Genomic DNA, 230,686 nt, shown 5'->3' with positions numbered 1-230,686 from the left:
AATTCCCCATCGCCGTACGAAAGTATCCGCATCCTGCGTGATGCGCTGCCCGCCGATTGCCTGATCGGTGCCGGCACAGTGCTCAGCCCCGAGCAGGTCGAGCAGGTCAAAGCGGCTGGCGGACAGGTGATCGTCATGCCGCACAGCGATGCCAAGGTTCTGCGCGCGGCGAAAGCGGCGGGCCTGTACCTGTCGCCGGGCGTGGCTACGCCGACCGAAGCCTTCGCCGCACTGGCCGAGGGCGCGGACATTCTCAAGCTGTTTCCGGCCGAGCAAATGAACCCGGCGGTGGTCAAAGCCTGGCTCGCGGTATTGCCAGCCGGCACGGTGCTGGCGCCGGTCGGCGGGATCACGCCGGACAACATGCAGGCCTTTATCGATGCCGGTGTGAAAGGTTTCGGTCTCGGTTCCGGCCTGTTCAAACCGGGCATGACGCCCGAGCAGGTGGCGGTCAATGCCAAGGCCTACGTGGCTGCCTGGAAAGCCCTGCGTTAAGACTTTTTGGCGCTGTGTGCGCTGCATCTAATAAAAGCTGCATTTACCAAAGAGAGCAGAGATGAAAATCACCAAACTCACGACCTTCATCGTTCCGCCGCGCTGGTGCTTCCTCAAGGTCGAAACCGACGAGGGCGTGACCGGTTGGGGCGAGCCTGTTGTCGAAGGGCGCGCGCATACCGTAGCTGCTGCGGTGGAAGAATTGTCCGACTACCTGATCGGCAAAGACCCACGCAATATCGAAGACATCTGGACCGTGCTCTATCGCGGTGGCTTCTACCGTGGCGGCGCGATTCACATGAGCGCGCTGGCCGGTATCGACCAGGCACTGTGGGACATCAAGGGCAAGGCCCTCGGCGTGTCGGTCAGCGATCTGCTCGGTGGCCAGGTGCGCGACAAGATTCGTGTCTATTCGTGGATCGGCGGCGACCGTCCGGCCGACACCGCGCGTGCGGCGAAAGAAGCGGTGAGCCGTGGTTTCACTGCGGTGAAAATGAACGGCACCGAAGAACTGCAGTTCCTCGACACTTTCGAGAAAGTCGACCTCGCCCTGGCCAACGTTGCCGCCGTGCGTGATGCGGTGGGGCCGAACGTCGGTATCGGCGTCGACTTCCACGGCCGCGTGCACAAGCCGATGGCCAAGGTGCTGATGAAGGAGCTCGACCCGTACAAACTGATGTTCATCGAAGAACCGGTGCTCAGCGAAAACTACGAAGCATTGAAAGAACTGGCGCCGCTGACCAGCACGCCGATTGCCCTCGGCGAGCGGCTGTTCTCGCGCTGGGACTTTAAACGGGTGTTGAGCGAAGGCTACGTCGACATTATCCAGCCGGATGCCTCCCACGCTGGCGGCATCACCGAAACCCGCAAGATCGCCAACATGGCCGAAGCCTACGACGTCGCGCTGGCGCTGCATTGCCCGCTGGGACCAATCGCCCTGGCTGCCTGTTTGCAATTGGACGCGGCTTGTTACAACGCGTTTATCCAAGAGCAGAGCCTGGGCATCCATTACAACGAGAGCAACGACTTGCTCGACTATGTGAAGGATCCGCGCGTGTTCGACTACGACCAAGGCTTCGTGAAGATTCCGAACGGCCCGGGGCTGGGCATCGAGATCAACGAGGAATACGTGATCGAGCGTGCCGCCGTCGGCCACCGCTGGCGCAACCCGATCTGGCGTCATGCCGATGGCAGCTTTGCCGAGTGGTGAGTCTCTGACTCGCTAGCATCAGATCGTTCCCACGCTCTGCGTGGGAATGCCTCAATGGACGCTCTGCGTCCGCTGCTGGGACGCGGAGCGTCCCGGGCTGCATTCCCACGCCGAGCGTGGGAACGATCAGTTCTCCGAGGGAGAGGAGATCTGCGTCATGACCTCAACAAACATAAAAAGAGGCATCTCTCATGCAAACGCACACCCTCTCCGGGCAGGCGTCTTTAGTCACGCCTAGCCGCAAGCGATTTTTCATCATGGTGTTGCTGTTCATCACCGTGGTCATCAATTACCTCGACCGCAGCAACCTGTCGATTGCCGCGCCGGCGCTGACCAGTGAGCTGGGCATCGATCCGGTACACGTCGGTCTGATCTTCTCCGCGTTCGGCTGGACTTACGCCGCGATGCAGATTCCCGGCGGCTGGCTGGTCGATCGGGTGCCGCCGCGCATCCTTTACAGCGTCGCGCTGCTGCTGTGGTCGGTGGCGACGGTGATGCTCGGTTTCGTCAGCAGCTTCATCGCGCTGTTCGTGCTGCGCATGGCCGTCGGTGCGCTGGAAGCGCCGGCCTATCCGATCAACAGCCGCGTGGTCACCACCTGGTTCCCCGAGCGCGAGCGCGCCACGGCGATCGGTTTCTACACCTCCGGGCAGTTTGTCGGCCTGGCCTTCCTGACCCCGGTGCTGGCGTGGCTGCAACATGCATTCGGCTGGCACATGGTGTTCGTCGCCACCGGTGCGGTGGGCATTCTCTGGGCAGTGATCTGGTACGCGGTGTATCGCGAGCCGCGCGATTTCAAAGGCACCAATCAGGCGGAAATCGACCTGATCCGCGAAGGCGGCGGGCTGGTCGATATCCAGGCCGAGGCGGCCAAGGTCAAAGCCAAATTCAGCTGGACCGATCTGGGCATCGTCCTCAGCAAGCGCAAGTTGTGGGGCATCTACCTTGGCCAGTTCTGCCTGAACTCGACGCTGTGGTTCTTCCTCACCTGGTTCCCGACTTACCTGGTGAAGTACCGTGGCATGGACTTCATTAAATCCGGCGTCCTGGCATCGCTGCCATTTCTTGCCGCGTTCGTCGGCGTGTTGTGCTCGGGATTCTTTTCCGACTTCCTGATCCGGCGCGGCTACACCGTGGGCTTCGCGCGCAAGCTGCCGATCATTGGCGGGCTGCTGATTTCGACTTCGATCATCGGCGCCAACTTTGTCGAGTCGACGCCGCTGGTGATTGCCTTCCTCGCGCTGGCATTTTTCGGCAACGGTCTGGCGTCGATCACCTGGTCGCTGGTGTCGACACTGGCACCGGCGCGGTTGCTCGGTCTGACCGGTGGCGTGTTCAACTTCATCGGCAATCTTTCGGCGATCGCTACGCCGATCGTGATCGGCTTCCTCGCCAGCGGCGATTCGTTCGCTCCGGCGATCACCTACATCGCCGTGCTCGCACTGGTCGGTGCGTTGTCCTACGTGCTGCTGGTGGGCAAGGTCGAGCGTATCGAGTTGTAGTGCTCAGTCTCGGGCGACCATAATGCCGCCCGTTCCTTCGCTCAACGGTAAAAGGCTGGATATGCAGGAAGACGCCCCGGAAAAAACCAAGGACGCCGCGCCCACCGGCACCCAGACGCTGCTGCGCGGCCTCGGTGTGGTGCAGGCAGTGGCCAGTGGCGCGCGCGATCTCAAGGAGATCGCCCGGCTGATCGGCACCACGCGCAGCACCACCCATCGCCTGGCCAGTTGCCTGGTCGACGAGCGTTATCTGCGCGTGGTGCCGCAGATCGGTTATCTGCTCGGGCCGAAACTGATCGAACTGGGCTTTCAGGCCCGCGAAGAGTTGCCGCTGGTGACGTTGGCCGGGCCGTATCTGGATGAGTTGTCGGCGCTGACCGGCGATACCGTGCACCTCGGAATCCGCGAAGGCGACGAAGTGCTGTATCTATTGAAGAACCCCGGACGCAACGGCCCGGAAATGCGCTCGCGGGTTGGCCATCGCATGCCGCTGGTACGCACCGGGATCGGCAAGGCCTTGATGCTCGATGATTCGCCGCAGGATTGGCGGCGGCTGTACGACATCAGCCTGCCGGCAGGTGGGAAAAGTCAGTTCTGGCCGCAGCATCCCCAGCAGTCTTGGGAACAGCTTGAGCAGCGCATGGGCGAATACGTCGCCGGTGGCTACGCGTTCGATCTGGAAGACAACGAACCGTCGATCCGCTGCGTGGCGGCGCCGATTCGTGATGCGAGCAAGGGCATCGTCGCGGCAATCAGTATCGCCAGCACCGTGCCGTACATGCCGCTGGAAAAAATGGCCGAGTTGATCCCCCTGCTCAAAGGGGTCACAACCCGGCTGTCGGCGGAGCTGGGCTTGAAGGTGTAAGCCGTGAAGGTTTAAGCCTTCAGCGTCGCCATGTCGATGACGAAGCGGTACTTCACGTCACCGGCAATCATCCGCGCGTAGGCTTCGTTGATCTGGCGGATGTCGAGCATTTCGATGTCGCAGGTGATGTTGTGCTCGGCGCAGAAATCCAGCACTTCCTGGGTCTCGGCGATACCGCCGATCAAGGAACCGGCCGGCACGCGGCGGCTCATCACCAGTTTGCCGGCGTGGACGGGCGGGTTCACCGGCTCGATCAGGCCGACCAGAATGTGCACGCCGTCGAAACGCAGGGTGTCGAGGTACGGGTTCAAATCGTGCTGCACCGGAATGGTATCGAGCAGGAAGTCGAAGTAGCCGGCCGCGGCCTTCATCTGCTCGGCATCGGTGGAGACGATGACGTGATCGGCGCCCTGACGGCGACCTTCTTCAGCCTTGCTCGCCGAGCGGGTGAACAGCGTGACTTCCGCGCCCATCGCCTTGGCGAACTTGATGCCCATGTGCCCGAGGCCGCCCATGCCGAGAATCCCGACCTTGTCACCGGCCTTGACGCCGTAGTGCTTGAGCGGCGAGTAAGTGGTGATGCCGGCGCAGAGAATCGGTGCGGCGCTGGCCAGAGCCAGTTTCTCGGGGATGCGCACAACGAAGTGTTCGCTGACCACGATGCTGTCGGAATAACCGCCCATGGTGTTGCTGCCATCGACCCGGTCCGGGGTGGCGTAAGTCATGGTCGGGCCTTCGAGGCAATATTGCTCGAGGTTCGCCTGGCAGGCTTCGCAGCTGCGGCAGGAATCGACCATGCAGCCGACGCCAACCAGATCGCCTACCTTGTGACGGGTGACATTCGCACCGACAGCGGTGACTTTTCCGACGATCTCATGGCCGGGCATCAGCGGATAAACGGCGATGCCCCATTCGTTGCGTGCCTGATGGATGTCGGAATGGCAGACGCCGCAGTAGAGAATTTCGATCGCTACGTCGTCGGCGCGCGGGCTACGGCGTTCGAATTTCATCGGGGCGAGGGGCGTGGTGGCCGATTGGGCGGCATAGCCGATGGCGGTGTACATGGTTGACCTCGCAAAAACAGTGACAAGTGAGACGGTGAATTCTGGGCGCCAGAGGCGGAGGCGGCCATGACGATTTCTCCGGGTCTCATGCCTAATCCTCCGGCATGCGGGTTTCGGCGATCGCATTGGCCAGCGGATCTGCGATGATGTTTTCATCCCCTTTTCCGTGAATTTTACGAAGACCTATTCGATGCAGTTGACCCGTCATCTTGATGCCAATGCCCGGCTGGTTTCGTTGATCGAACCGCTGGCGCTGCGCGATGGCTACAGCCAGACCGGCCTGCCCGGCGTGCAGATCTTGCGCGCCAGTTGCGACGTCGCCCGTGGCCCGCATATCTACGAGCCGAGCCTGATGATCATCGCCCAGGGCAGCAAACTGGCGTTCCTCGGCCCACGAACCATGGAGTACGGCGCCGGGCATTATCTGATCCAGGCGCTGCCGGTGCCGTTCGAATGCGAAACCTTTGCCTTGCCCGATGCGCCATTGCTCGGTGTGTCGGTGGCGATCGATCGCGTCCTGCTCGGCGAACTGGTGCTGGCCATGGGGCTGGCGCCGGGTCGGCATATTCCGGCGCAGACGCCGGAGTCGATGACCTCGGTGGTGCTCGACGATGGCATGCGCGGTTGTGTCGAGCGGCTGCTCAGTTGTCTGCACGATCCGCTGGAATGCCAGATTCTCGGCCCGGCACGGGTTCGCGAGTTATTGTTCGTCGCGCTGCGCGGGCCGCAGGCGGATGTATTGCGTGCATTGGTCGAACAGCAAGGGCAATTCGCTCGGGTGGCGGCGTCTATCAGCCATCTGCATGCGCATTACACCGAGCCGCTGAATGTCGAGACATTGGCCGGTTGCGCGAACATGAGCGTGTCGACGTTTCATGAGCATTTCAAACGCAGCACATTGTTGTCGCCGGTGCAGTATCTGAAGCGTTTACGTTTGTTGAAGGCGCAGACGCTGCTGGTGGCGGAGGGGCTGGGCGTGGCGCAGGGGGCGCATCGGGTGGGGTATCAAAGCCCGTCGCAGTTCAGTCGCGAGTACAAGCGTTACTTCGAACGCAGCCCGGGGGATGAGCGCGCTGCCTGATCCGCCGATAATCCCCTGTGGGAGCGAGCAGGCTCGCTCCCACAGTTGTTTTGTGGTGGCAGAAGAATTTTGGGCAACAAAAAGGCCCCCATTTCGGGAGCCTTGTTGTTCAGTGTTTCGACTTACATGTTCGGGTAAGTCGGGCCGCCGGCACCTTCCGGCGCCACCCAGGTGATGTTCTGCGCAGGATCCTTGATGTCACAGGTCTTGCAGTGCACGCAGTTCTGGGCGTTGATCTGGAAACGCTTCTCGCCGTCTTCCTTGGTGATCACTTCGTATACGCCGGCCGGGCAGTAACGCTGCGCCGGTTCGTCGTACAGCGGCAGGTTTTTGCTGATCGGGATGCTCGGATCCGTCAGCTTCAAGTGGCACGGCTGCTCTTCTTCGTGGTTGGTACCGGAGATGAACACCGAGCTGAGTTTGTCGAAACTCAGTTTGCCGTCAGGTTTCGGGTAATCGATCTTCTTGCAGTCGGCCGCGAGCTTGAGGCAGGCGTAATCCGGCTTGGTGTCGCGCAGGGTGAACGGCAGTTTGCCGCCGAAGATGTTCTGGTCCAGCCAGTTGAAACCACCGCCGATGATCGCGCCGTACTTGTGAATCGCCGGGCCGAAGTTACGGCTGGCGAACAGTTCTTCGTGCAGCCAGCTGTTCTTGAATGCGTCGACGTAAGTGGTCAGTTCGACGGTGCAATCCTGCTCGGCGAACAGCGCATCGGCCACCGATTCCGCCGCGAGCATGCCGGACTTCATCGCGGTGTGGCTGCCTTTGATCTTGGCGAAGTTCAGGGTGCCGAGGTCGCAACCGATCAGCGCGCCGCCCTTGAAGACCATTTTCGGCAGCGAGTTCAGGCCGCCCTTGGCGATGGCGCGGGCGCCGTAGCTGACGCGCTTGCCGCCTTCCAGATATTGCTTGAGCACCGGGTGATGCTTGAGGCGCTGGAATTCGTCAAACGGCGACAGGTAAGTGTTGCTGTAGGACAGGTCGACGATCAGACCGACCACCACCTGATTGTTTTCCAGGTGGTAGAGGAACGAGCCGCCGGTGTTCTCGGTGCCCATGATGTCCAGCGGCCAGCCGGCGGTGTGCACCACCAGGCCTGGCTGATGCTTGGCCGGGTCGATTTCCCAGATTTCTTTCAGGCCGATGCCGTAGTGCTGAACGTCGGCATCGCTGTCGAGGTTGTAGCGTTTGATCAGTTGCTTGCCGATGTGGCCACGGCAACCTTCGGCGAACAGCGTGTATTTGCCACGCAGTTCCATGCCCGGGGTGTACAGGCCTTCTTTCGGGTTGCCTTCACGGTCGACGCCCAGATCACCGGTGATGATCCCGCGCACCACACCGTTTTCATCGATCAGCGCTTCCTGAGCGGCGAAGCCCGGGTAGATTTCCACACCGAGGTTTTCCGCCTGCTGAGCCAGCCAGCGGCACAGGTTGCCTAGGGAGATGATGTAGTTGCCTTCGTTGTGCATGGTCTTGGGCACAAAGAAGTCAGGAATCTTCTGCGCGCTGTCAGCGTTTTTCAGCACGAAAATGTCATCGCGTGTGACGGGCGTGTTCAGCGGCGCGCCGAGTTCTTTCCAGTCCGGGAACAGTTCGTTCAGGGCGCGGGGTTCGAACACCGCTCCGGAGAGGATGTGTGCGCCGACTTCGGAGCCTTTTTCGACCACGCAGACGCTGATTTCCTTACCGGCGTCAGCGGCCTTCTGCTTCAAGCGGCAGGCGGCGGACAGACCAGCGGGGCCGGCACCGACGATGACGACGTCGAATTCCATGTATTCGCGTTCCACAGGCTATCTCCTACTCAAGGCTCAACAGTTTTTTTCTAATATGGAGGTTTGATCTCGCATCCGTATTGCCTTTACGTTAACGTCAAAGGGAATATTGGCGAATCCACCTTTCTCTCTAGGCGGCGCATTATATCTACACCACTCCGAGCGTCCAATACAAACGTTTGTTTGAATCGCCTCCAGCCCTGATAAATCAAAGAAGCGCGGCTTATGACAGGGCATTTTGGCGTATTGACCAGAATGGGCGTTCCGGTCAAGATACGGGCGGTTTTGCGCTCGCCGTAGGCAGACTGGCGGTTTCAAGAGCACCTCTAAAGACAGGGCACAGGCAGTAGACGGTGATGCGCAGCGCAAGTCCGGCGCGCAGTTTACACAGCGTGAGAATGAATGACCCGACAGTCACCCCTGACGAACGGTCACCTCCCTTCGCGAAGTGAATCACCTCACATTCAAGCCGGCGTTTTTAGAGGTGCCCTTGTCGCCCGATGAGCATCATCCGCCAGGTTCGCCTAGGCGACTTTCTTTTCACCGGAGAGTAACGAGGAATCCATGAAGGTTCTTGTAGCTGTCAAACGCGTTGTGGATTACAACGTCAAGGTCCGCGTCAAGGCGGACAATTCCGGCGTCGACCTCGCCAACGTCAAGATGTCGATGAACCCATTCTGCGAAATCGCCGTGGAAGAAGCCGTACGCCTGAAAGAGAAGGGCGTTGCGACTGAAATCGTCGTCGTCTCCATCGGCCCGACCACCGCTCAGGAGCAGCTGCGTACCGCACTGGCTCTGGGTGCCGATCGCGCCATCCTCGTCGAATCCGCTGAAGACCTGACCTCGCTGGCCGTGGCCAAGCTGCTCAAGGCCGTCGTCGACAAGGAACAGCCGCAGCTGGTGATCCTCGGCAAACAGGCGATCGACAGCGACAACAACCAGACCGGCCAGATGCTCGCGGCACTGAGCGGCTACGGTCAGGGCACCTTCGCGTCGAAAGTCGAAGTCTCCGGCGACAGCGTTGCCGTGACTCGCGAAATCGACGGCGGCGCACAGACCGTTTCGCTGAAACTGCCGGCCATCGTCACCACCGACCTGCGTTTGAACGAGCCGCGCTATGCGTCCCTGCCAAACATCATGAAAGCCAAGAAGAAGCCTCTCGAAGTGCTGACTCCGGACGCTTTGGGCGTTTCCACCGCCTCCACCAACAAGACCCTGAAAGTCGAAGCGCCGGCTGCACGCAGCGCGGGCATCAAGGTCAAGTCGGTGGCTGAACTGGTTGAAAAACTCAAGAACGAAGCGAAGGTAATCTAAATGACTATCTTGGTTATTGCTGAACACGACAACAAAGTGCTGGCCCCGGCCACGCTGAACACCGTGGCTGCGGCTGCCAAAATCGGCGGCGACATCCACGTTCTGGTAGCAGGTCAGGGCGCAGGCCCGGTGGCCGAAGCCGCTGCGAAGATCGCTGGCGTGAGCAAAGTCCTGAATGCTGACAACGCTGCCTACGCGCATCAGCTGCCGGAAAACGTTGCTCCTCTGGTTGCAGAGTTGGGCAAGAATTACAGCCACATTCTGGCTGCCGCCACGTCCAACGGCAAAAACATCCTGCCGCGCGTTGCTGCTGCGCTGGACGTTGACCAGATCTCCGAGATTATTTCGGTAGAAAGCGCTGACACTTTCAAGCGCCCGATCTACGCCGGTAACGCCATCGCTACCGTGCAATCGACTGCTGCGATCAAAGTGATCACCGTGCGTGCCACCGGTTTCGATCCGGTTGCTGCTGAAGGTGGTTCGGCTGCCGTTGAAGCCGTGGGTGCTGCTCACGACGCCGGTACGTCGAGCTTCGTCAGCGAAGAGCTGGCCAAGTCCGACCGTCCTGAGCTGACCGCTGCCAAGATCGTCGTTTCCGGCGGTCGCGGCATGCAGAACGGTGACAACTTCAAACACCTGTACGCGCTGGCCGACAAGCTCGGCGCTGCTGTGGGCGCCTCGCGCGCTGCGGTCGACGCAGGTTTCGTACCGAACGACATGCAGGTCGGTCAGACCGGCAAGATCGTTGCGCCACAGCTGTACATCGCCGTCGGTATCTCTGGCGCGATCCAGCATCTGGCCGGCATGAAAGACTCCAAAGTGATCGTTGCGATCAACAAGGACGAAGAAGCGCCGATCTTCCAGGTGGCCGATTACGGTCTCGTGGCGGATCTGTTCGAAGCAGTACCTGAGCTGGAGAAGCTGGTCTAATCCGGCGGCTTCACTTATAAAGAGCCCGGCCTGTTGGTCGGGCTTTTTTTTGTCTCGAATTTCAAGCGGGAGCGTTTTGCCATGGATCTGCGCTGCGGATGGTTGTTGGGATGGTTGCTGTTGCCAGGTTTGGCCTTGGCCGCTGGCAAGTGCGAGCGCCTGGTCGTCACCGGCAGCCCGGACGCGCCGCCCTACTTGTGGCAGGACCCGCAAAACCCCAAGCGCCTGATCGGCGCCAGTGCTGACTTGTTGCAGCAAGTGGCCAAAGATCTGGGCATCAAAGTCGACCTGCTCTACGCCGGCAAACGCTCACAGGCCCTCGATGAAGTGCGCAGCGGGCGCATGGACATGCTGGCCGACGCGCCGCTGACCGTGACTGAGCTGGAAAACCTTGACTTCATTCATCCGCCACTGCTGGAAAACGATTACCTGGTGTGGACGCGCAAAGGCTCGACGCTGACCTATGCCGAGGCCAGCGACCTGAAAGGCCATGCCGGCGCGGTGTCGGAAAAGTCGCGGATGACCCAGGCATTCGGCACTTTCGCCGAGCAGAATCTGACCCTGACCCGCACAGCCAACCTTACCGAGGCACTACAGAAGTTGCTGTTGGGCGAGGTGGAATATGTCCTCGCCGGACGTTACTCAGGCTTGGCCGCCGCTCAGACATTGGGCATGACCAGCGATCTGTTGGCGTTCGAACAACCCATCGACCGGCCGGGTCTGTTCCTAGCGGTTTCGCATAACTCGGCCTGCAACGATCCGTGGTTGCGCGGACAGCTCGCCAAAAAGATGACAGAATTGCCCGCGTCCGGACTGACGGAAGCCGCGCTGCAACCCAACATCGAGCGCTGGAAGGCGCAACAGCAACAGCCGCCACTACCTGTCAGTGCCCCAAAACAGTAGGGATTCTTAGTGAGTATTCGACCTCTTTTCGCGGCAGTGGCCGTTCTGGCCCTGGCCGGGTGCGCATCCGATCCGGCACCCAGTGAACAAATGCGTTTGACCGAACAAGCCATCGTGCAGGCCAAGGCAGTCGGCGCTACCGCTGATGAAGTGCCGGAAATGCAGCTGGCCGAAACAAAATACAACCGCGCCAAAGGCAGCATGGCCGACGAGTCCTATCGCAACGCGCGCATGCGTGCCGAGCAGGCTGAACTGGATGCACGTCTGGCCGAGGCCAAGGTGCTGACGAAAAAAAGTGAAGAACAGCTGAATGTGCTCAATACCCGCATTGTCCGCCTGCGCAAGCAGCTGCAACTGGGGGAAGCACAATGAGCCTCAAGTCCAATGCTCTCGGCATTCTGCTCCTCGCCGGTTGCGCTAGCCTCTACGGCTGCGCCGGCCAGCACAGCGAGGCGGCGCTGCAACAGGCCGGCGCTGATTTCCAGAAGGTCAAGGAAGATTCCAACGTGCTGCGCATCGCGCCGAAGGACGTGATCCGTGCTGGCGAATCCCTGGCCCGCGCCGATCGGCTGTCGACCTATTGGGGCAGCGGTGCCGACGTGGTGCATTACGCCTACCTGAGTCAGCGCTACAGCGAAATCGCTCGCGAGCATACCAATCAGGCGCTTAACGAGGAGCGCGCCGCCAAGCTCGAGCTTGAGCGCCAGCGTCTGCAACTGGCCCTGCGCGAATCGAAACTGCTCAGCGTGCAGCAACAAGGCAAGTGGCTGGAGGAACAAATCGTCGCGCTGGCCACCACGCAGACCGATCGCGGCCTGGTGATGACCCTCGGCGACGTGTTGTTCGACACCGGCCAGGCGGAACTGAAAAACTCGGCCAACCGCGTCGTGCTGAAGATCGTCCAGTTCCTGCAACTGAACCCCAAGCGCGTGGTGCGCATTGAGGGTTACACCGACAGCACCGGTGGCCGACAGGAAAACCTCAAACTGTCCCGCGATCGTGCGCAATCGGTGGCTGACGTGCTGGTCGATCTGGGTATCGACGAAAAACGCATTCAGGTCGAAGGTTACGGCGACCAGTTTCCGGTCGACGCCAACGCCTCCGAGCGTGGACGGGCGCAGAACCGCCGCGTAGAAATCGTGTTTTCTGACGAAAAAGGCCAGCTCGGCGCCGCCCGCTAAGGGCTGCGTCTCTGGAAAGCCCGGGCTGTCATGCAGTGCCGGGCTTTTTTGTGTCTGTCGATTGCCGCGCAAAACCGTACAGATGGGGCAGACACCGCACTGTACGGTCGAGTAATCTGGCAACTGTCCCAGTACACTTCTAAACTGTTCCGGTATTGTTTCAGACAAGAATAAAACGCCCGTGAAATCGAGTGCTGCGTCATGACCAATCTCTTGCTCTACCAACGTATTGCTCAGCAACTGGCCGAAGACATCCGCCGTGGTGTCTATCAACCGGGGGAGCGCGTGCCTTCGGTGCGCAAGATGAGTTCGCAGCTCAACGTCAGCCATGCGACGGTGTTGCAGGCTTACGCCAACCTTGAGGATCAGGGCCTGATCCGCGCCCGGCCACAGTCGGGTTACTACGTACACCAGACCCCGGCGCTGACCGCGCCGACGCCGGACATTGCCCGGGTCGAACGGCCGGGGCTGGTGACGCGCAGCAGCATCATTCAGCAGGTATTGGTCGAATCCCGCCGCGAAGGCGTGTTTCCGCTGGGCGCTGCGGTGCCGAGTGTCGATTATCTGCCGGTGCGCGCGCTGCATCAGCAATTGGCCAAGGTCACCCGCTTCCACAGCCCTCGGGCGTTCAGCTACATGTTCAGCCCCGGCTTCGAACCGCTGCGCCGGCAAGTGGCGATCCGCATGCGTGACGCTGGCGTGGTGGTCGATCCATCGGAAGTGGTGATCACCCACGGCTGTGTCGACGCCTTGCAGATGTCGTTGCGCGTGCTGACCCGGCCGGGCGATCTGATCGCTGCCGAATCGCCGACCTATTACGGCCTGCTGCAACTGGCCGATCTGCTCGGCCTGAAAGTCATCGAAATCCCCAGCGATCCCGCCACCGGCATGAGCCTGGAAGCCTTGCAACTGGCCGCCAACCAATGGTCGATCAAGGCGTTGGTGCTGACTACGCGCCTGAGCAATCCCCTTGGCGGCACCATGCCGGAAGAGCGGCAGAAACAGTTGTTGCGTCTGGCCTCGGATTTCGACATTCAGATTGTCGAAGACGATATCTACGGCGAACTGATGTTTGAACAGGGCCGCACCAAAGCGCTGAAAGCCTACGACCGCCTGGATCGGGTGATCTACTGCTCGAGCTTCTCCAAAACCTTGTCACCGGGTGTGCGCATCGGCTGGATGATCGCCGGCAAATACCAACAGGAAATCCAGCGCCTGCAAACCTTCAGCACCCATTCGGCGTGCAGCGTCACACAGATGGCGATTGCCGCCTATCTGGAAAACGGCGGTTATGACCGGCATTTACGCTACATCCGCCAGGAATACCGGAAAAACCTCAGTGCGTTTCAGCTGGCGGTGCAGCAGCATTTCCCCGAGGGCACGCAAATGTCCCGGCCTACGGGCGGTTTCATCCTCTGGGTGAGCTTGCCGGGGCGGGTCAACACTCAGGAATTGCATGTCCGCGCACTGCAACAAGGCATCAGCATCGCGCCGGGGCTGATCTTCAGTAATACCGAGCAGTTCAACCACTGTATCCGCCTCAACTGCGGCATTCCGTGGAACCGCGAAGCGGAGCGGGCGCTGATGACGCTGGGTCTGTTGGCCACCCAGCTGTGTCAGGAAATGGCTGGCGGATTCTGAACGAGGAGGGTGGTGGTGCTTGTCATGTGACGCACAACAGGCGAGCATGTGGCCCTCTGCCGTTAGTTCGTTGGGTCCATGAAAGCGATTGTTCCTGCCGCGTGGGTATTGCTGGGTTTGCTGATGGTCGGTCAGGCACCGGGTGCTATGGCGGCCGCAGCCCAGGAAAAACCGGCAGCGACCAGTACCACGAACAAAGCCACCAAAACTGCGGCTCCGGCAAAAAAAGCCCAGGCGAAAAAAAAAGCCACGGTGAAGAAGCGCCGCCCGGTGGCCTCGAAATCGAAATCCGCCCGTGAAGTGGCAAAGACCAAATTGCCGCCGGCAAAACTCGATCTCAGCCTGCCTAAGGATATGGTTGAAGATCTGAAGCCACAGGGCACCGTGGAGCTGCCCAAACGCGAGGCGATCCTGCCGCAGATGTTTGGCGAGAAAGATAACGGCTTCCAGCTCAACGGCCGCTTGCTCAGCAACGAAATGGAGTTGCAATTGCGCAACGAAGCGCGACGCGATGTGGAAGGCGCGGCGCTGGATTTTGAATTCAAGCAATAGATCCGACCGTCTTCGATGCGTATAGCAGACGCTTCGTCGGAGACTGCCCGGTCACTTTTACTTATCGTTGAAAAGCCGCTTGTAGCAATTTGAAACAGTCGTTTTAGCGGTTACTCTGTTTCCCGTCTCTTTACACATCGCCCGTCGCGAGGATCTGTTCGTCATGAAATGCCGTGAAGGCTGTGGCGCTTGCTGCATTGCCCCCTCCATCAGTTCGCCGATTCCCGGCATGCCCGATGGCAAGCCCGCCGGCGAACGTTGCGTGCAACTGTCGGTCGATAACCTGTGCAGCATTTTCGGCCGTCCGGAACGCCCAGCTGTGTGCTCGGGCTTCGCTGCGGATGTCGAGGTATGCGGCAGCAGTTCGGAAGACGCGATCAGATTGATCGGCTGGTGGGAGCAGATGACGGCGGCGTGATGTGTTCACCAACGGAACTTCAACAATAAGGAATAACACTATGGGTTCGCTGCACCGTATCGCTGTGTTGTGTGGTCTGACTGCCGTACTTGCCACTTCGGTCGCCCACGCGGAAGACTGGAAAGTGGCGAAGAACGAAGACGGCATCAAGGTTTCCCTGAGCGAAATACCCGGTTCGGACTACAAGTCCTACCAAGGCGTCGCGCTGATGAAAACCACCGTTGCCAAACTGCGCGCCTTGCAGGAAGACGTCTCTGGCGCCTGCGCGTGGATTCACGAGTGCAAGAGCCAGAAACTGCTCAAGCACGAAGGCGATCTGAGCTGGACCTATTCGCAATTCAACACGCCATGGCCGGTGACCCCGCGTGATTCGGTGCTGAAGATCACCACCGTTGAGGGCGCCGATGGCAGCCTGACCCGTAATCTTGAAGGCGTACCGACCTATCTGCCGGAAGAAAAAGGCTTCGTGCGGGTCCAGCAAGTCAAAGGCTTCTGGAAGTTCGTGCCTAAAGGCGATCAGGTTGAAGTGACTTATCAGGTGCACACCGAGCCGGGCGGTAGCGTGCCGGCCATGGTCGCCAACAAGTTCGTGGTCGATGCGCCATTCAATACCCTCAAAGCGCTGAAAGAACGCGCCGAAAAATAAGTAATTCGCTGTAAGCAAAACGCCCCGACCGGTTCGGGGCGTTTTGTTTTGTCTCTAAATTGTATTTCCAGATATGCGTTGCACGAAATTTTCACAAAGTCTCCAAGACAATTCGCCCGCACTTGTTGCCTGCCATCGTGCTGCCTGCCCTTCGAATGAAAGTCTCGAAGAGCAGGGCAGTAATCAATGGCAATGGTGTGAACGATCGTGCAACATTTGCGCACCGCGCACGCCCCGGGGTCTGGACTGACCAATAGAGGGCCTGGCGCCGCTGTATTTTTGCAACTTCAACTTCCAATGGGTCCTAAAACGACATGGCAAACCCGGACGCCCTGAATCAGCAGCGATCTTCTGCTCGCCTGCTGCAACCGACCGTCAAATCGCATCTGGCCTACACGCTGCTGTGCGCACTGGTCATGATGGTCATGTTTTCCGCGCTGCGCCTTGCGCTGCTGGTCTACAACCGCGAGATGATCCTCGACACCCCGGCCGCGACCTTCCTTGAAGCGTTCGTCAACGGTCTGCGTTTCGACCTGCGCCTGGTGGTCTACCTGTGCATTCCGCTGGTGCTGGCGCTGTTCAGTGCCCGGGCCATGGCCGCGCGCGGTTTCTTCCGTCTGTGGCTGACCGTCGCATCGAGCATCGCGCTGTTCCTCGGCCTGATGGAGATGGACTTCTACCGCGAGTTTCACCAGCGCCTCAACGGTCTGGTGTTCCAGTACGTGAAGGAAGACCCGAAAACCGTAATGAGCATGCTCTGGTACGGTTTCCCGGTGGTGCGCTACGTGCTGGCATGGGTAATCGGCACGGTCATTCTGACCCTGGCGTTCAAAGGCGCCGACCGTGCCACCCGCCCGCGCGGACCGTTCAGCGGCGGCAGCGTCAGCTCCCGTCAGGTTGCGCCGTGGTACACCCGTCTGGCGGTGTTCGTGGTCTGCCTGCTGATCTGCGTGGTCGCCGCTCGCGGCACCCTGCGTCAAGGCCCGCCGATGCGCTGGGGTGACGTCTACACCACCGATTCCAACTTCGCCAACCAGCTCGGCCTCAATGGCACGCTGTCGCTGGTCGCCGCAGCCAAGGCGCGCATGGGCGAAGACCGCGACAACATCTGGAAAGCCACGCTGCCCCAGGAACAGGCGCAGCAAGTGGTGCGCGACATGCTGCTGATGCCGGACGACAAACTGGTCGATGCCGACATCGCCGCTGTTCGCCGCGACTACGTGCCGCCGGCCGACAAGACCCTGCCGATCAAGAACGTCGTGGTGATCCTGATGGAAAGCATGGCCGGTCACTCGGTCGGTGCTTTGGGCGCGCCGGGCAATATCACCCCGTACCTGGACAAGCTGTCGAAGGAAGGTCTGCTGTTCGACCGTTTCTTCTCCAACGGCACCCACACCCACCAGGGCATGTTCGCGACCATGGCCTGCTTCCCCAACCTGCCAGGTTTCGAATACCTGATGCAGACCCCGGAAGGCAGTCACAAACTGTCCGGCTTGCCGCAGCTGCTCAGCGCCCGCGACTATGACGACGTCTACGTCTACAACGGCGACTTCGCCTGGGACAACCAGTCGGGCTTCTTCAGCAACCAGGGCATGACCAACTTCGTTGGCCGCAATGACTTCGTCAACCCGGTGTTCTCCGACCCGACCTGGGGCGTGTCCGACCAGGACATGTTCGATCGTGGCCTGCAGGAACTGAAGGCGCGGGAAAACGGCAAGCCGTTCTACGCACTGCTGCAAACCCTGTCCAACCACACACCGTACGCCTTGCCGACGCCATTGCCGGTCGAGCGCGTCACTGACCGTGGCAGCCTCAACGAACACCTGACCGCCATGCGCTATTCCGATTGGGCGCTCGGCCAGTTCTTCGAGAAGGCGCGCAAAGAGAAGTACTTCAACGAAACCCTGTTTGTCATCGTCGGCGACCACGGCTTCGGCAACGAGCGCCAGATCACCGAAATGGACCTGGGTCGCTTCAACGTGCCGATGCTGATGATTGCCCCGGGCATCCAGCAAAAGTTCGGTACCCGCGACCACACCGTGGGCACGCAGATCGACATCGTGCCGACCATCATGGGCCGCCTCGGTGGCGAAGTGCGTCACCAGTGCTGGGGCCGCGACCTGCTCAACCTCCCGCAGGGCGACACCGGTTTCGGTGTGATCAAGCCATCGGGCAGCGAGCAGACCACCGCCATCGTCACCGCCGATGAGATTCTGGTGCTGCCGCGTGACAAGGACATGGGCCCGAAAATCTGGAAATATCAGCTCGGCGCCAACCCGCACGCCGAAGTTGTGCCGGATGCGCCGCGCACTGCCGAACTCAAACTCAAACTTGAAGCGTTCCTGCAAACCGCGACCAAGAGCTTGCTCGATAACACCGCCGGTGTCATTCACGGCAAGCCGGACTGATTAATCCTTAAAGTCCACGCAATAAAAAAGAGGCCCTTGAAAAAGGGCCTCTTTTTTTACAGCTTCAAATCGTCATATCTTGCCGAGTAACAACAGCACCAGCAGCACGACCAACACCACGCCGATAATGCCCGACGGGCCATAACCCCAACTTCTGGAGTGCGGGAAGACCGGCAGACCACCGATCAGCAACAGGATCAGGATGATGATTAGAATTGTGCCCATGGGTGATTTCCTTGTTCAGAGTCTGGAAGAGTCTTGATGCTCAGTGGGCAGCTGGAGAGCAACTAAATTCCAGCCGGCTTACATGTTCCGACTTGCGCCGGTGAAAAATAATTCAATGTTTTTTTAATGTATTTGGATTGCTCGGTTATTTCCTTTAAAGCAGAAAAGCAAAAGATCGCAGCCTTCGGCAGCTCCTACTGCGGACCATCCCCAAAACGATGACAACTGCAATCTTTTGATCCTCCATTCAGCAACTGGATGGAGCGTGGGCGAACGAAGTTCCTTCGCTACACTCGGCGCATCTTTCCCGGAACAACAAGGCTGTCCGCTATGCAAAATCGCATGATGATCACTGGTGCAGGCTCAGGCCTGGGTCGCGAAATCGCGCTGCGCTGGGCCCGTGAAGGCTGGCGGCTGGCCTTGTCCGATGTCAGTGAGCCCGGCCTGCAGGAAACCCTGAAACTGGTGCGCGAGGCGGGCGGTGACGGTTTCATCCAGCGCTGTGACGTGCGCGATTACAGCCAGCTCACCGCATTTGCCCAGGCCTGTGAGGAGAAGCTCGGCGGCATCGACATCATCGTCAACAATGCCGGGGTCGCCTCGGGCGGATTCTTCAGCGAGTTGTCGCTGGAAGACTGGGACTGGCAGATCGCGATCAACCTGATGGGTGTGGTCAAAGGCTGCAAGGCGTTCTTGCCGCTGCTGGAACAGAGCAAGGGCAAGATCATCAACATCGCCTCCATGGCCGCGTTGATGCAAGGCCCGGCAATGAGCAACTACAACGTGGCCAAGGCCGGCGTGGTGGCGTTGTCGGAAAGTCTGCTGATCGAACTGGCGCAGCAGCAAGTGGCGGTGCATGTGGTTTGCCCCTCATTCTTCCAGACCAACTTGCTCGATTCTTTCCGTGGCCCGACCCCGGCCATGAAAGCCCAGGTCGGCAAGTTGCTGGAAAGTTCGCCGATCAGTGCCGCCGACATCGCTGGCTACATCTATCAGCAAGTCGCCGCCGGCGAATTCTTGATTCTGCCTCACGAACAAGGGCGCATGGCCTGGGCGATCAAGCAAAAGAATCCGCAACTGCTCTACAACGAAATGACTTCCATGGCCGAGAAAATGCGCGCCAAGGCCAAACAAAACAACGCTTGATCTTGTTCGATTCCTGCCGCGTCGTTAGGGTGGCCGCCACGGTCACCCTGTCGAGACGCCTCCATGCTCAATTACTTGTGGTTCTTCCTTGCGGCGCTGTTTGAAATCGCCGGCTGTTTTGCCTTCTACATGTGGCTGCGCCAGGGCAAGAGTGCGTTATGGGTGATTCCCGCGTTGCTCAGCCTGACCCTGTTCGCGCTGTTGCTGACCCGTGTTGAAGCGGCCTACGCCGGGCGCGCCTATGCCGCGTATGGCGGAATCTACATCGTTGCGTCAATTGGCTGGCTGGCGGTGGTCGAGCGCGTGCGTCCGCTGGGCTCGGACTGGATCGGCATGGCGCTGTGCGTGGTCGGTGCCAGCATCATTCTGTTCGGGCCGCGCTTTTCCGCCGCCTGAGGCTTTTGTGCGAAGCGTCTGACAGCTGCGGGCGTGGGCAGCTGTAGGGCAAGACTGATTTGCTCGTCGTGGATTGTGAAGACGCTGTAAGCCGCGCATCTTCAGGGTTTGCCAGTCCTGAAGGATGAATCCCATGCTTGTACTCAGCCGTGTGGTCGGTGAGTTGATTTCAATCGGAGACGACATCACCCTGCGTGTTCTGTCGGTCAACGGCTCCAGCGTGCGCTTCGGCGTCGAGGCGCCGAAAAAGGTCCATGTACACCGCGCCGAGGTCTATGACCGGATCAAGCGCAAGGAGGCCGCGGCGAAGGCTGGCTGACGGTTTCAGTCGAACAGATGCTTGGGTACGTCGTGCTTGAGCATCAGCTGGCACTGTTCGCTTTCCGGGTCGAACACGATCAAAGCCTGGCCTTTGGTCAGTGCCTGACGCACGCGCAGGACGCGGGTTTCCAGCGGGGTGTCATCGCCGTTGTCGGTACCGTCGCGGGTGACGAAATCCTCGATCAGGCGGGTGAGGGTGTCGACTTCAAGCGCGTCGTGGGGAATGAGCATGGGCACCTCGGTCAAATCAATGTCGGGATGCTACGGGGATTGGGTTTTGCCTGCCAGTTTTTGTATTGGCCGTGCCGGCCCATTCGCGAGCAGGCTCGCTCCCACCTTTGAAATGCGATCCCTGTGGGAGCGAGCCTGCTCGCGAAAGCGGTTATCTGTTCACCGAAGGCTCAACTGTCAGAACGCTGCCCCACCAGACTGTCCACCGGCGGCACGCGGGTTTCGCTTTCCATCTGCGTGTCATGCTCAATCTGATGGCTGAAGCGATCCAGTGAAGCATTGGCCGGCGCCGCGTCGCTGGCAAAGACCGGCGGGCTCAGAATGTACGCGCCGAGCAAACGGCTGAGCGCCGCCAGACTGTCGATGTGCGTACGCTCGTAGCCGTGGGTGGCATCGCAGCCGAAAGCGAGCAGGGCAGTGCGGATGTCGTGGCCGGCGGTGACCGCCGAGTGCGCATCGCTGAAGTAATAACGGAACATGTCACGGCGCACCGGCAATTCGTTTTCATCGGCCAGACGCAACAGATGCCGCGACAGGTGATAGTCATACGGCCCGCCCGAATCCTGCATCGCCACGCTCACGGCGTGTTCGCTGGAATGCTGGCCGGGGGCGACCGGTGCAATGTCGATGCCGACAAACTCGCTGACGTCCCACGGCAATGCCGCCGCTGCACCGCTGCCGGTTTCCTCGGTGATGGTGAACAGTGGATGGCAATCGATGTTCAGTTCCTGGCCGCTGTCGACAATCGCCTTCAGAGCAGCGAGCAATGCGGCAACACCGGCCTTGTCGTCTAGGTGGCGGGCGCTGATATGGCCGCTCTCGGTGAACTCCGGCAGCGGGTCGAACGCCACCACGTCGCCGACGTGAATGCCCAGCGATTCGCAATCAGCCTTGGTCGCGCAGTAAGCGTCCAGACGCAGTTCAACGTGATCCCAACTGATCGGCATTTCATCGACCTGGGTGTTGAACGCATGCCCGGACGCCATCAGCGGCAGAACGCTGCCGCGGATCACCCCGGTGTCGGTAAACAGGCTGACCCGGCTGCCCTCGGCAAAGCGGCTCGACCAGCAACCGACCGGGGCGAGGGTCAGGCGACCGTTGTCTTTCACCGCACGCACAGCGGCGCCGATGGTGTCCAGGTGCGCAGACACCGCGCGGTCAGGGCTGCTCTTTTTGCCCTTCAACGTCGCGCGAATCGTGCCGCGCCGGGTCATTTCGAACGGAATGCCCAGCTCTTCGAGACGCTCGGCGACATAGCGCACGATGGTGTCGGTGAACCCGGTAGGGCTGGGAATGGCGAGCATTTCCAGCAGGACTTTTTGCAGGTAAGCCAGATCCGGTTCAGGGATTTGTGGGGTCATGGAAACTCCTGATGGGTTGAGCACATCGATGGTTTCGATGAGGAAAATTGGTGGTGACGTTCAGGGCCTCTTCGCGAGCAGGCTCGCTCCCACATTTGGAATGCATTCCCCTGTGGGAGCGAGCCTGCTCGCGAAGGCGTCAGCCGGAACAACGATGGGTCACGAAACAGCCGGCTGACTATGCGGAAACAACAGATCGACAAAGCGCTCCGCCGTCGGCTGCGGTTCATGGTTGGCGAGGCCGGCGCGTTCGTTGGCTTCGATGAACACGTACTCGGGCTGATCCGCTGCCGGCACCATCAGATCGAGCCCGACCATTGGAATATCCAGCGCCCGCGCCGCGCGCACTGCCGCGTCGACCAGCGTTGGATGAAGAATGTCGGTCACGTCTTCCAGCGTCCCGCCGGTGTGCAGGTTGGCCGTGCGCCGCACGAACAGATGCTCGCCGGCCGGCAGGATGCTGCTGTAGTCGTAACCGGCCGCGTGCAGCGTGCGTTGGGTTTCGTGGTCCAGCGGAATCTTGCTTTCGCCACTGGTGGCGGCTTGCCGGCGGCGGCTTTGCGCTTCGATCAGCGCACCGATCGAATGCTGACCATCGCCAATCACTTCCGCCGGACGGCGAATCGCCGCCGCCACCACTTCAAAGCCGATCACCACGATGCGCAGATCAAGGCCTTCGTGGAAACTTTCCAGCAGCACGCGGCTGTCGAACTGCTTCGCCGTTTCGATGGCCTTCTGCACTTCTTCGATGGTGCGCAGATCCACCGCGACGCCGTGGCCCTGTTCGCCATCGAGAGGTTTGACCACCACCCGTTGGTGTTCATCGAGGAAGGCCAGATTATCGTCGGCATTGCCCGCCAGTTGCTGCGCCGGCAGTTTCAGGCCTGCGGCCTTGAGCACCTTGTGGGTCAGGCTTTTGTCCTGGCACAGGGTCATGCTGATCGCACTGGTCAGATCGCTCAGCGACTCGCGGCAACGCACGCGACGGCCGCCATGGCTGAGGGTGAACAGCCCGGCGTCGGCGTCATCCACTTGCACGTCGATGCCGCGTCGATGCGCCTCTTCGACGATGATCCGCGCGTAAGGATTGAAATTCGCCTCCGGGCCCGGGCCGAGAAACAGCGGCTGGTTGATGCCGTTCTTGCGCTTGATGGCGAAGGTCGGCAGGTTGCGGAAACCCAGTTTGGCGTAAAGGTTTTTCGCCTGACGATTGTCGTGCAGCACCGACAGATCCAGATAAGCCAGGCCGCGACTCATGAAGTGCTCGACCAAATGTCGCACCAGCACTTCGCCGACGCCGGGGCGCGAGCAATGCGGGTCGACCGCCAGGCACCACAGGCTGCTGCCGTGTTCCGGGTCGTTGAAGGCTTTTTCATGATTGAGACCCATCACACTGCCGATCACCGCGCCGCTGTCCTCGTCTTCCGCCAGCCAGTACACCGGGCCGCCCTGATGATGGGGGGTGAGCAGCTCCGGATCGATCGGCAACATGCCGCGCGCCTGGTACAAACGGTTGATGCCCTGCCAGTCGGTTTCGCTCTGCGCACGACGAATGCGGAAGCCGCGAAACACCCGCGTGGCCTGCCGGTAATCGCTGAACCACAGACGCAGGGTGTCGGATGGATCGAGAAACAGCTGCGTCGGCTCGAGGCCGAGAATCTGCTGCGGTGCGGCAACATACAGGGCGATGTCGCGCTCGCCGGGCTGTTCGTTCAGCAGCTCCTGCGCCAGTGACGCCGGGTCGGGAAAGGTGTGACCGATCAGCAGCCGGCCCCAGCCGCAATGCACGGCAATCGGGGCGCTGGCAGGCTCGCTGCCGTCTTCGGCCAGGCGCGCCTGCAAACGTTCATACGAGGGGGCCTGACCACGCAACAGGCGTTGGTTGATGGACGTGGCATGGGGTTTCATCAATCAGATTCCTTGTTCACTGAGCCACAGGTTCAGGGCCGCCAGTTGCCACAGTTTCGAGCCGCGCAATGGGGTCAGTTGGCCTTGCGGATCAGTCAGAAGCTTGTCGAGCATGCTCGGGTTGAACAGGCCGCGATCCTGGCTCGGATCCAGCAGCAGCTCGCGCACCCAATTGAGCGTGTCGCCCTGCAAGTGCTTGAGACCCGGCACCGGGAAGTAGCCTTTCTTGCGGTCGATCACTTCGCTTGGAATGACCCGACGCGCAGCTTCTTTCAGCACTTGTTTGCCGCCGTCGGGCAGCTTGAATTTGCCCGGAACGCGAGCCGACAGTTCGACCAGTCGATAGTCGAGAAACGGCGTGCGCGCTTCCAGGCCCCAGGCCATGGTCATGTTGTCGACGCGTTTGACCGGGTCATCGACCAGCATCACCGTGCTGTCCAGACGCAGCGCCTTGTCCACGGCAGCCTCGGCGCCGGGCTGGGCAAAGTGCTGTTTGACGAAGTCGCCCGCCGCATCGTGGTCGACCAGCCATTTCGGCTGCACAGTGGCCGCGTAGTCGTCGTAGCTGCGATCGAAGAACGCATCGCGGTAGGCCGCGTATGGATCTGCCGCGCCGTCGACTTGCGGATACCAGTGGTAACCGGCAAACAGTTCGTCCGCGCCTTGGCCGCTCTGCACCACTTTGCAGTGCTTGGCCACTTCGCGGGACAACAGATAGAACGCGATGCAGTCATGGCTGACCATCGGTTCGCTCATCGCCCGGAAGGCGGCGGGCAGTTGCTCGATGATTTCTTTCTCGTCGATGCGCAACTGATGGTGGCGAGTGCCGTAATGCTTGGCGATCAGGTCGGAATACTGGAACTCGTCGCCGCGCTCGCCGCCGGCATCCTGAAACCCGATGGAAAAGGTCGACAGATTCTCTACGCCGACTTCGCGCAACAGGCCGACGAGCATGCTCGAATCGACACCGCCCGAAAGCAACACACCGACATCCACTGCCGCACGCTGACGAATCGCCACCGCTTCGCGGGTGCTGTCGAGGACGCGATCGACCCAGTCTTCCAGATTGAGGTTTTTCTCGTCTTCATTCGGGCCGTAGGGCAGGGTCCACCAGGTTTTCTGCTCGGTGCGGCCATCGGCCTCAACGCGCATCCAGGTGGCCGGCGGCAGCTTTTCGATACCGGCCAGCAAGGTGCGCGGCGCAGGCACCACCGCATGGAAATTCAGATAGTGATTGAGCGCCACCGGATCGAGGATCGGGTTGATGTCGCCGCCCTTGAGCAGCGCCGGCAGTGCCGAGGCAAAGCGCAGGCGTTGGCCAGTGCGCGACAGGTACAGCGGCTTCACGCCGAGACGGTCACGGGCGATGAACAGGCGCTTGGCATCGCGCTCCCAAATGGCGAAGGCGAACATGCCGTTGAGTTTCGGCAGCAGTGCCTCGCCCCAGGCGTGATAACCCTTGAGCAGCACTTCGGTATCGCCACCCGAATAGAAGGCATAACCCAGTGCTTCAAGCTCTGCGCGCAGTTCCGGGAAGTTGTAGATCGCACCGTTGAACGCCAGGGACAGGCCCAGTTGGCTGTCGATCATTGGCTGCGCCGAGCCGTCCGACAGGTCCATGATTTTCAGGCGTCGATGACCCAGGGCAATCGGCCCTTGGGCATGGAAGCCCCACGCGTCAGGGCCGCGGGGGGCCAGGTGATGGGTGATTCTCTCGATCGCTGCAAGGTCTGCAGGTTGTTGATCAAAACGTAACTCGCCAGCTAATCCGCACATAAAGTCCTTACCGGTTTTTCCGTTGGGGAAGGTCAAGCCGTACCACGCGAAAAGTGCGGGTACTCAGAAACTGACCTGTCTCGGTATGTGGAGTTTTAGATCGATAAGTTATAAGGCGGCAAAGCTGGCTCCTGCCGTAACGCTATCGGCGGTGATCGAGTGTCGGGATTTGCCCTTGTGCCGTTACGCTTTTTTTGCATAAGCCCACACGTGCACGGACGTTCCGGGTGGGGTGGTGCAGGGCTGTTTTTCCCATACAAAAAAACGTTTGATCTGCGCGGATACTGTCCAGCATTTTGAACTGTTATCGGTTGTCCGGCAGCGCTAGGGTCGAGAGTTCAAACTCGCAATAAAGGACTATTGCCATGCCCAGCCAAGACAAGACCAATCCGCAGACTCAGGACTCGGTCCTGAGCACCCTGTACGACGCTACCGGTGATCTCGATACCGCTGAAAGCCTGGAAAAAAGCTTGCCGGCGCATCTGCTCACGGCTTCTGCGGCCACGCTGAACAAGCTGGACGAAATCAATCGTGAACTGCACACCCTGCACGTCAAAGTCGACAAGGATCTGACCCGGCTCAAACCATTGCACAGCTTCTGTATCAGCGAACTCAACGCGGCGCTGAGCGAGAAATGGCCAGCGGTCTATGACGTGAGCGAGGATCTGCTCAGTCTGCCCGGCGTCGATTGCGGCTGCGATGTGACGGCGACGGAGCAGGCCGATATCGGCTTGGTCAATCACGCGACGCAAAGCCTGTTGCAAGCAGCCATGCAAAATTTCAGCGAAGACGAGGAGCTGGCTGACGGTTTCCCCGCCGGCAGCCTGGTGCGCGTCAAAAGTGTGCCCGCTGGTGTGAAGGATTTGACGCCGGCAGCGTTCGCAGCGTTTTGCCGCGAGCTGGATCTGGGCAAGAAATACCAGGAGCATCTGCAGCAAGTGTTCGGTCTGCGTGAAGACTGCGGCAAAGTCGTGGCCACCAGTGCCATGACCCGCGATATCGCCGCATTGAAGCAATCGCTGCTGGAGCTGGATGCTCATCTTGCGCAGCTCAGGGGCGATATCACCGCAGCAGGTTTGCGCATGCTGCAGGATCTGATGCTGGGCGAAGGCGTCGCTTCGGCGCAGCACCTGCGCTACGGCAAAGACCCGATGATCATGCAGGGCATCAGAATCCTCGACAGCTGCGTTTGGGGCGTCGTGGTATTTTCCAAACGCTGCGTGGAACAACACCCTGAGGACGGATGCATGGTGTATATGCCCGGCGAGCCCGAGCGCGCCGTGTATGAATACCCGAGTTTCAATGCGTTCAAGCGCTACCTCGCGCAACAACTCAAGAGCACGGAATATCAAGGGTATTTCGCCGGTACTCTGGATGAAGATGACAAGGCGGACTTCTTCAAGGCGTTGGCTGTAAAACCCGATCTGGGCGTCGTCGAGCATTGGTCGATCGATGTGCCGCTTTTCGATTTCATGGTGCAAAGCCATGTCGGAAAATTGCAGATCGACGCGCGCAAACTGGCGGTGCCAACCGCTGATATCGATGAAGAGATCCGACAGAAGCGTCTGTTGGATTTCATTCAACGCGGGGTCACCGTGGCGTCGTTGGCAGGGCTGTTCGTGCCGGTACTGGGGCAATTGATGATGGGCGTCGCGGTCGGGCAATTGCTCGGTGAGGTGTATGACGGCGTCGAGGACTGGCGCCGCGGTGATCATCAGCAAGCGCTGTCACATTTGCTCAGTGTGGTAGAGAACATCGCATTGATGGGCGTTTTTGCTGGCGGTCAGAAGGCGCTGGGAACACTGGGCAAAAAACTGCTGCGCGCGCATCCGGAGTTCTTCGCGCAGTTCACCGCGATTCTTGATCGGGCAGGCAAGCCGCGCCTGTGGAAGCCTGATTTGAGCCCGTACGAGCATGCTCTGCCGGCCGGATTCACCATCGATGCCGGCTCGAAGGAGTTCTATCAGATTGGCAACAAGACCATCGGCCGCCTCGAGCACCGCCTGTTGGCTGGCAACTTTGATATCGACACCCAGCACTGGCGCCTGGAACACCCCGCACGCGCACACGCCTATGCTCCGGAACTGATCCGCCACGTCGAGGGCGGCTGGCGGTTTCCCGCTGAAGAGCCTGAAGAATGGGGCAGCAGCGCCTACACGCTCAAGCGCATCGATCCGCAGTTGAGCGAATTTGCTGACAGCGATCTGGATATCCTTCGCCGGCTGAGCAACACCTCGCAGCAGACCTTGCTGGAAACCTTCAACGACAATCTGAGCCTGCCGGTACGCCTGCGCGATACCGTCGAGCGCGTGCGCATCGGGCGCCAGCTGCGTGAGTTGACCACGGAACTGGAAAACGGCGAGATCCACTCCGAGCAGCCTCTTGAAGAACAGATGCATGCCTTGACGCAACTGCCGGGCTGGCCGACTGACCGATACATTGAGGTCATCGGTCATGAAGGAGACGTCGACACGACTTATCCTGCAAACAGTACGCTTGACGAAAACCTGGGAGTGCCGGTGACCCAAGGCCAGTTGGCACTCGGCCGCTTGCTGCAAACCGTCATCGATGGCCTTTACGAGCATGAAGTCGAGGCCTTGCTCGGCGGCAAAGTCGCAAAAAGCACGCAAGCACCTGCGCTGGCGAGAAAACTCGGTGCTGCGCTCGAGTCCGATTACCGCGCGGCGTTAGAGCGGATGTACAAGCGCTATGACCACAGTGATGCGCAGGACCTGGGCAAATTGCGTCAGGTCTTCGCCGACATTTCGGCGCGCCATGGTCAAAGGCTGATCGACCGCGCCTCTACTGTCGAGCGCCTGCACCTGCGCTCGAGCGGGAGCGCGCCCTTGCGCCTGGGACAGCGGGCGCGGGCCGGTATTGCCGAGGTGCGGCTTGACCGGGCGCTGAGTGGGTTGCACTGCTCGTGGCTGGCCAATGCCGACACCGACCGGCTGGCCATGAAATTACTGCCGCGCCTGAGCAGCTGGAACGCGCAGCTGCGTCTGCAAGTACGCGACAAGGCCTTGGCCGGACCGATACTCGAAGACATCGGCGATGCGTCGGCGACCTCGGAAAATACCGGCTATCTGGTGAAGTCCACGCAGGGCTATGAGGCGTTTGGCGGCGACAAAAAATCCTTGGGCAAGGTGGTATCCGGCCCCGACGCTTTGTACATGGCCATCCTCAAGGCATTGCCGCCACGTCAGCGAACCGCACTCGGTCTTGCCGATGCCGGACAGGTCAGTACGCAACAGTTACGCAAAAAGCTGCTCAACGTTGCCCTCGACGAACGCGAGTTCACTGCGCGGGCATTGCGCGGAGGCAGTACGGAATCACTTCCCGTCGAGCCGGCCTGTGTGCAAGGCGATCAGGTCCCCGTGGCTGGCCATTCACGCAAACTGCTGCGCAAAGCCCGCAGGCTTTATCCGCGTCTGAACGAGCCGCAGCTCAATCAATTGCTCAACGAACTGGGCGGTGATCCGTTGAGCCGTGCAACCCGGATCAAAGCCCTGCGTCAGAATCTGCAAACCCTGCGGGACGCGCTGTTTGTCTGGAGTGAAGATAGCGCCGCGCTGCAAGCCATGGGTGGCGATCTGGCCGAAGCGCGGCACAGTCGGAAAATGGCCGCCGAGCTGATCGAGGAAGCGTTTCGACGCTTTCATTGGGCCACCAACGACGAGGGAAAGAACCTCTGTACCCTTGACCTTGACGGCATGCGCATCGGTAAGGTGCCGACGTTACCGCCGTCGGTGAGCTTCGACCATGTAGGGCAATTGTCGATGCGGAACATGGCGCTGGGTGATGATGTTGCGTACTTTCTCAAGTCCTTCAAACAGCTCGACTCGCTGGAACTGGGCAGCAACACGATCACCCGGCTGCCTGAAGTGTTGTCGCACATGCCGCGTCTGCAACGGCTGAGTCTGGCAGGCAATCAGCTCAAGCTGACCGAACAGACCCTGGCGAAGCTGAACAACCTGAGCACGTTGCGTTACCTGAATCTGGACAAGAATCCGTTGGGCGCCACCCCGGATTTCAGTCAAATGACGCAACTGCGCCGCTTGTCGCTGAACGATACCGGCATCACCGAACTGCCAGAAGGCCTTGATCATTCTGCGCACATTGAACTGATGGATCTGAGCGCCAACAAAATCACAGAACTGCCTGAGTGGTTGTTCGAGAAATCACGCCGTTTCACAGGCGCACTCAAGTTGGGACTCAATCCCTTTTCCGAAACGGCCCAAACGCATCTGGAAAACTATCGCGATAATTTCGGCATCGGTATGGGCTACATCGCCGATGACATCGCACGGATGAACGAGCAAACGGCGCGCTCGCTCTGGTTGACCAAGGTCAGTGGCGAAGAGTGGGCAGAGCAGTCGCGCATTTGGGCGGCATTGCGTAGCGATCAGACGGCCGATGGCTTGTTCACGTTGCTGGCGCAACTGGGCGATACCGCGGACGGCAAACAGGGTGGCGCTGACATGCAGCGACGCGTCTGGGCGGTACTGAAGGCGGCGGAAGCTGACGAGCCACTGAGTCGTCAACTGCTCGACATTGCGGCCGATCCGCTGCACTGCACCGATAACGCGGCGCTGGTTTTCAGTCGCCTTGAAGTCGCAGTGGAAGTCGAGCGGGTGAGCAGCGCCGCAAGCGGGAGCAGGGGCACTGCCAAGGCGCTGTTGGAACTGGGCCGCAGTCTGTTCCGGCTGGACAGGCTGGAAGAAATCGCCCTGGAGCACTCACTCCGGGCTCCAAAGGTCGATGCGCTGGAAATGAACCTCGCTTACCGCATCGGTCTCACCGATGCGCTGGGGCTGCGCGGTCAACCGGAAAATATGCTGTTCAGTGCCCAGAGTGGCGTGACGGCCGCGGATCTTGAGGTGGCAAAAAATCGCATCTTCACCGCCGAACTCTCCCCGCAATGGCTGGAATACATGCAGGGGAGCACGTTCTGGCGAGACTATTTGAGGCGCACATTTGTCCGCAAGTTTGCGCTGATCGATGACGTGTACGATCCGCAAATGAGCGCACTGTTCGACAAGAAGGACACGCTGCCCTCTGGCGATTATTTAAGTCAGAACCAGGCACTCAAGCTTGAAAAGGACCAGGCTGAAGACGTGCTGTTCAAGAGTCTGACGGAAGACGCGATACGGCTGATGGATCTGGGCATCTGCGAAATGCCCGACCCGTGAAATTCACTTGCCGCGAATCAACTGCCGTAAGGCGAAACGGTTGGGATGGCAGGCTTCGGCTACGCTGCGCGGCAACGGCAGTGGCTCGTTGTCCAGCCATGCGGCAAGCAGTTCGCCGGACAGCGGCGCGGTGATCAGCCCGCGAGAACCGTGGCCGCTGTTGACGTACAGACCATCGAGCCATGGGCAGGCGATGTTCGGCACTTGCCGGGCGTCTTTGCTCAATGCAGCGTAGGTTTGATTGAACGTTTGCAGATCAGCGAGCGGACCGACAATCGGCAGGTAATCGGGGCTGGTGCAGCGATAGGCTGCGCGGCCCTCAAGGTTCTCAATTGGCTGCTCGCTGATGTTCAGACGGCTCAGCAGATCGCTGGAAATCTCTTCGAGCATCGCCAGATTGCCTTCATGCTCGGCAGTCGTCGGCGTCAGGTCGTCGCTGTTGAAGGCGAAACTGGCACCCAGCGTGTGTTCGCCCAGACGCGCCGGGGCGACGTAGCCTTCGGCGCACACCACGGTGGCCAGCGCACGACTGTCAGCAGTCTCAGCCAAACGCGTGATCTGCCCACGAATACGCTTGAGCGGCAATTCGGCGCTTTGGGCAAAACGTTTGATTTCGGCAGCTCCGGCCAGAACCACGACGGGTGCACTGGCGAGCAAGCGTTCGCCGTCAAAGGCTTGCCACTGGTCAGCAACTTTGCGCAGTTCCCAAGCTTCATGATGGCCGAGCATTTCAATGTTGGTGTGTGTCGCCTGGGCCTGACACAGCGCCGGCGGGTGAACCCAGCCGCCTTCGGGGTAGAACAAGCCGCCATGCGCCACGCCGACACCGGCGCGAGCCTGCGCTTCGGGTTGTTCCAGCCACTGCAAGAGATCTTCAGGAAACGCCGCCGCCAGCTGCGCATGACGCTCGGCTTCCTTGTCATTGAACGCCAATTGCAGCACGCCGCAGTCATCCCAGTCGCTGCCGCGTTGCAAGCTTTCCAGCAGGCGCCGGGTGTAACCGAAGCCACTGACGATCAACTGCGACAACGCCGTGCCATGGGCGGACAACTTGAGATAGAGCACGCCTTGCGGGTTGCCGGACGCTTCCTGCGCCACCGCCGCGTGACGCTCCAGCAGACTCACCTGCCAGCCGCGCGCCGCCAGACTCGACGCCGTCGCGCAGCCGGCCAGACCGGCGCCGATCACCAGCGCCCGGCGCTCACCGCGCAACGGAGCAGGGCGGGCGAACCAGGGTTTCGCCGGTATGGGCGCCGCCACCTCGGCGGGCCAACCGAGAAATTCGCCACGCAGGATTTCCCACTTGTGGCCGATGCCCGGTGTGCGCTTCATCTTGAACCCGGCAGCGTTGAGCAGACGCCTTACCCAACCGGTGCTGGTGAAGGTGCTGATGGTCGAGCCCGGCGCAGCCAGGCGCGCCAGTTCGACGAACAGCTCAGCGGTCCACATGTCCGGGTTTTTCGCCGGGGCAAAACCATCGAGAAACCACGCGTCGATCTGTGCATCGAGTTGCGGCAGTTGCTCCAGCGCATCGCCGATCAGCAAGGTCAGCGTCACTCGACCTTCGGCCAAGGTAATGCGCTGAAAGCCTTGATGAATCGCCACGTAATGCCTCAGCAACTGATCGGCCAACGGCCTGAGTTCCGGCCACAGTGCCAAGGCCCGACGCAGATCGGCAGGCGCCAGCGGGTACTTCTCGACGCTGACAAAATGCAAACGCGCGCCGGCCACCGCGTGCTGTTCGAACAACTGCCAGGCGCAAAGAAAATTCAGCCCGGTGCCGAAGCCGGTTTCGCCAATGACCAGCCGACCATCCGCCGGCAGCGCAGCGAAACGCTCGGCCAGACGGTTCTGTTCAAGAAACACGTAACGGGTTTCCTCCAGCCCCGACTGATCGGAAAAATACACGTCATCAAACACCCGCGAACGTGGGCGTCCCTGGTCGTCCCAGTCGAGTTGGGCGTGGGGCATATCGGCTTTCATGGCAGGCTCGGCAAACACAAGGCGGCCATTCTAGCCGATCACGCCGGTACTACCGATCCAGCACAAGACTCGCGGTGAAAAGAACCCTGTGGCGAGGGGATTCATCCCCGCTGGACTGCGAAGCAGTCCCAAAACCACAAGACTCGCAGTGAAAAGAACCCAGTGGCGAGGGGATTCATCCCCGCTGGACTGCGAAGCGGTCCCAAAACCACAAGACTCGCAGTGAAAAGAACCCAGTGGCGAGGGGATTCATCCCCGCTGGACTGCGCAGCAGTCCCAAAACCATCCACCCCGTTTTCCCGATCCAAACCACACTTCCCGGATCTACGACTACTGCACAGCCAGTCAACGATAAATCCCCTCACCACAAAGTTCTCATCCCGTCCTGAGTTCGTGGGAATTTCTGCCCTGCGCCCGTGCCCAATCCGCTAGTCTTGCTGAACCCTGGAAGGAGCCGTCCCATGTTTGAATCCGCTGAAATCGGTCACGCCATCGACAAAGACACTTATGAGGCGGCGGTCCCTGCGCTGCGTGAAGCCTTGCTGGAAGCGCAGTTCGAATTGCAGCAGCAGAAACGCTTTCCGGTGATCATCCTGATCAACGGCATCGAAGGGGCGGGCAAGGGCGAGACGGTCAAGCTGCTCAATGAATGGATGGACCCGCGCCTGATCGAAGTGCGCACCTTCGACCAGCAAACCGATGAAGAACTGGCGCGGCCACCGGCCTGGCGCTACTGGCGGATGCTGCCGGCCAAAGGGCGAATGGGGGTTTTCTTCGGCAACTGGTACAGCCAGATGCTCCAGGGGCGGGTGCATGGGTTGTTCAAGGATCCGCGTCTGGACCAGGCCATCGCCGGCGCCGAGCGTCTGGAGAAAATGCTCTGCGATGAAGGCGCGCTGATCTTCAAGTTCTGGTTTCACCTGTCCAAGAAGCAGATGAAAGCGCGGCTAAAATCGCTGGCCGACGACCCGCTGCACAGCTGGCGCATCAGTCCGCTGGACTGGCAGCAGTCGCAGACCTACGACAAGTTCGTCAAATACGGCGAGCGCGTGCTGCGCCGTACCAGTCGCGATTACGCGCCGTGGCATGTCATCGAAGGCGTCGATGCCAATTACCGCAGCCTGGCGGTGGGCAAGATTCTCCTCGAAGGCCTGCAAAGTGCGCTCAAGCGTGCCGACGTCAATCCCCACGAAGTCAGTGCCGCGCCGCTGGGCACGCCGGTCGATCAGTTGAACCTGCTCGACAGCCTCGACCTGACCCAGCGTCTGGACAAGAAAGACTATGAAGAACAACTGATCACCGAACAGGCGCGTCTGTCCGGACTGATGCGCGACAAACGCATGCGTCGCCATGCGCTGGTGGCGGTGTTCGAGGGTAACGACGCGGCGGGCAAGGGCGGGGCGATTCGCCGCGTGGCAGCGGCGCTCGATCCGCGTCAGTACAGCATCGTGCCGATCGCCGCGCCCACCGAAGAAGAGCGCGCGCAACCCTACCTGTGGCGGTTCTGGCGACACCTTCCGGCGCGGGGCAAATTCACCGTGTTCGACCGCTCCTGGTACGGGCGGGTGCTGGTCGAGCGGATCGAAGGCTTCTGCACCCCGGCCGACTGGCTGCGCGCCTACGGCGAAATCAACGACTTCGAAGAGCAGCTTGCCGATGCCGGCGTCATCGTGGTCAAGTTCTGGCTGGCCATCGACAAGGACACGCAGATGGAGCGATTTCAGGAGCGCGAAGAGATTTCCTTCAAGCGCTTCAAGATTACCGAGGACGACTGGCGCAACCGGGAAAAGTGGGACGACTATCGCCGGGCGGTCGGCGACATGGTCGATCGCACCAGCACCGAGATCGCGCCGTGGACGCTGGTCGAGGCCAACGATAAACGCTGGGCACGGGTGAAAGTTTTGCGCACCATCAACCGCGCGCTGGAAGACGCGTTCGAGAAATCCGACAAGAAGGCCAAAAAGCACAAGGACTGAAGCGATGGCCGCGCATACGCCGGGTGAATGATCCTCGCGGTCGGCAAGAAGGTGGACTTATGCTCAGGTCCACTCTCAACCGACAACAACAATGAGGTATGCCATGCGTGAAGTGGTGATCGTCGACAGCGTGCGGACCGGCCTGGCCAAATCCTTTCGCGGCAAGTTCAACCAGACCCGCCCCGATGACATGGCGGCCCACTGCGTCAATGCGCTGCTGACCCGCAACGATATCGACCCGGCCAGCGTCGAGGACTGCATCGTCGGCGCTGGCTCCAACGAGGGCGCGCAGGGCTACAACATCGGCCGCAACGTCGCGGTACTGTCGCGCCTGGGCACCGGCACCGCCGGCATGACCCTCAACCGTTTCTGTTCCTCGGGCTTGCAGGCCATTGCGATTGCCGCCAACCAGATCGCCTCCGGTTGCAGCGACATCATCGTTGCCGGCGGCGTCGAGTCGATCAGCCTGACCCTGAAAAGCGTCAACACCGATCACCTGATCAACCCATTGCTCAAGCAACAGACCCCCGGCATCTACTACACCATGGGCCAGACCGCTGAAGTGGTGGCGCGCCGTTACGGCGTCAGTCGCGAAGCCCAGGATCGTTATGCGCTGCAAAGTCAGCTGCGCACGGCCCAGGCCCAGGCTGCGGGTTTGTTCGACGATGAAATCGTGCCGATGGCGGTGAAATATCGCGTCGAGGACAAGAACAGCGGCGAAGTGCAGATTGTCGACGGCGTCGTCGAGCGCGACGACTGCAACCGCCCGGACACCACCTACGAAAGCCTTGCCGGACTGAAGCCGGTGTTCGCCGACGATGGTTCGGTGACGGCGGGCAATTCATCGCAGCTGTCCGACGGTGCCTCGATGACGCTGGTGATGAGCCTGGATAAAGCCTTGGAGCTGGGGCTCAAGCCGAAAGCTTTTTTCCGTGGCTTCACTGTGGCCGGTTGCGAGCCGGACGAAATGGGCATCGGCCCGGTGTTCTCGGTGCCGAAACTGCTCAAGGCCAAGGGCCTGCAAGTGGCGGATATCGATCTGTGGGAGTTGAACGAGGCGTTCGCTTCGCAGTGCCTGTACAGCCGCGACCGGCTGGAGATCGACAACGACAAATACAACGTCAACGGCGGCTCGATTTCCATCGGCCACCCGTTCGGCATGACCGGCTCGCGTCAGGTCGGGCATTTGATCCGGGAATTGCAGCGACGCAATTTGCGTTACGGCATCGTCACCATGTGCGTGGGCGGCGGGATGGGGGCGAGTGGGTTGTTTGAGGCGGTGCGCTAAAGGATTGGTTGCCTGTTCAGGCCCCTTCGCGAGCAGGCTCGCTCCCACAGGTGACGGTATTCCCCTGTGTGAGCGAGCCTGCTCGCGAAAGCAGCGCCACGGTTCAGCGGCTGGAATCCTGCCGCTGCATCCGCGCTATATAAGCCTGAATCTCCCGCTCGATCACCTGACTGTCATACGGCCCTTCAAGGGTATTTTCCCGGGTGCTGAAATACAGCTCGCCATTGACCCGACACACGCGGTCGCTGCGAAAACGGGTGGCGGGGGCGCTGTCCTCGGCGCGCATGGCGTACATGTAGGTCTCCCTGCTATGCGTTGAAAAGTCTGCAATCAGCTTATGCCTGAAGCACTTGGCGCGCCTGCCTGGCCGATCAACGGCGGCGCGCCGGTTTACTGCTGCGACCTGCACAGTTTCATTCGCGGCCTGCCGGTAACTGTCCCTGTGTTGTGCGCAGCCGGACGCCTAGAATGAGTGTTCTTGTCAGCAGGCTTTTGGGGTTCGCATGCACATTTCATCAGGGCGCTGGGTGTACGGACTGTTCCTGGCGCTGCTGACCGCGTTTCTGTGGGGCATCCTGCCGATCAAGCTCAAACAGGTATTGCAGGTGATGGACCCGGTCACGGTGACCTGGTTTCGCCTGATGGTGTCCGGTGGCTGCCTGTTCATCTATCTGGCTTCGGTCAAGCGCCTGCCAAGTCGCAAGGTGCTCGGGCCCAAGGGTGGTTGGCTGGTGCTGATGGCGGTACTGGGGCTGGTCGGCAATTACGTGCTGTACCTGATGGGCCTCAACCTGCTCAGCCCCGGCACTGCGCAATTGGTGGTGCAAATGGGCCCGATCATGTTGCTGATCGCCAGCCTGTTCGTATTCAAGGAGCGCTTCAGCATCGGCCAGGGCATCGGCTTGCTGGTGTTACTGATCGGCTTTGGTCTGTTCTTCAATCAGCGTCTGGCCGAGCTGCTGACCTCGCTGTCCGACTACACCGCCGGCGTGCTCTTGGTGCTGCTGGCGTCGACGGTCTGGACCTTCTATGCGCTGGGCCAGAAGCAATTGCTCACGGTGTGGAATTCGCTACAAGTGATGATGGTGATCTATCTGTTCTGCGGGCTGTTGCTGACGCCGTGGGTGCATCCGCTGGAAGCGCTCAACCTGAGCCCGTTGCAGGGCTGGCTGTTGCTGGCGTGCTGCATGAACACCTTGATCGCCTACGGCGCCTTCGCCGAAGCACTGGCGCACTGGGAGGCATCGCGGGTCAGCGCGACGCTGGCGATCACGCCGCTGGTGACGTTTGTGGCGGTGGCGATTGCGGCGCGGATCTGGCCGGACTACGTGCATGCCGAGCAGATCAATGCGCTGGGCTATGGCGGGGCGGTGCTGGTGGTGCTGGGTTCGGCGCTGGTGGCGTTGGGGCCGTCGATGATTGCAGGATTGAAGGCGCGTCGGATGAAGATGGCAGCCAGTTGAACCGCGCCGGCCGCATTCGCGAGCAAGCTCGCTCCCACATTTTTGCGCATTCCCAGCATGAGAATGCAGTCGACTGTGGGAGCGAGCTTGCTCGCGAAGGCTGACTTCCAGGCACTGAAGATTTCAGCCCTTGGCCCCGGCCTCGATCATGTTCTCCGGGCGCACCCAGGCATCGAACTCTTCATCAGTCAGATAACCCAGCTGCAACGCAGCCTCACGCAAAGTCAGCCCTTCGCTGTAAGCCTTCTTGGCGATCTCCGCCGACTTGTCATAACCGATGTGCGGGTTCAGCGCGGTCACCAGCATAAGCCCCCGTTCCAGATGCTTGGCCATGACCTCGCCATCCGGTTCGAGCCCGGCGATGCAGTGCTGCTGGAAGTTGCTGCATCCATCACCAAGCAAACGGATCGATTGCAGCAGGTTGTGGATGATCACCGGTTTGAACACGTTCAACTGCAAGTGTCCTTGGCTGGCGGCGATACCGATCGCCACGTCGTTGCCGAGCACCTGACAGGCGAGCATCGACAGCGCTTCGCACTGGGTCGGGTTGACCTTGCCGGGCATGATCGAGCTGCCCGGTTCGTTGGCCGGCAGCTTCACTTCAGCGAAACCTGCGCGAGGACCTGAGCCCAGCAGACGCAGGTCGTTGGCGATTTTCATCAGCGCCACGGCGAGGGTTTTCAGCGCACCTGACAGCGTTACCAGCGGCTCATGACCGGCCAGCGCGGCGAACTTGTTCGGCGCGGTGACGAACGGCAGACCGGACAGTGCTGCGAGTTCGGCGGCGATCGCCTCACCGAAACCGTGCGGTGAATTCAAACCGGTACCAACGGCGGTGCCGCCCTGAGCCAGTTCGCAAACCGCCGGCAGCGCGGCACGAATCGCGCGCTCGGCGTAATCCAGTTGCGCGATGAAGCCGGACAGTTCCTGACCGAAGGTGATCGGCGTCGCGTCCATCATGTGCGTGCGCCCGGTCTTCACCAGTTTCATGTGCCGCGCCGCCAGCTCAGCGAGGCCGCCGGACAGCTCGGCAATCGCCGGCAGCAGTTGTTCCTGCACCGCTTTGGCGGTGGCAATGCTCATGGCGGTGGGGAAGCAGTCGTTGGAACTTTGCGAGCGATTGACGTGATCGTTCGGGTGCACCGGCGACTTGCCGCCGCGCGGGTTGCCGGCCAGTTCGTTGGCGCGACCGGCGATCACTTCGTTGACGTTCATGTTGCTCTGGGTGCCGCTGCCGGTCTGCCAGACCACCAGCGGGAACTGCTCGTCATGCTCGCCGGCGAGCACTTCATCGGCGGCCTGTTCGATCAGGCGGGCGATGTCGGCAGGCAGGTCGCCGTTGCGGTCGTTGACCCGTGCGGCGGCTTTCTTGATCAGCGCCAGGGCGTGCAGCACCGGTAGCGGCATGCGTTCCTGACCAATGGCAAAGTTGATCAGCGAGCGTTGCGTCTGAGCACCCCAGTAAGCGTCGTCCGGGACCTCGATCTGGCCCAGGCTGTCGGTTTCGATACGGCTCATCGTGCACACTCCTGTTGGTCTGTTGGCGCAATTTAGGCCGGCGTCGGCCCGGGTGGTTCCATCGGCTCGATTGTTGACCGCAAAACCCCGCCAATCAAGCGCGGCAAGGGCCGGGGGTTGAGCCATAGCGATTGTTAGGCGCAGAATGGTCGCCCTTGGGGTTCGACCTCGCTTTGCTTAAAGGAAACTCGATGACTCGTCTTCGCGCCATCTGTACCGCGGTTGCACTGGTTTGCGCCAGCGGCCAGGTGCTTGCCGATACCGCCAGCCACAACGCCAGTGCCGAAGCTTTCCTGACGCTGGCTCACGCTGACAAGCTGGGTACCCCGGTGTACATGCAAGTGCAGCAAATGTTCGCCCAGCGCTTTGAACAGACCAAAGCCCCTGAGTCGAAGAAAGCCGTGCTCGAAACCTACCAAGCCAAGGCCAACGCCGCGCTGGACCAGGCCATCGGCTGGAACAAGCTCAAGCCCGACATGGTCAAGCTCTACACCAGCAACTTCAGCGAATCCGAGCTGAAAGATCTGGTTGCCTTCTACCAGTCGCCACTGGGCAAGAAAGTCCTGGAAAAAATGCCGCAGCTGACCCAGCAGTCGGCGCAGATGACCCAGGGCAAACTGGAAAGCGCGGTGCCAGTGGTCAACAAGCTGCTCGACGACATGACCAAAGAGCTGACCCCGGCCGCGGCGCCAGCCAAGAAGAAGTAAGCGGAGTTCGTGATGACCATGCAACAACGCATCGAATCGACGCTGGCCCTGTTACAGCCTGAGCACCTGCAAGTGCTCGACGAAAGCCACATGCACAGTCGCGGGTCACAAACCCACTACAAAGCGGTGGTGGTCAGCGCGCAGTTCGAAGGCCTGAACCGGGTCAAGCGCCACCAGAAAGTCTACGGCACGCTCGGCGAGCTGATGGGCGAGTTCCATGCGTTGGCGCTGCACACCTACACCCCGCAGGAATGGGCAGAGATCGACGGCGCCCCGGCGTCGCCCACCTGTGCAGGCGGTAGCAAGCACTGATTTTGGATGTGGCGGGATTTTGTGGTGAGGGGATTTATCCCCGTTGGGTTGCGAAGCAGCCCCGAAAGCCACAGAACCCAATCTCCCTGAAAGACCGCATTCTCAGGGTTTGGGGCCGCTTCGCAGCCTATCGGGGATAAATCCCCTCGCCACAGGTTTTGTGTTGTCACAAAGACTGAGTAAATCCAAAACACATCATGTTTTTGCTAGAATCCGCAACGCGCCGCTTAGCCGGCGCGTTTTTTTTTGAATCCGGTTCACCCTTTGCGAGGGTAGCCACCTGGAGAAATACCCATGACACAACCGATTGTCGTGGCGGCACTGTACAAGTTCGTCACCCTCGAAGATTACGTTGACCTGCGCGAGCCACTGCTGCAAGCGATGGTCGACAACGGCATCAAAGGCACGCTGCTGATCGCCGAAGAAGGCATCAACGGCACGGTTTCCGGCAGCCGCGAAGGCATCGACGGCCTGCTCGCCTGGCTCAAGAACGATCCACGCATGGTCGACATCGACCACAAGGAATCGTACTGCGACGAGCAGCCGTTCTATCGCACCAAGGTCAAGCTGAAGAAAGAGATCGTCACCCTCGGCGTTGAAGGCGTTGACCCGAACAAGAAGGTCGGCACCTACGTCGAACCGCAGGACTGGAACGCGCTGATCAGCGACCCGCAAGTGCTGCTGATCGACACGCGCAACGATTACGAAGTGTCGATCGGCACCTTCGAAGGCGCCATCGATCCGAAAACCACCAGTTTTCGCGAGTTTCCCGACTACATCAAAGAACACTTCGACCCGGCCGTGCACAAGAAGGTCGCGATGTTCTGCACCGGCGGCATCCGCTGCGAGAAAGCCTCGAGCTACATGCTCGGCGAAGGTTTCGAAGAGGTTTACCACCTCAAGGGCGGCATCCTGAAGTACCTCGAAGAGGTGCCGCAGGAAGAAACCAAGTGGCGCGGCGACTGCTTCGTCTTCGACAACCGCGTCACCGTGCGTCACGACCTGACGGAAGGCGACTACGATCAATGTCATGCCTGCCGCACGCCGGTCAGCGTTGAAGATCGCGCCTCCGAGCACTACGTCGCCGGCATCAGTTGCCCGCACTGCTGGGACAAGCTCAGCGAGAAAACCCGGCGCAGCGCCATCGATCGGCAAAAGCAGATCGAACTGGCCAAGGCGCGCAACCAGCCGCATCCGATCGGCTACAACTATAAGCAAGCATCCACCGAGGCTTAACCATGTCTGCGCGCCTGCTCTATGTGATGGATCCGATGTGTTCATGGTGCTGGGGGTTTGCTCCGGTGGCCAAGGCACTGGTCGAGCAGGCGCAGGCAGCCGGGGTCGAGCTGCATCTGGTGGTCGGTGGTTTGCGCACCGGCAGCGGTTCGGCGCTGGAGCCGACCACGCGGCGCTACATCCTTGAGCACTGGCAAGCGGTCACCGAGGCCACCGGCCAGTCGTTCAAGTTCGACGGCGCGCTGCCCGACGGTTTTGTCTACGACACCGAGCCGGCCTGTCGCGCCATTGTCACCGCGCGCAGCCTGGCGCCGGATTGCGCGTGGACATTGGTCGGGCTGATCCAGCAAGCGTTTTACGCCGAAGGTCGCGATGTCACTCAGGCCAGCGTGCTGGTCGAATTGGCAGAGCAGGCCGGTGTGCCGCGTATCGAATTCGCCGCGTTGTTCGATCACGCCGATCAGCACAAGGCGACCCAGGCCGACTTCACCTGGGTGCAGGACTTGGGCATCGCCGGTTTTCCGACCCTGCTGGCCGAGCGCAACGGGCAACTGGCGCTGCTGACCAACGGCTATCAACCGCTCAGCGAGCTGTCGCCGTTGCTCGGCCGCTGGCTGGAGCGCGCGGCCTGTGTCTGAGCTGGCCGATGACACGCCAGCCGTAGAGCGTGTCGACCGGCTGAGCTGGGCTGAAGTCCGGCGTCTGGCACTGCATCACAAAAAATCCCTGTGGATCGCCAACGGCGTGGCCGTGCTGGCGACGCTGTGCAGCGTGCCGATCCCGTTGCTGCTGCCGTTGCTGGTCGACGAAGTGCTGCTCGGCCACGGCGATGCCGCGCTGAAAGTCATGAACCATTTTCTGCCGAGCATGTGGCAGCAGGCGGCGGGTTATATCGGCCTGATGCTGGTGGTGACCCTGACCTTGCGTTGCAGCGCCCTGTGTTTTGGCGTGTTGCAGTCGCGGCTGTTCGCGCGCCTGGCCAAGGACATCGTCTACCGCATTCGCGTACGCCTGATCGAGCGGCTCAAGCGCATTTCCCTCGGCGAATACGAAAGCCTCGGCAGCGGCACGGTGACCACGCACCTGGTCACCGATCTGGATACCCTCGACAAATTCGTCGGCGAAACCCTCAGCCGCTTCCTTGTCGCGATGCTGACCCTGGTCGGCACCGCCAGCATCCTGATGTGGATGCACTGGAAGCTGGCGCTGCTGATCCTGCTGTTCAACCCGTTGGTGATCTACGCCACGGTGCAGTTGGGCAAGCGCGTCAAGCATCTGAAGAAGCTGGAGAACGACAGCACCTCGCGCTTCACCCAGGCACTGAGCGAAACTCTCGATGCGATTCAGGAAGTGCGCGCCGGCAATCGTCAGGGCTATTTCCTCGGGCGCCTCGGTGTGCGCGCGCAGGAGGTGCGCAACTACGCAGTCAACTCGCAGTGGAAAACCGACGCCTCGAACCGCGCCAGTGGTCTGCTGTTCCAGTTCGGCATCGACATCTTCCGCGCGGCGGCGATGCTCACCGTGCTGTTTTCCGACCTGTCGATCGGGCAGATGCTCGCGGTGTTCAGTTACCTGTGGTTCATGATCGGCCCGGTCGAACAGCTGCTCAATCTGCAATACGCCTATTACGCAGCGGGCGGTGCGCTGACGCGGATCAATGAATTGCTGGCGCGCGCCGACGAGCCGCAGTATCCCGGCGGCGTCGATCCGTTCAAGGGGCGCGACACCGTCGGCATCGAGGTGCAAGGCCTGAGCTTCGGTTATGGCGACGAGTTGGTGCTGGACCAGATGAACCTGTCGATCCTGCCCGGTGAAAAAGTCGCGATTGTCGGCGCCAGCGGCGGCGGCAAAAGCACCTTGGTGCAATTGCTGTTGGGCCTGTACACGCCAGCGGCCGGGACCATTCGCTTCGGCGGATCGACCCAGCAGGAGATCGGTCTGGAGACGGTGCGCGAGAACGTCGCGGTGGTGCTGCAGCATCCGGCGCTGTTCAACGACAGCGTGCGCGCCAACCTGACCATGGGCCGCATGCGCAGCGACGAAGCCTGTTGGCAGGCGCTGGAAATCGCGCAAATGGCCGCGACCATCCGTGCGCTGCCCGCTGGCCTTGACAGCATCGTCGGGCGTTCCGGCGTGCGTTTGTCCGGCGGTCAGCGCCAGCGTCTGGCGATTGCGCGGATGATTCTCGCCGAGCCGAAAGTGGTGATTCTCGACGAAGCCACCTCGGCCCTCGACGCCGCCACCGAGTACAACCTGCACCAGGCGATGGCGAAGTTTCTCCATGGCCGTACCACGCTGATCATTGCCCATCGCCTGTCGGCGGTGAAACAGGCGGACCGCGTGCTGGTGTTCGACGGCGGGCAGATCGCCGAGGACGGCGACCACCGTCAGTTGATCGCCGACGGCGGTCTGTACGCCAAGCTCTATGGCAACTTGCAACAGCACTGATCGAAACCCTCGCCGACCTGTCAGAGGTTCTGCGCGCGGTGTAACGCCGCGCCTTGCCTTGAACGAGAACCCCACCTAGTCTCGTCATAGCGAATTCGCCCGGAAGGCGAGCGGGCAGTGCTCATGCAAGGACTCTCATGAAGCAAAAGCAGACTCTGGGAACACCACGGTTGTTGGGTATCGTCTGGCCCTTTATTGCTGTCGTGGTGTTCCAGGCATTACTGGGGGGCGTGAGCCTTTACGTGCTTTCGGCCGTGCGTGGCTACGTGGCTGGCGAAAGCCTGTGGTCCAAGGGCCAGAAAGACGCCATCTATTACCTCAACCTCTACGCCGACAGCCGTGACGAGGCGATCTATAACAAGTACCTGACGGCGATCGCCGTGCCCCAGGGCGGCCACCAATTGCGCCTGGCACTGGATCGTCAGCCGCCGGATCTGCAAGCGGCGCGCGAAGGCATTCTCAAAGGTGGCAATCACCCCGAAGATGTCTCCAGCCTGATCTGGCTATACCTCAATTTCCGCCACTACAGTTATCTGGAAACCGCGATCGATCGCTGGACGATTGGCGATGCGTATCTCGACCGACTGCACGAAGTCGCGCAGGAGATGCACCAAGGCATTGCGCAGAACCAGGCCAGCCCGGGCGATGTGCGGCGCTGGAAAGCACAGATCTTCGCGATCAACGATGCGGTCACTCCAGCCGCCAGAGCCTTCAGCGATGCCTTGGGCGAAGGCTCGCGGGTGATCATGCGCCTGCTGCTGTTCACCAACCTGGCTACCGCGCTGGGTCTGATCGCGCTGGCGCTGTGGCGCACGCACAAACTGCTCAGGCAGCGCCATGAGTTTGCCCAGGCGCTGCAACTGGAAAAGGATCGCGCGCATATCACGCTGCAGTCGATTGGTGATGGCGTGATCACCACAGACGTCAACGGCGCGATCGATTACATGAACCCCGCCGCCGAGGCCATGACGCACTGGAAGGCCGAGCAGGCGGCAGGGCTGCCGTTGTCGGCGCTGTTCAACCTGCTTGACGATAACGCCCAGACCGAAGGGCTGACGTTGATCGAGCACATTCTCAGCGGCCAGCTCAGCGGCGGTAGCGAACATTCCAAGCTGATCCAACGTCTGGACGGCAGCACCCTGTCGGTGACCCTGGTCGGCGCGCCGATCCGCAATGCCGGGAATGTCAGCGGCACGGTGCTGGTGCTGCACGACATGACCCAGGAGCGGCAATACATCGCCAATCTGTCCTGGCAGGCGACTCACGATGCGCTGACCGGGCTGGCCAACCGCCGCGAATTCGAATATCGCCTCGAACAGGCCTTGCACAAACTGACGCGCCAGCCCGGGCGGCACGCGCTGATGTTCCTCGATCTCGACCAGTTCAAACTGGTCAACGACACCTGCGGGCACGCGGCGGGCGATGAACTGCTGCGGCACATCTGCACGCTGCTGCAATCAGACTTGCGCGAGGGCGATACCCTGGCGCGACTGGGCGGCGATGAATTCGGGATTTTGCTCGAGAACTGCCCGCCGGACATCGCCGAGAAGATTGCCGAAAGCCTGCGCCAGACCGTGCAGAACCTGCATTTTGTCTGGAAAGGGCGGCCGTTCCTGACCACCGTCAGTATCGGCCTGGTGCATGTCGCGCAGAATCCCACCACCCTTGAAGCCTCCCTGCGTGCGGCGGACATGGCCTGCTACATGGCCAAGGAAAAGGGCCGCAACCGCGTGCAGGTCTACCATGCCGATGATTCCGAACTGTCCATGCGCTTCGGTGAGATGGCCTGGGTACAGCGCCTGCACATGGCGCTGGAAGAAAACCGCTTTTGCCTTTACGCCCAACAGATCGCGCCGCTCAAGCCGCAACCCGGCCAAGCCGGACACATCGAAATCCTCCTGCGTTTGCATGATGAATCCGGGCGGATGATTTTGCCTGACAGCTTTATTCCGGCAGCGGAGCGATATGGTTTGATGACCCAGTTAGATCGCTGGGTAGTTGAAAATGTTTTCAAGGTTATTGCCCAGTGTATTGAACAGGAACATGAACTTCCTTTGGCAATGTGTGCGATTAATCTGTCAGGCATTACTATAGGAGATGACGCGTTTTTGCACTTCCTGCGGGAACAGTTTGTTAACTACGCTATACCGCCTGAAATGATTTGTTTTGAAATTACTGAAACCAGTGCAATCGCAAATCTTGGCAGTGCAATTCGTTTTATCAATGAACTCAAAGGTTTAGGCTGTCACTTTTCCCTGGATGATTTTTGTGCCGGAATGTCTTCATTCGCTTACTTGAAACATTTGCCTGTAGACTTCCTGAAGATCGACGGGAGTTTCGTCAAGGATATGCTGGACGACCCGATTAATCGGGCAATGGTCGAAGTGATCAATCACATCGGCCATGTTATGGGTAAGCAGACAATTGCCGAGTTTGTTGAAACTAACCAGATCGAACAGGCATTGCTTGAAATAGGTGTGGATTACGCTCAGGGGTATGTCATCGAGCGCCCGCAGTTATTTACCTGTGACAGTTTGCAAAGTCGCCCTGCCAGACCGCAGCCGTTGCTGTTCAAAGCGCCTGGCACGTTCCGTTGAAGTCTCTCGCCGATCCTTGCCATCACAACTCAAAAGGAGCCGAACAGTGATCGACACATTCAACCGAACCGGACCCCTCATGGAAGCTGCAAGTTATCCTGCCTGGGCGCAACAGCTCATCAAGGATTGCAGCGAGAGCAAGCGCCGGGTTGTCGAACATGAACTTTATCAGCGCATGCGCGACAACAGACTCAGCGCGAAAACCATGCGCCAGTACCTGATCGGTGGCTGGCCGGTGGTCGAGCAGTTTGCCTTGTACATGGCGCAGAACCTCACCAAGACCCGCTTTGCCCGCCACCCTGGTGAGGACATGGCGCGGCGCTGGCTGATGCGTAACATCCGCGTCGAACTCAACCATGCCGACTACTGGATGCACTGGAGCCGCGCCCATGGCGTCAGCCTCGAAGATCTCCAGGCCCAGCAAGTGCCGCCGGAGCTGCACGCGCTGAGTCACTGGTGCTGGCACACCAGCTCGGCGGATTCGCTGATCGTGGCGATTGCCGCGACCAACTATGCGATCGAAGGGGCGACCGGGGAGTGGTCAGCGGTGGTCTGCTCGACCGGGGTCTACGCCGCGGCGTTTCCGGAAGAAGATCGCAAGCGCGCGATGAAGTGGTTGAAGATGCATGCCCAGTACGACGATGCCCATCCGTGGGAAGCGCTGGAAATCATCTGCACCCTGGCCGGCATGAACCCGAGCAAGGCCTTGCAGGCGGAATTGCGGCAGGCGATCTGCAAGAGTTATGACTACATGTACCTGTTTCTGGAGCGGTGCATGCAGCTGGAGACTTCGGAACGCTTGCAGGTCAACCGCGAGCGCCGGACCGTAACCGAAAGCTGATCGAACTGTGGGAGCGAGCCTGCTCGCGAAAGCGGTGGGTCATGCAACGAATCGTTGTCTGACCCTCCCTCTTCGCGAGCAGGCTCGCTCCCACAATGATTTTTAGCCGGCCATCGCCAGCCGGTTCCGCCCCTCGCGCTTTGCGACATAGAGCGCACTGTCGGCGCGGCGCAGCAAGCTGTCTGCCGACTCCCCCGGCAGTAACGTCGAGCATCCCAGACTCACGGTGATCTCGATCAACTGGCCATCGGCAAAGTATTCCTCCGACTGCGTCGCCTGACGCAAACGCTCGCCGACCATCGCTGCCGCTTCGCGACCGGTGTTGGACAGCAGGATCAGAAACTCTTCGCCGCCATAACGGAACACCATGTCGACGTTGCGCAGTTGCGCCTTGATCGACGCGGCAATGGCTCTGAGCACCTCATCACCGGCGCCATGCCCGTGGTCATCGTTGACCCGTTTGAAGTGGTCGATGTCGAGCATCAGCACCGACAGCGGTTGCGCATGGCGGCGCGACATGTCGATCTCGCGCTGCAAGGTCTGCTCCATCGCCACCCGGTTGCCGGCACCGGTCAACGGGTCGCGCAAGGCACTTTGCGTTGCGGCGCGATAGAGCAGGGCGTTGCGCATCGGGTACAGCAGGCACGACAGCAGCGACTCGAGGTCGCCCTGTTCCTTGTCGTTGAAACGCTGATTGCGGCGGAAGACCAGCTCGCCCATGTGCTCGCCTTCGTGGCTCAGGGTGTAGCTGACCGAGTGGTGGCCGCGCGCGCCGAACTCCAGGCGCAAGTCGCTGGCCTGATGCACATAGCTCAGGGCGTCCAGCGGCACCAGGCGTTGGATTTCGCGAAAGAACAGGCCAAGGATGCGCTGTGGCTCCAGGCTGGTTTGCAGTTGCAGGCTCATTTGCTGACGCAGTTGCGCCAGGCTGGTCGGGCGCTCGATCAGCGCCGGTAGTTGACCGAAGCCCAGGCGCTGCAATTTGGCACTGTCAAAGTCAATTGCATGGGTCTGGGAAGGAGATTTCATATGGCGTGAGCCCCTAAGCAGTAAGTCTGTCTTACAGGCTGGGTGAGAGCGGCTATGGGCTGCGCGTCGTACTGATCCATCAGTCCCGTAGGACGTTTGGCGTAAGTTTAGTCTGCCGCAAGACGATCAGTCAGCTATCGAAATCGGCGTCTGCCCCATGGCCATCACACGGCATGTTTTGAGGGAATTTAGAGCGAAACCCGTGCCATTCGGTTCGATTTAATTTAAAGCTTTTCGAATCAAAGACTTGCTGATGGATGCCGGGCGGCCGCGCTGGGTTATTGGCGGCTTTGTGACGGTTATGAGCGGCAATGGTTTGCCGCGACAGCTTTCTGCCGCGGCAACAAATGCGACGTATGGCGTTATTGGGCGTTGAAAGCCTGGCCATTGACGCCCGCGCTGTCCGGGCCCATCAGGTACAGATACACCGGCATGATCTCTTCCGGTGTCGGGTTGTTCAGCGGATTTTCCCCCGGATAGGCCTGCGCACGCATGCTGGTGCGCGTACCGCCCGGGTTGATGCTGTTGGAGCGCACCGGCGCAACGCCTTCCACTTCATCGGCCAGGGTTTGCATCAGGCCTTCGGTGGCAAATTTCGACACACCGTAAGCGCCCCAGTACGCGCGACCCTTGCGCCCGACGCTGCTCGAGGTGAACACCACCGAGGCGTCCTGTGAGAGCTTGAGCAGCGGCAGCAGGGTGCTGGTCAGCATGAACATCGCGTTGACGTTGACCTGCATGACGCGCATGAAGTTTTCGCCGGAGAGTTGCTCGATCGGCGTGCGCGGGCCGATGATCGAAGCGTTGTGCAGCAGGCCGTCGAGATGGCCGAACTCGGTTTCGATCATTGCGGCCAGCTCATCATATTGATGGGGCAGGGCGGTCTCGAGGTTGAACGGGATCACCGCCGGTTGCGGGTGGCCGGCTGCTTCGATTTCGTCGTAGACCTCGGTCAGATTGGCTTCGGTCTTGCCCAGCAGCAACACGGTGGCACCGTGGGCTGCATAGGTTTTCGCCGCAGCCGCGCCGATGCCACGGCCGGCACCGGTGACCAGAATGACCCGATCCTTGAGCAATTCGGGGCGAGCGGTGTAATCAAACATAAAAACCTCACAATCCATTTGATGAAGACCTGCTTCGCCCCCGTGGCGAGGGGATTTATCCCCGTTCGGCGGCGAAGCCGTTGCAAAACCTGTGTGTCACATTGCCTGGATCAAAGCGGGGGCCGCTTCGCAGCCCAGCGGGGATAAATCCCCTCGCCACACAGGGAGCTTGCAACAGTCAGGTCGGCAGCTGCACAGCCCAGCGGGGATAAATCCCCTCGCCACACAGGGAGCTTGCAGCAGTCAGGTCGGCAGACGCACAGCCCAGCGGGGATAAATCCCCTCGCCACACAGGGAGCTTGCAACAGTCAGGTCAGCAGCTGCACAGCGCGCTGTCGAGCACCTTGCGCAACTCCAGCGGGTGATCCACTACCACGTCTGCACCCCAATGCCGTGGGTTGTCGTCCGGGTGGATGTAGCCGTAGGTCACCGCAGCGGTTTTGGTGCCGGCATCGCGGCCCGATTCGATATCGCGCAGATCATCGCCGATAAACAGCACGGTCGACGGATCCAGATCAAGCATCTTGCAGGCGAGGATCAGCGGCTCCGGATCCGGCTTGCTGTTCTTCACATGATCCGGGCAGATCAGCAGCGCCGAACGCTCGGCCAGCCCCAGACGCTGCATGATCGGCTCGGCGAAGCGCAGCGGTTTGTTGGTGACCACGCCCCAGATCAGGTTGGCCTTTTCGATATCGACGAGCAGTTCGCCCATGCCGTCGAACAATTTGCTGTGAACTGCGCAACCGACCAGGTAGCGCTCGAGAAACTCCTGGCGCAGTTCCTCGAAACCCGGCGATTCAGGATCCATCGAAAATGTCACCGCGACCATGGCCTTGGCCCCGCCGGAAATCTCGTCGCGGATGTGCTTGTCGTTGATCGGCGGCAGACCGCGATCGGCGCGCATCGCCTGGCAGATGGCGATGAAGTCCGGCGCGGTGTCGAGCAGGGTGCCGTCCATGTCGAAAAGTACCGCTCTGATGGCCATCGGCTTATTCCTCGCGCAGGGTCTGGATCATGTAGTTGACGTCAACGTCGTTGGCCAGCTTGTAGTGCTTGGTCAGCGGGTTGTAGGTCAGGCCGATGATGTCCTTGACGGTCAGGCCGGCCATGCGGCTCCACGCACCGAGCTCGGACGGGCGGATGAATTTCTTGAAGTCGTGGGTGCCGCGCGGCAACAGCTTCATGATGTATTCGGCGCCGATGATCGCGAACAGGTACGCCTTCGGGTTGCGGTTGATGGTCGAGAAGAACACCTGGCCGCCCGGCTTGACCATGCGGAAGCAGGCGCGGATCACCGAGGATGGATCCGGCACGTGCTCGAGCATCTCCAGGCAGGTGACCACGTCGAACTGCTCGGGCATTTCGTCGGCGAGGGCTTCGGCGGTGATCTGGCGGTATTCGACGCTGACCCCGGATTCCAGCTGATGCAGTTGTGCGACCGCCAGCGGCGCTTCGCCCATGTCGATGCCCATCACGGTGGCGCCGCGCTGAGCCATGGCTTCGCTGAGGATGCCGCCGCCGCAACCGACGTCGAGGACTTTCTTGCCGGCCAGATTGACTCGCTCGTCGATCCAGTTGACCCGCAGTGGGTTGATGTCGTGCAGCGGCTTGAACTCGCTTTCGCGGTCCCACCAGCGATGGGCCAGGGCCTCGAATTTGGCGATTTCGGCGTGGTCGACGTTGCTCATGTTCAATTCCTCGAAAAACCTGAAAAGGGCTGTAGCCGCGGATATTGCGCCGCGGTGTTTACGATTCGGTGTGGCCGCTGATGCGCTGGCCCCATTGGCGGGCGGTCGCGCCCAGCTGTTGTTCGTCCATGCGGGTCAGGCGCCGGTCGTCGAGCAGTTGCTTGCCGGCGACCCACAGGTGTTTCACGCAATCACGCCCGGTGGCATAAATCAGCTGCGACACCGGGTCATACACCGGCTGCTGCGCCAGACCGGACAGGTCGAAAGCGACGATGTCTGCGGCTTTGCCGATCTCCAGCGAGCCGACCTGCGTCTCGATCCCCAGCGCACGGGCGCCATTGAGGGTGGCCATGCGCAAGGCGCGATGGGCGTCCAGCGCAGTGGCAGAGCCGGCGACGGCTTTGGCCAGCAGGGCGGCGGTGCGGGTTTCGCCGAGCAGGTCCAGATCATTGTTGCTCGCCGCGCCATCGGTGCCGACGGCGACGTTCACCCCAGCCTGCCACAAACGTTCGACCGGGCAGAAGCCGCTGGCCAGTTTGAGGTTGGATTCCGGACAGTGGATCACGCTGCTGTTGCTTTCTACCAGCAGCGCGAGGTCGTCATCGCTGATCTGGGTCATGTGCACGGCCTGGAAGCGCGGGCCGAGCAGGCCAAGGCGGCCCAGGCGCGCCAGTGGCCGTTCGCCGGTTTGCTCGACGGCCTGCTGCACTTCGAATGCGGTTTCATGCACATGCATGTGGATCGAGGCGTCCAGCTCCTCGGCGATCACCCTGATTTTCTCCAGGTTCTCATCACCGACGGTGTAGGGTGCATGCGGGCCGAAAGTAATCTTGATGCGTTCGTGATGCTTGAGATCGCCGAACAATTCGACGCCCTGACGAATGGCTTCGTCGGCACTGCTGGCGCCGGGGATCGGGAAATCGAGGATCGGAATGGCGATTTGCGCACGGATGCCGCTGTTGTGTACGCGCTCGCTGGCGACTTTCGGGAAGAAATACATGTCCGAGAAGCAGGTGATGCCGCCCTTGATCTGCTCGGCGATGGCCAGATCGGTGCCGTCGCGGACGAAGTCCTCATCGACCCATTTGCCCTCGGCCGGCCAGATGTGGTTTTCCAGCCAGGTCATCAGCGGCAGATCGTCGGCCAGGCCACGGAACAGCGTCATCGCCGCGTGGCCGTGGGCATTGATCAGTCCCGGCGCCAACAGAACATCCGGCAGTTCACGGATTTCTGTCGCGTTACACTTCAACGCTTCGGCGCGCGGGCCGATAAACACGATGCAACCGTCACGGATGCCCAGGCCATGCTCCTTGAGCACCACGCCTGCGGGTTCGACGGGGACCAGCCAGGTCGGCAGCAATAACAGGTCGAGCGCAATGGCAGGTTTCGGCATCGAGGGTCGGTTCCAGTGCTTTTGTAAAGGATGGCGAAGTATACCCGAGCGTCTTCGCGGGGGGATCGCTATAATCGGCGGCTTTTGTTCATGAGTGCGGGGTGTGGGATGCGCGATCGACTGTTGGCTGCGGAGAAAGTGAAGGCCATCGATTGGCGTGATGGCGCGCTGCACCTGCTGGATCAGCGTATTTTGCCGTTCGAGGAAACGTGGATCGCCTACACCAGCGCCGCCGGCGTGGCCGAGGCGATTCGCTCGATGGTCGTGCGCGGCGCACCGGCTATTGGCATCAGTGCGGCTTATGGCATCGTCCTCGCGGCGCGGGCGCGGATTGCCGAGGGCGGCGACTGGTACGCGGCGCTGGAAGAGGATTTCGCGCTGTTGGCCGATTCGCGGCCGACCGCGGTCAATCTGTTCTGGGCGCTGGGGCGCATGCACGATCGCCTGGATCGGCTGAAAAGCAACGCCGATCCGCTGGCGGCGCTGGAAGCCGAGGCCATCGCCATTCATGAAAGCGATCGCGAGGCCAACCTGACCATGGCGCAGCTTGGCGTCGACCTGATTCGCAAGCATCAGGGCAACGCTCAAGCCATCCTGACCCACTGCAACACCGGCGCGCTGGCCACCGGTGGGTTCGGTACTGCGCTGGGGGTGATCCGCGCTGCTTATATAGAAGGCATGGTCGAGCGCGTTTACGCCGATGAAACCCGGCCGTGGCTGCAAGGCTCGCGCCTGACCGCGTGGGAGCTGGCCAACGAAGGCATCCCGGTGACCCTGAACGCCGACTCCGCCGCCGCGCACATCATGAAAACCAAAGGCGTGACCTGGGTGATCGTCGGCGCTGACCGCATCACCGCCAATGGCGACGTGGCGAACAAGATCGGCACCTATCAATTGGCGGTGAACGCCATGCACCACGGCGTGCGTTTCATGGTCGTGGCGCCGAGTTCGACCATCGACATGAATCTGGCCAGCGGCGATGACATTCCGATTGAAGAGCGTGATGGCGCCGAACTGCTGGAAGTCGGCGGTAAACGCGTCGGTGCCGATGTTGAAGCGTTCAACCCGGTGTTTGATGTCACCCCGGCGGATCTGATCGATGCGATCGTCACCGAGAAAGGCATCGTCGAACGCCCGGACACCGCGAAAATGGCCCAGCTGATGTGTCGCAAACGCCTGCATTGACAGGCTTTGGTGTTGTGTTGAGCCATTCGCGAGCAGGCTCGCTCCCACAGGTTTTGTGAACGCCACTGGCCTGTGTGGGAGCGAGCCTGCTCGCGAAGAGGTCGGTAATGTCAATAAACATCGCTAATTCAGCCCCCGATTTCACATTCAACCAAGCTCTGAGCCTCTCTCGTCCCTCTCAAGCCTGTCATCGGTCAACTAACTATGCTCCATGCGCATCTGGGGGATAGGTGCGTGGCGGCCTTTGTGATAACATCCGGCGTTTTCCGAGGCGGCTCCACGGAGCTGTCTTTACTGCGCAAATCCGCGATCCAATGTTGATTTGTCGTAAGTCGGCGCATGGCACTCGGCCGGCCCCGACGAGCTTCGTTGCTCCCACATGGATATGACGAAGTTTCACCAGAAAAAGGAATCAGGCTTCTCATGGGCGAACTGGCCAAAGAAATCCTCCCGGTCAATATCGAAGACGAGCTGAAACAGTCCTACCTCGACTACGCAATGAGCGTGATCGTCGGCCGTGCACTGCCGGATGCGCGCGATGGCCTCAAGCCCGTGCACCGTCGCGTACTGTTCGCGATGAGCGAGCTGGGCAACGACTACAACAAGCCGTACAAGAAATCTGCCCGTGTCGTCGGCGACGTGATCGGTAAGTATCACCCGCACGGTGACACTGCCGTGTACGACACCATCGTTCGCATGGCCCAGCCTTTCTCCCTGCGCTACCTGCTGGTCGACGGCCAGGGCAACTTCGGTTCGGTCGACGGCGACAACGCTGCGGCCATGCGATACACCGAAGTGCGCATGACCAAGCTGGCGCACGAGCTGCTGGCTGACCTGCACAAGGAAACCGTGGACTGGGTGCCGAACTACGACGGCACCGAACTGATCCCGGCGGTCATGCCGACCCGCGTACCGAACCTGCTGGTCAACGGTTCCAGCGGTATCGCCGTAGGCATGGCGACCAACATTCCGCCGCACAACCTCGGTGAAGTCATCGACGGTTGCCTGGCCCTCATCGACAACCCCGAGCTGACCGTCGATGAGCTGATGCAATACATTCCCGGTCCGGACTTCCCGACGGCTGCGATCATCAACGGTCGCGCCGGCATCATCGAAGCCTACCGCACCGGTCGCGGGCGCATTTACATGCGTGCCCGCTCGATCATCGAAGACATCGACAAGGTCGGTGGCCGTCAGCAGATCGTCATCACCGAACTGCCTTACCAGCTGAACAAGGCGCGTCTGATCGAGAAGATCGCCGAGCTGGTCAAAGAGAAGAAGCTCGAAGGCATCACCGAGCTGCGCGACGAGTCCGACAAGGACGGTATGCGCGTCGTGATCGAACTGCGTCGCGGCGAAGTGCCTGAGGTGATCCTCAACAACCTCTACGCCCAGACCCAGCTGCAATCGGTGTTCGGTATCAACATCGTCGCGCTGATCGACGGCCGCCCGCGCATCCTCAACCTCAAGGATCTGCTGGAAGCCTTCGTCCGTCACCGTCGCGAAGTGGTCACCCGTCGTACCGTGTTCGAACTGCGCAAGGCGCGCGAGCGTGGGCACATTCTCGAAGGCCAGGCCGTTGCGCTGTCGAACATCGACCCGGTGATCGCCCTGATCAAGGCTTCGCCAACGCCGTCGGAAGCCAAGGAAGCGCTGATCAGCACGCCTTGGGAATCCTCGGCTGTGGTGGCGATGGTTGAACGTGCCGGTGCCGATTCGTGCCGTCCGGAAAACCTCGATCCGCAATATGGCCTGCGCGAAGGCAAGTACTTCCTCTCGCCAGAACAGGCCCAAGCGATTCTCGAACTGCGCCTGCACCGTCTGACCGGTCTGGAGCACGAGAAGCTGCTGGCCGAGTATCAGGAGATCCTCAACCAGATCGGCGAGCTGATCCGCATCCTCAACAGCGCCGTGCGCCTGATGGAAGTGATCCGCGAAGAGCTGGAAGTGATCCGCGCCGAATACGGCGATGTGCGCCGCACCGAAATTCTCGATGCCCGTCTCGACCTGACTCTGGGCGACATGATCCCGGAAGAAGAGCGCGTCGTGACCATTTCCCACGGTGGCTACGCCAAGACCCAGCCGCTGGCTGCGTACCAGGCTCAGCGTCGTGGCGGCAAAGGCAAATCGGCTACTGGCGTCAAGGACGAGGACTACATCGCTCACCTGCTCGTCGCCAACAGCCACACTACGCTGCTGCTGTTCTCCAGCAAGGGCAAGGTGTACTGGCTCAAGACCTACGAGATTCCGGAGGCATCCCGCGCGGCCCGTGGTCGTCCGCTGGTCAATCTGCTGCCGCTGGATGACGGTGAATACATCACCACCATGCTGCCGGTCGAGGAATACACCGAAGGTCACTACATCTTCATGGCCACCGCCAACGGCACCGTGAAGAAGACCCCGCTGGAATCCTTCAGCCGTCAGCGCAGCGTCGGTCTGATCGCGCTGGAGCTGGACGAAGGCGACGTGCTGATCTCTGCGGCCATCACCGATGGTGAGCGCGAAGTGATGCTGTTCTCCGACGGCGGCAAGGTCACCCGCTTCAAAGAGTCCGACGTGCGTGCCATGGGCCGTACCGCTCGCGGCGTGCGCGGCATGCGTCTGCCGGAAGGGCAGAAGCTGATTTCAATGCTGATCCCGGAAGAAGGCAGCCAGATCCTCACCGCTTCCGAGCGTGGTTATGGCAAGCGCACCGCGATCACCGAGTTCCCTGAGTACAAGCGTGGCGGCCAAGGCGTGATCGCCATGGTCAGCAACGAGCGTAACGGCCGTCTGGTCGGCGCAGTGCAGGTGCTCGACGGCGAAGAAATCATGCTGATCTCCGATCAGGGCACCCTGGTGCGTACCCGTGTCGACGAAGTGTCGAGCCTGGGTCGTAACACTCAGGGCGTGACGCTGATCAAGCTGGCCAAGGATGAAACCCTGGTCGGGCTGGAGCGGGTTCAGGAGCCTTCGGAAATCGAAGGCGAAGAGCTCGAAGGTGAAGAGGGCGAGGAAATCGCAGGCACCGTCGGTATCGACGAAGCAGGTGAAGACCAGCAACTCGACGCCGCAGCAGACGAAGAACCGCAGGAATAAGCGGACAAACGAGGGGGCGGATGAGAATTCGCCCCCTTGTTATTTGTCCGGTATGAATTTTCGACATCATGGAGCCCCCTGTGGGAGCGAGCCTGCTCGCGAAAGCAGGCGCTGCGGTACCTCTGAAGCACCGCGGTGATGCATTCGCGAGCAGGCTCGCTCCCACAGGGCCATGTTGATCGGTAGTGTGATTTATTGCGTGATACCACCAAATCAGAGCGAGATTGGATGTGAGCAAGCGAGCCTATAACTTCTGCGCCGGTCCGGCGGCGCTGCCTGAAGCTGTCCTGCAGCGCGCCCAGGGTGAACTCCTTGATTGGCACGGCAAGGGTCTGTCGGTCATGGAAATGAGCCATCGCAGCGATGAGTTCGTGTCCATCGCCACCCAGGCCGAGCAGGATCTGCGTGACCTGCTGAATATCCCGTCGAACTACAAAGTGCTGTTTCTGCAGGGCGGCGCCAGCCAGCAGTTCGCGCAGATCCCGCTGAACCTGTTGCCTGAAGGCGGCTCGGCCGACTACATCGACACCGGTATCTGGTCGCAGAAAGCCATCGAAGAAGCCTCGCGCTACGGCCACGTCAACGTTGCTGCCACTGCCAAGCCTTACGACTATTTCGCCATCCCAGGTCAGAACGAGTGGAACCTGTCGAAAGACGCTGCGTACGTTCACTACGCGCCGAACGAAACCATTGGCGGCCTGGAATTCCAGTGGATCCCGCAAACCGGTGACGTGCCGCTGGTGGCCGACATGTCTTCGGACATCCTCTCGCGCCCGGTCGATATTTCGCGTTTCGGCATGATCTACGCCGGCGCGCAGAAGAACATCGGCCCGAGCGGCATCGTCGTCAACATCATCCGCGAAGACCTGCTCGGCAAGGCCCGCTCGCTGTGCCCGACCATGCTCAACTACAAGGTCGCGGCTGATAACGGCTCGATGTACAACACCCCGCCGACGCTGGCCTGGTACTTGTCCGGTCTGGTGTTCCAATGGCTGAAAGAGCAGGGCGGCGTCGAAGCGATTGCCAAGCTCAACGACGTCAAGCAGCGCACCCTGTATGACTTCATCGATGCCAGCGGCCTCTACAGCAACCCGATCAACAAGTCGGATCGCTCGTGGATGAACGTGCCGTTCCGTCTGGCTGATGATCGTCTGGACAAGCCGTTCCTTGCCGGTGCCGACGAGCGCGGCCTGCTCAACCTCAAGGGCCACCGCTCGGTGGGCGGCATGCGCGCCTCCATCTACAACGCCGTCGACATCACTGCGGTCAACGCGCTGGTGGCGTACATGGCGGAATTCGAGAAGGAACACGGCTGATGTCCGAGCAAGAACTCAAGGCACTGCGCGTTCGCATCGACGCTCTGGACACCAAAGTCCTCGAGCTGATCAGTGAGCGTGCGCGTTGCGCCCAGGAAGTCGCCCGCGTGAAGATGGCCTCGCTGGCCGAAGGCGAAGTGCCGGTGTTCTATCGTCCCGAGCGCGAAGCTCAGGTGCTCAAGCGCGTGATGGAGCGCAATCAGGGGCCGCTGGGCAACGAAGAAATGGCGCGGCTGTTTCGCGAAATCATGTCGTCGTGCCTGGCGCTGGAGCAGCCGCTGAAAGTGGCCTATCTCGGCCCTGAAGGCACCTTCACCCAAGCGGCGGCGATGAAGCACTTCGGCCACGCGGTGATCAGCAAGCCGATGGCGGCGATCGACGAAGTGTTCCGTGAAGTCGCCGCCGGTGCGGTGAATTTCGGCGTGGTGCCGGTGGAAAACTCCACCGAAGGTGCGGTCAATCACACGCTGGACAGCTTCCTCGAACACGACATGGTGATCTGTGGCGAAGTCGAGTTGCGCATCCACCATCATTTGCTGGTCGGCGAAAACACCAAGACCGACAGCATCAGCCGCATCTATTCCCACGCGCAGTCGCTGGCCCAGTGCCGCAAGTGGCTGGACGCGCATTACCCGAATGTCGAACGCGTCGCGGTATCGAGCAACGCCGAAGCGGCCAAACGGGTCAAGGGTGAGTGGAATTCGGCGGCGATCGCTGGCGACATGGCGGCGGGGCTGTACGGTCTAACGCGCCTGGCCGAGAAGATCGAAGATCGTCCGGACAACTCGACCCGCTTCCTGATGATCGGTAACCAGGAAGTGCCGCCTACCGGCGACGACAAGACCTCGATCATCGTGTCGATGAGCAACAAGCCCGGCGCGCTCCATGAGCTGCTGGTGCCGTTCCATGACAATGGCATCGACCTGACCCGCATCGAAACCCGTCCGTCGCGCAGCGGCAAATGGACCTACGTGTTCTTCATCGACTTCGTCGGCCACCACCGTGATCCGTTGATCAAAGGTGTGCTGGAAAAGATCAGTCAGGAAGCAGTAGCACTCAAAGTGCTGGGTTCCTACCCGAAAGCAGTTCTCTAAGGGGCGGTAGCAAATGAGTGGCAACTTCCTCGCTCTGGCACAGCCGGGCGTGCAACAACTTTCGCCGTACGTTCCGGGCAAGCCTGTGGACGAACTGGCGCGCGAGCTGGATCTGGATCCGGCAAAAATCGTCAAACTGGCGAGCAACGAAAACCCATTGGGTGCCAGCCCGAAGGCATTGGCGGCGATCCGCGAAGAGCTGGCCGAGCTGACTCGCTACCCGGACGGCAATGGTTTCGCCCTGAAATCGCTGCTGGCCGAGCAGTGCCGCGTCGAGCTGAATCAGGTCACGCTGGGTAATGGCTCAAACGACATTCTTGAGCTGGTTGCGCGTGCCTATCTGGCGCCGGGCCTGAACGCAGTGTTCAGTGAGCACGCTTTCGCTGTGTATCCGATTGCTACCCAAGCTGTCGGTGCGCAGGCCAAAGTCGTTCCAGCCAAAGACTGGGGCCATGACCTGCCGGCCATGCTCGCAGCCATCGATGCCAACACTCGCGTGGTGTTTATCGCCAACCCGAACAACCCGACCGGCACCTGGTTCGGCGCCGAAGCGCTGGACGAATTCCTGCAGGACGTTCCCGAGCATGTGCTGGTAGTCCTCGACGAGGCTTACATCGAGTACGCCGAAGGCAGCGATTTGCCGGACGGTCTCGACTTCCTCGCCGCATACCCGAACCTGCTGGTGTCGCGCACCTTCTCCAAGGCCTATGGCCTGGCTGCGCTGCGCGTCGGTTATGGCTTGTCGACCCCAGTGGTGGCGGACGTGCTGAACCGCGTTCGTCAGCCGTTCAATGTCAACAGCCTCGCCTTGGCGGCGGCCTGTGCGGCGCTGAAGGACGAGGACTATCTGGCGCAGAGCCGTCAGCTCAACGAATCCGGCATGCAGCAGTTGCAGACTTGTTTCCGTGAGTTGGGGCTGGGCTGGATCGAGTCCAAAGGCAACTTCATCTGCGTCGATCTCGGCCAAGTCGCGGCGCCGATTTTTCAGGGCTTGCTGCGCGAAGGCGTGATCGTGCGTCCGGTGGCCAATTACGGCATGCCGAACCACCTGCGGGTGACCATCGGTCTGCCGGCAGAAAACAGCCGTTTCCTCGAGGCGCTGCGCAAGGTTCTGGCTCGTGGTTGATGTCACTGCGCTGCAACCTGCTGCACCTATGATCGGTCGCCTTGTGGTGGTCGGTCTGGGGTTGATCGGTGGTTCGTTTGCCAAGGGTTTGCGTGAAAGCGGCTTGTGCCGTGAAGTGGTCGGCGTCGATCTGGATCCGCAATCGCGCAGGCTCGCGGTCGAATTGGGTGTGGTCGATCGCTGCGAAGACGACTTGGCGGCGGCGTGCGTCGGTGCCGATGTGATTCAGCTGGCGGTGCCGATTCTGGCCATGGAAAAGCTGCTCGCGCGTCTGGCTGTTATGGATCTGGGGCTGGCGATTCTTACGGATGTCGGCAGTGCCAAAGGCAACGTGGTGCGCGCGGCGACCGAAGCGTTCGGCGGCATGCCGGCGCGTTTCGTGCCGGGGCACCCGATTGCCGGTTCCGAGCAGAGCGGGGTGGAGGCCTCGAACGCCGAGCTGTTCCGCCGGCACAAGGTGATCCTGACGCCGCTCGAGCAGACCGATCCTGCCGCACTGGCGGTGGTCGATCGCCTGTGGCGTGAATTGGGTGCCGATGTCGAGCACATGCAGGTCGAGCGGCACGATGAAGTGCTGGCCGCGACCAGCCATCTGCCGCACCTGCTGGCCTTCGGTCTGGTCGATTCGTTGGCCAAGCGCAATGAAAATCTGGAGATCTTCCGTTACGCTGCCGGTGGTTTTCGCGATTTCACAAGAATCGCCGGAAGCGACCCGGTGATGTGGCACGACATCTTCCTCGCCAACCGCGAGGCTGTCCTGCGCACACTCGATACATTTCGCAGCGACCTCGACGCCTTGCGCGACGCGGTCGATGCAGGGGATGGGCACCAATTGTTGGGCGTTTTCACGCGCGCCCGGGTTGCCCGCGAGCATTTCAGTAAAATCCTGGCCCGCAGGGCCTATGTGGACGCTATGAATTCCAACGATCTGATCTTCCTGGCTCAACCTGGTGGCCGCCTGTCCGGTCGGATTCGCGTACCGGGTGACAAATCGATTTCCCACCGTTCGATCATGCTCGGCTCGCTGGCCGAAGGCGTCACCGAAGTCGAAGGCTTTCTCGAGGGCGAAGACGCCCTGGCGACTTTGCAGGCGTTTCGCGACATGGGCGTGGTCATCGAAGGCCCGCACCACGGCCGCGTGACCATCCACGGTGTCGGCCTGCATGGCCTGAAACCTGCGCCGGGCCCGATCTATCTGGGCAACTCCGGCACCTCGATGCGTCTGCTCTCCGGCCTGCTGGCGGCGCAGAACTTCGACAGCACCCTGACCGGCGACGCTTCGCTGTCCAAGCGTCCGATGAATCGCGTGGCCAATCCGCTGCGGGAAATGGGCGCGGTCATCGAGACCGCTGCTGAAGGGCGTCCGCCGATGACCATTCGCGGTGGCCACAAGCTCAAGGGTTTGACCTACACCATGCCGATGGCCAGTGCTCAGGTGAAATCCTGCCTGCTGCTTGCCGGTCTCTATGCTGAAGGCAAGACCACCGTCACTGAGCCGGCACCGACCCGCGATCACACCGAGCGCATGCTGCGTGGTTTCGGCTACCCGGTCAGCGTCGACGGTGCGACGGCGTCGGTCGAGTCCGGCGGCAAGCTCACCGCGACTCACATCGAAGTGCCGGGCGATATCTCGTCGTCGGCGTTCTTCCTCGTCGCGGCCTCGATCGCCGAGGGTTCCGAGCTGGTGCTTGAGCACGTCGGCATCAACCCGACCCGTACTGGCGTGATCAATATCCTGCGACTGATGGGCGCCGATATCACTCTGGAAAACCAACGTGAAGTGGGCGGCGAGCCAGTGGCTGACTTGCGCGTGCGCGCAGCTAAACTCAAAGGTATCGAGATTCCGGAAGAGCTGGTGCCGCTGGCGATCGACGAATTCCCGGTCCTGTTCGTTGCGGCTGCGTGCGCCGAAGGGCGTACCGTGCTGACCGGCGCCGAAGAGCTGCGGGTCAAGGAGTCCGACCGGATTCAGGTCATGGCGGACGGTTTGCTGGCGCTGGGCGTCAAGTGCGAACCGACCCCGGACGGCATCATCATCGACGGCGGCCAGATCGGCGGCGGTGAAGTGCACGGTCACGGCGACCACCGTATCGCCATGGCCTTCAGCGTTGCCTCGTTGCGCGCCACTGCACCGATCCGCATCCACGATTGCGCCAACGTCGCGACCTCGTTCCCCAACTTCCTCGCGCTGTGCGGGCAAGTCGGCATTCGTGTGGCACAAGAGGCTCAGTCGTGAAAAACATTGCACCGGTCATCACCATCGATGGGCCAAGCGGCTCCGGCAAAGGCACCGTCGCCGGGATTCTGGCCAAGCGTCTGGGCTGGAACCTGCTGGATTCCGGTGCGCTTTATCGCTTGCTCGCGTTTGCTGCGCATAACCATGGCGTCGACCTGACCAATGAAGAGTTGCTGAAAACGCTGGCCGCTCATCTGGATGTGCAGTTCATCGCCGCGACCGAAGGTCAACTGCAGCGGATCATTCTCGAAGGCGACGAAGTCAGCGATGTCATTCGCACCGAAAGCGTCGGCTCCGGCGCCTCGCAAGTGGCTGCGCTGCCCGCCGTACGCGAGGCGCTGCTGCAACGTCAGCGTGCATTTCAGGAAGCGCCGGGCCTGGTGGCCGACGGTCGCGACATGGGCACGGTGGTTTTTCCGGATGCACCACTGAAGATTTTCCTCACCGCCAGTGCCGAGGAGCGGGCGCGCCGTCGATATTTGCAGTTGAAGGGCAAAGTCGAGGGTGTTAGTCTGTCGAGTCTGCTAGATGAGATCCGTGCACGCGATGAGCGTGACACCCAGCGCGCAGTAGCCCCGCTCAAGCCGGCGGCCGACGCGATTCAGCTGGATTCAACGGAGCTTTCCATCGATCAGGTGCTTGAACGCATCATGAGCGAGATCGCCATTCGCGATATCGCCGGGTGACCAAGAAGGTCGCAGGGGACCAGTCATAGTCCTGCGGTGCTTCTTTTAAATGAAACTAACCCACACCGTCTGGGGTGTGGAGATGGGCGTTTACTTCGCCCTCATCTACAGGAATTAAAATGAGCGAAAGCTTTGCGGAACTCTTTGAAGAAAGCCTGAAAACCCTGAACCTTCAGGCAGGCTCCATCATCACCGGTGTTATCGTTGATATCGATTACCAGGCTCGCTGGGTAACCGTTCACGCTGGTCTGAAGTCTGAAGCACTCATCCCGCTTGAGCAGTTCTACAACGATGCTGGCGAACTGAACATCAACGTTGGTGATGAAGTTCACGTTGCTCTGGATTCGGTTGAAGACGGCTTTGGCGAAACCAAGCTGTCCCGTGAAAAAGCCAAGCGCGCTGAATGCTGGATCGTTCTGGAAGCAGCCTTCGCAGCCGAGGAAGTGGTCAAGGGCGTTATCAACGGTAAGGTTAAAGGCGGCTTCACTGTCGACGTTAACGGCATCCGTGCGTTCCTGCCAGGTTCCCTGGTTGACGTCCGTCCAGTGCGCGACACCACGCACCTGGAAGGCAAAGAGCTGGAATTCAAGGTCATCAAGCTGGACCAGAAGCGCAACAACGTTGTCGTTTCCCGTCGCAGCGTCCTCGAAGCCGAGAACTCCGCCGAGCGTGAAGCTCTGCTGGAATCCCTGCAGGAAGGCCAGCAAGTCAAAGGTATCGTCAAAAACCTCACCGATTACGGCGCATTCGTCGATCTGGGTGGCGTGGACGGCCTGCTGCACATCACCGACATGGCCTGGAAGCGCATCAAGCATCCTTCCGAGATCGTCAACGTTGGTGACGAAATCGACGTCAAGGTTCTGAAATACGATCGCGAACGCAACCGTGTTTCCCTGGGCCTGAAGCAACTGGGCGAAGATCCATGGGTTGCTATCAAAGCCCGTTACCCAGAAGGCACTCGCGTAACCGCTCGTGTTACCAACCTGACCGACTACGGCTGCTTCGCTGAGCTGGAAGAAGGCGTTGAAGGTCTGGTACACGTTTCGGAAATGGACTGGACCAACAAGAACATCCACCCTTCGAAAGTCGTACAAGTCGGCGACGAAGTGGAAGTCATGGTTCTGGACATCGACGAAGAGCGTCGTCGTATCTCCCTGGGCATCAAGCAGTGCAAGTCGAACCCATGGGAAGACTTCTCTGGCCAGTTCAACAAGGGCGACAAGATCTCCGGCACCATCAAGTCGATCACCGATTTCGGTATCTTCATTGGTCTGGACGGCGGCATCGACGGTCTGGTTCACCTGTCCGACATCTCCTGGAACGAAGTGGGCGAAGAAGCCGTACGTCGTTTCAAGAAGGGCGACGAGCTGGACACCGTCATCCTGTCGGTTGACCCAGAGCGCGAGCGCATCTCCCTGGGCATCAAGCAACTGGAAAGCGATCCGTTCTCCGAGTACGTCTCGGTTAACGACAAGGGCGCTATCGTGACCGGTACCGTGAAAGAAGTTGACGCCAAAGGCGCCATCATCGTTCTGGCCGACGACATAGAAGCTACCCTGAAAGCCTCCGAAATCAGCCGTGACCGCGTTGAAGACGCGCGCAACGTTCTGAAAGAAGGCCAGGAAGTTGAAGCCAAGATCATCAGCGTTGACCGCAAGAGCCGCGTAATCCAGCTCTCGATCAAGTCGAAAGACGACGCTGAAGAGAAAGAAGCCATCCAGAGCCTGAAAGCAGCTCCGGAAGGCGAAGCAGCTGACACCACTATGGCGGCACTGCTGCGTCAAGCAATGGCCAAACAGAACTGAGTTCTGCTTGATCATTAAAAAGGGCGACTTCGGTCGCCCTTTTTTGTGCCTGCGATTTGGTCTTTGTACGTCCGTGCATGAAACCAATGCCGACGCCTGCGGGTCTGTTTCTTTAATCGGATCAATCGCCTATTCGCGACTAAGCTTGATCTTGAGCATTAGTCGTCAGGCTTGCCTGGCATAAGGAAGTGGATGAACAAGTTACTTGTTGTTGCAGTGGTCTTGGCGCTGGCAGGTTGCACCACCAGTGCGAAAACCCATGCGGTGCGCGGCGTCAGTGGTATCGAGGTCGATTGCTCCGGGTTGGGGTCCGGTTGGGAAAAGTGCCAGAAGCGTGCAGCGAAGGAGTGCAAAGGCAAGGGCTATAAGGTCATCACCCGTTCTGACGATGCCAAAGATGAAGACGAATACCCGTTTGGCTTTAATCCGGCGGGCTTCGTGACCCGGACCATGCTGGTGATGTGTCGTTAGGGCAGCGGCGATCCGACTCGCCACTGGAGTGCCCTGAAAATGGGCGTTTTGACCCCGGGAAAGATATGTCAATCCCTGGGCTGTTCAAAATCATCCGGGCATGCTAAAACCTTTCAAGCGCTGATCTAGCTGCTTGAAAAAGAAGGGAAAAATATGACGAAGTCGGAGTTGATCGAACGAATTGTCACCCATCAAGGGCTACTCTCATCCAAGGATGTGGAGCTGGCCATCAAGACCATGCTTGAACAAATGTCTCAGTGCCTCGCCACCGGTGATCGTATCGAGATCCGTGGTTTCGGCAGCTTCTCCCTGCACTACCGGGCGCCACGCGTCGGCCGCAACCCAAAGACCGGCCAGTCTGTCAGTCTGGACGGTAAATTCGTTCCGCATTTCAAACCGGGCAAGGAATTGCGCGACCGCGTGAACGAGGAAGAGGAGGAGGGCGCTTGATCTTCGCTATTCAAATTCAAGGGGGCGTGGATGCGTAACCTCAAACGCATATTGCTTGGCGTTTTTCTTCTGCTGATGGTTCTGGTTGTTCTGGCGTTTGTGCTGGAAAACCAGCAATCGGTTTCGCTTTTGTTTCTGGGTTTTTCCGGCCCGCAGTTGCCGGTGTCGGTTGTTGCGGTGTTGGCGTTGCTGATCGGCATGCTCATCGGTCCAATTTTGGGCTGGTTTCTTGGACGTTCGTCCAGAGCTGCACGCAAGCGACTGGTCTGAAAACGACAGGCGCACGGCATCTGTCGAAATTGCGCCTCAGCCTGTCTTTATCCATTAGTAAAAGCATCATTAAGCTGTAAAATGCGCCCCTTGTTCGATCGTGCCTTAATGCATGTCGATTCAGACTGACTCTGACGGATGCCAACTGATAGTGGCCTCTGCATTCATGGATTAGACCGCGCTCGCTGGCAGCGCTGTCCGCAGCTCAAGGGTATCGTTTCGCGTGAAAATTCTAGTTACCGGCGGTGCCGGCTTCATTGGCTCGGCAGTCATCCGTCACATCATCTCCAACACTTCCGATGCAGTCGTTAACGTCGACAAGCTGACGTACGCCGGCAATCTGGAGTCCCTGGCAGAAGTCAGCCAGAATTCGCGTTACGCCTTCGAGCGCGTCGATATCTGCGATCGTGATCAGATCGACCGCGTCCTGCGTGAGCACCAACCGGATGCAATCATGCACCTGGCCGCTGAATCTCACGTCGACCGCTCGATCTCCGGCCCGTCCGAATTCATCCAGACCAATATCATTGGCACCTACACGCTACTCGAAGCAGCCCGCCACTACTGGGCTGCGCTGGATGACACGCGCAAAGCCAACTTCCGCTTCCACCACATTTCGACTGACGAAGTTTACGGAGACCTCGAAGGTCCGGAAGACCTTTTCTCCGAAACCACCCCTTACCAGCCAAGCTCGCCATATTCCGCCAGCAAAGCCAGTTCTGATCACCTTGTTCGCGCCTGGGCGCGCACCTATGGCCTGCCCACACTGGTGACCAACTGCTCGAACAACTACGGCCCATGCCATTTTCCAGAGAAGTTGATCCCACTGATCATTCTCAACGCTCTCGAAGGCAAACCGCTGCCGGTGTACGGCAAAGGCAACCAGGTTCGTGACTGGCTGTATGTCGAAGATCACGCGCGCGCGCTGTACAAAGTCGTTACCGAAGGTGTCATCGGCGAGACTTACAACATCGGCGGTCATAACGAAAAACAAAACATCGAAGTGGTGCATACCCTGTGTGCGTTGCTCGATGAGTTGCGTCCTGATTCTGCCCATCGTCCGCATGCCAGCCTGATCACTTATGTTCAGGATCGTCCTGGTCATGACGTGCGTTACGCAATTGATGCGAGCAAGATTCAGCGTGAGCTGGGTTGGACCCCCGCGGAAACCTTCGATACAGGCATTCGTAAGACTGTCGAGTGGTATCTGACTAACACTGAGTGGGTAGAGCACGTGAAGAGCGGCAGCTACCAGCAGTGGATTGATCAGAACTACGCCGATCGCTCGAGCAAAGCATGAAAATCCTGCTTTTAGGAAAGAACGGTCAGGTGGGCTGGGAATTGCAGCGCTCACTGGCGCCGCTTGGAGAGCTGGTCGCTCTTGATCGTCATGGTGAAGACGGTCTCAGCGGTGATCTGTCGAATCTCGAGTACTTGCGCGCAACTATTCGTCAGGTAAGTCCCGATGTCATTGTCAACGCTGCTGCTTATACGGCGGTTGACAAAGCCGAGTCGGAAACCGAGTTGGCGGATTGCGTTAACGGCCTTGCGAGTGGCGTTATGGCGGAAGAAGCCGCGGCGAACGGCGCATGGCTGGTTCACTACTCCACGGATTACGTCTTTAGTGGTAAGGGCGTGACGCCATGGCAGGAGACAGATGCTGTTGCGCCGGTGAACCATTACGGAGCCAGCAAGCTCGCCGGCGAACAGGCAATTGTCGCATCGGGTTGCAAGCATCTGATTTTCCGCACCAGTTGGGTTTACGGTGCACGCGGCAATAATTTCGCAAAGACCATGCTGCGGCTGGCGAAGGACCGCGAAGCACTGAGCGTTATTGCAGATCAGATCGGTGCTCCTACTGGCGCAGACCTTATTGCTGACGTTACGGCGTTAGCTATTCAGCAAGTTATCAAGCGTCCAGAGCTTGCAGGACTTTATCATTTGGCCGCTTCAGGCGAAGTGTCCTGGCATGGCTATGCCAGTCACGTAATCGAATTCGCCAAAGTTCACGGCGAGGCGTTAGTGGTGACGGCTGTCAATCCGATCGAAACAACTGACTATCCTACACCTGCGCGCCGCCCTCTGAATTCACGCTTGAATACTCAGAAACTGCGCGACAATTTTTCTCTACACTTGCCGGATTGGCAAAGTGGCGTAACCCGAATGCTTAGGGAAGTTCTGAACAAATGACCACGACAAATCGTAAAGGCATCATCCTCGCTGGTGGCTCGGGTACTCGCTTACACCCGCTCACGCTTGGTGTTTCCAAGCAAATGCTGCCGATCTATGACAAGCCAATGATTTTTTATCCACTGTCAGTTTTGATGTTGGCGGGGATGCGTGAGATTATGGTCATCTCTACACCGGAAGATCTTCCATGCTTTCGCAAACTTCTGGGGGATGGTAGCACTTACGGGATAAAACTGAGTTACGCCGTACAGCCTAGCCCTGACGGTTTGGCGCAGGCTTTCATTATTGGTGAAGAGTTCATCGGGAATGACCCTTGCTGTCTTATTCTCGGTGACAATATTTTCTACGGCCACCACTTCTCCGAAAATCTGCGCTCTGCAGGTTCGCAGAAGTCGGGTGCAACTGTTTTCGGCTATCACGTCTCCGATCCGGAAAGGTTTGGTGTCGTTGAGTTCGATGCAACCGGGCGTGCGCTGAGCATTGAAGAAAAACCATCGAAGCCTAAATCAAACTACGCTGTGACCGGTCTTTACTTCTACGACAATCAAGTGATCGACATCGCTAAAAGCATCAAGCCTTCCGAGCGCGGCGAGCTGGAAATTACTGATATCAATCGCGCCTATCTTGAACAAAAAACACTCAACGTAGAAATGCTCGGCCGCGGATTCGCTTGGCTGGATACAGGGACACACGATTCATTGCTTGAGGCCAGTCATTTCGTTCATACGATTGAACAGCGCCAAGGATTGAAAGTCGCTTGCCTTGAGGAAATTGCTTATCACAATGGCTGGATCACCGCCGAGCAAGTGGCTGCTCAAGCAGATTCGCTGAAGAAAACAGGGTATGGTCAGTATTTGAAGAAAATTCTGGACTCTGATTCCCACTGACTGCAGTGCTCGAGATAGTTGAGCGATCATGTTTTAACGGTGTAAGCAGAGACGGCATGCCAGCAGAATATCCGAGGGTTGCAGTTTTACTAGCTGCGTACAATGGCATGCTTTGGATCGAAGAACAAATCACTTCGATCCTGTCTCAGGCTGGAGTGGACGTAACCGTATTCATCAGTATCGATCCTTCCAGTGACGGCACAGAATCCTGGTGTGAAAACTATGCTGCCAAGCATTCGCAGGTAGTTTTACTACCAATGGTCGGTAGTTTCGGCGGCGCTTCAGGTAATTTTTTCCGCCTGATACGGGATGTCCCGCTTGACACCTATGATTTCGTGGCATTTGCAGATCAGGACGACATCTGGTTTCAAAATAAGCTCATCCGCGCTGTCTCCGCTATCCAAATCCGTCAGGTTGACGCTTATTCCAGCAACGTAACAGCATTTTGGCCTGATGGCCAACAGCACCTGTTAAATAAAGCTCAGCCTCAAGTTAGCTGGGACTATGTTTTCGAAGCTGCGGGACCCGGGTGCACTTATGTAATGTGCAGAAAACTCGCCGCGGATTTCAAGCAATCAATCAGGACTAACTGGCGATATCTGCAAGCTATCACGCTGCACGATTGGTATTGTTATGCGTTCGCTCGACGTAATGGATACCGCTGGTTCATCGATCCGGAGCCGTCTATGAGCTACAGGCAGCACGAGAATAATCAGATCGGTGCGAATAAAGGGTTGCGATCGCTTATTGTTCGATACAAGATTATTCATGATGGCTGGTGGTTTAAACAGGTTCAACTAATATGCAAGTTGCTCAAGCTTGAAAGTGATCCGTTCGTAAGCAGTTGGCTTAATTTGCGAAGAGCGGAACTGTTAAAGTTATCCTTTAGTGCGTGGAAGTGTCGTCGGCGAGTACGCGATAAATTCTTTTTCTTCTGTATTTGTTGGTTGACCGCATTGATCGGTGGGGGGAAGCGAAAATGACCGCGCCGAGAGTACTGGTAACCGGTGCGAATGGATTTGTCGGCGAGGCGACGGTATTCAAATTATTAGTGGAACAAGCCTTCCAGCCTGTTGCAGCACTGCGTGGCAATTCCCGATTACTGGGGTTATGTCCAGTGGTTAAGTTTGATTTGACTCAGCCTCAGCAATTGCCTGATTTGACTGATATAGATGTCGTTATACATACCGCTGCGCGTGTTCATGTCATGAACGATATTGCTGCGCAGGCTCTTGATTCATTTCGCAGGGTTAACGTAGATGGTACGCTTCGTTTGGCTCGGAGTGCAGTGTCATCGGGAGTGAAGCGATTCATATTTATCAGTTCAATTAAAGTAAATGGTGAACAAACTTCTGTTGGGCAGCGCTTTCGGGCTGATGATTTTCCGAATCCTTCTGGTGCTTACGGTGTCTCCAAATACGAGGCGGAAGAATCGTTGAAAGAGTTGGCTCAAGAGACAGGCTTGGAAGTTGTCATCATTCGACCTCCACTTGTTTATGGGCCCGGCGTAAAGGCAAACTTTCAAAGCATGCTAAGGTGGCTTGATACAGGGATGCCGTTACCTTTAGGTGGAATTGATAACAAACGTAGCCTGGTAGCGATCGATAATCTTGTCAGCTTGATAATCACTTGTATTGATCATCCTTCAGCGAGCAATCAGGTATTCCTTGCCGGAGACGGCGTCGACCTTTCCACTTCCGAATTGTTATATCGGCTTAGGTGCTCGCTTGGAAAACCATCTCGGCTGATACCTGTGCCCCAATATTTTCTCCAATGCATAGCAAAGCTTTTGGGAAGGCGAGGCATCGCGGACAGACTGCTGGGATCGCTACAGATTGATATTGAGAAGAATCAAGAACTGTTGGGATGGGTGCCATCAGCGGATATGGATAAAACTTTTCGCCGCACAGCCAAGTATTATCAGGAACATACTACCAAATGATCGCTTTGTGGTTGATACCGGTCTGCTGCTTCACCTCTTGGGCTCTTACTTTGCTTTTGCGAAAGTATGCGTTAGCCAAAAGTTTGATGGATATTCCAAATGAGCGAAGTTCGCATTGTAAACCTACGCCCCGAGGTGGGGGCGTCGCTATTGTGCTCACATTTCTATCCGGCCTGACATTTTTGAGTGGTATGGGTGTTATGAGCTTGGAGGTGCTCTGTGCGCTTCTGGGTTCAGGTACGATTGTAGCCGTCCTGGGATTCGCTGACGATCATGGGCATATAGCTGCTAAGTGGCGGCTGGTTGGGCATTTCAGTGCTGCAGCATGGTTGTTGTTCTGGATGAGCGGATTTCCATCACTGCAGTTACTCGGAGTTACGATCCAGTCGGGAATATTGACTACAATTTTCGCGCTCTGTTATTTGGTCTGGATGTTAAATTTATATAATTTTATGGATGGCATCGACGGACTCGCAAGTGTCGAGGCGATCAGCGTTTGTTTGGGTATGTGCCTGATTTATTGGTTCGCAGGAACGCCAAGTCTTATTTGGGGGCCACTGCTTCTCGCTTGTTCAACTGCGGGCTTCTTATGGTGGAACTTTCCACCCGCGCGGATTTTCATGGGCGATGCCGGCAGCGGTTTCCTCGGAATCATCCTTGGAGGCTTGAGCGTGTTGGGTGCTGCAGCCTCGCCGGAGTTATTTTGGAGCTGGATTATACTTTTGGCTGTCTTTATCACGGATGCAACCTGGACGCTGTTACAACGCTTCCTGCGAGGAGAAAAAATTTATCAAGCACATCGCTCTCACGCGTATCAGCACGCGGCAATAAAGCTTGAGAGCCATAAACATACGACTGGTTATATATTGGCTATTAATGTTCTGTGGTTGTTTCCATTAGCAATGGCTGTTGCCAAAGGGCTAGAGCCTTTTCTGGGTTTACTCCTTGCCTATTCCCCCTTATGTTATTTGGCGTTCAGGCTCAGAGCGGGACGTATGCTACCAGACAAGTGTTAACTTTTTAGTCTTTGTGCGATAGACGCAGCGAGCTCGGCAGCATATTTTCGAAGTTCTGGAACCGCAGTTGCCTCCCAATATTTCGCCTTCAGCATAGGGCCAATGTAGCTTAAAGAAGCGCCACCTTTTGATAGCTCGTTTGCGAGCGTGAGATCATCATTGACGAGTAAGCCCAACTTCTGCTCGTCCTGAAGTGCTAGCTTGGATTCCATGAGTTGATTTATCAGTGGTTCGTTGACAAGCTCAAGATTGGTGTTTGGTCCGGTACAATTAATAATTCTACCTACCTCGATTTCGATTGCCGATTCAGTGCTACGAGGTTTTATAAGGAGTGAAAGACGATTGTCGGTAATTGCAAAGCTCTGTATGCGTCCGGCAAAAGTTTTAATCTGACGGCTGGCGCAGGAGGCTTTGAATATATCGAAAGAGTCGGGGGCGACCCGATGTCGATGGATATCCCAATAAGGTTGTAAATGTCTTAAAAAACGACTTCGTTCACAATGGTTCAAGCGTGACCAAAGCTTATCGGTGATAGGGCGTATAGCCGCAATAATATCTCTCCAATCACATTCTGTGCGTTTAATTATACTTCTGAGAATGCGAGAGTAATTCAACACCGAAGGGTGGCTCTGCAATAATTCTTTTTGAACAGGGTAATCCAGCGTTGGTTGACGATTGCCTCTCCGATGGGGTAAAGGCAGTAGCCCTCTCCTCGAAACCATATAAATTGAACCCGAGTGCCCTTGCTGCAGCAATCTTGTGGCTGTGTCTAGAGCAGTCAGCCCGGTTCCGATCAAAAGAACTGATTCATTCGGTTCAAGTGATTTCTGATCTAGTTCAGCTGACCACGGATCCTGAATATAGTAACCGGAGTCTCGAAGTGCATTCAATTCATGGGGGACCGCGGGAGAGAAGTTGCCGAGCGCTAAAACAGCATGTTGTGCATGCAGGCGGCTTCCATTTTTCAGTCTGATCTCGAATTGATTATCTTGGTATCGCATGCCGAGGACTTCAGCGCTTATTTGCTGAAAAGATATCCCTCCGCCGCTCCTCTTTTCTGCTTGTTTTAGAATGTCGCTTAGATACTCTCCATAGACTTGGCGGGGTACAAATGAAGAGTCAGTGACGTTTAGTCCTTTAGACTTACAGTAATTCAGAAAATGACTTGGTTGTTCAACGTAAGCACTCATGTTGCCGGCAGGAACATTCAGGAGATGTACTGCACTATTGGTGCCATAAGCCAGGCCACGACCCATTGGTCCAGAACGATTTATTAAGACCAGGCGCACATCGTTGAGGTGCTGGTTCAGCAGCTGGGCGGCTAAAACAGCCCCACTAAATCCGGCACCAACAATGACAACAGTCTTCATCGAAGTACCCGTTTCTCTAGGTGATCCATAATAATCTGTACTGATTGTTCGATGTTATTTTTGAACGTGTCAATGTGGATGTCGGGTGATAGCGGTTCTTCATAAAGGGAGTCAATTCCGGTGAAATTTTTAATAAAGCCGGCACGGGCTTTCTTATACAGACCTTTGGGATCGCGTTTTTCACACTCAAGCAAAGGTGCGTCGATAAAAACCTCTATGAAAGAATCACGACCAATGATGTCTCTAGCGATACTCCTGTCTTGGCGGAAAGGAGAGATGAAGGAGGCGATGGTGATAAGGCCCGAATCAAGAAACAGCTTCGAAACTTCTGCGATGCGGCGAATGTTCTCCTCCCTGTCTTGGTCACTAAATCCTAGGTCGCGGCATAGGCCGAGGCGCACGTTGTCGCCATCCAGGAGAAAAGTATGACGGCCCTTTTCTAATAATGCCTGCTCCAGTCCATTGGCTATGGTTGACTTGCCAGCACCACTGAGACCTGTGAACCAAATGACGATGGGCGTCTGTGCTTTTGCTGCGGCCCTGACCGACGGAGTGACGGCGGTGGGGTGGAACACGAGGTCAGTATTCATCTCTTCCTCTGGTCGTGCACAAAAAACGAAATGCTAGAAAACGAGAGCATATCAGTATGAAGCAGAGCGATAAAGACGCCTGAATAAAGCAAAAAACGCCCTCTATTCTGCATTCTCGTTCAGATGCTGTTTCGAGATCCAGTATAAGGGCGTTTCTTGGTATTACTGCGACTGTCTAATACGTGAGCGCATTGCCTTGATACGTTCTTCTGAAAGCAGATACGGCTCACTGTTCAGAAGTGACTGGCGCTCATCCTTGTCGTTAATTGCGAGGGTATTGCTGTCCTTGCTATCGATGCGATGGATGTAATCGCCGATGAACATATCTGTATCAAGCGATTTCCAATCCGTATCCCGTTCGGTGAAAAGCTGCAATGTCAGGTAATAATCTTCCATGAACTTCATGTCGCTAAAGTATTCAATTGCCGCTGTATTGCATTTGTCAATATTTAGCATGAAGCTGTGTATCGGGGCGTGATTCACATCGAGAAAGTCTTCAAAAGTATGGCCGTATGTGTAAGTCCTGTCTCTTGAGATAACCAAACCGCTGTCAGAGTGAACATTCGTCGAATAGACGCGACCGAAGGTTGCATTTTTCCCTGTAGCAATAAGTCGATCGGCCATTTTTCTGTATGCATCAGGAAAGACCACATCATCGTAATCAAGAAATGTGACAAATCCACTTTCGACGGATTTTAACGACTCGTTCAACATGAGCGAGCGCAGATCTGGCATCTCGGGAGTGGAGTTATAGCATTGAAACTCTGGGAAAGCTGTATCCATCCACGGCAGGCGTGCCAATTGCGCTTTCAAGAGCTCAATTTCTTCCGCCGTCATATCCTGGATAGCAAGGATAGGTCGAACATGGCATCGATCTTGAGTTATTAATGACAAGAGACAATTTGTAAGCAGCTTTTTATTGCCCTGTTTGTGGAAACGTATGATTGTCGACACAGACTCTGGCGAATTGGCAGCAGACTGTTCCGATACGTTCAGCATAAAGCACGGTGCGATGCCACATTCTTTGTAACCAGCATTTCGACGGCCCGACTTCAAGATCATGCCGGAGCGCTGACTGAAGCTTATTTCACCATTGTTATTTTTTGCACCAGCGGCAAAGGCCTGGGTGTTCTTAACGCTTGCGCAAATATTGTATCCAGTATGTCGGCTGGACATCTTGATAAGATTTTCAATGGAATAATCCGGAAACAAATATATGTCATTGAGCTCTAGAGTCAGGCCGGAATCGATGTGGCTGGTCTTTTCAACGGTAATTCCGTTCGTGTCCAGATAGTCAAGTAAATGTTCATTTGAAACGGTCACCGTATACTTATTGAATACACTTGAATTCATTACGCATTGGTAAAATGCGTTGCGCAATTCACGATTGGCAGATATGCGTTTTTCGGCATGAGCGCCGATAGATATGTTGATAACGATATCTTTATCGAGCGTAACATGATCTAGGTCGTCGAACTTATAGCCGCTTAAAGCTCTGCCTACCGAGTTCAAATAACCGTAGCCAAAGCGGGTGTCGGGCTCCAGGTGTGCCCCTTCTGCCCACTCGTTCCAGGCGTTGATCACAACGAAGCGCCGATCTTCCGGAAGGCTCTTTTCGGAATAGTCAATCAAATGTTCCAGCCAATTCTGGAATTTCGAAGTTGTGAAACCATCCAGAGCATAAGCCTCGGTGCCATAACGTGCTGTGTTGTCCCAGGTCGGAACCAATGAGCGGAACAGGGTGTAGTCATTGCTCAGCTCTTTTTCTTGATAATGATCTGCGACGGAACTGTAATCGAGGATGCTTCCGTTAATTGGCCAGTAAGGTCGTTTCTCGTGATTGATATCGGGAACTGCACCTCCCGTCCAGTCTTGAAGTACCCGCTCGACAGCTGCATCCATTCCATAATCCTGCGGAGCGGTAGCTCCACGGGTTAGCGTTGCTACGACATATGGAGCGCTGATTCCGTTGGCCGCACATTCCTCAGCCCAAATATTGATATAGTCTTCTACATATTCCATCGAAGACGGGCGATAAACAAAGAGTAGCGGTCGACCGTCGACTTTGATGTATCGCTCATCCTTGAAGAAAGGAATCAGATATCTGATAAAGCCCAGAGCATCTTCCTTGGAATAGACTTGTCCGAGCAATATTTCCTGTTCATTGCCATCCCAGCGCCGAGTCCAGTTTTCATTCGCCCAGCAAAAACTGAACGGCATGTGAATTTCCGGGTGGTCGAGCAACATTTGCGCAGGTTTTTCCAGGATCAACTTACCTGAAAACCAGTAATGATAAAAAATCATCCCATGGACGCCGGCCTTTTCCATCTGCGCGGCCTGAACAGCCATATGGTGGTGGCTTTCCAGGCTGTAATAGCCGATATCCGCGTGCGGAACGTGTTGTTGGTAGTGACCTTGAAACAGAGGGTTGGCTGAACGAACCTTGTGCCACTCTGTGAAGCCTTTACCGTGCCATTCATCATTTTCCGGATTCGGGCTGAATTGAGGCAGGTAGTAAGCAAGCACTTTGATCGTGTCGTGGACGACTGAAGCCGAGTAATCCTTCTGCTCCTCGTAGTACGTCAGAGGCACAGTCGACAAGCTAGGAGATTCAATCCGATAGTTTCGACCAGCAACATTTGTAGTGAAGATCAGTAATAGACGCTCAAGCGCATGGGCTAGCGTCGCGTCAGGCAAAATTGGCTCGGCCGGGAAATCCTCATAGTTCAAAGGAAGGAGGAGGTAGTCTCGAATACTCTCTGTCTTCGCCCAGAACATGGTGCCTTGTGGGAATTCGACTGATGGAAAGTTCGCAATATCATGGTCCGTATACTTTTCGAGGATTTCCTTAGCGATGTCCTTGTTTTCGCTCCATCCATCGTCACCAGGCACCACTTGATTACCAGCGGCATATACGACTTTTGCATCACCTTCAAGCAATTTGAAAATCTGCGCAATCTGTTTCGGTTCTCCGCACAAGGTCGTCATGAGGGCGTCAAACCATTCATTCAGATCTTCACGATGAGGGCTCTTCTTGGTATGGAAGTGGCCCACATAATCGTAAGTTGCAAGCCTGCTGCCGAACAAGCAGATAAGCGGCGCAATATCTCTTCCACGGTTTTGACTCTGTTCAACGAAGACACCGCGTGTGAGGGGCAGCTGGCCGATGAAGAAACTTTTAACGCGTTCCAAGTCTGTGCCGGGTTGAACGGAGACAAAAAGGTCGAATTCCACCGGTAAGTTTTTAAGATATTTCGCGCAAATTTCACCCATGTCTTCATAAAAGAAATGCAGGTGTACGGCAACTTTCCTGCCGACCATCACAGGCATGTCCTGGAGATACGGATTAAGGTTGAACGGTACAACCTTATAGACTCCATACTCCATGAGAGAGGCGGTATCATGTTTTTGCGTAATCGTTGCCGGCTGACGAGATTCTCGCTGAATGCGGCTCTTGCTCAGCGCGATCGCCTGGCGCACGCCAGAGCGTTTAGCTTCGTCAAGAAAACGGCCAAGCAACGCTGGTTCGTTTAACAGCAATCTTGCCAGAGTAACGTATTTGCTCTTCCGGGGACTGGTACGTTCGAGTTTGTATCGGTGTCCACTGATATCAAAAATCGATCGGCCTTCTTTATGGCCATGTCGTACATAGTGCACGAGAGGATTGATGCCGGTGCGTTGCACATCCTCATAGGCCTCGAGATAGTAACTGGTGGAAAAGTGGGGCGATGGGTCTCTTCCTTCTTGCCAACCATGGTTCAGATAGTGATCCATAGCGTCGAGTTTTGCGCTTTGAATGTCCTTGTATGTATTCAGATAGAATTCTTCGTCCAGCAATCCCAGCTTGACGATTCGGGCGCGGATTTTTTCTTCGCTGACAGTCTTGAGCGCAAGCACGCGCTTGGCAATCAAGCGGGCGAGGGCTCTAAGCAGGAATTTACCGGAAGAGAATTGCTGTGTAGTTCGCAACAATGTATTGACTTGTGATGCATGATCGTCAAGAAGCAGGCGAAGCTCATGTTGCTGCTGCAATTCGGCAGACACTCGAGCTTCTAGCTCTGTAATTCTGGACTGTTGTATTTCATTCAGGCTATTTGCGCTTTTAGCTTGATTTTTAAGAGCACTGATTGTCTCCACGAGGCTCGCACGCTCTTCCATTTGCTGATTGATGTGCAAATCCTTTTCCCAGTGAGCTTTCAAAAGCTTCGTTGATCGTTGATCCAGTATGCTCATCAATTTGTATGCTGGATAACTTTCGAATAAGTCAATAAATAATGCGTTTATTGTTTCGTTGACTTTGGTGTCATCGGCAATTTGTTCACTCGCCAGCGAAGCGATCAAATGACTTAGGCGAACTAAACTTGCGGTAGCCGATTTATCATCATTCAAGTCGTCCAATCCAACTTTGTGGTGGCGTAGATTTGTTTCGAGGAAATGCTCAAGAAACTCTTTGAGGGCAGGGTTGCTTTCGTCGTAGCTCAAGCCCAATTTGCTCGCAATACGTTTGATCTGACTGGCAGGGTTCTTGAGCATCAAATCGTAATCGACAACCACCCTCGGCGCGTCTTCACTGTATTTCAGACTCAAGAGCATGTGTTCCTGCCACAGAAAATAACCTTTCTCAAGTTCGAAGCCATCACGGGCGGCGAGCGAGCGGGCAGCGTTTCCAGGGTTTCGATAAGCAATTACGTAGGAAGCTTCCAGCCCGATCTGTTCAAAAATATTGATCCAGAAAGGCATTGTCCGCGCCATGCGCGGATCCTTGACGCCGAAGCAGTCGGTAGCTTGGAATTTGTTTGCGATGATCTGTTTCGCTTGTGCCCTGAACTGATCTAGAACGGGATTCAGCCATTCTTCGGGGCTTACAGGTGCCAGGGAGTGCCAGTCGTGACCAAGCGCCTCGAGCAGGCTGACGTTCAGTTCATTGAAATCAACGTCCTCCCAGAACCCTTTTTCATTATTTCCCCCGGAAGCAGGCATCAGATGATCGCCAAGATCGACCCCCAGCGTACTGAGCGCACGAGTGATTACGCTCGTGCCACAGCGGTGCATTCCCAATACGACAATTATTTTTTTGGAAGAGAGCGGTGTGTTCATCATGTTCTTACGCCAATTCTTTATAAGTTGCTTCGCATTTAAAACTAACCGGGCCTGTCGCGATATTTTCCATTACAGGTAATACCCGGAACATGCAGGCGTCGATTAAACGGTGAAGGTACGTTTCGCCTTCCTCGATCAGGCCGACTACACCCGCGTTCATGAAATAGGTTCCAGGGTTCAGGTTGCAGTGAAATTTGAATTCGACTTGTATCTTTGAATTGCCGGACACGGAAGTGAGCGCGTCCTGGAGTCTGGAGGCGCTGGTGCTGCCACCCAGTTCGACACCGCCAAGCGATTTGATCATCATTCCGAAGCGCACAGCAGATGCGGCAAGTTCGAACTCAACGGTATATCTATAATGATAAATACGGCCGCGTTTTAGGCAATTTACCTGATCGCCGGCGTCATTGAAGATTTGTGCCCTAGAGATCAACGCGCCATGTGATTCATAGGACAATGTGCTTTTGGAAAGCAGATTTGGATCGAAGAATTCGTCAAGATCGTAGTCTTCGCTGTCCTGAGTAAAGTCAGACGTGTCTTCTGCAAACGTCCACTCAGCGCCGGTCGGTGGTCCTTCCGGAGCAGAGTTCTTGATTTCCTCGCGCAGCGCGCTGACTTTTTCGTTGGGAGCATAAAGCAGTTTCTGATATTGGCCAACGATGAATTTGGGTGGGCCCTCAGCGAGCTTCTCTCCGCCATCCAGCAAAATCGCCCGGTCACACAACTCGATGACTGTATTCCCTGAGTGAGATACGAAGAGAATTGTTGCACCGGTCGACTTGATAGCTTCGATTCTGGCGAAGCACTTGCGTTGAAAGCGTTCATCGCCAACAGACAGCGCTTCGTCGACAATCAGTATCTGCGGATCGACATTGATCGCAACGGCAAACGCCAAGCGAACCATCATGCCGCTTGAGTAGGTTTTTACCGGTTGGTCGATGAAGTCGCCGATCTCGGCAAAGCGTTCGATTTCTTCGAATCGAGCGCTGGTTTCTTCTCGGGTGAGCCCGAGAACCGCGGCGTTCATGAATACGTTTTCACGCCCGCTGAACTCTGGGTTGAATCCCGAGCCGAGTTCAAGGAGAGCTGCAACCCGGCCGTACGTCGTTATATTTCCCGAAGAAGGATTCAGTGTTCCACAAATCAACTGCAGTAGAGTTGATTTACCACTTCCGTTTCGGCCGACGATACCTACGGTTTGTCCTTTCTCGATGGTAAACGAAACATCTTTTACTGCCGGGAACTCCCGGTAATAATGCTTTCTGCCGAAAGACAGCATCTGCAGAAGTCGATCGCGAGGCTTGTCGTAGATTTGAAATTTTTTGTTGAGCTGACTAACAACAATCGCGCAATCAGAGGACATCGGCAAATCCCTTTCGTGTTTTTTGAAACCATACGAACCCAAGGTACAATACGATGGCTCCAATTATGTAGCTGATACCCAAAGCAGTGAAGTCAGGCATTTGACCGCGGAAAAGAACCGCCCGGGCATTTTCTATTGCAGGAGTCAGTGGGTTGGCGGACAGCAAGTAACGATATTCTAAAGGGAGAGCCGTTATTGGATAAAAAATGGGTGACATGAACATCAGTACGGATGTTAAAACACCAATGATCTGGCTTACGTCACGTAGATAGACACCGAGTGAAGACAAGAACCAGACAAGGCCAAGCGTAATCATCACCAGCGGTCCCAGAATGACTGGAAGCCACAGAGTGGTAAGTTCAATTTTTCCGAATAGTATCAGCGAGGCAGCTAACCATACTGTCAAACTTACCAAGTAGTGAAAAAGCGCTGAGCCGAAAGTGACCAGAGACAGGATTTCAAGCGGAAACACCACTTTTTTTACGTAGTTTACGTTGCTTAAAATCAAGCTGGGTGCGCGGTTTAAACATTCTGCGAACAAGTTGAAGGTCATAAGACCTGCAAATAGCATCAACGCAAATTCGGTTTTTGATTCGCTGTCTACGCTCCAGCGTGCTTTGAATACGACACTGAACACAAATGTGTAAATGACCAGCATGAAAATCGGGTTGAACAGTGACCAGAGCAGGCCCATGATTGAGCCTCTGTATCGTCCGATAATTTCGCGCTTTATCAAAGCTGAAATCAGCCCTCTGTTACGCCAATTGGAAGCTATTATTTCTCGAGGACTGATGGAAAAAGTTTTCATGGTGCCAAACACTCCCTTGTCTGCTTGTCCGTGTCGGTCAACGCATAAAAACAAAAAATTCTAATATCCATCTGCTACTCAAAAATGGGTTGATCGATTGAGGCGGTAAACATGTGGCGTACGGGTACCAAGGCCAACCAGATAACCTCAGGGGGACGCTCGCCTTATCAGAGGATTGGAGGCTCCATGGCCGTTGTGGAGAGGAACACGCGCCGCGCGATGGCCTCCACCCCAAACCCAGCATTCCTGGTCATTCGCTGCTAGCTTGACCCCGCCTGTGGCGGAAATACTTTATCACAGCTCAAAATTCGAGGCATCCGCTTTGGTGGGAGGCCGACAAGGCAGGCCACGTCGATGATTTTGATTTCCAGTAATGATTTCAGATTTTTTTCAGCAGGAGCGCGAGGATCAGCAGCCAGTTTTCCAGCGGTCCCTGTCGATACAGTCCCACTTTAAAAAATAATCTGGTGCGTTTTACCAGCCCCGCTGTTCTCAAGGCCTTAAAGTCGCTGAACACGGTTCGGTTTCGCAATGGCATATATTCAAGCATGCAGTCGAGTACTTGAATGTTCATATCGCTCCAGATGCTAAAATCGCCGGTTGCAAATCGTTTGATTCTGTGAAAGTTTCCACTCAGGCCGGTTCTGTTACCTATCAAATTGCCTTCGTGCTGGCGGTAATCAAGCGATGGGGTGCTGTCATATATGACTTGGCCCGCGGACGCCGTGACCAATAAGTATGCGAGCCAGTCATGTGCGACAACAGGGCAGTTATCCGGTACGGCTGCCATCAGCGTTCGTGCGGACTGATTGATCAGCATGGTATTTGCGCCGGCCAGGCTTTGAACAAGCGCATTTTCGAACGCAGGCGCGTATTTACGCAATGGCGAAAGGCCTACGCAGCGTTGCTCCGTATCGATCAATCGTACTCTGGCGCAATAAAGAGCGGGCTTGCTATCCTCGTTCTTTTGTAGCGCCTTTACGCTTTTCTCAAGTTTAGTAGTGTGCCAAATGTCATCTTGGTCACTAAAAGCGAAGTAGTCAGCCTCGATTGAGTTGTTTTTTATCAATGAAATGAAGTTTTTCGCGAAGCCTTGCTGCGGGCCATGATAAATCTTGAGGCGGTCTGCCCCCACGGTTTTTCGATAAGTTTCAAGTAAACAAACGGTATTGTCGCAAGAGCCGTCGTCTGACGCATGGATAACCCAATTGGAATGGGTTTGTATCAATATGGAATCAATTTGCTCGGCAAGAAATCTTGCTCCGTTAAAAGTGCACAATAATATTGCTACCGAAGGCTGCGCGGGCGATGGACGGCGGTTGGCTCCGGTTTGAGCAGGGTCTCGATTTTCCGAAGGGGATGTCATGAATGGATCCTGTTGCGCAGATGAACGTTGGCAGTGTTTTCGTGTCCACTCAAAGTGAGTATGGAGCGCTGAAAATCGCGACAAGTGTTCTCGCGAATGCTGCTATGGTCGATGTCTCTGGAGCGCATCTTATCGGGTTGACTTAGCGAAGGCTCACGGATTTTGGACGACCCTCCCGAGCGAGGCGGTCGGGTTTTCATTTCTGCGAAGCTGCTTGCTGGCTCAACATGGGCGCAGTTGAGTACAATCGCGGAGCTTGGAGCATGCAGTTCAATCATTAGTTCGCATGAAGGATATATGGACAAAGTACGCACATTCCTCTTGGGCCTTCCGCGGCGTCAGAAGCGCCTGCTTCAGGTAGCTACCGATGTTGTGCTGGTCTGGGTCGCGCTTTGGCTTGCATTCATAGTCCGTCTGGGCATCGACGATATGTACAATCCTCTGCGCGTCCATGTCTGGCTTTTCTCCTGCGCGCCGATCGTAGCCATCCCGCTGTTTATCCGATTCGGGATGTACCGTGCGGTCATGCGCTATTTTGGAAACGACGCACTTATTGCGATCATCAAAGCGGTTAGCCTGTCGTCTCTTATCCTGGCTGTAGTGGTTTACTGGTACAGCAATCATGATGCTGTCGTTCCCCGATCGATCATTTTCAATTATTGGTGGTTAAGCCTCGTAATCATCGGCGGTTTGAGATTGTGCATGCGGCAATATTTCATGGGGGACTGGTTCACCGCTGCTCAGCATGTGCCATTTACGAATCGTGAAGATGGTCTGATCAAGGTAGCGATTTACGGGGCGGGCGTCGCCGGAAACCAGTTGGTCGCAGCGCTTCGCATGGGCCGCGTGATGCGTCCTGTTGCGTTTATCGATGATGACGCGAGCATAGCTGACCGATCAATCTCCGGGCTTCAGGTCTATAAGCCGAAACATATTCAACAGATGATAGATGTGACGGGGGCAGAGGAAATTCTTCTTGCGCTGCCGTCCTCCACGCGCGCGCGGCGAAGAGAAATCCTGAACTTGCTTGAGGGATTTCCCTTGCACGTTCGCAGCGTTCCCAATTTCACCGATCTTGCCAGTGGTCGGGTGAAAGTCGAAGACATTCAGGAAGTGGATATTGCCGATTTGCTGGGACGCGATTCCGTTCCCGCCCAACCTGATCTGTTGGAGCGATGCATCAAAGGCAGGGTCGTAATGGTCACGGGCGCCGGAGGATCGATCGGTTCTGAACTCTGCAGACAGATCTTCTCGCTGCGACCCACGACTTTGATACTTTTTGATCATGGCGAATTCAATCTCTACATGATCCTCTCCGAGCTTGAGCAACGCTCCTGCAGAGAGTCGATAGCCGTACGCCTGTTGCCAATTCTTGGTTCCATTCGCCATCAGGACAAACTGCTCGATGTAATGAAAACCTGGAAGGTTGACACTGTTTACCATGCGGCGGCGTATAAGCACGTTCCAATGGTCGAGCACAACATTGCAGAGGGTGTTCTGAATAATGTCATAGGGACACTCAATACGGCTCAGGCCGCGCTACAATCCGGAGTATCGAACTTTGTCCTAATTTCCACCGACAAGGCCGTTCGCCCGACAAATGTAATGGGCGGAACCAAGCGGTTGGCGGAAATGGTCTTGCAGGCTCTCAGCCATGAAGTCGCACCTGTGATGTTTGGCGATAAGAGCAATGTGTCCAGAGTCAACAAGACCCGCTTCACAATGGTTCGTTTCGGTAATGTGCTCGGATCTTCTGGTTCGGTTATTCCCTTGTTCCACAGTCAAATCAAGTCAGGCGGCCCGCTTACAGTTACGCATCCCAAAATCACTCGATACTTTATGACCATCCCTGAAGCTGCGCAGCTGGTCATTCAAGCGGGGTCCATGGGGCGGGGGGACGTGTTCGTTCTGGACATGGGTGAACCTGTCAGGATCGTTGAACTCGCAGAGAAGATGATCCATCTGTCTGGTTTGAGCATCCGCTCGGAGCGTAATCCCCAAGGCGATATTTCAATAGAGTTCACTGGGCTGCGTCCTGGTGAAAAACTCTACGAGGAGCTGTTGATCGGTGACAATGTTGAAGCGACACCGCATCCAATGATCATGACGGCGAACGAAGATCATCTGTCTTGGGAGTTGCTGAAAAGCAGGCTTGGCGAACTGCTTGCTGCCGTTGAAAAGGATGACTACACCCGCGTCCGCCAACTCCTGCGCGAAACCGTTTCCGGCTACACCCCCGACGGCGAGATCGTCGACTGGATCCACCAGCAACGCCGCCTCGAGCCCTGATTGTTTCACATCCTGTAACGCTCGTATTTTTTACTTCGCTCCATCATGACCTACGTTTGGATAGCAGCTTGGGAAAAGCTGCTTTCTAAAACGATGATGGAGCGTCACTTATGCGTACCGGTTATTTCTACTCGCTGATCTTTGCTTTCCTCACCAGCGCCTCGATTGCTGCAATTGCTGCGCCTGTAGCGCCCACCGAGACGACAAAGGCGCCTTTGCTGATGGATGCGGCTGCGCCCTCGGCAAGCGCAAAGGTCAATCTCAACGGCGCGGATGCGGCAACGTTGCAGAAGGAGTTGGCGGGTGTGGGTGAGGCCAAGGCACAGGCGATTGTTGCGTATCGGGATACAAACGGGCCGTTCGCTTCGGTGGATGAGTTGCTGGAAGTCAAGGGGATTGGCAAGGCGATTCTGGATCGCAACCGTGACAAGCTGGAAGTGAACTAAGCTGACAGTTCAACGCCGAGAGGCCGGTCTTTGACCGGCCTTTTTATTGGGTGCCTATCGGGTAGATGCCTAAGCGCTGAAAATTACGGGTATCATATTGCGCCTGGATTATGCCTATAATAATTTCGCTCGGGACTGATTCGGCAGCCGAATCGCAGCGCACCGGTGCACGTCGAATTTTGAATTGATAAGGGGTAACCACGGTATGAACCAACGTCGAGTCGTCGTCACGGGCATGGGCCTGGTTTCACCCTTGGGCAGTGATGTTGAAATCGTCTGGCAGCGTTTGCTGGCCGGTCGTTCCGGGTTGCGCAACTTGCCCGATGCAGTCGTGGCTGATCTGCCGACCCGGGTCGGCGGCAGTGTGCCGACGGTGGAGGAGGATGCCGAGGCCGGGTTTGATCCGGATCGTGCGACGCCGCCCAAGGAACAGAAGAAGATGGATCGCTTCATCATGTTTGCCATGGAAGCGGCGCGGCAGGCGCTGGAGCAGGCCGGCTGGCATCCAGCCGACGCCGAAAGCCAAGAGCGTACCGCAACAATCATCGGCTCGGGTGTCGGTGGTTTCGGTGCGATTGCCGATGCGGTGCGTACCACCGACAGCCGTGGCCCCCGGCGTTTGTCGCCGTTCACCATTCCATCGTTTCTGGTCAATCTCGCGGCGGGTCATGTGTCGATCCAGCATGGCCTCAAAGGGCCGCTTGGTGCGCCGGTTACCGCATGTGCCGCCGGGGTTCAGGCGATCGGTGATGCGGCGCGGTTGATCCGAGCGGGTGAGGCGGACATTGCCGTATGTGGCGGTGCGGAAGCTTCGATTGATCGTGTCAGTCTGGCCGGTTTCGCAGCGGCGCGGGCGCTGTCCAGCGGTTATAACGACACCCCTGAGAAAGCCTCGCGTCCTTTCGACAGTGGGCGCGACGGTTTCGTGATGGGTGAGGGTGCCGGCCTGCTGGTTATCGAATCGCTTGAGCATGCGCTCGCACGGGGTGCGACGCCGCTGGCCGAACTGGTCGGTTACGGCACCACCGCCGACGCCTATCACCTGACCGCCGGGCCGGAAGACGGCAGCGGCGCGCGGCGGGCGATGCAATTGGCACTGGCTCAGGGCGGTGTAACGCCGGAGCAGGTGCAGCATCTCAACGCACATGCGACGTCGACGCCGGTCGGTGACCTGGGCGAGTTGGCGGCGATCAAGGCGTTGTTTGGCACGCAGAACAAGATCGCCGTGACTTCGACCAAATCCGCTACCGGTCATTTGCTCGGCGCGGCGGGTGGGCTGGAGGCGATTTTCACGCTGCTGGCGATTCGTGATCAGGTAGTACCGCCGACGCTCAATTTCGAAAACCCCGATCCGGCGAGCGAAGGGGTGGACATTGTTCATGGCGAAGCGCGATCAATGGCGATTGAATATGCCTTGTCCAACGGCTTCGGTTTTGGCGGGGTCAATGCGAGCGTGTTGTTCAAGCGCTGGGAGGGTTAATCGCTCGATTGCTTGAGATGTTCGCGGGTGACGTCGAGGATGCGCTGGGCGAAGTCAGCATCCGCGACGCTGCGTGACAGCAGCAGTGCGCCAGCCAGGGTGGCCATGATGACAATGCTGCGATCGGCGATGTTCTGGCCTTCTAGCGTGCCTTGAATTTGTTCGAGGCGAGCATTGAGGACTTCGTCACTGGTGGGGCTTGGCTGGCCGCGCAGGCCCAGTTCCGAGGAAATGGTCAGCAGCGGGCAGCCTTCGTGGGGCGAGGTCTGATGCCACTCTGACAGGTAGGTGTCGATAAAGACTTGCAGCGGATTTTCCTGCGCGAAGATTTCTTCGCACAGGCCCGCGACTTGCTCGCCGGCCTCTTGCAGGGCTTTTTCGACCAGTTCTTCCTTGGATTTGAAGTGCGAGTAGAAACCGCCATGGGTCAAGCCCAGGGCTTTCATCAAAGGCTGCAGGCCGGTGGCGCCGATACCGTCCTTGCGAAATCGCGCGGAAGCTTCCTTGATGATGCGTTGATGGGTCTGGGCTTTGTGATCTGGCGAGTAACGCATGTGGAGCTCTCCGCGACGATGCTGCCATCTTAACCACGGAAGATTAAATGGTGACTGTACTTCTAAAATCTAAACAGCCTGCGGGTACGTCCGATTGTGCTGAAAAAACCAACCCCGCCATTGCGGCGGGGCTCGTATCAGCGGTCTTGTGCATCCTTGGCATCCGCTTCGGCATTGCGCTGTGCGACGCGCTTGCGTTCTTCATCGGTCAGTTCGACCTTGTTGGCGGTGTCGCGCAACATCATCAATCCGCCGACAATCGAGCCGATCGCAACGACCAGAATCAACCAGGCATACCAGGGCATAACGGCTCTCCTTAATGGCAGCTTGACGGGCGAGGACTTCGCCGTGCGATGCTGCATACCACCTTTGAGCGAAACGACTTCGCGGTGGTTCCATTCTAGGCCGCTTATGCCCGGCACACCCGAACAGTGTTACAGACCGGTCAACATCGCATCCGCCGGCGCATCGGCGCGCAGTTGCCCGGTGAGCATGAAGTAGCAGAACCCCACCGCCATGAAGCCGAGGAAAATCAGCCCGATCAACGTGTTGAACCATGCCATCGCCACTAGGCAAACCACCGCCAGCACCAGCGCGATCAGCGGAACCAGCGGATAGCACGGCGCGCGGAAAGTACGTTCCAGATTCGGTTCCGATTTACGCAGTTTGAACAGGCTGAGCATGCTCATGATGTACATCACGATCGCGCCAAACACGGCCATGGTGATCATCGCTGCGGTGAGTGTCATGCCGCCGAGGTTGATCAGGCCGTCGCTGTAGATCGCCGCGATGCCGATCAGGCCGCCAGCGATGATTGCGCGGTGCGGGGTCTGGAAGCGCGACAGTCTTGCCAATGAGGCGGGCAGATAACCGGCGCGGGCGAGGGCGAAGAATTGTCGTGAGTAGCCGAGGATGATGCCGTGGAAACTGGCGACCAGGCCGAACAGGCCGATCCACACCAGCATGTGCAGCCAGCCGGAGTTGTCACCAACCACGGTTTTCATCGCCTGCGGCAGTGGGTCGTTGATGTTGGACAAGGTGCGCCAGTCGCCGACGCCGCCCGCGAAGAACATCACGCCCATTGCCAGCAGCACCAGGGTCAGGATGCCGCTGATGTAGGCTTTCGGGATCGTGCGTTTCGGGTCCTTGGCTTCTTCGGCGGCCATGGCGGCGCCTTCGATGGCGAGGAAGAACCAGATCGCAAACGGAATCGCCGCGAACATCCCGGCAATCGCCGGCGCGCCGAAGACGTCGGAACCGGCCCAGCCATTCAGCGCGAAGTTGCTGAAGCTGAACGCCGGTGCGACCACACCCATGAACACCAGCAACTCAGCCACCGCCAGCACGCAGACGATCAGCTCGAACGTCGCGGCCAGTTTCACCCCGAGAATATTCAGGCCCATGAACACGAGGTACGCGCCGACCGCCGCGTGTTTCGGGTCCAGCGCCGGAAATTGCACATTGAGATACGCGCCAATCGCCAAGGCAATCGCTGGCGGGGCGAAGACGAATTCGATCAGTGTGGCCAGTCCGGCGATCAATCCGCCTTTTTCGCCAAACGCGCGGCGGCTGTAGGCAAATGGTCCGCCGGCATGGGGAATCGCCGTGGTCAGTTCGGTGAAGCTGAAGATGAAGCAGGTGTACATGGTCGCGACCATGAATGAAGTCACCAGAAAACCCAGCGTACCGGCCACGCCCCAGCCGTAACTCCAGCCGAAATATTCCCCGGAAATCACCAGCCCCACGGCAATGCCCCACAGGTGCAACGTGCCCAGCGTGGGTTTGAGTTGTGTGTTCATGCGCTTGCTCCCGCAATGGTTGGAAAGCTCGAGGGAGGGCGTGTGCAGTGGGCGTGCCATCACCGTGAAACAAGTCGTAATAAGTTGAAAGCTGTCGCATCGGGGATGTTCGGGTGGGGATAGCTGCTTTTTGTGCGCCAGTTGGGTGCGATGTTGTCGGTGATGCCGTCTTCGCGAGCAGGCTCGCTCCCACATTTTGAAATGCGTTGCCCCTGTGGGAGCGAGCCTGCTCGCGAAGGCGCCAACCCAAACACCACGAAACTCAGCCGTAAAGCCCGCATAAACCCACTCTTTACGCTTTCTTTATGACCCACGCCGGCCCTCGCTCTCGTTCCTTTACAGCCTCCTTCCCGACAATCCCTCCACACACGGCAATACGCCGTTACACGGAGATTTTCCATGAGCGTTCTGGACGGGGTGTCACTGCTGTTGGCAGTGGGGCTGTTCATTTATCTGTTGGTTGCGCTGTTGCGCGCGGACCGGAACTAGGAGCGGCTATGCACAGTTATGACTATTGGCTGATCCTCGGGTTTTTTGCGCTGGTTCTGCTGCCGGCGCCGTTCCTTGGGCGCTTCTATTACAAGGTGATGGAGGGCCAGCGTACCTGGCTGACGCCGATTCTCGGTCCGGTCGAGCGCGGTTGCTACCGCATTGCCGGGGTCGATGCGCAGGCGGAGCAGAGCTGGCAGAAGTACACGCTGGCGCTGCTGGCGTTCAACCTTGCCGGTTTCCTGCTGCTGTTTACGATTCTGCTGTTCCAGGATCACCTGCCGCTGAATCCGCAAAACCTGCCGGGTCAGGAATGGACCCAGGCGTTCAACACCGCGGTCAGTTTCATGACCAACACCAACTGGCAGTCCTACAGCGGCGAAGCGACCCTCAGCTATCTGAGCCAGATGGTCGGCCTCACTGTGCAGAACTTCGTCAGCGCCGCCACCGGCCTCGCCGTACTGGTCGCGCTTTGCCGTGGCATCGGCCGTAAGTCGGCGCAGACCCTCGGCAACTTCTGGGTCGACATGACCCGCGCCACCCTCTATGGCCTGCTGCCGCTATGCCTGCTGCTGGCGCTGTATCTGGTCTGGCAGGGCGTGCCGCAAACCTTCGCGCAGTATGTAAATGCCGTGACCCTGCAAGGCGTCGATCAGGTTATCCCGCTCGGCCCGGCCGCCAGCCAGATTGCGATCAAGCAGCTGGGCACCAACGGTGGTGGTTTCTTCGGCGTCAACTCGGCGCATCCGTTCGAGAACCCGACCGCGTGGAGCAACCTGTTCGAAGTCGCTTCGATCATTCTGATCCCGGTGGCGCTGGTGTTCACCTTCGGCCATTACGTCAAGGACCTGCGTCAGAGCCGCGCGATCATCGCCTGCATGCTGGCGCTGTTCCTGATTGGCGGCGCGACCTCGTTGTGGGCCGAGTATCAGCCGAATCCGACCCTGAACAACGCCGCTGTCGAGCAGACTGCGCCGCTGGAAGGCAAGGAAGCGCGCTTCGGTACCACCGCGACGGTGCTGTGGTCGGTGACGACGACGGCGGCTTCGAACGGTTCGGTCAACGGCATGCACGACAGCCTCAACCCGCTGAGCGGCATGGTCGCGCTGGTCAACATGATGGTCGGCGAAGTGATCTTCGGCGGTGTCGGCGCCGGGCTCTACGGCATGTTGCTCAACGTGCTGATCGCGGTGTTCCTCGCCGGTCTGATGATCGGTCGGACGCCGGAATACCTCGGCAAGAAGCTGCAAGCGCGTGAGGTGCAATTGCTGGTGGTGACGCTGCTGGTGATGCCCGTCGGCGTGCTGGTGCTCGGCGCGATTGCCGCCACGGTTCCCAGCGCTGCGGCAACCATCAGCAACCCCGGCGCGCACGGTTTCAGTCAGTTGCTCTATGCCTACACCTCGGCGAGCGCCAACAACGGTTCGGCATTTGGTGGCCTGGGCGCGAACACGCCGTTCCACAACCTGATGCTAGGCCTCGGCATGTTGATTGGCCGCTTTGGCTACATCCTGCCGGTGCTGGCACTGGCCGGTAGCCTGGCGATGAAGAAAAGCGCACCGGTCGGCCAGAACAGCTTCCCGACTCACGGCCCGCTGTTCGTGACCCTGTTGACCGTGACCATTTTGCTGGTGGGCGGCCTGACGTTCTTGCCGACGCTGGCGCTCGGTCCTGTCGCCGAACATTTAAGTATGGGCTTCTAAGGAATCCATCATGAATATGCCTGCAATCAAACCCGCCGCCGTCAAAGCGCCGGAACAAGCCAAAACCGCGATCTCGGCCCTGTGGCGCCCGGCGCTGGTGCAAGCCTTCGTCAAGCTCGACCCACGGCAGCTGGCCCGTTCGCCAGTGATGCTGGTGGTCGAACTGACGGCGATTTTCACCACCGTGCTGTGCTTCATTCCGGACGCTGATGTGCCGACCTTCGTCGCCGCACAAATCGCTCTGTGGCTGTGGTTCACCGTGCTGTTCGCCAACTTCGCCGAGGCCTTGGCCGAAGGTCGTGGCAAGGCCCGCGCCGACAGCCTCAAGGCCGGCAGCGAAGGCCTCAGCGCCCGTTGTCGCCAAGCCGATGGCACCTTCAAGATCGTGCCGGCTGCCAATCTGCGCAAGGGCGACGTGGTGCGTGTCGAAGCCGGGGAAATGATCCCCGGTGACGGCGAAGTCATCGAAGGTATTGCGGCGGTCAACGAAGCGGCGATTACCGGTGAATCAGCGCCAGTGATCCGCGAGTCCGGCGGCGACCGCTCGGCCGTCACCGGCAACACGCGGTTGGTGTCCGACTGGCTGCTGGTGAAGATCACCACCAACCCTGGTGAATCGACCCTCGACCGCATGATCGCCCTGGTCGAAGGCGCCAAGCGTCAGAAGACCCCGAACGAAGTCGCGCTGGATATCCTGCTGATCGGCCTGACCCTGATCTTTCTGCTGGTGGTCGTCACCCTGCAACCGTTCGCGCATTTTGCCAATGGCAGCCTGCCGCTGGTGTTCCTCGTGGCGTTATTGGTCACGCTGATTCCGACCACTATTGGCGGTCTGCTGTCGGCCATCGGTATCGCCGGGATGGATCGTCTGGTGCGCCTGAATGTGATCGCCAAGTCCGGCCGCGCGGTGGAAGCGGCGGGTGACGTGCACGTGCTGTTGCTCGACAAGACCGGCACCATCACCTTCGGCAACCGTCGTTGCAGCGCGGTGTATGCCGCGCCGGGTGTGAGCGGCCGTGAGCTGGCCGAAGGCGCGTTGTTTGCTTCGCTGGCCGACGAAACCGCTGAAGGCAAGTCGATCGTCGAGTTCCTCCGTGGCCTGCATCCGCAACCGGAGCCGGCCCCGGAAACCCTGACCGCCGTGCCGTTCAGCGCGGAAACCCGCTTGTCCGGCGTCGATTATCAGGGCCGCGTGTATCGCAAAGGGGCGGTGGATTCGCTGCTGGCGTTTCTCGGTCAGCAACGTAGCGATCTGGCCCCGGCACTGGCGCGGGAAATCGACAAGATCGCCCAGAGTGGCGGCACGCCGTTGCTGGTCTGTGCAGACGGTAAGTTGCTTGGCGCGATCCATCTCAAGGACGTGGTCAAACCAGGCATCCGCGAGCGTTTTGCCGAGTTGCGCAAACTGGGAATTCGCACGGTGATGGTCACCGGCGACAACCCGCTGACCGCTGCTGCGATCGCCGCTGAAGCCGGCGTCGATGATGTGCTAGCCGAAGCAACGCCGGAGAAAAAACTCGCGCGCATTCGTCACGAGCAAAACGACGGTCGCCTGGTCGCCATGTGCGGCGACGGCGCCAACGACGCCCCGGCGCTGGCCCAGGCAGACGTCGGCATGGCGATGAACGATGGCACGCAAGCGGCACGCGAAGCGGCGAACATGGTCGACCTCGACAGCGACCCTACCAAGCTGCTCGACGTAGTACAGATCGGCAAGGAATTGCTGGTGACCCGTGGCGCGCTGACGACCTTTTCCATCGCCAACGACATCGCCAAATACTTCGCGATTCTGCCGGCGCTGTTCGCTTCGATTTACCCGCAGTTGGGGGTGCTGAACATCATGCACTTGAGCAGTCCGCAGAGCGCGATTCTCTCGGCCATCGTCTTCAACGCTTTGATCATCGTTGTGCTGATTCCACTGGCATTGCGCGGCGTGCGCGTGCAGGCGGCGAGTGCGGCGGCGTTGCTGCGGCGCAATCTGCTGATCTATGGCGTCGGCGGGATTGTCGTGCCGTTCTTGGGGATCAAGGTGATCGACATGCTGCTTACGGCGTTGCATCTGGTGTAAGGCTGAAAAGAGCCCCTCACCCTAACCCTCTCCCAGAGGGAGAGGGGACTGACCGAGGTGTTTGCGAGAGGTACGCCGACTTGGGATACCGAGGTGAATGCGCGATTGGAAAGCCAATCACCGTAGGGGACTGACCGAGGTGTTTGTGCGAGGTTCGCCGACCTGAAATTCCGAGCCGAACTCAGGTTTTGAACAGCATGAAGATCGGCTCCCTTTCCCCCTCGCCCCCTTGGGGGAGAGGGCTGGGGTGAGGGGGAATGGATCTCCCTGACACCCGGCAAAAGTTTGTCCAACGAATTCGAGGATCTTGAAATGTCCACAATGATACGCCCGGCCCTGACCCTGTTGGCGCTGATGACCCTGATCACCGGCGTCGCCTATCCACTCGCGGTCACCGGCATCGCCCAGGTCGCTTTCCCGGCTCAGGCCAACGGCAGCCTGATCCACGACGCCGACGGCAAAGTCCGCGGCTCGGCGCTGATCGCCCAAGATTTCAGCGGCGACAACTGGTTCCACCCACGCCCGTCCGCCGGGGCTTATGCCACCGTCGCCAGCGGCGCCAGCAACCTCGCGCCGAGCAATCCGGCCCTCGCGACCCGCGTAATCGAAGACGCGCAGAAACAACAAGTCGCTGGGCAGGGGCCGGTGCCATTGGCCTTGCTGACCACCTCCGCCAGCGGTCTCGATCCGCACTTGCCACCGGCGGCAATTGCCTATCAACTGGCGCGTGTCGCGGCGGCGCGCAATCTGCCGGTGTCGACCTTGCAGCAATTGCTCGATAAGCACATCGAACAGCCGCTGGTGGGGCCGCCGGTGGTGAATGTGCTGGAGCTGAATCTGGCACTGCAAAACCTGTAATTCAGTTGATACCGATCGTTCCCACGCTCTGCGTGGGAATGCATCAATAGACGCTCTGCGTCTGCTTTTATGGGACGCAGAGCGTCCCGGGCTGCATTCCCACGCAGAGCGTGGGAACGATCATCAAACATCAGAAGAAAGAGAGCATCCCCAGCATGAGCGACTCCGGCCGCGCCGACGCATTGTTAGCAGACTTGCCCCGCGATGGCCGTGGCCGGCTCAAGGTTTTCCTCGGCGCCGCCCCCGGGGTCGGCAAGACCTACGCCATGCTCCAGGCCGCCCACACGCAACTGCGCCAGGGCGTAAAGGTCCTCGCAGGTGTGGTCGAAACCCATGGCCGCGCCGAAACCGAAGCCTTGCTCGGCGGCCTGCCGCAGCAGCCGTTGGTGCGCAGCGAATACCGTGGCGTGCTGCTTGAGGAAATGGACCTCGACGGCATTCTCGTCGCCAAGCCGAAACTTGTGCTGGTGGATGAACTGGCCCACAGCAACGCCCCCGGCAGTCGTCACGCCAAGCGCTGGCAAGACATTCAGGAACTGCTCGCCGCCGGCATCGACGTGTTCACCACGGTCAACGTCCAGCACCTGGAAAGCCTCAATGATCAGGTGCGCGGCATCACTGGCGTGCAGGTGCGCGAAACCCTGCCGGACTGGGTCCTGCAGGAAGCGTTCGAGCTGCTGCTGATCGACCTGCCGCCGCGCGAATTGCTCGAGCGTCTGCGCGAAGGCAAGGTCTACGTACCGGAGCAGGCCCGCGCCGCCATCGATGCATTTTTCACCCAAACCAATCTCACCGCACTGCGCGAACTGGCAATGCAGACCGCTGCCGCGCAGGTCGACAACGATCTGGCCCAGGGCTATCGCCAACTCGGTCAGGCCGCGCCGGCGGTGCGCGGGCGTTTGCTGGTCGGCATCGATGGCGATGCGCAGGCCGAACGGCTGGTGCGTCACGCCAGCCGCGTCGCCCAGCGCCGGCATCTGCCGTGGAGTCTGGTGCATGTCGACAACGGCAGTGCCCGTGACGAGCAATCGCGGTTGCGTTTGCAAAGCGCCCAGCAACTGGCCGAACGCCTCGGTGGCGAAGTGGTGCTGTTGCGGGCCGGGGAAGTGGCGAAAACCCTGATCCAACACGCCGCCGAGCGCCGCGCCAGTCTGCTATTGGTCGGCCAGTCGCGACCGCGCTTGCGCCGGCGATTGTTCGGCGGCGGTCTGGCGGCGCGCCTGCTGCGGCAGGCGCACGGTCTGGAAATCAACGTGCTCGACAGTGATCACGAGCAGCACCAACCGCGCCCGCGTAATTCAGTCACGCTGGTGTGGTTCGACTACGCGCTGGCGCTGGTCGCGACGTTGTTGGCCACGGCCTTGGCCTGGGCGGTGTCGAGTGTGTTGCCGCTGCCGAACATCTCGCTGGTGTTTCTCGCGGCGGTGTTGCTGGTGGCAGTGCGCAGCAGCCTCGGCCCGGCGCTGGCCTGTGCGGCGCTGTCGTTTCTCACCTACGATTTTCTATTCATCCCGCCGAATTTCTCTTTCAGCATTCAGCGCGAAGAAGACGTGCTGACGCTGCTGTTCTTCCTGTTGATGGCGGCCCTAACCGGCAACCTCGCGGCGCGTCAGCGGCGGCAATTACAGGCTTTGCGCGATACCCAGGAAGAGACCAGCGAATTGCTCGACCTGTCGCGCAAACTCACTGCCGCGACCGACCGCCAGGCCGTGATCAGCGCCGCCGCGCAGCACCTCGAAGGCTGGAGCGATGTGCAATTGTGCCTGCTCAACCGCGACGGCCAAGGCGGCTGGAAAGTCGAAACCGGCGGGCCACTGCAATTTACCGAGGCCGAACGCGCCGCCGCCGATTGGGCCTGGCAACACGATCAACCGGCGGGCAAGGGCACCGGTACCTTGCCGCTGGGGCGTTGGTGGTGGTGGCCGTTGTCGGTCGAGGACGGGCCGCTGGCGTTGCTTGGTGTTTGCGCCAAGGAAGGCCAGAGCTTGAGCGGTCAGCGCCGACGTTTGCTCACTGCGCTGAGCCAGCCGTTGGCGCAAGCCCTGGCCCGCGCGCAATTGGCCGATGACCTCGAAGCCGCGCGTCTGCACGGCGAAACCGAACAATTGCGCAGCGCCTTGCTGGCCTCGGTGTCCCACGATTTGCGCACGCCGCTGACGGCCATGCGCGGCAGCATCGACAGCCTGTTGGCCCTCGGCGAAGCGATCCCGCTGGAGGATCGCCGCGAGCTTCTTGAAGGCACCCGCGATGAGGCCGAACGCCTCGACCGCTACATCCAGAACCTGCTCGACATGACCCGCCTCGGCCACGGCGCCCTGAAGCTGGCGCGCGACTGGGTTTCGCCAGCCGATATCGTCGGCAGTTCGCTCAATCGCCTGCGCGCCGTGCTGGCGCCGCTGCAGGTCAGCACCGAAGTGCCGGCCGAGCTGCCGTTGCTGTATGTGCACGCGGCGCTGATCGAGCAGGCGCTGGTTAACGTGCTGGAGAACGCCGCGCGCTTTTCCCCCAGCCACGGTCGCCTGCAACTGCGCGCCGGCGCCGATGAGCAGGAGATTTTCTTTGCGGTCAGCGATGAAGGCCCGGGGATACCCGAAGAGGACCGAGCGAAGATTTTCGACATGTTCTACACCGCCGCGCGCGGTGATCGCGGCGGGCAGGGCACGGGGTTGGGGCTGGCGATCTGTCAGGGCATGGTCGGCGCCCACGGCGGGCGTATTTCCGTAGCTGACGGCATCGACGGGCGCGGCACCTGCATCACCTTGCACCTGCCGTTGCAGGCGCAGCCGGGGATGGACGGTGAAGCTTGAAGTCGACTGCGCTACTCTCTTGCCAATCTATTGTGTTGATGTGAATTCATGAGCCAGACCGCGACCATTTTGGTCATCGATGACGAACCGCAGATCCGCAAATTCCTGCGCATCAGCCTCGCTTCACAAGGCTACAAAGTGCTTGAAGCCGGCACCGGCGCTGAAGGCCTGGCACAAGCCGCGCTGAGCAAACCGGACCTGGTGGTGCTCGACCTCGGGTTGCCGGACATGGACGGTCAGCAGGTCCTGCGCGAGTTGCGCGAGTGGGCGAGCACGCCAGTGCTGGTGCTATCGGTGCGCGCCAGTGAAGGGCAGAAGGTTGAAGCGCTGGATGGCGGCGCCAATGACTACGTGACCAAACCTTTCGGCATTCAGGAGTTTCTCGCCCGGGTCCGCGCGTTGTTGCGTCAGGCACCGGCGGGGGGGGCGCAACAGGCAGCGCTGAGTTTCGGCCCTCTGACCGTGGATCTGGCCTATCGGCGGGTGCTGCTCGACGGCGCCGAAGTCGCCCTGACCCGCAAGGAGTATGCGGTGCTGGCGCAACTGGCGCGGCATCCGGGGCGGGTAATCACCCAGCAGCAGTTGCTCAAGGATATCTGGGGACCGACGCACACCGAGGACAGTCATTACCTGCGCATCGTGGTCGGGCATCTGCGGCAGAAACTGGCGGATGACCCGACCCGGCCACGGTTTATCGTGACTGAGGCGGGGGTTGGGTATCGGTTGTTGAGTGCTGATGGGTTGTAGTTTTGTGTTGTATGGTCGGGCGCCATCGCGGGCAAGCCCGCTCCCACATTGAGCTATGTATCACCCAGATTTCATTTCCCCCGAGAACCCTGTGGGAGCGGGCTTGCCCGCGATGAGGCCGGAACATTCACCCACAGCCTTCAGGTAATCAACCCTGCTCCTGCTCATACCGATCCAGCGTATCACTGGCAATCTCCCGCCCCAGCGCGATCAATTCCGGCGCCTTGTAGAACTCGAAAAACCGGCACACCCGCTTCGGCACGTTGATCAGGATATCCGGCGGATACCCGGCAATCTTGTACTGCGCCAGTGAGGTCTGCATCACCTCGAAACTCTGGTTGATCAAATCCAGCAGCGACGCCGGCCCGACGTTATCGATGATGAACGAACCGGTAGCGGATTTCGGTGCGCCTTCGCGTTCCGGGGCGGCGGCCGGTTGCTGGCTTTCCGGTTCGACGCCCTCGAGCCACGGATTGATCTCCGCCGCCTCGGCGCGCAAGGCTTCCTGTTCCAGCTTCAACAATTGCTCGGCCTGTTTACGCCGGAATGGCAACTTCGAACCCATGGATTTGATCAGACTGTCGAAGCGCGAACGGAACGCCGCTGGCCGCTCGATCACCGGCAACTTGTACTGGCGCTGGTTGGTGGCGTTGAGGTTGACCGCGATGATCAGATCGCAGTGGCTCGACACCACCGGAACGATCGGCAACGGATTGAGAATACCGCCGTCGACCAACATGCGATTGCCTTGCATCACCGGGGTGAACAGGCTGGGAATCGCCGCTGAAGCGCGCATTGCCTGATGCAGGCAGCCTTCCTGGAACCAGATCTCCTGTTGGTTGGTGAGGTCGGCGGCGACGGCGGTGTAGGGGATGCGCAGGTCTTCGATGTTGATCTCGCCGACGATCTTGCGGATCTGGCCGAAGACCTTTTCGCCGCGAATCGCCCCGAGGCGAAAACTCACGTCGACCAGACGCAGGACGTCGAGGTAGTCGAGACGCTCGATCCAGTTGCGGTATTCATCGAGTTTACCGGCGGCGTAGATCCCGCCGACCACCGCGCCCATCGAACACCCGGCGATGCAGGCGATTTCGTAACCGCGTTTCTCGATTTCTTCGATGACGCCGATATGGGCATAGCCCCGGGCGCCACCGGAGCCCAGCACCAGTGCGACACGCTTTTTCATCAAACTTCCTCCCGACAAGCCTGCACAATGCACGCATCGGCCAAGCGGCTCAATCGCCAAGGTCGTTGCGCGAAGCGGTGACGTCGTTTTTCGCTCGCGGCGCACGCTTGCGCGCTATGCTCTGCGCCACGTGGTTTGACCGGTCAGCGAGGCACTTTTTCGCCGCTTGACCGTCTTACCTGCACGACTGTTGACCTACCTTGAGGTGTGAGTGATGAAAGCCTGGATCTGTGTACCGTTGATGGCTCTGGTTCTGGCCGGTTGCGCCGGCAAAACCGCGTACCGCGACAGCTGCGGCAGCCAACTCGACGCGGCCTGGCACGAACTGGACCTGGCCAAGGCTGAAGGCTTCGCCGGCACCGTCAGCTATTCCAAAGCGCTGTCGCTGCTGACCGCCGCCAAGACCCAGCAACAATTCGAAGGCTTTGAAGGCTGCAGCAAGAAAGCCGAAAAAGCCCGCTTCTACATCCGCGAATCCCGCGCAGGACGTTAAAAAAGCAGCTGCAAGTTTCTAGCTGCAAGCGGCAAGCTCAAAGCGACCCCATTCAGCTTGCCGCTTGAAGCTTGCAGCTTGCAACTTGAAGCTGTCTACGGAGTAGACCCCCATGATCGATCGCTTGGTGGCTCATGTTTTGAGCCTGGATGTGCGGCTGCTGGCATGTCAGGCGCGCTTGACTGCGCGCACTGATCCCGAGGCGTTGCATGATTTGCGCACTACGGTGCGGCGCTTGCGCAGTCTGTTGCGGCCGTTGCGCGGCTTGCCGGGTGTCGAGCAACTGGAGGCGGCGGCGTCTGCGGTGGGCGATCTGACCACACCCTGGCGCGATCGGGAAGTGTTGGCGGCATATCTGCTCGAGCATGATCAACCCGAGGCTGCGCAGCGGCGTCTGGCGCAAATGGCCGAGGCATATCCGGCGCTGGCGGCGAGTGCGGAACTGGCTTCGTTGCTGATGATTCTCGACGCATTTCCACGGTTTCTGCGCGCGTCCCAGCGTCAGGGGCTGCTCAAGGATCTGGATAAACGCATTGAAAAACGCTTGGGCAAGCAATGGCAAAAGCTCGACGCGGCGCTGCACGATCCCGCCCATGACCGCCATCGTCTGCGCCTGCTGATCAAGCGCGTACGCTATGGCATCGAAGCCTATCCCGAGCTGGATCGCTTGCCGAAACCGGCTTACAAACGCCTGAAATCCGCGCAAGGCGCACTGGGCGACTGGCACGATTGCTGGCAATGGCTGGCCCGCGCCGAGCAGGAAGCCGATCTGCAACCCTGCGTGGCCACCTGGCAGGCCGGGTTGATCAAGGCAGAGCTGAAGGCCGATCAAGTGCTGGAAAAACTCAGCGTGACCTGTTTCAAACACTCCTGAAGATGGCTCTGTTCCCCTGTGGGAGCGAGCCTGCTCGCGAAGAGGCCGTGTCAGTCGCAATCGTTGTCGACTGATCGACCGCTTTCGCGAGCAGGCTCGCTCCCACAAGGTGATTTGTCGCTTGAAGGAATCGCGCCAAGGCCTATCTGTCAGCCCATTTGACCGGAATAGACGCTGCGCCGCGGCCCCGGGCTGGGTAAGATCCGCGCATTCCTTTCTCGTTTTCCGAGGTTGTCATGCGCTTTTGCGATCTGCTCGATGCTGTCCGCCAACAACCTGAAGTGACCATCCCCGCCGAATGGGGGCAGGGCCGTGCCAGTTTTGGCGGGCTGGTGGCTGCGCTGCAATTTGAAGCCATGCGCGCCAGGGTGCCGACGGAGCGCCCGGTGCGTTCGCTGGCAATTACCTTTGTCGGCCCGGTCGAACCGGAAGTGCCGGTGAGTTTCGAAGTGGACGTGCTGCGTGAAGGCAAAGCCGTTAGCCAGGTGTTGGGTCGCGCCATGCAGAATGGCCAAGTGGTGACGATCATTCAGGGCAGCTTCGGTGCCTCGCGGCCTTCGGAAGTCGCCGTCGAAGCCTATCCGGCGCCCACGATGAAACACTGGGACGAATGCCAGGAGCTGCCCTGCATCAAAGGCGTGACCCCGGAATTCATGCGCCATCTGGCGATGCGCTGGAGCGTCGGCGGCATTCCGTTCTCCGGCACGGCCTCGCGCTTGATGGGCGGCTGGGTGCGGTTGCGTGGGGATGTCAAAGAGGAGCCGGTCAACGAGGCGCATCTGCTGGCGCTGGTGGATGCCTGGCCGCCGGCGCTGTTGCCGTATCTGAAGAAACCGGCACCGGGTAGCACGCTGACCTGGACCATCGAATTCGTGCAGCCGTTACACTCCTTGAGCACGCTGGACTGGTGCCAATACCTGGCCGACATCGAATACGCAGCCGACGGCTACGGCCATGTCGCCGCGAAGTTGTGGAGTGCGAAGGGGGAGTTGATTGCCATGAGTCGGCAGACCGTGACGATCTTCGCCTGACTCAATGCCGACGGTGACGCTCACGCCAGGCGCGCCACCAGCCACCGCTGAGAAAGAACCGCGGAAAGGTCAGAAACTGCTCGACCAGCAAACGTGACACGGCATCTTTGCGATCACTGAACGGCTCGGAGGCTTGCGCCTCCAGGCCGTGGCCGTGGCGCTGCAGACCCAGCGCCGCGACGATACCGATCACGCCGATGGCGACGCTGGCCAGGCTCAGGCTGAACACCCCCGACACGATCAGCAGAAACGCCACGATGAACAACGGCACGGCAATCAGGTGCAGGACCAGATTGGTCGGATGCTGATGATTGCCCGGGTAAGCGCGCCATTGCCACGCGGGAAGGTTGGGGTGACGTTTGCCCATGTTTGCTACTCCTCGATCCATGTTGAACACATGCTTGAAGAATAGGCCCGGGCGCGGAGGGCGGCGAATCAAGGTTGGCTATTGAAGTGATAGCCGTCATCGCAGGATTCGATGTAGATGCCTCTGACGCCTTCGCGAGCAGGCTCGCTCCCACATTGATTCAATGGTGCATGTGGGAGCGAGCCTGCTCGCGAAAGCGGACTCACAATTTCAACTGACCTATCGCCTTGTTCAACTCTCCGGCCAATGTCGCCAGCTCATTACTGGTCGTCGCCGAATCCACCGTCTGCTGCACGGTGTTCTCGGTCACGTCACGAATACTCACCACGGCGCGATTCATATCCTCGGCAACCTGACTCTGCTGTTCCGCCGCCACGGCAATCTGTGTGTTGCTTTCGCGCATCTGCGCCACCGCTCCGGTGATTTCCGCCAGCGCCGCGCCAGCCTCCTGCGCCTGCTGCACGCAGTCGTCGGCCTTGTACGAACTCTCCTGCATGAAATCCACCGCATCGCGGGTGCCGGCCTGCAACGCGGCGATCATGCCGGTGATCTCGTCGGTGGACGCCTGCACGCGCTTGGCGAGGTTGCGCACTTCATCGGCGACCACGGCAAAGCCGCGACCCATCTCCCCGGCGCGGGCCGCTTCGATGGCCGCATTCAGCGCGAGCAGATTGGTCTGTTCGGCAATGCTGTGAATCACGCTGACCACGCCGTTGATCTTCTGACTGTCCTCGGCCAGGCGTTGAATCATTTCTGCCGTCTGCTGCACGCCGCTGGACAGCCCGGCAATCGACTGCTGCACCCGCGCCACCACCTGCTGACCGCTGCCGGCGAGGCCATCGGCGGTTTTCGACAGGTCACGAGTAGCGCCGGCGTGTTGCGCGATGTGATAAACGGTGGCGGTCATTTCGTTGATTGCGGTGGCAGCCTGGTCGGTTTCGCTTTGCTGGCCGAGCATGCCGTGGCGCACATCATTCATGCTCGAGGCCAGCCGCGCAGCACCGTCATCCAGTTGTCGCGCGGTGCTGGCAACGGTGCTCACGACGCGCTGATAACCGGCCTGCATGGCGTTGAAGGCATTGGCCATCTGCCCGACTTCGTCCTTGCCTGCCAGCGGCACGCGAGCGGAGAGGTCGCCGGTTTTTTCAACGTGCAGCATCACGTCTTTCAACGTGTTGAGCTGGCTGAGCAGAAAGCGGATCAGCAGTTGCGAAGCGCCGAGCATTGCCAGCATCAGGACGAAGACCGCCAGCGCATAGTTGGCGAAACGCTCGCTGAACACCTGGCTCAGGCTCGGGGCATAGGCGATGACCGCCACTTGCTCACCGTCGGCACGGCTGAACACTTCGGCGCCCAGCAACGGGTCGTCACCGAACAGTGGCATTTCATTGATGGCATTCCAGCCGTTGCTGCCGCTGATTTCCAGCAACGGTTGATCATTGAGACGCGGCGCTTCACCGCGCTTGAAGGTCAGCACCTGAGCGGACTTGGGCAACGCTTGCCCGGTCGGCCAAGCCTTGAGCAACTGCGCCTGCGCCTGCGCGGATGCCTGCGCGGCATGACTGCGGGCCTGTTGTTCGAGGTGCACGGCGTACAGTACGAGCAGCAGGGTGGTGACAAAGGCGACCGCATTGACCGCCCAGAATTTGTATTTCAGCGAGATGTTGCTAAGCCAGGCACCCATGGAGGTCTTCTCTGATAGCGGAAACAGTATTGGCAAGGTGCCATTATTGTGCCGCTATGCAGATTCGGGAGTTTTGATATGAATCAACAGATGCCGAGATCTATTGTGGGAGCGAGCCTGCTCGCGAAAGCGCTGCGTCATTCAGCCCATTTGTAGCTGATCCACCGCCTTCGCGAGCAGGCTCGCTCCCACAGGGGACGTGTGCAGTCAGGGGAGAATGGGGAGTTTGAAAAACGCCCGGGCACACGCAGTGGTATGTGCGGCCAGCGCTTCCTCGGTCTCGCCGCGATGCAACGCCACTTCGCGCAGCACTTCGGTCAGATACGCCGGTTCGTTGCGACCGTTTTTCGGCTTCGGCCGCAACGTGCGCGGGAGCAGATACGGCGCGTCGCTTTCCAGCATCAGCCGTCCCGCTTTGATCTCTTTGACCAGCGGATGCAGATGCGTGCCCCGGCGCTCGTCGCAGATCCAGCCGGTGATGCCGATGTGCAGATCCAGATCGAGGTAGCTGAACAAGGCCTTTTGCTCGCCAGTGAAACAGTGCACCACCGCCGCCGGCAGTTGATCGCGGAAATCCTTGAGAACCTCCAGCAGGCGCTGGCTGGCATCGCGCTCGTGCAGGAACACCGGCAATTGCAGCTCGACGGCCAGCGCCAGGTGTTCTTCGAGAACCTTTTCCTGTTGCGGGCGCGGGGAGAAATCGCGGTTGAAATCCAGCCCGCATTCGCCCACCGCGACGACGCTGGATTCGTTCAACAGACTGCGCAGGCGACGAGCACTGTCAGCGTTCCAGTCGCTGGCCGAATGCGGGTGGATACCGGCGGTGGCGAACAGCCGTTGGCCACTTTCATCCAGTTGCTGGCACAGTTCCAGCGCCTGCTCGCTGCCCTCGACGCTGGTGCCGGTCAGCACCAATTGGCAGACGCCGGCGGCATAGGCGCGGTCGAGCACGACCTGGTGTTTGTCGGCGAAACTGGGGTTGGTCAGGTTGACGCCGATATCGATGAGTTGCATGGTGCTACCTCGGGCCGAAGGCCGGAAAGCATATCAGAGCTGTAGATTTATAAGAAAAGCCAAGAACTACAAAGACTTATGGCTGTCTGTTGAGGCCGCGAAGAACTCCGGGGTGGCGACGATGCCATCACTGTGCCAGTCTCTCGCACTTTATCAGCGCTCAAAGCGCTCTGTTTTCGTCGGTGATGTCGTCTTTTTTGCGACGAATTGCCCCGTATTCTTTTCGGAGAGTGGATGCATCGTCCCTCGGTTCTGCTGCTGTTGTGTGCTGCGTTGCTGCTGCCGATGACGGCGGTCGCGCGCCTGCCCGGGCCGCTGCAAGCCGTGCCGGCGAGCAAGGTTCGCGACCTCTCGGACATTCGCAGCAGCCGCGTGTTGCGGGTGTTGGTCAATCAGAGCCGCAACAGCTCCGGCGAGGTCCAGGGCCAAGCCATCGGTGTCGAGTACCACCGACTGCGCGCGTTCGAGCAATACCTCAATGGCCATGCTCGTGACGGCCAGGAAGTCACCCTCAAGATCATTCCCAAAGCCAAGGATCAATTGCTCGGCGCCTTGCAGCGCGGCGAAGGCGATATGGTCGCGCCCGGTGAATTGCTCGATCTGCCATCTGGCTACGCGGTGGCCAGCAGTGAGCCGATTGCCAGCAACGTGCCGCTGGTGCTGGTCGGCATCAAGGGCCAGCGCCGTTACACCAAGGTCGAGCAACTGTCCGGCAAAACCCTGGCGCTGCCCACCGGTAGTGCGGCGGGGGAGGTGGTCAGTCAGCTCAATCAGAAACTGGCGCTGCACAAACTCGCGCCGATCAACATCGAATGGGTCGATCCGACGCTGGCGGTCGAAGATGTGCTGGAAATGGTCCAGGGCGGCATTTTCCACCTGACCATCGTCGAGCAACCGATTGCCGAGCGTTGGGGCAAGATCCTGCCGAAGCTGCGACTTGATCGGCAACTGAGCCTCGGCGAGCCGGGCGAGGAGCATTGGTTCGTGCGGCGCGATGCGTCGATGTTGCGCGCGAGCATCGATCGCTTCCTCACCGGTTACAAGAGACCGTCGGACGAAGACGCCGCGTTCCTGCGCATCTATCGACGCCTGTATCAGGTGCACAATCCGCTGGCCAAGGCCGATCGCCAGCGTCTGGAAAAACTCCGTCCGACCCTGCAGAAGCATGCCGACGCGCAAAACATGGACTGGCTCAATCTGGCGGCGCTGGCGTTCAAGGAATCGCGTCTGCAGCCCAACGCTCGCAGCGGCAGCGGCCCGACCGGGCTGATGCAGATCACCCCGTCCGCCGCGCAGCGGGTCGGCGTGAGCAATATCCAGAATCTCGATGCGAATGTGCAGGCCGGCGCCAAGTACCTGGCGATGATCCGCCGCAAGTTCTTCAGCAGCCCGAAACTCAACGAGCGTGAGCGCATGGCCTTCACCCTCGCCGCGTACAACATCGGCCCCGAGCGCGTGCAGGGCATGCGCGCCGAAGCCCGCCGCCGCGGCCTCAATCCCAACCAGTGGTTCTTCCAGGTCGAGCGCATCGCCATGGAGCAGGTGGGGATGGGCGCCGTCAGCTATGTTAATAGCGTGAACAAGTATTACCTGGCATTCGACCGGGAGCGTGAGTCGCTCGAGCCCCGACAGCAGAAAGTGGTCACACGGAAATAATCTAACAATTCGATTGTTATAGCGAAATTTTTGCGCTTTAAACATGAAATAAACTGATTAATATAGCGACCAACCCAAACACACAAACACTTCTGCACAACAAGGAATGCACCATGAGCTCTCTGATCAACAAGGTTCTGTTCACCCGCGCCGGTTACGGCCTGACTGTCCTGCGCATTGCTGTCGGCGTGATCTTCGCCGCCCACGGTTCGCAGAAACTCTTTGGTCTGTTCGGTGGTTACGGCCTGGCCGGCACCGCGCAATGGATGGAAAGCATCGGCCTGACCCCCGGCTATCTGATGGCCTCGCTGGCTGGCGGTACCGAGTTCTTCGCCGGTCTGGCGCTGATCATCGGCCTGCTGGCACGCCCGGCGGCACTTGGTCTGGCGTTCCTCTCGCTGGTTGCGATCTTCTCCGTGCACATCGGCAACGGTCTGTTCATGGCCAACAACGGTTATGAGTTTGCTCTGGCTCTGCTGGCCGGCAGCATCGCGGTACTGATCGAAGGTGCCGGCAAGCTCTCGGCGGATCGCGCCATCGCCGGTTGAAGGCTCTGGCTCAAGGCAAAGGCCCGCATTGTGCGGGCCTTTTTTTGTTGCGGGGGATTCTTGACACTGGTCGGTCACGTTCTCTAGGATGTTGCCCATGCGCCGATTTAAACAGCTACTTGCGGGGCGCCAGGTGACTTCTACAGTTACCGTCAGAAGCCGGAACAGGGCTTCGAAATACCGCTAAAGCGCTGGTTCGGTGTTGCCTCTCACCTGCCATGCAGACTTTTGAGGCAGAGACACGACACGATGAACGCACTACGCCCTCCAGCACGTCCCGCGCCGATCACGGCACATGTCACCCAGCGCAACCCGAAAATTCTTCTTGGCGGTAAACACCAGCCGACGCTGTTGCGTTATCTCGATGGCTGGCCACGTCGCAGCGGCGGTCCTGCCGCGTTCCTGATCCAGTTTGTCGATGACGGCGAGTCGCTGGCGCGTTTCGCTACGGACAGTTTCGATCTGGCGGTGATTCAGGCGCCGAGCGCAGTAGATGCGCCGGAGATGATCAAGCAACTCACCCGCGTTGCACGGCAGGGCCTGATCACTCGGCGCTGATTGGTCTTACGGATATTCGATCGCCACGATATACACGAACTGCTCGCCGGTCGGCGTCTGCACCCGCACTTCTGCGTCGAGTGCCTTACCGATCAGCGCGCGGGCCAGCGGCGAGTCGATACTGATCAAGCCGAGTTTGAGGTCCAGTTCATCGGGGCCGACGATGCGGTAGCGCGACTGCTTGCCGTCCTCGTCTTCGATGGTTACCCAGGCGCCGAAATACACCTTGTTCGGGTCGCTGGGTTTTTCGCTGACCACCTTGAGCGCTTCCAGACGTTTGGTGAGAAAGCGCACGCGGCTGTCGATTTCGCGCAGCATCTTCTTGCCGTAGGTGTATTCGGCGTTTTCCGAACGATCACCCTGCGCCGCCGCTTCACTCACCGCCTGGGTGACCTGCGGGCGACGCACATGCCACAACTCATGGAATTCGGCGCGCATCCGCGCTTCACCCTCGGGGGTGATCAGCGCGGTGCCGGCGGTGCGGGGAGGGCGATAACGACTCATGGCGACTTCTTGTGATTAAGACCGCTTGAGTCTATCAACCCTCGCGCAACACTGTCAGCGGGCTGGCGTTCAGCGCCCGGCGAGTGCCGAACACACCGGCGCCACCAATCAGCACGGCGCCAATCAACGGCAGCACCAGCAGCCATGGATGCGGATGCCATGGCAGATCGAAGGCGAAGCGGTACAGCACCAGACTGACCACCTCCGAACCGATCGCCGCGAGCAGACCGCTGACCGCACCCAACAAACCGAATTCGATACGCCGCGCCTTGATCAGCAACTGCCGCTCGGCACCCAGCGCGCGCAACAGCGCCCCTTGGCGAATGCGCTCATCCAGCGTCGCTTGCAGACCGGAGAACAGCACCGCCATCCCCGCAGCCAGAACAAACAACAACACATATTCCACCGCCAGGGTGACCTGAGCGAGGATGCTGCGCAGCTGTTCGAGCAACGCTTCGACCTGCAGGATGGTCACCGCCGGGAAGGTCCGCGACAACTCGACAATCTGCTGATCATGCCCCGGCGCCAGATAGAAACTGGTCAGGTAGGTCGCCGGCAGATCCTTCAAGGTGCCGGGCTGGAAGATCATGAAGAAGTTCGGCTGGAAGTTGTCCCAGTTGATCTCGCGCAGGCTGGTGACCTTCGCTTCGCGATTGACCCCGCCGACGCTGAACACCATGTGATCGCCGAGTTTGAGTTTCAGGCTTTCGGCCACCTTGCCTTCCACCGAAACCCCCGGCACGTCGTCGGACGGCTGGCCGCTCCACCACGAGCCGGCGGTGAGCTTGTTGCCGGCCGGCAGATCCGCCGCCCAGGTCAGGCTCAAGTCACGCTGGATGGCGCGGTCGCCGGCCGAGTCCTTGCTGACAATCTGTTGTACCGCTTCGCCATTGATGCTGATCAACCGACCCGGCACCACTGGATACAACGGCGCCGCTTGCGCCGACACCTTGATCAGGTGATCGGCGAAAGCCTGTTTGTCCGCCGGGAGGATATTCAGCGCGAAGTAGTTCGGCGCGTTTTTCGGTAGCTGGTTTTGCCAAGTGTCGAGCAGTTCGCCGCGCAGCAGTGCGATCAGCGCCATCGACAGCAGGATCAGACCGAACGCCAGCGACTGCCCGGCCGCCGCCAATGGATGCCGCAACAACTGGCCAAGGCCCAGACGCCATGGCAACGAAGCGCGGGCGAGCATGCGGCGCAGGCTTTGCAGCAGCAACAACAGCAGGCCGCCCAGCACCAGCGCGGCGACCACGCCGCCGCCAAGCAGGGCGAAGGTCAGCAGCAGGTCGAGGCTCAGACGCCACATGATCAGGCCCAGCGCACCCAGCGCCGCGCCGTAGACCATCCATGTGCTCGAGGGGATCGGCAGCATGTCGCGGCGCAACACCCGCAGCGGCGGCACGCGACCCAGTGCAGCCAATGGCGGCAAGGCAAAACCGGCCAGCGCCACCAGCCCGGTGCCAATCCCGGCCATCGCCGGAAACAGGCCACCCGGTGGCACGTCACTTGGCAGCAAATCATGCAGCAGGGCGAACAGACCCAGTTGCGCCAGCCAGCCGAGCAGGGCGCCACTGATGGCGGCAATCAGGCCGAGCACGGTCAGTTGCAGGCTGAACAGCACCATGGTTTCTCGGCGCGACAAGCCGAGGCAGCGCAGCAAGGCACTGGCGTCGAAACGCCGACTGGCGAAACGGTTGGCTGACAGCGCCACGGCTACGCCAGCCAGCAATACCGCAACCAGACTGGCCATGTTCAGGTAGCGCTCGGCCTTGCCCAGCGCGCCGCCAATCTGTCGGTTGCCGTCGCGGGCATCCTGGATTCGCTGGTTTGCAGCGAGGCCTGGTTTGATCAATTCACGATAGGTTTCCAGCGTCTGCGGTTCGCCGCGCCAGAGCTCGCGGTAACTCACCCGGCTGCCGGGTTGCACCACACCGGTGGCGGTGAGGTCGTCAAGATTGATCAGTACCCGTGGCGTCAGGCTGTAGAAGTTGCCAGCGCGATCCGGCTCGTAGGTCAGCACGCGGGTCAGCTTCAAGGTCTTCATGCCGACGTCGATGCTGTCGCCGATCTTCAGATCCAGCGCGGTCAACAGACGTGCCTCGACCCAGGCTTCACCGGGTTGCGGTTCGCCGCCGACTTCTTCCTGGGCAAAGGGTGCGGGCGCGCTCTTCAGCTCGCCACGCAGTGGATAGGCGCGGTCGACGGCTTTGATGCTGGATAACTGAATGCCGTTGTCGGTGGCAATGACGCTGGAAAACTCCACCACTTGTGCATGATTGAGGCGCAGTTCGGTGCCGCTGCGGATTTGCTCCTCGCGGGCCGGCGAGCTGCCTTCAAGGACCAGATCGGCACCGAGAAACTCGGTAGCGCGCAGCATCATTGCGCCGTTGAGGCGGGCGCCGAAGTAGCCGATCGCGGTGCTCGCCGCGACGGCCACCACCAGCGCAAAGAACAACACGCGCAACTCACCGGCGCGGGCATCGCGCATGAGCTGGCGCAGGGCAAGGCTGAACAGACGCAACAGCGGCAGACGTGCCATCAAGGCTCCAGAGGGGCGACCAGCAGCCCTGCTTCAAGACGGATCAGGCGCCGGCAGCGATGGGCCAGGCGTTCGTCGTGGGTCACCAGCACCAGGGTGGTGCCGCGTTCCTTGTTCAATTCGAACAGCAAGTCGCTGATGCGCTCGCCGGTGTGGCTGTCGAGGTTGCCGGTCGGCTCGTCGGCGAACAGCACGTCCGGTTCGGCCGCGAAGGCGCGGGCGATGGCCACGCGCTGCTGTTCACCACCGGAGAGCTGGCGCGGCGAGTGGGTCAGGCGCTGCCCGAGGCCGACGCGCTGAAGCAATTGCGTGGCGCGCTCGCGGGCATCTTTGCGGCCGTCGAGCTCAAGCGGCAGCATGACGTTCTCCAGCGCATTCAGGCTGTCGAGCAACTGAAATGACTGGAAGACAAACCCGACGTGCTCGGCACGGATTCGTGCGCGCTGGTCTTCGTCGAGATTGCTCAGGCCCTGGCCGGCGAGGGTGACTTCGCCGCTGCTCGGCAGGTCGAGGCCGGCGAGCAGGCCGAGGAGGGTGGATTTGCCGGAACCGGACGCGCCGACGATGGCCAGGCTGTCGCCCTTGTTCAGTTCCAGGCTGAGTTCGTGCAGGATAGTCAGTTCACCTTCCGCGCTAGGGACCACTTTGCTGAGGTTCTTCGCGGTGAGAATGCTTGCGCCCATGGAGAATCCGATGCGTGTATGGTTTTTGAGTGCTGGCCTGGCCTTGATGTGCATGGCCCAGAACGCAGCGGCGGGGACTGTCCTGATCGTTGGCGATAGTATCAGCGCCGGTTTCGGCCTGGATACCCGTCTGGGGTGGGTGTCGCTGCTCGAGCAGCGGCTCAAACAGGAGGGTTTCGACGATAAAGTGGTCAACGCCTCGATCAGTGGCGACACCAGTGCCGGAGGCCAGGCGCGGCTGCCGGCGCTGCTTGCAGAGCATAAGCCGGAGTTGGTGATCCTCGAGCTGGGTGGCAATGACGGCCTGCGCGGGATGCCGCCAACGCAATTGCAACAAAATCTTGCCTCGATGATCGACAGCTCGCGGCAGAGCGGCGCGAAAGTGCTGCTGCTCGGCATGCAGTTGCCACCCAATTATGGCAAGCGCTACACCGATTCGTTCGCCGAGGTTTACGGCAAGCTCGCCGAAGAGAAAAACATCCCGTTGGTGCCGTTTTTTCTCGAAGGTGTCGGTGGTCATCCGGACCTGATGCAGGCCGACGGTCTGCACCCGGCGGCCGGTGCTCAGAGCAAGTTGCTGGAAAATGTCTGGCCGACGCTAAAACCGCTGTTATGAGGCTTTTCTAGAGGCAGGCTTTCGGCTAATGTGGCGCCCCCTAATTTGGAGCCCCCGATGCCGCGTCCTGCCTGGTCCCTGTTTGCCTACCAACTGATCGAGCCTGACGAGCAGCTGGATCTGTTCGCCTGCCAGGAAGTGCGGGTGCATCTGGTGACGCGGCAGCTGGAACTCGGTGGCTCGGCCGATCGCACGCTCTGCGGCACTCTGCTGCCGGCGCAACCGCGCTGGTCGAATGTTGATCGGCGGGTGTTCCAGGATCAGCGCCTGTGCTCGCTGTGCCGGGCGATTCTCGAATCGCAGAAACGCGGTACGTCGCCGATCTGGCCCGAGCTTCGATTCGAACTTTAAGATCAAAAGATCGCAGCCTCGTTGCACTCGTCAGCTCCTACAGGGAATGCGTTGCAAATGTAGGAGCTGACGAGTGCAACGAAGCTGCGATCTTTCAGGGCGCGACACGGTCTATCGGCGTGTCTCCCGAATCCCCAGGCCGCGGTGTACAATCGCGCCCTTATACCCTTGATGATCATGCGAAGGATTTTCCGGATGTTGCCGCGCTTTCCTGCCGTCACCCGCTGCCTGTCACTTGCCGCCCTGTGTGTGGCCGGTCCCGTTGCTGCATTGGAGCTTCCCCTGCCACCACCCGGCGAGGACATCGTCGGCCAGGTGCAGGTGATCAAAGCCAAGTACGAAGACACCTTCGCCGACCTGGGCACCACCTACGATCTGGGCTATTCGGAAATGGTTGCGGCCAACCCGGGCATCGATGCCTGGCTGCCGGGCGCCGGTACCGAGATCGTCCTGCCGACGCGCTTCATCCTGCCGCCGGGCCCGCGTGAAGGCATCGTCATCAACCTCGCCGAATACCGTCTCTATTACTACCCGAAAGGCCGCGACGTGGTGTACACGTTCCCGCTGGGTATCGGCCGCGAAGGCTGGGGCTCGCCGATCGCGCACACCTCGATCATCGCCAAGACACCGAACCCGACGTGGACGCCTCCGGCTTCGATCAAGGCCGAACACGCTGCTGACGGTGATCCGCTGCCGAATGTGGTGCCGGCCGGTCCTGATAACCCGCTGGGTCCGTTCAAGTTCACCCTCGGCACGCCGGGCTACCTGATCCACGGTTCGAACAAGAAGTTCGGCATCGGCATGCGCACCAGCCACGGCTGCTTCCGCATGTTCAACAACAACGTGCTGGAAATGGCCGGCATGGTCCCGGTCGGCACCTCGGTGCGCATCATCAACGACCCGTACAAGTTCGGTCGCAGTGGCGGCAAGGTCTATCTGGAAGCGCACACGCCGCTCGACGACAAGGGCAACCCGTCGGTGGTCGACAAGCACACCGCGGTGATCAACGCGATGCTCAAGCGTGAAGACATCACCAGCAACCTGCGCATGAACTGGGATGTGGTGCGTGATGTGGTCGCCGCCGAAGACGGCCTGCCGGTAGAGATCGCCGTGCCGAATACCTCGGTGCCGATGGTGAGCAGGGCAGCGAGCGACCTGCAGCAATAAGAGCTGATTAAAACCCCGCCGATGCGTGCAGCGTCGGCGGGTTTTTTATTGCCCGGAGAAAAGCACCGGGCACAAAAAAGCCGACCCGGAAAACCGGATCGGCTCGATAACAATCCCGAGGGATTATTACTTGCGGCTAGCTTTTTCCAGCATGCGCAGAGCACGCTCGTTAGCTTCGTCAGCAGTCTGTTGTGCTTTTTGAGCAGCAGCCAGAGCTTCATCAGCTTTACGGTAAGCTTCGTCTGCACGAGCCTGGGAGCGAGCAGCTGCGTCTTCAGTAGCGGTCAGACGTGCTTCGGTTTCTTTCGATGCGCTGCTGCAACCGGTAGCCAGAACTGCGGCCAGAGCCAGAGCAGAGAATTTCAGAACGTTGTTCATCGTGTTCCCCTTCAAGGACTTTCAAATTAAGTGGCTGTCTCCTCACGATTGAGGAAATAGCCGGCGTACATACTACCCATTACTTGTAGTAAGTAAACTGACGTAGCGCAAGAAGCAAAAAAAATTGTAGGCGTTGATTCTTTTTCGAGCAACTTTTAACTGCGCTGTATAAAAAATATCCAGCTGCAAGCCCCGGCGTGAGCGACTCAAACGGAAAAAGTTCCCGCCCTCGTGCGCTGTTTTTGCGACTTCGGCTAAAGTCTTTCTAAATGAATTCGTCCACACTTTTGTTCAGGTTCTGCGAAGCGCTTCGCGTATCTTTGTTGATGTACAGGTGACTTTAAAAAAGGTTGCACGTCTTAAGTCTCAACATTCCGGCAATGTTCAGGCAAACGGCACGCAAAGATTGTCTTGCGGCCGAACCTGCGACCATCGATGCCAATGCACGCAAACCATCCGATGACGAGCGTACCTTGAGCATTTTCGCCAATGGTGCCTACTATTCAGCAGGTGTCAGATTGCGCGAGATCGGTGTGGCTCTTCTCAGTGTCCATCAGGCACGGGGTGGCGTAGATGTTCCTTCGCCGGAAAAACATCGGTAAGGTAGGGGTCACAATTCAAGACCCGCGAGGAGTAGTGATGAGCGAGGCGTTGTCCATCCACCATGACCAGGCTGGTCATCAATTCGAGACCACTGTGGACGGTCATCGTGCTTACCTGACCTACATGGATCTGGGCAAGCAGACCCTGGATATCTACCGCACCTTCGTGCCCAATGCCCTGCGCGGCCGTGGCATTGCCGCAGCGCTGACTGAACGCGCGCTGCAATACGCCGAAGAAATGGGCTACACGGTGATCCCGTCGTGCTCCTACGTCGAGCGCTACATGGAACGCCATCAGCGTCGCGCCGCGAAGATCTGAATCGCACACACAAAAACGCCGGACAATGTCCGGCGTTTTTTTATATCCGTAAAACCGTGCTTACGTGCGCTGACGCTTCGGCAATACGTCCTTGAGCTTGGCGTGCATGCTGCGCAAGGTGTTTTCGGTGGCAGACCAATCGATGCAGGCATCGGTGATCGACACGCCGTATTGCAGGTCGGCGAGATCTTTCGGGATTGCCTGGCAGCCCCAGTTCAAATGGCTCTCAACCATCAGACCGATGATCGACTGGTTGCCTTCGAGGATCTGGTTGGCGACGTTTTCCATCACCAGCGGTTGCAGGGCCGGGTCCTTGTTGGAGTTGGCGTGGCTGCAGTCGACCATGATGTTCGGCTTGATCTTCGCCTTGTTCAGCGCCTGCTCGCACAGGGCCACGCTGACCGAATCATAGTTCGGCTTGCCGTTACCGCCACGCAGCACCACGTGACCGTAGGCGTTGCCCTTGGTGGTGACGATCGACACGCCACCTTCCTGGTTGATGCCGAGGAACCGGTGCGGGCTGGACACCGACTGCAAGGCGTTGATCGCCACGGTCAGGCCGCCGTCGGTGCCGTTCTTGAAGCCGACCGCCGAGGACAGGCCGGAAGCCATTTCGCGGTGAGTCTGCGATTCGGTGGTACGCGCGCCGATGGCCGACCAACTGATCAGATCCTGCAGGTACTGCGGGGAGATCGGGTCGAGGGCTTCGGTCGCGGTCGGCAGGCCTTTCTCGGCCAGGTCGAGCAGCAACTGACGACCGATGTGCAGACCGTCCTGGATCTTGAACGAGTCGTCCAGATACGGATCGTTGATCAGACCTTTCCAGCCGACGGTGGTGCGCGGCTTCTCGAAATACACGCGCATGACCAGATACAGGGTGTCGGAGACTTCCTCGGCGAGCACCTTGAGGCGATCGGCGTATTCGTGGGCAGCCTTGATGTCGTGAATCGAGCACGGGCCGATCACGACGAACAGACGGTGGTCGGTGCCATCGAGAATGTTGCGAATGACTTCGCGGCCCTTGGTGACGGTGCGCAGGGCGGCGTCGCTCAGGGGGATATCACGCTTGAGCTGATCGGGAGTGATCAGGGTCTCGTTAGAGGCGACGTTTAGGTCGTTGATCGGTAAATCAGCCATCGTTTACTCGTCAGGTCACGGGTGCCGGCCGCCAGCGATCCCCGCGCGGCGGAGCACAGCAGATTTAGCGCGTCGGGGGAGCCGAACCTTAGCGCGTCAGACGCGGCTCGACAATGGGCAAACCGTGCTTTAGTCCAGCGCTGGCTGCGCAAAAGCCTTGCGCAGGTTGTCGTGGGAGAACTCTTCGGCGTGCTCCTCGACCCATTGCAGGGCCAGCGCCTGACTATCCTGCAGATCGTCGTGGCTGTCCTGCATGCGCGAATAGCGTTCGATCTGACACACCTGCTCACCCATTCGCGCGCTGAACAGGGTCTGTTCGTCAGTGAAGGCAATGCCCACCAGATAGCCTTTTTTACGCCGCAGACACCAGGCCACATAGCCCGGATAACAGAAGTCGGCATTCAGCGTCGGCATGCGTACTTGCAGCGCAGTGCCATGGCGCCAGGCGCGGTGGTAATTGCAAGCGATGCCGCCGAGGCTGATAGTGTGCAGCTGTTGTCTGGAAATGCATTCAGGCTTGAGTAACGTCAATTCAACCGGCACTTCGTCCGGATGAGGAATGAAACGTCCCATGAGCACAGACTCCCTGTGTCGGCCATCTGACATTGTTTCCCCCAGTATAGTGGTCGAATCCGAGCTGACCGACTTCGACGCCGACCAGCGGCTGCTGGCGATGCGCGGGGTTTCTCTGGTGATCTTCACCAGCGTCGGCTGCGCCAGTTGTCGTTATGCCCGCGAGGTGTTGCCGGGATTGCCGCTGGCGATCGATCGGCTGTGCTGGATCGACGCCGGCAACAACGGCGGCCTGGTCGAGCGTTATCAGGTGTTTCGTTTGCCGGCGCTGTTTGTGGTGCGCGACGGCGAGTTCTTTGGCGCAGTGCACACTCGTCTGACGGTTGATGAGCTCAACCAGGCAGTGGCGCAGGCGCTGGGTCGAATTGCAGAGGAGTTGCCATGAGCGAGACAGTCAGCAAACCGGTGGTGGGGATTATCGGCACCGGTGCAATCGGCGGGTTCTACGGGGTGATGCTGGCGCGTGCCGGGTTTGAGGTGCACTTTTTGTTGCGCAGCGAATTTTCCGCCGTGGCTGAGCGCGGTTTGCAGATCAACAGTGCGGTACATGGGCCGTTGACGCTGCATCCGGTCAATGCCTATTCCGCTGCCGAAGACATGCCGCCCTGTGACTGGCTGCTGGTCGGCACCAAGACCACCAGCAACGCCGGTCTGGCCCCGGCGATCATTCAGGCCGCCAAACCTGACGCAAAAGTGCTGTTGCTGCAGAACGGTCTGGATGTCGAAGACAGCCTGCGGCCGCTGTTGCCGGATTCGCTGCATCTGCTCGGTGGTCTGTGCCTGATCTGCGTGCACCGCGAGGGGCCGGGGCAGATTACCCATCAGGCCCTTGGCGCGGTGAATGTCGGTTATCACAGCGGCTCGGCCATTGATGAAGTAGCGCGCATGGCGATCGTCGAGGAGGGCGCCGGACTGTTCCGTGCCGCCGGCATCGACTCGCAGGCGATGGCCAACCTGCATCAGGCGCGCTGGCAGAAACTGGTGTGGAATATCCCCTACAACGGCCTTTCGGTGTTGCTCGGCGCGGGAACCGAAGCGCTGATGGTCGATGCCGACAGCCGCCTGTCGATTCAGGCGTTGATGGCGGAAGTGGTGCAGGGCGCCCGGGCCTGTGGATACGAGATCCCGCCCGGCTATGCCGAGTACCTGTTCACCATGACGGAAAAAATGCCCGATTACTGGCCGAGCATGTACCACGACTTTGCACACAAGCGTCCGCTGGAGCTGGAGGCGATCTACGCCCGGCCACTGGCGGCGGCGAAAGCGGCGGGGTGCGAGTTGCCGCGCATCGAGGCGTTGTATCGCCATTTGGGTTTTATCGACCGACGCAATACCTGAGTCGGTTGTTCTGGGGGAAGGCATGGCCAATAACATCGATGACAAACTGGTGCTGGCGATTTCCTCGCGCGCCTTGTTCGACCTGAGCGAAAGCCACAAGGTCTACCTGTCGAGCGGCGTCGAAGCCTATCGGCAATATCAGATCGAGCACGAAGACGAAATCCTCGCGCCGGGCGATGCGTTCCCGCTGGTGGAAAAACTCCTGAGCCTGAACAGCCGTCTCGGCCGCGCGCGGGTCGAGGTGATTCTGGTTTCCCGTAACAGCGCCGACACCGGGCTGCGCGTGTTCAACTCGATTCATCATTACGGCCTGGCGATTTCCCGCGCGGCGTTCGTCGGCGGGCGCAGTCCGTATCCGTATCTGAAAGCGTTTGGCTGCGACCTGTTTCTCTCGACCCACGCCGAAGACGTGCGTGCGGCGCTGGACGCCGGGTTCGCCGCCGCAACGATTCTCTCCGGTGGCGCCAGCCGCGCGGCCAGTGATGAATTGCGTATCGCCTTTGACGGTGACGCGGTGATCTTTTCCGACGAGTCCGAGCGCGTTTATCAGTCCGGCGGCCTGGAAGCGTTTCAGGCCAAGGAACGCGAATCGGCACGCGAGCCATTGCGTGGTGGGCCGTTCAAGGGCTTTCTGGCAGCGCTCAATCTGTTGCAGCGCGAGTTTCCCGATGACGATTGCCCGATCCGCACGGCGCTGGTGACCGCGCGTTCGGCGCCGGCCCATGAGCGGGTGATCCGCACCTTGCGGGAATGGGATATTCGCCTCGATGAGTCGCTATTTCTCGGTGGCCTGACCAAATCGGCGTTCCTCGAAGCCTTCGCCGCCGACGTGTTCTTCGATGACCAGACCGGCCATTGCGAACTGGCTCGCGAAGTGGTCGCCACCGGCCACGTGCCCCATGGCATCAGCAACGAACCGTCGATCTAGAGCCTTTTCATTCAGGACGTTGCGTCGCACGTCGTACTCGCCAAGGCACTGCTAAGCTGAATCAATCTCCGCCATCGTTGGCTCGCGAGGAGGTCCCATGATTCGCTCAATGCTGTATGCCACCGACCTCGGTCTGTACGCACCGTTCGTGATGCAGCATGCCCTGGCCTTGGCGCGCACCTTCAATGCCGATCTGTATGTAGTGCACGCGGTGGAACCCATGGGCCTGTTTGCCGAGTCGGTGCTGCAAAGCTATCTCGACGAACAGGCATTGAACGAATTCCATAGTCAGGGTCTGAAAACAGTCATTGCCAATATCGAACAACGGGTGCTCGACAGCTTTCGTGAAGAACTGGGGGACGACGGCGAACAGGATCTGCAGCGCATTCGCGCGGTGCGCGTGCTGCAGGGCGACCCGTCGCAGGTGATTCTCGATCAGGTGCACAAGCTCTCGGTCGATCTGCTGATCGTCGGCAGTCACAGCCATGGCGTCGGCGCGGAAACGCCGTTGGGGCGCACGGCGGCGCGGGTTCTGCAATTGGCCAAGGTGCCGGTCTATCTGGTGCCGCTGATGGAACGCCGGCGGCGTGAGGATCGCTGAAGCAGGAATAATGGCGTTTTGATAAAAAAGTTCTAGATTTATTCTTCGAACCATTAATATAGTTATATACCGTCGCTGATGCCCGTGGCGTCTACCTGCTTTGAGGGATTGATATGAAGCTTCAACAACTGCGCTACATCTGGGAAGTGGCGCACCACGACCTCAACGTTTCCGCTACCGCTCAAAGCCTGTACACCTCGCAACCGGGCATTAGTAAGCAGATCCGCCTGCTGGAAGACGAGCTGGGCGTCGAAGTCTTCGCCCGCAGCGGCAAGCACCTGACCCGCGTCACCCCGGCCGGCGAGCGCATCATCACCACCGCTGGCGAGATCCTGCGCAAAGTCGAAAGCATCAAGCAGATTGCCCAGGAATTCTCCAACGAGAAAAAGGGCACCCTGTCGATCGCCACCACCCACACCCAGGCGCGTTATGCGCTGCCGCCGGTGATCAGCAATTTCATCAAGCAATACCCGGACGTGGCCCTGCACATGCATCAGGGCTCGCCGATGCAGATCGCCGAAATGGCCGCTGACGGCACCGTCGATTTCGCCATTGCCACTGAAGCGCTGGAGCTGTTCGGTGATCTGGTGATGATGCCGTGCTACCGCTGGAACCGCTGCGTGGTCGTACCCCATGGCCACCCGCTGACCAAGCTGCCGAAGCTGACCCTCGAAGCGCTGGCCGAATACCCGATCGTCACTTACGTGTTCGGTTTCACCGGCCGTTCCAAGCTCGACGAAGCCTTCAGCCATCGTGGCCTGACGCCGAAAGTGGTGTTCACCGCTGCTGACGCCGACGTGATCAAAACCTACGTGCGCCTGGGCCTGGGCGTGGGCATCGTGGCTAAAATGGCGGTCGACACCAAACTCGATAACGATCTGGTGGTGCTGGATGCCAGCGAGCTGTTCGAGTCGAGCATCACCAAGATCGGTTTCCGTCGCGGCACCTTCCTGCGTGGCTTCATGTGCGACTTCATCGAGAAATTCGCCCCGCACCTGACCCGCGAAGTCATGGCCAAGGCCATTCAATGCCACAACAAGCAAGAGCTCGAAGAGCTGTTCGACGGCGTCGAACTGCCCGTTCACTAAGCACCCGCTTCAGAGCACCTCGGTGACAGCAAACTGTTGCCGGGTGCCCGCCACCAGAATCTCCACCTCATCGCCCGCGAACTTGCCCAGCAGGCTTTTGCCCAGCGGCGAGCGCGGGGTGATGACGGTAACCGGCTGACCCACCACGTCGACTTTCAGCCCCGCCGCATCCGGCGCCAGAAACAGCCATTGCTCGCGACCCTTTTCGTCCTCCAGGCCGAGCAGGGCGCCGACTTCAATGCCGCGATTTTCATCGTAGGCACGCAACGTCAGGTTCTGACATAGCGCCAGGGACTGACGGATTTCCTCAACCCGCTTCGCCTGACCCGCCGCCAGATACGACGCCTCCAGCCCCAGCGTGTCGTATTTGTTTTCGGCGATGTTTTCTTCGTGGGTCGCGGTTTCGTAAGCGGTTTGCGCGGCACGTTCGGCAACGTCGAGGTCGATGCGCAGCTTGTCGAGAATCAATTGGTGGACGCTGTGTTTGTTCATGATCAATCGCAGAATTGCAAAACGTTGGCGCGGCTCTTCTCGGTCGGCGCGGTCTGGTCCTGCTGCAGCCAGAACTGGCATTTCGGATTGGACGCGTTACGCGAATTGGCGCGCGCCTGATCCAGTCGGGCCTGCTGTTCATTCTTGCGCAGGTTTTCTTCGTACTGTTGGAACAGCGGACTTTGCGGTGGAATGTCCGGCTGAACCTGCACGGGCGCCACAGCCGGGGGATTGACGCGCTGCTGCACCGCTTGCGCGACAGGGGCCAGTTGCTCGGGAAAGATAAAGCGCGAAAGCAGCCAGCAGGTCAGCGCAATCGCCAGGAACCCCAGCCACAGGCCCAGCGCAATGCTGCCGGTCAGATGCAGCGCGCTAAGCTGAACAGGCAAGGGACGACGCGGATTGGGACGGTAGGGCATGGCGGCCTCCTGGCGGATGGTTGCGGGCAAGCGGCGATTGTCGCACGAAGATTAATCGCCGTCGGCTCTTCTGCGCGAGCGCATTTATGCGGACAATCGAGGTTTTTAGCCAACGGGAGAACGGCATGCCTGAAGCGAAACCCCGCTGGGACATATTCTGCACCGTGGTCGATAACTTCGGTGACATCGGCGTGACCTGGCGCCTGGCCCGGCAGCTGGTGGCCGAACATGCCTTGCCGGTGCGCCTGTGGGTAGATGATCTGCGCGCATTCGAGCGCCTCTGTCCTGAGATCGATATCGAGCTAGCGCAGCAGTGGCAGCAGGGTGTCGAGGTGCGTCAGTGGCCGGGCGAATGGCTGCACGCCGAGGCGTCCGACGTAGTCATCGCCGCCTTCGCCTGCCAACTGCCCACTGATTACATGGACAGCATGGCCGCACGGGAAACGCCACCGCTGTGGCTCAACCTCGATTATCTCAGCGCCGAAGACTGGGTCACCGGCTGCCACGGCTTGCCGTCGGTGAAGTACAAATCGGTGCAGAAGTTCTTTTTCTTTCCAGGCTTCAAACCGGGCACCGGTGGCCTGCTGCGCGAACGCGGACTTCTCGAACAGCGTCGGCAGTTTCAGCAGGATCGGCCGGCCCAGCGACATTTCCTGCAAGCCTTGGGTATCGATCCTGCTCCGGACGCGCAACTGATCTCGCTGTTTGCTTATGAAAACCCCGGGTTGGCCAGTTGGCTGGACGTGCTGGCGGCCGATGCACAGGCGACTCACCTGCTGGTGCCGGAAGGGCGGATTCTCGGCGATGTGGCGCGCTGGCTGAATGTGGAAACCCTAACGGTCGGCGCGATTCATGTGCGCGAGTCCCTGACCGTGCAAGTGCTGCCGTTCGTCCGTCAGGACCAGTACGACCATCTGCTCTGGTGCTGCGATTTCAACGCGGTGCGCGGTGAAGATTCATTCGTTCGCGCGCAATGGGCGGGGCGGCCGATGCTCTGGCACATCTATCAGCAGGACGATGACATCCATCTGGACAAGCTCGATGCTTTTCTCGCGCTCTACACTCACGGCCTTCCGCCCGCTGCGGCGCAGGCGATGAACGGTCTGTGGCGAGCGTGGAGTGCCGGTCAACCGATCGGCGAGCACTGGCTGGCGGTGCGAAATCATTGGCCGGAACTCGAGCAAAACGCCGAGGCATGGTGTCTGGAACAGGCCTTGCAGGCGGATCTTGCCACGGCGCTGGTACAGTTTTATGTAAATTGGATATGATACGCGGCCTAGATTTTTGTAAATCCCATCCAAATTCGGATATTCGCAATGAAAACTGGTAAAGAACTCAAACCCGGTACCGTGATCCGTATCGACAACGATCCTTGGCTGGTTCAGAAAGCTGAATTCACCAAGTCGGGCCGTAACAGCGCGATCATGAAGACCAAGCTGAAGAACCTGCTGACCGGTTACAAGACCGAAACCGTTTACGGTGCGGACGACAAACTGGACGACGTGATCCTGGATCGTAAAGAAGCCACCCTGTCGTTCATCAGCGGTGACACTTACACGTTCATGGACACCACTGACTACACCATGTACGAGCTGAACGCCGAAGACATCGAAAGCGTTCTGCCTTTCGTTGAAGAAGGCATGACCGACGTTTGCGAAGCCGTGTTCTTCGAAGAGCGTCTGGTTTCCGTAGAACTGCCGACCACCATCGTGCGTCAGGTTGACTACACCGAAGGCTCCGCTCGCGGTGACACTTCCGGCAAGGTGATGAAGCCTGCCAAACTGAAGAACGGTACCGAGCTGTCGGTTGCCGACTTCATCGAAATCGGCGACATGATCGAGATCGATACCCGCGAAGGCGGTTCCTACAAAGGCCGTGCAAAATAAGCACTGTTTTTTGCGGAAAGAAAAAACCCGACCATTGAGTCGGGTTTTTTTGTGCCTGTAAGAAACACTCGGAACCCTGTGGGAGCGAGCCTGCTCGCGAATGCGGTGTGTCATTCAATGAAGCGCTGTCTGACGGGACGCTTTCGCGAGCAGGCTCACTCCCACAATGGGACGGTGGTTACTTCAAGTGTTGCTTCAGTTCTTCAGACGCCTGCAACATCGCCGAACGCACCGCCGGTACCTGGCTGACCACGTTGAGCAAACCGTAATCGTGAATCATGCCGTTGTAGCGCACCGACGTTACCGGAACCCCGGCCTCGTCGAGTTTGCGCGCATAGGCTTCGCCTTCATCGCGCAGCACGTCGGCGCTGGCAGTCTGCACCAGTGCAGGCGGCAGGCCTTTGAGCTGTGCGGTAGTAGCGCGCAGCGGTGAAGCGTAGATCTCGTTGCGCTGCTTGGCGTCGGTGGTGTAGTTGTCCCAGAACCACTTCATCATGTTGCGGGTGAGGAAGTGCCCTTCGGCGTACTGGTTGTACGAACCGGTGTCGAAGTTGGCATCGGTCACCGGCCACAGCAGTACCTGGAATTTGATCGCCGGGGTGCCCTTGTCCTTGGCCATCAGTGCAACCACTGCGGCCATATTGCCGCCGACGCTGTTGCCGGCCACGGCCAGGCGCTTGCCATCGACATTGATCTCTTTACCGTGTTCCGCCACCCATTTGGTCGCAGCGTAGGCCTGGTTGATCGCCACCGGGTAATGCGCTTCCGGCGAAGGGGTGTAGTTGACGAACACCGCCGCCGCACCCGAACCGACCACCAGATCGCGCACCAGACGTTCGTGAGTCGGGAAGTCCCCCAGCACCCAGCCGCCGCCGTGGAAGAACATGAACACCGGCAGCTCACCCTTGACCCCGGCCGGCCGGACAATGGTCAGGCTCAGCGGTTGACCATCGACCTGCACGGTTTTCTCGCTGACGTCGGCTTTGGGCAACGTCAACTTGACCCCGGACTGCGCGCCGACCAGCACGGCGCGGGCATCCTTGGGCGACAGCTGCTCGATCGGCTTGCCGCTGCCTGAATTCAGCGCATCGAGGAATGCCTGGGTGTTGTGTTCGACATCACCGGCGAAAGCGCTGTGTACCGACAGGGCGAGAAGGGTACCGGTCAAGACTTTGCTGAAAGTGTTCATGTTCATTTTTCCTTGTTCGGGCCGGGGGCTTGAGTGATTACACGGTTACGTGCAGGCGCACATCGACGTTGCCACGGGTGGCGTTGGAGTACGGGCAGACCTGGTGAGCGGCGTCGACCAGCGACTGCGCATCGGCTTGTTCCAGGCCCGGCAGGCTGATGTGCAAATCAATGTCCAGACCGAAACCGCCAGGGATCTGGCCGATGCCGACATGGGCGGTAATCGACGCGTCGTCAGGAATCTTGCGCTTGGTCTGGCTGGCGACGAATTTCAGTGCGCCGATGAAGCAGGCCGAGTAACCGGCAGCGAACAGTTGCTCAGGGTTGGTCGCCGCGCCGCCAGCACCGCCGAGTTCTTTTGGGGTGGCCAGTTTGACGTCGAGTACGTTGTCGCTGGAGATCGCACGACCGTCACGGCCGCCAGTGGAAGTTGCGATTGCGGTGTAGAGAGTTTGCATGGTGTGAGCCTCATTGGTTGTGGTTTTGCGCGCTAATTGTTTGCGCGCTAAGTAGGTGTGAAGTGAATGTATAGCGCTAATGTTTAGTGCGCAAGATAAATTTTTAACAAAAATCGCGTTTTGCTCAAGGGCATAGCGTGGAAGGGGCGGGTAAGGCTTGATCTAGAGCGCTTGACGAGGGAATGCAGGCGGGAAAAATATTTTTGTTGGCGCTGAAATCACTGTGGGAGCGAGCCTGCTCGCGAAGGCGGAGTGTCAGTCAAAATGATGTCGGCTGACAGGTCGCCATCGCGGGCAAGCCCGCTCCCACAGGGACAGTGTTGTGCTCGGAAATGAGGATCAGGTCAGGCTGTCTTGCAGATGTCCGCGCAGCGCTTGCAGCTCGGCCTGCAATTTCTGCAGACGTTCAAGGGTGAAGCCACTGGCGCCAAGAATGCACTGCGGCACGGTCTGCGCCTTGTCGCGCAAGGCGCGGCCTGCTGCGGTCAGTTCGACAATCACCACCCGCTCATCTTCACGACTGCGGGTGCGGCTGAGCAGGCCTTCGGCTTCCAGACGCTTGAGCAATGGCGTCAGCGATCCCGGATCGGTCAGCAGGCGTGCGCTGATTTCTCCGACAGTCAGACCGTCCTTCTCCCACAACACCATCATCGCCAGATACTGCGGATAGGTCAGGCCCAGCGCCTGCAACAGCGGCTTGTAGACCTTGGTCATCATCAGCGAGGTCGAGTGCAGGGCGAAGCACGCCTGATTGTCGAGCAGAAGGTCGTCGCAGTTGTCGCGTTCGCAAGTCATTGTCAAAGCCTTGATCGTTGATCGTTTTTTAATCTAGCGCTCGAATCTTTAAGGCGCCAGATAAATATGTCCGGCGTCAGTGCCGGGCGAATTGCCGTTGCAGCGCCAGATCCCATGGAGGCACCGGGCTGAAGCGGGTTTTCAGGTATTCCAGCAATAACCGACTGCGCGAATGGACCTGCTGTTCCATGCGCAGCGCGTAAATGCCGGTGGTCTCCGGCGGCGGCAGGCCGTTTTCGCAGAACAGTGGCACCAGTTCGCCACGCAGCAAGTATTCGCTGGCCAGCCAGGTCGGCAGGTGTGCGACGCCCAGACCCGCCGCCGCGCCACACGCCAGGGCTTCGGCATTGTTGGCGCTCAGGCGTACCCGCGATGGCCGGTGCAGTTGCATTTGCCCGTCCACTTCGAATTTCCAGGCGAAGGGCGGAGCAAGGCCTTCCCAGTCGAGCCCGTCGTGTTCGCTCAATTGCACTGGGGACTCGGGCACGCCGCGCTGCTTGAGGTAGTCAGGGCTGGCGCAGGCGACGCGGACCATGCTCGCCAATGGCGTGGCGACCAGGCGCGAGTCAGCCAATTGGCCGGTACGCAGCACCAGATCGACCTTGCCCAGGCTGCTGCCGGCCATGTCGCTGAAGCTGTCGATCAGGTGCATCTGCACATCCAGTCCCGGATACAGCAGGAGAAAATCGGCAATCACCGGCGCCAGATGCCGCCGCCCGAAGGCTGCTGGCGCATCGATGCGGATCAGGCCTTCCGGTGCACTGCTCAATGACACCGCTTCGGCACGCGCCAGTTGCAATTCGGCGATGATCCGTCGCGCCCGCTCGGCAAAGGCCAGGCCGGCCGAGGTCGGCAGCACGGCATGGGTGCTGCGCACGAACAGCTGACTGCCGACGGCACTTTCCAGGCTATCGATGCGCCGCGCCACGGCGGATGGTGTCAGCGGATGACGGCGCGAAGCGGCAGAAAAGCTGCCACTCTCCAGCACATCGAGAAACAGGCCGAGCTGATCGGTCAATTGGTTGGGATTCATGGAAATCACACTTGTGCAAAATCGGCATAGCCATTGTGCGTTGCTATGCGTTTCCCCGCTAGGCGCGAGTGCGTAGCATTGGCCGCCTGTCGTTAGAGGATTACCGTTGTGATGGATTTTCTGTTGTACCTGCTGTTCGGCGCTGCCCTTGGCACATTGGGCGGGATCTTTGGCATTGGCGGTGGCTTGATTGCGATTCCGTTGCTTGGCGTATGGTTTGGGCTTGATCAGCAGATCGCCCAGGGCACGGCGCTGGTGATGGTGGTACCGAACGTGATGCTGGCGCTGTGGCGTTATCACCAGCGCAATCGCATCGAATTGCGCCATGCGCTGCCGCTGGCGGTGATGGGTTTCTGCTTTGCCTGGCTTGGCTCGATCTGGGCTGTGGGCATTGATGCGCAGACCATGCGCATCGGCTTTGTCGCCTTTCTGGTGGTGCTGTCGGCCTACAACCTGTTGAAGATGTTCGGCACACGACCAGCGCCGACTGCCGAGATGCGCTATTCGTGGCCGTGGTTGGGCGTGCTTGGCGCCGCCTCAGGGACCATGGGCGGCTTGTTCGGCGTCGGCGGCGCGGTGGTGGCCACTCCAGTGCTGACCAGCCTGTTCGGCACCAGCCAAGTGGTTGCTCAGGGATTGTCGCTGGCGCTGGCCCTGCCGAGCACTGGCGTAACCCTGGTGACCTACGCTGTGCACCACGAAGTCGACTGGATGATCGGCCTGCCTCTGGCGGTCGGAGGTCTGCTCAGCATCAGTTGGGGCGTGAAAGTTGCCCACGCCATGCCGGAAAAACTCCTGCGTGGGCTGTTCTGCGGTTTTCTGGTGCTGTGTGCGGTGATGCTCGCCTTTAAAGTTTGAAGCCCTCGACGATGTGCTCGGCCAGGCACTCGGTGATCGGCGACGGGTTGTTCAGATTGCGGATCAGCATGATGCTCGCCTCGGGCAACAGCGGCAGATCTTCGGCGGCGCCAAGGATGCGCATGTCCGGGGTGATCAGGCTTTCCAGTTGCGCGGTGATCGCCAGCCCCGCGCTGACTACCGCCATCAGCGCCGACAGGCTGCTGCTGTTGTAGGCGATGCGGTAATCGCGGCCCATCGCGTCCAGCGCATTGCACGCCCACAAGCGGCAGAAACAATCACTGTTGAACATCGCCAGGGGCAGCGGCGTCTGTTCATGGGCGCTGAAGTTCTGCGCCTCGGCCCAGACAAAGCGCTCCTTGCGCAGCAACTGGCCGATCTCGTTGCCCGGCTCACGGGTGACGATCGACAAATCCAGATCAGTGCGTTGCAGCAACTGCTTGCTCGACTCGCAATGCACTTCGATCTGGATCAGCGGATAGAACTGCGCGAACCGCGACAGGATCCCCGGCAGAAAACGCATCACGTAATCATCCGGCGTGCCGATGCGCACGGTGCCGACCATGTGCGGCTCGCGCAGCGTGTTGAACACTTCACTGTGCAGTTTGAGGATGCGCCGCGCATAACCGAGCAGCACTTGGCCTTCAGCCGTAAGCCGCACCTGACGGCCATCGCGCTCGAACAGCTGGCGCTGCAACACGTCTTCTTCCAGACGTTTCATCTGCATGCTCACCGCCGACTGGGTGCGATTGACCATCTCGCCAGCACGGGTGAAACCGCCTTGATCGGCAATTGCGACAAAGGTGCGCAGGACATCGGTATCGATACTGGGGTAGGCGGACAATTGATGAATCTCCGTGATGCATGCCATCAGAAACATTCGTTGGATTGATCTTAGCGCCAGCGCGAGACTTGAGCCATCCACAAAAGGAGGCAAGACGATGAAAGGTCAAAGAGAGTATGCAAGCCAAGAACGGCTGTCCGGCCACGGCCATATCGTGTCCGATCTGCTGCACAAATTCAGCCGCTGGTATGAACTGCATCGTGAACGGGAAATGCTCGCCGGTCTGAGCGATGAGGCGCTGAAAGACATCGGCATCAGCCGCGCCGATGTCGAACACGAAACCGTGCGGCCGTTCTGGGACGACCCGATGCATAAATGATGAGGCTATCGCTACACAAACTCCTTTCAGGTGAGGTAGGTTGCGAGCAGACATGGAGGAATAAATGCTCGCGACAGTGTCCTTTTCCCTCAAACAGGCGCGACGTCTGGCGCTGGCTGCCCAAGGGTTCAACGGGCGCCAGCCGCCGACCGTCAATGCCAGTCATCTCAACCGGCTGATCGAACGGCTGGGCCTGCTGCAAATCGATTCCGTCAATGCCGTGGTGCGCTCGCACTACCTGCCGCTGTTTTCCCGTCTCGGTTCCTACCCCTCTGACTTGCTCGACCAGGCTGCCTGGAGTTCGGGGCGTCGGCGCACGCTGTTCGAATACTGGGGCCATGAAGCGTCGCTGTTGCCGCTGTCGATGTACCCGTTGCTGGGCTGGCGTATGCAACGGGCCAAGCGTGGCGAAGACATCTATCAGCAATTGGCGAGGTTTGGTCGCGAACAGCAGGAAACCATTCGCCGCGTGCTGACTGCGGTTGAGGAGCGGGGCGCGCTGGGTGCCGGCAGTCTGTCGACCCGCGAAGACAAGGCCGGGCCATGGTGGGACTGGAGCGCTGAGAAACATGCGCTGGAATGGTTGTTTGCCGCCGGTGAGGTCACAGTGGCGGGGCGACGCGGTTTCGAGCGCTTGTACGATTTGCCCGAGCGAGTGATTCCGGCAGCGATTCTGCAGCAGCCCACGCCGGACGAGGCCGAGGCGCAACGCGGTTTGCTGTTGCATGCGGCGCAAGCATTGGGCGTTGGTACGGAAAAAGACCTGCGTGATTACTTTCGCCTGAGCCCTGCGGATGCTCGGCCGCGTCTGGCTGAGTTGGTTGAGGCGGGGCAATTGCAGATGTGCGAAGTCGGCGACTGGCGGCAGATCGCCTATTGCCTGCCGGAGCCCAAAGTGCCGCGCAAGGTCATTGCCAGTGCGCTGCTGTCGCCGTTCGACTCGCTGATCTGGGAGCGCAGCCGCACCGAGCGTTTGTTCGATTTCCGCTATCGTCTGGAAATCTACACACCGCAGCCCAAGCGCGTTTACGGCTATTACGTGCTGCCGTTTTTGCACAACGAGCGGATCGCCGCGCGGGTTGATCTACGCGCAGAGCGGGCGGCGGGGCAGTTGGCGGTGCATGCGGTGCACGAAGAGGAGCCGGGGCTGGATGATGATGGGATGTCGGCGCTGGCGCTGAGTTTGCGGCGGATGGCGGGTTGGCTGGGGCTTGAGCGGGTGCAGTTGAATTGTCAGCGCAAGAGTGCGTGGCGGTTGCGGGTGGCATTGGCGCGGATTGAGGTTGCCTGAGCTGGCCCTTTCGCGAGCAGGCTCGCTCCCACAGGGAAACGCATTGCAAATGTGGGAGCGAGCCTGCTCGCGAAGGGAGGCGACGCGGTCTAGCGGCGGACTTGCTTCAGGGTCTCGGCAATCAAAAACGCCAATTCCAGCGACTGGTCGGCATTCATCCGCGGATCGCAGTGGGTGTGATAACGATCGGACAAGCCGTCCTCGGTAATCGGTCGGGCGCCGCCGATGCACTCGGTGACATTCTGCCCGGTCATCTCGATGTGAATGCCGCCGGCATAGCTGCCTTCCGCTTCGTGCACCTGGAAGAACTGCTTCACCTCGCCAAGGATCTGTGCGAAGTCACGGGTCTTGTAGCCGCTGCTGGCCTTGATGGTGTTGCCGTGCATCGGGTCGGAGCTCCACAGCACTTGCTTGCCTTCGCGCTGCACCGCACGGATCAGTGCCGGCAGATGATCGCCGACCTTGTTCGCACCCATCCGCGCGATCAGGTTCAACCGCCCCGGATCGTTGTCCGGGTTGAGCACGTCGATCAGGCGGATCAGGTCATCAGGGTTCATGCTCGGGCCGACCTTGACGCCGATCGGGTTGTTCACGCCGCGCAGGAATTCAACGTGCGCGCCGTCGAGCTGGCGGGTGCGGTCGCCGATCCACAGCATGTGCGCCGAGCAATCGTAGTAATCGTTGGTCAGGCTGTCGCGGCGGACGAAGGCTTCTTCGTAGTTCAGCAGCAACGCTTCGTGGGCGGTGAAGAAACTAGTTTCGCGCAGTTGCGGTGAGCTGTCCATGCCGCAGGCGCGCATGAACGCCAGGGTTTCATCGATGCGGTCGGCGAGGTGGCTGTACTTCTCGGCCAGCGCCGAGTTGGCGATGAAATCCAGGTTCCACTTGTGCACTTGATGCAGGTCGGCAAAACCGCCCTGGGCGAAAGCGCGCAACAGGTTCAAGGTCGCTGTGGACTGATGATAGGACTGCAGCAAACGCTCTGGATCCGGCACGCGGCTCTTTTCGTCGAAGCCGATGCCGTTGACGATGTCGCCACGGTAGGCCGGCAGGGTTACGCCGCCGATGGTTTCGTCGTTGGCCGAACGCGGCTTGGCGAACTGGCCGGCCATGCGCCCGACCTTGACCACCGGGCAGCCGGCAGCGAAGGTCATGACGATCGCCATTTGCAGCAACACTTTGAAGGTGTCGCGGATCTTCGCGGCGGAAAATTCGGCGAAGCTTTCCGCGCAATCGCCGCCCTGCAACAGAAACGCGCGACCCTGGGTGACTTCGGCAAACTGCCGGCGCAGCTCGCGCGCTTCGCCGGCGAACACCAGCGGCGGATAGCTGGCCAGGGTCTGCTCGACCTGGCGCAGGTGCGCGGCGTCGGGGTATTGCGGTTGTTGCTGGATCGGCAGGGCGCGCCAGCTGTCAGGGCTCCACGGTTGGCTCATCACGGTCTCGAAGTTCGTACGCAGGGAAGCGCCATGTTAGCAGCAATTAGTGCGTGACCTGCTCCCGCCCCATCGCAGACAATCGCCGCTTTGCCACGGCGCCACAGCGGTGCCATCGCGTCACCGCGCCCGGTGACCATCAGGAGACGAAATGACAGAGGAGCGCGTCGAGCATCTGCTCGCCGAAGTACAGGATGAGTTCGGCGTGATTCGCGTGCTGGAAGTGGCCGATTACCGCTTTCTCGAGTTCGGCGATGCGATCGAGCGGAGCTGCGTGTTCACCGCCGACCCGAGCTGGCTGGAGTACGACTACACCCGCGCGATGCTGATCGGCGCGCTGTGCCACGAGCAGCCGGAGAGCGCGCTGTTTCTCGGTTTGGGCGCGGGCACGCTGACCCAGGCTTGCCTGAAATTCCTGCCGCTGGAAGACGTCGAAGCCATCGAACTGCGCCCGGACGTACCGCGCCTGGCCATCGAATATCTCGGCCTGGATGACGATCCGCGTTTGTACATCCGCGTCGGCGATGCGCTGGAATTGCTGCCGACTGCCGAGCCGGCGGATCTGATTTTCGTCGACCTCTATACCGATGTCGGTCCCGGTGTCGGGCATCTGGCCTGGAGTTTTCTCGGCGATTGTCAGAAGCGCCTGAATCCGGGCGGCTGGCTGGTGATCAACCAGTGGGCCACCGACGATGGCAAACCGCTGGGCGCGGCATTGTTGCGCGGGCTCTATCACCGGCATTACTGGGAGTTGCCGGTGAAGGAGGGCAACGTGATTCTGATCGTTCCGGCGGATCTCGATCAGGCGCTGGACATGCAGGCGCTGACCCAGCGGGCCGAAGCGCTGGCGCCGCAGCTGGGGTATTCGTTGCAGTCGTTGATCAACGCGATTCGCCCGGCGACCTGAGCCGGCAGTACCGCCCCCTTCGCGAGCAGGCTCGCTCCCACATTTGAAATGCGTTCTACCTGTGGGAGCGAGCCTGCTCGCGAAAAGGCCCTGACAGGCAGCAGATTCTTCACACCCCTTTGAAAATCCCAGGTCGCCGCTCCACCAACGACCGCACCCCCTCCCGGGCATCCTCAGTGGCGAGCAACTTCTTCACCAGCGCCGGTAACGCCCGCGCCGCCGCTGTCTCACCCTCATAACGCGCCTGTCGCGCTGACATCAAGGTCGCCTGCACGCCCAACGGTGCCTGCCGGGCAATCCGTTCGGCCAGCTCAATCGCCCTTGGCAGCAAATCCTCACTTGCCATTACTTCCTGCACCAGGCCCAGATGCAACGCATCGTGGGCATCAAATTCATCGCCAGTCAGCAGCCAGCGCATCGCGTTGCCCCAGCCGGCGATCTGCTGGAAACGCAAAGTCGCGCCGCCAAACGGAAAGATCCCACGCTGTACTTCCATCTGCGCGAAGCGAGTGTTGCTCGCGCACAGGTTGATGTCCGCCGCCAGCATCAGCTCGATGCCGATAGTCAGGCAGTAACCCTGCGCGGCGACAATCACCGGCTTGCTTACCCGTGGTCCGACGAAAACGCCCCAGGGATCGCAGCCGCCGCTCGGAACCTGCCAACCTTCGGCCAGCGCCGCGCTGGCATTGACCAGATCAAGCCCGGCGGTGAAGTGTTCGCCATGGCCGAACACCACGGCGACCCGCGCTTCGCGGTCGGCTTCGAATTCGCCGTAGGCCAGGCTCAGGTCGTTGAGCAGGTCGATATCGAAAGCGTTGCGCTTGGCCGCCCGATCGAGGCCGATCAAGTGCACATGACCACGACGTTCTCGGCTGACGCGGCCGGCGCAGAGCTGATTCATGGCTAAATCCTCGAGCAGGAAGGGCGGGTGCGCGGCGCTTTGCCGCAGGTCGGTGAACCGTTTAAGCGTCATCGCCCGCAGGGCCGGGCCTTTGCAAAATAGACCGTTGCGCGATTATCCGCAAAACCCCGTTACACGGCGGTGACACACGGATAAGGGCCACAAAAAAAGCTCCCTTTTCGGGCGAAATCCGGTATAGTGCGCGCCGGCCTTTAACCGGGCCGCGTTTAGGTAGCGCATTTCCCGAAGTCAGCTTCGGCTGCACGTCCGCATTGCGGGCTCTTCCTTGACGATTCATCTTCATTCATTCGTTTTCGCAAATCCCCGCCGACAAAGCTGCCAGGGCGACTCTTGAGTCTCAACACGGCATGCGCAGCTTTGGAGCATGGGTCTTTGCGGATGCACTTAGAGGCAGACCCATGACCCAGGAAACCGGCGGATTCGCCGCTTTTAATCTCAACCCGAATATTCTTGCAGCCGTCGCAGCGACTGGCTACGAAGAGCCTTCGGCGATTCAGCAGCAATCGATCCCGATCATCATGGCCGGCCAGGACATGATTGGCCAGGCGCAAACCGGTACCGGTAAAACCGCCGCGTTCGCACTGCCTATCCTGCACCGCATCGATCCTGCCAAGCGCGAACCGCAAGCCCTGATCCTGGCGCCAACCCGAGAGTTGGCGCTGCAAGTAGCAACCGCTTTTGAAACCTACGCCAAGCAAATGCCAGGCGTTACCGTCGTGGCTGTCTACGGCGGCGCACCGATGGGCCCGCAACTCAAGGCAATCCGTAATGGCGCACAGATTGTTGTCGCTACTCCGGGTCGTCTGTGCGACCACCTGCGTCGCGACGAGAAAGTCCTGTCGACCGTGAACCATCTGGTTCTCGACGAAGCTGACGAAATGTTGAAGCTGGGCTTCATGGATGACCTGGAAGTCATCTTCAAGGCTCTGCCATCGACCCGCCAGACCGTGCTGTTCTCGGCGACCCTGCCGCAGTCGATCCGCGCCATTGCCGAACGCCACCTGCGCGATCCGCAACACGTCAAGATCCAGACCAAGACCCAGACCGTTACCGCGATCGAACAGGCTCACCTGTTGGTTCACGCTGACCAGAAAACCTCGGCCGTACTCAGCCTGCTGGAAGTCGAAGACTTCGACGCCCTGATCATGTTCGTGCGCACCAAGCAAGCGACCCTGGACCTGGCCAGCGCCCTCGACGCCAAAGGCTACAAAGCCGCCGCGTTGAACGGTGATATCGCCCAGAACCAGCGTGAGCGCGTGATCGACTCGCTCAAGGATGGCCGTCTGGACATCGTTGTTGCTACTGACGTTGCTGCCCGTGGGCTGGACGTTCCGCGCATCACTCACGTGTTCAACGTTGACATGCCGTACGACCCGGAGTCCTACGTGCATCGTATCGGCCGTACCGGCCGTGCCGGTCGCGAAGGTCGTGCACTGCTGCTGGTGACTCCACGTGAGCGCCGCATGCTGCAAGTGATCGAGCGCGTAACCGGTCAGAAAGTTGCCGAAGTACGCTTGCCAGACGCTCAAGCCGTTCTCGATGCTCGCATCAAGAAACTGACCAACAGCCTGTCGCCGCTGGTTGCTGACGCCGAATCGACTCACGGTGAACTGCTTGATCGCCTGACTGCCGACATCGGTTGCACCCCGCGTGCACTGGCTGCTGCGCTGCTGCGCAAGGCCACCAACGGTCAAGCGCTGAACCTGGCAGCGATCGAGAAGGAACGCCCACTGGTGCCGAACAACGCACCGCGTGGCGACCGTCCTGAGCGTTCCGGTGACCGCCCTGATCGTGGTGACCGCGAGCGTCGCGCGCCAATGCCTTTGGGCGAAGGCCGTGCTCGTTGCCGTACCGCGCTGGGTGCGCGTGACGGTATCGCTGCGAAAAACCTGCTGGGCGCCATCCTCAACGAAGGCGGTCTGGCCCGTGAAGCGATCGGTCGCATCCAGGTCCGTGACAGCTTCAGCCTCGTCGAACTGCCGGAAGAAGGTCTGGAAAAGCTCCTGACCAAGCTGAAGGACACTCGCGTGGCTGGTAAGCAGCTCAAGCTGCGTCGCTACCGCGAAGATTGATCCGCCCTTGGGCTGATTGATCGAACATAAAAAATCCCCGACTGGTTCGGGGATTTTTTTTGCCTGCTTTTAGGGTTCACACAAAACCCTGTGGGAGCTGGCTTGCCAGCGATGACGTCAGCCGAAGCGATATATATCCATACCCAGCGCCCCCATCGTGAAACCCTGATGCGCCACGCTGAAAACCCCGCCAGCACCGCGAGCAAAATACAACGGCAACAAATGCTCATCACTGGGGTGACTGCGCACGGCATTCGGCGCCTGCTGGCGATAATCATGCAGCGCCGTTTCATCGTCGGCCGCCAGTTTGTCGATCATCCAGTCACGAAAATCCCGCGCCCACGGTTCAATGCTTTCCGGGCCGGCATGCCAGTCCAGCTCGCGGAGGTTGTGGGTGATGCTGCCGGAGCCGATCAACAGAATGCCGTGTTCGCGCAGGCTCGCCAGCGCACGGCCAACCCGGGTCTGCAACGCCGGTCCGCCGCGACTCGGCAGCGAGACTTGCACCACCGGAAGGTCGGCCTGCGGATACATCAACGACAGTGGCACCCAAACACCATGATCAAACGGTCGTTGCGGATCGAGCCGCGCCGGCAAGTCATGGGCGTTCAGCAGTTCAGCCACTTCGGCGGCCAGCTGCGGATTGCCCGGTGCCGGGTACTGAACTTCAAACAGCGCACGGGGGAAACCGCCGAAGTCGTGCCAGGTTTCCGGATGCGGGTGGCTGCTGACCAGCAGTTCCTGGCTTTCCCAGTGCGCCGAGACGATGACGATGGCTTTGGGGCGCGGCAGTTCGGCGGCCAGTCGCGCCAGTGCCGGGCCGCTGGCACCGGGCTCCAGCGCGAGCATCGGTGAACCGTGGGAGATAAACAGGCTGGGCAACATGGACGGGCTCCTGAGCGCTAAGATGAGCCATCTTCAGTCAGATCATCGATCTGAATCCAATATAAGTTTCTGCGGTTTTTCATCGGTTTTTCGGGAGTGAGCCATGCAGCCTGAGTTTTGGTACAAGAAATGGGATTCGAACCAGATCGGCTTTCATCAGGCCGAGGCCAACCCGTATTTGCAGCGCTATTGGCCGGAGCTGGCGATTGCACCGTCAGCACGCGTACTGGTGCCGCTGTGCGGGAAAAGTCTGGATCTGCTCTGGCTTGCCGGGCAGGGACATCAGGTGATTGGAGTGGAGCTCTCGGAAAAGGCTGTCGAGGAGTTTTTCAGCGAACATCAGTTGCAGCCGCAGATCAGCGATAAGGGCGCATTCAAGGTTTATCGCAGTGTTGCGTTCGAATTGTGGTGCGGTGATTTTTTTGCGCTGACGGCCGAGGATGTTGCCGGTTGCACCGCGCTGTACGACCGCGCCGCGTTGATTGCCTTGCCGGACGCCATGCGCCAGCGCTACGCGGAGCATCTGCAACAGTTGCTGGCGCCGGAGATGAAAGGGCTGGTGATTACCCTGGATTACGATCAGTCGCAGATCCCGGGACCGCCGTTTGCGGTGAGTGATGATGAGGCGCAGCGGCTGCTGGGCCAGGGTTGGCAGCTGGAGAAACTGGAAGAGCGGGATATTCTGGCTGAGAGCCCGAAGTTTCTGCAGGGCGGGGTTGAGTGGTTGGTGGAGCGGGTTTATCGGGTTTCTTCCAGATAGTTTTCTGTCAGCAGCTCCGGCGTCTTCGCGAGCAGGCTCGCTCCCACAGGGGAATGCATTCCAAAGGTGGGAGCGAGCCTGCTCGCGAAAGGGACTTTGCTGACAACGCATGATCTGAAGATACAAAAAAAGGCCCGCATCGCTGCGGGCCTTCTTTTTCACTTCGGTCAAATCAACCGCGACGACGCAGTGCGTCAATACGCTCTTCCAGCGGCGGGTGGCTCATGAACATGCGGGCGAAGCCCTGTTTGATGCCACCGTTGATGCCGAAGGCGTTCAGGGTGTCGGGCATGTGCACCGGCAGGCCCTGTTCGGCACGCAGGCGTTGCAGAGCGCCAATCATCGCGCTGGTACCGGCCAGGCGGGCGCCGGCTTCGTCGGCACGGAATTCGCGCTTGCGCGAGAACCACATGACGATTGCGCTGGCGAGGATGCCCAGCACCAGTTCGGCGAAGATGGTCGCCACGTAATAGGCGATGCCCTGGCCTTCTTCGTTCTTGAAGATGACCTTGTCGACGAAGTTACCGATGATCCGCGCGAAGAACATCACAAAAGTGTTCACCACGCCCTGGATCAGCGCCAGCGTGACCATGTCACCATTGGCGACGTGACCGATTTCGTGGGCCAGTACGGCTTTCACTTCATCGGGCGAGAATCGCTCGAGCAGGCCCTGGCTGACCGCGACCAGCGCGTCGTTCTTGTTCCAGCCGGTAGCGAAAGCATTCGCTTCGTAGGCCGGGAAAATCCCGACTTCAGGCATCTTGATCCCGGCTTCGCGGGACAATTGCTCGACCGTTTGCAGCAGCCATTGCTCATGACGGGTGCGTGGCTGGCTGATGATTTGCGTGCCGGTGCTCATCTTCGCCATCCACTTGGAGATGAACAGCGAGAACAGCGAGCCGGCGAAACCAAAGACCGCACAGAAGACCAGCAGCTGACTGAGGTCGAGGTCGACCCCGTTGGCCGCCATGAACCCGTTGAAGCCGAACAGGCTCAGGGTGATGCTGGCTATCAGCACGACCGCCAGGTTAGTGGCCAAAAACAGCAGGATGCGCATCATGGTTGTAGAACTCTCCTCAAGCTAAAGATGTAGCGTACTGCGGGGTATATAAGGTGCGGCACCGGGCTATTCAACCGAGTGACTATTTCAAACTGTGTCCTACAGCGGTTTCCTGAGCAAAAAGAAAATTCCCACCCTCGATTCCGACACGGATGACACAGCCTTTCGCCCCGCCGCCATTAGGTCAGATACGTCTGTACGGCTCGCATCGCAAGTGTAGAAGGGCTGCAAAGGCGCGGAACAAAGATGTGTTGCTGAATCAGACAGTGCGCAACAGCCAATCCGTTGCGCACTGCTGGCCCATTACTGGCGGTAGGACTTGAGGAAGTTGCCGATGCGGCGGATGGCCATTTCCAGATCATCGACGCGGGGCAGGGTGACCACGCGGAAGTGATCCGGCCACGGCCAATTGAATGCCGTGCCCTGCACCACCAGCAGCTTCTCGGAAAGCAGCAGATCAAGCACGAATTTCTCGTCGTTATGGATCGGGCAGACCTTCGGGTCGATTTTCGGGAACGCGTACAACGCGCCCATCGGCTTCACGCAGCTGACGCCGGGAATATCGTTGAGCAACTCCCAGGTGCGATTGCGCTGCTCCAGCAGGCGACCCTGCGGCAGCACCAGATCGTTGATGCTCTGGTAGCCGCCCAGCGCCGTCTGGATCGCGTGCTGGCTCGGCACGTTGGCGCACAGGCGCATGTTGGCCAGCATGTCGATGCCTTCGATGTAGCTCTGCGCGTTGTGTTTCGGCCCGGAGATGGCGATCCAGCCGGAGCGGAAACCGGCCACGCGATAGGATTTCGACAGGCCGTTGAAGGTCAGGCAGAGCAGGTCCGGGGCCAGCGAAGCGGTGCAGATGTGCACGGCGTCGTCATAAAGAATCTTGTCGTAGATCTCGTCGGAGAACACCACCAGATTATGAGCCCGGGCGATTTCCAGCATGCCCAGCAACACTTCCTTCGAGTACACCGCACCGGTCGGGTTGTTCGGGTTGATGATCACCATGGCCTTGGTGTTCGGGGTGATCTTGGCCTTGATGTCGGCCAGATCCGGGAACCAGTCGGCGCCTTCGTCGCACAGATAATGCACAGCGTTACCGCCAGCGAGGCTGACGGCAGCGGTCCACAGCGGATAGTCCGGGGCTGGCACCAGCACTTCGTCGCCGTTGTTGAGCAGCGCCTGCAGCGACATCACGATCAGCTCGGACACACCGTTGCCCAGGTAGATGTCTTCGATGCCGACACCTTCAACCTGCTTCTGCTGGTAGTACTGCATCACCGCCTTGCGCGCGCTGAACAGGCCTTTGGAATCGCTGTAGCCCTGCGCGGTCGGCAGGTTGCGGATCACGTCCTGGAGGATTTCGTCCGGCGCTTCGAAACCAAACGGCGCCGGGTTGCCGATGTTCAGCTTGAGGATGCGCTGGCCTTCCTCTTCCAGTCGTTTGGCGTGCTTGAGCACCGGGCCGCGAATGTCGTAGCAGACGTTGGCGAGCTTGTTCGATTTGCTGAACTGCATGGCGATGTGATCCCGAAAATGAACGATCCAGGCGGCAAATGGACAACCGTACTGGGATTGCTGCGTCTTCGCACAGGCGGAGGTCTGGCGCTTTAGCGCTCAGAATCCGTTTGAATGCGCCCGGTCTGGCTGCCAGACTGGCGCGTGACGAGGCGCAATCATACGTGCCGCCCGATCCGTGGAAAAGGTACAGATCGGGCTTTTTCAGCCGCTGAGGTGTGATGATGGAAAAGTTGCAGAAAACCCTGGAAGAATGGCGTGCCATGCTCGACCCCGAGCAGTACAACGTCTGCCGTCTGAGTGCCACCGAGCGCCCGTTCTCGGGCAAATACAACGACACCAAAACCGACGGTGTCTACCACTGTGTCTGCTGCAACGAGCCGCTGTTCGATTCCAAGACCAAATTCGACTCCGGCTGTGGCTGGCCGAGCTTTTACGCGCCGATCGGCGATAGCGCGATGGCTGAGATCCGCGACACCAGTCACGGCATGATCCGCACCGAAGTGAAATGCGCGCGCTGTGATGCGCACTTGGGCCACGTGTTCCCGGATGGCCCACCACCGACGGGCCTGCGTTATTGCATCAACTCGGTGTGCCTGAATCTCGAGCCGCGCGAATAACCGAAACAGGCGACATTGCGTCGCCTTTTTATCGAGCAATTAGATTGCACGCAATTCAATCGCTCGTTATGTTTGCGCCTTCCTCACCATTGCGGAGCCGACCCATGAGCGACAACCTGCTGAATATTCCGTGCACCACCATCAAGGGTGAGCAAAAGACCTTGGCCGATTTCGCCGGTAAAGCGGTGCTGGTGGTCAATACCGCGAGCAAGTGTGGCTTCACTCCGCAATACAAGGGCCTCGAAGAACTCTGGCAGACCTACAAGGACCAGGGGCTGGTGGTACTGGGTTTTCCGTGCAACCAGTTCGGCAAGCAGGAGCCGGGCAATGAGGGCGCCATCAGCGAGTTCTGCGAGCTGAATTTCGGCGTCAGCTTCCCGCTGTTCAAGAAGATCGACGTCAACGGCGCCGATGCTCACCCGCTGTTCGTGCAGTTGAAGAAGCGCGCCCCGGGCCTGCTCGGCTCGCAGGGCATCAAGTGGAACTTCACCAAGTTCCTGATCGGCAAGGATGGCCAGTTGGTCAAGCGTTTCGCCCCGACGACCAAACCGCAGGACCTGAGCGGCGAGATCGAAGCTTTGCTGAAATGAGCCAGCCGGGTGACTCGCTGAAGCTCGACAGCCAGTTGTGCTTCAAGCTGTACGCGGCCTCGCGGGCGGTGATTCGCGCCTATAAGCCGATGCTCGATCAGTTGGGCCTGACCTACCCGCAGTACCTGGCGATGCTGGTGCTGTGGGAATGGCAGGATGCTGCGCCGGAGCAACCGACGGTCAAGGCCTTGGGCGAACGTCTGGCGCTGGACTCGGGGACATTGACGCCATTGCTCAAGCGTCTGGAGCAGATCGATCTGGTCCGGCGTCGGCGCTCGGCGCGCGACGAACGTGAGATGCACCTGAGCCTGACGCCTGCCGGAGCCGCATTGCGCGAGCGGGTCGGTCCGCTGAAAGCGCGCCTGCTCTGCGACAGTGGCGTTGATCTGGACCGACTCAATGATTTGCGCGCCGGCCTCGATCACTTGCTCGGGCAAATCAAAGCGCTGGCGTAGTCGGCATCCATTGATCGAGCAGCGCGGCGAGTTCTTCGCGGCGAAACGGTTTGGCCAGATAGTCGCTCATGCCCGCTGCGCGGCAGCGTTCGCGTTCCTCGGACATGGCATTGGCGGTCAGCGCGACAATCGGCAGATTCGGCCAGCGCCCGCTCTGGCGAATCTGCCGACTGGCTTCATAGCCATCCATCACCGGCATGTTGCAGTCCATCAGCACCAGATCGAAATCGGCAAACTCCAGCTGATCCAGCGCCTCGGCGCCATGCCCCGCCACCACCACATCGCAGCCAAGCTTGCCGAGCATACCTTTTGCCACCAGTTGATTGACCGGGTTGTCCTCGACCAGCAGCACCTTGCCCCGGCGCGCGGACGGCGAGGCGTCCGCTTGCGCTTCGGTGAGGGCGGCGACCTCCGGTTGCAGAATCCGTCGCAGATGCTGGTACAGCGCGTTGCGCGCTAGCGGCCGGGCTTGCTGCTGCAAGGGGGCGAGGGCGGCGGCTTCTTCGCTGGGCAGAAAACTGCCGTAAGCAGTCACCAGCAGAATCGGCGCGGTGATGCTCGGGCGCAGACCGAACAGGCATTCCGGACAATCGGTGATCAGCACATCCGGATTCAGGCCCAGCAGCGAATCATCAATAGTGCGCTGCGTGTATTCCAGGCCCCACACCGGCAACAGGCTTTTCAGCAATTCCGCCAGGCCACTGCTGGCTGCAGTAATGGCGAGGACCTTGCCACGTAACGGCTGGGGAGGGAGGGCGCGAGTGTGGCAGGGCAGTGGCAGCTCGGCACAGAACTGGCTGCCAAAACCGCTTTCGGAGCTGATGGTCAGGCGCCCCTGCATCGCTTCGCACAGGTTATATGTCAGCGCCAACCCCAGCCCGGTGCCGCCGTACTGACGGGTGATACCAGCGCCGGCCTGGGTGAACGGCTGGAAGATTTTCACCTGCGCTTCCTGGGCGATGCCGATGCCGGTGTCGCAGACTTCGATGCGCACGCCGCCCTTGTGTGCCGACAGGCGCACATCGACCCGACCGAAACGGGTGAATTTCAGCGCATTCGACAGCAGGTTGCTGACGATCTGCCGCACTCGGGTCGGGTCGCCCAGCACCAGCGCCGGGAAGTGCGGCTCGATCAGGCAGGTCAGCTCTACGCTCGGCGCGGCGTTCTGCGAGAGCAGGTTGGCGGTGTCTTCGATCAGCGAGCCGAGGTCGAACGGGATGTTTTCCAACTCCAGTTGCCCGGCGTCGAATTTCGACAGGTCGAGAATATCGTTGAGCAGTTCCACCAGCACCTTGCCCGAGTCGTGGGCGATCGACAGTTGTTGCTGCTGCTCGGCGTTGAGCGGGCCGTCCAGCGACAGCGCGATCATCCCCAGCAGACCGTTGAGCGGTGTGCGGATTTCATGGCTCATGTTCGCCAGAAACGCCGAACGCGCTTCGGCCATGTCCAGTGCAGTACGGCGGGCCACTTCGAGCTCTTCGTTGGACTGGCTGAGGCGGGCGTTGATTGCCTTGAGTTCGGCGGTGCGCGCCGAGACGATGTCTTCCAGTTGCGCGAGGTATTCGGTCAGGCGGTTTTCTGCGGTTCGCCGCTGCTGGATTTCGGTGGCGATGTTCTCGAACTGCTGATTGGCGACCTTGACCAGCACGCCGATCTCATCGTTGCCGTGGCCGGCCGGGCACTCGAGCGTGGTCGGCTCGGCGCTGCGCGGGTCGCGACCGCTGAGCTCACGGATGACCCGCACCAGTGGCTTGGTCAGCATCACGTAGAACAGCGCCAGGAGGATACCGGTCAGCAGCAGGCTGCGGGCGAAACCGTTGAGCAGGGTGACTTCCGCGCGGCGCAGGAAGCGGCTGCCAAAGGCGTAAGTGTCGACTTCCAGTTTGAGGACGCCGAGGGATTCGTTGGGCAAATGGTCGAGGTACAGGCGATCTTCGAAATGACGCTTGGCGCCGAACAGGAAGTCGCTGATCAGCCGATAGCTGCTCTGCAGCTCCGGGCGTTTGACGTTGGCCAGGACGGTCTCGTTGTTGTCGATCAATTGCGCGGCGATGATCGCCGGCGAGCGCAGCAGGCCGAGGGTGAGCTCCTGCGCCAGTTCGGCATCGATGTTGTAGGCGATGCGCGAGGCCGGATTGTGGCTGATTTCCAGCAGTGCGAGGATTTCCCGGTTGATGGAAGCGTCTTCGCTGGCATAATCGATGCCGATCTGCAGCAGACTGAGCAGGGTGCCCAGAATGAACCCGACCAGCACGGTAAGCCTGGCTTGCTTGTAAGACAGCCGGTGGGTGAATTTGATATCCATGGGTTGTTGAACCACTTCCGTTTCCCTTCGCTGCTCAAGCATAGTCGATCATGCAGGGATACCGAGGTTCCCGAATCGCCTTGTAACAAGGCTTGCTGAGGCGATTTTATCTGTGTGTCGTCGCTGGATCGTCATCATCACTGTGAAAGTGCCCGAGGAGAAGACGTGGATTCCCGATTGAATGCTTTTCTTGAACGCGCCGAGTCGGTTCTGGCGCGAATCGAACCACTGTTGCCGGCACCGCGCCCCGTCATTGACTGGAACACATGCCTGGCAGCGCGCTGGCAGCGTGACGGTCGCAGCGGCTACCTGTTGCCGCTGGAAGTCAGCCTCGACATGCGTCTGTCCGACCTGATCGGCGTCGACCGGCAGTTGGAGCAGTTGGGGCGCAACACGCAACAATTTCTTGATGGCATGCCGGCCAACCACGCCTTGCTCTGGGGCTCGCGCGGTACCGGCAAGTCTTCGCTGGTGCGTGCGTTGCTGGCCGAGCACGCCGCTGCCGGCCTGCGTCTGATCGAGATCGAACGCGATCACTTGGCTGACCTGCCACGGGTGGTCGAGCAAGTCGCCAAATTGCCGCAACGTTTCGTGCTGTTCTGCGATGACCTGTCGTTCGAATCCGGCGAAGGCGACTACCGCGTGCTGAAAAGCGTGCTCGACGGTTCGCTCGAGCAGGCCCCCGACAACGTCTTGCTGTACGCCACTTCCAACCGCCGCCACCTGGTGCCGGAAAAGGAAAGCGACAACGAAAACTGGAAGCGCGTCGACGGCGAACTGCACCCGAGCGAAGCGGTGGAAGACAAGATCGCCCTGTCTGACCGTTTCGGTCTGTGGCTGTCGTTCTACCCGTTTACCCAGGAACATTTTCTCAACGTCGTCGAGCACTGGATCGGCCAGTTGGCCGCCAAGGCCGGTCTGAGCTGGCAGCGCGACGAAGCACTGGACATCCTCGCCGTGCGCTGGGCCACCGGCCGCGGTAATCGCAACGGACGTTGCGCGTATCAATTCGCCCGCTACTGGGTGGGACTGAAATTGCTGGAGCACAAGGCATGATTGATTTGCAACAAAGCGGCCAGGGCCTCGAAGGTTACGGTATGTTGGCCGCGCAACTGGAATCGCTACTGGCGGACGAGCGCGATTTCATCGCCAATGCCGCGCAGTTTTCCGCATTCCTGTTCAACCAGCTCGATGATTTGAATTGGGCCGGTTTCTACCTCAATCGTAACGAAGAGCTGGTGCTCGGCCCGTTTCAGGGCCAGATCGCTTGCGTGCGCATCCCGTTCGGGCGCGGTGTTTGCGGCGCTGCTGCTGCCAGCCTGCAAACCCAGCGCGTCGAGGATGTACATGCCTTCCCGGGCCACATTGCCTGCGACAGCGCTTCCAACAGCGAACTGGTGGTGCCCTTGGTCAAGGACGGACGCCTGATCGGCGTGCTCGACCTCGACAGCCCGAAGCTGGCGCGTTTCGGCGCCGAAGATCAGGCCGGCATCGAACAACTGGCGGCGATTTTCCTGCGCCTGACCGACTGCTGATCAACCGCCGAGGCCAGCCTTGTGCAACAGGCTGGCCGTATCCACGCTGTCGATTTGCGCGGGATCGAGAAACCGCGTTGCGTACTGCATGTACACCCCCTCGTTGATGAACAGGCCGAACAGCGGCGCATCGATGTGCGCTTCACGGCACATGGTCGCCATGATCCCCAGCGCCTCGCTCAGCGACTTGGCTTTCTTGTAAGGGCGATCGGCGGCAGTCAGCGCTTCGAAAATATCGGCAATCGCCATCATCCTCGCCGGCAGGCTCATTTCCTCGCGCTTCAGCCGTTTCGGATACCCGGTGCCGTCCATTTTTTCATGATGGCCGCCGGCGATCTCGGCAATGCTGTCCAGGTGACCGGGGAAGGGCAGGTGGCTGAGCATCATGATCGTCTGCACCATGTGATGGTTGATGATGTAGCGCTCTTCGCGGGTCAGCGTGCCGCGGGCGATCTTCAGGTTGTACAACTCGCCGCGGTTGTACTTGTACGCGGGCACATCGAGTTTGAAGCCCCAGGGGTTGTCCTCGGGGATCAGCTCGTTCTTGTCACGTTCGATCAGATGCTCGGGTTTGTCGGCCAGCAGACTTTCACTGACGGGCAGCAGCTGCGCAGGGGTTTTCGCCTGGCGGCGGTTTTCTTCCCAGGACACACCGAGGCGATCATCGAGGGTGCGCAGCCATCTGCGTTGCGCCACTCGCTCGAGACGTTGCAGGTCGGCCTCGGCCATGGCCTCGCCACCGAGATTGCAGCGGGCGACAAAGGCGAAGTCGTCGTCGAGCATCAGCAACTCACTATCACGGGCGCGGGCCACCGCCGCTTCGTCTGCACCGCTTGCCAGCGTCTGCCAGTAGTTGATCCACACGTCACGCTTGAGCACTTCGAAGCGGGTGCGGATTTCGTGGATGCGGTCGTTGATGGTCTCGAGCTTGGTGGCTTTGTCGACCACGTATTCCGGCGTCGTGACCTTGCCGCAATCGTGCAGCCACGCTGCGATGTGCAACGCCTCCCATTCATCCTCGCTCGGTTGGTAAGCGCTGAACGCCGGGTCCTGGCTTGCCGCAGCGGCCTGGGCGAGCATCAGCGTCAATTCCGGCACTCGCTGGCAATGGCCACCGGTGTAGGGGCTCTTGGCATCGATCGCGCTGGCGAGCAGTTGGATGAAGGCATCGAGCAGTTGTTTCTGCCGCGCTTGCAGACGCTGACTTTCGATGCTCACCGCCGCCGCGCCGGACACCGCCTGCAAGAAGGCGATACGGTCGGGGCGCAGCTTTTCCAGGTCGCCCGGCGCGCCGCTGTCATTGACCAGCAGAATCAGCAGGCCGATGGTTTCGTCGTGCTGGTTGTGCAGGCGGATGCCGATCAGGTGGATGCGCGGTGATTCCATGGCCAGGAGGATTTTCTGCAAGTCGCCGGCCTGATCGAAGCCCAGATGGCTGACGGTATTGTTGGCGCTGGCCAGTTGCTCGAACCACGCCGGGCCGGTGTTTTTGTGCAGCTCACGTCCCTCAATGTCAAACGCCTCCAGCTTCTGCGGCACGCCATCAATCACCAGTCCATAAGGTTCCATGCGCGCGCCGTCGGCTTCGCGCAGGTAGATCAGACCGGCCTGTGCCTGAGCGATCTGCACGGTTTCGAACAGCACGCGTTCGAGTAGCGGGGCAAAACGGGTTTCGGCGCAAAGGCTGTCGGTGATGCGGAAGAAACTGCCCAGGGTTTCTTTCATCCGCGCCATCGACAGGCTCAATTGATCGACTTCCAGTACGGGCGAGCGGCGCGCCAGCGGAGAACTGAAGTCGAAGCTGCGGATCGCGTCGGCTTCTTTGACCAAGGCATGCAGCGGCTTGACCAGAATCCGCGAAATCACCCAGCCCAATGGCAGGCACAGCAACAGGATGGCGAGGGTGATCAGCGCGCCTTGCCAGCGCATGCGGAACGCATCCACCAGTAATTCGTCTTCCGGCACCAGCAGCGCCAGTTGCAGGCCTTTCGGCCCGCCTTCCTCGATGCTGGTGCGCGCGACGATCCATTGCCGGTCGTTTACTTGCAGACGCTTGCCGATAATGTCGGAGCTGAGCAGCGCGTTCAGCTCAGGGCTGAGATGGGCCGCTCTGGCCAGACGCGCAGTGCGGTCATCGACGATCAGGCGATGGCTGTCGTGATAGGCCACGGCGTTGCCATCGGTGTCGTACAGCGCGATCTCTGTCGAAGGCGTGACCCGGTGCTTGCCCAGGGCGGTCGACAGCGAAGCGAGGGTCAGATCGGCGCCAATCACCGCGTTCTCGCCGCTGCGCCGGGCCAGCGTGGTGCCGACATTGTGGGTCGAGAAAAATACATAGGGCTCGGTGGTGATTTGCCCGGCCTGTTCCAGGGCGTCGCTGAACCAGGTCCGGCTGCGCGGATCGTAAGGCTCGTCTGGATGATCGCGGCGGCTGAGCGGCGTCAGCGCCTGGTCGAAGAACAATGATTGCGAGCGTACAGTGCCCTGCGGCTCGTGCTCGATGCTCCAGACCTGATAGGCCGCCGCTTCAGGCGCCTGAAGCTGTGCCTTCAGAGCCGGAGTGCGCAGCGCGCGCACCATGAAGAAATCGCCATTGGCGTAACCCAGATACAACGACGCCAGCGCCGGGTTATCGGTGAGCGACTGGCTGAAGGGTTTGAGCAACGGCAGGCGTTGTTGCAGATCGCTCGCCTGGGCCGCCGGGGTGTCCGCCAGCAGGCTCAGCAGGTTGCGGATCGGCTGATAGGTTGCCTGCAGATCGAGGCGTACATCCTGCTCGATGCGGTCAAACAGCTTTTCGCTGCTCGACAGGATGATCTGCGTGGTCTGGTGGTAATTGAACAGGCCCAGCACCACGCCCGTAAGCAATAAAAGAAAGGTGAACATGACGCTGATGTGCACGTGCAGCGGCAACCGGCGTTGCTCGGGGCGCAGTGGGCTGTGCATTGCTGGCTCTCCATGAATGTTTAACTCACTGCTCAGCGTCCAAGCATAGTTAAGACTCGCTGACTGTGCCTTGATCGGCCAGGGTCAATTGCTGCTGCAGGGCCTGCGCCAGTTCGAGCATCGCCTGGCTGGTTGCCGCCCAGCGACGGGCAATCTCCTGTGGCGCGAGCGCTTGCTCGCAAGCGGTCTCAAGCTCATCACAACATTCAATCAGCCGCGAGGCCTGCGCGATGCGTGCTGCGCCCTTGATCTTGTGCGCAACCACCGCCAGCGCTTCGCGATCATCCTCGGGCGACAGCCTGAGCAGTTCCTCGCGGTCGAGGCGGCTGCTCTTGAGCAGTTCCACCAGCATGCGTCGGGTCTGCGCCGGGTTGTTGCCGGTCAGCAAGCTCAGACTTTGCAGGTCGAACACCGAGGCCGGTGAAGCCGGCGTGATGCCGTCGATCCACTGTCCGAGCAGGGTCAGACTCAACGGTTTGAACAGGCAGTCGTCCATGCCGGCGAGCTTGCAGCGCTGGACTTCTTCCGGCTGAGCATTGGCGGTGAAACCCAGCACGGTGCACGGCGGGCGATGGTTTTGCAGTTCAAGCTGGCGAATCCCACGGGTCATCTCGTAGCCGTTCATCAAGGGCATGTTGCAGTCGACGATCACCAGATCGAAATGATCGGCCTTCCACCGTTCGAGGCCGCTGCAGCCATCTTCGGCAATGCTGAAGCGATGACCGAGAAATTCCAGTTGCTGACACATGAGCAGACGGTTGGCCGGATGGTCGTCGACAACCAGGACATGTAACGGCGTTGTCGCAGGCTTGATCAACGGTTCGCTTTTCGGCGGATTCGCCTTTGCCGGCAGGCTGTCCAGCGGCAGCGATATGCACACCTGAGTGCCGATGCCGGGCTGGCTGCTCAACTGCAGTTGTCCGCCCATCATTTCGCACAGGTTGCGACTGATGACCAGCCCCAGTCCGGCGCCGTTTTTTGCCTGCCGACTGCCGTTTTCCGCCTGCGAGAATGGCTCGAACAAGCGCTGTTGATCTTCGGCGCTGATGCCTGAGCCGCTGTCCTGCACGGTCAGCTGCATCAATGTTCGACCAGCAGCGTCTGCCGGGATCAGGTCGAGGGTGATCCGCACGTGGCCACTGTCGGTGAACTTGATGGCATTGCTGACCAGGTTGGACAGCACCTGCTTGAAGCGCAGCGGATCCAGATGCACATCCACAGCCGGGTGCGGCGGGTTGAAGACGACTTGCAAGGCAAGGTTTTTCTGCCGCGCGAGGCCGTCGAAGATGCGTGCAACGGAGGTCACCGTGTCGACCAGATTGATCCATTCCGGGGACAGGCTCAGACGTCCCGACTCAATGCGGGCAATGTCGAGGATATCGCCGATCAGCCCGAGCAGATCCTTGGCCGAATGGTAGGCCGTGTCGATCGATGCGCGATCGGGATGTTGCGGATCGATGCGTCGCAGGGTCAGTTCGAGCATGCCGATCACGGCGTTCATCGGCGTACGGATCTCATGGCTCATGGTTGCCAGGAAGGTACTTTTGGCCCGGTTCGCCTCGTCCGCCTGTTCTTTGGCTGCACGCAGTTTTTCAAACAATTGGCGGCGTTCACTGATGTCTATCCAGCCGCCGATAATCCCTTGAACGTCACCGCTGGAGTCGCGGTAGGGAAGAATCCAGTGGTAAATCGTCAAACGGCGGCTGCCGATGTGCAGGGGCCGGTCGAGGATCAACGGAATGCCTTCGGCAATGACTCTCTGGTAATCGGCCTGGAATGCCTCGGCCTCGCATGCGTTGCTCAGGGTGCCCTGCATCACGCCTTTGCCGATGATGTCCTCGCGTCTGGCGTTGAACGCTTCGAGATAACTGTCGTTGCAACTTTGCAGCAGACCCTGGCGATCTCGCACGTAGATCGGGTGCGGCGTGCCGTTGACCAGCGAGCGCATGAACTCCAGTTGATCGTTCAGCGCTCGTTCGGCGGCCTGGCGTTGTTTGATCTGGTGGCGCATGTAGGCGTTCCAGGTCAACAACAGCAGCAGGATCAGGCCGGCGGCTGCGACCACTTGGTAGAACAGGCGCTGGTAGTTTTGCCAGATGTTCTGTGATGCCGTGGAGTAACCGCGCCAGCGGCCGTTGATCACGCCGAGCTCCTCGGGAGCGATGCTCAGCAGCGCCTTGTTGATGATCGAGGCCAGTTCGGTGTTGTCACGTGCGGTCGCCAGCGAGAAGGCTGCCTGACTGGTGCCGATCGTGGTGGTGATTTGCAGTGGCCGATCGAATATGCGCGATGAGATGAAATAGTTGGCGATCACCAGCGAGTTCACCGCACCGTCGACATGGTTGTCGGCCAGCATCGACACGGCGCTGAACGTGTCGGGGGTTTCGATCAGTTCGATGCCCGGAAAATTCTCATGCAAGTAGGCGACCAGCGGATTGCCTTGGGCGATCGCCAGACGCTTGCCTTTGAGTTGGCCCAGATTGGTCGGGCTGTCGGCGCTTTTGCGGGTCAGCAGCACGTAGGAATTTTCCAGATACGGGCGACTGAAACTCAGGTTTTTTTCACGTTCGGCGCTCGGCAGCAGGGCGGCAATCAGATCGGCTTTGTGGTTGTCGATCTGCCTGATCATTTCCGCATCGTTGCGGCTGCGCTGAACCTTGAAACGCAGGCCGGTACGCAAGCGGATCAGCTCGAGCAGGTCGGCGCTGATGCCGCGGAAATTGCCGGCGCTGTCGAAGAAGGTCAACGGTGCGTAAGCTTCATTGACCACCACGCTGACGACGGGATGCTGCTTGAGCCAGTTTTCCTCACGATCTGTCAGCTGCAGTTTTCTGTCAGTGAGCAGCAGGTCGCTGCCGGCGCTCCAGCGCTTGGCGATGTCGTCGCGCTGACTGCTCGGGATCGCTGCGAGCACCGTGTCGATGATGCCCAGCAGCTGCGGATTGCTGCGCCGCACGGCGAAGCTGAAGCCATGGGCTTCCTGCTTGCCGAAGTTGGCCATACGGACATTGTTGAGATAGCCCTTGTTGATCATGTAATGGGTGGAGAGGGTGTCGCCGAGAAACACATCGGCCTGGTCGAAGGCCACCGCGTTGATTGCGTTCTGGTAGGACGGATAGCAAGTGATCAGCGCTTTGGGATACAGCGCTTTGATCTCGGGCACCGGCAGATAGTGATACACCATGCTCAGGCGCAGGCCGGCGAGGCCTTCGGTCAACGAGCGGGTTTCGTCCTCGCGGGTTACCAGTACGGGCTGATCGACCGCATAGGGTCTGGAAAGCGCGAGGTTGGCATTGCCTGCTTCGTAGCCGTTGGCTGTGCCAAGCAGGTCGATCTGGCCATCGATCAAGGCGCGAATTGCAGCCTCGCGCGAGGGAAAGCGCTGCACGCGAATCGGCAAACCGGTGGCCTGACCGAGAATCCCTGCGTAATCGGCGGTCAGTCCCTCGTAGTCCTGGCCACTGACGGTCATGTCGAATGGCGGGTAATCAGGTGCGGAGGTACCCAGTTTCAGTTCGCTGCGAGTCTGCAGCCATTGCCGTTGTGACGGCTGCAGGACAGTTTGCACGGCCTCGGTGGCCGAGCGGCTGAGCAATGCATAGTCCGGTGAAGCGCTTGGCGCGGCGAGGGCATTGGCGCTCAGGTACAGAACAGCGCTCAAGGCAATCAGGTAGTCCTTTACACGGCTGGGCATGCGGAGTCTCACACGAGTGCGTTACGTTTGGCCATCTCGATAAGTTCTACAAGGGATCTGGCTTTGAGTTTTTGCATCAGACGCTTTTTATAAGTGCTGACGGTCTTGTTGCTCAGAAACATGCCCTTGGCTATTTCCTTGTTGGTACGTCCCTGAGCAAATAACTGCAATACCATCAGTTCGCGGTCATTGACGGATTTGAACAGTTCAAGTTCAGCGTATCGAGTGTCGTCGGCGCGCACCGGATTAAGCGCTTGACTGGGGAAATAGTTATAACCGGAAAGTACCGCTTTGATTGCGCTGACCAATTCGCTCAAGTCTTCCTGCTTGCAGACATATCCCGATGCGCCGGATTGCATGCAACGAATGCCGAACAGCGTAGGACACTGCGCCGTCAGAATCAGAATCTTGAAATTCGAACCCATGGTGTTGAAGCGGGCCAGCACTTCGAGGCCGTCCAGCTTGGGGATGCTGATATCGAGAATGACCAGGTCGGGCATGCATTCACGGACCATCTGCATGGCATCGACACCGTTATCGGTCTCGCCGACGACCTTGTAGCCTTCATGTTCCAGGAGCATTCGCACGGCGAGGCGGATGACCGGATGGTCGTCCACAATAAAAACGGAGTTCATAAATAGAGTCCCATGCAAGCATGAATAAAGCGCGCACCTTAGCTCAGATGCATGAGCACTCGCATGGACTGGTAGTGTCGCGACTACGTTATCGGATTAATCCTACGCGTAATGAGGAAAGAGACTACGTTGAAATTAGGTTCGGCGTAAGGAAGGGCGAGCAATCAATTGGCCGAAGATTGAAATGATCCGAAGGCCAATATTGATATTCAATTATTTGTCGGTGTTTAAAGTTGTGTTTAATCAGCGGTGTTTATTTGATCTGGTTAATGGGTCAAGCGTAGTTGAATCTCACCTGGTTCACAGGGGCATTCAGCAAAACTCTCATGGGGGTCAGCCGGTCAGATCAGTGACCGGCTGACCCCTCAAGACTCAGTGACTTGAACGCCCGGTCATTTCCAGTGCCATGTCACTGGCGTAACTGTCGGTCATGCCGGCGATGAAATCGATCATGCGCAGAAACGAACTGTGCAACGAACCCTGCGGATCCGGCGCATTGTTGCCAAGCAAATCGAGGATGCGCCGGCTCTTGAACGACGGCGTGCGACCGTTGTGCTGCTCCAGCGCGGCGCCGCAGAACGAATTGAGCAGGATCTCCAGCGTCGTGTACGCGCCGATCTCATGCAGGGTCTTGCGTTTGTCCTGAAAGATTTTCTTGCGCGCGATGTCCTTGGCGTTCAACACGCAGCGCTTCGCCGGCCCGTGCATGTGTTCGACCAGATCGCCGTGCAGCGTGCCGGCGAGCAGAGCATCCTGCTGTTCGACAAATGCCCGCGCCGCCGCGTTGGTCAGGTGCTCGATGGCCTTGCCGCGCAGGATCGCCAGTTTACGCCGGCGGGAATCCTGCGGGCCGAGCTGGCGATAGGTTTCCGGCAAATCGTCGCCGACCAGACCGAGCAGCAGTGACTCGACTTCGGCGTATTCGAGCAACTCCATTTCCAGACCGTCTTCGAGATCGATCAGCGCATAGCAGATGTCATCAGCGGCTTCCATCAGGTAGACCAATGGATGGCGTGCCCAGCGCTGGTCTTCGATTTGCGGCAGACCGAGTTTGTGCGCGATCTGTTCGAGCAGCGGCAGCCCGCTACGTTCAATTTGGCAACCAAATTAATAAGCTGCTATGCAATTGATTTATCAGGAATAAATTATATTTTTTGCTTGATTTACAGACTCTCGCACCGTCGGGATGGGCAGCGTTAGCGGCACGCAACCCCTCTAGCTATGAGCAGAACGGAATCGTGAGGTAACGAGGTTTTTGATGGAGATAGACAAGGGCTGGAGCATCAAGGGCAATTTGGATGGGTGTGCTCGGAAGGTTGAGGGATCGTCTGCCCAACGTCTTCAATTTACATGCCTTACGTCAGGAAAGGGTCGTGCGGATACAGGCATATGGACATCACAACCACCCTCGGTTAGGGTTCTGCCTACCGCTTGAACCTCAGTAACGGATTACACGTCGCTATGACGCAAATTATAAATCGTGATGCAGCCGATAAGACGAAAGGTTTTCGATTACAGAAGCTTCGTGCGGCAAGGCTACTGCTTGAAGCGTCGAGCGAAAACTCGCATGTGAATTTTTATTATGCTGCCATTGAGGTTGAAGAAGATGTAACAATAATAAAAACTACAGATTTCACCACTGAGCAGATAATTGAAGAAGACAAAAATTTTGATCCTGAAAGTAACTTCACCATTTTCTCAAATGCAGTGATCAATACGCTTGTAAGTTTTTTCGATATTTACATAGGTAAGTGGCAAAAAAGTTACTCAACCTTGTTTACGTTTAATTTTTACACAACAACAAATTTCGGAAAGGAGAGAAAAGATAAGCTTTCCGATGGAACCAAAATAGCACTCCCCAAGAAACCAATTCTTGAAACGCTCCAAAATAAGTCCGAAATTACCGACGAGGCAGCAAGTGTTATCAAATCCATATTGGTTGACGAATATAAAGATCAATATGAAAAAATAGAAGGTAATGGGCACCTAAAAGCACTGGAAGACATGCCTTTAGGTGACTTTAAAAGTTTCTTAAATAAGATAACTTGGCTTTCAGGACAAGAAGACGAGTCGGCTCTTCAAGAGATAGCTGAAAAGCTAATAAAAGAAAGTAATTATTATCAAATTAGCATGAGCGGGAAAGAGCAATTAATCCTTGCAAAGTTATTAGATAAGATCGATGAGAAGCAGCATTTCAAAGACTATGCCGAAAGGTTCATAAATTCTGCTGAGGTGCACCTCATCTTTAAGATGGCTGAATCTGAAATAAATGAATCGTTGCTTGATCCAATTTGGAAAGACCTTCAAGAACTGTCCTTAAAGATAAGTGATAAACGAAATCTTGAAGAGAAAATATTAGATGTTTGTCCAGCTTATCCAAAGTCGAGAATTGCGACGCTAGCAAGGAAAGCTTGTAACTCCAAGACCGAAGAGGATGCAAGCAATAAAAGTTTCTTGTCATTGAAATACAGAGTTTTTGAGGCGTGTGATGATTACTTTTTTGACCATCAAAAACTAGAGAAAGACGTTGACCAAAAATGTATTGATATGACAATAAAGATACTGCAAGAGAAAGCCGTTAGCTCTGTTGAAGAATTGAAGAAAGACTATACCTACTCCGTATCTAACAGGGAAACCATAAATAGCATAGTTCTCAATCTGATAGACTCATGTCTTGTAAGTCTTGACGAGGAGAAATCGAAATGAACGAGGCTGCTAAAAAGAATTTAATGTTCATCTCTTCGGACGATTTCTACCTTATAACTTACTCAATTATTATTATTCTTGACTGCCTTGGATGTACCAAAGGGAGAGAGTTTAAGGATTATAGGAAGCTATCTTTTATAATTGAGCTAATAAATAACAAAAGAAACATACTGATACTGGAGGCTATACCTCTAGAAAAGCTACATAAAAACGATAAAGATTTTTTGTTTCAGAGTTACACTAATGGTCTAGCAAAAAGAAGTGAAATTTTAAAAATCCTTTTCACTCTTGAAAAAAGAGGTTATGTAAGCTTGCAGCAAGGAAGCATAGAAACCTTAGTTAACATAACCTTAAAAATAGACAAGCTTCCAAAAGATTTTTTATCAAAAAAAGTATTCGGCACAGAGTACCAAAACTGTCAAAAATTCAAAGCAATAATCCAGAGAAGCACTGCACTTACTCTTGACACTTTTCTCAGCAAAATATATAGGGATAGAGGTGTAAAAATATGGGAAATTTAAGAATCCAAAAGATAGTTTACCAAGGTGCCAACTATCATTTTGAGTCCCCCATATTCGACGAGAACCTTATTCTTATAGAAGGTGATAATGGCACAGGTAAAAGCACCTTTTGTAACCTGATTTACTATGGCCTCGGCGGCAGAGTGAATGAATTCAGCCGCAAAGAGAAAAAAGAACAGCACAAAGAAATAACGAACGATAAAGATAATCGGGTTGAACTTTACATAAAAATAAATGATGAAAGCTTCAAGCTCACAAGATTCATAGAAGACAATGACATAACTATATCTTCAACATTAGAAGCAAGTGACATTCAGACAAAGTCCCTAGCACTCATACATAATGGCGATGTTGCTCCAATTATATTGCAAGTATTCCGCTCGCAAGAGTCTGAATATATATTTTCGGATTGGATTTTATCGAAGCTAAAAATATCTGTTGTAGAGCTATATCAGGGGCATCGAAATTTTAAAATAAACTTCAATGACCTAATGCGTCTTATATATCATGACCAGCAACCAGACCCGAGAGGCGTCTACAAAAAGCTGGACACTCAGAACAACTTCATGAACGACTCAGAGCTTTTGAGGAAAGCTATTTTTGAACTTTTGGTCGGTAAAACATACTCGGATTATTATGACTCTCTTTCCAGATCTAAGGCTCTGGAGAAGGAAAAAATCATCGCGGCAGGACTTCTAAAAGAATACTCACGAATCATAGAGGAGTTGTCAGGAAGCTCTGAGCCGCTAAATATTACGTTCCTACAGAAAAACCTGCAGGAAAAAGAAAATCAGTTAGAAAAACTGCATGACTCACGAAATCAATTCAAAAGCAGTAGAGACACAAAAAAGTCAACCGTAGACTTTGCACTAATCGACCTAAAAAATAAAATAACTGAAAAGCAGCTCACACTAAGCGAGTTAAATCAAACGTTAATTTCAACGATTGGAGAAAGACACAAGCTGAACTCCATAAAAGAGAGCACTCTTAGAGAGATTTCACAAATATCCAAAATAATTCATTCTCACGATCAGCTCAATTTATTTTCAGCAGACACTTGCCCATATTGCTTGGGTAAAGTTGAGCGTATAGCCGGACATTGTGTGTGTGGATCTGAAATCAGAGAAGAACAGTACCAGCGTTTTTTTTATACATCCAAAGAATACAAAGATATTTACAAGTCCAAGATAAAAACTACTCATACTATTGAGATAGCAATAACTGACTGCGAGCAAGAGCTGAGTGCCATCCAAAAAGCCATCATGCATATTGAGGCTGAACTTCCTGAGTTAATGCGAAAAATAGAAGAGCGTGTTGATAATCTCGACACGCCAATAGACCTTGATACGATAAATGATATTGATGACGAGATTTTAAATACTCGTCAGGACATAGAGACGATACGCCAACAAATGGAGGCGGAGAGTAAGAATGTTCGTCTGACAAACGATTACGAAAGGAAAAGAAGCGACCATGAAACAGCAAAATTATTGACAGACCAGCTTGAGGCCAACGCTAAGATAGACATACAAGATAAAGTCGGTAAGCTGAGTGCGATATATAATAAGTTAATGACCGACTCGCTTCCTGACTGTAATGTCGCACGAATCAGTATAGAGGATTACTTGCCAATAGTTGGTGGCGGTGAATATAGGGAGGCTAGTTCGGCCGTATCAAAAAGACTGATGTATTATCTAGCACTTATGAACTTATCTCTTTCAGAGGAAAACGTCCCTTTCCCAAGATTCCTAATTATAGATACGCCAGAAACATCAGGAATTGAGCTAGATAATCTTAAACGCTGCTTGGAAAAAATTGGAGAGCTTGAGCACTATGGAAAACCCTACCAAGTAATACTCACTACGGGTCTAAAAAAGTATCCTGACAGCTTCCTAAAATACAGAAAAATATACCTGCCGGACAAACAGCATCGATTGCTTATTAAGAATTAGTTATGGGGCAGGGGTGTGCTCTGCCTTTGAAAGCAGCCTTTTGGGTTTATTAAAACACACATCACTGAACCTTTAAGCGACGCATGCTGACATTTGGGGTTTTAGGCTAGGACTTTCAATAGTCCGCTCCATCGGGCTAGCAGAGTCAGCGGTGCGGAACCTCTCGATGGATCCGAAGAGTGTCATCGTCAGGTAGCGACTTTTCTTGGTGGTGAATGGACAAGGCTAGGTACATCATTGCCGTTTTGGACATTTTGAATAGGCCCATGATCTGCTGTTCAAGGTCTTCGATTGATATGGCTTCACCATACGACTGGAGCCGTTTTTTTTCTGTTATAAGCTCAACTAGTTTTTTGTGCTCTTCGCTATCAGCATCCAGCTCGCTCAGCTTTGTTTCGGCTGCTTTCAGGGTGTTTTCCGGGTTATAGGGTTTCTGGGATAGCTCATATCCGAACGAATCAACTATTTTCAGCGATTTATGCTCAAGAGCATTCCGTATTTTATTTACAACGTTTGCTCTTGGGTAGTTAACATCGGCTAGGAAAAGGTTAGCGTTAGGGTCTTTATTGGTAGTGCTATTTTTTTCGCCAGTATCATGAATGTCTTGGCTCAGAAAATAAAGTGCTCTCAAATATGGGTTTTTGACTTCACTCAACCAAATAGCGGGTTTCTGGTTAGAAGAAAATATGCTGTTTATGTTGACTTTGTGTTCGGGTATTTCACTGTCTGAGACTTTAAAAAATTTATAGATGAAGTAAGCGATTTTGTCTTGTATGGAGTAAAGGCAGCGAAGAGCTGTTCTGTAGTGATTGGTCTTTAAGTCGTAGAAGGTCGAATCGTAGCTTTCGACTTGTGAGGTTGTCGAATTATACATGTGCTCAGTTTCGATTGGGATTTGTAAGGCAGTATGGAATAGGTATCTAGCATATTTATAGGTGTCTTTTATCTCTTCAAAGTGAGAGTGGTATGCAAGTTCTTCACTGGGGAGTAATAAGTGATTTATTTTTCCACTAAATGAAGGCAAGTAAAGACAATCTTCGTATGCGTATTCCTCTGTGATGACATTGTTTGTGAAATTCAGGAATAGTTTATTCTTCCCCACCCAGTCAAGGTATGATTTATGCTTTCTGTTCATAAAGTTTTCTTTGTGAGTGTCTGAGTGGTCGGAATCTAGATATTTAGGGTATTGGGCTTCAAACCATTTGCAGTAATGATTGAGTCGATGATTTAGCTGCTCAAATAAGTTCTGTTCTCCCGGAGTGCTTACGCTTTCTGATAGTTTTGCTTTTTTAGAAAGTCTATATGAATGTTTGTAGAAAAAGAATCTTGAGTTTTCATCATATATGCTCTCGCTGGCTTCTATCAGGCATAGTGCCTTGGTGATGAGGCCGAAAGCATTTTTTTCATCAATAGCTAAATCATAAAATTCTAAGGCTTCAAGATGCCGATGTTGCTCGGTCAGGTAATTTGCAAGATTTATACTTATTTTTGAGCGGAGGTGTGCAGTGCTAAAGTGGGCAAGTCCTTTACTGCTTTCAAAACTATAGTATTTATCTTTTTGACTGCTCAGCTCATGCAAGGCTTTCCGTAAATAATAGATAGCTCTTTTTATGTAAGGTGAACTCCACTCGTCCGCGATTATAGCTCTGTATGCTGAGTAATATCCCGTGCCCACTGTGTAATACAGTTGAGCTGTCAAAAAATTCGTTTCACCTCTCTTTTTTTGAACTATCTGGCAGTAGTTTATGAGGTTGGTGCTTGAGGTTTCTATCAGTAAATCCATTTTTTGACTGATTTTCTCTATTTCTTGATTGTTGAGAGCTTTATCAGTCATGTGTTCCTGCCTGCGAAGGTCTTGGGTGTTTTTCGATATTCAAACTATATCCCGTCCTCAAAGCTTGGGTAAAGTGATGTGCTGGATGTAGCGTTTAATTTTTAGTATTTTGGAATGCTGGACGGGTTTGAATGGTTAGCTCTTAATCAACTGTTTAGTGCGTATCTCTTTTTTATTGCAAATATCTATGGCTGAGCTATATTTAAACGCTTTGCCTATGTGTTAAAGGTAGTGATATGGCTAGTATGAGTTGGGATAAGCTGCTGAATAATACCCGTCTTGGTGATCGGCCTCCTAAATCTGAGCTAGGCCGTTCACCTTTTCACTCAGATCATGACAAAGTGATATTCTCCGGTGCTTTCAGACGTCTTGCCAGAAAAACACAGGTTCATCCTCTGGCTACTAATGACCATGTTCACAATCGCCTCACGCATAGCTTAGAAGTGGCTTGTGTTGGGCGGACGCTGGGCGTGAGAGTAGGCCAAGAGCTTCTGAGTAAGCGGCTGATACCCGAGCAACATTCGGCTTCTGATATTGGTGATATTGTCCAAACTGCTTGCCTCGCTCACGACATTGGCAATCCTCCATTTGGTCATACTGGCGAAGAGGCAATACGTCACTGGTTCTCCAATGACGCTGGTGCAAAGCTCATTGAGCATCTTCCTCTATCAGAGGCCACTGACCTGCGTCGGTTTGAAGGCAACGCACAAGGCTTCAGGGTTCTGACGACATCTGAGTACCATCCTCATGATGGAGGCATGCGTCTGACATACGCTTCATTGGGTGCATTCATCAAATACCCATGGTTGGCTGAAGACGCGATGAATGACCTGCGGCCTGTTAAGAACAAATATGGGGTCTACAGTTCTGAGTTAGACCTCTTTAACGAGGTGGCAGATGCTACCGGCCTGCTTCAACTGGGTGAAGGCTGGCGTTGTCGTCATCCCCTTGCGAACCTGATGGAGGTCTCTGATGACTTCTGTTATGCCATTCTGGATCTTGAGGATGGTGTAGAAATGGGAATTTTGGAGTGGGATAAGGTCTTTGAGATCCTGTGTCTTGTCCTTGATGACCATCAGAAAAACCAGCTCATGAAAGACATGCAAGGCATGAAGGTAGGTCGTCGGCTCTCTTTGGTACGTGGGAAAGTCATTTCAGCTTTTGTAGATGCTGGTGCTGCTGCCTTTATGGGCAACCATGATGAGATTATGGCCGGTAAGGCTCTGGGTATCCTTGACCTGTGCGACAGAAACGTTAGGGACTGTGTAGCGTCTGCTAAAGCCCTCGCTCGAGACGAAATCTTTCAGCATCCCCGCAAGGTTGAGCTAGAGATTGGAGCCTACAGCACCATTTCTACCTTGTTGAATGTAAGCTGTACTGCCGCCTTGAATTACGTCAGAAGCGGCGGCGTAGCCGACTCCAAGACAAGGCGGGTGGTTGACCTTTTGAGTTTAGATTTAACCGCCTTGAACGGATCTAACGGTGTTTCCAGAGAGTATGGGGCAATTATGCAGGTGCTCGATTACGTTAGTGGCATGACCGACAACTATGCGATGCATTTGGCACGTCAATTCAATGGAATGGGTCTAGAGCGATAGAGCTGAGAGGCGATTCGTTTCATCGAGATTATGCAGAACGACATAATGGCTGTGACGCACTGGTATGCTAAGGAATAGGGTTATGGAAAACAACGCTGAAAACTGTGAAATGATTGACCTCACAAAGTTGAATTACAAAAAGAATCAACATTATGTGTCTAGATTTTATTTGGAGCAGTGGCTAGTCAATAAACGGTTTTTTGTGAAAAGATCGGAGTTCGATAGCTTTAAAGTTTTTGACAAACAAACGGCGAAGGAGGTAGGTACAGAAAGATACTTCTACGGCATTGAGATTGATGATGATGTCCTTGACACGCTTAAATATATGTTCGGTGAGCAGTCTCTATGCAGTAAGGTTCTTGAAAAGCACTTGCAGAATTTGACTCTGCTGAAGCTAATGGATGATGTGATAAACAAAGAAATTGGCATCGTTAATCGCGATGAAGCTTTACTTGAAAACGTAAAGTCTGCCTTCAAGCATATGACTCTTCACCACCTTGAAGATAATTATGAAAGAATTGAGACTGCAATATCGGCCGAAATTAAAAAATTTGCTAATTCAGATTTTGATGAGTCTTGGTATAAACCTACTCGCAAAACCGCTACGTTTATCTTTGTGCTATTTGGGACGCAACTATTTAGAACAAAAGAGAAGATGATTGAGCTTCGGAGCCTTATCCCGAAGATTCATATTGATCGAAACGGCCTCAAAAAAACTCTAACCGAAGAACAAAAAGACTCTGTGTTGAAGGTTATGGCTTTCTTTCATGCACTAGAATTTTCAGCTTCGCTTGAGAAATCCGGTTGCACATTAACTATCACTAGAAACCATACGGACTTAGGTTATCTGACATCTGATTCACCTTCTCTCATACACATGAACCCTCCGCCAGAACTTGATTTATTGGCCTACGGTGCTATTCCTCTCTCGCCTAGGGTTATGGCTCATATCCATTTTCCAAAAGTGAAAGGGAACACAAATGTTTTGACAGTTCATGACGTTCACGATGTTGATCAGATTCTCCTTGCTAACAAGGTAATCATCAGTAACCCTCATAGCCAACTCTATGCTAGTAAACTGGCTGATTTTGTTAGGTCAGGCGTCGATATTGGTGATTACGTCGAGCCCGCTGAAAAGGCTGACAGGAGGAATCAGAGTCGATAATTTAAACATTTCGAATGTTGGTTTTGTTAAGGAGTTTTATTGTGAGCGTACAAAGTTTTATTGATAGGAGTAGAGTTCTCCATGAAACTCTCGAACAAGTTGGTTGGTTCGATGCTGATACAGTGGTTCAGCTTGGTTCACGGCATCGGTGGTAAAGTAGGTCCTAGCAAAACCCTTCTTATTCTTTTTTTGAAAGCTAAAGCGGCTAGATATTTCCAGATAGTTGCACTTATAGCTTTTTAGCTGTTGCTTTTCAAGAAATGTCATTTTTGGCTGCAAGGCCTAAGTACAGCTCGCTCTGATAGCAGCCGAACTTGTGTTTCTTGTAGCCGAGGGAGTCGGCGTGGCGCGCGGTCCACGGGTACTTCAGATAGGTGCCCAGCGTCGCGTAGGTCAGGCGCGTGCCGCCGTCGAACTGGTGATATTCCAGCTGCGTCAGCACGCGAAAGCCTTGAGCATTGCCTTCGAAATTGAGGAAATCACCACGCTCGGCCTCGCTCATGCCGTCCAGCCAGCCACGCCCGGCGGCTTGTTGAAACCAGTGGCGAATCGCGTCTTCGCCGGAATGGCCGAACGGCGGATTGCCGATGTCATGCGCCAGGCAAGCCGATTGCACGACCATGCCGAGGTCGGCCGGGTCGCACCAGTCTGGCAGCGCGCTGCGCAAGGTTTCACCGACACGCATGCCCAGCGAGCGGCCGACGCAACTGACTTCCAGCGAGTGGGTCAGGCGGGTATGAATGTGATCGTTGCTGGTGACCGGGTGCACTTGGGTCTTGCGCCCGAGGCGGCGAAAGGCACCGGAGAAAATGATGCGGTCATGGTCTTTGTGAAAAGGGCTGCGGCCGAGTTCTTGCGGGCTGTGCAGCGGCTTGCCGAGGCGTTCGCGGTTGAGCAGGGTAGGCCAATCCAAGGCTGATTCTCTCCGTCTGGTGACTGATCGCCCTAGCTTCCCGGTTCGGCTGCGCGCCTGCAAGCGGAACTACAGACCCGCCGCATCGATATCGATCAGCAACAGCCGTTCGCCGTTATCGAAAAACTGCCCCGCAGTCAGGCAGTACTGGTTGCTGGTGGCATCGCGATAGGTGTTCGACAGGGTCAGGCGGCGTTCTTCCCAGCCTTCGGCCAGCAGATGATAGAAGTACGGTCGCCACGACCAGTTGTGCCCCAGATAGCGGTCATCGGCGAACCAGCCGTCATGCCGCCATTCGAGGTTGGGCGTCAGTTGCGTGCCGTGGCGGTCGCACTGATAAAAGCGCAGCAGCCAGGGAAACGCCTGCAATTGCGGCAATGCACTGAGCGGGGCGCGGGCCTGCGCCCATTGCTGCAGAATCGCCATCAGCTCGCCGAGTTGCTGACGCATCTGCATCAGCCTTCCGCGCTCGCTGAGTTTCTGCTTCACGTAGCGTTGCCGCAATTGCGCGAAATGCGCGACGAAAGCATCCGTAGCGAAGAACTCTTCCTGCGCCCGGGCGAAGAGAAAACCCTGCACGTAGCGCGAACCGCATTCCAGAGCAAAATTCAGCTGCGCTTCGGTTTCGACGCCTTCGGCGATGATCCAGCAGCCGGTTTTCTCGGCCATTTGCGCGAGAGCCTTGACCACATCGCTGCTCGGTCCGCCGAGGGCAGCAGCCTGAAACAGGCGCATGTCGAGCTTGAGAATGTCCGGTTGCAGGGCCAGCACCCGATCCAGCTGCGAATAGCCGGCGCCGAAATCGTCGATGGCGATTCTTGCCCCTGCGTCACGGTAGCGCCCGACCACGTGGGCAAGGCGTTCGCTGTTACCGCCCAGTTCGGTGATTTCGAAAACGATGCGCTGCGGATCAACCTCGTGTCGTGCCAATTGCTTGAGGCTTGGCAGCGCTTGATCGGCGCGCAGGCGACTGATCCAGCGTGGCGACATGTTCAGGCTGAGAAACCACTCCGCCGGCGCTTCATGCAGGCGGCTGAGGGCGTGGTCACGGACCTGCCGATCGAGACGGCGCAAAGCGGTGGCCGGGGTCCGTGGGTCGGCGAACAATGGCCCGACCGAGGTCAGTTGACCATCGCTCTGGCGCAAGCGACCTAATGCCTCGACGCCTGCGATGCGGCCGGTGGCGGTATCGATGAAAGGCTGAAAACAGGCGAGCGGTTGCCCGTCGATCACGGCAAGTCCTTAATCTTGTTTTTGGTTTGGCCGCGCTTGCCGGATAGGCACGCGGGATGAATCTCCCGATAAGGAGATTCATCCCGGCGCTATTGCAAGAATGTAGCCAGATGGGCGCTTCAGCGTTTGCCCGAGCTGTGCATGACCAGTCTGATCAGCGGCCCAAGCGTCGTGCCCAGACGCAGCAGTCGCGTCAAACCGCCACCACTGCTGCGCTTCGAGCCTTTGCCGGTGAGGAAACCCAGCAGCGTCACCGCCGCCACGCCCCACAACGGCGCGTGCTTGATGCCGAAACCATCCTGCACGTTCTGCTTCATGCCACGCATGCGCTGCAACGGTTGCAACACTTGCGCGGTCTCGTGGCGGATTTCCTGACGATGCATTTCCATGCGCAGGCGGATCAGCGCCTTGCGCATTTCCCGGCGTGAGCTGTTTTGCGGAAGTTCAGGCAGGCTCATGGCAGCAGACGCTCCCGGTCGTTGGCCAGCTCTTCGAGCGTGCCGTGGAAAGGCGAGGACTCATCGAAAATCGCCGCTTTGAGACGCAGGCCGCAGAAGATCGACGCCAGTGTATAAAACACGCACAGGCCGATGATCGCTGCCAGGCGGTAGGTGTCCCAGAAGATGATCATCACCAGCGTCGACAGACCCACCAGCAACAACAGGGCAAACACCAGTGCCAGGCCAGCGAACAGCAGCAGGCTGACGGTGCGTGATTTCTGTTCCTGCAATTCGATGCCGAACAGCTCGACATGACTGTGCAGCAGGCCCAGAACGGCAGCGCCGAGGCGACGCGTGGAGGAGGCGGTGCCCGCAGTCGGGCCGGATTCACCGATCGACATGATCAGCGCCGAGTTGCCAGCAGGCCGATCAGAAAGCCGACGCCGGCAGCGATGCCCACCGACTGCCATGGGTTGGCCGATACATAGTCTTCAGTAGCGGTGACCGCCGCCTGACCGCGTTCGCGCAGGGTGTCTTCAGTCACTTTCAGGGTTTCCCGGGCACGCAGCAGGCTGTCGTGGATCTGGGCACGCAGCTCATCGGCCTGATCGCCAGCGAGGGTCTTGGTGTGCTCGAGCAGGCGTTCGGTGTCGGCAACCAGAGTCTGGAAGTCGTTCATCAGGATTTCTTGAGCAGTCTTTGCCTTGATGCTGGCCATGGGTGGATCTCCGTAGGTGGCTTTGAAGCGTTCGAGTATGAGCCTTGCGCGAAGGTTCAGTGCAAATGCCTGGTACAACTTTTGCTGTGTCGTGGTGCGTCGCTCGGCGTAGGTGCGCTGTTGCCGGGCGTCCAAGCAGAAAAACTCTAATTCATTTGCTGGCGGTTCGTGTGCGGACATCGATTCATGCGCCAAATCAGTTCATCGACCCTGCCGTTGAATGACTGGTGAGTCGTAATTTGGTGCATGAAATGCCCGCATGAACCGCTTTGGTGCCTTTTACCCTTGGGTCTGCCTCCTTATGGAAAATCTGCAAAGCGCTGTGGACACGCTGGTTCACAGCTCCAATACATTGTTCATCCTGATCGGTGCGGTGATGGTTCTGGCGATGCACGCCGGTTTCGCCTTTCTGGAGGTCGGCACGGTCCGGCAGAAGAACCAGGTCAATGCACTGGCGAAAATCCTCAGCGACTTTGCCGTGTCGACCCTGGCCTATTTCTTTATAGGCTATTGGATCTCCTATGGCGTCACCTTCATGCAACCGGCAGCGGTGCTCACGGCTGACCATGGCTATGGCCTGGTGAAGTTTTTCTTTTTGCTGACCTTCGCTGCCGCCATCCCGGCGATCATTTCCGGCGGCATTGCCGAACGCGCGCGTTTCGTCCCGCAGTTGTGCGCGACGGCGCTGATCGTAGCGTTTATCTATCCGTTTTTCGAAGGGCTGATCTGGAACGGCAACTTCGGCTTGCAAGGCTGGCTGACGGCGCAGTTTGGCGCGGCATTCCATGATTTCGCCGGCTCGGTGGTGGTGCATGCCGTGGGCGGTTGGCTGGCATTGGCCGCTGTTCTGCTGCTCGGCCCGCGCAATGGTCGCTATCGCGATGGGCGCCTGGTCGCGTTCGCGCCGTCGAGCATTCCGTTTCTGGCGCTGGGCTCGTGGATCCTGATTGTCGGCTGGTTCGGCTTCAACGTGATGAGCGCGCAGACCCTGCAAGGTGTCAGTGGCCTGGTCGCGGTCAACTCGCTGATGGCCATGGTCGGTGGCACCGTCGCCGCGTTGATCGTCGGGCGCAATGACCCGGGCTTTCTGCACAACGGCCCGCTGGCCGGGCTGGTGGCGATTTGCGCCGGCTCCGACCTGATGCATCCGGTCGGTGCGCTGGTAACCGGCGCGATCGCCGGAGCCTTGTTTGTCTGGTGCTTTACCGCTGCCCAAGTCAAATGGCGCATCGACGATGTGCTGGGCGTATGGCCGCTGCATGGTTTGTGTGGCGTGTGGGGCGGGATTGCCTGCGGCATCTTCGGTCAGTCTGCGCTGGGTGGCCTGGGCGGTGTCAGCCTGATCAGCCAGTTGATCGGCACTGCGCTTGGTGTCGCGGTCGCGCTGGTCGGCGGCTTCGTCGTCTACGGCGCGATCAAGGCATTGCATGGGCTGCGCCTGAGTCAGGAACAAGAGTATTACGGCGCCGACCTGTCGCTGCACAAGATCGGCGCGGTGAGTCAGGACTAGATTTCCTCATCATTGGCTCCGGGATAGAAACCGTGGAGCAGGCGATAGCGATCGATACGCACTTGATCGACCTTCTCCTGCACTTTGTGCGCGGGCAGGCCAAGCATGATCAGCGCGTGTGAAGCGAGCATCAGGCTTGACTCCAAAAGCTCCGGCACCACCTCGGTGGCGCCGGCAGCTCTGAGTTCCGCCGATTGGCTGTCGTCACGGGTGCGTACCAGAATCGGCACCTGTCGGTTGAGTCGCCGGGCTTCGCGCAGAATGCGCAACGCCACGTCGCTCTGATCCACGGCGATTACCAGCAGCCTGGCGCGCAACAGGCCAACCGCAGTAAGCAGATCGCCACGCGCCGAGTCGCCGTAATGCACGTCGCTTTCCGCGGATGCGGCTTCCTGCACCCGCACCGGATCGTTGTCCAGCGCAACATAGGCTTGCCCGGCGTTGCCCATGAAGCGGCCGATGGATTGGCCGACGCGCCCGTAGCCGCAGATCACCACGTGCTGGTCGAGGTCGGCGTTGAGCGCGCTGATCTGTTCGATCTGCGCTTCCTGATTGGGCTTGCGGTGCAGCACGGCGGCAATGCGCGGCGCCGCACGCAACAGCAGTGGCGTGAGCAGCATCGAACAGAACGTCGCCGCGAGCAGCAGGGCGCCCGGTTCGGCCGGCAACAGGCTGTTCTGCTGCATCTGCGCCATCAAGGCAAAACAGAATTCGCCACCCTGGGCCAGGGCCAGGCCGCTGCGCCATGCGGTTTCGCTGTCACTGCCGCGCCACTTCACCAGCAGCGCGACCACGATGCCCTTGATCAGCATCAGGCCGAGCGTCAGGCCGATGATCAACAGGCTGTGACTGACGAACAATTGCAGGTCGATCAGCATGCCGATGCTGACGAAGAACACGCCGAGCAGAATGTCGCGAAAGGGCCGGATGTCGGCTTCGATCTGGTGCCGGTAATGGCTTTCCCCGAGCAACATGCCGGCGAGGAAAGCGCCGAGTGCAGGCGACAGCCCCAACAAGTGCGTGAGCCAGGCAGTCAGCAGCACGATCACCAGCGCCAGCAGGACGAACAGCTCCGCAGAGCGCGAGGCCGCCACCTCATGAAACAGCCGTGGCAATAACCAGCGACTGGCGAGCAGCAGGCCGAAGAACAGCACCACGGTTTTGCCCAGGGTCAACGGCAGGGCCCAATACCAGGCCTGCTCGCTGGTGCCGGCGAAGACCGGAACCAGTGTCAGCAGCAATACCGCGACAACGTCCTGAAACAGCAACACGCCGACCGCGTTCTGGCCGTGGCTGCTGAATACTTCACCAAGACTGCCCAGCTCCTTGGTCACGATCGCCGTGGATGACAGCGATAACCCTGCGCCGAGTAACAGCGCCGGCATCAGCGGCATGCCCAGGCCCATCAACAGTGTGCCGAGCAGCGCTGTGCTGATCAGCACTTGCTGACTGCCGAGGCGAAACACCACCTGACGCAGCGCAATCATCTTCGACAGGGAGAACTCCAGACCCAGCGAAAACAGCAGAAACACCACGCCCAGCTCGGCGACATCGGGCAGATGTTCGCTCTCGTTGACCCAGTCGAATGCGTTCGGCCCGACCAGTAATCCCACGCACAGGTAACCCAGCACCGGCGGCAGTCGCAGGCGCCGGAACAGGGCAATCACCACCAGGGATGAGGCGAGGATGATCAACAGATTTGCAAACACGGGACACTCCGCTGTCAGGGCGTTGGCCTCTGAAGCGTAGAGGCAAAAAGTCCGCGAGGATGACGCATTTGCAATTTGCGCTGAATGATTTGCGTCAGGATTTTGCGCCGGGAGCGCTGGGTCCTTTGGGCGCCGCCGGGTCGACGAGGGTTTAGTGGCGTCCTAGAATGGGCTCACTTGTTTTCCGGTAATGCCGTCATGTCTCCAGAATGTCAGCTGTTCGGCACCCTCGGGTGTCATCTGTGTGAAGTTGCCGAAGCCGAGCTGATGCCCTTCGTCGAGCATGGTCTGCTGGTTGAATTGGTGGACATCGCCGAAGACGAATCGTGGTTCGAAAAATACAGCTTGCGCATCCCGGTACTGCGGCGGGTCGACACTGGCGCTGAGCTGGATTGGCCGTTCAGTGGCGACCAGGTAGTGGCATTTTTAGGCTGTTGATTTTGCCTTGATCCTTCCGCTGGTCGCAGCGATACATCCTTGCGTTGGCGCTCGCTGAATTCTTCGGTTACTGTATGTCCATACAGCAATCGAGTCAGAGGGATGAATCGTGGTCAATGTCGAACAGTTGAAGAGCAGCGTTAACCGGATGTCGGTGGACGTGGTGCGCGAGGCCGTCCTCGAATTGCGCCTGGACGGGCTGGTCACGGAAGGCAAGACGCCATTCAACAAGCTGCATTTCAATACCTGCTTTGCCGAAATCGAAGCCCTGTTTCAGCGCGCCGGTTATCACAAGCAACTGGATGTGGTCGGTTATCAGGGCCTGCTCTACGCCTTGTATGATCCGGGGCGTTGGGAGGCCGTCGATGTGTTGCGCTGGCTGAAAGAGTTCACCGAGGCGGCGGCCCTCAAATCGATTCCGGCTTGAACAAACTGCGCTAGGTGGCTTTGCCTCAGTGTTGGATAATGCCGGCCTGCATTGAGGATCCGTATTCGAATGTCCACATCCAGCTTTAACGCTGCGCAAAATCAGGCCAGCACGTTGTATTTGCCCCCCGGTCCGTGGGTCACTGTTGTCGATTGTCTGTGCGAGCATTTCAGTGCCATCGGCCGCGAGCAGTGGCTTGATCGCATCGCTCGAGGGCGGGTGCTGGATGCGCAGGGTCAGCCGATTGCATTGGACTTACCGTACAAGGAAGGCCTGCGCATTCACTACTTCCGCGAAGTGCCGGACGAAAAACCGATCCCGGTTCTCGAGTCGATTCTTTATGCCGACGAACATCTGGTAGTGGCCGACAAACCTCATTTTCTGCCAGTAACCCCGGCCGGGGAATATGTCGAACAAACCCTGCTGCGCCGGCTGATCCGTCGGCTGGACAATCCGCATCTGGTGCCGCTGCACCGCATTGACCGGCACACCGCAGGGCTGGTGATCTTCTCGGCTAACCCGCAAACCCGCTCGGCCTATCAGTCATTGTTCCCGACCCGGCAGATCGACAAGCGCTACGAAGCGATCGCCCCGGCGTTGCCCGAGCTGAATTTCCCCTTGGTGCACAAGAGCCGCCTGGTCGATGGCGAGCCGTTTTTCCGCATGCAGGAAGGACCTGGCGCCAGCAATACCGAAACGGCGGTCGAGGGGCGGGGGAAAAACGGGGATCTGTGGCGCTATGGCCTCTACCCCGTGACGGGCAAGAAGCATCAGTTGCGGGTGCACATGACGTCGCTGGGCGCAAGTATTTGCAACGACCCGTTTTATCCGACGGTGTTGAAAGATGTCGAGGACGATTACGCCAACCCGTTGAAGCTGCTTGCGCAGGGCCTGCGCTTCTCTGACCCGGTGACCGGTGAATTGCGGGAGTTCGAGAGTCAAATCACCTTACAGTGGTAATGCTGAAACTGCTTTCCGAGCGCCCATGAAAAAGCCCGCATGACAATGCGGGCTTTTCTGTATCCGGTAACGACGCGGAGCCTTACAGCTCTTTAACGGTACGAACCTGATCCTTGTTGATGCGGGTCTCTTTGCCGTCCAGCTGCTGGAACTCGTAGAAGCCCGAATCATCATCGTATTTCGGGGTGTCGACGGCCTGGATTTCGCGACCGTCATTCAAGGTGATCACTGTTGGCGAGGAGCAACCTGCGAGGGTTGCCAGGCCCAGTGCGAGCATGAAAGTGGCGAGGGTCCGTTGAGTCATGAGTGTGTCTCCGAATGGGAAATCTTCTGGTTACTGAGCTTGAGACGTAAACAAGGCGTGAGAGTTCCTTGGATAATGTCAGTCTGACACAGTGTTGTGCAGATGTAACAATTCCGGGGTGTTGAGGTTGGCCAGTCGCGGGTCGTTGTCAGGACATTGCAATGCAACGGCACCGAGGCTGCGCATCACCCGGCCCGGGCTGCGTTCACCTGCATCCCAGGCTGCTTCGAATGCCGGCAACAGCGCCACGGGAATCACGCACAGCAGCGGTTCCCAATGTTCGCCGTGGCGCAGCATTAAAGGTTTTTCACGTTGCTGATCGGCAGTATTCAGCATGTCTTCGAGCAACGCCTTGTCGATTCGCGGCACATCACACGGCAACACCAGCAAATGCGCATGGCGCGCCGCTTTCAGCCCGGCACGAATACCGGCCAGCGGCCCGGGGAAATCGCCTTCATCATCCATCACCAACTGATCGGCGAACGTGGCATAGCGCTCGCGATTGCGGTTGCACGAGATGATCAGATCGTCGGTCAGCGGCCGTACCTTGCGCTGCAAATGCGCGATCAAAGGCTCGCCCAGCCACTCGATAAGCCCCTTGTCCTGACCGCCCATGCGCTGGCCGCGTCCACCCGCCAGAAGCAGGACGGAGCAGGGCGGCAATTGACTGTTCGAGGGCATGACGACTCTCCAGAGGGGCGGCGGAAAAATGAGCCGCTGTGATATAACACCGGGCTGTTTCCCCTACAACTGGAAGAGCCTATGAAAGCCAAGGCTGATGTACCTTTCGTGCCGCTCAATATTGCGGTGCTGACTGTCAGCGACACCCGAACCCTGGAAACCGATACCTCCGGCCAGGTCTTCGTTGATCGCTTGATCGCGGCCGGTCACGCGCTGGCCGAGCGGGTTTTGCTTAAAGATGATCTCTACAAAATTCGCGCGCAAGTCGCCAACTGGATTGCCGACGATGTGGTTCAGGTTGTGTTGATCACCGGCGGCACCGGCTTCACCGGGCGTGACAGCACGCCGGAAGCGGTGGCATGCCTGCTCGACAAGCAGGTCGACGGTTTTGGCGAACTGTTCCGCCAGATTTCCGTAGCCGATATCGGCACTTCGACCGTGCAGTCCCGTGCCCTGGCCGGTCTGGCCAACGGCACGCTGGTGTGCTGCCTGCCGGGTTCGACCAATGCGGTGCGCACTGGCTGGGATGGCATTCTTGCTGAGCAACTGGACGCCCGTCATCGTCCCTGCAACTTCGTCACCCATCTGAAGCAGGCGGCGCCTTGTGAATCCCGTGGGTAAGCCGGGCAAGACCGGCAGTTTGGTGCCTGTCGAAACGGCGCTCGAGCGTTTGCTGGCCATGGCCGATGCGTCGCGCATTGTCGAGCGCGAGCACTTGCCGCTGGCTCAAGTCGAAGGGCGGGTGCTGGCGGAAGATCTGATCTCGACGCTGGATCTGCCGCCGTGGCCAAACAGCGCCATGGACGGCTACGCCTTGAACCTGGCGGGTTGGCAGGGCGAGCCGCTGCCGGTCAGTCAAAAGGTGTTTGCCGGACAATCTCCACAACCTTTGGAGCCAGGCACCTGCGCACGCATCTTCACCGGGGCACCGTTGCCGCCGGGCGCCGACTGTGTCGAGATGCAGGAAAATGCTGAAGCTCAGGCTGATGGCCGGGTGCGCTTTCTAGAGCCTTTGAAAGCCGGGCAGAACATTCGTCCGCAGGGCCAGGAAACTACGGTCGGCGAATTGGTGCTGCAAGCTGGCACCCGGCTCGGACCGATTGAGCAGGGCCTGGCTGCTTCGCTTGGCTGTGCCGGCCTCAATGTCGTGCGCAAACCTCGCGTCGCTGTTTTGTCCACCGGCGACGAGCTGGTTGAACCCGGCCAGGCATTGGGCCCGGGCCAGATCTACAACAGCAATCGCGTACTTCTGTGCAGTTGGCTGCAGCGTCTGGGTTGTGAAGTGATCGATGGCGGAATTCTCCCGGACGATCTGGCCACCACGCGGGCGCGGTTGGGCGAGCTACAAAATGTCGATCTGATTCTGTCTACCGGCGGTGTCTCGGTCGGTGAGGCGGATTTCCTCGGCATTGCCCTGCGTGAAGAAGGCGAGTTGGCCCTGTGGAAGCTGGCCATCAAGCCCGGGAAGCCGTTGACCTTCGGCCATTTTCGCAACGTGCCGGTGATTGGCCTGCCCGGCAATCCCGCCTCGACGCTGGTGACGTTCGCCCTGCTGACGCGGCCTTATCTTTTGCGTCGCCTGGGTGTGCAAGCCGTCGAACCACTCAAGTTTGCAGTGCCAGCAGGCTTTGTCTGGCCGGTGGCCGGCAACCGTCGTGAATATTTGCGCGGGCGCTTGGAGCAGGGGCGCGCAATCATTTACCGCAACCAGAGTTCGGGTGTGCTGCGCAGCGCCGCGTGGGCCGACGGGTTAGTAGAAGTCCGAGAGAGCCGCACGCTGAGCGAGGGTGATGAAGTGAGCTTCATTCCCCTCAGTGACCTGCTGGGGTAACCCGTCTTGCCCATGCACGCGTCGGCTGTTAAGCACGGCGCGTGCAACGATTGATTCGGTCAGTTGCTGATCAGTGTCACCAACTGGTCGAATCGGCTGTTGGCCACCCATCCCAGCAGTCCCAGGATGACAGCGGTTGCACCCGCCGAATACGCCAGACGGTGTTTGATCGTCCGGACATCATTGAGCACTTCGTCCATGTCGCGGCGCATGTATTTGAAGTGAGTCTCCAGCTCGCTGACTCGGGGTTCCATATCAAACTCTCCAGGGGTCTTGGCGCTGTTACAGAAGTCTGGTTTCTTGCTGGCACGACTTTCGGCGAGAGCGGCTACCGGGCTCACCGGTGCCTTGGTTTCATGGTTGCGCATGGAAGTACTCGCTGGTCGTAGCAACTGCACGCTTGCTGATTATTCCATTGCTCGATTCATGGAAATGAATCGCAGGGTATCCGTTCATTACCGGCACATCCTTGTGTTATTGAGTTGAAAGTTGGTACTGCCGGCACACGGTGACCCAATGATCGGACGGGGTCAATTAAGCCGATTCCTCTTGTTCCGTACGAAAAAATACCGCTGTGTAGGACGCTGGCCGTTTGAAAAGCAATTAATTGCCATCCCTGCGGCTTTTTTAACGCGCGCAGTGGTCAAGATGTTTCAATCGATTTCAATTCTTGGAGTGACGTTATGAGTGAACGCCGGGCACTGCTGATCTTGCATGGCAAACAGGCACTCAACGAAGATGTCCGCGCTGCCGTCGAAGCCAAGCGTGAGCAAGGCTGGGAACTGGCTGTACGAGTGACCTGGGAGGCTGGCGACGCCCAGCGTCTGGTCGAGGAAGCGTTGGCGGCCGGCTACAGCAAAATCATCGCCGGTGGCGGTGATGGCACGTTGCGCGACATCGCCGAAGCGCTGGCTCAGCAGCCGCAAAAAGCCAGTCTCGTCCTCCTGCCGCTGGGCACCGCCAACGATTTTTCCCGTGCCGCCGGTATTTCCCTGGAGCCTGCCGAAGCCCTTGAACTACTGGATGTTCAGCCCTCGGATATCGATCTGGGCGAGGTGGGCGGGCAGATTTTCCTGAACATGGCGACCGGCGGATTCGGTAGCCAGGTGACCGCCAACACCTCGGAAGACTTGAAAAAGGTCTTGGGCGGTGCCGCCTACCTGTTCACCGGTTTGACCCGGTTCAGCGAGCTGCATGCTGCTTACGGCGAGTTGCAAGGCCCGGATTTTCATTGGCAGGGTGAACTGCTCGCACTGGGCATCGGCAACGGACGGCAGGCGGGTGGCGGCCATGTGCTGTGCCCCGAGGCGCGAGTCGACGATGGTTTGCTGGATATCAGCATTTTGCCGGCACCGCAGGAGCTGGTCGGCACGTTGAAGAATCTGCTGAGCGAGGGCTTCGGCCTCGACAACATGTTTGTGCGGGCGCGATTGCCGTGGGTCGAGATCAAGGTCGCCGAAGGGCTGAGCATCAATCTCGATGGCGAGCCGCTGGAAGGCGACAGTCTGCGATTTGTTGCGAAACCTGCAGCGTTGCAGGTGCATCTGCCGAAGGACTCGCCGTTATTGGGCCAACAACCGTCAATCAGTCATCAAGGCTGATGATCTGTTCACGCACAGCGAACAGCACCAGGCCCGCCACGTCGTAGATTTGCAGGCGCTTCATGATCTGTGCGCGGTGGGTTTCCACGGTCTTGACGCTTAAGCCCAGGCCGTTGGCGATTTCCCGGGTCGATTTACCGCGCACGATCAGGCGAAGGATTTCCAGCTGGCGCGCGGTCAGATTGTGCGAATCGGCGACGTCCGGCTGGCTTTTCTGGTTTCGCGTCAGTGCCTGATTGATCACCGTATGGGCAATGGCCGGGCTGAGGTAGCGTTCGTTGTTGCGCAGGGCTTCCAGCGCGTGCTCGAGCTCGGTGGCCGTGGTGTCCTTGAGCAGGTAGCCATGAGCGCCGGATTCCAGTGCCTGCATGATCAGCGCCGGATCGGTGTGCATCGACAGAATCAGCACTTTGCTCTGCGGCCGCACGCGCTTGAGCCGTTGCAGCGCTTCCAGGCCACCGGTTTCTCTCATCGAGATGTCCAGCAATACGATGTCCGGGCTCAATTGCTCGACCATTTCAAGCAATTGCGAACCATCACTGGCTTCGCCGATTACCGCGTAACCGGGAATATCCAGTACCAGAGCGCGCACGCCGGCTCTGATCAGCGAGTGGTCATCCACCAGAAGTAAGTTACAAGTCAACGCATAACCTTATTCGTACTGGCCCGTTCGAGTGCCCGAGGCGCCCACGGGAATAGTGCTTCGATTCGAGTGCCTTTGCCCGGCTCGCTGATAACGCTCAATGTGCCGCCCAGTTGTTCGATACGCTCGGCCATTCCGGCCATGCCGCGTTGGCCTTCTCTGGCCGGGTCGGCCGCCGGAGCAAAACCCAGGCCGTCATCACTGATCAACAGCGTCAGACCTTGCGGCAATCGCTGTACCCGAATCAACAGGTTTTTTGCCTGTGCGTGCCGGAGGATGTTGGTCACGGCTTCCTGGGCGATGCGAAACGCCGCGACGGCCATTTCCTCGGGAATGCCGTTGAGCCGTTGCTGGCAATCGAGACTCCAGTTGACCGGCGTGTTGGCCAGTGTCTTGAGCAAGTGCGCACGCAGGCTGGCTTCAAGGCCCAGGCTGGTCAATTGACGTGGATTGAGAATCGCCGAGACGTCACGCACCTTGGTCAGGGTTTCATCCAGCGTGTCGCAGAGGACCTTGCATTGTTCCTGCAGATCTTCCGGCAGGCGGCGTTTGAGCCAGTCACTTTGCAGCTTCGCGGCGGTGAGCAACTGGCCGATATCGTCGTGCAATTCACGGCTGAGGCGATGTCGTTCGTTTTCCTGGACTTGCAGCAGTCGATCAGCCAGCTCTTGTGGCTGAAACTTGATCGATTTGCGCGACAAGCGATATTGCACCCAGACGCACGCGGTGGCGGCAACGTCGAGTGCCAGCAATCCCAAGGGAAGACGTGCGGAAACAACATACGCCAGCAGGCTGCCCAAGGTCGCCAGAACACACAGAACAAGTGTGAAGCGCCGGGCGTTTTCCCGAGAAGGTGGCCATGTAATGAGTGACTTGAGACTGGCGTACATAACGGATGGAGCCAATGGATGTTCGCTGCGGGCAGACCGACCGGTGACTGGCGGATCTCTGTGTGGAAATACTGTCAATTATGTTATTGATTCATACCGCATTCGTTAAGCAATCATTGACCGGCAATAACATTGCTAATGAAACGCTGGAGTCACTGTGCCATTAAACGGCAGGTAATTAACCGGCGGCATAATACCACTTAACATACCGTTGGTCGCGGTCACTATATATGTCCATTCAGTCAGGAAATACCGGATCGTGGACGCAAGTTCCATATTGGAAAAAGTTGGAGTTCTTGTAGTTGGACGACTTCGATTTTGCCTGGAAGTGTCTCTGGGAGCACACAGGGAAAACCCTGATGGCGGCATCTGGAAATCAGCCGTTGGTCGGGCAGATTATTTGCCCCGGATTGTCGCTTTCAGGTACGAAGCATTCATTTGCGACAATATCGCGGATTGCAGGCTTAAGCCTGATGCGCGGTAAAGGGCGAAGAGAGCAAACGTTTGCTCATCATCTTCGGCTCGAACGTGTCCTGGCCCATTTGTGCCGCGAAGGCCTCAAGCAGGGCTGTCTGCTCGCTGCCATCAAGGCTCAGTTGTCCGGTTTTATGATCGACCAGCTCAAGCTGCCATGCCATCAGGGTGAAACAGTCCCGCAAGGCATCGAGGGCCTGTTCGTGAAGGTCGACGCGATCCTGGGTCAGATTCAGCAGGCTGTAGATGTGCAGGGAAAACTCGGAGATTGCTTCCAGTGCCAAGGCTTCGGCGCGGCCGGCCAGCTTCAACAGAGTGCCGAGCATGCAGTCGATGGCATCCTTGTCATTGCTGATCAGTTGCAGATGGCTCAGGCATTCTTCGGACTTGGCGAGAAGCGTTTCGGCCTCGACCAGAAATTCGGGGAAGCGTTGCGCCCAGTCTTTACGGTCGATTGGCATGTTCATCTCCACCACGTCGTGTTGGTTGACGGATGGCCGTGTGTGGCGACGATCGTGAATCGTCGGCAGATCGCGCCCGGCGGTGCAGGTGCACGGACCGAGGGGTTCCAGAGGGTGGGTTGCCACTGAATTGCGATCGCACACAATAGCCTGACTCCGTTCATGCAATGAGAATGGCGTCACAGTAATGGCTATTGGAAATGGCGAATATCAGGTTGGGCCTGATTGATCCTAGGGGAATCCCTTAGGCGCGGGAACCTAACGTGCAAACCGAGGTCGCGCCGCAATGAATCTAGCAGATGAAATCACGATTGCCAGTAAAGCATGATGTCAGTGTGACATCAATGGCCGTTTATGGCATTTTTAGCGGCGCGCTTTACAGCAATCAAGATTAGCTGAATGCAGCCGATAAACCCCCATAGTGAATTCATCAGAACAAGCCCAGGAGTCATTGATGGCCGGCATTCTCGACACGGTAGACCAACGCACGCAACTGGTGGGTGAGAATCGCCTGGAAATCCTCATGTTTCGCCTGGCCGGACGCCAGCTGTTCGCGATCAACGTGTTCAAGGTTCAGGAAGTGCTGCAACTGCCCAAGCTGACCCTGATGCCGCAGCGTCATCCCTTCGTCTGCGGCGTGGTCAACCTGCGCGGACAGACCTTGCCGGTGATCGACCTGTCCCAGGCAATCGGCATGCGCCCACTGGTGCCGGGCCCGAACAGCACGATCATCGTCACCGAATACAACCGTTCGGTGCAGGCCTTCCTCGTTGGCGGTGTCGACCGCATCGTCAACATGAACTGGGAAGCCATTCTGCCGCCGCCGACCAGTGCTGGCCGCCAGCATTATCTGACCGCGATCAGCAAGGTCGACGATCAACTGGTGGAGATCATCGACGTCGAGAAAGTCCTCGCTGAAATCGTCCCGTACAACGCCAAGGTCTCGCGCGAGAAACTCGACGACCCGGTACTGGAACGCGCCCGTGGCCGCGAAGTGTTGTTGGTGGACGACTCCAACGTAGCGCTCTCGCAATTGCGCGATACCCTCGGACAGCTCGGGGTGAAAATGCACATTGCCAGCGACGGTCTGAAAGCCTTGAACATGCTCAAGGCCTGGGCCGATACCGGCGTGCACATGACCGACAAACTGCTGATGATCTTCACCGATGCGGAAATGCCGGAAATGGACGGCTATCGCCTGACCACGGAGATCCGCAACGACCCTCGCCTGCGTGGCCTGTACGTCGTGCTGCACACCTCGCTATCGGGCAGTTTCAACGACTCGATGGTGAAGAAGGTCGGCTGCGACAACTTCCTCTCCAAATTCCAGCCGGACAAACTGGTCGACGTGGTGCGCCAGCGTCTGATGCTCGACGCCGTGCCGGCCTGAAACACGCACATCTTGCTTCCTGGGCGAGCCTGCTCGCGAAAGCGCAGGGTCGGACACATTGATGGTGAATGTGCCGGCCTCTTCGCGAGCAGGCTCGCTCCCACAGAAGTGTATTTACATTAATGACGGCTTTGATTCGGTATTGAAGCTCGTATAGGGTGGCGTTTTTCCTCCAAGGAAGCTGGCTATGCTGCGTCTGAGCGCGCTTTATCGTTACCCGTTGAAATCCGGCAAGGGCGAAATCCTGCAAAGCATCGAGCTGGACAAGCTCGGGCTGGCGGGCGACCGACGCTGGATGCTGGTGGACGAGGCCAGCGGGCGCTTTCTGACCCAGCGTGCCGAAGCGAAGATGAGTCAGTTGTCGGGGTTATGGAATGCCGGCGGCGGTCTGACCCTCAGCGCTCCCGAGCAGGGATCTATCGAAGTCGCGCTGCCCGCTGCCGACGCCGAGCTGCGCGGTGTGACGATCTGGCGTGACACCCTGCGGGTGCCGGACGCCGGTGATCAAGCCGCGCGTTTTGTCAGCGACTTCCTCGGCAAGCCGACACGTCTGGTGCAAATGCCACTCGAGCGGGCGCGCACCACGCAGTCGGGTTTCGGCAAGGACGACGATCAAGTGGCGTTCGCCGACGGTTATCCATTGCTGCTGATCGGCGAAGCTTCGCGGCTGGCCCTCTCGGAAACGGTAGGGCGAGAGCTGGAGATGCTGCGCTTCCGTCCGAATCTGGTGATCGAAGGCAGCGCGCCTTATGCCGAGGACCAGTGGAAACGCATTCGCATCGGCGATATCGAATTCCGCGTGGTCAAGCCATGTGCGCGTTGCATCATGACCACCGTCGACCCGCAAACCGGTGAGCGCAGCACCGATCGCGAGCCGTTCGCGACGTTGCAGAAACATCGCTCAACCGCTGATGGCGCGATGTTCGGACAGAATCTGGTCAACGACGGCAATGGCCGCCTGGAAGTCGGCATGCCGGTGGAGATTCTCGAATAGGCTGTCGCTGAAACGAAAAATGCCCGGGTCTTTTGGACGCGGGCATTTTTTTGCGCTGTGAAACCGGCGGGATCAGCCGCGGTATTCGCACAGGTAAGCGGTATCCACTTCGACTTTCAGTTGGAACTTGCTGTTGGCCGGAACGTTGAACTGGCTGCCGGCGGCGAAGGTTTCCCAGTCGCTGCTGTCTGGCAGTTTTACGTTCAGCGCGCCGGACACCACGTGCATGATCTCGCGCTGGCTGGTGCCGAATTCGTATTCGCCCGGGGCCATGACGCCAATGGTCGCCGGACCTTCAGCGGTGCCAAAGGCGATCGACTTGACGGTGCCGTCGAAGTACTCGTTGACTTTAAACATGGGCGGATTCCTCGAAAAGGGCTTAAAAGGGGGCGGCCAGTATGCACAAGGCTTTTCGCGCCGTCACGCGTCTAAAGCGGCAGGACCAGCGGCAATAACCGTGCAGTATTGCGGGCATCTTCCAGCGCGCGATGTTGTTGGCCGTTGAACTGCATGCCCGCCAGTTGCAGCGCGCCATTGAGCCCCAACGGTCGTTCCAGGCGCCGAGCCTTGGCGAAGCGCTGTTTGAGGTTCATGTGCGGGACTTTGCTCAGGCCGCTGTCGATGTTCAGGCGCTGCCACTCCTGCAGCAATTGCTGGCGATCGTAACCGCCCCAACTGGCCCAGCCTTCCAGACGGGTTTGATGCTGCGCCAGCCAACGCTCAAAAGCCGGCCAGACTTCGCTCAGCGGTTGCGCCGAATCGATGTTGGCCTGAGTGATGTGTGTCAGCTCCCGACAGAATGGCGTCAGCAATGGCCGGCGGGTCGGTTTGACGAAGCGCTGGAAGTGATCCTGCTCGCGCCCGGCGCGGTCGACCAGGGTCGCACCGATCTCGATAATTTCCATTTCCGTGACCGGCCAGCCACCCTCGTCTGTGGTGGCTTCCAGATCTATGACCAGCCAATGGGGCATCGCAGGGTTCCTGATTTCCGCGTTCTGATTTATCAGAGCGTAGTCAAACCCCGCGCTTGTGCCCGGGCGACTACTCGACCTGCAACAGAACCTGACGATTTTTTACCTGATCGCCGACCTTCACTTGCACCCGTTTGAGCACGCCATCGATACCGGCCTTCAACGGATGCTCCATTTTCATTGCCTCCAGCACCACCAGCAATTGACCCTTGCTGACCGTACTGCCTTCGCTGACCAGCACGTCGACAATGGCACCGTCCATCGGGGCTTTCAGGGTGCCGGAGGCGACGCTGGTCTGACTGTCGATCGGCGCATGAGTTCGATCCTCCAGGCGCAGGCTGCCCGGATTGGTGAACAGCCACAGCTGCCGATCGTGCAGACGATAGGCGTGACATTGGCGCAGACCGTCGACTTCGATGGTGATCGATTGCGCGGCGTGCTCAATGATTTTCACCGCCACAGTGCTTTCGCCAGCCTGCACGACCAACTCGCCGGGTTTGCGCGCCAGCACCGACAGCGTCCAGTCCTGCTCGTCACTGCCCAGTCGATAGTGCAACGGCACGCTGGCGTTGTTGCGCCAGCCGTTCAGCGGGGCGCGATGGGGCAGGGCGCTGGCCTGATAGAAAACCGCCACGGCAATCGCCAGTTGCGCCGTCGTCGGTACGTAAGGGCTGAGGCAGGCATGGCTGGAAAAATGTTCCTGGATGAAACCGGTGCTGAAATCGCCACTGATGAACTGCGGATGTTGCAGCAGGCCTTCGAGCAAGCGTTGATTGGTCTGCACGCCAAGCAGCACCGTGTCCTGCACCGCACGCAATAACTTGCGCCGCGCCTCTTCGCGGGTTGCGCCGTGGGCGATCAGTTTGCCCAGCAGCGGGTCGTAGAACGGGCTCACCGACTGACCTTCAAGCAGACCGTGATCGATGCGCGCCCCGTGATCCGAAGCCGGTTGCCATGCGGCAATTCGGCCGGTTTGCGGGAGAAAATCCGCAGCGGGATCTTCAGCGTAGAGGCGCACTTCCATGGCGTGACCGTCGAGACGGATCTGCTCCTGCGTCAGCGGCAGCGGCTGGCCCTCGGCAACCAGCAGTTGCCACGCGACCAGATCGAGGCCGGTGATCAATTCCGTCACCGGATGCTCGACCTGCAGACGGGTGTTCATCTCCAGAAAGTAGAACTGCCCGCGTGCGTCGAGGAGGAACTCCACGGTGCCGGCGCCGACATAATCCACCGCGCGCCCGGCCTTGAGCGCCGCTTCGCCCATGGCCTGGCGCAGCTCGGCGGTCATCACCGGGCAGGGTGCTTCTTCGATGACTTTCTGATGGCGGCGCTGGATCGAGCAATCGCGTTCGCCGAGATAGACCAGATGGCCGTGCTGGTCGCCGAACAATTGCACTTCGACGTGGCGCGGTTCGATCAATGCCTGTTCGAGAATCAACTCGTCGCTGCCGAAACCGTTCATTGCTTCGGACCGCGCGGTGCGCAGTTGCGCCGCCAGTTCGCTGGCCTCGTGCACCAGGCGCATGCCACGTCCACCGCCACCGGCACTGGCCTTGATCATCAGCGGATAGCCGATGCGTTCGGCTTCGGCCAGCAGCGTCGCGTCGTCCTGCGCTGCGCCTTGATAGCCGGCAATGCACGGCACGCCGGCGGCAAGCATGGCGATTTTCGACAGGCGTTTGCTGCCCATCAACTCGATCGCTCCGACGCTGGGGCCGATGAAAGTCAGCCCGGCTTCGGCGCAGGCGCGGGCGAAATCGGCGTTTTCCGAGAGAAAGCCGTAGCCCGGGTGAATCGCGTCGGCACCGCTGCGCCGGGCGGCGTCGATGATCGCCGCAATGTTGAGGTACGACTGCTGCCCCGGCGCCGGGCCGATGTGCACGGCCTGATCGGCCATTTGTACGTGTAGCGCATCGGCGTCGGCGTCGCTGAACACGGCGACGGTGCGATAACCCAGCGCCTGCGCCGTGCGCTGGATGCGGCAGGCGATTTCACCGCGGTTGGCGATCAGGATTTTGTGGAGGGTGGGCATGGTGGGGTTCCTGAAATGATAGCGGTGAATGGGATGGCCTCATCGCTGGCAAGCCAGCTCCCACAGGTTATTTGAGCAAATGAGAATCCGTGTGGGAGCGGGCTTGCCCGCGATGCTTTTTCAGGCCCACCCCGGTTTGCGTTTCTGCATGAATGCCATGGTCCCCTCGATTCCTTCCTCTCCGGTCACCGCCGCGCCGAACCACTGCGCCGCCTCATCAAGCAACTCACTCGATGGCTGTCCGGCACTCGCCAGCAACAACTTTTTCGTCACCGCATTCGCTTCCGGCGCGCAGCGCAGTACCTGTTGCAACACCTCGTCCAGCCGTTCTGCCAACGCTTGCGCATCCTGTTCAACGAAATGCACCAGCCCCAATCGCTGCGCCTCAGCGCCATCGAAACGCGCCGCCGTCAGCGCGAGCCGGCGGGTTTCGGTCAAGCCGATCCGTTGCACCACAAACGGTGCGATTTGCGCCGGGATCAGGCCGAGGCTGGTTTCCGGCAAACCGAACTGCGCCTTGTGATCACTAATCGCAACATCGCTGACGCAGGCCAGGCCGAAGCCGCCGCCGAGCACGGCGCCTTGCAACACGCAGATCAGCACCTGCGGCGTGTGCTGGGCCTCCTCCAGCAACGCGCCAAACGCCCGGTTCAACTCGCGGTAAGCGTCCGCCCCTTGAACCCGTGCGCTGGCCATGTCCTTGATGTCGCCGCCGGCGCAAAAATGCCCGCCGGCACCGCTGAGCACCAAGGCCCGCACTGTGCGGTCATCGCGCACCGCCGCCAGCACCGCGCGCATTTCGGCGACCATTTGCAGGCTCATCGCGTTGCGGCTGTCCGGGCGGTTGAGGGTGATGTGCAGCACGCCGCCATGCAGTTCCAGCAACAGCGTCTGGCAGTCGGGCAGGCGGCTCATTTCTTTTTCCCCGGCAGAATGCCCATCAGTTTGCAGATGATCCCCAGCATGATTTCGTCGGCGCCGCCGCCAATCGATACCAGACGCACATCGCGATAAGCACGGGCCACCGGGTTGTCCCACATGAAGCCCATGCCGCCCCAATATTGCAGGCAGCTGTCGCTGACTTCACGGCCGAGACGCCCGGCCTTGAGCTTGGCCATCGATGCCAGGCGCGTGACGTCCTGGCCTTTGATGTACTGCTCGGTGGCCTGATAGACCAGCGCGCGCAGGCATTCGATTTCGGTCTGCAATTCGGCGAGGCGGAAGTGGATCACTTGGTTATCGATCAGCGCATTACCGAAGGTCTTGCGCTCCTTGCAGTACTCGATGGTGCTGTCGATGCAATATTCCAGGCCCTTGATCATGTTCGCCGCGCCGAACAGGCGTTCTTCCTGGAACTGCAGCATCTGCATCATGAACCCGGCGCCTTCATGGCCGATGCGATTGCGCTGCGGCACGCGCACGTTGTCGAAGAACACCTGCGCGGTTTCCGAGCTGCGCATGCCGAGCTTGTCCAGGTGCGAACTGAGGCTGATCCCCGGGGTGTTCATCGGCACCATGATCAGCGACTTGTTGATGTGCGGCTTGTCGTCCGAAGTGTTGGCGAGCAGGCAGATGAAATCGGCGCTCGGCGAGTTGGTGATCCACATTTTGCTGCCGTTGATCACGTAGTCGTCGCCGTCCTTGCGCGCGGTGGTTTTCAGCCCGGCGACATCGGAACCGGCGCCGACTTCAGAGACGCCGATGCAGCCGACCTGTTCGCCGGTGATGGCCGGGCGCAGGAATTCTTCGCGCAATTCATCGGAGCCGAAGCGGGCGAGGGCGGGTGTGCACATGTCGGTCTGCACGCCGATCGACATCGGAATCCCGCCGCAATGAATGGTGCCGAACTCTTCGGCGGCGACGATCGAATAGCTGTAGTCGAGGCCCATGCCGCCGAATTTTTCCGGCTTGGAAATGCCCAGCAGGCCCAGCTCACCGGCCTTGCGGAAAATCTCGTGGATCGGAAAGCGCCCGGCCTTTTCCCATTCTTCGACGTGCGGGTTGATCTCGTGCGTGACGAATTGGCGGACGGTGCGGCGCAGGGCTTCGTGTTCCGGGGTGAAGATCATTGTTGTTGTTCTCCGTAGGATCCGTGGCGGTCAGAAGCGGCTGACGCCGAAGCTGTTGGGTTGCAGCGTGCGCATGTCGGCTTCGTGGCAGATATCCAGCAAGTAACCGAGCAGGGTGCGGGTGTCGCGCGGGTCGATCAGGCCGTCGTCCCACAGATTGGCGCTGCCGTACAGTGCGGTGGATTGGCTGTCGAGTTTCTGCGCGGTCATCTGTTCGAGCATGTCGAGCATTTTCGGATCAGGCTCGATGCCGTCCTTGAGCTGTTTGGCCTCAGTGACGATGCGCAGAACCTTGCCGGCCTGAGCGCCACCCATCACTGCCGTTCGGCTGTTGGGCCAGGCGAAGATGAAGCGCGGATCGAGCCCGCGCCCGCACATGGCGTAGTTGCCGGCGCCGTAGGAACCGCCGACGACGATGGTCAGTTTAGGCACCCGTGCGTTGGCCACCGCCTGGATCAGTTTCGAGCCGTGCTTGATCACGCCTTGCTGTTCCGATTCGGTGCCGACCATGAAACCCGTGGTGTTGTGGAAAAACAGCAGCGGCGTCTGGCTCTGGTCGCACAACTGGATGAACTGCGCCGCCTTGCTCGCACCTTGCGGGGTGATCGGTCCGTTGTTGCCAATGAAGCCGCAGGCGCGGCCCTGGATTTTCAATTGGCCGCAAAGGGTTTGCTGATCGAACTCGCCTTTGAATTCGAGAAAGTCCGATTCATCGGCAATCCGCGCGATGATTTCGCGCACGTCGTAGGGCTTTTTTGCATCGTCGGGGATCAGCCCGAGCAGTTCGTCGATGGGGTAAAGCGGTTCTTTGAATTGCGGCTGCGGCAGCCACGGCAGCTGCTCGTTCCATGGCAGCATGCGCATGATCTCGCGGACCTGGCGTATGCCGTCAGCGTCGTTTTCGGCGAGATATTCGGCAGTGCCGGCGACTTGCGCGTGCATTTCGGCGCCACCGAGTTCTTCATCGGTGGCCACTTCGCCGGTCGCCGCTTTAAGCAATGGCGGGCCGGCGAGAAACAGCTTGGCCTTGCCGCGCACCACCACTACGTAATCCGATAACCCCGGTTGATAGGCGCCGCCTGCGGTGGCCGAGCCGTGTACCACGGTGATCTGCGGCAAACCCATCGCTGACATGCGCGCCTGATTGGCGAAACTGCGCGCGCCTTCGACAAAAATCTCCGCCGCGTAGTTGAGATTGGCGCCGCCGCTTTCGGCGAGGGTGATCATCGGCAGTTTGTTTTCCCGCGCGATCTGTTGCAGGCGCAGGGATTTTTTCAGGCCGCTCGGCGAGATCGTGCCGCCCTTGATCGCGCTGTTGTTGGCGACCACCATCGCGCGGATGCCGCAGACATAACCGATGCCGGCAATCAGCCCGCCACCGGCCGAACTGCCGTCCTTGTCGTCGTGCAATTTATAGCCGGCGAGGCTGGCCAGTTCGAGGAACGGCGCGCCGGGGTCGAGCAGCAGGTTCAGGCGTTCGCGGGGCAACAGTTGCCCGCGTTTGCTGAATTTGTCTTTGGCTTCGGCGGCCTTGTTCAGCAGGTTCTGTTCGAGCTGCTGCACCTGCTCGATGGCGGCGAGCATGGCCGCGCGGTTTCGTGCGAAGGCTTCGCTGTGCGGATCGAGTTGCGACTGAATCTGCGCCATGGCTTATTCCTCGTCCTTGAGCACGTCGGGACGCAACACTTCTGGTAAATACGCGCGGTGAAAACCATTGAACGATTCGCTGTGGCTGGCCTTGTGCAGCGGCCAGGCGCGACTGCCGAGGCTGGCGGCGCCGTCGATTTTCACCGTGGTGCCGCTGATGAATGCCGCCGCCGGGCTGAGCAGAAACACGATCGCCGCACTGACTTCCGATTCGGTGCCGATACGCTTGAGCGGCACATGCTCGCGCAGGGTCGGAATCACTGCTTTGAAAGCGCCCTCGTAAGTGTCCATGCCGCTGGAGGCGATCCAGCCCGGCGCCACGGCGTTGACCCGGACCCCGGCGTAACCCCACTCGAACGCGGCAGTCTTGGTGAAATTGTCCATGCCCGAGCGCGCCGCGCCAGAGTGGCCCATGCCGGGCATGCCGCCCCACATGTCGGCGAGCATGTTGACGATGCTGCCGCCGTGTTTGCTCATCGACTGGTTGAACACTTCCCGGGCCATCAGAAACCCGCCGACCAGATTGGTCCGCAGCACGGTTTCAAAGCCCTTCTGATTGATCGAGGCCAAGGGCGACGGGTATTGGCCGCCGGCGTTGTTGACCAGACCGTGGATCGGCCCGTGTTCGGCGATCAGCTCTTTGACCAGTTGCTTGACCGCTTCTTCATCGCGGATATCGCAGGCCTTCCAGTGCGCGCGGCCGCCGTCCTCGGCGATTTCGGCGGCGACCTTTTCGAGTTTTTCCGGCTTGCGCCCGACCAGCAACACATTGGCGCCAAGGGCCGCCAGTTCATGGGCGGTGCAGCGACCGATGCCGCTGCCGCCACCGGTGACAATCATGTTCTGGCCGCTGAACAGATCGGCGCGAAAAATCGACGCGTAAGCCATGCACACCATCCTCTAGTCGAGCTGTTCGGCGATGCTCTGCGGCACCGGGATCTGGATTTCCAATAGTTGCTGGGCGAAGGCTTTGCCTTGCGGGTCGATGCGCAGACTGGCGACACCGCCACCGCCGAGGGCGTTTTCCAAAAGAAAATTAAGGCTGTGGGTGCCGGGCAGATACCAGCGTTCGACACGCCCGAGAAGCGGATCGAGGACGTGGCGCATCCAGTCGACCACCACCGAAGGGGTCAGCGCTTCGGCGATCCATGGCAGGTAATCGGGATGGCGCGGCATCACGCCGATGTTGCTGTGGTTGCCCTTGTCGCCGGAGCGCGCCACCGCCAGTTTCACCAACGGCACACTGGCATCGGCGCGGCCCTGGGGTTTGGGTGGCTGATGGGCGAGCGGCAAATCTGCGCTGTCGAGGGCCACTGGTTCGGGGAGGGCGCACGGATGGCGCTCACCGGCCATGTCGATTTGCAGTGTGCAGGCATTTTTATCGACGAGAAATGAGAACAGGCGGATGACCGGGTACACGGTCGGACGTCCGCCGACGATGCCGGTCAAACCCGGCGCCATACCGGTCGCGGCCTGGGCGATCTCTTTGGAAAACAGCACCAGCGCGCGTTTGTCAGGATGGCGTACGGCGATTTTGATCACCACTTCACGGCTGTCGCGGCGCTGGCCGTGTGGGCCGTAGGTGGCTTCGCTGCCGAGCAGTTCGACATGGGTTTCGCTGTACGGCGCCCAGCCGCGCAGGCTGAACATCTCGGCGGTCTTGTCGATGATCGCCTGACTGACCCGCCGCGCCTTGTCCACCGCGTCGATGCCGGCCATCAGGCAACTGGCGGTGCAGCGAAAACCGTCCGGGTACGTGGCGCTGACCTTGTATTTGTCGCTGGGCGGCAGGCCTTTGGCACCGTGCACCTGCACGACGTTTTTGCCTTGTTGCTGAAGTTTGACCTGAGTGAAATCGCAGATCACATCGGGTAACAGATAGGCCTGCGGATCGCCGATTTCGTAGAGCATCTGCTCGCCGACGGTCAGCGGCGTGACCAGGCCGCCGGAGCCTTCGGGTTTGCTGACGAGGAACTGGCCATCGGCGCTGACCTCGACGATCGGAAAACCGATGTGCTCGTAATCCGGCACCTCGCGCCAGTCGGTGAAATTACCGCCGGTGCACTGCGCGCCGCATTCGATGATGTGCCCGGCCAGCGCGGCCTGGGCGAGTTTGTCGTAGTCATGCCACGACCAGCCGAGTTCGTGAACCAGCGCCGCACTGACCACGGCGCTGTCGACCACCCGGCCGGTGATGACAATGTCGGCGCCCAGGCGCAACGCTTCGACAATTCCCGGCGCGCCGAGGTAGGCGTTGGTCGACACGCACATGCGCGGAAGCGGCGCGCCGCTGAACATTTCGCGGATATCGGCGGGGCTTTTGAGCTGTCCTTGCAGGTCATCGCCGAGCAACACGGCAATCTTCAGCTGGACTCCAGCCTGATCGCAGGCCGCTTGCAGGGCCGCCGCGCAAGCCTGCGGATTGACCCCGCCGGCATTGCTGATCACGCGGATGTTCTGTTCAGCCAGTTGCGTCAGCAGCGGCGCCAGCACTTCAACGAAGTCGCCGGCGAACCCGGCCTGCGGGTCTTTCAGGCGCGCACCGGCCATCAGCGACATGGTGATCTCGGCCAGATAATCGAACACCAGATAATCCAGGTTTCCGCCGGAGACAAGCTGGGCGGCAGCAGTGGAAGTGTCGCCCCAAAAAGCACTGGCGCAGCCGATTCGCACGGTGGTTGGCATTTTTATCTCCGACTCAGGGACCTGCGACAGAAGTGTCTGGAGGCTACCAAGCAAGCGCTTGGTTTGTAAACAGGCGAAACATTCTTCTGCCCAAGCGCTTGCTTGGTGCCCGCGCGCGGCTTAAATTGCGCGCAACCCTGCGGTTACAGGGGGCAACACACTGATCGACTGTAGGAGAGAACGGGTGGACGAGCAAAAAGCCCTGCGGGTCATGCGCGAACTGGTCGACCAGGGCCAGTTGACCGACCCGGACAGCGCCCGCGGCAAATTGCTGCAAGTGGCGGCTCACCTTTTTCGCAACAAAGGCTACGAGCGCACCACGGTGCGTGATCTGGCCAGCGCTGTGGGCATTCAGTCGGGAAGCATTTTTCATCACTTCAAAAGCAAGGATGAAATTCTCCGCGCGGTGATGGAGGAAACCATCCGCTACAACACCGCGCTGATGCGCGCAGCCCTGGCCGAAGCCGGCGACGTGCGCGAGAAAGTGCTGGCGCTGATTCGCTGCGAATTGCAGTCGATCATGGGCGGCAGTGGCGAGGCGATGGCGGTGCTGGTGTACGAATGGCGCTCATTGTCCGAAGACGGCCAGGCTAAAGTGCTCGCTTTGCGTGATGTTTATGAAGACATCTGGTTGCAGGTTCTGGGCGAGGCCAAGGACGCCGGCTACATTCGCGGCGACGTTTTTATTACCCGACGTTTCCTTACCGGCGCACTGTCCTGGACCACCACCTGGTTCCGTGCCGGCGGCAGTTTGAGCCTCGATCAGCTCGCCGATGAAGCGCTGATTCTGGTCCTCGAAGCGCGTTGAACGGTTGTCGGACCGGCCGACAAACTGGCTAAGTCGGCGAAACCGCCTAGCTTGAATGCATTGATCGCTATTTTTTTCGGGGAGTGGGGTGTTTTGAAGTCTTCGCCAATTCGGACAGCCGCCGGGCTGATGCTCGCTGCGCTGGCTGCGTTATGGGTATTGCCCGCTCAGTCAGCGCAATTGGTCCGGGTCGGCGCCGCGCATTTCCCGCCTTATACGATTCGCCCGGAAAACGGCGCCGACACCGGCCTGTTGCCGCAATTGATCGAGGCGCTGAACCGCTCGCAGAGCGACTATCAGTTCGTCCTGGTGCCGACGTCGATCCCGCGCCGTTTCGGTGATTTCAAGCAGGGCCGCATCGATATGGCGATCTTCGAGAACCCCGAGTGGGGCTGGAAGGACATTCCCCATGATGACGTCGACATGGGCCTGGAAGACGCCGAGATTTTCGTCGCGCAACGCGAAGACGGCCGCCAGCAAAACTACTTCTCGAGCCTGTCGGGCAAACGTCTGGCGCTGTTCAGCGGTTATCACTACGAATTTGCCAACTTCAACGCCGACCCGAAATTCCTCGCGCACAACTACAACGCCACGCTGACCTATTCCCACGACAGCAACCTGCTGATGGTCCTGCGCGGGCGCGCCGACATTGCCCTGGTAACCCGCTCCTATCTGTTCGATTACCTGCTGCGCAACGAGAAGGTCCGCGATGAGCTGTTGGCTTCGCAGCGTACCGATCAGATCTATCACCATTACGCGATTCTGCGGCCAAGCGCTCCGATCACCGGCGACGCCTTCGGCAATCTGTTGCAGCGTCTGCGTGACAATGGCGAATTGCTGAAGATTTTCGAGCCTTACAAGATTGCCGTGGTGCCCGTGCCGCATCACTGAAGCGCTGTTTGCATCTCGCGCTTAAATTTCCCCTCCCGGCTCACGTCACTTCGTTGAACTGTCGACGATTACGTGAGCCCGACCCATGTCCAATCTGAATGACCTGACTGCCCTGGCGTTGCCCTCGGGCAGTCGATTGATCGCTGATGCCACCGAGAGCCGACTGAGCCTGAGCCTGGACGGGCAACCGCTGATTCGGCTGCGCCTGGACCGCGAGGCCAATGGCCCGATCCAGCTTGATGAACGTTTTGCCCTGCCGCCCGGGCAAGCCTTGTGGGCCGCCTGTTATTGGCTGTTCGCCCGTGACCCGGCGTGCCAGCAATTGACCTGGCAACTCGATCAGCCGCCGACCGAAGCCTTGCGCAGTGGTCTGCTGATCAATACCGAAGTCGCCGGTGAGTATCGCTGCGAGCGCACGCTGTTCTGGCAACTGCCGCAGCCGTGGCTGGGCACTTCACTGACCGGCAGCTATCCGCAGCAAATGGTCATCAGCCACGGCAAGCGCCATCCGCTGCGACCGGTGAAGCCGCGCGGTGAAGTCTATCGGCGTTTCGATGCGCGGCTCGGCGCGTGGATTTCCTTGCGAACGCTGGAAATCGAGGAAGATCTGTCGCGCTTCAATCGCTGGCAGAACAGCCCGCGTGTGGCGAGTTTCTGGCAGGAGGAGGGCAGCCTTGAGCAGCATCGCGAATACCTCGGCAAGCTCGATGCCGATCCGCACACGCTGACCCTGATCGGCTGTTTCGATGATCAGCCGTTCGCTTATTTCGAAGCCTACTGGGCCAAGGAAGATCGCATCGCGCCGTTCTACGATGCCGGCGATTACGACCGTGGCATTCACATGCTGGTCGGCGAAGAAAGTCATCGCGGCCCGCATAAAGTGGCGAGTTGGTTATCGGCGCTGGTGCATTACCTGTTTCTCGATGATCCACGGACCCAGCGCGTGGTCGCCGAGCCACGTGCCGACAATGCGAAGATGATCGGCCATATGCACGACCAATGCTTTCACTGCGAGAAGGAATTCGATTTTCCGCACAAGCGCGCGGCGCTGATGATTCTGGGGCGGGAGCGGTTTTTTGATCGGTGCAAGCTGGCCTGATGCGTTCGGCCTCGGCTTTCGTTTGAAGCTGAGGCCGCTTTCGCGAGCAGGCTCGCTCCCACACTGGATTTGTGTCGTTCATCAAACCCTGTGGGAGCGAGCCTGCTCGCGAATGGCTTGACGCAAAATCCGGATCCTAACGACGACCCGCAATCACCGCATCCCGCCGACTTCCCGAGACCTTGCGGCAGTGCACCAGCGCATCGCGAATCATGAAGTTGACCAGGGTCGGCGACACGCCCAGCTCTTTGGCGATGTCTTTCTGCGGCACGCCGTGCAGACGGTACATCTCGAAGGCATAGCGGGTGCGGCTGGGCAGCTCGGTCAGCGCATCGGCGATGTGTTCCAGAGTCGAGAAGTTGATGTGCGAAGTTTCCGGCGAAGCGCCCTGAATCACCACGTTCAAGCCTTCCTCTTCCGGGCCTGAGTATTTCTGTTCGAGCGCCTGCTTGCGGTAGTGATCGATGGCGAGGTTGCGCACGATCTGGAACAGGTAGCTCAGTTGAGCCTTGATCGACGACGTGATCGGCGGCGCCGATTGCAGTCGGAAAAACGCATCCTGAACCACGTCTTCGGCACGAGACCTGCACCCGGTAATGCGGGCTGCAATCTTGACCAGAATCAGTCGATTGTCGACGAATGCCTGAAGTAGCGGTGAATCGCACCTGCTTGTGGATACTTGTTCCGTCATGGAAATCACCTTGCTGCCAATAGGTAAGTGGGAGGGCCTCGGGGGACGGCGCCGTCCTACACATCGAGCGACAAATTATGTTGAATGATAATGATTGTCAAATGAGAAAGAGAGGTATTGCTGTAAGGCTATGTGTTTTGCCAACTGCGACACGCCGCCGCACCCCCGCCCCGCTGGACGTCGCGCCTGCCGACTAATTATTTCCCCACTCCATCCGTTCTCATTGGTGAATGGCCCGGGTGCAGATCCCCGGCCTCAGCGCATTCCGATGCCTTGCGCGGTCGGCACAGACCGCGCCCCGCACGCCTCTCGACAGGTGTGACGCAGCCACCCGATTCCACTTGCAAGCCGAATTCAGGCAGGAAACCTCATGACCGACGCGTTCGAACTCCCCAGCACCCTGGTCCATGCCCTCAAGCGTCGCGCGGCCCTGACGCCGGACCGACTGGCCTTGCGTTTTCTCGCCGAAAACCCGGAGCAGGCTGTGGTGCTCAGCTATCGCGAACTGGATCAACGCGCGCGCACCATCGCCGCTGCGTTGCAGGCTCAGGCTGGATTCGGTGAGCGTGCGGTGCTGCTGTTTCCCAGTGGCGCGGATTACGTCGCGGCGTTTTTCGGCTGCCTGTATGCCGGTGTGATTGCGGTGCCGGCCTATCCGCCGGAATCCACCCGTCGTCATCATCAGGAGCGTTTGCTGTCGATCATCGCCGACGCCGAGCCCACGCTGTTGCTGACCAGCGCCGACCTGCGCGATGCCTTGCAACAAATCGACGGCGCGCCGCCGCTGTTGTGTGTCGACACCCTCGACAGCGCACTGGCCGAACGCTGGGTTGAGCCGAGCCTGCCGCCCGAACACATCGCCTTTCTGCAATACACTTCCGGCTCCACCGCGCTGCCCAAGGGCGTGCAGGTCAGCCATGGCAATCTGGTCGCCAACGAACTGCTGATCCGTCACGGTTTCGGCATCAACGTCAACCCGGACGACGTCATCGTCAGCTGGTTGCCGCTGTATCACGACATGGGTTTGATCGGTGGTCTGCTGCAACCGATTTTCAGCGGCGTGCCGTGCATTCTGATGTCGCCGGCATACTTCCTCGGCCGGCCGTTGCGCTGGCTGGAAGCGATTGCCGAATACGGCGGCACCATCAGCGGCGGCCCGGATTTCGCCTACCGTTTGTGCAGTGAGCGGGTCAGCGAGTCGGCCCTTGAGCGCCTCGATCTGAGTCGATGGCGCGTGGCCTATTCCGGTTCCGAGCCGATCCGTCTCGATACCCTCGAACGCTTCGCCGAAAAATTCGCTGCTTGCGGTTTCAGCGACAACAGCTTCATGGCTTCGTACGGTCTGGCCGAGGCGACCCTGTTTGTCGCCGGAACACCGCGTGGCGCCGGCATCCCGGCACTGCGCGTGGATGATCAGGCGCTGGCGCAAAACCGCGCCGAGCCGGGCGACGGCAGCGCGGTCATGAGCTGCGGCATCAGCCAGCCTGAGCACGCGGTGCTGATCGTCGAACCGAATACCCTCGAAGAACTCGCCGATAACGCCGTCGGTGAAGTCTGGGCCACCGGCCCGAGCATCGCCCACGGTTACTGGCGTAACCCCGAAGCCAGCGCCAAGACCTTCGTGCAGCACGCCGGCCGCAGCTGGTTACGCACCGGCGACCTGGGTTTTATCCGTGCGGGCGAGTTGTTCGTCACCGGGCGCCTGAAAGACATGCTCATCGTCCGCGGCCATAACCTGTATCCGCAGGACATCGAGCAGACTGTCGAGCGCGAAGTCGAAGTGGTGCGCAAGGGCCGCGTGGCGGCGTTCGGGGTCACTCACAACGGCGAAGAGGGCATTGGCATCGCTGCGGAAATCAGCCGTAGCGTGCAGAAAATCCTTGCGCCAGATGCGCTGATCAAAGCCATTCGCCAAGCCGTGGCCGAGGCGTATCAGGAGGCGCCAAGCGTGGTGGTGCTGCTCAATCCGGGCGCGTTGCCGAAAACTTCCAGTGGCAAACTGCAGCGCTCGGCGTGCCGCAATCGTCTGGCCGATGGCAGTCTCGACAGTTACGCGTTGTTCCCTTCGATCACAGCGGCAGCGGAAAACGCGACCAGCAGCACTTCAGACCTTGAAGCGTTGCTCGGGCAAATCTGGGCCGAGCAACTCAACGTCAAGCAGGTCAGCGGCGACGACCATTTCTTTCTGCTCGGCGGCAACTCGATCGCCGCCACGCAAGTGGTCGCGCGGGTTCGCGAAGCACTCGGTGTCGAGCTGAGCCTGCGCCTGCTGTTCGAAGCGCCAACCCTCTCCGCTTTCGCCGCCGCCGTGGCGCAGCAGCAACAGACTGGGGGCAGCGCCCAAGATGCAATCAGCAGGTTGTCGCGCAGTGAGCCGATGCCGCAGTCGCTGGCACAAAACCGTCTGTGGATCACTTGGCAACTCGATCCACAGAGCAGCGCCTACAACATTCCCGGTGGCCTGCGCTTGCGTGGCGAACTCGACGAAGACGCCGTGCGCAACAGCTTCCAGCAACTGATCGAGCGCCATGAATCACTGCGCACACGTTTCTTCGAGCGCGACGGCGTGGCATTGCAGCAAGTGCTTGCCGCTGCCGAATTCGACCTGCAACTGATCGACATCAGCGACCTGCCAGCGCCCGAGCGTGAAGCCCGTGCCGAGCAGATTCGCGAAGACGAGGCGCGCACTCGGTTCGATCTGGAAAAAGGCCCGTTGCTGGCGGTGACACTGGTGCGTCTCGATGATGAAGAGCATCAGTTGCTGGTGACCCTGCATCACATCATCGCTGACGGCTGGTCGCTGAATATCCTGCTCGACGAATTCTCGCGTCTCTACGCGGCGGCAACCCAAGGTGCGCCGGCGACACTGGCCGCGCTGCCCACGCAATACGCCGATTATGGCAACTGGCAGCGGCAGTGGCTGGCGCAAGGCGAGGGCGAGCGGCAACTGGCGTACTGGAAAGCGCAGTTGGGCGAAGAGCATCCGCCACTGGAACTGGCCACCGATCACCCGCGCTCGGCCAGACACAACCACAGCGCCGCGCGCCACAGCGTGCGCTTGAGTAGCAAACTCAGCGAGGCGATTCGCCAGACTGCGCAGGCCCACGAAGCCACGCCGTTCATGCTTCTGCTCGCTGCCTTGCAAAGTTTGCTGCACCGCTACAGTGGTCAGCGCGACATTCGCATCGGCGTGCCCAACGCCAACCGTCCGCGCCTGGAAACCCAAAGCCTGATCGGCTTCTTCATCAATACCCAGGTGTTGCGTGCGCAGATCGATTCGCGTCTGACATTTGCCGAGCTGCTGAACCAGACCCGCCAAGCCGCACTCGGCGCCCAGGCCCATCAGGATCTGCCCTTCGAACAACTGCTCGAAGCGTTCCCGCAGGCCCGCGAACAGGGACTGTTCCAGGTCATGTTCAACCATCAGCAGCGCGACCTCAGTGCACTCAAGCGTCTGCCCGGTCTGCTCGCCGAAGAACTGCCGTGGCACAGCCGCGAGGCCAAGTTCGATCTGCAATTGCACAGCGAAGAGGATCGCAACGGGCGCCTGAGCTTGGCGTTCGACTACGCCAGCGAACTGTTCGACGCCACGACCATCGAGCGCCTGGCCGAGCATTTCCATAATCTGCTCAGCGAGGTCTGCGAACAGCCACAGCAGGCCATCAGCGATCTGCGCTTGCTGGCCGCCAGCGAGCAGAATCAGCAGAAAGACTGGAGCGTCGCTCCGTGCACCCCGGCGCAACAATGGCTGCCGGAACTGCTCGAGCAACAATTGCGCAACACCCCGCAACGCACCGCGCTGGTGTGGGACGGCGGTAGTCTGGATTTTGCCGAGCTGCACGCGCAAGCCAACCGGCTCGCCCATTACCTGCGCGACAAAGGCGTTGGCCCGGACGTGTGCGTGGCCATTGCCGCCGAGCGTTCGCCGCAACTGCTGATCGGTCTGCTGGCGATCATCAAGGCCGGCGGCGCCTATGTGCCGCTTGATCCGGATTATCCGGCCGAGCGTCTCGCGTACATGCTCCGCGACAGCGGCGTCGAACTGCTCCTGACCCAGACGCAATTGCTCGAGCGTCTGCCGGCCAGCGATGGCGTCAGCGTGATCGCCATGGATGCGTTGCACCTGGATAAATGGCCGAGCCAGGCACCGGGCCTGCGACTGCACGGCGACAACCTCGCCTACGTGATTTACACCTCGGGTTCCACCGGGCAACCGAAAGGCGTCGGCAACACCCACGCCGCGCTGGCCGAGCGCCTGCAATGGATGCAGGACACTTACCGTATCGACGAAACCGACGTGCTGATGCAAAAAGCGCCGATCAGTTTCGACGTCTCGGTGTGGGAATGCTTCTGGCCGCTGATCACCGGCGCGCGTCTGCTGCTTGCCGCCCCCGGCGAGCACCGCGACCCGCATCGCATCGCGCAACGGGTCCAGCAATACGGCGTGACCACTCTGCACTTCGTCCCGCCATTGCTGGCGCTGTTTGTCGATGAGCCGCTGAGTGCCGAATGCACCAGCCTGCGCCGGGTGTTTTCCGGCGGTGAAGCCTTGCCCGCCGAGTTGCGCAACCGGGTACTGGCGCAATTGCCAGCGGTGCAGTTACACAACCGCTACGGCCCGACTGAAACCGCGATCAACGTCACCCATTGGCACTGCACAACTGCCGATGGTGAGCGCTCGCCGATTGGCCGGCCGCTGGGCAATGTGGTCTGCCGCATTCTCGATGCCGATCTCAATCCAGTACCGGCGGGCGTGCCGGGTGAGCTGTGCATCAGCGGCATCGGTCTGGCGCGCGGTTACCTGGGTCGTCCGGCGTTGACCGCCGAGCGTTTTGTCGTCGATCCACTGGGCGAGCAGGGCGCCCGCTTGTACCGCACCGGCGACCGTGCGCGCTGGTCCTCGGATGGCGTGATCGAATACCTCGGTCGCCTCGATCAGCAGGTCAAGCTGCGTGGCTTTCGCGTTGAGCCGGAAGAAATCCAGGCGCGACTGCTGGCGCAAAATGGCGTGGCCCAGGCCGTGGTGTTGGTGCGCGAAACCGCTGCCGGCGCGCAACTGATCGGCTACTTCACGGCGAGCGATGCGCAGGAAAATGCCGATGAGCAAATTATTCGGCTGAAAGCTGCCCTCGCTGCCGAGCTGCCGGAATACATGGTCCCGGCGCAACTGCTGCGCCTCGACGCGATGCCGCTGAGTCCCAGCGGCAAACTCGATCGCCGCGCCTTGCCCGAGCCGCAATGGCAAGTGCGTGAACACATCGAACCAGACAGCGAACTGGAGCAACAAATCGCCGCGATCTGGCGCGAAGTGCTGGGTCTGAAGCAGATCGGCCTGCGCGACGATTTCTTTGCTCTCGGCGGTCATTCGCTGCTGGCCACGCAGATCATTTCACGCACACGCCAGGCCTGTGACGTCGAACTGCCGCTGCGCACCTTGTTCGAGCACAGCGAACTGGGCGATTACGCCGAACAGATTCGCCTGATCCAGGTCAGCGGCCACACCAATCAACAGTTGCCGATTGCAAAAATCGACCGCCGCCAAGCGGTGCCGCTGTCCTATTCGCAGCAGCGCATGTGGTTCCTCTGGCAGATGGAACCGGACAGCCCGGCGTACAACGTCGGCGGCATGGCGCGCTTGCGCGGCGCGCTGCATGTCGAGCATTTCGAGGCGGCGTTGCAGGCGCTGATCCTGCGCCATGAAACCCTGCGCACTACATTCCCCAGCGTTGACGGTGTTGCCCGCCAACAGGTGCATGCCGAGACCGGCGTGCGCATGGGCTGGAAGGATTTCTCCAGCCTGCCGGCAGAAGTCCGGGAGCTACAAGTCCAGCAACTGGCCGATGCAGAAGCGCACCAGCCGTTCGATCTGGAAGCCGGACCGCTGCTGCGCGCCTGCCTGGTCAAGACTGCCGAGCACGAGCATTACTTCGTTCTGACCCTGCACCACATTGTCACCGAAGGCTGGGCGATGGACATCTTTGCCCGTGAACTCAGTGCGCTGTATGAAGCGTTCGTCGATGAGCGCGCCTCGCCGCTCGCGCCGCTGCCGGTGCAATACCTCGACTACAGCGTCTGGCAGCGTCAGTGGCTGGAGTCCGGCGAGCGCCAGCGCCAGCTCGATTACTGGACCGCGCAACTCGGTCGCGAACATCCGCTGCTGGAACTGCCCGGCGACCGTCCGCGTCCACCGGTACAGAGCCATCAGGGCGAGCTGTTCCGTTTCGATCTGAGCGACGATCTCGCTGCGCGGGTGCGGGCGTTCAATGCGCAAAACGGCCTGACCCTGTTCATGACCATGACCGCCGCGCTCGCCACGTTGCTCTACCGCTACAGCGGCCAGACCGACCTGCGCATCGGCGCGCCGGTGGCCAACCGCATCCGCCCGGAAAGCGAAGGGCTGATCGGGGCGTTCCTCAACACCCAGGTGCTGCGTTGCCAGCTCGACGGGCAGATGTCGGTCGGCGAACTGTTCGAGCAGGTGCGCCACACCGTGATCGAAGGCCAGTCCCATCAGGATCTGCCGTTCGATCATTTGGTCGAAGCTTTGCAGCCGCCACGCAGCGCGGCTTACAACCCGCTGTTCCAGGTGATGTGCAACGTGCAGCGCTGGGAATTCCAGCAGAGCCGCACCCTCGCTGGGATGACTGTCGAGTACCTGGCCAACGATGCGCGGGCGACCAAGTTCGATCTCAATCTGGAAGTCACCGACCTCGACCATCGCCTCGGCTGCTGCCTGACTTACAGCACCGATCTGTTCGACGAGCCGACCATCGAACGCATGGCCAGGCATTGGCGCAACCTGCTTGAAGCGTTGATCGCTGATCCGCAGCAACGCCTCAGCGAACTGCCGTTGCTCGACAACTCCGAGCAACAGCACCTGCTCGACAGCCTTGGCGTCGAGCCGGGCGAGCATCGTCTCGATCAGTGCATCCATCATCTGTTTGCCGAACAGGCGCTGGCGCGCAAAGACGCGCCGGCGCTGACCTTCGCCGGGCAGACCCTGAGCTACGCCGAACTCGATGCCCGGGCCAATCGTCTGGCCTGGGCGCTGCGTGAACGCGGGGTCGGCCCGCAAGTGCGGGTCGGTCTGGCGCTGGAGCGTTCGCTGGAAATGGTCATCGGCCTGCTGGCGATTCTCAAGGCTGGCGGCGCCTATGTGCCGCTGGATCCGGAGTACCCGCTCGACCGTCTGCATTACATGATCGAAGACAGCCACATCGGCTTGCTGCTCAGCGATCGGGCGATGTTTCAGGCCCTGGGTGACTTGCCGTCAGACGTGGCGCGCTGGTGTCTGGAAGATGACAGCCCGGCACTGGCCGACTACCCGGCCAGCGAGTTGCCGTTTATCAGCCTGCCACAACATCAGGCCTACCTGATTTACACCTCGGGCTCGACCGGCAAACCGAAAGGCGTGGTGGTCTCCCACGGTGAAATTGCCATGCACTGCCGGGCCGTGATCGAACGCTTCGGCATGCGCCCGGACGACTGTGAACTGCATTTCTATTCGATCAACTTCGACGCCGCCACCGAACGTCTGCTGGTGCCGCTGCTCAGCGGTGCGCAGGTGGTGCTGCGGGCGCAAGGGCAGTGGGACGCGGAAGAAATCTGCGGCTTGATTCGTGCGCATCGGATCAACGTCCTCGGCTTCACGCCGAGCTACGGCAGCCAATTGGCGCAGTTCCTTGCCACGCAGAATGACGTCCTGCCGGTGCGCATGATCATCACCGGCGGTGAAGCGCTGACCGGCGAGCATCTACAGCGCATCCGCGCGGCATTCCAACCGGCGCAGTTTTTCAATGCTTACGGCCCGACCGAAACCGTGGTCATGCCGCTGGCCAGTCTGGCGCCGCAGGTGCTGGAAGAGGGCGCCGGCAGTGTGCCGATCGGTAGCGTGATCGGGTCGCGAGTCGCCTACATTCTCGACGCCGATCTGGCCTTGGTGCCGCAAGGCGCGACCGGTGAATTGTTTGTCGGCGGCGCCGGTCTGGCCCAGGCCTATCACGACCGTCCGGGCATCAGCGCAGAGCGTTTTGTCGCTGACCCGTTTGCCGCTGATGGCGGGCGCATGTATCGCACCGGCGACCTGGTGCGCCAGCGTGCCGATGGTCTGGTCGAGTATCTGGGCCGGATAGACCATCAAGTAAAAATCCGTGGTTTCCGCATCGAACTGGGCGAAATCGAAACGCGCCTGCTCGATCATCCTTCGGTCCGCGAAGCAGTGGTGCTGGCGCTGGATGCGCCGAGTGGCAAGCAGTTGGTGGGTTACCTCGTTACCGATGTCGCCGGACACGGCGAAGCGCAACAGGCTGAACTGCGCGAAGCGCTCAAGTCGCACCTCAAGGCGCAACTGCCGGACTACATGGTTCCGACCCACCTGATGCTGCTGGCAAGCATGCCGCTGACCGCCAACGGCAAACTCGACCGCCGCGCCTTGCCGGCGCCGGATCCGCAGCTCAATCGTCAGGACCATGTCGCGCCAAGCAATGAGCTGGAGCAGACCCTGGCGCAGATCTGGTGCGATGTGCTCAACGTCAGGCAGGTCGGCCTCAACGATAACTTCTTCGAACTCGGCGGCGATTCGATCCTTTCGATTCAAGTGGTCAGCCGCGCGCGTCAGCAGGGTATTCACTTCAGCCCGCGCGACCTGTTCCAGCATCAGACCGTGCAGACGCTCGCCGCCATTGCCAGCCGCACGCAGCAGGTAACTGCCGAGCAGGGTCTGGTCGACGGTGAGTCGCGCCTGACACCGATTCAGCATTGGTTTTTCGATACGGACATTCCCCAGCGCCAGCACTGGAATCAGGCGCTGTTGCTGGAACCGACTGCGCGCCTCGAGCCGCAACGATTGCAGCAAGCTTTGCTGGCGGTGATCGAGCAGCACGATGCGCTGCGTCTGCGTTTCACTGAAACCGATGATGCATGGCAAGCGACGCATCAAGCGCTGACGAATGAGGATGTGCTCTGGCAAGTCAGCGTCGATTCCCCGGATCGGTGCGAATCTCTGTTCGCCGACGCGCAACGCAGTCTGCATCTGCACAACGGCCCGTTACTGCGCGCGGTGCTGGTCGATGTTGCGGATGTTCAGCAACGCCTGTTCATCGCCATCCACCACTTGGTCGTCGACGGCGTTTCCTGGCGCGTGCTGCTGGATGATCTGCAAACCGCCTATCGCCAGCTCGACGCTGCGCAGCCGCTGAAACTGCCGGCGAAAACCAGCGCCTTCAAGGACTGGGCCGCGCGTTTGCAGGCCTACGCCGGCAGCGAATCCCTGCGTGAAGAACTCGGTTGGTGGCAAACGCAACTGGCCGGGCCGAGCGCTGATCTGCCTTGCGAAAACCCGCAGGGCGGCAGGCAGAGTCGCCATGCGCAGACCGTCAGCGTACGCCTCGATGCCGAGCGCACCCGACAGTTGCTGCAACAGGCACCGAGCGCTTATCGCACCCAGGTCAACGATCTGCTGCTGACCGCGCTGGCCCGAGTGCTGTGCCGCTGGAGCGGCCAGCCCTCGGCGTTGATCCAACTGGAAGGCCACGGTCGCGAAACCCTGTTCGATGAAATCGACCTGACCCGCACCGTCGGCTGGTTCACCAGCGCTTACCCGCTGCGCCTGACCCCCTACAACATCGAAGAGGCTGCCGGGCAGGGCGCTTCGATCAAAGCGATCAAAGAACAATTGCGCGCCGTGCCGCACAAAGGTCTCGGTTATGGCGTGGTGCGTTATCTGGCCGATGACGGCTGCCGCCAGCGCATGACCGCGCTGCCACAGGCGCCGATCACTTTCAATTACCTCGGCCAGTTCGACCAGAGCTTCGGCGCCGATGCGCTGTTCCGTCCGCTGGATGAAGCGGTTGGTGCCGCCCACGATCCGCAGGCGCCGTTGCCCAACGAGCTGAGTGTCGACAGTCAGGTTTACGGCGGTGAACTGCTGCTGCGCTGGACTTTCAGTGCCGAGCGTTACGAAGCGCAAACCATTAACGATCTGGCCGACGCCTACCTCGGTGAGTTGCAAAGCCTGATCGCCCACTGTCTGCAAGACGAGGCCGGCGGCCTGACGCCATCGGACTTCCCACTGGCGAAACTGACTCAGGCGCAACTCGATGCGCTGCCGGTGCCGGCCGCGCACATCGAAGATGTCTACCCGCTGACGCCGATGCAGGAAGGCATGTTGCTGCACACCTTGCTCGAGCCGGGCACCGGTCTGTACTACATGCAGGATCGTTATCGCATCAACAGCGAACTCGACCCCGAGCGTTTCGCCCAGGCCTGGCAAGCGGTGGTCGCTCGTCATGAAGCATTGCGCGCTTCGTTCTGCTGGAACGTTGGCGAAGACATGCTGCAAGTGATCCACACGCCGGGGCGCACGCCGATCGAGTATCTGGACTGGAGCGCCGTTGCCGAAACCGAGCAGGAACCACAGCTGCAAGCGCTGCTGAAAAGCGAGCGCGAGGCCGGGTTCGATCTGCTCAATCAGGCGCCGTTCCACCTGCGCCTGATCAAGGTCGGCGCGGCGCGTTACTGGTTCATGATGAGCAACCACCACATCCTCATCGACGCCTGGTGCCGTTCGTTGTTGATGAACGACTTCTTCGAAATCTACACCGCGCTCGGTGAAGGACGCGAAGCACAGTTGAGCGTGCCGCCGCGTTATCGCGACTACATTGCCTGGCTGCAACGCCAGAGCCTGGCCGAGGCGCGGCAGTGGTGGCGGCAGAATCTGCAAGGCTTCGAGCGCACCACGCCGATCCCGAGCGACCGGCCGTTTTTGCGCGAGCACGCTGGCGAAAGCGGCGGCATGATCGTTGGCGACCGCTACACCCGCCTCAATGTCGAGGACGGTGCACGGCTGCGGGAGCTGGCGCAGGCCCATCAACTGACCGTCAACACTTTTGCCCAGGCTGCGTGGGCTCTGGTTTTGCGGCGCCTGAGCGGCGATCGCGACGTGCTCTTCGGCGTCACCGTGGCCGGGCGGCCGGTGGACATGCCGGAAATGCAACGCACCGTCGGCCTGTTCATCAACAGCATCGCCCTGCGGGTGAAGATGCCTGCGGACGATCAGCGCAGCAGCGTGCGTCAATGGCTCAGCGCTTTGCTCGACAGCAACATGCAACTGCGCGAGTACGAATACCTGCCGCTGGTGAATATTCAGGAACAGAGCGAGTTGCCCAAAGGCCAGCCGTTGTTCGACAGCCTGTTCGTCTTCGAAAACGCCCCGGTGGAAGTCTCGGTGCTTGATCGTGCACAGAGCCTGAATGCGACCTCGGATTCCGGCCGCACCCACACCAACTTCCCGCTGACGGCGGTGTGCTACCCGGGCGATAACCTTGGCTTGCACCTGTCCTATGACCAGCGTTACTTCGACGAGTCGACGGTCGAGCGCATGCTCAGTGAGTTCAAGCGCCTGCTGCTGGCGCTGGTCGACGGCTTCCATGGCGACATGGCCGATTTGCCGCTGCTGGGCGGCGAAGAACGCGACTTCCTGTTGCACGGTTGCAACCAGAGCGGCCATGACTATCCTCTGGAGCAAAGCTACGTGGCGTTGTTCGAAGCGCAGGTCGCGGCGCATCCGCAGCGCGTTGCCGCCAGTTGCCTCGACGAGCAACTTAGCTACGCCGAGCTGAACCAAAATGCTAACCGCCTCGGCCATGCCCTGGTCGCTGCCGGTGTGCGCATGGACCAACCGGTGGCGCTGCTGGCCGAGCGTAATCTCGACCTGCTCGGCATGATCATCGGCAGCTTCAAGGCAGGGGCTGGTTATCTGCCGCTGGATCCGGGCCTGCCGAGCCAGCGCCTGAGCCGCATCATCGAGCTGAGCCGCACGCCGTTGCTGGTGTGCAGCGCAGCCTGCCTTGAGCAGGTGCAGACCTTGCTCGAAGAGTTTGGCTGTTCGAATCGCCCGCGCCTGCTGGTGTGGGAAGAGGTCCAGGCGTCGGCCGCAGCGACGCACAATCTCGGCATTCACAGCGGCCCGGACAATCTCGCCTATGTGATCTACACCTCGGGTTCGACCGGGCTGCCTAAAGGCGTGATGGTCGAGCAGCGCGGCATGCTCAACAACCAGTTGAGCAAACGCCCGTACCTCGACTTGAGCGACGCCGATGTGATCGCGCAGACCGCCTCGCAAAGCTTCGACATTTCCGTCTGGCAGTTCCTTGCCGCGCCGTTGTTCGGCGCGCGGGTCGACATCGTGCCGAATACGATTGCCCACGATCCGCAAGGTTTGCTGAGCCATGTGCAGGCGCAGGGCATCACCGTGCTGGAAAGTGTGCCGTCGCTGATTCAGGGCATGCTCGCCGCTGATCACATGAGCCTTGATGGTTTGCGCTGGATGTTGCCGACCGGTGAAGCGATGCCGCCGGAACTGGCGCATCAGTGGCTGCTGCGTTACCCGGACATTGGTCTGGTCAATGCTTACGGCCCTGCGGAATGCTCGGATGACGTGGCGTTCTTCCGTGTCGACATGGCGTCGACGCGCGGCAGCTATTTGCCGATCGGCACGCCGACCGACAATAACTTGCTGTTCCTGGTCGATGGCGCGCTGGAACTGGTGCCTTTGGGCGCGGTGGGTGAATTGTGTGTCGCCGGGACCGGCGTCGGGCGCGGCTATGTCAGCGATCCGTTGCGCACCGCGCCGGTGTTTGTGCCGAATCCGTTCGGCGCGCCGGGCGAACGCCTGTACCGCACCGGTGACCTGGCACGGCGGCGCACCGACGGCGTGCTGGAATACGTCGGCCGCGTCGATCATCAAGTGAAGATTCGCGGTTACCGTATCGAGCTCGGCGAAATCGAAGCGCGCCTGCATGAACAACCGGAAGTGCGCGACGCGGCGGTGGGTGTCCAGGAAGGCGTCAACGGCAAGCATCTGGTGGGCTACTTGGTCGCGGCCGATGCGGCGCTCAATCCGGGCGAACGCCTGGAGCGGATCAAGCAGCGCCTGCGCGCCGAACTCCCCGAATACATGGTGCCGCTGCACTGGCTGTGGCTGGAGCAAATGCCACTCAATGCCAACGGCAAACTCGACCGCAAAGCCTTGCCGGCACTGGAGATCGGTCAGTTGCAGAGCGAGGATTATCTGGCGCCGCGCAACGAGCTGGAGCAGATCCTGGTTGATATCTGGGCTGAGGTGCTGAAAGTGGAAAAGGTCGGCGTGCGCGACAATTTCTTCGAACTGGGCGGGCATTCGCTGCTGGCTACGCAAATTGCATCGCGGGTACAAAAAGCCCTGCAACGCAACGTGCCGCTGCGCGCGATGTTCGAATGCAGCACGGTGGAGGAACTCGCCGAATACATCGATGGACTGGCGGCCAGTGACATTACCGAGGAGAAGGTTGATCGGTTGAATGATCTGATGGCGGAGCTGGAGGGGTTGTAGTCCTTCGGCGCCTGGGCCGGCCTCTTCGCGAGCAGGCTCGCTCCCACACAGGATCTGTGGTGTTCACAAATCCCCTGTGGGAGCGAGCCTGCTCGCGAATGGCGTCTGTACATTGCCGTACATTTCCATCCTTGACGATCAACAACCGGCAGCTCAGTCTGCCGGTTCTGTTTTTTCTCGAGGAGGTGGTCGATGCCCTTTTTCACGGTTGACGGACAAGCACTGCACTACATTGATCAAGGCACCGGCCCCGCCGTGTTGCTGGCCGGCAGTTACCTTTGGGACCAGGCGATGTGGGCGCCGCAGATCGCCGCGCTGACCCCACACTATCGCGTCATCGCCCTGGATCTTTGGGGGCATGGCGAGTCCGGCAAGTTACCCGAAGGCACAACCTCGCTGGACGACATTGCCCGACAGGCGCAGGCCTTGCTCGATCATCTGGACATTGATCGCGTCACCCTCGTCGGACTATCCGTCGGTGGCATGTGGGGCGCGCGTTTGGCACTGTCCGCACCGCAACGTCTCAACGGTCTGGTGCTGATGGACACCTACGTCGGCGTCGAGCCGGAACCGACCCGGCAGTATTACTTCTCGTTGTTCAAGCAGATCGAAGACAGCGGCACCATCTCCGAACAATTGCTCGACATCGTTGTGCCAATCTTCTTCCGCCCGGGCATCGACCCGCAGTCGGCGCTGTATCAGGGCTTCCGCGCAAAACTGCAGGGCTACTCGCCCGAGCGTTTGCGCGACAGCATCGTGCCGATGGGCCGCATCACGTTTGGCCGCAACGACCTGTTGCCACGTCTGAGCGAGCTGAACCCGGAGACGACACTTGTGCTGTGCGGCGATCAGGACAAACCACGGCCACCGTCGGAAGCCCGGGAAATGGCTGAATTGATCGGTTGCCCGTGCGTGCTGGTACCGGAGGCGGGGCATATCTCCAATCTGGAGAATCCCGAGTTTGTCACTGAGGCACTGCTGGCGTTTCTGGCCGAGCGCAACCGCTAGATCGAGTGAGCTTCATTCGCGAGCAGGCTCACTCCCACAGTTAATCGCATTCTGGCTGAGGGAATGCAGTCAACTGTGGGAGCGAGCCTGCTCGCGAAAGGGCCGGTCCAAGCAATGAAAAACTACTTAGGCCCGAGAATCTTCACCAACTTGTCCGGCGAAGGCGCGCCTTGCTGTTGTTGCAGTTCGCCTTTGTCATCCATGTAGAAAATCGCCGGGGTGGCCTGCAGTTCAAGGTCTTCCATCAACTGCATGTTGGCCGCGAGTTTGGTTTGCACGGCGACCGGGATGTCTTTCATGGCCTTTAGCGCGCTGCCCTTGCCGGCCTTTTCGTGATCTTCCAGGGCCTTGGCCGGGTCTTTCGCCGCCAGCAGCGCGGCTGATTTGCCCGGGCTGTCTTCGCGGATGATGCCGACCATGATGTGGCGCAACTGCACTTTGCCGGCCTTGACCCATGGCCGCGCCTGTTCCCAGAACATGTTGCAGTACGGGCAGTTCGGATCGCTGAACAGGTACACCGTGCGCGGTGCATCCTTGTTGCCGTCCTGAATCCAGTTGCTCGCCTCGAACTTGGCCCAGACTTCCTTGGACATCGGTGCGTAGACCAGTTTCTGCAAAGGCTCGCTGCTCAGGTCCTTGCCGTCGGCGTCGTACAGATTACCCACCACGACGTGTTTGCCGTCCGGGGTCAGGTACAGCGCCATGCCGCGATTCTGGTATTGCGCGGCGTACCCGCGCAGGCCATCGGGGGCGTCGAACTGGCCGACGATTTTCGCGCCCTTGGCTTCGATCTTTTTGATCGCCGCAGGCAGTTCTTCAGCAGCCTGCACCGACGGCAAGTGCAGCAGGGCAGTGCCCAGGATCAGCGTCAGCAGGTGGCGGAGGCGGGGCATGGCAGTTTCCTTGCAGAGTTGGTCGGGGCAACGGCCTGATTAGGGCTTGAAGGCGAAGTGTCGAAGGTTTCCAGGGCGCGGGCGAGGCTGGCGTTCGACAGTTCACCGAGATGACTGGTCAGCAAGCGACCGTCCGGGCTATAGAACAGCGTAGTCGGTAACGCCATGGAACCCACGGCCTGACCGAGACGGCCGCCGCGGTCGAACAGCACGTTGTTCAGGCTCAGGCCCTGGGTTTCCAGGAACGTCGCCACGCTTTGCATGCTTTCGGCCTGATTGACAAACAGGAACGTCAGATCAGGGCGCTGTTGCTGGGCGTTTTCCAGCACCGGCATTTCTCGCCGGCAGGGTGGGCACCAGGTCGCCCACAGGTTGATCACCAGCGGCCCGCCCTGATACTCACTGAGCTTGATGGTGTCGCCAGCGGCATTGCGCAGGGATATATCCGGCAGCCGCGTACCCTGTTCGTAGATATTCAGCGACAGGGTGGCAAGCAGCCAGAACGCCACGCCGCTTACCACGCCGAAGCCCAGCGGACGGCGCAAAGCGGGACGACGCCAGCCGCGATATAACGCCGCCAGCAACAGCACGATGACTCCGGGCCAGGCGAGGAAACCGCCGTCGCGCAGATCGATGATCTGCCACGGATCATTGCGATAGTGCGACCAGTACAGCGCGACAAACGCAACGCGCGCCGCGAGCATGCCCAGCAAAAACAGGCTGAACAGCGCTGACTCGGGGTTATCCCCCCCGCGCTTGGCCACTCGCCAGCCGACAAACGTCGCCAGCGCCAGAGCACTGATCAGCAGCAGGTGGTTGAGCGCGATGGCGAAGGTGCCGAGGGTGAACGTCAGCATCAGTTGGCATCTCGGGTGGCGGACCAGCGTTGCAGGAAGGTGTCGGCATCGACCTCGCCGGTGATGCGCTGGCTGCGGCGTTCTTCGCCGTCAGCGCCGATCCAGATGAACGTCGGCGGCCCCGGAACTTTATAGCGACTGAGCAGCTCACGGCTCGCAGCGTTGTCGGCGGTCACATCCAGGCGCAGCAGGCGCACATCGCTCAGGGCCTGCATGACCTTGGCCTCACCGAACACCTTCTTCTCCATGACCTTGCACGACACGCACCAGTCGGCGTAGTAATCGAGCAACACCCACTGGCCTTGAGCCTTGGCCGCGTCGAGTTCGCGTTGCAGTGCCGCCGGTTCCTTGATTGTGCTGAAGGCATCGTGACCCGTCGGCGCCGCGCTGGCGACAGGGCCGGCGCTGTAGACCTGCAATGGCTGATATGGATCTTCGCTGCCGCCCGCCGCACCAATCACCAACAAGCTGCCCCACAAACCGAGCAGCAGGGACAGGGCGCCAAACACCTGTGCGACGCGACCAAACCCTGCGGATTGTTTCCAGGCGCTGTAAGCGGCGATCAGCAACAGGGCGCCACACAGGCCCAGCCACAACGACGGATCCAGTACCGGTCGCAGCATCAACAATGCAGTGGCAAGAAAGAGGAAGCCGAATATGCCCTTGAGCAGATTCATCCAAGCGCCGGGTTTCGGCAGGAAACGGTTGCCCACGGTGACCAGCAGCAACAGCGGCACACCGATGCCGATGCCCAGTGCAAACAGAATCAGACCGCCGTGCAACGCGTTACCGCTCTGCGCGATGTACAGCAGCGCGCCGGCCAGTGGCGCGGTCATGCACGGCCCGACCAACAGACCGGACAATGCGCCCAGCACGCCGGCGCCGATCAGGCTGCCGCCGCTGCGGCTGCGCGACGCATGTTCAAGACGATCACGCAGGGCCACCGGCAGTTGCAGCTCGAAGAAGCCGAACATCGGCAATGCCAGTACCACGAAAATGGCGGCAAACGCACCGAGCAACCAAGGATTCTGCAACCATGCCTGCAGGTTCGCACCGAGCAGTGCAGCAATGACACCCATTGCGGCATAGACCAACGCCATGCAGATCACATAGCTGCTGGCCAAGGCAAAACCGCGTCGAGGCGTGGCACCACTGCCGACAATCATGCCGGCAAGAATTGGCAGCATCGGCAGCGAACACGGGGTAAACGCCAGCAGCAGGCCGAGTCCGAAGAACACCAGCAGACTCCAGCCCAGCGCCCGTTGTTGCAGACTGCTGGCCAAAGCCTGATCCGGGGCTTCAGCGCTTGGTGTTGCTGCGGCTTTGCCACCCAGGTCAAACACCCGGGTTTGCGGTGGATAACACAGACCGGCATCGGCGCAGCCCTGATAACTGACTTTGATCTGACCGCTGGCCGCTGCCGGGATTTTCACTTCCAGCCCTTGGCGGTAGACCGGCTGCTCGCCGAAGAACTCATCGCTGTGGGATTCGCCTTCAGGCAACACTGGCTGCTGGTCGGCGGCCAGTCCGTCGAATTTCAGGCGTTTCTGATACAGGTAGTAGCCGTCAGCGATCTGCCAGAACAGCTGGGTTTCGCCTGAATCCAGACGCTCGGAGGTGAGTACGAATGCTTTGTCGACGGGTAAAAAGTCCGGCTTGGACTCGAACGGATTGTTTCCGGCCTGAGCCAGACCGGAAACCAGTAGAGCAAACAGAAGAAAAAAATGACGCATGGAGGAGCCTTGTCCCTGTGCAAGTGGGGTGCAGGATGGGCGGCGGCGATTAACCGATAATTAACCCTATCCTACTAGGCTCGCCGGGATTGACCAATCAGCCACGCAGCAGGCCGGGCCAATTACCGTCATCAATGGTTCTGGGGCCGGCAACGAGTCGGTCGGACTGAATGTTGTAAGTGAGGTACTGATTGTTGGTCAGAAAGATATACCAATAACTGTCTGCAAATGTCCGGTCATTCTGCGCCGCTGTGATTATCCGGTCCTTGTAAGGTTTCAGCGCGCCCAGCTGATATTCGCCGAAACGATTGTATTTGATGGTCTTGGCCTTGTAGTCGAAAGACAAGTAGTGGCCGTCATCGAGGATGAATCGAAACAGGAAAGGGTGGCCGGTCAGTTGAAACCAGGTGCCGGCGATGATTTTGTCAAAATATGGAAGAATCGGCTTCCACACCGAGTCGGATACCTTGTAGAAGGCGGCAACTTTATCGCTGTCCTGATCGTATTTGCAGACCATCGGAGTTGTTCCGTCATAGAAGAAAAGCCAGGCAATATCCTCGTCACTTCCGGCGTTCCAGCCGAAGGAAGTGGTCGTCAAGCCAAAGCGCAGATTTTTGGTATACGGGGCGAAGTTGTCCCAGTTGCCTGCCGCGGCGGCTGGATAATTGGACGGGACACTATTGTCGCCAAGATCAAAGCGCGAATAGGTATCGGTGTCCTTGAAGAAAAAATAAATTCGATCAGGACCGGAGCGCCAGTCTATGGCAACAAAGTTATTCAAGTTGGTCATGTTCAAACGTCCATTTAAGTGTGGGGTTGAAGTTGCCAGTCGAAACTAGATGAAGTTGCGTTGACGATAAAGGCTGAAATTGTTTTCGGATGGGTAACGGGGTAATAAGTTTGCTTGGCGTGCTCGCGTCGGTTGCTGGGCTGCGCCAACCTGACTGCATTCCCGTGCAGCTTTGCGAAGTCGACGTGTGCCGCCATAATTGCCCCTTAATCCTTGCCTGCTTCACTCGCCCTTTTATTTCCGGAGCCCCTATGCACGTACTGGTTTGCGAAGACGATGAGCTGATCGCCAGCGGCATCGTCGCCGGGCTCACGGCACAGGGCCTGACCGTCGAGCACGTCAACACCGCGTCGAAGGCGCGGGCGATGCTCAAGGTCGCCGAATTCGACGTGATGGTGCTCGATCTCGGCCTGCCCGACGAAGATGGCCTCAAGTTGCTGCAACAGTTACGGCAAAGCGGCCTGGAAATCCCCGTGTTGATCCTCACCGCGCGCGATTCGGTGACCGATCGTGTCGACGGTCTGCAGGCTGGCGCCGACGACTACCTGCTCAAGCCTTTCGACCTGCGCGAACTGTTCGCTCGCCTGCAAACCCTGTTGCGCCGAGTGGCCGGGCGCAGCGTCAATCTGATCGAGCATGGCGCGCTTACTTACAACCCGAGTAGCCGCGAAACCCGCCTCGCCGGGCAACCGGTGGACCTGTCGCGCCGCGAGCAGTCGCTGTTGCAGGCGCTACTGCACAATCGCGGCCGAGTGCTGTCCACCGAGCAACTGAAGGACAGCGTCTACGGCTTCAACGACGAACTGGAAAGCAACGCACTGAACGTGCATATCCATCACCTACGCAGCAAGCTTGGCAAAGGCATCGTCGAAACCGTGCGTGGTCTGGGCTATCGCCTCGGGCCTGCCGATGGCGGAGAGCAAGGCAAGTGATGAGTCTGCGCCTGCGCCTGAGTCTGACGCTCGGCGCTGCCTTCACCCTGATCTGGGCGCTGGCGGCGGCGTGGATGCTCAGCGATCTGCGCAATCAGATGATGTTCTCCCTCGACCAGCGTCTGGTCGCTTCGGCGCGCATGGTCGCCGGTTTGCTTGAGCAATTGCCGACGCTGCCGAGCAAAGGCGAGGGCACCCACTTCAGTGCTGAACAGCTGAACATTCCCGGCGGCATGGCCTGTCAGGTCAGCTCATTGCGCGGCGAGATTCTCGCGCGAAGCCACAACAACCCCGAGCAAGCGCTGGAAGCCGAGAAAATGGGCTTCCACGATCAAATGATCGACGGCGCCCCGTGGCGCAGTTTCACCCTGGCCCGGGGCGATGTGCGCATCACTACGGCGGATCGACAGATCGAGCGCGAAGCCTTGAACATGTCGATTCTGCTCGCGGCTTCGGTGCCGGTTGGTGTGGCGTTGCTGGGCTGCTTGTGTTTGTTGTGGCTGGGCATCGGTCAGGGTCTGGCGCCACTCAATCGACTGCGCGAGGCGCTGATGCGGCGCAATGCCGATTCTCTTGAGCCGTTGCAGTTGCAGGCATTTCCCAGCGAATTGAAGCCGTTGCTGGAAACTCAGAATCAGTTGTTTCAACGCATCGGCAAGACCATCGAGCGTGAACGTCGCTTGACCGGTGACGCCGCGCATGAACTGCGCAGTCCGCTGACGGCGATCAAGACCCACCTGCAAGTCGCGCGCATGACCGATGGAAGTGCCCGCGATCAATCGCTGGCCCGCGCCGAGGAGGGCGCCGATCGCTTGCACCGCACCCTTGAACAGTTGCTGCTGCTGGCGCGGGTCGAAGGCAGCCTGTCGTTCGATGACGGCTCGCAATGCAGCGCCGAGCAAGTGGCCAGACTGGCGATTCAGGACGCCACTGGCGGCGAGCGGCTGCGGATCAAACTGCACGTGCCGGACGACCTGTCCGCCGCGCCGCTGCAAATGCCCGCCGTGCTGGCGATTGCTGCACTGCGTAACCTGCTCGACAACGCCCTGCGCCATACGCCTGAAGATTGCGCGGTCGAGGTCCATTTGGAAAACATCGGCAATCGCGTGCGTTTTGTCGTGCGTGACCATGGTCCTGGCATTGCGCCAGATGATTTGCAGCATCTGACCCAACGCTTCTGGCGCAACGGGCAGAGCACCGGCTGCGGGCTGGGTCTGGCGATTGTCCAGGCGATTGTTCAGCGCTGTGACTGCGCCCTGCATTTCGACAGCCGCCCCGATGGCTTGCGGGTCGAACTGACCATGCCGTTGCAAGCCCTCTGACCGTCCCATGTGGGAGCGAGCCTGCTCGCGAATGCGGTAAGTCATCCAATATCGACGTTGACTGGTCCGACGCTTTCGCGAGCAGGCTCGCTCCCACAAAAGAACATGTTCTGGCACATCAAATGTAACTTCTCGGCGTTCGCTATCCGCCAGGGTTGGGGCTAAGGTCAACCCAGCTTTGACTCAATGGATTGAGGGAACTGCGCCATGGAAGCACCCGTCTGCATTCGTCCGGCCCGATTGGCCGACGCTGGCATCATCAGCCGCATCATCGAGCGTTCCATCCGCATCGGTTGCGCGCTCGACCACCGCAACGATCCGCCACGGGTCGGCACCTGGATCGCTCAGCAATCCGCTGACTTCATCAGCGCCCGGCTCGCTCATCCCCACTTCCATTTATGCTTGGCTTTACTGGCGGACAAACCCGTCGGTGTCGGCATGGCCCAGGCCAGCGGCGAGATTTCCCTGTGTTACGTGCAACCGGAATCCTTCCGCCGCGGTGTCGGACGGGCGCTGATGCAGAATCTTGAAGGCTGGTTGCGCATTCGCGGTGCGCAGCATGTTCACCTCAACAGCACGCGCACCGCCGAGCCGTTCTATCGGCATCTGGGTTATCAACAAGCGGCGCCATCTGGCATCTGCGACGGCTTGCAAACCGTGCCGTTGCACAAACCTTTGTCCTTATCGGACTGACAACTCGATCAAGGGTGTAAATCCGCACCGCGCTGAAGCGTTTCCAGAACAGGAAAACCTGCAAGTGCGCCCCGCGACCGGAGCGCGCACCTGTCGGTGTGCTGTTCTGGTCACTATCCATAGCGAATCGAGGGGTCGAGAGATGTCAGTCGCCACCAGTCTTATCGAAGCGTCGTCGGCCCGGGTCGCCTCGGCGCCGGCGGAAACGTTGTTCGAATTCAACGAATCACCGTTGTTGGCGCGGCAGAGCCGGCAGGAGTCCAACGCGCGCAGTTACCCTCGGCGTATTCCCTTGGCGCTCAAGCGTGCCAAGGGCCTGTATGTCGAGGATGTTGAAGGACGTACATTCATCGACTGCCTGGCTGGAGCCGGCACGCTGGCGCTGGGGCATAACCACCCGGTGGTGATCGAGGCGATCCAGCAAGTGCTGGCCGACGAGTTGCCGCTGCACACCCTCGATCTGACCACGCCGGTCAAGGATCAATTCGTCCAGGACCTGTTCGGACTGCTGCCGACAGAACTGGCGGCGCAAGCGAAGATCCAGTTCTGTGGCCCGACCGGCACCGACGCCGTGGAAGCAGCGCTGAAACTGGTGCGCACCGCAACCGGGCGCAGCACCGTGCTGTCATTTTCCGGCGGTTATCACGGCATGAGCCAAGGTGCGTTGAGCCTGATGGGCAGCCTGGGGCCGAAAAAACCATTGGGTGCGTTGCTCAGCAACGGCGTGCAGTTCATGCCTTTTCCCTACGATTACCGTTGCCCGTTCGGTCTCGGTGGCGCGGCGGGCGTCAACGCCAATCTGAGCTACCTGGAAAATCTGCTCAACGATCCTGAGGCAGGTGTGCAATTGCCGGCGGCGGTGATTGTCGAGGCGGTGCAGGGCGAGGGCGGCGTGATACCAGCGGATGTCGAGTGGTTGCGCGGCTTGCGCCGGATCACCGAAAAGGCCGGTGTGGCGTTGATCGTTGATGAGATCCAGAGCGGTTTCGCCCGTACCGGCAAGATGTTTGCCTTTGAACACGCGGGCATCGTTCCGGATGTGGTTGTACTGTCCAAAGCCATCGGCGGCAGCCTGCCGTTGGCGGTGGTGGTTTACCGCGACTGGCTCGACACCTGGCAACCCGGCGCCCATGCCGGCACGTTCCGCGGCAATCAGATGGCCATGGCCGCCGGTTCAGCGGTGATGCGCTATCTGGTGGAGCACAAGGTTTGCGAGCACGCCGCCGCCATGGGTGATCGACTCAGCGAGCATCTGCACATCCTGCAACGCGACTTTCCGCAGCTGGGCGATATTCGTGGTCGCGGCCTGATGCTCGGCGTTGAACTGGTCGACCCGAACGGCGCGCCCGACGCGCTCGGTCATCCGCCAGCGTTTGCGCGTCTGGCGCCTCTGGTCCAGCGTGAATGCCTCAAGCGTGGCCTGATTCTGGAGCTGGGCGGCCGCCATGGCGCGGTGGTGCGCTTCCTGCCGCCGCTGGTGATCACTGCCGCGGAAATCGATCGGGTGGCCGAGATCTTCGGTCGCGCATTGGCCGCTGCCACCACCGCGCTGTAAATTTTTCCGCGCGGCGAACGTTCTTTCTACATACCCGGCTGCATTCTTTGTGCAGCCGACCTTACAACGATGGAGAACCAGCATGACGTCAGTATTCGACCGCGAGGACATCCTCTTTCAGGTCGTGGTCAACCACGAAGAGCAATACTCGATCTGGCCCGATTACAAAGCCGTGCCCCAAGGCTGGCGCACCGTGGGCAAGAGCGGCCTGAAAAAGGAATGCCTGGCCTATATCGAAGAAGTCTGGACCGACATGCGCCCATTGAGCCTGCGCCAGAAGATGGATGCACAAGTCGCGGCGCAATAAGCGACCGGGCATAAAAAACCCGCTGGGCCAGTGATGGTCAGCGGGTTTTTTCATGTCTGGAGAGTGACGTTGTGGGCGCGGGCCTTTTCGCGAGCAGGCTCGCTCCCACAGGGGATCGCATTTCAACTGTGGGAGCGAGCCTGCTCGCGAAGAACGATTACGCGGACTTATTCAAACTACGCTCCGCTCAACCCCTTGAGCAACAAATCCACATTCCCCTCCAGCTCCGCCAGCGGATCCGCCGCATCGGTACTCAACACCACCAAACGGCTGCCGGATTCGGCAATCGCTGCTTTCACCGGCTCCGCGGGCTGGCGATGGTGCAGCACCACCGCCACGTCATTGTCCTTGAGCGTCGCTGTCAGCTTCTTCAACTCCTCTGGGGTCCAATCGGCATCGGGACGCGCATCCTGTCCGGCCAGTTCAAGGTTGAGGCTGCCAATCAGATAGCCGAAGTGATCGCTCAGGCTCATCACGCTCAGGTTGTCCGCTTCGGCCAGACGCGCTTCGGTGTCCGCGCTGAGTTTGAGCAAACGCTGTTTCAACGCCGCCAGGTTGGCCTCGATCGCAGGCTTGGCGCTCGGCGCCAGGCGCACCAGGTCTGCTGCCATCACATCGGCCATGCGCCCCATGTTGTTGCTCGCCAGCCATGGCTGACTGTTCAGACCATCAACCTGCAGGCCCGGTTGCACGGCGATGCCGGGCAGGGCGCCGTCGACCGGGCGCGCAGCGTCGACTTCGACGATACGGATATTGCTGCGCCGCGCGATCGGGTACAGCGGATCATCGGCCCACAGCGAACGCAGACCGATTACCGCGTCCGCGTCGGTGGCCAGTTTGCTCAGCGCCGGAGCGCCACGGCCGGTGAAATACGCGGTCTGGCGGCTGCCGGGCAGGTTGGCCGGCGCCGCGCGTTCGAGGTTGACGTTCGTGCCCTTGAGCAATGCCTCGCCCAATCCATAGGTGATCGGTAACGAGGCCAGAATGCGCAACGGTTTCGCAGTTTCAGCCGCCATCAACGGAGTGCAGACCACGCCACACAGGGCCATGGCCAGAGTCAGGTTACGCAATGAAAAAGCCATTTATCCAAGGTTCCCTTTCAGGCTGGGGACGACGCCGCGCGCAATGGCGGCGAGGGCGAAAGCGATGCCGGCGACCAGAATGATCGCGGCGCCGGACGGGATCGGCAGATCGAAGACGATCGGCGCAAGAATCCCGCACAGGGTGCTGACGGTAGCGATCAGCACCGAGCACCAGAAAAACCCTTTCAGCGACTGACTGAGCAAGCGTGCCGCTGCCGCCGGAATCACCAGCAAGGCACCGACCAGAATTGCGCCAATCACCTTCACTGCCGCGACGGTGATCAAGGTCACCAGGATCACGAACAGGTAATCCAGGGTCTTCACCGCTACGCCACGCACCGCCGCCAGTTGCGGATTGAAACTGGCGAGCATGATGCGGTTGTACAGCGGCAGGGCGAGGGCCATGACCAGCGAACCGACGATGGCCAGCACCGCCAGATCATTGCCGTTGACGGTCAATACCGAACCGAACAGCACGTTTTCCAGAATGTGCACGTTGATCTTGCCGGCGAGAATCAGCAGCAGGCTCGCGCCCAGTGCCAGTGACACCGAGAGAAACACGCCGATCAGCGTATCCGGTGCCAGTCCGGTGCGGTTGCGCAGGTAATTGAGCAGGATGCCGAACAGCAGGCAGTAGCCGAACAGACTGCCGTACGGGCCGGTGTAGGGTTCGCCGAGCAGGATGCCGATGGCGACACCGGTCAACGCGGCATGGCCGACTGCTTCGGAAAAGAACGCGAAGCGCTTGACCACCACCAGCGTGCCGAGCCCGCCCAGCACCGGGCCGATCAGCAGGCCGGCGAGCAGGGCGTTGACGACAAAGCCGTAGGCCAGCGCCTCGGGCAGATAACCTGACGATGCCCAACCCTGGACCATCAAACGAAAGGCTTCGTAGCTCATCAGACCGCGCTCCGTGGATGGGTGGAAAACAGCGTCAGCAGACGTTCCGGAGTCAGCGCCTGTTGCGGTGTGGCATCGAACAGCACGCGGCGGTTGAGACCGGTAACCCGATCGGCCAGCCGACCTACCGCTTCCAGGTCATGTTCGATCCACAGCACGGTGATGCCCGCCGCGCGCCAGTCAGTCAGCAGGCGTTCGAACACCTGGATCCCGGCCTCATCGAGGGCCGACATCGGCTCGTCGAGCACCAGCAGTTGCGGCGCCGGAATCAAACCCTGCGCGAGCAGCACCCGCTGCCGCTCGCCGCCGGACAGCGCGCCCATGCGCCGCTTGCGCTTGTCCTGCATGCCGACGCGCTCCAGTGCTTCGCCGATGGCGCCGGCGTAGTGTTTGCTCAAACCGAGAAAGGCCGGACGGCGTTGACACATGGCGGCCATGAAATCGTCGACGGTCATCGGCAGGCCACGATCGAACTCCAGCGCCTGCGGAACGTAACCAATGGTGCCGGGCTCGCCGGGCCAGTGCAGGCTGAGTTGGCCCTGATGCGGCATCTGCCCGAGCAGGGTCTTGATCAGCGAACTCTTGCCACCGCCGTTGGGGCCGACCAGCGCATGCACGCTGCCGGGCTGCACCTGAAAGCTGACCTTGTCGAGAATCGTCGTGCGCCCCAAGGTCAGGCTGATATCCGCAAACTCCAGCGCCGGCCCGGTTTTCCCCTGTGGGAGCGAGCCTGCTCGCGGATGCGGTGTGTCATTCAGCGAAGATGTTGCCTGATCCGGCGCATTCGCGAGCAGGCTCGCTCCCACCGGGTTATCGGTGTTGTCAGGGATCAGGGTTTCTTTCGACGTCATGCCCCCGACTCCTGAATCGCCCGAACCACGGTGTTGAGGTTGCCGGTCATTTCCTTTTCGTACTTGTCGGCGGTGTATTCGCCGTAGGAAATGTGCGACAGCGGGTACAGCTTCACCCCGGATTCGCGCTGGATGGTGTCGACGTAGCTGGAGGGGAAATCCATCTCGGAGAAGATCACTTTCACGTCGAGTTCGCGTAATTGATCGATGGTTTTTTTCAGCTGGCTCGGGCTTGGCTCGATGCCGTGGGCCGGCTCGACCACGGCCGTCACTTCCAGACCGAATTCACGCAAAAGATAGTCGTAAGCCGCATGCACTGTGGCCACGCGCAGCTCGGCGTTGGGTGCCTGGGTCAGTTTGGCCAACGCGTCGGCGCGCATCTGCCGCAGGCGTTTGCCGTAAGCGCGGGCGTTTTGCGTGTAGGTCTTGGCATTGTCCGGATCGATCTTGCCCAGCTCGCGGGCGATGTTGTTGACCTGGGCGATGGAGGCGCTGATCGACAGGAACGTGTGCGGATTGACCACTTTGCCAGCGCCGCGCGCAGCGACACCGGTGGCCGCCAGCAATGGCACGTTCTCGTTGGCTTCGATGGTTTTGACGTTGGGTGTTTCGCTGGCGGCGATCATCCGGTCGGCGAAGTCATCATGACCGACGCCGTTGAGTACGATCACGTCCAGTCCGCTGATGCGCTTGATGTCTTCGGCGCGCGGTTCGTAGGCGTGCGGATTGAAGCCCGCAGGAATCAGCGGCACCACCTCGGCCTTGTCGCCAACGATGTTGGCGACGTAGCTGTAATACGGATGCAGAGTGATGCCGATACGCAGGCGTTTGCCTTGCTCGGCGCTGGCCAACGGGCTCAGCAGGCAGGCGCACAGGCCAAGCAGAAACAGGCGTAACAATGGACGGCGAGGAAATGAAATGGACATGGGCAAGCAGTCTTCTCTCGGATAAAGGCGAGGAATCAATGGCGATGTTCGCGGGTAACCCCGGCATCGAATTGCGCGACGATCTGTTTCCAGCCAGCGGCGGACAGCGCGGCGTCAGACAGATCTTCAGCAGGCGCGGAATCGGCGCTGCGGTTCAGCCAGATGTCCGGCGCCGCGTTGGCGTCAGTGCCGACACGCATCAGAAATGAACCGGCGACATCAGGCGTTGCACTGCGTCCGAAATAGGCGCGATCGGCGAACATCTGCCATGCGTGACCGCCACGACTGACCGAACTGGCGTCCTGCGCGAACGGCGCGAAGCCTTCGTCGGCGAGCATTTGTGGCGTCGGCAGGGCTTGTTGCTCTTCGCGCAACAAGCGGATTTCGTCGAGGGTCACGCGCAGGTCGGCATAGATGCCTTGCTCGGCGGCGCTGAGATCGCGGCGGGCGTCGTACTGGTTGCTGGCGACCGGCTCCGGTTCATGGGAAACCCCGCGCCACGCCACCACCGAGCCGGCGACCGCGAGGATCAGCAGGCACAACAGCAGCACATTGAGGGTTTCATGACCGGCGCCGGCCGGGCGTACCACTTGCGTCGTCCGGCTACTCATGGGGCTTCGATATCCGCCTGGTCGATTTCCACAACGTGGCCGGGGCCGGCGTCGAACAGCACATAGAACTCGCTGCCGGGTTTCTTGAACGTCAGCGTCGAGTCATCACCCAATTTGCCCGGCACCAGAATGGTTTCGTCGTAGCCGATCACGTCGAGGGTCACACCCGGCGCGCCGCTGCCGTCGGAAAAACCGCCGGTGCATTTGATCTGTTCGGCATCGATGGCTTTGCATTCGCACATCGGGTTGTGCGCCAGGGCGCTGGCACTAAAACCGGCGCTCAGCAGCAGCGCGGCGCTGGCGAGCAAACGGGTCTGAAGGGGCGAGCGAGTCATGGTTTGGCTCCTTGTTTGTTCAGCCACGCAACCGTGGCGGGGGAGGCTTGGCTCAGGGGAATCGCGGCTTGGTGCATGCTGCCGTCCCAGCCTTCCATGGTGATCCACAGCTCGGCGTCAGGTTTGGTCTTCGCCGGGATCGGCATTTGCGTGCCCATGCGATACGGCGCACCGAAGAAGATCGTGCCAGCGGCGCGCAGACTGCGCGGCTTGCCGATGCGCAGGTAAGTAGCCTTGACCTGTTCGACGCAGGTATCACAAACGGCGGCAGTGAAATCCTTCATATAGCCGGCCGGACCGCTCAGGTGCGGCGCCTCGTCACGCAGTTCGGCCAGGCGCAGGCTCCACGGGCCGACCTGGACGGTGCCTATTTCACGCTGGCCCAGTCCACTGTCGCCGCGAAACAGCGAGGCATCGGCAAAGTATTTCGGCATGAAGCCCAGCGGGATCAGCAACAGCAGGACATTGATGTGGAAACGCCACTTGTGCCAGAAACGCGACAGGCGCGAGGGCGGTGTGACCGAGATGGCTTTGTTCACAGGCTGGCCTCCGAAGGTTCACGGCGCAGCGCCGGTTGAGCGGTGACGCGGTTTTTCTTGTCCTCGCGTTTCAGCGCATTGGCGGTGGCCAAGGCGGTGCGCTTGGTCCAGATCAGCAGGCCGCTGAGAATCATCATGCTCAGCAACAGACCGAAGAAGAACCAGATCAATTTGATCCAGATGCCGCCGAAGTCGCCGGTGTGCAGCGGGCGCATGGATTCGGTGACGAATTCCAGCGAGGACCGATCGGACAGCAACCGTGAGGAAGCCATTTCGCCGTTGTACGGGTTGAGTGTCGCGGTCTGGTACATCAGCGGATACCAGCCACGGCCGCTGACGCTCATGTGCGAGTAGGCATTGCCCGGCAGGTTGACGTAGCTGGCTTCCAGCCCCGGAATCTTCTGCTGGGCGATTTCGATGGCGCGATCCAGGCTGATACGCGGCGGCGGGGTGCCGGCGGCCGAGATCGGCACACTTTCGCGGGACATCGCCGGAATGATCGGTTCGCTGGAAATGGAAATCTGGTTATCGAACAGGATCGCCTTGATCAGGAACCAGATGCCGGTGATGGAAATCACCGCGATGAACCAGATTGACCAGATGCCGCACAGGCGATGAAAGTCGCCCCAGAAAATCCGCGCTCCGTGGCGCACGCGCAGGGTCGGGCGCAGAAAACCTTTCCAGAAGCGCTTGTACACCACCAGCCCGGTGATCAGCGACACCAGCATCGGCACGCCGAGCAGCGACACCAGATACCAGCCCCAGCTGTAGCCATTGGTGAACGGCACCAGCCACCAGCCATGCAGGGCGCGGGTAAAGGCCTTGAAATCGAAGGCCGGCGCGGTGCCCTGAATGACCCCCGTGTACGGATTGACATAGACCGTCAACGAGCGCCCGTCGGGGTAGCTGACTTCGACATCGAGGGCAAAGTGCGACTCGTCCGGACGATTGATGCTCTGCACCAGGGTTTGCGGCTCGGCCTGTTTGATCGCGGCGAGAATCTGGTCGTAGCTAAGTCGCGGCGCATCGTCCGACGGCTGACTGGCGCGCATTTGCGGGTTGGCCAGCCAGACAATCTCCTGGCTGACCACCGCCAGCGTGCCGGTGACACAGACGATCAGCACAAAGAACCAGATCGGCAACGCCAGCCAGCTATGCACCAGGAACCACAGTTTGGAACGGGATTTCTTCGACATGATTGCGCGTCTTGATTGCGGTGGAAGGGGCCGGGCTACGGGCTTCGCAGCACGGAACTCCCCGGGAGGCCGTTCGTGGCTTTTGCCTACGCGAACGGCCTGCATTCCTATAAGACGGATGAGCGAAGAAAATCCCGAAAGCGGATATGAAAGTAAATGTTTCGCAATTACATCGGCAGTGCATTTTTGCCGGTCGATCCGAGGCAAAAAGCCCTCAGCCTTGGCTGAACATCTCCATCGCACGCTGGCGAATCTGCTCTTCGCTCAGATCCTCCTTGTGTGTGGCGAGAAACCACAGATGGCCGAACGGATCTCTCAAGGTACCGCTGCGGTCACCGTAAAACTGGTCTTTGACCTCGGAGACGCTTTGCGCGCCGGCATCCAGCGCTTGTTGAAAGGACTGGTCGACATCGGTGACATACAGGTGCAAGCCGAGCGACACCGCCTGCTGTGGATTGCTCAACGGCCCTTGGTCGCAAGGCGTGCCGAGCATGATCGCGCTGTCGCCGATGCGCAGCTCGGCGTGGCCGATGTTGCCGTCGGGCATGGTCAGGCGCATGACTTCGCTGGCATTGAAGGCTTTCTTGTAGAACTCGATGGCCTCGGCGGCCTGTTGGACGCCGAGATACGGGGTAATGCTGTGATACCCCTCGGGAATGGGTTTGACGCTCATGACGTTCTCCCTGTTTTTGTTTTCAACAGATGTGGTTACACCGGATTTACCCGGAGCAATCACTATAGAACCGTCCTTGCTGCGCAAATTGTTCGCCGACGAGCAGCGTCATCACTCATCGCGAAAGTGCGGGCCTGGCCCTCGGTCACCGAGCATGTCGCCTTTATTGCGTAACGGACACGCCTCCATGGACAGACAGCCGCAGCCGATGCACCCGGTGAGCTGATCGCGCATCAGTGTCAGTTGCCTGATCCGTTCATCGAGCTCGCGCTGCCATTGTTCAGACAGCATTTTCCAGTCCGCCGCCGACGGCGCGCGATCCTGCGGCAGGATCTTCAGCGCTTCGCCGATTTCCGCCAGCGGTATCCCCAGCCGTTGCGCGACTTTGATCAACGCCACCCGGCGCAAGACGGCGCGCGGATAGCGGCGCTGATTGCCGGCATTGCGCTCACTCTTGATCAAACCTTTGGCTTCATAAAAATGCAGCGCCGTGACTGCGACGCCACTGCGCGCCGCAACCTCACCCACGGTGAGAGGCTTGTGCACCTGCTCCTTGCTGATCATGCGGAAAATACTCTTGACCTTGACTTAACTAGAGGTTTTACCCTGCAGCTCTTCGGGTCGCAAGGCTCGCTTCAAGATAAGTGGGGGCTTTCCATGAGTAATCGCAGCTTTACCCAATTGATCGAATTCGAAATCGAACCCCGCCAGCAAGTGGCGCTGGTCTCGGCACTGGCAACGCAGACCGAGGGGCTGGCCCAGCGTTACGACGGGTTTCTCAGCGCCAGCGTGCAGGCCAGCGACGACGGCCGCCGCGTGCTGAGCTTTTTGCAGTGGCAAAGTCGCGAAGCGGGGGAGGCGGCCTTTCGCAGTTTCGAAAGCGGCGAGGAGGATTTCTGGCAATTGATCCGCACCCATCGGGCGAAAACCGTGACCTTCAATTCGTTCCAGGTGCACAGCAGCATTGCCCGCAGCCACGACGACGCGCTGCACTGCCGTTTGCCGGTCAGCCAGTATTAGCGCAAAGCTGATAGCCACTATTGAGAGCGTTGATTTCTGCGCGAGCGTGCCCGGGCGTAGCCTTTCTCCATCGACCCCACATTGCTCGCCAGGACGCTCCCATGAACCGTTTACTGACTGTTTCGCTGATGCTCGCTGTTTCCGTACTCGCCGGTTGTGCCGGCCATGTTTCGCCCGAGCTGCGCCCTTACACCGCTGAAGAATCCCGCGAACTGGCGCTGGAAGCGCTGAACCGCAGCGGCTTGTCGTTCGACGAATACCACGCGAAAAAAGCCCAATTGCTCGGCCAGCCGCAGAAGGCTTTCGACTTCGATCAACAGGGTGAGATGAGCGCCGAACGTGCCATACAGCTGCACGGTCGTCCGAGCTGAAAGTAAACTGTACTGCTTGAAGTTTTCCCTAACTGTCCGTGGGTTTGCCGGGCCGTGTGGGATAGGGTCAAAAGCTGAATGACCCTGGATGGACTGCCTCGATGAACCTCTCGCTTGATCTGCTGTTGGGCTTCGCCCTGTTTGCCCTTGTCACCTCGATCACACCGGGGCCGAACAACACCATGTTGCTGGCGTCCGGAGTGAATTTCGGTTTCAACCGCACCATTCCGCACATGCTCGGCATCAGCTGCGGCTTCTTTTTATTGGTGGTAGCGGTGGGCTTCGGCCTTGGCGCGGTGTTTCAGGCCTATCCGATTCTATATACGGTGCTGCGATATGTCGGCGCGGCGTATTTGTTGTATCTGGCGTGGAAGATCGCCCACTCCGGCCCGGTCGGCGACAGTGCCCACGGCGAGGCGAAACCGATCAGCTATCTGGGCGCCGCGGCGTTCCAGTGGGTCAATCCCAAGGCGTGGATCATGGCCATCGGCGCCATCAGCACGTACACGCCGATGCAGGGTTATTTCTATAACGTCGTAATCATCGCGGCGGTGTTCGCCATCATCAACCTGCCCAGTGTCGGCCTGTGGGCGGCGTGCGGCACGCTGTTGCGCAATGTGCTGAAAGATCCGCGCTGGTTGCGCGTGTTCAATTGGGGCATGGCGGCGCTGTTGGTGATCTCGCTGTATCCGTTACTTCTCGAAAGCTTTCACTGACGCATTGCTTCAATCGCCGGCCCGATGCCTGTTAAGCTCGGTTTCAGGAGCGTTCCTACGCACTTTTAATGAAGCCCTACTTCTTTAACGGCATCCGATCAGGTATTGATGACGCTCTCGAACCCATGCACAGCTCACGAGGCTGTGCATCGTCGTTTGCAGACACGAGCCTCCTGATCCCGGAACACGCTCTGCGAGTCCTTTATGAACACACGTCCGTTGTATTTCGATTACGCCGCCACCACCCCGGTGGACGAGCGGGTCATCCAGGTGATGATCGAATGTCTGGGTTTTCACGGTAACTTCGGTAACCCGGCGTCCAGCTCCCACGCTTTCGGCCAGCAGGCCCGGCAGACGGTCGAGCAGGCACGTCGGCAAGTCGCCGATCTGGTCGGCGCGCAGCCTGAGCAGATTGTCTGGACCTCCGGAGCCACCGAATCCAACAACCTCGCCCTCAAAGGCGTCGCCCAGGCCCGTGGCATTTCCGGCGGCCATATCATTACCAGTCAGATCGAACACAAGGCCATTCTCGACACCGCTCGGCAATTGCAGGACTCGGGCATTGCCGTGACCTATCTGGTGCCGGACGCCCAAGGCTTGATCACGCCGCAAGCGGTCAGCGAAGCGATGCGTGACGACACCTTTCTGGTGTCGCTGATGCTGGTCAACAACGAGCTGGGCACGGTCAACGATGTCGAGGCGATTGGCGAAGTGGTGCGCAGTCGGCAGGCGTTGTTTCATGTTGATGCGGCGCAAGGCGCGGGCAAAGTCGCGATCGATCTGAGCCGCTGGCCGGTGGATCTGATGTCGTTTTCCGCACACAAACTTTACGGTCCCAAAGGCATCGGCGCCTTGTATGTCGGCCCGCAGGCGCAGCAACGCTTGCAGGCACAGATCCACGGCGGCGGTCATGAAGGTGGCCTGCGCTCCGGAACCCTGGCGACTCATCAGATTGCCGGGATGGGCGCTGCTTTCGCTTTGGCCGCCGACGCATTCGATGAAGAGAAAAAATCCATCATCGCTTTACGCGAACGCTTGCTCGAACAGCTTTTGAAGTTGCCCGGCGTGCGCCTCAATGGCAGTGCCTCGCAACGTATTCCGCACACCCTGAGCCTGACCTTCAGCGAGGGCGAGTTCAACAGCGCCGCATTGAGCCATTCGATCGCGTTTTCCGCGACCTCGGCGTGTAATTCCGCAAGTAATGCGCCGTCCCACGTGCTGCTCGCGCTCGGGCACGATGCGCGGCTGGCGGGGCGCACCATTCGCTTGAGCCTCGGGCGGTTTACCACCGTTGAGGATGTCGACAAGGCCGTTGACCTGATCACAACCGCCTGCGCCAATGCTCCGGCATTCTGGGCGACAGGGCTTTAAACAGCTGAAAACTATCGGCTACAAACAATAACGATGACGCGATTAGCAGGAGACATGATGAGTTCCCACACCTTGACCGAAGGATCGGTGCTTCAGCGCCTGGCGCATACCCGTGAACTGATGCGCCGCGAAGGTATCCATGCGCTGCTGGTGCCGTCCGCCGACCCGCATCTTTCGGAATACCTGCCGGGTTACTGGCAGGGCCGGCAATGGCTGTCGGGTTTTCACGGTTCGGTCGGTACGCTGATCGTCACTGCGGATTTCGCCGGTGTGTGGGCCGACAGTCGTTACTGGGAACAGGCGACGAAAGAGCTTAACGGCAGCGGCATCGAACTGGTCAAGCTGCAACCGGGGCAGCCGAGCCCGCTGGACTGGCTGGCGGAGCAAACCCTCGAGGGCGGCGTGGTTGCCGTGGATGGTGCGGTAATGGCGGTGGCTTCGGCGCGCACACTGAGCAGCAAGCTTGAGGCACGCGGTGCTCGCCTGCGCACCGATATCGACCTGTTGCAGGAAGTCTGGCGTGATCGCCCGAGCCTGCCGAACGCGCCGATCTATCAGCATCTGCCGCCACAAGCGACCGTCAGCCGTGGCGAGAAACTCGCGAAATTGCGCGAAACCTTGCAAGAGCGTGGTGCCGACTGGCATTTCATCGCCACCCTCGACGACATCGCTTGGCTGTTCAACCTGCGTGGCGGTGATGTTTCGTTCAATCCGGTGTTTGTTTCGTTCGCCTTGATCAATCAGCAACAGGCCACGCTGTTTGTGGCGCTGAGCAAGGTCGATGCCGATCTGCGCGCGGTACTCGAGCAGGATGGCGTGACGCTGCGTGACTACAGCGAAGTGGCCGATGCGTTGCGTGCTGTGCCGAGCGGCGCGAGCCTGCTGGTCGATCCGGCGCGAGTGACCACGGGGTTGCTGGATAACCTGGACAGTGGCGTGAAACTGGTCGAGGGTCTCAACCCGACTACGTTGGCCAAATCGCAGAAAAGCGAAGCCGACGCTCAACACATCCGTAAAACCATGGAGCAGGATGGCGCGGCGTTGTGCGAATTCTTTGCCTGGCTGGAATCGGCATGGGGGCGCGAGCGCATCACCGAACTGACCATCGACGAGAAACTTACCGCTGCCCGTGAGCGTCGTCCCGATTACGTTTCGCTGAGCTTCAACACGATTGCCGCGTTCAACGCCAATGGCGCGATGCCGCACTATCACGCTACCGAAGAGGAGCATGCGCTGATCGAGGGTGATGGTCTGTTGCTCATCGATTCCGGTGGTCAATACCTCGGCGGTACCACAGACATCACGCGCATGGTCCCGGTGGGTACGCCGACCCAGGAGCAGAAACAGGATTGCACGCGCGTGTTGAAAGGCGTGATTGCGCTGTCGCGGGCACGATTCCCGAAAGGCATTCTGTCGCCGCTGCTCGACGCCATCGCTCGTGCGCCGATCTGGGCTGACAACGTCGACTACGGTCACGGCACCGGTCATGGCGTGGGCTATTTCCTCAACGTTCACGAAGGTCCGCAAGTGATTGCTTATCAAGCGGCACCGGCACCGCAGACGGCGATGCAGCCGGGGATGATTACCTCGATCGAACCCGGCACTTATCGCCCGGGCCGCTGGGGCGTGCGCATCGAGAACCTGGCGATGAACCGCGAGGCCGGCAGCAGCGAATTCGGCGACTTCCTCAAGTTCGAAACCCTGACGCTGTGCCCGATCGATACCCGCTGCCTGATTGCTGACCTGTTGACCCACGAAGAAAAGCAGTGGCTGAACGACTACCACTGCGAAGTGCGTGAGCGACTGAGTCCATTGCTGGATGGCGCGGCGTTGAGCTGGTTGAACGAGCGCACTGTGGCCATTTGATCGATTTACCCAAGGCGCCGCTCGCGGTGCCTTGGGTCTCGGCTTCAATCCTGGCGCAATGCCTCTTCTACGAAGTCGAGTCGATCCTGACCGAAGAACAACTGATCGCCAATGAACATGCTGGGGGCACCGAAAACGCCGCGCTTGATGGCGGCTTCGGTGTTTTCCTTGAGTGCGGCTTTTACTGATTCATCGTTGGTCAGCGCCATTATCTCTTGGGGGTCGAAGCCGTTTTCAGTCAGCACGGCGGCAACGGTTTGCGGATCGTCGAGGTTACGGCCTTCTACCCAAAGCGCCTTGAACAGGCAATCGACGAACTCGGCGAAACGCTGCGGCTGGCGCATCTGCATGCCAGTGACGGCACGCATCAGTATCAGCGTGTTGATTGGAAAGTGCGGATTGAATCTGAGCTGTACGCCGTAGCGTTTGGCGAAGCGATCGAGGTCCTGAAACATGTAGCGGCCCTTGGCCGGAATCATTGCCGGCGAAGCGTTGCCGGTGGCTTTGAACACGCCACCCAACAGCATCGGGATGTAGATCAGTTCGCTCCGGGTATCGGCGCAGATTTTCGCTAGCTGGGTGTGCGCCAGATAGGTGGTGGGGCTGCCGAGGTCGAAATAGAATTCCACGGTTTTCGTCATGATCAAATCGCTCTCTTATTGTTGTAATGAGGGGGGAGGGCTTACCAGCGTTCGTTCCATGGGCGCAGGTCCAGCTCGAAGGTCCAGGCATCCCGTGGCTGACTGTGCAGATACCAATAGTTTTCAGCGATGTGCCCTGGATCGAGAATGCCGTCCTGATCCTTGGTCGCGTATTTCTCGGGAAAGCTGTTGCGGATGAAGTCGGTATCGATCGCACCATCAACTACGACGTGGGCGACATGGATGTTCATCGGCCCCAACTCTCTCGCCATGCTTTGCGCCAGTGCGCGGATGCCGTGTTTGGCTCCGGCGAAAGCGGCAAATCCAGAAGCACCGCGCAGCCCGGCCGTGGCACCAGTGAACAGAATCGTGCCGCGCTGCCGAGTGACCATGCGCTTGGCCACTTCACGGGCATTGAGAAAACCGGAGAAGCAGGCCATCTCCCAGATCTTGAAATATTTGCGCGCGGTTTCTTCGAGAATGCTGCAAGGCACGTTGGCGCCGATGTTGAAGACAAAGGCCTCAATCGGGCCGACGCGGGTTTCGATGTCTTCGATCAAGGCGATGACGTCTTCTTCCTTGCGCGCATCGCAGGCAAAACCATGGGCCTCACCGCCATCAGCGATGATTGCGTCAACCAGAGGCTGCAATTTGTCGGCGCTGCGCCGGGTCACACAGGCTATAAATCCCTCACTGGCAAAGCGCTTGGCAATGGCCCCGCCGGTGGCATCACCGGCCCCGACAACCAACACGACCTTCTTGTTATTCATGGGTGAATCCCTTTGGGTTAACGATCGTTTAGTTAACGAACGTTATGCTAGGATTCGGGCAGCGTCAAGGCGATCTACTTCAGGAGATGACATGCGTTATTCGGCCGGACACAAATCGGAAACCCGCGAACGATTGCTGCAAAGCAGCGCGCTGTCGGCAAAGAAATCGGGGTTTTCCACGGTGGGCGTGGATGGCCTGATGAAAGCCATCGGTTTGAGTGGCGCCGCGTTCTACAGCCACTTTTCATCCAAGGATGCGTTGTTCGCTGCCATCGTCGAGCGAGAGTTGAGTGAAAGTCTTGAGCGCCTTGGTGGCCAGGGCGGTGCAGATCGGCAGCGGCTGGAGCGTTGTCTGAAGCAGTACCTGAGCATGGCCCATGTCGAGCAACCCGAGGCCGGTTGCGCGCTGCCGACATTGGGCGCGGAGATTGCCCGTGCCGATGTACAGGTGCGTGAGCAGGCTGAAGAATGGATCTGCCGCCTTCAGCAGGGCTGGGCCGAGATACTGGAAAGCGAGAGTCTGGCCTGGTCGGTGCTGTCACAATGCGTGGGTGCATTGGTGGTCGCGCGGATGCTGGCAACACCGGACGTGCAGCGTACGGTGTTGCGCTCGAGTCACGAGGAAATTACGCGTCAGCTCGCTTTGCCACGAGCCGAGTAGTTATTTGCAGATGACGATCATGCTGCGGCTGGTATAACCGGCGGGGTTCAGGCCGAACGGATAATCGCCAGGTTCTTCGACGGTGTCCCCGGATTTGGCGATCACCTTGTAACCCTTGGGCGCGCAGGAATTGGCGGCGCTGGTGTAGCACTTGTCCCATGAGGATGAAAGTCCGGAACAGTTGATATGCAGCCCCTTCTTGCCGCGTTTGACCTGGGTTTCCGAGGTCGCTGCGCAACTCGCGATCGCCAGCAGGGCGATCAATAGCAAAATTCGTTTCATTACCATCCTTAATAGCGGCCACGAGTCTGGTGCTCGGGTCTGCCTGTATTCGCTCGCGTTTGCAGCGTTGTGCCGTCCTTTGCGAAAAAATCCATGCATGGCGATGGGTTACGAAGCTAAACATGGCCTAAATGAGCGCCAATTACCAGACCCCACTTTCTATAACGCTTCAGTCGGCCGCGACAGCAGGCTTTGCTCCGCTGCCCATGGTCATGGTTGCGCCCACTGACGCCAGAATAATGCACAGGATGGCCAGCCATTGTGAC

201 protein-coding genes and 4 pseudogenes (2 of these 205 running past the window's edge) are annotated in these 230,686 nt (G+C 59.1%); 113 read left to right on the top strand and 92 right to left on the bottom strand.

Annotated features, from left to right (window positions below; all coding sequences use genetic code 11):
* The 4 genes from OC605_RS02650 to OC605_RS02635 all read left to right on the top strand — a co-directional run.
* On the top strand, positions 1–495 hold the 3' portion of the coding sequence (locus OC605_RS02650) for a 2-dehydro-3-deoxy-6-phosphogalactonate aldolase (RefSeq protein WP_071173195.1). It extends 126 nt beyond the left edge of the window; the window shows 495 of its 621 coding nt (coding positions 127–621); the start codon falls outside the window, past its left edge; the stop codon is at positions 493–495.
* A gap of 61 nt (positions 496–556) precedes the next feature.
* Positions 557–1,705, top strand: coding sequence for a galactonate dehydratase (dgoD, locus tag OC605_RS02645; protein ID WP_016770960.1), 1,149 nt, complete (start codon positions 557–559; stop codon positions 1,703–1,705).
* A gap of 191 nt (positions 1,706–1,896) precedes the next feature.
* Positions 1,897–3,207, top strand: a complete 1,311-nt coding sequence (locus tag OC605_RS02640; protein ID WP_262136235.1) for an MFS transporter — start codon at positions 1,897–1,899, stop codon at positions 3,205–3,207.
* Between the two features lie 61 nt (positions 3,208–3,268).
* The gene (locus tag OC605_RS02635; RefSeq protein WP_016770958.1) at positions 3,269–4,072 is read left to right on the top strand and encodes an IclR family transcriptional regulator; all 804 of its coding nucleotides are present in this window, start codon (positions 3,269–3,271) and stop codon (positions 4,070–4,072) included.
* A gap of 11 nt (positions 4,073–4,083) precedes the next feature.
* On the opposite strand, the gene OC605_RS02630 is transcribed toward OC605_RS02635, so the two are convergent.
* The gene (locus OC605_RS02630; RefSeq protein WP_262136234.1) at positions 4,084–5,136 is read right to left on the bottom strand and encodes an NAD(P)-dependent alcohol dehydrogenase; all 1,053 of its coding nucleotides are present in this window, start codon (positions 5,134–5,136) and stop codon (positions 4,084–4,086) included.
* Between the two features lie 190 nt (positions 5,137–5,326).
* Here OC605_RS02630 and OC605_RS02625 point away from each other — a divergent pair, with 190 nt between their 5' ends.
* Positions 5,327–6,217: an AraC family transcriptional regulator gene (locus tag OC605_RS02625; protein WP_262136233.1), complete on the top strand. Its 891-nt coding sequence runs from the start codon at positions 5,327–5,329 to the stop codon at positions 6,215–6,217.
* Positions 6,218–6,339: 122 nt separating this feature from the next.
* Here the strand turns inward: OC605_RS02625 and OC605_RS02620 are convergent, their stop codons facing one another.
* On the bottom strand, positions 6,340–8,004 hold the full coding sequence (locus OC605_RS02620) for an electron transfer flavoprotein-ubiquinone oxidoreductase (protein WP_016770955.1): 1,665 nt from the start codon (positions 8,002–8,004) through the stop codon (positions 6,340–6,342).
* Between the two features lie 549 nt (positions 8,005–8,553).
* Between OC605_RS02620 and OC605_RS02615 the strand changes: the two genes are divergently transcribed.
* From OC605_RS02615 to OC605_RS02570, 10 genes are all read left to right on the top strand, one after another.
* Positions 8,554–9,303, top strand: a complete 750-nt coding sequence (locus OC605_RS02615) for an electron transfer flavoprotein subunit beta/FixA family protein (protein WP_007908338.1) — start codon at positions 8,554–8,556, stop codon at positions 9,301–9,303.
* Positions 9,304–10,233 (top strand): electron transfer flavoprotein subunit alpha/FixB family protein, encoded by a 930-nt coding sequence (locus OC605_RS02610; RefSeq protein WP_056788298.1) that lies wholly within the window; start codon positions 9,304–9,306, stop codon positions 10,231–10,233.
* An 81-nt stretch (positions 10,234–10,314) separates the two neighbouring features.
* Entirely contained in the window at positions 10,315–11,136 is an 822-nt protein-coding gene (locus tag OC605_RS02605) for a substrate-binding periplasmic protein (protein WP_262136232.1), read from the top strand.
* 9 nt (positions 11,137–11,145) lie between these two features.
* Positions 11,146–11,508 carry a DUF4398 domain-containing protein gene (locus OC605_RS02600; protein ID WP_038860459.1) on the top strand — a complete coding sequence of 121 codons (363 nt, stop codon included), beginning with the start codon at positions 11,146–11,148 and terminating at the stop codon, positions 11,506–11,508.
* A complete protein-coding gene (locus tag OC605_RS02595; RefSeq protein ID WP_024013894.1) occupies positions 11,505–12,317 on the top strand; it encodes an OmpA family protein in 813 nt (270 codons plus the stop codon). The genes OC605_RS02600 and OC605_RS02595 overlap by 4 nt, the downstream gene beginning before the upstream one ends.
* A gap of 201 nt (positions 12,318–12,518) precedes the next feature.
* The gene (locus OC605_RS02590; RefSeq protein ID WP_041478242.1) at positions 12,519–13,958 is read left to right on the top strand and encodes a PLP-dependent aminotransferase family protein; all 1,440 of its coding nucleotides are present in this window, start codon (positions 12,519–12,521) and stop codon (positions 13,956–13,958) included.
* A 78-nt stretch (positions 13,959–14,036) separates the two neighbouring features.
* Entirely contained in the window at positions 14,037–14,510 is a 474-nt protein-coding gene (locus OC605_RS02585) for a translation initiation factor 2 (protein WP_262136231.1), read from the top strand.
* 163 nt (positions 14,511–14,673) lie between these two features.
* Complete coding sequence (locus OC605_RS02580; protein WP_262136230.1) at positions 14,674–14,928, top strand: YkgJ family cysteine cluster protein; 255 nt, start codon at positions 14,674–14,676, stop codon at positions 14,926–14,928.
* Between the two features lie 40 nt (positions 14,929–14,968).
* Complete coding sequence (locus OC605_RS02575; protein WP_056788309.1) at positions 14,969–15,574, top strand: START domain-containing protein; 606 nt, start codon at positions 14,969–14,971, stop codon at positions 15,572–15,574.
* A 314-nt stretch (positions 15,575–15,888) separates the two neighbouring features.
* Positions 15,889–17,982: an LTA synthase family protein gene (locus tag OC605_RS02570; protein WP_262136229.1), complete on the top strand. Its 2,094-nt coding sequence runs from the start codon at positions 15,889–15,891 to the stop codon at positions 17,980–17,982.
* Between the two features lie 72 nt (positions 17,983–18,054).
* Here the strand turns inward: OC605_RS02570 and OC605_RS02565 are convergent, their stop codons facing one another.
* Positions 18,055–18,207, bottom strand: a complete 153-nt coding sequence (locus tag OC605_RS02565; RefSeq protein WP_003183939.1) for a DUF3309 family protein — start codon at positions 18,205–18,207, stop codon at positions 18,055–18,057.
* A 330-nt stretch (positions 18,208–18,537) separates the two neighbouring features.
* On the opposite strand from OC605_RS02565, the gene OC605_RS02560 reads away from it, so the two are divergent.
* The 3 genes from OC605_RS02560 to csrA all read left to right on the top strand — a co-directional run bounded on the left by OC605_RS02560 (position 18,538) and on the right by csrA (position 20,068).
* The gene (locus OC605_RS02560; RefSeq protein ID WP_262136228.1) at positions 18,538–19,353 is read left to right on the top strand and encodes an SDR family oxidoreductase; all 816 of its coding nucleotides are present in this window, start codon (positions 18,538–18,540) and stop codon (positions 19,351–19,353) included.
* A gap of 63 nt (positions 19,354–19,416) precedes the next feature.
* The gene (locus OC605_RS02555; protein ID WP_016770946.1) at positions 19,417–19,749 is read left to right on the top strand and encodes a YnfA family protein; all 333 of its coding nucleotides are present in this window, start codon (positions 19,417–19,419) and stop codon (positions 19,747–19,749) included.
* Between the two features lie 133 nt (positions 19,750–19,882).
* A complete protein-coding gene (gene csrA, locus OC605_RS02550; protein ID WP_024013891.1) occupies positions 19,883–20,068 on the top strand; it encodes a carbon storage regulator CsrA in 186 nt (61 codons plus the stop codon).
* A 5-nt stretch (positions 20,069–20,073) separates the two neighbouring features.
* Here the strand turns inward: csrA and OC605_RS02545 are convergent, their stop codons facing one another.
* From OC605_RS02545 to OC605_RS02530, 4 genes are all read right to left on the bottom strand, one after another.
* Entirely contained in the window at positions 20,074–20,301 is a 228-nt protein-coding gene (locus OC605_RS02545) for a YheU family protein (RefSeq protein ID WP_003172962.1), read from the bottom strand.
* Between the two features lie 170 nt (positions 20,302–20,471).
* Entirely contained in the window at positions 20,472–21,662 is a 1,191-nt protein-coding gene (locus OC605_RS02540) for an osmoprotectant NAGGN system M42 family peptidase (protein WP_262136227.1), read from the bottom strand.
* 159 nt (positions 21,663–21,821) lie between these two features.
* The gene (ngg, locus tag OC605_RS02535) at positions 21,822–23,570 is read right to left on the bottom strand and encodes an N-acetylglutaminylglutamine synthetase (RefSeq protein ID WP_262136226.1); all 1,749 of its coding nucleotides are present in this window, start codon (positions 23,568–23,570) and stop codon (positions 21,822–21,824) included.
* A gap of 3 nt (positions 23,571–23,573) precedes the next feature.
* On the bottom strand, positions 23,574–25,346 hold the full coding sequence (locus OC605_RS02530) for an N-acetylglutaminylglutamine amidotransferase (protein WP_223631184.1): 1,773 nt from the start codon (positions 25,344–25,346) through the stop codon (positions 23,574–23,576).
* Positions 25,347–25,711: 365 nt separating this feature from the next.
* Here OC605_RS02530 and OC605_RS02525 point away from each other — a divergent pair, with 365 nt between their 5' ends.
* Positions 25,712–30,538, top strand: a complete 4,827-nt coding sequence (locus tag OC605_RS02525; protein WP_262136225.1) for an NEL-type E3 ubiquitin ligase domain-containing protein — start codon at positions 25,712–25,714, stop codon at positions 30,536–30,538.
* A 3-nt stretch (positions 30,539–30,541) separates the two neighbouring features.
* Here the strand turns inward: OC605_RS02525 and mnmC are convergent, their stop codons facing one another.
* Positions 30,542–32,521 carry a bifunctional tRNA (5-methylaminomethyl-2-thiouridine)(34)-methyltransferase MnmD/FAD-dependent 5-carboxymethylaminomethyl-2-thiouridine(34) oxidoreductase MnmC gene (mnmC, locus tag OC605_RS02520; RefSeq protein ID WP_262136224.1) on the bottom strand — a complete coding sequence of 660 codons (1,980 nt, stop codon included), beginning with the start codon at positions 32,519–32,521 and terminating at the stop codon, positions 30,542–30,544.
* Between the two features lie 461 nt (positions 32,522–32,982).
* Between mnmC and pap the strand changes: the two genes are divergently transcribed.
* Both pap and OC605_RS02510 read left to right on the top strand, forming a co-directional pair.
* Positions 32,983–34,497, top strand: coding sequence for a polyphosphate:AMP phosphotransferase (gene pap, locus OC605_RS02515; RefSeq protein ID WP_016770941.1), 1,515 nt, complete (start codon positions 32,983–32,985; stop codon positions 34,495–34,497).
* Positions 34,498–34,600: 103 nt separating this feature from the next.
* A complete protein-coding gene (locus OC605_RS02510; RefSeq protein WP_262136223.1) occupies positions 34,601–35,785 on the top strand; it encodes a thiolase family protein in 1,185 nt (394 codons plus the stop codon).
* A 103-nt stretch (positions 35,786–35,888) separates the two neighbouring features.
* Here the strand turns inward: OC605_RS02510 and OC605_RS02505 are convergent, their stop codons facing one another.
* A complete protein-coding gene (locus OC605_RS02505) occupies positions 35,889–36,080 on the bottom strand; it encodes a DUF6316 family protein (RefSeq protein ID WP_123443761.1) in 192 nt (63 codons plus the stop codon).
* 208 nt (positions 36,081–36,288) lie between these two features.
* Between OC605_RS02505 and OC605_RS02500 the strand changes: the two genes are divergently transcribed.
* Positions 36,289–37,248 (top strand): DMT family transporter, encoded by a 960-nt coding sequence (locus OC605_RS02500; protein WP_262136222.1) that lies wholly within the window; start codon positions 36,289–36,291, stop codon positions 37,246–37,248.
* A gap of 123 nt (positions 37,249–37,371) precedes the next feature.
* On the opposite strand, the gene OC605_RS02495 is transcribed toward OC605_RS02500, so the two are convergent.
* Positions 37,372–38,766 (bottom strand): class II fumarate hydratase, encoded by a 1,395-nt coding sequence (locus OC605_RS02495; protein ID WP_262136221.1) that lies wholly within the window; start codon positions 38,764–38,766, stop codon positions 37,372–37,374.
* Between the two features lie 191 nt (positions 38,767–38,957).
* Here OC605_RS02495 and OC605_RS02490 point away from each other — a divergent pair, with 191 nt between their 5' ends.
* The 7 genes from OC605_RS02490 to OC605_RS02460 all read left to right on the top strand — a co-directional run bounded on the left by OC605_RS02490 (position 38,958) and on the right by OC605_RS02460 (position 46,907).
* On the top strand, positions 38,958–39,473 hold the full coding sequence (locus tag OC605_RS02490; RefSeq protein ID WP_016770936.1) for a DUF2059 domain-containing protein: 516 nt from the start codon (positions 38,958–38,960) through the stop codon (positions 39,471–39,473).
* Between the two features lie 12 nt (positions 39,474–39,485).
* Positions 39,486–39,785, top strand: a complete 300-nt coding sequence (locus OC605_RS02485; protein WP_016770935.1) for a BolA family protein — start codon at positions 39,486–39,488, stop codon at positions 39,783–39,785.
* A 294-nt stretch (positions 39,786–40,079) separates the two neighbouring features.
* Positions 40,080–41,021, top strand: coding sequence for a rhodanese-related sulfurtransferase (locus OC605_RS02480; RefSeq protein WP_122603650.1), 942 nt, complete (start codon positions 40,080–40,082; stop codon positions 41,019–41,021).
* Between the two features lie 35 nt (positions 41,022–41,056).
* A complete protein-coding gene (locus OC605_RS02475) occupies positions 41,057–41,659 on the top strand; it encodes a DsbA family protein (protein WP_262136278.1) in 603 nt (200 codons plus the stop codon).
* The gene (locus OC605_RS02470) at positions 41,652–43,469 is read left to right on the top strand and encodes an ABC transporter ATP-binding protein (RefSeq protein WP_262136220.1); all 1,818 of its coding nucleotides are present in this window, start codon (positions 41,652–41,654) and stop codon (positions 43,467–43,469) included. The genes OC605_RS02475 and OC605_RS02470 overlap by 8 nt, the downstream gene beginning before the upstream one ends.
* Positions 43,470–43,606: 137 nt before the next feature.
* Positions 43,607–46,066, top strand: coding sequence for an EAL domain-containing protein (locus OC605_RS02465; protein ID WP_262136219.1), 2,460 nt, complete (start codon positions 43,607–43,609; stop codon positions 46,064–46,066).
* Between the two features lie 79 nt (positions 46,067–46,145).
* A complete protein-coding gene (locus OC605_RS02460; protein WP_410055974.1) occupies positions 46,146–46,907 on the top strand; it encodes a TenA family transcriptional regulator in 762 nt (253 codons plus the stop codon).
* Between the two features lie 102 nt (positions 46,908–47,009).
* On the opposite strand, the gene OC605_RS02455 is transcribed toward OC605_RS02460, so the two are convergent.
* From OC605_RS02455 to OC605_RS02435, 5 genes are all read right to left on the bottom strand, one after another.
* Complete coding sequence (locus tag OC605_RS02455; protein WP_024013877.1) at positions 47,010–47,936, bottom strand: GGDEF domain-containing protein; 927 nt, start codon at positions 47,934–47,936, stop codon at positions 47,010–47,012.
* A gap of 362 nt (positions 47,937–48,298) precedes the next feature.
* On the bottom strand, positions 48,299–49,039 hold the full coding sequence (locus tag OC605_RS02450; protein ID WP_024013876.1) for a YciK family oxidoreductase: 741 nt from the start codon (positions 49,037–49,039) through the stop codon (positions 48,299–48,301).
* A gap of 313 nt (positions 49,040–49,352) precedes the next feature.
* On the bottom strand, positions 49,353–50,024 hold the full coding sequence (gene mupP, locus OC605_RS02445) for an N-acetylmuramic acid 6-phosphate phosphatase MupP (protein WP_262136218.1): 672 nt from the start codon (positions 50,022–50,024) through the stop codon (positions 49,353–49,355).
* Between the two features lie 4 nt (positions 50,025–50,028).
* Positions 50,029–50,727: a bifunctional 2-polyprenyl-6-hydroxyphenol methylase/3-demethylubiquinol 3-O-methyltransferase UbiG gene (ubiG, locus tag OC605_RS02440; protein WP_024013875.1), complete on the bottom strand. Its 699-nt coding sequence runs from the start codon at positions 50,725–50,727 to the stop codon at positions 50,029–50,031.
* Positions 50,728–50,785: 58 nt separating this feature from the next.
* Positions 50,786–52,120 carry a TRZ/ATZ family hydrolase gene (locus OC605_RS02435; RefSeq protein ID WP_262136217.1) on the bottom strand — a complete coding sequence of 445 codons (1,335 nt, stop codon included), beginning with the start codon at positions 52,118–52,120 and terminating at the stop codon, positions 50,786–50,788.
* A gap of 108 nt (positions 52,121–52,228) precedes the next feature.
* Here OC605_RS02435 and mtnA point away from each other — a divergent pair, with 108 nt between their 5' ends.
* The 17 genes from mtnA to OC605_RS02350 all read left to right on the top strand — a co-directional run bounded on the left by mtnA (position 52,229) and on the right by OC605_RS02350 (position 71,872).
* Positions 52,229–53,305, top strand: a complete 1,077-nt coding sequence (mtnA, locus tag OC605_RS02430; RefSeq protein WP_016770927.1) for an S-methyl-5-thioribose-1-phosphate isomerase — start codon at positions 52,229–52,231, stop codon at positions 53,303–53,305.
* 423 nt (positions 53,306–53,728) lie between these two features.
* Positions 53,729–56,383, top strand: coding sequence for a DNA gyrase subunit A (gene gyrA, locus OC605_RS02425; RefSeq protein ID WP_136492957.1), 2,655 nt, complete (start codon positions 53,729–53,731; stop codon positions 56,381–56,383).
* A gap of 230 nt (positions 56,384–56,613) precedes the next feature.
* Positions 56,614–57,699, top strand: a complete 1,086-nt coding sequence (serC, locus tag OC605_RS02420; RefSeq protein WP_038860448.1) for a 3-phosphoserine/phosphohydroxythreonine transaminase — start codon at positions 56,614–56,616, stop codon at positions 57,697–57,699.
* Complete coding sequence (gene pheA, locus OC605_RS02415; protein WP_016770924.1) at positions 57,699–58,793, top strand: prephenate dehydratase; 1,095 nt, start codon at positions 57,699–57,701, stop codon at positions 58,791–58,793. The genes serC and pheA overlap by 1 nt, the downstream gene beginning before the upstream one ends.
* Before the next feature lie 13 nt (positions 58,794–58,806).
* Positions 58,807–59,919: a histidinol-phosphate transaminase gene (hisC, locus tag OC605_RS02410; protein ID WP_262136216.1), complete on the top strand. Its 1,113-nt coding sequence runs from the start codon at positions 58,807–58,809 to the stop codon at positions 59,917–59,919.
* Between the two features lie 28 nt (positions 59,920–59,947).
* Entirely contained in the window at positions 59,948–62,155 is a 2,208-nt protein-coding gene (locus tag OC605_RS02405; protein WP_262136277.1) for a bifunctional prephenate dehydrogenase/3-phosphoshikimate 1-carboxyvinyltransferase, read from the top strand.
* Positions 62,152–62,841: a (d)CMP kinase gene (gene cmk / locus OC605_RS02400; RefSeq protein WP_024013869.1), complete on the top strand. Its 690-nt coding sequence runs from the start codon at positions 62,152–62,154 to the stop codon at positions 62,839–62,841. The genes OC605_RS02405 and cmk overlap by 4 nt, the downstream gene beginning before the upstream one ends.
* A gap of 119 nt (positions 62,842–62,960) precedes the next feature.
* Entirely contained in the window at positions 62,961–64,646 is a 1,686-nt protein-coding gene (gene rpsA, locus OC605_RS02395; RefSeq protein ID WP_016770920.1) for a 30S ribosomal protein S1, read from the top strand.
* A 192-nt stretch (positions 64,647–64,838) separates the two neighbouring features.
* Complete coding sequence (locus OC605_RS02390; RefSeq protein WP_110646032.1) at positions 64,839–65,117, top strand: hypothetical protein; 279 nt, start codon at positions 64,839–64,841, stop codon at positions 65,115–65,117.
* A gap of 153 nt (positions 65,118–65,270) precedes the next feature.
* Positions 65,271–65,567 carry an integration host factor subunit beta gene (gene ihfB, locus OC605_RS02385; RefSeq protein ID WP_007950920.1) on the top strand — a complete coding sequence of 99 codons (297 nt, stop codon included), beginning with the start codon at positions 65,271–65,273 and terminating at the stop codon, positions 65,565–65,567.
* Positions 65,568–65,597: 30 nt separating this feature from the next.
* Positions 65,598–65,837, top strand: coding sequence for a LapA family protein (locus OC605_RS02380; RefSeq protein WP_076563762.1), 240 nt, complete (start codon positions 65,598–65,600; stop codon positions 65,835–65,837).
* A gap of 223 nt (positions 65,838–66,060) precedes the next feature.
* Positions 66,061–67,137: a dTDP-glucose 4,6-dehydratase gene (rfbB, locus tag OC605_RS02375; RefSeq protein ID WP_262136215.1), complete on the top strand. Its 1,077-nt coding sequence runs from the start codon at positions 66,061–66,063 to the stop codon at positions 67,135–67,137.
* The gene (gene rfbD, locus OC605_RS02370; RefSeq protein WP_262136214.1) at positions 67,134–68,027 is read left to right on the top strand and encodes a dTDP-4-dehydrorhamnose reductase; all 894 of its coding nucleotides are present in this window, start codon (positions 67,134–67,136) and stop codon (positions 68,025–68,027) included. Before rfbB ends, rfbD begins: the two co-directional genes overlap by 4 nt.
* On the top strand, positions 68,024–68,914 hold the full coding sequence (rfbA, locus tag OC605_RS02365; protein WP_262136213.1) for a glucose-1-phosphate thymidylyltransferase RfbA: 891 nt from the start codon (positions 68,024–68,026) through the stop codon (positions 68,912–68,914). The genes rfbD and rfbA overlap by 4 nt, the downstream gene beginning before the upstream one ends.
* A 56-nt stretch (positions 68,915–68,970) precedes the next feature.
* Positions 68,971–69,897, top strand: coding sequence for a glycosyltransferase (locus OC605_RS02360; protein WP_262136212.1), 927 nt, complete (start codon positions 68,971–68,973; stop codon positions 69,895–69,897).
* Positions 69,894–70,856 (top strand): UDP-glucose 4-epimerase family protein, encoded by a 963-nt coding sequence (locus tag OC605_RS02355; protein ID WP_262136211.1) that lies wholly within the window; start codon positions 69,894–69,896, stop codon positions 70,854–70,856. The genes OC605_RS02360 and OC605_RS02355 overlap by 4 nt, the downstream gene beginning before the upstream one ends.
* Positions 70,853–71,872 carry an MraY family glycosyltransferase gene (locus OC605_RS02350; RefSeq protein ID WP_262136210.1) on the top strand — a complete coding sequence of 340 codons (1,020 nt, stop codon included), beginning with the start codon at positions 70,853–70,855 and terminating at the stop codon, positions 71,870–71,872. The genes OC605_RS02355 and OC605_RS02350 overlap by 4 nt, the downstream gene beginning before the upstream one ends.
* Here the strand turns inward: OC605_RS02350 and OC605_RS02345 are convergent.
* From OC605_RS02345 to OC605_RS02320, 6 genes are all read right to left on the bottom strand, one after another.
* Positions 71,869–73,242: an FAD/NAD(P)-binding protein gene (locus tag OC605_RS02345; RefSeq protein WP_262136209.1), complete on the bottom strand. Its 1,374-nt coding sequence runs from the start codon at positions 73,240–73,242 to the stop codon at positions 71,869–71,871. The two genes, OC605_RS02350 and OC605_RS02345, sit on opposite strands and share 4 nt — an antisense overlap.
* Positions 73,239–73,832 (bottom strand): adenylyl-sulfate kinase, encoded by a 594-nt coding sequence (gene cysC, locus OC605_RS02340; RefSeq protein WP_262136208.1) that lies wholly within the window; start codon positions 73,830–73,832, stop codon positions 73,239–73,241. The genes OC605_RS02345 and cysC overlap by 4 nt, the downstream gene beginning before the upstream one ends.
* A 162-nt stretch (positions 73,833–73,994) precedes the next feature.
* A complete protein-coding gene (locus OC605_RS02335) occupies positions 73,995–78,932 on the bottom strand; it encodes a glycoside hydrolase family 99-like domain-containing protein (RefSeq protein WP_262136207.1) in 4,938 nt (1,645 codons plus the stop codon).
* A gap of 4 nt (positions 78,933–78,936) precedes the next feature.
* On the bottom strand, positions 78,937–80,295 hold the full coding sequence (locus OC605_RS02330) for an ABC transporter ATP-binding protein (RefSeq protein ID WP_262136206.1): 1,359 nt from the start codon (positions 80,293–80,295) through the stop codon (positions 78,937–78,939).
* A complete protein-coding gene (locus tag OC605_RS02325; protein WP_262136205.1) occupies positions 80,285–81,103 on the bottom strand; it encodes an ABC transporter permease in 819 nt (272 codons plus the stop codon). The genes OC605_RS02330 and OC605_RS02325 overlap by 11 nt, the downstream gene beginning before the upstream one ends.
* Positions 81,104–81,482: 379 nt before the next feature.
* Positions 81,483–82,469, bottom strand: coding sequence for a glycosyltransferase family 2 protein (locus OC605_RS02320; protein WP_262136204.1), 987 nt, complete (start codon positions 82,467–82,469; stop codon positions 81,483–81,485).
* A 297-nt stretch (positions 82,470–82,766) separates the two neighbouring features.
* On the opposite strand from OC605_RS02320, the gene OC605_RS02315 reads away from it, so the two are divergent.
* The 3 genes from OC605_RS02315 to fabF all read left to right on the top strand — a co-directional run bounded on the left by OC605_RS02315 (position 82,767) and on the right by fabF (position 86,684).
* The gene (locus OC605_RS02315) at positions 82,767–84,758 is read left to right on the top strand and encodes a polysaccharide biosynthesis protein (RefSeq protein ID WP_262136203.1); all 1,992 of its coding nucleotides are present in this window, start codon (positions 82,767–82,769) and stop codon (positions 84,756–84,758) included.
* 110 nt (positions 84,759–84,868) lie between these two features.
* Positions 84,869–85,204 (top strand): ComEA family DNA-binding protein, encoded by a 336-nt coding sequence (locus tag OC605_RS02310; protein ID WP_262136202.1) that lies wholly within the window; start codon positions 84,869–84,871, stop codon positions 85,202–85,204.
* Positions 85,205–85,409: 205 nt separating this feature from the next.
* Positions 85,410–86,684, top strand: a complete 1,275-nt coding sequence (gene fabF, locus OC605_RS02305) for a beta-ketoacyl-ACP synthase II (protein ID WP_262136201.1) — start codon at positions 85,410–85,412, stop codon at positions 86,682–86,684.
* Here fabF and OC605_RS02300 read toward each other — a convergent pair.
* From OC605_RS02300 to eat, 3 genes are all read right to left on the bottom strand, one after another.
* A complete protein-coding gene (locus OC605_RS02300; protein WP_262136200.1) occupies positions 86,681–87,238 on the bottom strand; it encodes a TetR/AcrR family transcriptional regulator in 558 nt (185 codons plus the stop codon). The two genes, fabF and OC605_RS02300, sit on opposite strands and share 4 nt — an antisense overlap.
* A 137-nt stretch (positions 87,239–87,375) precedes the next feature.
* On the bottom strand, positions 87,376–87,543 hold the full coding sequence (locus OC605_RS02295) for a DUF2897 family protein (RefSeq protein ID WP_016770901.1): 168 nt from the start codon (positions 87,541–87,543) through the stop codon (positions 87,376–87,378).
* Positions 87,544–87,672: 129 nt separating this feature from the next.
* Positions 87,673–89,037, bottom strand: a complete 1,365-nt coding sequence (gene eat / locus OC605_RS02290) for an ethanolamine permease (RefSeq protein WP_262136199.1) — start codon at positions 89,035–89,037, stop codon at positions 87,673–87,675.
* Between the two features lie 399 nt (positions 89,038–89,436).
* On the opposite strand from eat, the gene kdpF reads away from it, so the two are divergent.
* The 6 genes from kdpF (at position 89,437) to OC605_RS02260 (ending at position 97,709) form a co-directional block, all read left to right on the top strand.
* Positions 89,437–89,526, top strand: a complete 90-nt coding sequence (gene kdpF, locus OC605_RS02285; RefSeq protein ID WP_007899818.1) for a K(+)-transporting ATPase subunit F — start codon at positions 89,437–89,439, stop codon at positions 89,524–89,526.
* Between the two features lie 8 nt (positions 89,527–89,534).
* On the top strand, positions 89,535–91,229 hold the full coding sequence (kdpA, locus tag OC605_RS02280; protein WP_262136198.1) for a potassium-transporting ATPase subunit KdpA: 1,695 nt from the start codon (positions 89,535–89,537) through the stop codon (positions 91,227–91,229).
* A 10-nt stretch (positions 91,230–91,239) separates the two neighbouring features.
* A complete protein-coding gene (gene kdpB / locus OC605_RS02275; RefSeq protein ID WP_262136197.1) occupies positions 91,240–93,297 on the top strand; it encodes a potassium-transporting ATPase subunit KdpB in 2,058 nt (685 codons plus the stop codon).
* Positions 93,298–93,609: 312 nt separating this feature from the next.
* A complete protein-coding gene (gene kdpC / locus OC605_RS02270) occupies positions 93,610–94,155 on the top strand; it encodes a potassium-transporting ATPase subunit KdpC (protein WP_133339429.1) in 546 nt (181 codons plus the stop codon).
* A 155-nt stretch (positions 94,156–94,310) separates the two neighbouring features.
* A complete protein-coding gene (locus OC605_RS02265) occupies positions 94,311–96,962 on the top strand; it encodes a sensor histidine kinase (RefSeq protein WP_186567853.1) in 2,652 nt (883 codons plus the stop codon).
* Between the two features lie 48 nt (positions 96,963–97,010).
* Positions 97,011–97,709 (top strand): response regulator, encoded by a 699-nt coding sequence (locus OC605_RS02260; RefSeq protein WP_262136196.1) that lies wholly within the window; start codon positions 97,011–97,013, stop codon positions 97,707–97,709.
* 148 nt (positions 97,710–97,857) lie between these two features.
* Here the strand turns inward: OC605_RS02260 and OC605_RS02255 are convergent, their stop codons facing one another.
* Positions 97,858–98,895 (bottom strand): patatin-like phospholipase family protein, encoded by a 1,038-nt coding sequence (locus OC605_RS02255; protein ID WP_186567855.1) that lies wholly within the window; start codon positions 98,893–98,895, stop codon positions 97,858–97,860.
* Positions 98,896–99,109: 214 nt separating this feature from the next.
* Between OC605_RS02255 and OC605_RS02250 the strand changes: the two genes are divergently transcribed.
* From OC605_RS02250 to OC605_RS02240, 3 genes are all read left to right on the top strand, one after another.
* Entirely contained in the window at positions 99,110–99,388 is a 279-nt protein-coding gene (locus OC605_RS02250) for a hypothetical protein (protein WP_016770894.1), read from the top strand.
* 112 nt (positions 99,389–99,500) lie between these two features.
* Positions 99,501–100,262 carry a CHAD domain-containing protein gene (locus OC605_RS02245; RefSeq protein WP_262136195.1) on the top strand — a complete coding sequence of 254 codons (762 nt, stop codon included), beginning with the start codon at positions 99,501–99,503 and terminating at the stop codon, positions 100,260–100,262.
* A gap of 236 nt (positions 100,263–100,498) precedes the next feature.
* Positions 100,499–101,293 (top strand): acyl-CoA thioesterase, encoded by a 795-nt coding sequence (locus tag OC605_RS02240; RefSeq protein WP_262136194.1) that lies wholly within the window; start codon positions 100,499–100,501, stop codon positions 101,291–101,293.
* Between the two features lies 1 nt (position 101,294).
* Here the strand turns inward: OC605_RS02240 and OC605_RS02235 are convergent, their stop codons facing one another.
* The 3 genes from OC605_RS02235 to OC605_RS02225 all read right to left on the bottom strand — a co-directional run bounded on the left by OC605_RS02235 (position 101,295) and on the right by OC605_RS02225 (position 104,358).
* On the bottom strand, positions 101,295–101,660 hold the full coding sequence (locus tag OC605_RS02235; RefSeq protein WP_041478386.1) for an Mpo1-like protein: 366 nt from the start codon (positions 101,658–101,660) through the stop codon (positions 101,295–101,297).
* 202 nt (positions 101,661–101,862) lie between these two features.
* On the bottom strand, positions 101,863–103,344 hold the full coding sequence (locus OC605_RS02230) for a methyl-accepting chemotaxis protein (protein ID WP_262136193.1): 1,482 nt from the start codon (positions 103,342–103,344) through the stop codon (positions 101,863–101,865).
* Between the two features lie 207 nt (positions 103,345–103,551).
* Complete coding sequence (locus tag OC605_RS02225) at positions 103,552–104,358, bottom strand: TatD family hydrolase (protein WP_262136192.1); 807 nt, start codon at positions 104,356–104,358, stop codon at positions 103,552–103,554.
* A gap of 234 nt (positions 104,359–104,592) precedes the next feature.
* Between OC605_RS02225 and OC605_RS02220 the strand changes: the two genes are divergently transcribed.
* The 3 genes from OC605_RS02220 (at position 104,593) to OC605_RS02210 (ending at position 107,120) form a co-directional block, all read left to right on the top strand.
* Positions 104,593–106,014, top strand: coding sequence for a transglycosylase SLT domain-containing protein (locus OC605_RS02220; RefSeq protein WP_041478391.1), 1,422 nt, complete (start codon positions 104,593–104,595; stop codon positions 106,012–106,014).
* 113 nt (positions 106,015–106,127) lie between these two features.
* Positions 106,128–106,562, top strand: coding sequence for a DoxX family protein (locus OC605_RS02215; RefSeq protein ID WP_016770887.1), 435 nt, complete (start codon positions 106,128–106,130; stop codon positions 106,560–106,562).
* 249 nt (positions 106,563–106,811) lie between these two features.
* Positions 106,812–107,120, top strand: coding sequence for a class I SAM-dependent methyltransferase (locus OC605_RS02210; protein WP_110601549.1), 309 nt, complete (start codon positions 106,812–106,814; stop codon positions 107,118–107,120).
* A gap of 6 nt (positions 107,121–107,126) precedes the next feature.
* On the opposite strand, the gene greB is transcribed toward OC605_RS02210, so the two are convergent.
* From greB to OC605_RS02195, 3 genes are read right to left on the bottom strand one after another with little or no spacing between them, the layout of a single operon-like run.
* A complete protein-coding gene (gene greB / locus OC605_RS02205; RefSeq protein ID WP_016770885.1) occupies positions 107,127–107,624 on the bottom strand; it encodes a transcription elongation factor GreB in 498 nt (165 codons plus the stop codon).
* 34 nt (positions 107,625–107,658) lie between these two features.
* Positions 107,659–110,163, bottom strand: a complete 2,505-nt coding sequence (locus tag OC605_RS02200) for an ABC transporter permease (RefSeq protein WP_262136191.1) — start codon at positions 110,161–110,163, stop codon at positions 107,659–107,661.
* Positions 110,163–110,846: an ABC transporter ATP-binding protein gene (locus OC605_RS02195; protein ID WP_016770883.1), complete on the bottom strand. Its 684-nt coding sequence runs from the start codon at positions 110,844–110,846 to the stop codon at positions 110,163–110,165. The genes OC605_RS02200 and OC605_RS02195 overlap by 1 nt, the downstream gene beginning before the upstream one ends.
* A gap of 10 nt (positions 110,847–110,856) precedes the next feature.
* Here OC605_RS02195 and OC605_RS02190 point away from each other — a divergent pair, with 10 nt between their 5' ends.
* The 3 genes from OC605_RS02190 (at position 110,857) to OC605_RS02180 (ending at position 112,980) form a co-directional block, all read left to right on the top strand.
* Complete coding sequence (locus OC605_RS02190; RefSeq protein WP_122746659.1) at positions 110,857–111,462, top strand: arylesterase; 606 nt, start codon at positions 110,857–110,859, stop codon at positions 111,460–111,462.
* A 57-nt stretch (positions 111,463–111,519) separates the two neighbouring features.
* Entirely contained in the window at positions 111,520–111,813 is a 294-nt protein-coding gene (locus OC605_RS02185; RefSeq protein WP_016770881.1) for a hypothetical protein, read from the top strand.
* Between the two features lie 195 nt (positions 111,814–112,008).
* Complete coding sequence (locus tag OC605_RS02180; protein ID WP_262136190.1) at positions 112,009–112,980, top strand: L,D-transpeptidase family protein; 972 nt, start codon at positions 112,009–112,011, stop codon at positions 112,978–112,980.
* Positions 112,981–113,106: 126 nt separating this feature from the next.
* On the opposite strand, the gene oprI is transcribed toward OC605_RS02180, so the two are convergent.
* On the bottom strand, positions 113,107–113,358 hold the full coding sequence (gene oprI, locus OC605_RS02175; protein WP_003183784.1) for an outer membrane lipoprotei OprI: 252 nt from the start codon (positions 113,356–113,358) through the stop codon (positions 113,107–113,109).
* 639 nt (positions 113,359–113,997) lie between these two features.
* Here oprI and OC605_RS02170 point away from each other — a divergent pair.
* Positions 113,998–114,279 carry a GNAT family N-acetyltransferase gene (locus OC605_RS02170; protein WP_016770879.1) on the top strand — a complete coding sequence of 94 codons (282 nt, stop codon included), beginning with the start codon at positions 113,998–114,000 and terminating at the stop codon, positions 114,277–114,279.
* A 60-nt stretch (positions 114,280–114,339) separates the two neighbouring features.
* Here OC605_RS02170 and OC605_RS02165 read toward each other — a convergent pair whose 3' ends face one another.
* Complete coding sequence (locus OC605_RS02165) at positions 114,340–115,416, bottom strand: 3-deoxy-7-phosphoheptulonate synthase (RefSeq protein WP_016770878.1); 1,077 nt, start codon at positions 115,414–115,416, stop codon at positions 114,340–114,342.
* A gap of 129 nt (positions 115,417–115,545) precedes the next feature.
* Positions 115,546–115,989: a PilZ domain-containing protein gene (locus OC605_RS02160; protein WP_024013780.1), complete on the bottom strand. Its 444-nt coding sequence runs from the start codon at positions 115,987–115,989 to the stop codon at positions 115,546–115,548.
* Here OC605_RS02160 and OC605_RS02155 point away from each other — a divergent pair.
* The 5 genes from OC605_RS02155 to cysB all read left to right on the top strand — a co-directional run bounded on the left by OC605_RS02155 (position 115,988) and on the right by cysB (position 119,944).
* The gene (locus OC605_RS02155; RefSeq protein WP_262136189.1) at positions 115,988–116,374 is read left to right on the top strand and encodes a thioredoxin family protein; all 387 of its coding nucleotides are present in this window, start codon (positions 115,988–115,990) and stop codon (positions 116,372–116,374) included. The two genes, OC605_RS02160 and OC605_RS02155, sit on opposite strands and share 2 nt — an antisense overlap.
* Positions 116,371–117,327 (top strand): putative 2-dehydropantoate 2-reductase, encoded by a 957-nt coding sequence (locus OC605_RS02150; protein WP_262136188.1) that lies wholly within the window; start codon positions 116,371–116,373, stop codon positions 117,325–117,327. Before OC605_RS02155 ends, OC605_RS02150 begins: the two co-directional genes overlap by 4 nt.
* Positions 117,328–117,349: 22 nt before the next feature.
* Positions 117,350–118,255 (top strand): 5'-nucleotidase, encoded by a 906-nt coding sequence (locus OC605_RS02145; protein ID WP_039759920.1) that lies wholly within the window; start codon positions 117,350–117,352, stop codon positions 118,253–118,255.
* 97 nt (positions 118,256–118,352) lie between these two features.
* On the top strand, positions 118,353–118,856 hold the full coding sequence (locus OC605_RS02140; RefSeq protein WP_016770874.1) for a universal stress protein: 504 nt from the start codon (positions 118,353–118,355) through the stop codon (positions 118,854–118,856).
* A 113-nt stretch (positions 118,857–118,969) separates the two neighbouring features.
* Positions 118,970–119,944 (top strand): HTH-type transcriptional regulator CysB, encoded by a 975-nt coding sequence (gene cysB, locus OC605_RS02135; protein WP_016770873.1) that lies wholly within the window; start codon positions 118,970–118,972, stop codon positions 119,942–119,944.
* A 9-nt stretch (positions 119,945–119,953) separates the two neighbouring features.
* Here the strand turns inward: cysB and OC605_RS02130 are convergent, their stop codons facing one another.
* Positions 119,954–120,436 (bottom strand): GreA/GreB family elongation factor, encoded by a 483-nt coding sequence (locus OC605_RS02130; RefSeq protein WP_262136187.1) that lies wholly within the window; start codon positions 120,434–120,436, stop codon positions 119,954–119,956.
* A 2-nt stretch (positions 120,437–120,438) separates the two neighbouring features.
* Positions 120,439–120,855 carry a hypothetical protein gene (locus tag OC605_RS02125; protein WP_056788478.1) on the bottom strand — a complete coding sequence of 139 codons (417 nt, stop codon included), beginning with the start codon at positions 120,853–120,855 and terminating at the stop codon, positions 120,439–120,441.
* 125 nt (positions 120,856–120,980) lie between these two features.
* Between OC605_RS02125 and earP the strand changes: the two genes are divergently transcribed.
* Positions 120,981–122,123 (top strand): elongation factor P maturation arginine rhamnosyltransferase EarP, encoded by a 1,143-nt coding sequence (gene earP / locus OC605_RS02120; RefSeq protein WP_262136186.1) that lies wholly within the window; start codon positions 120,981–120,983, stop codon positions 122,121–122,123.
* A gap of 48 nt (positions 122,124–122,171) precedes the next feature.
* On the top strand, positions 122,172–122,741 hold the full coding sequence (locus OC605_RS02115; protein WP_003226785.1) for an elongation factor P: 570 nt from the start codon (positions 122,172–122,174) through the stop codon (positions 122,739–122,741).
* 178 nt (positions 122,742–122,919) lie between these two features.
* Here OC605_RS02115 and OC605_RS02110 read toward each other — a convergent pair whose 3' ends face one another.
* The 4 genes from OC605_RS02110 to OC605_RS02095 all read right to left on the bottom strand — a co-directional run bounded on the left by OC605_RS02110 (position 122,920) and on the right by OC605_RS02095 (position 126,215).
* A complete protein-coding gene (locus tag OC605_RS02110; RefSeq protein WP_056788483.1) occupies positions 122,920–123,930 on the bottom strand; it encodes an alpha/beta hydrolase in 1,011 nt (336 codons plus the stop codon).
* A 37-nt stretch (positions 123,931–123,967) separates the two neighbouring features.
* Complete coding sequence (locus OC605_RS02105; protein WP_007940002.1) at positions 123,968–124,387, bottom strand: organic hydroperoxide resistance protein; 420 nt, start codon at positions 124,385–124,387, stop codon at positions 123,968–123,970.
* 339 nt (positions 124,388–124,726) lie between these two features.
* A complete protein-coding gene (locus OC605_RS02100; RefSeq protein ID WP_024013772.1) occupies positions 124,727–125,182 on the bottom strand; it encodes a MarR family winged helix-turn-helix transcriptional regulator in 456 nt (151 codons plus the stop codon).
* A gap of 76 nt (positions 125,183–125,258) precedes the next feature.
* Positions 125,259–126,215, bottom strand: coding sequence for a LysR substrate-binding domain-containing protein (locus OC605_RS02095; RefSeq protein ID WP_262136185.1), 957 nt, complete (start codon positions 126,213–126,215; stop codon positions 125,259–125,261).
* A gap of 111 nt (positions 126,216–126,326) precedes the next feature.
* Here OC605_RS02095 and OC605_RS02090 point away from each other — a divergent pair, with 111 nt between their 5' ends.
* Complete coding sequence (locus tag OC605_RS02090) at positions 126,327–127,073, top strand: sulfite exporter TauE/SafE family protein (RefSeq protein WP_410055973.1); 747 nt, start codon at positions 126,327–126,329, stop codon at positions 127,071–127,073.
* On the opposite strand, the gene OC605_RS02085 is transcribed toward OC605_RS02090, so the two are convergent.
* A complete protein-coding gene (locus OC605_RS02085) occupies positions 127,063–127,917 on the bottom strand; it encodes a LysR substrate-binding domain-containing protein (protein WP_172667885.1) in 855 nt (284 codons plus the stop codon). The two genes, OC605_RS02090 and OC605_RS02085, sit on opposite strands and share 11 nt — an antisense overlap.
* A 97-nt stretch (positions 127,918–128,014) precedes the next feature.
* Between OC605_RS02085 and OC605_RS02080 the strand changes: the two genes are divergently transcribed.
* Positions 128,015–128,236 (top strand): DUF1127 domain-containing protein, encoded by a 222-nt coding sequence (locus OC605_RS02080; RefSeq protein WP_125926343.1) that lies wholly within the window; start codon positions 128,015–128,017, stop codon positions 128,234–128,236.
* 64 nt (positions 128,237–128,300) lie between these two features.
* On the top strand, positions 128,301–129,527 hold the full coding sequence (locus tag OC605_RS02075; protein ID WP_262136183.1) for a winged helix-turn-helix domain-containing protein: 1,227 nt from the start codon (positions 128,301–128,303) through the stop codon (positions 129,525–129,527).
* 89 nt (positions 129,528–129,616) lie between these two features.
* Here OC605_RS02075 and OC605_RS02070 read toward each other — a convergent pair whose 3' ends face one another.
* The gene (locus OC605_RS02070) at positions 129,617–130,963 is read right to left on the bottom strand and encodes a class II 3-deoxy-7-phosphoheptulonate synthase (protein WP_038861070.1); all 1,347 of its coding nucleotides are present in this window, start codon (positions 130,961–130,963) and stop codon (positions 129,617–129,619) included.
* Positions 130,964–131,114: 151 nt separating this feature from the next.
* Here OC605_RS02070 and OC605_RS02065 point away from each other — a divergent pair, with 151 nt between their 5' ends.
* Positions 131,115–131,870 (top strand): spermidine synthase, encoded by a 756-nt coding sequence (locus tag OC605_RS02065; protein ID WP_262136182.1) that lies wholly within the window; start codon positions 131,115–131,117, stop codon positions 131,868–131,870.
* A 109-nt stretch (positions 131,871–131,979) separates the two neighbouring features.
* Here the strand turns inward: OC605_RS02065 and OC605_RS02060 are convergent, their stop codons facing one another.
* The gene (locus tag OC605_RS02060; protein WP_262136181.1) at positions 131,980–132,771 is read right to left on the bottom strand and encodes a crotonase/enoyl-CoA hydratase family protein; all 792 of its coding nucleotides are present in this window, start codon (positions 132,769–132,771) and stop codon (positions 131,980–131,982) included.
* 419 nt (positions 132,772–133,190) lie between these two features.
* Between OC605_RS02060 and OC605_RS02055 the strand changes: the two genes are divergently transcribed.
* A complete protein-coding gene (locus OC605_RS02055) occupies positions 133,191–134,864 on the top strand; it encodes a DEAD/DEAH box helicase (protein WP_016770859.1) in 1,674 nt (557 codons plus the stop codon).
* Positions 134,865–134,981: 117 nt separating this feature from the next.
* On the opposite strand, the gene OC605_RS02050 is transcribed toward OC605_RS02055, so the two are convergent.
* The gene (locus OC605_RS02050) at positions 134,982–135,749 is read right to left on the bottom strand and encodes a DODA-type extradiol aromatic ring-opening family dioxygenase (protein WP_123443528.1); all 768 of its coding nucleotides are present in this window, start codon (positions 135,747–135,749) and stop codon (positions 134,982–134,984) included.
* Between the two features lie 103 nt (positions 135,750–135,852).
* Between OC605_RS02050 and OC605_RS02045 the strand changes: the two genes are divergently transcribed.
* The gene (locus tag OC605_RS02045) at positions 135,853–136,509 is read left to right on the top strand and encodes a thiopurine S-methyltransferase (protein WP_262136180.1); all 657 of its coding nucleotides are present in this window, start codon (positions 135,853–135,855) and stop codon (positions 136,507–136,509) included.
* Positions 136,510–136,681: 172 nt separating this feature from the next.
* On the opposite strand, the gene htpX is transcribed toward OC605_RS02045, so the two are convergent.
* Positions 136,682–137,569, bottom strand: coding sequence for a protease HtpX (gene htpX, locus OC605_RS02040; protein ID WP_007908619.1), 888 nt, complete (start codon positions 137,567–137,569; stop codon positions 136,682–136,684).
* Between the two features lie 303 nt (positions 137,570–137,872).
* Entirely contained in the window at positions 137,873–139,084 is a 1,212-nt protein-coding gene (locus tag OC605_RS02035) for a pyridoxal phosphate-dependent aminotransferase (RefSeq protein WP_262136179.1), read from the bottom strand.
* Positions 139,085–139,308: 224 nt separating this feature from the next.
* Here OC605_RS02035 and msrB point away from each other — a divergent pair, with 224 nt between their 5' ends.
* The 3 genes from msrB to OC605_RS02020 all read left to right on the top strand — a co-directional run bounded on the left by msrB (position 139,309) and on the right by OC605_RS02020 (position 140,749).
* Positions 139,309–139,704, top strand: coding sequence for a peptide-methionine (R)-S-oxide reductase MsrB (gene msrB / locus OC605_RS02030; protein WP_016770855.1), 396 nt, complete (start codon positions 139,309–139,311; stop codon positions 139,702–139,704).
* Positions 139,705–139,808: 104 nt separating this feature from the next.
* Positions 139,809–140,294, top strand: coding sequence for a glutathione peroxidase (locus tag OC605_RS02025; protein ID WP_016770854.1), 486 nt, complete (start codon positions 139,809–139,811; stop codon positions 140,292–140,294).
* Positions 140,291–140,749 carry a MarR family winged helix-turn-helix transcriptional regulator gene (locus OC605_RS02020; RefSeq protein WP_130887912.1) on the top strand — a complete coding sequence of 153 codons (459 nt, stop codon included), beginning with the start codon at positions 140,291–140,293 and terminating at the stop codon, positions 140,747–140,749. Before OC605_RS02025 ends, OC605_RS02020 begins: the two co-directional genes overlap by 4 nt.
* Here the strand turns inward: OC605_RS02020 and OC605_RS02015 are convergent.
* On the bottom strand, positions 140,733–143,054 hold the full coding sequence (locus OC605_RS02015; protein WP_038860418.1) for a response regulator: 2,322 nt from the start codon (positions 143,052–143,054) through the stop codon (positions 140,733–140,735). The genes OC605_RS02020 and OC605_RS02015 overlap by 17 nt on opposite strands.
* Positions 143,055–143,219: 165 nt before the next feature.
* Between OC605_RS02015 and OC605_RS02010 the strand changes: the two genes are divergently transcribed.
* The gene (locus OC605_RS02010; RefSeq protein WP_016770851.1) at positions 143,220–144,110 is read left to right on the top strand and encodes an ATP-binding protein; all 891 of its coding nucleotides are present in this window, start codon (positions 143,220–143,222) and stop codon (positions 144,108–144,110) included.
* Positions 144,107–144,589, top strand: a complete 483-nt coding sequence (locus tag OC605_RS02005; RefSeq protein ID WP_016770850.1) for a GAF domain-containing protein — start codon at positions 144,107–144,109, stop codon at positions 144,587–144,589. Before OC605_RS02010 ends, OC605_RS02005 begins: the two co-directional genes overlap by 4 nt.
* Here OC605_RS02005 and OC605_RS02000 read toward each other — a convergent pair whose 3' ends face one another.
* The 4 genes and pseudogenes from OC605_RS02000 to OC605_RS01985 all read right to left on the bottom strand — a co-directional run.
* Positions 144,590–147,535 carry an HD domain-containing phosphohydrolase gene (locus tag OC605_RS02000; protein ID WP_262136178.1) on the bottom strand — a complete coding sequence of 982 codons (2,946 nt, stop codon included), beginning with the start codon at positions 147,533–147,535 and terminating at the stop codon, positions 144,590–144,592.
* A gap of 49 nt (positions 147,536–147,584) precedes the next feature.
* Positions 147,585–151,229 (bottom strand): transporter substrate-binding domain-containing protein, encoded by a 3,645-nt coding sequence (locus tag OC605_RS01995; protein ID WP_262136177.1) that lies wholly within the window; start codon positions 151,227–151,229, stop codon positions 147,585–147,587.
* 8 nt (positions 151,230–151,237) lie between these two features.
* A complete protein-coding gene (locus OC605_RS01990; protein ID WP_016770847.1) occupies positions 151,238–151,864 on the bottom strand; it encodes a response regulator transcription factor in 627 nt (208 codons plus the stop codon).
* A 372-nt stretch (positions 151,865–152,236) separates the two neighbouring features.
* Positions 152,237–152,950 (bottom strand): annotated as a pseudogene (locus OC605_RS01985) (deoxyguanosinetriphosphate triphosphohydrolase); the annotation flags it as partial.
* A gap of 375 nt (positions 152,951–153,325) precedes the next feature.
* Here OC605_RS01985 and OC605_RS01980 point away from each other — a divergent pair.
* From OC605_RS01980 to OC605_RS01970, 3 genes are read left to right on the top strand one after another with little or no spacing between them, the layout of a single operon-like run.
* Positions 153,326–154,570 (top strand): hypothetical protein, encoded by a 1,245-nt coding sequence (locus OC605_RS01980; RefSeq protein ID WP_262136176.1) that lies wholly within the window; start codon positions 153,326–153,328, stop codon positions 154,568–154,570.
* A complete protein-coding gene (locus OC605_RS01975; protein ID WP_262136175.1) occupies positions 154,567–155,091 on the top strand; it encodes a hypothetical protein in 525 nt (174 codons plus the stop codon). Before OC605_RS01980 ends, OC605_RS01975 begins: the two co-directional genes overlap by 4 nt.
* On the top strand, positions 155,079–157,043 hold the full coding sequence (locus tag OC605_RS01970; protein ID WP_218425329.1) for an AAA family ATPase: 1,965 nt from the start codon (positions 155,079–155,081) through the stop codon (positions 157,041–157,043). Before OC605_RS01975 ends, OC605_RS01970 begins: the two co-directional genes overlap by 13 nt.
* 145 nt (positions 157,044–157,188) lie before the next feature.
* Here the strand turns inward: OC605_RS01970 and OC605_RS01965 are convergent, their stop codons facing one another.
* Positions 157,189–158,877 carry an LA2681 family HEPN domain-containing protein gene (locus OC605_RS01965; protein WP_262136174.1) on the bottom strand — a complete coding sequence of 563 codons (1,689 nt, stop codon included), beginning with the start codon at positions 158,875–158,877 and terminating at the stop codon, positions 157,189–157,191.
* A gap of 236 nt (positions 158,878–159,113) precedes the next feature.
* On the opposite strand from OC605_RS01965, the gene OC605_RS01960 reads away from it, so the two are divergent.
* Entirely contained in the window at positions 159,114–160,475 is a 1,362-nt protein-coding gene (locus tag OC605_RS01960) for a deoxyguanosinetriphosphate triphosphohydrolase (RefSeq protein WP_410055972.1), read from the top strand.
* Positions 160,476–160,557: 82 nt separating this feature from the next.
* Entirely contained in the window at positions 160,558–161,640 is a 1,083-nt protein-coding gene (locus OC605_RS01955) for a DUF4238 domain-containing protein (RefSeq protein ID WP_218425331.1), read from the top strand.
* A gap of 283 nt (positions 161,641–161,923) precedes the next feature.
* Here OC605_RS01955 and dgt read toward each other — a convergent pair.
* The 5 genes and pseudogenes from dgt to OC605_RS01930 all read right to left on the bottom strand — a co-directional run.
* Positions 161,924–162,553 (bottom strand): annotated as a pseudogene (gene dgt, locus OC605_RS01950) (dGTP triphosphohydrolase); the annotation flags it as partial.
* Between the two features lie 69 nt (positions 162,554–162,622).
* Complete coding sequence (locus OC605_RS01945; protein ID WP_262136173.1) at positions 162,623–163,786, bottom strand: EAL domain-containing protein; 1,164 nt, start codon at positions 163,784–163,786, stop codon at positions 162,623–162,625.
* 119 nt (positions 163,787–163,905) lie between these two features.
* Positions 163,906–164,244, bottom strand: a complete 339-nt coding sequence (locus OC605_RS01940) for a hypothetical protein (protein ID WP_262136172.1) — start codon at positions 164,242–164,244, stop codon at positions 163,906–163,908.
* Positions 164,241–164,627, bottom strand: a complete 387-nt coding sequence (locus OC605_RS01935) for a phage holin family protein (protein ID WP_008079909.1) — start codon at positions 164,625–164,627, stop codon at positions 164,241–164,243. The genes OC605_RS01940 and OC605_RS01935 overlap by 4 nt, the downstream gene beginning before the upstream one ends.
* Before the next feature lie 2 nt (positions 164,628–164,629).
* Positions 164,630–164,944 (bottom strand): YqjD family protein, encoded by a 315-nt coding sequence (locus tag OC605_RS01930; protein WP_016770842.1) that lies wholly within the window; start codon positions 164,942–164,944, stop codon positions 164,630–164,632.
* A 301-nt stretch (positions 164,945–165,245) separates the two neighbouring features.
* Between OC605_RS01930 and OC605_RS01925 the strand changes: the two genes are divergently transcribed.
* Positions 165,246–166,454, top strand: coding sequence for an ammonium transporter (locus OC605_RS01925; protein WP_073472450.1), 1,209 nt, complete (start codon positions 165,246–165,248; stop codon positions 166,452–166,454).
* On the opposite strand, the gene OC605_RS01920 is transcribed toward OC605_RS01925, so the two are convergent.
* Positions 166,451–168,163 carry a cation:proton antiporter gene (locus tag OC605_RS01920; RefSeq protein WP_016770839.1) on the bottom strand — a complete coding sequence of 571 codons (1,713 nt, stop codon included), beginning with the start codon at positions 168,161–168,163 and terminating at the stop codon, positions 166,451–166,453. The two genes, OC605_RS01925 and OC605_RS01920, sit on opposite strands and share 4 nt — an antisense overlap.
* Positions 168,164–168,361: 198 nt before the next feature.
* On the opposite strand from OC605_RS01920, the gene OC605_RS01915 reads away from it, so the two are divergent.
* From OC605_RS01915 to OC605_RS01905, 3 genes are all read left to right on the top strand, one after another.
* Entirely contained in the window at positions 168,362–168,601 is a 240-nt protein-coding gene (locus tag OC605_RS01915; RefSeq protein WP_122611525.1) for a glutaredoxin family protein, read from the top strand.
* A 109-nt stretch (positions 168,602–168,710) separates the two neighbouring features.
* On the top strand, positions 168,711–169,028 hold the full coding sequence (locus OC605_RS01910) for a hypothetical protein (RefSeq protein ID WP_016770837.1): 318 nt from the start codon (positions 168,711–168,713) through the stop codon (positions 169,026–169,028).
* A 69-nt stretch (positions 169,029–169,097) separates the two neighbouring features.
* Positions 169,098–169,988: a pseudouridine synthase gene (locus tag OC605_RS01905; RefSeq protein ID WP_262136171.1), complete on the top strand. Its 891-nt coding sequence runs from the start codon at positions 169,098–169,100 to the stop codon at positions 169,986–169,988.
* An 82-nt stretch (positions 169,989–170,070) separates the two neighbouring features.
* Here OC605_RS01905 and OC605_RS01900 read toward each other — a convergent pair whose 3' ends face one another.
* Together OC605_RS01900 and mobA are read right to left on the bottom strand one after the other, a co-directional pair.
* Entirely contained in the window at positions 170,071–170,292 is a 222-nt protein-coding gene (locus OC605_RS01900; protein ID WP_016770600.1) for a YgdI/YgdR family lipoprotein, read from the bottom strand.
* Between the two features lie 78 nt (positions 170,293–170,370).
* Positions 170,371–170,973: a molybdenum cofactor guanylyltransferase MobA gene (gene mobA, locus OC605_RS01895; RefSeq protein WP_186567895.1), complete on the bottom strand. Its 603-nt coding sequence runs from the start codon at positions 170,971–170,973 to the stop codon at positions 170,371–170,373.
* Positions 170,974–171,054: 81 nt separating this feature from the next.
* On the opposite strand from mobA, the gene moaB reads away from it, so the two are divergent.
* Both moaB and glp read left to right on the top strand, forming a co-directional pair.
* Positions 171,055–171,594 (top strand): molybdenum cofactor biosynthesis protein B, encoded by a 540-nt coding sequence (gene moaB, locus OC605_RS01890; protein WP_016770598.1) that lies wholly within the window; start codon positions 171,055–171,057, stop codon positions 171,592–171,594.
* Positions 171,578–172,804, top strand: a complete 1,227-nt coding sequence (gene glp / locus OC605_RS01885; RefSeq protein WP_262136170.1) for a gephyrin-like molybdotransferase Glp — start codon at positions 171,578–171,580, stop codon at positions 172,802–172,804. The genes moaB and glp overlap by 17 nt, the downstream gene beginning before the upstream one ends.
* A gap of 59 nt (positions 172,805–172,863) precedes the next feature.
* Here the strand turns inward: glp and OC605_RS01880 are convergent, their stop codons facing one another.
* Positions 172,864–173,172, bottom strand: a complete 309-nt coding sequence (locus tag OC605_RS01880) for a hypothetical protein (protein WP_016770834.1) — start codon at positions 173,170–173,172, stop codon at positions 172,864–172,866.
* A gap of 315 nt (positions 173,173–173,487) precedes the next feature.
* Here OC605_RS01880 and yegS point away from each other — a divergent pair, with 315 nt between their 5' ends.
* The gene (yegS, locus tag OC605_RS01875; RefSeq protein WP_262136169.1) at positions 173,488–174,405 is read left to right on the top strand and encodes a lipid kinase YegS; all 918 of its coding nucleotides are present in this window, start codon (positions 173,488–173,490) and stop codon (positions 174,403–174,405) included.
* Here yegS and OC605_RS01870 read toward each other — a convergent pair.
* The 3 genes from OC605_RS01870 to OC605_RS01860 form a co-directional block, all read right to left on the bottom strand.
* Positions 174,389–175,048, bottom strand: coding sequence for a response regulator transcription factor (locus tag OC605_RS01870; RefSeq protein WP_016770832.1), 660 nt, complete (start codon positions 175,046–175,048; stop codon positions 174,389–174,391). The genes yegS and OC605_RS01870 overlap by 17 nt on opposite strands.
* Complete coding sequence (locus OC605_RS01865) at positions 175,045–175,938, bottom strand: sensor histidine kinase (protein WP_122700119.1); 894 nt, start codon at positions 175,936–175,938, stop codon at positions 175,045–175,047. Before OC605_RS01865 ends, OC605_RS01870 begins: the two co-directional genes overlap by 4 nt.
* A gap of 464 nt (positions 175,939–176,402) precedes the next feature.
* Positions 176,403–176,873, bottom strand: coding sequence for a hypothetical protein (locus OC605_RS01860; protein ID WP_186567899.1), 471 nt, complete (start codon positions 176,871–176,873; stop codon positions 176,403–176,405).
* A 454-nt stretch (positions 176,874–177,327) separates the two neighbouring features.
* On the opposite strand from OC605_RS01860, the gene OC605_RS01855 reads away from it, so the two are divergent.
* Together OC605_RS01855 and OC605_RS01850 are read left to right on the top strand one after the other, a co-directional pair.
* Positions 177,328–178,263 (top strand): chemotaxis protein CheV, encoded by a 936-nt coding sequence (locus OC605_RS01855; RefSeq protein WP_016770829.1) that lies wholly within the window; start codon positions 177,328–177,330, stop codon positions 178,261–178,263.
* A gap of 187 nt (positions 178,264–178,450) precedes the next feature.
* On the top strand, positions 178,451–179,257 hold the full coding sequence (locus OC605_RS01850) for an MOSC domain-containing protein (protein ID WP_262136168.1): 807 nt from the start codon (positions 178,451–178,453) through the stop codon (positions 179,255–179,257).
* Positions 179,258–179,329: 72 nt separating this feature from the next.
* Here the strand turns inward: OC605_RS01850 and OC605_RS01845 are convergent, their stop codons facing one another.
* The 9 genes and pseudogenes from OC605_RS01845 to OC605_RS01810 form a co-directional block, all read right to left on the bottom strand.
* Positions 179,330–179,614, bottom strand: coding sequence for a pyrimidine/purine nucleoside phosphorylase (locus tag OC605_RS01845; protein WP_016770827.1), 285 nt, complete (start codon positions 179,612–179,614; stop codon positions 179,330–179,332).
* Between the two features lie 71 nt (positions 179,615–179,685).
* Entirely contained in the window at positions 179,686–180,228 is a 543-nt protein-coding gene (locus OC605_RS01840) for an exonuclease domain-containing protein (RefSeq protein WP_016770826.1), read from the bottom strand.
* 70 nt (positions 180,229–180,298) lie between these two features.
* Positions 180,299–180,643, bottom strand: a pseudogene (locus OC605_RS28080) (acetyl-CoA carboxylase biotin carboxyl carrier protein subunit); the annotation flags it as partial.
* A 101-nt stretch (positions 180,644–180,744) separates the two neighbouring features.
* Positions 180,745–182,260 (bottom strand): annotated as a pseudogene (locus OC605_RS01835) (acetyl/propionyl/methylcrotonyl-CoA carboxylase subunit alpha); the annotation flags it as partial.
* Between the two features lie 120 nt (positions 182,261–182,380).
* Positions 182,381–183,175, bottom strand: a complete 795-nt coding sequence (locus OC605_RS01830) for an enoyl-CoA hydratase/isomerase family protein (RefSeq protein ID WP_262136166.1) — start codon at positions 183,173–183,175, stop codon at positions 182,381–182,383.
* On the bottom strand, positions 183,172–184,329 hold the full coding sequence (atuD, locus tag OC605_RS01825) for a citronellyl-CoA dehydrogenase (RefSeq protein ID WP_056788533.1): 1,158 nt from the start codon (positions 184,327–184,329) through the stop codon (positions 183,172–183,174). The genes OC605_RS01830 and atuD overlap by 4 nt, the downstream gene beginning before the upstream one ends.
* A 30-nt stretch (positions 184,330–184,359) precedes the next feature.
* Positions 184,360–185,976, bottom strand: a complete 1,617-nt coding sequence (gene atuC / locus OC605_RS01820; RefSeq protein ID WP_262136165.1) for a geranyl-CoA carboxylase subunit beta — start codon at positions 185,974–185,976, stop codon at positions 184,360–184,362.
* Positions 185,977–185,979: 3 nt separating this feature from the next.
* Complete coding sequence (locus OC605_RS01815; protein WP_186567910.1) at positions 185,980–186,864, bottom strand: SDR family oxidoreductase; 885 nt, start codon at positions 186,862–186,864, stop codon at positions 185,980–185,982.
* Between the two features lie 12 nt (positions 186,865–186,876).
* Positions 186,877–188,661, bottom strand: coding sequence for an acyclic terpene utilization AtuA family protein (locus OC605_RS01810; protein ID WP_262136164.1), 1,785 nt, complete (start codon positions 188,659–188,661; stop codon positions 186,877–186,879).
* Between the two features lie 184 nt (positions 188,662–188,845).
* Here OC605_RS01810 and OC605_RS01805 point away from each other — a divergent pair, with 184 nt between their 5' ends.
* The 3 genes from OC605_RS01805 to OC605_RS01795 all read left to right on the top strand — a co-directional run bounded on the left by OC605_RS01805 (position 188,846) and on the right by OC605_RS01795 (position 191,459).
* Positions 188,846–189,469 carry a TetR/AcrR family transcriptional regulator gene (locus OC605_RS01805; protein WP_016770820.1) on the top strand — a complete coding sequence of 208 codons (624 nt, stop codon included), beginning with the start codon at positions 188,846–188,848 and terminating at the stop codon, positions 189,467–189,469.
* A 93-nt stretch (positions 189,470–189,562) separates the two neighbouring features.
* Entirely contained in the window at positions 189,563–190,360 is a 798-nt protein-coding gene (locus tag OC605_RS01800) for a substrate-binding periplasmic protein (protein WP_130912581.1), read from the top strand.
* Between the two features lie 85 nt (positions 190,361–190,445).
* On the top strand, positions 190,446–191,459 hold the full coding sequence (locus OC605_RS01795; RefSeq protein WP_262136163.1) for a GNAT family N-acetyltransferase: 1,014 nt from the start codon (positions 190,446–190,448) through the stop codon (positions 191,457–191,459).
* A 136-nt stretch (positions 191,460–191,595) separates the two neighbouring features.
* Here the strand turns inward: OC605_RS01795 and OC605_RS01790 are convergent, their stop codons facing one another.
* Positions 191,596–192,150 carry an RNA polymerase factor sigma-70 gene (locus OC605_RS01790; RefSeq protein WP_008088195.1) on the bottom strand — a complete coding sequence of 185 codons (555 nt, stop codon included), beginning with the start codon at positions 192,148–192,150 and terminating at the stop codon, positions 191,596–191,598.
* Positions 192,151–192,520: 370 nt separating this feature from the next.
* On the opposite strand from OC605_RS01790, the gene OC605_RS01785 reads away from it, so the two are divergent.
* Together OC605_RS01785 and OC605_RS01780 are read left to right on the top strand one after the other, a co-directional pair.
* Entirely contained in the window at positions 192,521–205,519 is a 12,999-nt protein-coding gene (locus OC605_RS01785; RefSeq protein ID WP_262136162.1) for a non-ribosomal peptide synthetase, read from the top strand.
* 192 nt (positions 205,520–205,711) lie between these two features.
* Positions 205,712–206,527: an alpha/beta fold hydrolase gene (locus OC605_RS01780; protein WP_262136161.1), complete on the top strand. Its 816-nt coding sequence runs from the start codon at positions 205,712–205,714 to the stop codon at positions 206,525–206,527.
* A 122-nt stretch (positions 206,528–206,649) separates the two neighbouring features.
* On the opposite strand, the gene dsbG is transcribed toward OC605_RS01780, so the two are convergent.
* The 4 genes from dsbG to OC605_RS01760 form a co-directional block, all read right to left on the bottom strand.
* Positions 206,650–207,420, bottom strand: coding sequence for a thiol:disulfide interchange protein DsbG (gene dsbG, locus OC605_RS01775; RefSeq protein ID WP_262136160.1), 771 nt, complete (start codon positions 207,418–207,420; stop codon positions 206,650–206,652).
* Positions 207,396–208,277 (bottom strand): TlpA disulfide reductase family protein, encoded by an 882-nt coding sequence (locus OC605_RS01770; protein ID WP_262136159.1) that lies wholly within the window; start codon positions 208,275–208,277, stop codon positions 207,396–207,398. Before OC605_RS01770 ends, dsbG begins: the two co-directional genes overlap by 25 nt.
* Entirely contained in the window at positions 208,277–210,010 is a 1,734-nt protein-coding gene (gene dsbD / locus OC605_RS01765; protein ID WP_262136158.1) for a protein-disulfide reductase DsbD, read from the bottom strand. The genes OC605_RS01770 and dsbD overlap by 1 nt, the downstream gene beginning before the upstream one ends.
* Before the next feature lie 97 nt (positions 210,011–210,107).
* A complete protein-coding gene (locus OC605_RS01760; protein WP_262136157.1) occupies positions 210,108–210,800 on the bottom strand; it encodes a hypothetical protein in 693 nt (230 codons plus the stop codon).
* 251 nt (positions 210,801–211,051) lie between these two features.
* On the opposite strand from OC605_RS01760, the gene OC605_RS01755 reads away from it, so the two are divergent.
* The 5 genes from OC605_RS01755 to OC605_RS01730 all read left to right on the top strand — a co-directional run bounded on the left by OC605_RS01755 (position 211,052) and on the right by OC605_RS01730 (position 215,609).
* Positions 211,052–211,732: a response regulator gene (locus tag OC605_RS01755; protein ID WP_262136156.1), complete on the top strand. Its 681-nt coding sequence runs from the start codon at positions 211,052–211,054 to the stop codon at positions 211,730–211,732.
* Positions 211,732–213,054 carry an ATP-binding protein gene (locus OC605_RS01750; protein WP_262136155.1) on the top strand — a complete coding sequence of 441 codons (1,323 nt, stop codon included), beginning with the start codon at positions 211,732–211,734 and terminating at the stop codon, positions 213,052–213,054. Before OC605_RS01755 ends, OC605_RS01750 begins: the two co-directional genes overlap by 1 nt.
* Before the next feature lie 207 nt (positions 213,055–213,261).
* Positions 213,262–213,747 carry a GNAT family N-acetyltransferase gene (locus OC605_RS01740; protein WP_262136154.1) on the top strand — a complete coding sequence of 162 codons (486 nt, stop codon included), beginning with the start codon at positions 213,262–213,264 and terminating at the stop codon, positions 213,745–213,747.
* 142 nt (positions 213,748–213,889) lie between these two features.
* On the top strand, positions 213,890–215,302 hold the full coding sequence (locus tag OC605_RS01735) for an aspartate aminotransferase family protein (protein WP_071173083.1): 1,413 nt from the start codon (positions 213,890–213,892) through the stop codon (positions 215,300–215,302).
* A gap of 82 nt (positions 215,303–215,384) precedes the next feature.
* Positions 215,385–215,609 (top strand): MbtH family protein, encoded by a 225-nt coding sequence (locus tag OC605_RS01730; protein ID WP_016770808.1) that lies wholly within the window; start codon positions 215,385–215,387, stop codon positions 215,607–215,609.
* A 176-nt stretch (positions 215,610–215,785) separates the two neighbouring features.
* Here the strand turns inward: OC605_RS01730 and OC605_RS01725 are convergent, their stop codons facing one another.
* From OC605_RS01725 to soxR, 10 genes are all read right to left on the bottom strand, one after another.
* Positions 215,786–216,691, bottom strand: coding sequence for a metal ABC transporter substrate-binding protein (locus tag OC605_RS01725; protein ID WP_262136153.1), 906 nt, complete (start codon positions 216,689–216,691; stop codon positions 215,786–215,788).
* Entirely contained in the window at positions 216,692–217,591 is a 900-nt protein-coding gene (locus OC605_RS01720) for a metal ABC transporter permease (protein ID WP_007917717.1), read from the bottom strand. It abuts the gene before it with no gap.
* Positions 217,591–218,442, bottom strand: coding sequence for a metal ABC transporter ATP-binding protein (locus tag OC605_RS01715; RefSeq protein WP_262136152.1), 852 nt, complete (start codon positions 218,440–218,442; stop codon positions 217,591–217,593). Before OC605_RS01715 ends, OC605_RS01720 begins: the two co-directional genes overlap by 1 nt.
* Entirely contained in the window at positions 218,439–219,368 is a 930-nt protein-coding gene (locus tag OC605_RS01710; RefSeq protein ID WP_125926315.1) for a metal ABC transporter substrate-binding protein, read from the bottom strand. The genes OC605_RS01715 and OC605_RS01710 overlap by 4 nt, the downstream gene beginning before the upstream one ends.
* Before the next feature lie 35 nt (positions 219,369–219,403).
* Positions 219,404–219,979, bottom strand: coding sequence for a DUF6162 family protein (locus OC605_RS01705; protein WP_262136151.1), 576 nt, complete (start codon positions 219,977–219,979; stop codon positions 219,404–219,406).
* Positions 219,976–220,314 carry a hypothetical protein gene (locus OC605_RS01700; protein WP_016770802.1) on the bottom strand — a complete coding sequence of 113 codons (339 nt, stop codon included), beginning with the start codon at positions 220,312–220,314 and terminating at the stop codon, positions 219,976–219,978. The genes OC605_RS01705 and OC605_RS01700 overlap by 4 nt, the downstream gene beginning before the upstream one ends.
* Positions 220,311–220,853, bottom strand: coding sequence for a thiamine pyrophosphate-binding protein (locus OC605_RS01695; RefSeq protein WP_262136150.1), 543 nt, complete (start codon positions 220,851–220,853; stop codon positions 220,311–220,313). The genes OC605_RS01700 and OC605_RS01695 overlap by 4 nt, the downstream gene beginning before the upstream one ends.
* Positions 220,850–222,049 (bottom strand): PepSY-associated TM helix domain-containing protein, encoded by a 1,200-nt coding sequence (locus OC605_RS01690; protein ID WP_016770800.1) that lies wholly within the window; start codon positions 222,047–222,049, stop codon positions 220,850–220,852. Before OC605_RS01690 ends, OC605_RS01695 begins: the two co-directional genes overlap by 4 nt.
* Before the next feature lie 214 nt (positions 222,050–222,263).
* Entirely contained in the window at positions 222,264–222,722 is a 459-nt protein-coding gene (locus OC605_RS01685) for a VOC family protein (RefSeq protein ID WP_262136149.1), read from the bottom strand.
* 111 nt (positions 222,723–222,833) lie between these two features.
* On the bottom strand, positions 222,834–223,286 hold the full coding sequence (soxR, locus tag OC605_RS01680) for a redox-sensitive transcriptional activator SoxR (protein ID WP_016770798.1): 453 nt from the start codon (positions 223,284–223,286) through the stop codon (positions 222,834–222,836).
* A gap of 93 nt (positions 223,287–223,379) precedes the next feature.
* On the opposite strand from soxR, the gene OC605_RS01675 reads away from it, so the two are divergent.
* The 5 genes from OC605_RS01675 (at position 223,380) to OC605_RS01655 (ending at position 228,066) form a co-directional block, all read left to right on the top strand.
* Complete coding sequence (locus OC605_RS01675) at positions 223,380–223,742, top strand: antibiotic biosynthesis monooxygenase (RefSeq protein WP_262136148.1); 363 nt, start codon at positions 223,380–223,382, stop codon at positions 223,740–223,742.
* A gap of 101 nt (positions 223,743–223,843) precedes the next feature.
* A complete protein-coding gene (locus OC605_RS01670; protein ID WP_262136147.1) occupies positions 223,844–224,113 on the top strand; it encodes a hypothetical protein in 270 nt (89 codons plus the stop codon).
* A 101-nt stretch (positions 224,114–224,214) separates the two neighbouring features.
* Complete coding sequence (locus tag OC605_RS01665; RefSeq protein WP_024013660.1) at positions 224,215–224,829, top strand: LysE family translocator; 615 nt, start codon at positions 224,215–224,217, stop codon at positions 224,827–224,829.
* Between the two features lie 204 nt (positions 224,830–225,033).
* Positions 225,034–226,200 carry an aminotransferase class V-fold PLP-dependent enzyme gene (locus tag OC605_RS01660; RefSeq protein WP_262136146.1) on the top strand — a complete coding sequence of 389 codons (1,167 nt, stop codon included), beginning with the start codon at positions 225,034–225,036 and terminating at the stop codon, positions 226,198–226,200.
* A gap of 57 nt (positions 226,201–226,257) precedes the next feature.
* A complete protein-coding gene (locus OC605_RS01655) occupies positions 226,258–228,066 on the top strand; it encodes an aminopeptidase P family protein (protein WP_262136145.1) in 1,809 nt (602 codons plus the stop codon).
* A gap of 44 nt (positions 228,067–228,110) precedes the next feature.
* Here the strand turns inward: OC605_RS01655 and OC605_RS01650 are convergent, their stop codons facing one another.
* Together OC605_RS01650 and OC605_RS01645 are read right to left on the bottom strand one after the other, a co-directional pair.
* Positions 228,111–228,707 (bottom strand): 2-hydroxychromene-2-carboxylate isomerase, encoded by a 597-nt coding sequence (locus OC605_RS01650; protein WP_262136144.1) that lies wholly within the window; start codon positions 228,705–228,707, stop codon positions 228,111–228,113.
* A 41-nt stretch (positions 228,708–228,748) separates the two neighbouring features.
* Complete coding sequence (locus OC605_RS01645; protein WP_130901823.1) at positions 228,749–229,477, bottom strand: SDR family oxidoreductase; 729 nt, start codon at positions 229,475–229,477, stop codon at positions 228,749–228,751.
* A gap of 91 nt (positions 229,478–229,568) precedes the next feature.
* Between OC605_RS01645 and OC605_RS01640 the strand changes: the two genes are divergently transcribed.
* Positions 229,569–230,138, top strand: a complete 570-nt coding sequence (locus OC605_RS01640; protein WP_016770792.1) for a TetR/AcrR family transcriptional regulator — start codon at positions 229,569–229,571, stop codon at positions 230,136–230,138.
* On the opposite strand, the gene OC605_RS01635 is transcribed toward OC605_RS01640, so the two are convergent.
* The gene (locus tag OC605_RS01635) at positions 230,139–230,420 is read right to left on the bottom strand and encodes a hypothetical protein (RefSeq protein WP_016770791.1); all 282 of its coding nucleotides are present in this window, start codon (positions 230,418–230,420) and stop codon (positions 230,139–230,141) included.
* A 169-nt stretch (positions 230,421–230,589) separates the two neighbouring features.
* A protein-coding gene (gene rhtA, locus OC605_RS01630) for a threonine/homoserine exporter RhtA (protein ID WP_262136143.1) crosses the window boundary here: on the bottom strand, positions 230,590–230,686 show its 3' end. It continues 791 nt past the right edge of the window; only the last 97 of its 888 coding nucleotides appear in the window; its start codon lies beyond the right edge, outside the window — the gene reads right to left on this strand; it ends in the stop codon at positions 230,590–230,592.

The organism is Pseudomonas sp. Marseille-Q5117, from assembly GCF_946901175.1.
Classification (GTDB): domain Bacteria; phylum Pseudomonadota; class Gammaproteobacteria; order Pseudomonadales; family Pseudomonadaceae; genus Aquipseudomonas; species Aquipseudomonas iranensis.
Note: the sequence above shows the minus strand (reverse complement) of the source record. Positions and strands in the feature narration are given on the sequence as shown.

Excerpts from the sequence above, each read along its gene's own strand:
- dgoD (WP_016770960.1), top strand. The coding sequence starts at position 557 with ATGAAAATCACCAAACTCACGACCTTCATCGTTCCGCCGCGCTGGTGC.
- OC605_RS02640 (WP_262136235.1), top strand. The coding sequence starts at position 1,897 with ATGCAAACGCACACCCTCTCCGGGCAGGCGTCTTTAGTCACGCCTAGC.
- OC605_RS02635 (WP_016770958.1), top strand. The coding sequence starts at position 3,269 with ATGCAGGAAGACGCCCCGGAAAAAACCAAGGACGCCGCGCCCACCGGC.
- OC605_RS02630 (WP_262136234.1), bottom strand. The coding sequence starts at position 5,136 with ATGTACACCGCCATCGGCTATGCCGCCCAATCGGCCACCACGCCCCTC.
- OC605_RS02625 (WP_262136233.1), top strand. The coding sequence starts at position 5,327 with ATGCAGTTGACCCGTCATCTTGATGCCAATGCCCGGCTGGTTTCGTTG.
- OC605_RS02615 (WP_007908338.1), top strand. The coding sequence starts at position 8,554 with ATGAAGGTTCTTGTAGCTGTCAAACGCGTTGTGGATTACAACGTCAAG.
- OC605_RS02610 (WP_056788298.1), top strand. The coding sequence starts at position 9,304 with ATGACTATCTTGGTTATTGCTGAACACGACAACAAAGTGCTGGCCCCG.
- OC605_RS02605 (WP_262136232.1), top strand. The coding sequence starts at position 10,315 with ATGGATCTGCGCTGCGGATGGTTGTTGGGATGGTTGCTGTTGCCAGGT.
- OC605_RS02595 (WP_024013894.1), top strand. The coding sequence starts at position 11,505 with ATGAGCCTCAAGTCCAATGCTCTCGGCATTCTGCTCCTCGCCGGTTGC.
- OC605_RS02590 (WP_041478242.1), top strand. The coding sequence starts at position 12,519 with ATGACCAATCTCTTGCTCTACCAACGTATTGCTCAGCAACTGGCCGAA.
- OC605_RS02585 (WP_262136231.1), top strand. The coding sequence starts at position 14,037 with ATGAAAGCGATTGTTCCTGCCGCGTGGGTATTGCTGGGTTTGCTGATG.
- OC605_RS02580 (WP_262136230.1), top strand. The coding sequence starts at position 14,674 with ATGAAATGCCGTGAAGGCTGTGGCGCTTGCTGCATTGCCCCCTCCATC.
- OC605_RS02575 (WP_056788309.1), top strand. The coding sequence starts at position 14,969 with ATGGGTTCGCTGCACCGTATCGCTGTGTTGTGTGGTCTGACTGCCGTA.
- OC605_RS02570 (WP_262136229.1), top strand. The coding sequence starts at position 15,889 with ATGGCAAACCCGGACGCCCTGAATCAGCAGCGATCTTCTGCTCGCCTG.
- OC605_RS02565 (WP_003183939.1), bottom strand. The coding sequence starts at position 18,207 with ATGGGCACAATTCTAATCATCATCCTGATCCTGTTGCTGATCGGTGGT.
- OC605_RS02560 (WP_262136228.1), top strand. The coding sequence starts at position 18,538 with ATGCAAAATCGCATGATGATCACTGGTGCAGGCTCAGGCCTGGGTCGC.
- OC605_RS02555 (WP_016770946.1), top strand. The coding sequence starts at position 19,417 with ATGCTCAATTACTTGTGGTTCTTCCTTGCGGCGCTGTTTGAAATCGCC.
- csrA (WP_024013891.1), top strand. The coding sequence starts at position 19,883 with ATGCTTGTACTCAGCCGTGTGGTCGGTGAGTTGATTTCAATCGGAGAC.
- OC605_RS02545 (WP_003172962.1), bottom strand. The coding sequence starts at position 20,301 with ATGCTCATTCCCCACGACGCGCTTGAAGTCGACACCCTCACCCGCCTG.
- OC605_RS02540 (WP_262136227.1), bottom strand. The coding sequence starts at position 21,662 with ATGACCCCACAAATCCCTGAACCGGATCTGGCTTACCTGCAAAAAGTC.
- ngg (WP_262136226.1), bottom strand. The coding sequence starts at position 23,570 with ATGAAACCCCATGCCACGTCCATCAACCAACGCCTGTTGCGTGGTCAG.
- OC605_RS02530 (WP_223631184.1), bottom strand. The coding sequence starts at position 25,346 with ATGTGCGGATTAGCTGGCGAGTTACGTTTTGATCAACAACCTGCAGAC.
- OC605_RS02525 (WP_262136225.1), top strand. The coding sequence starts at position 25,712 with ATGCCCAGCCAAGACAAGACCAATCCGCAGACTCAGGACTCGGTCCTG.
- mnmC (WP_262136224.1), bottom strand. The coding sequence starts at position 32,521 with ATGAAAGCCGATATGCCCCACGCCCAACTCGACTGGGACGACCAGGGA.
- pap (WP_016770941.1), top strand. The coding sequence starts at position 32,983 with ATGTTTGAATCCGCTGAAATCGGTCACGCCATCGACAAAGACACTTAT.
- OC605_RS02510 (WP_262136223.1), top strand. The coding sequence starts at position 34,601 with ATGCGTGAAGTGGTGATCGTCGACAGCGTGCGGACCGGCCTGGCCAAA.
- OC605_RS02505 (WP_123443761.1), bottom strand. The coding sequence starts at position 36,080 with ATGTACGCCATGCGCGCCGAGGACAGCGCCCCCGCCACCCGTTTTCGC.
- OC605_RS02500 (WP_262136222.1), top strand. The coding sequence starts at position 36,289 with ATGCACATTTCATCAGGGCGCTGGGTGTACGGACTGTTCCTGGCGCTG.
- OC605_RS02495 (WP_262136221.1), bottom strand. The coding sequence starts at position 38,766 with ATGAGCCGTATCGAAACCGACAGCCTGGGCCAGATCGAGGTCCCGGAC.
- OC605_RS02490 (WP_016770936.1), top strand. The coding sequence starts at position 38,958 with ATGACTCGTCTTCGCGCCATCTGTACCGCGGTTGCACTGGTTTGCGCC.
- OC605_RS02485 (WP_016770935.1), top strand. The coding sequence starts at position 39,486 with ATGACCATGCAACAACGCATCGAATCGACGCTGGCCCTGTTACAGCCT.
- OC605_RS02480 (WP_122603650.1), top strand. The coding sequence starts at position 40,080 with ATGACACAACCGATTGTCGTGGCGGCACTGTACAAGTTCGTCACCCTC.
- OC605_RS02475 (WP_262136278.1), top strand. The coding sequence starts at position 41,057 with ATGTGTTCATGGTGCTGGGGGTTTGCTCCGGTGGCCAAGGCACTGGTC.
- OC605_RS02465 (WP_262136219.1), top strand. The coding sequence starts at position 43,607 with ATGAAGCAAAAGCAGACTCTGGGAACACCACGGTTGTTGGGTATCGTC.
- OC605_RS02460 (WP_410055974.1), top strand. The coding sequence starts at position 46,146 with ATGGAAGCTGCAAGTTATCCTGCCTGGGCGCAACAGCTCATCAAGGAT.
- OC605_RS02455 (WP_024013877.1), bottom strand. The coding sequence starts at position 47,936 with ATGAAATCTCCTTCCCAGACCCATGCAATTGACTTTGACAGTGCCAAA.
- OC605_RS02450 (WP_024013876.1), bottom strand. The coding sequence starts at position 49,039 with ATGTTTGATTACACCGCTCGCCCCGAATTGCTCAAGGATCGGGTCATT.
- mupP (WP_262136218.1), bottom strand. The coding sequence starts at position 50,024 with ATGGCCATCAGAGCGGTACTTTTCGACATGGACGGCACCCTGCTCGAC.
- ubiG (WP_024013875.1), bottom strand. The coding sequence starts at position 50,727 with ATGAGCAACGTCGACCACGCCGAAATCGCCAAATTCGAGGCCCTGGCC.
- OC605_RS02435 (WP_262136217.1), bottom strand. The coding sequence starts at position 52,120 with ATGCCGAAACCTGCCATTGCGCTCGACCTGTTATTGCTGCCGACCTGG.
- mtnA (WP_016770927.1), top strand. The coding sequence starts at position 52,229 with ATGCGCGATCGACTGTTGGCTGCGGAGAAAGTGAAGGCCATCGATTGG.
- gyrA (WP_136492957.1), top strand. The coding sequence starts at position 53,729 with ATGGGCGAACTGGCCAAAGAAATCCTCCCGGTCAATATCGAAGACGAG.
- pheA (WP_016770924.1), top strand. The coding sequence starts at position 57,699 with ATGTCCGAGCAAGAACTCAAGGCACTGCGCGTTCGCATCGACGCTCTG.
- hisC (WP_262136216.1), top strand. The coding sequence starts at position 58,807 with ATGAGTGGCAACTTCCTCGCTCTGGCACAGCCGGGCGTGCAACAACTT.
- OC605_RS02405 (WP_262136277.1), top strand. The coding sequence starts at position 59,948 with ATGATCGGTCGCCTTGTGGTGGTCGGTCTGGGGTTGATCGGTGGTTCG.
- rpsA (WP_016770920.1), top strand. The coding sequence starts at position 62,961 with ATGAGCGAAAGCTTTGCGGAACTCTTTGAAGAAAGCCTGAAAACCCTG.
- OC605_RS02390 (WP_110646032.1), top strand. The coding sequence starts at position 64,839 with ATGAACAAGTTACTTGTTGTTGCAGTGGTCTTGGCGCTGGCAGGTTGC.
- ihfB (WP_007950920.1), top strand. The coding sequence starts at position 65,271 with ATGACGAAGTCGGAGTTGATCGAACGAATTGTCACCCATCAAGGGCTA.
- OC605_RS02380 (WP_076563762.1), top strand. The coding sequence starts at position 65,598 with ATGCGTAACCTCAAACGCATATTGCTTGGCGTTTTTCTTCTGCTGATG.
- rfbD (WP_262136214.1), top strand. The coding sequence starts at position 67,134 with ATGAAAATCCTGCTTTTAGGAAAGAACGGTCAGGTGGGCTGGGAATTG.
- rfbA (WP_262136213.1), top strand. The coding sequence starts at position 68,024 with ATGACCACGACAAATCGTAAAGGCATCATCCTCGCTGGTGGCTCGGGT.
- OC605_RS02360 (WP_262136212.1), top strand. The coding sequence starts at position 68,971 with ATGCCAGCAGAATATCCGAGGGTTGCAGTTTTACTAGCTGCGTACAAT.
- OC605_RS02355 (WP_262136211.1), top strand. The coding sequence starts at position 69,894 with ATGACCGCGCCGAGAGTACTGGTAACCGGTGCGAATGGATTTGTCGGC.
- OC605_RS02350 (WP_262136210.1), top strand. The coding sequence starts at position 70,853 with ATGATCGCTTTGTGGTTGATACCGGTCTGCTGCTTCACCTCTTGGGCT.
- OC605_RS02345 (WP_262136209.1), bottom strand. The coding sequence starts at position 73,242 with ATGAAGACTGTTGTCATTGTTGGTGCCGGATTTAGTGGGGCTGTTTTA.
- cysC (WP_262136208.1), bottom strand. The coding sequence starts at position 73,832 with ATGAATACTGACCTCGTGTTCCACCCCACCGCCGTCACTCCGTCGGTC.
- OC605_RS02335 (WP_262136207.1), bottom strand. The coding sequence starts at position 78,932 with ATGATGAACACACCGCTCTCTTCCAAAAAAATAATTGTCGTATTGGGA.
- OC605_RS02330 (WP_262136206.1), bottom strand. The coding sequence starts at position 80,295 with ATGTCCTCTGATTGCGCGATTGTTGTTAGTCAGCTCAACAAAAAATTT.
- OC605_RS02325 (WP_262136205.1), bottom strand. The coding sequence starts at position 81,103 with ATGAAAACTTTTTCCATCAGTCCTCGAGAAATAATAGCTTCCAATTGG.
- OC605_RS02320 (WP_262136204.1), bottom strand. The coding sequence starts at position 82,469 with ATGACATCCCCTTCGGAAAATCGAGACCCTGCTCAAACCGGAGCCAAC.
- OC605_RS02315 (WP_262136203.1), top strand. The coding sequence starts at position 82,767 with ATGGACAAAGTACGCACATTCCTCTTGGGCCTTCCGCGGCGTCAGAAG.
- OC605_RS02310 (WP_262136202.1), top strand. The coding sequence starts at position 84,869 with ATGCGTACCGGTTATTTCTACTCGCTGATCTTTGCTTTCCTCACCAGC.
- fabF (WP_262136201.1), top strand. The coding sequence starts at position 85,410 with ATGAACCAACGTCGAGTCGTCGTCACGGGCATGGGCCTGGTTTCACCC.
- OC605_RS02300 (WP_262136200.1), bottom strand. The coding sequence starts at position 87,238 with ATGCGTTACTCGCCAGATCACAAAGCCCAGACCCATCAACGCATCATC.
- OC605_RS02295 (WP_016770901.1), bottom strand. The coding sequence starts at position 87,543 with ATGCCCTGGTATGCCTGGTTGATTCTGGTCGTTGCGATCGGCTCGATT.
- eat (WP_262136199.1), bottom strand. The coding sequence starts at position 89,037 with ATGAACACACAACTCAAACCCACGCTGGGCACGTTGCACCTGTGGGGC.
- kdpF (WP_007899818.1), top strand. The coding sequence starts at position 89,437 with ATGAGCGTTCTGGACGGGGTGTCACTGCTGTTGGCAGTGGGGCTGTTC.
- kdpA (WP_262136198.1), top strand. The coding sequence starts at position 89,535 with ATGCACAGTTATGACTATTGGCTGATCCTCGGGTTTTTTGCGCTGGTT.
- kdpB (WP_262136197.1), top strand. The coding sequence starts at position 91,240 with ATGAATATGCCTGCAATCAAACCCGCCGCCGTCAAAGCGCCGGAACAA.
- kdpC (WP_133339429.1), top strand. The coding sequence starts at position 93,610 with ATGTCCACAATGATACGCCCGGCCCTGACCCTGTTGGCGCTGATGACC.
- OC605_RS02265 (WP_186567853.1), top strand. The coding sequence starts at position 94,311 with ATGAGCGACTCCGGCCGCGCCGACGCATTGTTAGCAGACTTGCCCCGC.
- OC605_RS02260 (WP_262136196.1), top strand. The coding sequence starts at position 97,011 with ATGAGCCAGACCGCGACCATTTTGGTCATCGATGACGAACCGCAGATC.
- OC605_RS02255 (WP_186567855.1), bottom strand. The coding sequence starts at position 98,895 with ATGAAAAAGCGTGTCGCACTGGTGCTGGGCTCCGGTGGCGCCCGGGGC.
- OC605_RS02250 (WP_016770894.1), top strand. The coding sequence starts at position 99,110 with ATGAAAGCCTGGATCTGTGTACCGTTGATGGCTCTGGTTCTGGCCGGT.
- OC605_RS02245 (WP_262136195.1), top strand. The coding sequence starts at position 99,501 with ATGATCGATCGCTTGGTGGCTCATGTTTTGAGCCTGGATGTGCGGCTG.
- OC605_RS02240 (WP_262136194.1), top strand. The coding sequence starts at position 100,499 with ATGCGCTTTTGCGATCTGCTCGATGCTGTCCGCCAACAACCTGAAGTG.
- OC605_RS02235 (WP_041478386.1), bottom strand. The coding sequence starts at position 101,660 with ATGGGCAAACGTCACCCCAACCTTCCCGCGTGGCAATGGCGCGCTTAC.
- OC605_RS02230 (WP_262136193.1), bottom strand. The coding sequence starts at position 103,344 with ATGGGTGCCTGGCTTAGCAACATCTCGCTGAAATACAAATTCTGGGCG.
- OC605_RS02225 (WP_262136192.1), bottom strand. The coding sequence starts at position 104,358 with ATGCAACTCATCGATATCGGCGTCAACCTGACCAACCCCAGTTTCGCC.
- OC605_RS02220 (WP_041478391.1), top strand. The coding sequence starts at position 104,593 with ATGCATCGTCCCTCGGTTCTGCTGCTGTTGTGTGCTGCGTTGCTGCTG.
- OC605_RS02215 (WP_016770887.1), top strand. The coding sequence starts at position 106,128 with ATGAGCTCTCTGATCAACAAGGTTCTGTTCACCCGCGCCGGTTACGGC.
- OC605_RS02210 (WP_110601549.1), top strand. The coding sequence starts at position 106,812 with ATGAACGCACTACGCCCTCCAGCACGTCCCGCGCCGATCACGGCACAT.
- greB (WP_016770885.1), bottom strand. The coding sequence starts at position 107,624 with ATGAGTCGTTATCGCCCTCCCCGCACCGCCGGCACCGCGCTGATCACC.
- OC605_RS02200 (WP_262136191.1), bottom strand. The coding sequence starts at position 110,163 with ATGGCACGTCTGCCGCTGTTGCGTCTGTTCAGCCTTGCCCTGCGCCAG.
- OC605_RS02195 (WP_016770883.1), bottom strand. The coding sequence starts at position 110,846 with ATGGGCGCAAGCATTCTCACCGCGAAGAACCTCAGCAAAGTGGTCCCT.
- OC605_RS02190 (WP_122746659.1), top strand. The coding sequence starts at position 110,857 with ATGCGTGTATGGTTTTTGAGTGCTGGCCTGGCCTTGATGTGCATGGCC.
- OC605_RS02185 (WP_016770881.1), top strand. The coding sequence starts at position 111,520 with ATGCCGCGTCCTGCCTGGTCCCTGTTTGCCTACCAACTGATCGAGCCT.
- OC605_RS02180 (WP_262136190.1), top strand. The coding sequence starts at position 112,009 with ATGTTGCCGCGCTTTCCTGCCGTCACCCGCTGCCTGTCACTTGCCGCC.
- oprI (WP_003183784.1), bottom strand. The coding sequence starts at position 113,358 with ATGAACAACGTTCTGAAATTCTCTGCTCTGGCTCTGGCCGCAGTTCTG.
- OC605_RS02170 (WP_016770879.1), top strand. The coding sequence starts at position 113,998 with ATGAGCGAGGCGTTGTCCATCCACCATGACCAGGCTGGTCATCAATTC.
- OC605_RS02165 (WP_016770878.1), bottom strand. The coding sequence starts at position 115,416 with ATGGCTGATTTACCGATCAACGACCTAAACGTCGCCTCTAACGAGACC.
- OC605_RS02155 (WP_262136189.1), top strand. The coding sequence starts at position 115,988 with ATGAGCACAGACTCCCTGTGTCGGCCATCTGACATTGTTTCCCCCAGT.
- OC605_RS02160 (WP_024013780.1), bottom strand. The coding sequence starts at position 115,989 with ATGGGACGTTTCATTCCTCATCCGGACGAAGTGCCGGTTGAATTGACG.
- OC605_RS02150 (WP_262136188.1), top strand. The coding sequence starts at position 116,371 with ATGAGCGAGACAGTCAGCAAACCGGTGGTGGGGATTATCGGCACCGGT.
- OC605_RS02145 (WP_039759920.1), top strand. The coding sequence starts at position 117,350 with ATGGCCAATAACATCGATGACAAACTGGTGCTGGCGATTTCCTCGCGC.
- OC605_RS02140 (WP_016770874.1), top strand. The coding sequence starts at position 118,353 with ATGATTCGCTCAATGCTGTATGCCACCGACCTCGGTCTGTACGCACCG.
- cysB (WP_016770873.1), top strand. The coding sequence starts at position 118,970 with ATGAAGCTTCAACAACTGCGCTACATCTGGGAAGTGGCGCACCACGAC.
- OC605_RS02130 (WP_262136187.1), bottom strand. The coding sequence starts at position 120,436 with ATGAACAAACACAGCGTCCACCAATTGATTCTCGACAAGCTGCGCATC.
- OC605_RS02125 (WP_056788478.1), bottom strand. The coding sequence starts at position 120,855 with ATGCCCTACCGTCCCAATCCGCGTCGTCCCTTGCCTGTTCAGCTTAGC.
- earP (WP_262136186.1), top strand. The coding sequence starts at position 120,981 with ATGCCTGAAGCGAAACCCCGCTGGGACATATTCTGCACCGTGGTCGAT.
- OC605_RS02115 (WP_003226785.1), top strand. The coding sequence starts at position 122,172 with ATGAAAACTGGTAAAGAACTCAAACCCGGTACCGTGATCCGTATCGAC.
- OC605_RS02110 (WP_056788483.1), bottom strand. The coding sequence starts at position 123,930 with ATGAACACTTTCAGCAAAGTCTTGACCGGTACCCTTCTCGCCCTGTCG.
- OC605_RS02105 (WP_007940002.1), bottom strand. The coding sequence starts at position 124,387 with ATGCAAACTCTCTACACCGCAATCGCAACTTCCACTGGCGGCCGTGAC.
- OC605_RS02100 (WP_024013772.1), bottom strand. The coding sequence starts at position 125,182 with ATGACTTGCGAACGCGACAACTGCGACGACCTTCTGCTCGACAATCAG.
- OC605_RS02095 (WP_262136185.1), bottom strand. The coding sequence starts at position 126,215 with ATGAATCCCAACCAATTGACCGATCAGCTCGGCCTGTTTCTCGATGTG.
- OC605_RS02090 (WP_410055973.1), top strand. The coding sequence starts at position 126,327 with ATGGATTTTCTGTTGTACCTGCTGTTCGGCGCTGCCCTTGGCACATTG.
- OC605_RS02080 (WP_125926343.1), top strand. The coding sequence starts at position 128,015 with ATGAAAGGTCAAAGAGAGTATGCAAGCCAAGAACGGCTGTCCGGCCAC.
- OC605_RS02075 (WP_262136183.1), top strand. The coding sequence starts at position 128,301 with ATGCTCGCGACAGTGTCCTTTTCCCTCAAACAGGCGCGACGTCTGGCG.
- OC605_RS02070 (WP_038861070.1), bottom strand. The coding sequence starts at position 130,963 with ATGAGCCAACCGTGGAGCCCTGACAGCTGGCGCGCCCTGCCGATCCAG.
- OC605_RS02065 (WP_262136182.1), top strand. The coding sequence starts at position 131,115 with ATGACAGAGGAGCGCGTCGAGCATCTGCTCGCCGAAGTACAGGATGAG.
- OC605_RS02060 (WP_262136181.1), bottom strand. The coding sequence starts at position 132,771 with ATGAATCAGCTCTGCGCCGGCCGCGTCAGCCGAGAACGTCGTGGTCAT.
- OC605_RS02055 (WP_016770859.1), top strand. The coding sequence starts at position 133,191 with ATGACCCAGGAAACCGGCGGATTCGCCGCTTTTAATCTCAACCCGAAT.
- OC605_RS02050 (WP_123443528.1), bottom strand. The coding sequence starts at position 135,749 with ATGTTGCCCAGCCTGTTTATCTCCCACGGTTCACCGATGCTCGCGCTG.
- OC605_RS02045 (WP_262136180.1), top strand. The coding sequence starts at position 135,853 with ATGCAGCCTGAGTTTTGGTACAAGAAATGGGATTCGAACCAGATCGGC.
- htpX (WP_007908619.1), bottom strand. The coding sequence starts at position 137,569 with ATGATGCGCATCCTGCTGTTTTTGGCCACTAACCTGGCGGTCGTGCTG.
- OC605_RS02035 (WP_262136179.1), bottom strand. The coding sequence starts at position 139,084 with ATGCAGTTCAGCAAATCGAACAAGCTCGCCAACGTCTGCTACGACATT.
- msrB (WP_016770855.1), top strand. The coding sequence starts at position 139,309 with ATGGAAAAGTTGCAGAAAACCCTGGAAGAATGGCGTGCCATGCTCGAC.
- OC605_RS02025 (WP_016770854.1), top strand. The coding sequence starts at position 139,809 with ATGAGCGACAACCTGCTGAATATTCCGTGCACCACCATCAAGGGTGAG.
- OC605_RS02020 (WP_130887912.1), top strand. The coding sequence starts at position 140,291 with ATGAGCCAGCCGGGTGACTCGCTGAAGCTCGACAGCCAGTTGTGCTTC.
- OC605_RS02015 (WP_038860418.1), bottom strand. The coding sequence starts at position 143,054 with ATGGATATCAAATTCACCCACCGGCTGTCTTACAAGCAAGCCAGGCTT.
- OC605_RS02005 (WP_016770850.1), top strand. The coding sequence starts at position 144,107 with ATGATTGATTTGCAACAAAGCGGCCAGGGCCTCGAAGGTTACGGTATG.
- OC605_RS02000 (WP_262136178.1), bottom strand. The coding sequence starts at position 147,535 with ATGCACAGCCCACTGCGCCCCGAGCAACGCCGGTTGCCGCTGCACGTG.
- OC605_RS01995 (WP_262136177.1), bottom strand. The coding sequence starts at position 151,229 with ATGCCCAGCCGTGTAAAGGACTACCTGATTGCCTTGAGCGCTGTTCTG.
- OC605_RS01990 (WP_016770847.1), bottom strand. The coding sequence starts at position 151,864 with ATGAACTCCGTTTTTATTGTGGACGACCATCCGGTCATCCGCCTCGCC.
- OC605_RS01980 (WP_262136176.1), top strand. The coding sequence starts at position 153,326 with ATGACGCAAATTATAAATCGTGATGCAGCCGATAAGACGAAAGGTTTT.
- OC605_RS01975 (WP_262136175.1), top strand. The coding sequence starts at position 154,567 with ATGAACGAGGCTGCTAAAAAGAATTTAATGTTCATCTCTTCGGACGAT.
- OC605_RS01970 (WP_218425329.1), top strand. The coding sequence starts at position 155,079 with ATGGGAAATTTAAGAATCCAAAAGATAGTTTACCAAGGTGCCAACTAT.
- OC605_RS01965 (WP_262136174.1), bottom strand. The coding sequence starts at position 158,877 with ATGACTGATAAAGCTCTCAACAATCAAGAAATAGAGAAAATCAGTCAA.
- OC605_RS01960 (WP_410055972.1), top strand. The coding sequence starts at position 159,114 with ATGGCTAGTATGAGTTGGGATAAGCTGCTGAATAATACCCGTCTTGGT.
- OC605_RS01955 (WP_218425331.1), top strand. The coding sequence starts at position 160,558 with ATGGAAAACAACGCTGAAAACTGTGAAATGATTGACCTCACAAAGTTG.
- OC605_RS01940 (WP_262136172.1), bottom strand. The coding sequence starts at position 164,244 with ATGAGCCTGCCTGAACTTCCGCAAAACAGCTCACGCCGGGAAATGCGC.
- OC605_RS01935 (WP_008079909.1), bottom strand. The coding sequence starts at position 164,627 with ATGTCGATCGGTGAATCCGGCCCGACTGCGGGCACCGCCTCCTCCACG.
- OC605_RS01930 (WP_016770842.1), bottom strand. The coding sequence starts at position 164,944 with ATGGCCAGCATCAAGGCAAAGACTGCTCAAGAAATCCTGATGAACGAC.
- OC605_RS01925 (WP_073472450.1), top strand. The coding sequence starts at position 165,246 with ATGGAAAATCTGCAAAGCGCTGTGGACACGCTGGTTCACAGCTCCAAT.
- OC605_RS01915 (WP_122611525.1), top strand. The coding sequence starts at position 168,362 with ATGTCTCCAGAATGTCAGCTGTTCGGCACCCTCGGGTGTCATCTGTGT.
- OC605_RS01905 (WP_262136171.1), top strand. The coding sequence starts at position 169,098 with ATGTCCACATCCAGCTTTAACGCTGCGCAAAATCAGGCCAGCACGTTG.
- OC605_RS01900 (WP_016770600.1), bottom strand. The coding sequence starts at position 170,292 with ATGACTCAACGGACCCTCGCCACTTTCATGCTCGCACTGGGCCTGGCA.
- mobA (WP_186567895.1), bottom strand. The coding sequence starts at position 170,973 with ATGCCCTCGAACAGTCAATTGCCGCCCTGCTCCGTCCTGCTTCTGGCG.
- moaB (WP_016770598.1), top strand. The coding sequence starts at position 171,055 with ATGAAAGCCAAGGCTGATGTACCTTTCGTGCCGCTCAATATTGCGGTG.
- OC605_RS01880 (WP_016770834.1), bottom strand. The coding sequence starts at position 173,172 with ATGCGCAACCATGAAACCAAGGCACCGGTGAGCCCGGTAGCCGCTCTC.
- yegS (WP_262136169.1), top strand. The coding sequence starts at position 173,488 with ATGAGTGAACGCCGGGCACTGCTGATCTTGCATGGCAAACAGGCACTC.
- OC605_RS01865 (WP_122700119.1), bottom strand. The coding sequence starts at position 175,938 with ATGTACGCCAGTCTCAAGTCACTCATTACATGGCCACCTTCTCGGGAA.
- OC605_RS01860 (WP_186567899.1), bottom strand. The coding sequence starts at position 176,873 with ATGCCAATCGACCGTAAAGACTGGGCGCAACGCTTCCCCGAATTTCTG.
- OC605_RS01855 (WP_016770829.1), top strand. The coding sequence starts at position 177,328 with ATGGCCGGCATTCTCGACACGGTAGACCAACGCACGCAACTGGTGGGT.
- OC605_RS01850 (WP_262136168.1), top strand. The coding sequence starts at position 178,451 with ATGCTGCGTCTGAGCGCGCTTTATCGTTACCCGTTGAAATCCGGCAAG.
- OC605_RS01845 (WP_016770827.1), bottom strand. The coding sequence starts at position 179,614 with ATGTTTAAAGTCAACGAGTACTTCGACGGCACCGTCAAGTCGATCGCC.
- OC605_RS01840 (WP_016770826.1), bottom strand. The coding sequence starts at position 180,228 with ATGCCCCATTGGCTGGTCATAGATCTGGAAGCCACCACAGACGAGGGT.
- OC605_RS01830 (WP_262136166.1), bottom strand. The coding sequence starts at position 183,175 with ATGAGCCGCCTGCCCGACTGCCAGACGCTGTTGCTGGAACTGCATGGC.
- atuD (WP_056788533.1), bottom strand. The coding sequence starts at position 184,329 with ATGATCTTCACCCCGGAACACGAAGCCCTGCGCCGCACCGTCCGCCAA.
- atuC (WP_262136165.1), bottom strand. The coding sequence starts at position 185,976 with ATGGCGCAGATTCAGTCGCAACTCGATCCGCACAGCGAAGCCTTCGCA.
- OC605_RS01815 (WP_186567910.1), bottom strand. The coding sequence starts at position 186,864 with ATGGCTTACGCGTCGATTTTTCGCGCCGATCTGTTCAGCGGCCAGAAC.
- OC605_RS01810 (WP_262136164.1), bottom strand. The coding sequence starts at position 188,661 with ATGCCAACCACCGTGCGAATCGGCTGCGCCAGTGCTTTTTGGGGCGAC.
- OC605_RS01795 (WP_262136163.1), top strand. The coding sequence starts at position 190,446 with ATGTCCAATCTGAATGACCTGACTGCCCTGGCGTTGCCCTCGGGCAGT.
- OC605_RS01790 (WP_008088195.1), bottom strand. The coding sequence starts at position 192,150 with ATGACGGAACAAGTATCCACAAGCAGGTGCGATTCACCGCTACTTCAG.
- OC605_RS01785 (WP_262136162.1), top strand. The coding sequence starts at position 192,521 with ATGACCGACGCGTTCGAACTCCCCAGCACCCTGGTCCATGCCCTCAAG.
- OC605_RS01780 (WP_262136161.1), top strand. The coding sequence starts at position 205,712 with ATGCCCTTTTTCACGGTTGACGGACAAGCACTGCACTACATTGATCAA.
- dsbG (WP_262136160.1), bottom strand. The coding sequence starts at position 207,420 with ATGCCCCGCCTCCGCCACCTGCTGACGCTGATCCTGGGCACTGCCCTG.
- OC605_RS01770 (WP_262136159.1), bottom strand. The coding sequence starts at position 208,277 with ATGCTGACGTTCACCCTCGGCACCTTCGCCATCGCGCTCAACCACCTG.
- dsbD (WP_262136158.1), bottom strand. The coding sequence starts at position 210,010 with ATGCGTCATTTTTTTCTTCTGTTTGCTCTACTGGTTTCCGGTCTGGCT.
- OC605_RS01760 (WP_262136157.1), bottom strand. The coding sequence starts at position 210,800 with ATGACCAACTTGAATAACTTTGTTGCCATAGACTGGCGCTCCGGTCCT.
- OC605_RS01755 (WP_262136156.1), top strand. The coding sequence starts at position 211,052 with ATGCACGTACTGGTTTGCGAAGACGATGAGCTGATCGCCAGCGGCATC.
- OC605_RS01750 (WP_262136155.1), top strand. The coding sequence starts at position 211,732 with ATGAGTCTGCGCCTGCGCCTGAGTCTGACGCTCGGCGCTGCCTTCACC.
- OC605_RS01740 (WP_262136154.1), top strand. The coding sequence starts at position 213,262 with ATGGAAGCACCCGTCTGCATTCGTCCGGCCCGATTGGCCGACGCTGGC.
- OC605_RS01735 (WP_071173083.1), top strand. The coding sequence starts at position 213,890 with ATGTCAGTCGCCACCAGTCTTATCGAAGCGTCGTCGGCCCGGGTCGCC.
- OC605_RS01730 (WP_016770808.1), top strand. The coding sequence starts at position 215,385 with ATGACGTCAGTATTCGACCGCGAGGACATCCTCTTTCAGGTCGTGGTC.
- OC605_RS01725 (WP_262136153.1), bottom strand. The coding sequence starts at position 216,691 with ATGGCTTTTTCATTGCGTAACCTGACTCTGGCCATGGCCCTGTGTGGC.
- OC605_RS01720 (WP_007917717.1), bottom strand. The coding sequence starts at position 217,591 with ATGAGCTACGAAGCCTTTCGTTTGATGGTCCAGGGTTGGGCATCGTCA.
- OC605_RS01715 (WP_262136152.1), bottom strand. The coding sequence starts at position 218,442 with ATGACGTCGAAAGAAACCCTGATCCCTGACAACACCGATAACCCGGTG.
- OC605_RS01710 (WP_125926315.1), bottom strand. The coding sequence starts at position 219,368 with ATGTCCATTTCATTTCCTCGCCGTCCATTGTTACGCCTGTTTCTGCTT.
- OC605_RS01705 (WP_262136151.1), bottom strand. The coding sequence starts at position 219,979 with ATGAGTAGCCGGACGACGCAAGTGGTACGCCCGGCCGGCGCCGGTCAT.
- OC605_RS01700 (WP_016770802.1), bottom strand. The coding sequence starts at position 220,314 with ATGACTCGCTCGCCCCTTCAGACCCGTTTGCTCGCCAGCGCCGCGCTG.
- OC605_RS01690 (WP_016770800.1), bottom strand. The coding sequence starts at position 222,049 with ATGTCGAAGAAATCCCGTTCCAAACTGTGGTTCCTGGTGCATAGCTGG.
- OC605_RS01685 (WP_262136149.1), bottom strand. The coding sequence starts at position 222,722 with ATGAGCGTCAAACCCATTCCCGAGGGGTATCACAGCATTACCCCGTAT.
- soxR (WP_016770798.1), bottom strand. The coding sequence starts at position 223,286 with ATGATCAGCAAGGAGCAGGTGCACAAGCCTCTCACCGTGGGTGAGGTT.
- OC605_RS01675 (WP_262136148.1), top strand. The coding sequence starts at position 223,380 with ATGAGTAATCGCAGCTTTACCCAATTGATCGAATTCGAAATCGAACCC.
- OC605_RS01670 (WP_262136147.1), top strand. The coding sequence starts at position 223,844 with ATGAACCGTTTACTGACTGTTTCGCTGATGCTCGCTGTTTCCGTACTC.
- OC605_RS01665 (WP_024013660.1), top strand. The coding sequence starts at position 224,215 with ATGAACCTCTCGCTTGATCTGCTGTTGGGCTTCGCCCTGTTTGCCCTT.
- OC605_RS01660 (WP_262136146.1), top strand. The coding sequence starts at position 225,034 with ATGAACACACGTCCGTTGTATTTCGATTACGCCGCCACCACCCCGGTG.
- OC605_RS01655 (WP_262136145.1), top strand. The coding sequence starts at position 226,258 with ATGAGTTCCCACACCTTGACCGAAGGATCGGTGCTTCAGCGCCTGGCG.
- OC605_RS01650 (WP_262136144.1), bottom strand. The coding sequence starts at position 228,707 with ATGACGAAAACCGTGGAATTCTATTTCGACCTCGGCAGCCCCACCACC.
- OC605_RS01645 (WP_130901823.1), bottom strand. The coding sequence starts at position 229,477 with ATGAATAACAAGAAGGTCGTGTTGGTTGTCGGGGCCGGTGATGCCACC.
- OC605_RS01640 (WP_016770792.1), top strand. The coding sequence starts at position 229,569 with ATGCGTTATTCGGCCGGACACAAATCGGAAACCCGCGAACGATTGCTG.
- OC605_RS01635 (WP_016770791.1), bottom strand. The coding sequence starts at position 230,420 with ATGAAACGAATTTTGCTATTGATCGCCCTGCTGGCGATCGCGAGTTGC.